Raw genomic sequence first — 230,686 nt, 5'->3', positions numbered from 1 at the left:
CGGGAAGGGTCAGCCGGCCGCCACGCTCCCGGCAGGCGGGGTCGCCGCCTGCCCGTCCTCGGTGCTCGCGCCCTCGTGGGCCGCGAGACGCTCTGCCCGCACGACCTCGCGGCTGCTGCCGCGGTAGGCCGCGACGAGGATGTCGCGCATGTCCTCCAGGACCGGCATCCGCGGGTTCGCCGGGGCGCACTGGTCCTCGAACGACCGGAGCGCGAGGTCGTCCAGGCGGCTCATGAACGCCCGCTCGTCGACGCCCTGCGCGGCGAACGTCGCCTCGATGCCCACCTTGGCGCGCAGCTCCTCGACCGCCCTCGCGTACGACTCGACGCCCTCCTCCGGGGTGGAGGCCGGCAGCCCGAGGTGCTTCGCGATCTCCTGGAACCGCTCCGGGGCCACGTAGCGCTCGTACTTGGGCCAGCTCGTGAGCTTCGTGGGCACCTGGCCGTTGTAGCGGATCACGTGCGGCAGGAGCACCGCGTTGGTGCGCCCGTGCACGAGGTGGAAGGTCGAGCCCACGGTGTGCGCCATGGCGTGCACGATGCCGAGCATCGCCGAGCCGAACGCCATGCCCGCGATGGTCGCCGCGTTGTGCATCTTCTCGCGGGCCTTCGGGGCCGCCGCGCCCTGCGTGACCGAGTCCTCGATGTGCTCGAAGACCATCTTGATCGCCTGCAGGCACAACCCGTCGGTGAAGTCGTTCGCGTAGACGGAGACGAACGCCTCGGTCGCGTGCGTGAGGGCGTCGAAGCCCGAGTCGGCCGCGAGCTTCGCCGGCATGGTGTCCGTGAGCACGGGGTCGACGATGGCGACGGTCGGGGTGAGCGCGTAGTCGGCGAGCGGGTACTTGAAGCCCGTCTCCGGGTCGGTGATGACCGCGAACGGCGTCACCTCCGCGCCGGTGCCCGACGACGTCGGGATGCACACGAGCTTCGCCCTGCCCCCGAGCTCGGGGAACTTGTACGCGCGCTTGCGCACGTCGAAGAACTTCTCGCGCATGTCGGAGAACTCGATCTCCGGGTGCTCGTAGCGCAGCCACATGACCTTGGCAGCGTCCATCGGCGACCCGCCGCCGATCGCGATGATCGTGTCGGGCTCGAAGTCGCGCATCGACTCCGCGCCGCGGTTCACCGTGCCGACGCTCGGCTCCGGCTCGACCGCGTCGATGATCTGGATCGCGACCTTCTCCTCGCGGCGGGCGAGGACGTCGAGCACGCGGTCGACGACGCCGATGCGGCTCATGACCTTGTCGGTGACGATCGTGACGCGGTGCACGTCGCGCATCTGCGCGAGGTACTGGATCGAGTTCGGCTCGAAGTACGTCTTGGCGGGCACCTTGAACCACTGCATGTTGTTGTTGCGCCGCCCGATCCGCTTGACGTTGATGAGGTTGACCGCCGACACGTTGTTCGACACCGAGTTCGCGCCGTAGCTGCCGCAGCCGAGCGTGAGCGACGGGAGCAGCGCGTTGTAGATGTCGCCGATGCCGCCGAGCGACGTCGGGCTGTTCCACAGCACGCGCACGGCCTTCACGCGCGACCCGTAACGCTCGACGAGCGCCTCGTCGGACGTGTGGATGGCGGCCGAGTGGCCCAGGCCGTCGAGCTCGACCATGCGCTCGGCCATGCGGACGCCGTGCTCGGTGTCACGCGCGCGCAGCACGGCGAGGACGGGCGTGAGCTTCTCGCGGCTCAGCGGCTCGTCGGGGCCGACGTCGTCGATCTCGGCAAGGATGATCGACGTGTCGTCGGGGACCTCGAACCCCGCCTCGCGCGCGATCCACACGGGCGACTTGCCCACGACCTTCGGGTTGAGCTTCGCCCCGGCGCAGTTCGTGCCGTTCGCCTCGACCCCGAAGATGAGGCGCTCGAGCATCGCCTTCTCGGCGGGCGTCACCCGGTAGGCGTGCAGGCGGGCGAGCTCGCGCATCGCGTCGTCGTAGATCACGTCGTCGAGGATCAGCGCCTGCTCCGAGGCGCACACCATGCCGTTGTCGAACGCCTTCGACATGACGACGTCGTTGATCGCGCGGCCGAGGTCGGCGCTCTTCTCGACGTAGGCGGGGACGTTGCCGGCCCCGACGCCGAGCGCCGGCTTGCCGGCCGAGTAGGCCGCGCGGACCATGCCGTTGCCGCCCGTGGCGAGGATGAGCGCGACGCCGGGGTGGTGCATGAGCGTGCTGGTCGCCTCGATCGACGGGTGCTCGACCCACTGGATGCAGTCGTCGGGCGCGCCGGCCGCGACCGCGGCGTCGCGCACGATGCGGGCCGCCTCGACCGACGAGCGCTGCGCGCTCGGGTGGAACGCGAACACCACGGGGTTGCGCGTCTTGAGCGCGATGAGCGACTTGAAGATCGTGGTCGACGTCGGGTTCGTCACCGGCGTCACGGCGCACACGACGCCGACGGGCTCGGCGATCTCGACGACGCCCGTGAGCTCGTCGCGCCCGATGATGCCGACCGTCTTCAGGTTCGCCATCGAGTTGGGCACGTGCTCGCACGCGAAGATGTTCTTGGTCGCCTTGTCCTCGAAGACGCCGCGCCCGGTCTCGGCGACGGCCATCTGCGCGAGGTGGCCGTGCTGGTGCAGGCCGGCGACGGACGCCTTGAGGACGATCCGGTCGACGTCCTCCTGCGTGAGGCTCATGTACTGGTCGAGCGCCTTGCGGGCCCGCTCGACGAGGACGTCGATCTCGTGCGTCGTGCGGGTGTCCTCGGTGCGGTTCTCGACCTTCGTGCTGGCGCTCTTCGCGCTCATGCGTCCCCTCCGGTGCCCGACCTCGCCGGGCGTCGGCCGCGGGTGTGCCGGGGCCGGGATGCCCCGGCTCCTTCGGCGGTCTCTCTACTTGTGAAGGTTTTCACAAGGCGCTCGTGCCCACAAGGGTCGAGCCCCGATGCGGGCCGAAGGTCCCCGCCTCCTCGTGACCTCCGCACCACGGGCCGCGCGCCGTAGGGTGGGTGACCATGACCGCCGAGCAGACGACGAGCCCCTCGCCCGCGACCGAGAGCCGCGCCGCGACCGACCGACCCGACGGCACCCCCCACGACCCGTACCTCTGGCTCGAGGAGGTCGAGGGCGACGAGGCGCTGGCCTGGGTCCGCGCCCGCAACGCCGAGGTCGCCGACACGCTCGAGACCGCCGACGAGTTCGCCGCGACCGAGCGCGCGATCCGCGAGGTGCTCGACTCCGACGCGAAGATCCCCGAGGTCTCGAAGATCGGCGACCGGTACTACAACTTCTGGCGCGACGCGCAGCACGAGCGCGGCGTCTGGCGGCGCACGACGCTCGAGTCCTACCGCACCGACGACCCGGAGTGGGAGACCGTCCTCGACCTCGACGCGCTCGCCGCGGCCGAGGGCGAGTCGTGGGTCTGGCACGGCGCGAGCGTCCTGCGCCCGACGCCGGAGCAGCTCGCCGCGGGCGAGCCGTGGCGGCACGCGCTCGTCGAGCTCTCCCCCGGCGGCTCCGACGCCGACGTCACGCGCGAGTTCGACCTCGTGGAGAAGCGGTTCGTCGCGCCGGAGGACGGCGGCTTCCACCGCGCCGAGGCCAAGGGCTCGCTCGGCTGGATCGACGCCGACACCGTCTACGTCTTCACCGACTTCGGCCAGGGCACGCTCACGCCGTCCGGGTACCCGCGCGTGGTCAAGCGCTGGACGCGCGGCACCCCGCTCGACGCCGCGGTGACCGTCTACGAGGGCACCGACGACGACATGTACATCTCGGCCTGGCGCTCGCACGCGCCCGGGTTCGAGCGCGACTTCGTGCACCGCTCCAAGGCGTTCTACTCCGACGAGCTCTACCTCGCCGAGCGCACCGGCACGCCCGAGCAGCGCCTGACGAAGATCGACGTCCCCGACTCCGCCGAGGTCGGCGTGCGGCGCGAGTGGCTGCTCGTCGAGCTGCGCGACGACTGGACCGTCGGCGGCGCGACGTACCGCGCCGGGTCGCTCCTCGCGGCCCGGTTCGACGACTTCCTCGCGGGCGACCGCGGCTTCACCGTGCTCTTCGAGCCGACGGCGACGACCTCCCTCGCCGGCGCCACGTGGACGCGCCACCACCTCGTCGTCAACGTGCTCGACGACGTGAAGAACCGGCTGCACGTGCTGACGCCGCCGGACGCCGGTGGCGCCGTCGGGCAGGAGGCCGCGGACGCGCCGTGGGTGCGCTCGGAGATCCCGGGCCTGCCCGCGCTGGGCACGGTCGCCGTCGGGGCCGTCGACCCCGTCGACACCGACGACCTCTGGCTCGTCACGACCGACTACCTCACGCCGACGACCCTCTCGCTGCTGTCGCTCGGCGAGCACCCGGGCGACGCGGGCGCGCCCGAGGTCGTCAAGTCCAACCCCGCCTTCTTCGACGCCGACGGCATGACGGTCGCGCAGCACTTCGCCACGTCCGACGACGGCACGCGCGTGCCGTACTTCGTCGTGGGCCGCGCGGACCTCGTCGCGGGGGCGGGCGACGGCGGTACCGGAACCGGCATCGGCACCGGCACCGCGCCCACGCTCCTGTACGGGTACGGCGGCTTCGAGATCTCGCTCACGCCCGCGTACTCCGGCGCGCTCGGCCGCGCGTGGCTGTCGCAGGGCGGCGTCTACGTCGTCGCGAACATCCGTGGCGGCGGCGAGTACGGGCCCGCCTGGCACCAGGCCGCGCTCAAGGCGAACCGGCACCGCGCCTACGAGGACTTCGCCGCCGTCGCGCGCGACCTCGTGGTCCGCGGGATCACCACGCCCGAGCACCTCGGGATGGAGGGCCGCTCCAACGGCGGCCTGCTCGCCGGCAACATGCTCACGCAGTACCCCGAGCTGTTCGGCGCCGTCATCGTCGGCGTGCCGCTGCTCGACATGCGCCGCTACACGAAGCTGCTCGCCGGGGCGTCGTGGGCCGCGGAGTACGGCGACCCGGACGACCCCGAGCAGTGGGAGTTCATCCGCACGTTCTCGCCGTACCACCTGTTCGACGCCGAGCGCGAGTACCCGCCCGTGCTGTTCACGACGTCGACGAAGGACGACCGCGTCCACCCGGGCCACGCGCGCAAGCTCGCCGCGAAGATGCTCGGCGAGGGCAAGGACGTCACGTACTACGAGAACATCGAGGGCGGCCACGGCGGCGCCGCGAACAACGCCCAGGCCGCGCACATGGCCGCGGTGCACTACCGCTTCCTCGCCGAGCGCCTCGGCTGACCGGGCGCTCCCGCCGGGCCGAGCAGGCGGTCCTGGCGCGTCCGCGAGACCGGACGCGCCAGGACCACCTGGTCGGCGAGGTGCGGGCCGGCCTCAGGAGTGCGGCACCGTCGCGGTGATGAGGGTGCCGTCCTCGCGGCGGTTGCCGGAGAGGGCGCGCAGGCTCGGGCGGCCCGGCCTGACCGGGCCCTGGCCGTCGAGCGCGACGCGCGCGACCTCGCCCGGGACGACCTTCACCTGCTCGCCCCGCACGACGACCTGCGCGCCGTCGCCGGTCTCGGCGTCGAGCTCGATCGCGTCGGGCAGCACGGTGACGCGCAGCCGCGAGCCGCGCCACTGCACGCGGAACGTGAGCGACTCCCACTCCTGGGGCAGGCGCGGGTCGAACGTGAGGTCGCCCTCCGAGTCGCGCATGCCGCCGAACCCGTACGCGAGCGCGGACCACGTGCCGCCCGCGGACGCGACGTGCACGCCGTCGGACGCGTTGGCGTGCAGGTTCGCGAGGTCGACGAAGATCGACGACACGAAGTACTCGAGCGCGAGCTCGTGGTACCCCACCTCGGCCGCGACGATGGACTGCACGACGCCCGAGAGCGTCGAGTCGCCCGTCGTCAACGGGTCGTAGTACTCGAAGTCGGCGAGCTTCTCCTCGGCGCTGAAGTGCTGCCCCTGGAGGAACAGCGCGAGCACGACGTCGGCCTGCTTGAGCACCTGGTAGCGGTAGATGACGAGCGGGTGGTAGTGCAGCAGGAGGGGCCGCTTGTCCTCGGGCGTGTGCGCGAGGTCCCAGATCTCGCGCTCGAGGAAGTGCGAGTCCTGCGGGTGGATGCCGATGCTCTCGGCGTACGGGATCGACATGTGGTCGGCCGCGCGGACCCACTCCGCGGCCTCGTACGCGCCGAGCGAGAGCCGGTCCACGAGACGCGCGTAGTCCTCGGGGTGGTCGGCCTTCATGCGCTCGACGACGTACGCCGCGGCGCGCAGGTTGAAGCGCGCCATGACGTTCGTGAAGAGGTTGTCGTTGACGACGGTCGTGTACTCGTCCGGCCCGGTGACGCCGTGGATGTGGAAGTTGTCGTCGCCGTTGGCGCGCCAGAAGCCGAGGTCCTCCCACATGCGCGCCGTCTCGACGAGGATGTCCGCGGCCTCGCGGCGCAGGAAGTCCTCGTCGCCCGTCGCACGCACGTACTGCACGAGCGCGTAGCTCACGTCGGCGTCGATGTGGTACTGCGCCGTCCCGGCCGCGTAGTAGGCGGACGCCTCCTCGCCGTTGATCGTGCGCCAGGGGAAGAGCGCGCCCTTCTGCGACAGCTCCGCGGCGCGGCGCCGGGCGGCGTCGAGCATCTGGTAGCGGAAGCGCAGCGCGTTGCGCGCGTACCGCGGGCTCGTGTACGTGAGGAACGGCAGGACGTAGATCTCGGTGTCCCAGAAGTAGTGCCCGCTGTACCCGGAGCCGGTGAGGCCCTTCGCGGGGACGCCGTTGCCCTCGGCGCGCGCCGTGGCCTGCGCGAGCTGGAACAGGTTCCAGCGCACGGCCTGCTGGACGCCCGGCTGGCCGGGGATCTCGACGTCGGAGCGGGCCCAGAAGTCGTCGAGCCACTCGCGCTGGAGCGCGAGCTGGGCCTCGACGCCGGTCTCGCGCGCCCGGTCGAGCGTGCGCCGGCAGCGGTCGACGAGCTCGCGCGACGGCACGCCGCGCGACGTGTGGTACGCGACGAGCTTGGTGAGCCGGATCGGCCGCCCGGGCTCGGCGTGCACGCGGAACACGTGCTTCGCGAGGTCGTCCTCGGCGAGCGTGCGCACGTCCCACTCGTTCTCGGTCTCGAGCAGGTCGTCGGCCGCGACGGCGAGCGTCATGCCGGAGTTGGTGCAGCGGTAGGACAGCACGAGGCGCTCGTCGTCGCCGAACTGCGTCTGCGGCTGCAGCACCCGGCCGGTGAACTGGTTCGTCTTGCGCGGGTCGAAGCCCTCCCCCAGCGACGCGGACCGCACGTGGTACTCGTCCTGGCCGTCCTGGCGGTTGAGGATCTGGGACGAGATCGCGACGGGCGCGGCCGCGTCGAGGAGCGTGACCTCGAACGTCATGACGGCGAGGTGGCGCTCGACGAACGACACCATGCGCTGCGAGCGGATCTGCACGCGCTTGCCCGACGGCGTGCGCCACAGCAGCTCGCGCCGCAGGACGCCGTCCTGGAGGTCGAGCGAGCGCTCGTAGTCGATGAGGTCCGCGACGGGCAGCAGGAGGGGCTCGTCGTCCACGTAGAGGCGGATGACCTTGGCGTCCGGCACGTTGACGATCGTCTGCCCGACGCGCGCGAAGCCGTACGCCTCCTCCGCGTGCCGGATGGGCCACGTCTCGTGGAAGCCGTTGACGAACGTGCCGTGCGAGTGGGACTCGCGGCCCTCCTCGACGTTGCCGCGCATGCCGAGGTAGCCGTTCGCGACGGCGAACAGCGTCTCGGTGACGCCGAGGTCCTCCGCGGAGAACTGCGACTCGACGAGCCGCCACGGGTCGGCCGGGAAGCGCAGGCGGTCCACGGTGCCGCGCTCGTCGGCGGTCCGGCGGATCACGCGCCCGCCTCCTCGTCGGCGGGGGCGGTCACGGCGGGACGGACGGCGTCGGCGGTCGCCGCGCGAGGACGGTCGAGGACCGTCGCGTCGAGCTCGCCGAGGTCGGCCACGACGACGTCGGCCCCGTGCGCGAGCAGCGCGTCCGCGCCCACCCCGCGGTCGACGCCGAGCACGAGCCCGAACCCACCGGCCGCGCCGGCCTGCACGCCCGACAGCGCGTCCTCCACGACGACGGCCTCCGCGGCGGGGACGTCGAGGAGCTGGGCCGCGTACAGGTACGTGTCCGGTGCGGGCTTGCCGGCGACGTGCTCGCGCGCCGCGACGTTCCCGTCCACGACGACCGCGAACCGGTGCGTGAGCCCGGCCGCCGCGAGGACGGCGGGCGTGTTGCGCGACGACGACACGACGGCGACCGACGCGCCCGCCGCGGTCACGGCGTCGAGGAACCGGACCGAGCCCGGGTACGGCGCGATGCCCTCCTCGGCGAACATGCGGTTGACGATCTCGTCCTTGCGGTTGCCGAGCGCGCACACGGTGGACTCCCCCGGCGCGTCCGTGACCTCGCCGCGCGGCAGCGAGACGCCCCGCGACGCGAGGAACGTCGCGACGCCGTCGTACCGGGGCTTCCCGTCGATCGACGCGAAGTAGTCCGCGGCGGTGTACGGGGCGAGGCCGTGCGCGGCGCAGTAGGGCGCGAACAGCCGTTCCCAGGCGCGCATGTGGAGCTCGGCGGTCGGCGTGAGGACGCCGTCGAGGTCGAACAGCACGGCTCGCAGGACGGGCATGGAGATCCTTCGCGGTGGGGGACGAGGGTCTGCGCCCGGCCGTTCCCGCGCCGTCCGGAGGCCGCGGGACGGCCGTCCGCACGTCGCCGTCGTGACCGTCGCGCGAGGTCAAGCGTACGCACCCGGAGCCGTGCGCGGAAAGCGCTCAGGGCGTGTCCGGGCGACGCTCAGGCGTGCGCGCGCTCGGCCAGGACGTCGGCGACGCGGCCGAGGTTCGCGAGCAGCGCACGGTGCTCGTCGGGCGTGCCGGCGACCCCGCCACCGAGGTCACCCCCGACGCCGGACCGCGGCGCGCCGAGGAGCGTCACGTCGTCGAGCGCGGGCAGCCCGAGCCCGATGCGGCGCCACGGCACGCTGACGAGGTCGGCGAGCTCGCCCAGCGCCGGCCCCGCGCACTGCGAGACCTTCGCGGGCGGCAGCGCGGCCCAGAGGCGCACGCCGCGCTCGACCGCGCGCGCGACCGTCTCCCAGGACCGCTCGTCCCACGCGCCGAGCGTCAGACCGACCGCGTCGGCGCCCGCGAGGACGACCGGCGCGACGCCCACCCAGGCGGGGCCGACGTGGACGACCGTCGACGCGGACGCGGCGCGCGCGGCGTCGAGCACCGGGCGCAGCCCGTCCACGAGGTCCGGGCCGGGGACGGCGCGCAGGCGCGAGTAGCCCGAGAACGTGGGCAGCACGCCCGCGCCCACCTGCGCGAGCAGCGGCTCGTCCACCTGCACGACGACGTCCGCCCCCGGGACCTGACGGCGCACCTGCGCGACGTGCTCGGCCACGCCCGCGGCGAGCGCCTCGACGACCTCGCGCACCGCGCCGCGGTCGGACAGCACGCGGTCGCCGCGCGCGAGGTACACCTCGGCGGCGAGCGTCCACGGCCCGGTGACCGTCACGGCGAGCGGCCCCGCGTACCCGGCGCCCGCGATGGTGAGCGCCTCCACGTCCTCGCGCAGGTACGCCTCCGCGCGGCGCAGGTCCGCGCCGCCGTGGTCCGCGAGCTTCCAGCCGTGGGGGCCGAGCTCGACGGGCAGCCCGGGCAGCAGCGCCGCCGTCCGCCCCGTCGCGTCGGCGCCGGGCCCGCGGCCCGGGAGCTGGAGGAGGAACGGCACCCCCCGCACGCCCGACGGCACGGCGGCGAGGTCGCCGAGCACCGTGAGCTGTGCTTCCAGGACGTCCGCGCCCTCGCCCCCGGGCCACGGCCCGAGGCCGCTCACCGCCGTCACGCCGCGCCCTCGCGTGCACACGTGCCACGCACCTCGTCACGAACCACGAGCCGTCCACCTCTCTCCAGGAGCACACCGGAACACCGAGCCGTGCCGTGACCCCGCCGGGGTCCGGGGGCCGCACGGCCGTCCCGCGGAAGGACCCCGCCATGGGCACGCACGAGAACAAGGCCGCCGCCGTCGCCGTGCACACGCACGCGATCCCGGGCAACCACGCCGACGCCGTCGCGGCGCTGCTCGCGCCGGGCTTCCGCAACCACGACGCGGCACCGGGCGGCGACGGGGGCGACGAGGGCCTCGTCGCGACCATGCACTGGTACGCGGACGCGTTCGAGGACCAGCGCGTCGAGGTGCTGCACGCGGTCGCGGAGGGCGACCTCGTGGCGCTGCACGTCGAGCTCAGCGCGCGGCACACCGGCTACTTCCGCGGCGTCGCGCCGACGGGCCGCCGGTTCCGCGTCCGCGAGATGCACGTGCTCCGCTTCACCGAGGGACGCGCGGCCGAGCACTGGTGCGTGCGCGACGAGTCGGCGCTCGTGCGGGCGCTCGCTCACCCGGCGGCCGTCGGCGTCGGCTGAGCCTCCGGCTCGCGCGGGGCGCCGGAGCCTCGGCCGGCCCGGTACGCCCGGTCGACCGTGCCCTGCCCGAGCACGCGCGTGCCGGCGTAGACGACGAGCGACTGACCGGCCGCGACACCCCGGAGCGGCGTGCCCGCGAGCTCGACCTCGATCGACCCGCCGGGGACGGCGCGCACGCGCGCGGGGACGGGCGCGCCGTGCGCGCGCACCTGCACCTCGACGTCGGCCGCCTCGCCCGCGGGCGGGCGCGCGTCGTCGAACCAGACGGCGGACCCCGCCTCGATCCGGTCGACGCTCAGCAGCTCGGCCGGGCCGACGACCACCCGGTTGCTCGCGGGCTGGACGTCGAGCACGTAGCGCGGGCGGCCGTCGGGCGCGGGCCGGTCGATCCCGAGCCCCTTGCGCTGCCCGACCGTGTACGCGTAGGCGCCGTCGTGCTCGCCGAGCACCGTGCCCTCCGCGTCGACGATCTCGCCCGGCCGCGCGCCGAGGCGCGCGCGCAGGAAGCCCTGGGTGTCGCCGTCGGCGACGAAGCAGATGTCGTAGGAGTCGGGCTTCGCGGAGACCGACAGGCCGCGCCGCGCCGCCTCGGCGCGGACCTCGTCCTTGGACGCGAAGCCGCCGAGCGGGAAGACCGCCCGCGCGAGCCGCTCGGGACCCATGACCGCGAGGACGTAGGACTGGTCCTTCGCCGTGTTCGGGGAGCGGTGCAGCTCGCGCACCGTGCGCACCCCGTCCGGCGCGGACGCGTCGGGGACCTCGCGCGTCTCGACGCGCGCGTAGTGGCCCGTCGCGACGGCGTCGAACCCGAGCGCGGTCGCCTTGTCGAGCAGCGCCTCGAACTTGATGTGCTCGTTGCAGCGCACGCACGGGTTGGGCGTGCGCCCGGCCTCGTACTCGGCGAGGAAGTCGGCGACCACCGTGTCCTCGAACCGCTCGGAGAGGTCCCACACGTAGTACGGGATGCCGAGCACGTCGGCCGCGCGGCGCGCGTCCCCCGCGTCCTCGATCGAGCAGCACCCGCGCGAGCCGGTGCGGAACTGGTCCCGGTCGCGCGAGAGCGCCATGTGCACGCCGACCACCTCGTGCCCGGCCTCGACCGCGAGCGCCGCGGCGACGGCCGAGTCGACGCCGCCCGACATGGCGGCCAGGACCCTCACGCGGCGCCTCCCGGGCGGCTCGTGACGCGCGTGCGCGCCGGGCTCGACGCGAGGCCCGCGGCGCGGGCGCGCTCGACGGCTCGGGGCAGGGCGTCGAGGAGGCGCGCGACGTCGTCGCGCGTCGACGTCACGCCGAGCGAGAAGCGGAGCGCACCCCGCGCGTCCGCCTCGGGGACGCCCATGGCGAGCAGGACGTGCGACGGCTGCGGCACGCCGGCCTGGCACGCCGAGCCGGTCGAGGCCTGCACGCCCGCGGAGTCGAGCAGGTAGAGCAGGGAGTCGCCCTCGGCCCCGGGGAAGGTGAAGTGCGCGTTGCCGGGAAGGCGGTCGACGTCGTCGTGCGCGCCGGGCTCGGGTCCGCTGAGCACGGCGTCCGGGACGCGCTCGCGCACGCCCGCGACGAGCTCGTCGCGCAGCGCGGCGAGGTGCGCGGCCCGCTCGGCCCGGTGCGCGACCGCCTCGGTGACCGCGACGCCGAACGCGCGGATCGCGGGGGCGTCGAGCGTCCCCGAGCGCACGCCGCGCTCCTGGCCGCCGCCGTGCAGCACGGGCGTGAGCGGGGCGTCGCGCCGGGCGACGAGCGCGCCGACGCCGACCGGGCCGCCGAGCTTGTGCCCGGAGACGGTCATCGCGTCGAGACCGATCGCGGCGAAGTCGACCGGCACCTGCCCGACGGCCTGCACGGCGTCGGAGTGCACCGGGATGCCGTGCGGGCGCGCGAGCTGCACGACCTCCGGCACGGGCTGCAACGTCCCCACCTCGTTGTTGGCCCACATGACGGAGATCAGGGCGATCTCGTCCGCGCGCTCCGCGATCTCGGCGCGCAGGGCGGCGAGGTCCACGCGCCCCTCGGCGTCCACGGGCAGCAGGACGATCTCGGCGCCCGCGTGCTCCGCCATCCAGAACGCGGGGTCGAGCACCGCGTGGTGCTCGACGGCGGACACGACGATGCGCCGCCGGCGCGGGTCGGTCGTGCGGCGGCCCCAGAACAGGCCCTTGACCGCGAGGTTGTCGGCCTCCGTGCCTCCCGCCGTGAAGACGACCTCGCTCGGTCGCGCGCCGAGCGCGGCGGCGACCGACTCGCGCGCCTCCTCGACCGTGCGCCGCGCGGCGCGCCCCGCGGCGTGCAGCGACGACGGGTTGCCCGTGCGGGTCAGCTCGTCGACGAACGCGTCGCGCGCCGCCGGGGACAGCGGCGTCGTGGCGGCGTGGTCGAGGTACGCCGTCACGGGGACGGGGGTCGGCCCGCCGTGCGCGCCGGGGCAGGCGCCGGTCACGGGGCCGGGAGCAGGGGTCACGGTCACCCAGTCTACGAACCGCGGGGCGACACTCGCGGTCCGAGGGGTGGGCGGCGCTGGACATCCCGGCGGAAACCGCTAGGTTGTGGGCATCTACGCCCGGCCGTCGCCGGGTGCTCGCCCTGGTCGCAGGACCGCCGTCGCGCGCCACACGTCGCCGCGGGACGGGAACGTGCCGCGGGCGGGACCGTCCAGCCACCGACAGGGGAAGTGGCCTCTCGATGCCCGACGACGTCGCGCCGCCCGCCGTCGAGGCCGCCGGGGACGTCCCGGTCGCCTCGGGCGGCCGACGCCTGCGCTGGGCCGACCTGCCGCTCGCGCTGCGCGACGAGCTGGAGGCGGTCGCCGGGGGCAGGGTCGTGCACGAGCGGTCGGTCCCGGCGGGGTTCAGCCCGGGGCTCGCGTCCGTCCTCACGCTCGACGACGGCAGCCGCCTCTTCGTCAAGGCCGCTCGGACCGCCGACGAGCCCGTGGCCGCCGACCTGCACCGCGCCGAGGCGAAGGTCGCGACGCGGCTGCCCCGCGCGGTCCCGGCGCCGCGCTTCGCGTGGGGCCACGGCGACGGCGACTGGGTCGCGCTCGCGTACGAGGCGGTCGACGGGCGCTCGCCCGGCACGCCGTGGGACCCGCACGAGCTCGACCGCGTGCTCGCGGCGCTCGTCCGCGTCGCGTCCGTGCCCGGCGCCCGGGCGATGCGCCTGCCGCCGACCGGCCCCGACTTCGCCGACATGGCGACCGGCTGGCGGGCTCTGCGCGCGCACCCCGACGCCGGACTCGCCACGCTCGTGCCCTGGGCCGCGGAGCACCTCGACGCGCTCGCCGAGGCTGAGCGCGGGGCGCTCGTCGCGTGCGAGGGCGAGTCGTTCGTGCACGGCGACCTGCGCGCCGACAACGTGCTGCTGACCCCGGAGAAGGTGTACCTCGTGGACTGGCCGTACGCGTCGCGCGGCGCCGCGTGGCTCGACCTCGCGATGCTCCTGCCGAGCGTCGTCATGCAGGGCGTCCGGGACGTGTGCGAGCCCGTCACGGTGAGCGCCGACCCGGCGCGACGCGCGCGCGGGGGCGCCTGGGCGGCTGCGACGTTCGCCGCGCACCCGCTCGGCCAGGACGTGCACCCCACGGACCTGCGCGCCGTCGTCGCCGGGATCGCCGGGTACTTCCTGCACTCCGCGCGGCAGCCCGCGATCCCGACCATCCCCCGCCTGCGACCGTTCCAGCGCGCCCAGGGCGTCGCGGCCGTCGCGTGGCTGGAGCAGCTCGGGCTCTGAGCGCGGGCGGGCCCCGGCGCCGTCGTGGCGCCGGGGCCGTCGTGGCGTCAGGGCCCGGGCGTCAGTCCTGCCAGACCTGCACGACCGCGGGCCGCGGCCCGGCGAAGGCTCCCGGCGGCACCGGGGCGCCCGGCGTGAGGTAGTCCGGGAAGTGCGACACCTGCGCGTCGAACGTCCCGTCCTCGCCGGGGTGCTGCACCGCGACGTAGACCATGCGGTCCGCCGAGTCCACGACGGGCCCGCACGTCTCGGCGCCGCGCGGCACCGAGAGGAACTGCTCGACCCGCCCGCGCTCGCGGCCGTCGAGCGTGACCTTGAACAGGCCGTCGCACTTCTGGATCGTGCTCGGCTGGCCGTCGGTCGAGATCCACAGGTCGCCCTCGGCGTCGAACGCGAGGTTGTCCGGGCACGAGATCGGGGAGACCTTGTCCTTCGGGTAGCCCGAGAAGTAGGTGGAGGTGTTCGTCGCGGGGTCGCCCGCGACGAGCAGCAGGTTCCAGCGGAAGGTCAGCGACGCGGCGTCGTCGCGGTCCTCGACGATCTCCACGACGTGCCCGTCACGGTTCGTGTTGCGCGGGTTCGGCTCGGTCGCGGCCTCGGCCGCCGCCGGCCCGCGCGCGGTGTTGTTGGTGCACGCGACGTAGACGCGACCCGTGACCGGGTTGGGCTCGACGTCCTCGGGGCGGTCCATCTTCGTCGCCCCGACCTTGTCGGCCGCGACGCGCGTGTAGACGAGCACCTCCTCGAGGCTCATGCCCTCGACCTCGCTGCGCCCGTCGACGACGAGCGGGACCCACTCGCCCCAGCCGTCGAACGCGCCGTCGGACGGCACCGCGCCCGACCCGTCGATCTCGGACGCCGGCGAGTCGCCGCGGAACCGCGCGACGTACAGCGAGCCCTCGGTGAGCAGAGTCTTGTTGTGGCGGCGCGCGCCCTCGCTGTTCCCCGGACGCATCGTGCGCGACGAGACGAACTTGTACACGTAGTCGAAGCGCTCGTCGTCGCCCATGTACGCGACCGCGTTCCCCCGGCGCGAGAGGATCACGTTGGCGCCCTCGTGCTTGAACCGGCCGAGCGCGGTGTGCTTCACCGGCGGCTCGTCGGGCGCGTACGGGTCGATCTCGACGATCCAGCCGAACCGGTTCGGCTCGTTCTCGTACCCGGGGTTGCGGGCGTCGAACCGCGGGTCGTCGAGCTCCCACCCGTACCCGGTCGCGGCGTCGCGCAGGCCGTAGCGCGCGTCGTGGCCCGTGCCCGACGTGCGGAAGTAGCCGTTGTAGTTTTCCTCGCCCGAGAGCACGGTGCCCCACGGGGTCGTGCCGCCCGCGCAGTTGTTGAGCGTGCCCAGCACGCGCGTCCCCGACGGGTCGGCGACCGTCTTGACGAGGTCCGACCCCGCGACGGGCCCGGTGAGGCGGAACTCGGTCGTCAGGTGCACGCGGCGGTTGTACCGGCTGTCGGCCACGTAGTCCCACGGCGTCCCGGTCCGACGACGACGCACCTCGACGACGGACATGCCGTGCGCCGCGCGCTCGATCGCCCGGCGCGTCGGGGCGTCGTACGAGGCGTCGAACATGATGGCGGGGTTCGTGTACTCGTGGTTCGCGACGAGCAGCCCGCGCGTCCCCCGGCCCGGCCCCTTGCCCGCGCCACGGCCGCCGGCGAGGGCGTGCTGGCGCTCGAACGGCAGGATGTCGAGGTAGTCGTTGTTGTAGCCGAACTGCCGCGCCTGCTGCTCCGGGGTCTGGCGCGAGACGTCGAACGGCGCCCCGCCGCGCAGGATCGGGTCGCCCCAGCGGATCACCGGGCGCCACCGGTAGCCCTCGGGGACGACGAGCGCGTCGCGCGTCGCGGGCTGGGGCGAGATCGCGCCGAACGCGAGGCCCTTCTGCGGGCGGCCACCGCCGTGGCCGCCGTGCGCCACGACGCCCTGGGCGGCGGCGGACGGCGCGGCGACGGTCTGGGCGCCGAGCACGACGGCCGCGGCTCCCACCGCGAGCCCGCCGAGCAGCGCGCGGCGCGACAGCGCGCCCGCGACCACGTCGCGGAACGTCTCGTTCGCGCTCTCGTTGGGGACCGGGTGCGAGCACGCGTCCGCGCACTTCAGCCGGCAGGTGACGGGGCTGCGCTTGCCGCGCGCGTGCGGCGCGACGGAGAGCAGGGGGCGATGCTCAGGGGCAGGCGTGATCGTCATCGGTCGTCTCCACGGGTCGGGGGGCCTCCCCGTCACCGGGGAGTCGGCCCGACGCTAGGAACGATCGATGACCGGCCGGCCACCGCCCGGAGGACACCGGGTGAACTCTCGGCGCCGGCCGGGTGCTCAGCCCTTCGACGCCCGGTGCTCGCGCAGCACCTCGGCCGCCTGCGGCAGCACGTCCGCGAGGTCGCCGACGACCGCGAAGTCCGAGATCTCGAACAGCGGGCACTCCGGGTCGTTGTTCACCGCGACGATCACCTGCGAGGCCTGCATGCCGCCGCGGTGGTGCGGAGCGCCCGAGATGCCCGCGCCGATGTACAGGCGCGGCGCCACGGTGACGCCCGTCTGCCCGACGAACTGGTCGTGCCAGCCCTCGTAGACGGCGTCGCGCGTCGCGCCCACGGCGGCGCCGAGCGCGTCGGCGAGCTCGACCACGGGGCCGAAGTCGCCGTTCGTGCCGCGGCCCCCGGCCACGACGATCGCGGCCTCCCCGAGCGCGGGGCGCCCCGCGCCCGCGGACGCGTCGACCGTGCGGGACACGACGCGCGCCGCGGTCGCCGCCGGGGTCAGCTCGACGCGCAGCGCCTCGACCTCGGTCGCGACGGCGGCGTCCGCCGGCTGCGGCACGACCGAGTTCGCGCGGAGCGTCAGCACCGCCGGGTCGGTGAGGATCTCGCTGCGCACGTCCCACGAGCCCGCGAAGACGCGCTTGTCCGCCACGAGGTGGGTGCCGTCGTCGTGCAGCGCGGAGGCGTCGACGACGAGGCCGGCGCCCGTGAGGAACGCGAGGCGCGCCGCGGCCTCCTTGTTCGGGAACGACGACGTCAGCAGGACGGCGTCGGCGTGCGACGCGCGCGCGGCGGCGGCGAGGACCTCGGCGACGACGGGCGTCAGGTGCAGCGCGTCGCCGGTGACGACCTCCCCGCCCGACGACGGCTCGGCCTGGCGCACGAGCGCGACGCCGTGCGCGCCGAGCTGGGCGAGGACGCCGACGCTCGGCGCCTCGAGCGCGACGGCCTCCACGCGACCCAGCGCGCGGCCGAGGGTGATCAGCTCCAGCACGGGCGTCCGCAGCTCGGTGGCCGCGGAGTCGAGGAGGACGAGGACGGTACGGGCCCCGGGGGTGCTCATGTGCGGACGCCTCTCAGACCAGGTCGTTGCGGATGAGGAACTCGGCGAGGGCGCGGCCGCCCTCGCCCTTGTCGACGACGATCTCGGCGTCGGGGCGCGGCGGCCGCGGCGACGCGTCGAGCACGCGCGTGCGGGCTCCGGCGTCGCCGACGAGCGCCGCGTCGACGCCGAGGTCGGCGAGGCTCCACGCCTCCACGGGGCGCGTGCGCGCCGCCATGATGAGCTTGAAGTTGGGCATGCGCGGGTCGTTCGCGTGGTCGGTGACCGACACGACGGCGGGCAGCGGCGCCTCGAGGACCTCCTCGACGCCGCCGAGCTCGCGCGTGACGCGCGCGGTGCGCGCGCCCGGCTCGCCCTCGACCTCGAGCTTCCCGGCCAGCGTGAGCTGCGGCAGGCCGAGCTCGGCCGACAGGAGCGTCGGGACGACGGAGCCCAGGCCGTCGAGCGCGGCCATGCCCGTCACGACGACGTCCACCGGGGCCTCGTCCGCGAGCCGGCGCACCGCGGCGGCGAGCACGCGCGCGGTGCCGAAGTAGTCGGAGCCCGCGATCGCGTCGTCGCTCACGCGCACGCCGCGGTCCGCGCCGAGCTGGAAGGAGCGGCGCACGGCGCCGTCGGCGTCCGGCCCCGCGACGGTGAGCACGACCACCTCGCTGGTCTGGCGCTCCGCCTCCGGCAGCGCCTCCTTGAGGCGCAGCGCGGCCTCGACCGCGTTCTCGTCGAGCTCGTTGAGCGTGCCCTCGTCGGCCCGGCGCACCACGCGGCCGTCCTCGAAGCCCCGGTCGGCGTGGATGTCCGGGACGTACTTCACGGCGACGACGATCCGCATCGGCTGCTCTCCCTGTGCGCTGGGCGGTCGGCCGGAGAGGTACCCGGCCCGCTCCGCCGAAGCCTACCGGCGGGCGACCGGAGGAGCCGGTGACACCCGCCACAATGGACGGGTGCACGAGCCGTCGCCCGACCCGAGACCCGCCCCGCCGACCACGCTTGGGAGCGTCGACCGGCACGCCCTCGTCCCGCCCCTCGGGGTTCGCCCCGCCGGGGACGGCGTCGACGTCGCCGTGCTCGCGTCGCACGCGACCGCCGTCGAGCTGTGCCTCGTGGACGTCGTCGACCCGGCGCTGCCCGCGCACGACCCGGCGCGCTACCGCGAGCGCCGGGTCCCGCTCGCCGGGCCGGCCTACGGCGTCTGGCACACGCACGTCCCGGGCGTCGGCCCCGGCCAGCGCTACGGCTTCCGCGTCCACGGCCCGTGGGAGCCCGCAGCCGGGCTGCGCCACAACCCCGCGAAGCTGCTCGTCGACCCGTACGCGCGGGGCCTCGTGGGCGAGCTCGTCGACGACCCGGCGATCCGCGGCCAGGTCGGCGACGACCCGTACGGCCCGCCCGACCCGCGCGACTCGCTGCCGTTCGTCCCGCACTCGGTCGTGGTCGCCGAGCCGACCGGGACGCTCGCTGCCCGCCCCCGCGTCCCGTGGCGCGACACGGTGGTCTACGAGGCGCACGTGCGCGGCCTCACGCAGCGCCTGGAGGCGCTGCCCGAGCACCTGCGCGGCACGTACGCGGGCGTCGCGCACCCGGTGACGATCGAGCACCTGCGGAGCCTCGGCGTGACCACCGTCGAGCTGCTCCCCGTGCACGCGAACGTGCCGGAGCCGCACCTGCTCGCGAGCGGCCGCACGAACTACTGGGGCTACTCGACGCTCGGGTTCTTCGCGCCCCACGCCGGGTACGCGACACGCGCCGCGCAGGACGCCGGGCCGGCCGCCGTCCTCGACGAGGTGCGCGGCATGGTGCACCTGCTGCACGAGGCGGGGATCGAGGTCCTGCTCGACGTCGTGCACAACCACACGTGCGAGGGCGGCGCCGACGGGTACCACCTGTCGTGGCGCGGCCTCGACAACGCCGGGTACTACCTGCACGACGGCGGCACGCCCGCGCGCCTCGCGGACGTCACCGGGACGGGCAACTCGCTCGACTACCGGCGCCCCGCGGTCGTGCGGGCCGCGCTCGACTCGCTGCGGTACTGGGCCGAGGTCGTCGGGGTCGACGGCTTCCGGTTCGACCTCGCGGTGACGCTGGGCCGCGGCGCGACCGGGTTCGACCCGGACCACCCGTTCCTCGTCGCGCTCCAGACCGACCCGGTGCTGTGCGGGCTCAAGCTCGTCGCCGAGCCGTGGGACGTGGGCCCCGGTGGCTGGCGCACCGGCCAGTTCCCGCCGCCGCTCGCCGAGTGGAACGACCGGTTCCGCGACGCGGCCCGCCAGTTCTGGCTCGCGGACGCGCGCGAGGCGTCGCACGGGCGCCCGGGGCACGGCGTGCGCGACCTCGCGACGCGGCTCGCGGGGTCGGCCGACCTGTTCGGCCACTCGGACCCGCCGCTCGTGCGCGGGCCGGTCGCGTCGGTGAGCTACGTGACCGCGCACGACGGCTTCACGCTCGCCGACCTGGTCGCCTACGACCACAAGCACAACCTCGCGAACGGCGAGAACAACCGCGACGGCACGGACGACAACCGGTCCTGGAACCACGGGCTCGAGGGCCCCGTCACCCCGGACGCCACCGCGGGCGGCGTGCTCGACGGGCTCGGCGTCGAGATCGCCCCGCTGCGGCGCCGCTCGATCCGCAACCTCCTCGCGACGCTCGTGCTCGCCGCGGGCACCCCGATGATCACCGCGGGCGACGAGATGGGCCGCACCCAGCGCGGCAACAACAACGCCTACGTGCAGGACGACGAGACGTCGTGGGTGTCGTGGGACCTGTCCCCGTGGCGCAAGGACCTGCTCGCCACCGCGCGCCACCTCCTCGCGCTGCGGCGCGAGCACCCCGCGCTGCGCCCCGACGCGTTCTTCACCGGCCGCCCGCGCCCGGCGGCGCCGGACGGCCTTACCGGCGCCGTGTCCGGTGCGAGGGCCGGCGCGGCAGCCGGCACGGGGGCCGGTGGGGACAGCGGCACGGGGGCCGACAGCGGCCAAAGCCCCCGCCCGACGACGGTGCCCGACCTGGCGTGGTTCGACGCCGACGGCGAACCGCTCGACCACGGGGCGTGGCACGACCCGGGCGTCCGGACGCTCCAGATGCTGCGCACCGCCCCGGAACCGGGCGACGCCGACGTGCTCGTCGTGCTCACCGGGGCGCTCGACCCGGTCGACGTGACCCTCCCCGGGCTGCGGGCCGCCGCAGGCGGCGAGCCCGAGCGCTGGGAGCTCGTGTGGGACTCCGACTGGGAGCACCCGGACGACCCGGACCGCGTCCCGGGCGAGAGCGCCGCCCGCCCGGGCGACGTCGTCGGGCTCGAGGCGCTGAGCCTGCGCGTGTACGTCTCCCACACCCCGCAGAGGTAGAGCCGAGGTCTCGCGAGGTAGAGCCGAGGTCGCCGAGGTAGAGCCGTGGTCGCCCCTGCCCGCCGAGGTCTGGACACGTGCTCTACTCTTCCCGCATGAGTGACAGCGCGGTCGACTCCTCCCCCACCCCGCCCACGATCGAGGACCCCGAGGTCGTCGTCGTGGGGGCCGGGCTCTCCGGTCTCGTCGCGGCGACCGAGCTCACGGCCGCGGGTCGCCGGGTCGTCCTGCTCGACCAGGAGCCGGCGGCGAGCCTGGGCGGCCAGGCGTGGTGGTCGTTCGGCGGTCTCTTCCTCGTCGGCTCGCCCGAGCAGCGGCGCATGGGCGTCACGGACTCCGCCGAGCTCGCGTTCGACGACTGGCTCGGGTCCGCGCAGTTCGCGCCCGGCGCGGACCGCGGCGAGGGACCCGACCGCCACGGCTACGCGTGGGCGCAGGGCTTCGTCGACTTCGCCGCCGGGGAGATGCGCGGCTGGCTGCACGACAAGGGCGTGCGGTGGTTCCCGCTCGTGCAGTGGGCGGAGCGCGGCGGGTACCCGGTGCGATCGGGCGCCGACGGGTACGCCGCCGGCGCGCACGGCAACTCCGTGCCCCGCTTCCACGTCACGTGGGGCACCGGCCCGGGCATCCTCGAGCCGTTCGTCCGCGCCGCCCTGGACGCGCGCGCCGCGGGCCTGCTCGACGTCCGGTTCCGGCACCGGGTCACGTCGCTCGTCGTGACCGACGGCGCGGTGACGGGCGTGCGTGCGGAGGTGCTCGCGCCGTCGGACGCCGGGCGCGGGGTGCCGTCGTCGCGCGACGTCGTCGGGGAGGTCGAGATCGCGGCGAGCGCCGTCGTCGTGACCTCGGGAGGCATCGGCGCGAACCACGAGCTCGTGCGCTCCCGCTGGCCGCAGACGGCGGGCCGGCTCCCCGCCCGCATGCTGTCCGGCGTCCCCGACTCGACCGACGGGCTCATGATCGGCGTCGCCGCCGACGCGGGCGCGGCCCTCGTGCACGAGGACCGCATGTGGCACTACCCGGAGGGGATCGCGAACCACTCGCCCGTGTGGACGGACCACGGGATCCGCATCCTCCCCGGGCCGAGCTCGCTGTGGCTCGACGCCGACGGCAACCGGCTGCCCGCCCCGCTGTTCCCCGGCTTCGACGCCCTCGGCGCGCTCCAGCACGTCACCGAGCGCGGCGACGACCACTCCTGGTTCGTGCTCAACAAGGCGATCATGGAGTCGGAGTTCGCGCTGTCCGGATCGGAGCAGAACCCCGACCTCACGGGCAAGGACGTGCGGCTCCTCGCCCAGCGGGTGCTGCCCGGCGCCGTCGGGCCGGTCGCACGGTTCGCCGAGCAGTCGCCGGAGTTCGTGTGGGCGGACACCCCCGAGGAGCTCGCCGCCCGGATGAACGCGCTCGTCGAGGCGACGCCGGGCTCGCGCGGGCACGTCGACCCGGCGGCCCTGGCGCGCGTCGTCCGCCTGCGCGACGAGCAGGTCCGCACGGGGCTGGGCAAGGACCCGCAGGTCGTCGCGACGGCGATGGCGCGCCGCTACCGCGTCGACCGGCTCATCCGCGTGTCGCCGCCACGACCCCTGACGACGCCGAAGGACGGGCCGCTGCTCGCCGTCCGCCTCTCCGTGCTGACGCGCAAGACGCTCGGCGGCCTGTGGACGGACACCTCCGCGCGGGTCCTGCGCGCGGACGGGTCCGTGCTGCCCGGGCTCTGGGCCGCGGGCGAGGCGGCCGGGTTCGGCGGGGGCGGCGTGCACGGCCACCGCGCGCTCGAGGGGACGTTCCTCGGCGGGTGCCTCTACTCCGGCCGTGTCGCGGGCCGCGCGGTCGCCGCCGACCTGGGCTGACCCAGGTAGGGTCGGCGACCATGACCGTGCCCGACGACGCGTCCCCGGCCCCCGCGCCCGGCGCCCCCGCGGCGGTCGACCACCTCGACGTCCCCGCGTGCGAGCGCCTGTTCCGCCGCAACGGTCTCCCGCTGCTCGTCGAGGGGCACTCGCTCGACCGCGACGTGTTCGGGCGGTCGGCGCCGTTCCTGCTCGTCGTGCTGCTCGCCGAGCTCTCCGGCGCGGTGCGCTCGGGCTGGCCCGCGTGGGCGAACGCGCTCGCGCTCCTCGGCGCAGCGGCCCTCGTCGCGGCCGCGTACGCGGGGCTCAACGTGGTGCGCGGTCGGCCGTGGTCCACGCTCCCCCAGTCCGTCGGCGTCCCTGAGCTCGCGTTCTTCGTGCTCGTGCCCGCCCTCCTGCCGGTCGTGTTCGGCGGGCAGTGGGGCGACGCCCTGCTCACCGTCGTCGGCAACCTCGTGCTGCTCGGGGTCGTGCGGGTCGTCGTCGGGTACGGCGTGCTGTCGTCGCTGTGGTGGGGGCTCGCGCGCGTCACCGACGAGCTCGGCGCCGCCCTGCTGCGGCTCGTGCGCCTGCTGCCGCTGCTGCTCGTGTTCTCCCTCGTGCTCTTCTACAACGCCGAGGTGTGGCAGGTGTTCGACCGCACGCACGGCGTCGCCGACCTCGTGCTCGGCGCGTTCTTCGCGCTGCTCGTCGTGCTGTTCGTCGGGCTGCGCTCGCCCGCGGAGGCGCGCGAGGCGCTCGCGGAGACCGCCGCCCGCCACCCCGGGCACGAGCGCGCGGCGCGCTTCAGCCGCGGCCAGACGGCGAACCTCGCGACGATGATCGCGACGAGCCAGCTCCTCCAGGTCCTCGTCGTGAGCCTCGGCATGGGCGTGTTCTTCATGGCGCTCGGCACGCTCACGGTGACCCCCGAGGTCATGGCGCTGTGGGACGTCGACGGCGGCACCTGGCAGCGCACGCTCTCGCTCGTCGGCGGGGGTGGCGTCGGCGGCGCGGACCTCGTCGTGACGCAGACCCTGCTGCGCGTCTCCGTCGCGATCGCGACCTTCACCGGCCTCTACTACGCGATCTCCGTGCAGGTCGACGCCGTGTACCGGGAGGAGTTCGTGGACGGCATCGAGACCCAGCTCGCCGACGTGCTGCGCGCGCGCTCGCGCTACCTCGACCTCCTCGCCCCACCCCCGCCCGCGAGATAGAGGCCAGGTAGTCCGAGATAGAGGCCAGGTACGCCGGAGTAGAGGCCAGGTTCACGACCACTCCTCTCCCACGACGGACCAGGGCTCTACCTCGGCGAGGAAGGTCGCGAGCTGTCTGCGCGGCGTCGGAGCGCGAGGCGACGCGACTCCGCGAGACGACAGCCGACCGCCACCGGGTCGCCCAGGTCCTCCCAGGTGAAGCGCACGACCGTCCAGCCCGCTGCCACGAGCGCCGCCTCGCGGACGTCCTGTGCGCGCCGGACCTCTGCCGGGTCCCCGTACTCCCCGCCGGAGTACTTCACCGCCCCGTCGAACTCGATCACCAGCCGGGCGTCGAGCCAGGCCAGGTCGACGACGTACGTCCCGCGCGACGTCAGGACCGGTACCTGCGGGCGAGGCGCGGGCAGACCGCCGAGCACGGCCGCGAGCCGCACGAGCGTCTCGCCCGGGGACTCCGACCTCGAGTCCGCGAGCTCGAGAGCGCGCCGCGCCCGTACGACGCCGCGCTTGCCGCGCGACTCCTCGACGATCGAGTCGACCACGTCCCGGTCCGCACCCAGGCGCAACGCGGAGTCCACCACGACGAGGCTGCGCTCGAGCGGCAGCGACCGCGCACAGTCGACCAAGGTGCGCTCGAGGCTGGTGACAGGGACGCCGTCGAGGACCGCGCGGTCACGGACCGGTAGATCGGTCCAGTGCCGACGCACGGCTGCGTCCCGTTCCCTCGTCACGTTCGGGTGGCCGAGCTGGGTCAGGTGCGCGAACGGCGGGAGCCGCCAGGTCCAGCAGCCCCAGAGCAGAGCCGCGGTGTCGTGGCTCACCCAGAACGGCGTCACGAGCCGGTCGACCAGTCCGCGCACCTCGCCGAGCAGCCACTCCTCGCGCTCCGACGGCGCGGAGTGCGCCGAGGGGAGGTAGACGCCGCGCCGTACCCGCACGAGCTCACCGGCGCGTGCTCGCGCTGCCAGCTCCGCGCGGCGTCGACGGACGTAGGGCACAGCAGGCGGAACCCTCCGAGGCCCGTTGCTGTCCGCGGTGTAGCGACCGGAGGGGCGGGTCGGGACCAGACCGGCCCCGAGCCTGCGCCGTGCTGCTGGGTCGTGGCTGGTCGGGAAGCTGCCCGTCGTCTCGTCCATCGGCCCAGCGTGCCGGTCGTCACCCCGTCGCGGGGCGAGTACGGCAGATCTGTGGATGACGAAGGCGCCGCCCCTGCACGACGGTCCGCCGCCGTCGACCTCCGTCCATGGACGGGCGAGCCGAGAGGGCCTGGCCGACGACGGCCAGGCCCTCTCGCCATCGCATGACGCAGCCGCCTCACGCGACCGCACCTCTACCTCGCGCGACCAGGGCGCTACCTCGGCGCAACCTCACGCGACCATGCCTCTACTTCGCGTGACCTCGGCTCTACCTCGCGCGACCAGGGCTCTACCTCGCGAGCGGAGGCTCTACCTCGGCGGAGGGCGTCAGGCGTTGGTGACGAGGCCCAGCTCGGCGACGCTCGGGAGGCCGTCGTGGGTCGGGACGACGCGGACGGTGTAGCCGAACGGTCCGGACGCGTCGAGCACGACCTCGCCCGCGAACGCGTAGCGGCCGGCCTCGTACGTCTCGGCCAGCGCGAGCGGCTCGGCCGTGAACTCCTCGATGACGTCGGCCTCGCTGACGCGCCCGTGCACGACCTGCACCTGGACGTCCTCGGGGCGCAGGTCGCCGAGCGACACGTACGCGCGGACCGTGAGGCGGTCGCCGACCTGCGGCACCTCGCCGATGCCGGCCGAGTCGACGTGGTCGACGCGCACGCGCGACCAGCCGTCGCGCACGGCGTGCTTCCATTGCGCGAGCTCTCGGGCGGGTGCGAGCCCGTCGGCGGCCAGCGCGCGCCCGGCCGCGGCGGCCGGGGCGTACAGGCGCGTGACGTACTCGCCGACCATGCGCGTCGCCTGGACCTTGGGGCCGAGCGTCGCGAGCGTGTGCCGCACCATCTCGAGCCACCGGCCGGGCACGCCGTCGGCGTCGCGGTCGTAGAAGCGGGGCGCGACCTGCTGCTCGACGAGGTCGTAGAGCGCGGCGGCCTCGAGGTCGTCGCGACGGTCCGCGTCCTCGACGCCGTCGGCGGTCGGGATGGCCCAGCCGTTCTCGCCGTCGTACCACTCGTCCCACCACCCGTCGAGGATCGACAGGTTGAGGCCGCCGTTGAGCGCCGACTTCATGCCCGACGTCCCGGACGCCTCGAGCGGGCGCAGCGGGTTGTTGAGCCAGACGTCGCAGCCCGGGTAGAGCGACTGCGCCATGGCGATGTCGTAGTTCGGCAGGAAGACGATGCGGTGCCGCACCTCGGGGTCGTCCGTGAAGCGCACGAGCTGCTGGATGAGCCGCTTGCCCTGGTCGTCGGCGGGGTGCGACTTGCCCGCCACGACGAGCTGGACCGGTCGCTCGGGGTGCAGCAGCAGCGCCTTGAGCCGCTCCGGGTCGCGGAGCATGAGCGTGAGCCGCTTGTACGTGGGGACGCGGCGCGCGAACCCGATGGTGAGGACGTCGGGCGAGAGGACGTCGTCGACCCAGCCGAGCTCCGCCGGGGTCGCGCCGCGCTCGCGCCAGGACTTGCGCACGCGGCGGCGCGCCTCGTCGACGAGCCGGCCGCGCATCTCGCGGCGGATCGCCCAGAGCTCGCCGTCGCCGACGGCGCCCTCCCCGTCGCCGCGCAGCCAGCGCGACGACGCGTGCTCGGCCGTGAGCTCGTCGAGCCCGAGCCGCTCGGCCTCGAGGGCCGCGAGCGCCGGGTCGACCCACGTGGGCGAGTGGACACCGTTCGTCACCGAGGTGATCGGGACCTCGCGGGCGTCGAAGCCCGGCCACAGGCCCTCGAACATCCCGCGCGACACCTCGCCGTGCAGGAGGGAGACGCCGTTCGCCCGCCCGCCGAGGCGCAGGCCCATGACGGCCATGTTGAACACGGTCGGGTCGCCGCCGTCGTAGTCCTCGGCCCCGAGGGCGAGGACGCGCTCGACGGGCAGGCCGTCGACCGCCATGTCGCCGCCGAAGTACTGGGTGACGAGGTCGCGGCCGAACCGGTCGATGCCGGCGGGCACGGGCGTGTGCGTCGTGAAGACGGTCGCGGCGCGGACGGCCTCGAGCGCCGCGTCGAACGTGAGGCCCTGCTCGACGAGCTCGCGGATGCGCTCGACGCCGAGGAACCCCGCGTGGCCCTCGTTGGTGTGGTAGACCTCCGGCTCGGGCGCGCCGGTGAGGCGCGACCACAGGCGCAGCGCGCGCACGCCGCCCACGCCGAGCAGCAGCTCCTGCTGGAGGCGGTGCTCGCCGCCGCCGCCGTAGAGGCGGTCGGTCACCTTGCGCGCGGCCTCGTCGTTGCCGGGCACGTTCGAGTCGAGCAGGAGCAGCGGCACGCGGCCGACGGCCGCGACCCACACGTGCGCGTGGAGTGTGCGGCCCCCGGGCAGGGCGAGCGAGACGCGCGCGGGCGTGCCGTCGTCGTCGCGCAGGAGGGTGAGCGGCAGGCCGTCCGGGTCGAGGAGCGGGTACGTCTCGACCTGCCAGCCGTCGCGCGTGAGCGACTGCTTGAAGTATCCGGCGCCGTAGAGGAGCCCGACGCCGACGATCGGCACGCCGAGGTCGCTCGCGCTCTTGAGGTGGTCGCCGGCGAGGATGCCGAGGCCGCCGGAGTACTGGGGCAGCACGGACGTGATGCCGAACTCGGGCGAGAAGTACGCGATCGCGGCCGGGAGGGAGCCGCCACCCTCCGACGCCTCCGACGCCTCCGCGGCACGCTGCTGGTACCACAGCGCGTCGTCGAGGTAGTGGCGCAGGTCGGCCGCCGCGGCCCGCACGCGCTCGACGAACGCGCCGTCGGCGGCGAGCTCCGCGAGACGCTCGGGACCGAGCGCACCGAGCAGCGCGACGGGGTCGCCGTGGACCGCCGCCCACGTCTCGGGGTCGATACCGGCGAACAGGTCGCGCGTGGGCGCGTGCCAGGACCAGCGCAGGTTGTGCGCGAGCTCGTCCAGGTCGCGCAGCTCGGCGGGCAGCAGGGTGCGGACGGTGAACCGTCGGATGGCTCTCACGGGGACGAGACTACGCAGCCTGGCGCCGGTGCACACCCCCGCGCCGCAACCTGTGTGTAACGCTTGCATGAAATTTCACCCGGCTATCGTGCGCGACCCGTGCGCGACGCGCCGACCCCTCCCCCAGGTGCCTGGCCCCGTGCCCCTCGATACGTTGTGCGTGTGACGTCGACCCCTCCGGCCCTCGCGCCGCGCCGCCCCCGCGCCACCGGTGCCCCTCGCCCCCGAGGCGGCGCCCCCGCCCCCGCCCCCGCCGCACCCGTCGGACGCATCCCCGTGCTCGAGGTGTCGCCCGTCGTCGAGGGCGGCCGGTGGCCCGCCAAGGCCGTCGTCGGCGAGATGGTGCCGATCGAGGCGACCGTCTTCCGGGAAGGCCACGACGCCGTCGCCGCGACCGCCGTCCTCGTCGCGCCCGACGGCTCCGAGCGCACGGCGCCCATGGTCGACGTCGCCCCCGGGCTGGACCGGTTCCGCGCCACGCTCCACCCGGACGCGGTCGGCGACTGGTCCCTGCGCGTCGAGGCGTGGAGCGACCCGTACGGCACGTGGGCGCACGACGCGACGGTCAAGGTCGCGGCGGGCGTCGACGTCGAGCTCATGCTCGCCGAGGGCGTGCGGCTCTTCGAGCGCGTCCTCGCCGACGCCGTCCCCCTCCCCGCGCGCGACGGCACGCCAGGCCGCCGGACCCCCGCGGACGAGCGCACGCTCGCCGACGCGCTCGCCGCGCTCGCCGACGCGACCCGCCCCGCCGAGGCCCGGCTCGTCGCCGCGACGTCGCCCGAGGTGCGCGACGTCCTGGAGCGCGCCCCCCTGCGCGACCACGTCACGGCGTCGGCCACGTACCCGCTGCGCGTCGAGCGCCCGCTCGCGCTCGCGGGCGCGTGGTACGAGATGTTCCCGCGCTCCGAGGGCGCCCGGCGGCTCAAGGACGGGCGCTGGCGCTCGGGCACGTTCACCGCGGCCGCGCGCCGTCTGCCCGCGATCGCGGAGATGGGCTTCGACGTCGTCTACTTGACCCCCGTCCACCCCATCGGCACGACGCACCGCAAGGGCCGCAACAACTCCCTCACCGCGCTCCCCGGCGACCCGGGCAGCCCGTACGCCATCGGCTCGAAGGACGGCGGCCACGACGCGATCCACCCCGAGCTCGGCAGCGAGCGCACGTTCCGCGCGTTCGTCAAGGAGGCCCGGCGGCACGGGCTGGAGGTCGCGATCGACCTCGCGCTGCAGTGCTCGCCCGACCACCCGTGGGTCGCCGAGCACCCCGAGTGGTTCACGACGCGCGCCGACGGCTCCATCGCCTACGCCGAGAACCCGCCGAAGAAGTACCAGGACATCTACCCGCTCAACTTCGACAACGACCCCGAGGGCATCTACGCCGAGGTGCTGCGCGTCGTGCGCGTGTGGATCGACCGCGGCGTCACCGCGTTCCGCGTCGACAACCCGCACACCAAGCCGCTCGACTTCTGGGAGTGGCTGCTCGCCGAGGTCCGCGCGACGAACCCCGAGGTCGTGTTCCTCTCCGAGGCGTTCACGAAGCCCGCGATGATGCACACCCTCGCGCGCATCGGGTTCCACCAGTCGTACACCTACTTCACGTGGCGCAACACGCGCGACGAGCTCGCGGAGTACCTCACCGAGGTCTCGGGCGAGGCCGGCGCGTACATGCGCCCGAGCTTCTGGCCCACGACCCACGACATCCTCCCGCCGTACCTGCAGCACGGCGGCGTGGCGGGCTTCGCCGTGCGCGCGGTGCTCGCCGCCCTCGGCGCCCCCACCTGGGGGATCTACTCCGGGTACGAGCTCGTCGAGAACGTGCCGCGCCCGGGCGTCGAGGAGCAGATCGACAACGAGAAGTACGAGTACAAGCCGCGCGACTGGGCGCTCGCCGACGAGATCGGGATCTCGACGCTGCTCGCGCGGCTCAACGAGATCCGTCGCGACCACCCCGCGCTGCGCCAGCTCCGCAACCTCACGGTGCACCCGACGACGAACGACCAGGTGCTCGCGTTCTCGCGCCACCTGCCGGCCGAGCACTCGCCGACCGGCGAGGCGGACACGGTCGTCGTCGTGGTGAACCTCGACCCCCACTCCCCGCAGGAGTCGAACGTGCACCTGGACCTCGCGGCCCTCGGCCTCCCCCCGCTCGCGGACGGCCAGGACCCCTGGGCGCCGTCGTTCGTCGCGCACGACGAGCTGACCGGCGAGAGCTACGGCTGGGGGCAGGACGTGTACGTGCGGCTCGAGCCGCTGCGCCAGGTCGCGCACGTCATCCACGTGAGGGCCTCGTGACGCTCCCCCGGGACGCGGCCCCGGTCCCCGTGCGCGGACCCGCCGCCGGTCCCGCTCCCGTGCCCCCGCTCACCGCGCCCGTCCCCGTCGCGGCCCTCCCGCCGCGCCGCCAGCCGGCGCCGCCCGTCGAGACGCGCCCGGGGCTGTCCGACGACCCGGACTGGTACCGCACGGCGGTGTTCTACGAGGTGATCGTCCGCGCGTTCTCCGACTCCGACGGCAGCGGGACGGGCGACCTGCGCGGGCTCATCGACCGCCTCGACTACCTCCAGTGGCTCGGCATCGACGCGCTGTGGCTGCCGCCGTTCTACCCGTCGCCCCTGCGCGACGGCGGCTACGACGTGTCCGACTACACCGCGATCGCGCCGCAGTACGGCTCGACGTCGGACTTCGCCGAGCTCGTGAGCGAGGCGCACGCGCGCGGGATGCGTGTCGTCATCGACCTCGTCATGAACCACACGAGCGACCAGCACCCGTGGTTCCAGGCGTCGCGCGCCGACCCGGAGGGCCCGTACGGCGACTTCTACGTGTGGAGCGACGACGACACGCGCTACCAGGACGCGCGCATCATCTTCGTCGACACGGAGACGTCCAACTGGACGTTCGACCCGGTGCGGCGCCAGTTCTTCTGGCACCGCTTCTTCTCCCACCAGCCCGACCTCAACTTCGAGAACCCGCGCGTCGCCGACGCGATGCTCGACGTCGCGCGGTTCTGGCTGCAGATGGGGGTCGACGGGTTCCGTCTCGACGCGGTGCCGTACCTCTACGAGGCCGAGGGCACCAACTGCGAGAACCTCCCGCAGACGCACGAGTTCCTGCGCCGCGTGCGGCGCATGGTGGACACCGAGTTCCCGGGTCGCATCCTCCTCGCCGAGGCGAACCAGTGGCCGCGCGACGTCGTGGACTACTTCGGCACCGAGGAGGAGCCGGAGTGCCACATGTGCTTCCACTTCCCCGTCATGCCGCGCATCTTCTACGCGATCCGCGACCAGCGCGCGAACCAGGTCCTGGAGATCCTCGCCGACACGCCCGACATCCCCGCGGGCGCGCAGTGGAGCACGTTCCTGCGCAACCACGACGAGCTCACGCTCGAGATGGTCTCGACGGAGGAGCGCGCGTCGATGTACGGGTGGTACGCGCCCGACCCGCGCATGCGCGCCAACGTCGGGATCCGCCGTCGGCTGGCTCCCCTGCTCGACAACTCGCGCAAGGAGGTCGAGCTCGCGCACGCCCTCCTGCTCTCGCTCCCGGGCAGCCCGTGCCTGTACTACGGCGACGAGATCGGCATGGGCGACAACATCTGGCTGCCCGACCGCGACGCCGTGCGCACCCCCATGCAGTGGACGCCCGACCGCAACGCCGGGTTCTCCACCGCGGACCCGGGCAAGGTGTACCTGCCGCTCGTGCAGTCGCTCGTGCACCACTACGGCTACGTCAACGTCGAGGCGCAGCTCGAGCAGTCGACGTCGCTGCTGCACTGGGTGCACGGCATGCTCAAGGTCCGGCGCCGCCACAAGGCGTTCGGCACGGGCGACTTCGTGGCGCTCGAGTGCGACAACGAGTCGATCCTCGCGTTCCTGCGGCGCACGCCCACGGAGACGATCCTGTGCGTGGCGAACCTCTCCGCGACCGCCCGGTCCGCGGCGGTGCACCTGCCGGGGCACGCGGGCGCGACGCTCACCGACGTGTTCGGCGGCGCGCACTTCCCGGCGGTCGGGGACGACGGGCGCGTCGTCATGACGTGGGGCTCGCGCGACTTCTACTGGCTCGTCGTCGGGGGCCCCGAGGGCACGACCCCCTGACGCCCGGCGAGATCGGGCGCGTCGTGGTCGGATGGAGCCTGCCGCCGTCGTGACCCGACGGCGGGGCCCCGGGCACCCCGGGGCACGACCTGCCGACGACCCGACGACCCAGCCACAGGGAGGCGCGCATGACGCTCCGACGGACGGACCTTCCCTCCTCGGAGCTCATGACGCTCCTCGACGCGTGGCTGCCGGAGCGCCGGTGGTACCCCGTCAAGGGCGTCGCGGTGCGGCACGTGCCGTGGCTGTCGTTCGCGCTCGACGTCCCGGCGACGGCCGGGCAGGACCCGGCGCGGGCCCCGCGCGTCGTCCTCCACCTGCTGCGGCTGCTCGGGGACGGCGTCGACCTCGTCGTCCAGGTGCCGCTCGTCCTCGAGCCGGTCGACGCGACGCCCGCGGCCCCGGGCGACGTGCGCACCCCGGGCGGCACGGCCCCGTCCACCGGTCCGGGGCGCGCGCCCGCCGCGCCGCTCGGGACGGTGCACGACGCCGGGGGCGGCGTGACCGCCGGGACGGCCTGGCTCGTGCACGACGGCGCCGCGCACCCCGCGTGCTGGGCGGCGCTCCTGGCCGTCGCCGACTGGGAGACGTCCCCCGCGGCCGGGACTGCGGACGCCGCCCCGCTCGACCTCGCGGGCGGGCGGGCGCTGAGCGTCGAGCAGTCGAACAGCTCGGTGCTGCTGCCCGGCGTCGCCGGCGGCACGATGCTCAAGGTCCTGCGGGCCATCGCGATCGGCCCCAACCCGGACGTGACGATCCCGCGCGCGCTCGCCGCCCAGGGGTGGGCGGGTGTCCCGCGACCGCTCGCGTGGCTCGAGGTGGGCTGGGACGCGACCGACGACCCCGCCGGTCCCGGGCACGCGCCCGACCCGGCGTCCCCCCGGTCGGCGCACCTCGCCATCCTCAGCGAGTTCGTCGACGGCGCGCGCGACGGCTTCGACCTGGCGTGCGCCTACGCCGGGCAGGGGTCGTCGTTCGCCGACCTCGCCGCAGACCTCGGCCGGGTCCTCGCCGACCTGCACGCCGCGCTCCGGCGCGCGTTCGACGTGGGCTCACCCGTCGACGCGCGCTGGCTCGTCGCCGACCTGCGGCGCCGCTCGGACGAGGCCGTCGCGTCGTCGAGCGCGCTCGGCCGGCGCGCGACCGAGATCGCCACGTTCTGGGACCGCACGGCCGTGCGGCTCGCGTCCGTCACGCGCGTCCCCGACGCCCTCCCACGGCTCCAGACCGTCCACGGCGACCTGCACCTCGGGCAGGTGCTGCACGCCCGCCGGTTCGGCTGGAAGGTGCTCGACTTCGAGGGCGAGCCGCTGCGGCCGGTCGCGGAGCGCACCCGCCCCGACCTCGCCCTGCGCGACGTCGCCGGGATCGTGCGCTCGTTCGACTACGCGGCCGCCGTCGGGCGCGCTCCCGACGCCGCGTGGGCCGTCCAGGCGCGCGCCGCGTTCCTCGACGCGTACGAGCGCGCGGACACCGCGGGCGTCGACCACGCGACCTCGGAGGCGCTCGTCCGCGCGCTCACGCTCGACAAGGCGCTCTACGAGGTCGTCTACGAGTCGCGCAACCGTCCCGACTGGGAGCCCATCCCCCTCGCCGCCGTGGACCGCCTCCTCGCGGGCAACGCCTGACGTGCGCGGTCGCCCGGCCGCGCGCACCGGACCGTCCGGCGAGCCCGTCCTGTGAGGGTGCGCGGGACGTGGAAAGGTTGCCCCATGACCGGGCCCGCCGCTTCCGCCACCCCGCCCCCCGTCGTCGTGCCGCAGGACGCGCTCGCCGCGGCCGCGGGCGGGCGCACGTTCGACCCGCACGCCGTGCTCGGCCCGCACCTCGCGGACGACGCCGCGGACGCGCGGGCCGTCGTCCGCGTCCTGCGCCCGCTCGCGGACGAGGTCGTCGTCGTCACCGCCGACGGCGAGCACCCGGCGGTGCACGAGCAGGACGGGGTGTGGGCCGCCGTCGTGCCGGTGCACCAGGACGCCGACGGCACCCGGCACGCCCCCGACTACCGCGTCCGTGCCCGCTACGGGCACGAGTCCACGACCGTGGACGACCCCTACCGGTTCCTGCCCACGCTCGGCGACGTCGACCTGCACCTGATCCGCGAGGGCCGGCACGAGGAGCTGTGGCGCGTGCTCGGCGCGAACGTGCGCACGTACCCGAGCGCGCTCGGCGACACGACCGGCACGGCGTTCGCCGTCTGGGCGCCCAACGCGCGCGCGGTCCGCGTCATCGGCGACTTCAACGGCTGGGGACCCACGCACCCGATGCGCTCGCTCGGGTCCACCGGGGTGTGGGAGCTCTTCGTCCCCGGCGTCGTCGCGGGCGCGCGCTACAAGTACGAGATCCTCGGGCCCGACGGCTCGTGGCGCCAGAAGGCCGACCCGCTCGCCAAGGCGGCCGAGGTGCCCCCGGCGACGGCGAGCGTCGTCGTCGAGTCCCGGTACGAGTGGTCCGACGACGCGTGGCTCGCCGAGCGCGCGGCGCACGACCCGCACACGCAGCCGCTCAGCATCTACGAGGTGCACCTCGGCTCGTGGCGCCAGGGCCTGTCCTACCGCGACCTCGCGGAGCAGCTCACGGCGTACGTCGTCGAGCAGGGGTTCACGCACGTCGAGCTCCTGCCCGTCGCCGAGCACCCGTTCGGCGGGTCGTGGGGCTACCAGGTCACGGGCTACTACGCCCCGACGTCCCGGTTCGGCCACCCCGACGACTTCCGCTACCTCGTCGACCGCCTGCACGCCGCAGGGATCGGCGTGGTCGTCGACTGGGTCCCCGCGCACTTCCCGCGCGACGAGTGGGCCCTCGCCCGCTTCGACGGCACGCCCTGCTACGAGCACGCCGACCCGCTGCGCGGCGAGCAGCCCGACTGGGGCACGTACGTCTTCGACTTCGGCCGCAACGAGGTCCGCAACTTCCTCGTCGCCAACGCCACCTACTGGCTCGAGGAGTTCCACGTCGACGCGCTGCGCGTCGACGCCGTCGCGTCCATGCTCTACCTCGACTACTCGCGCGGCCCCGGCCAGTGGCACCCCAACGTGCACGGGGGCCGCGAGAACCTCGAGGCCATCGCGTTCCTCCAGGAGGCCAACGCCACCGCGTACCGGCGCACGCCCGGCGTCATGATGATCGCCGAGGAGTCGACGGCGTGGCCGGGCGTCACCCGGCCCACCTCCGCGGGGGGCCTCGGGTTCGGCCTCAAGTGGAACATGGGCTGGATGAACGACTCCCTGCGCTACGTCGCCGAGGAGCCGATCAACCGCCGGTACCACCACCACGAGATCACGTTCTCCATGGTCTACGCGTACTCCGAGCAGTTCGTGCTCCCCATCAGCCACGACGAGGTCGTGCACGGCAAGGGCTCGCTCTACGGGAAGATGCCCGGCGACGACTGGCAGAAGCGCGCCGGCGTGCGCGCGTTCCTCGCCTACCAGTGGTCGCACCCCGGCAAGCAGCTCCTCTTCATGGGCAGCGAGATCGGCCAGCACTCCGAGTGGAACGAGGGCCGGTCGCTCGACTGGGACGGCCTCGCCGCCGACCCGGGCCGGCAGGGCGTGCAGCGCGCCGTGCGCGACCTCAACGCGCTGTACCGCGCGACCCCGGCCCTGTGGGAGCTCGACCACGACCCCGCGGGGTTCGAGTGGCTCGACGCCGACGACGCCGACCACAACGTCCTCGCCTACGTGCGCCGCGGGCGCGACGGCAGCGAGGTCGCCGTCGTCGTGAACTTCGCCGGGACGCCGCACGAGGGCTACCGCGTCGCGCTGCCGTCGGGCGGCGCGTGGCGCGAGGTCCTCAACACCGACGCGGAGGTCTACGGCGGCTCCGGTGTCGGCAACCTCGGCGAGGTCGAGGCGGAGCCCGTCCCGTGGAAGGGGCGCGCGTACTCCGCGGCCCTGCGCGTCCCGCCGCTCGGCGCGCTGTACCTCGTCCCGTCGCCGAGGTAGAGGCCCGGTCCGCCGAGATAGTGGCCTGGTCCGCCGAGGTAGAGGCCTGGTTTCGCCGAGGTCGTGGTCTGGTCGCCCTGGGTGGTGGGTGGGGCGGTGGCGCCGGGTCTACCATCCGCCGCTCGTTCCTCGCGGCTCCCGCCAGGCCCGCCACGACCCGGCGCCACCGCCCCACCCACCCGGCTTCGTCCCGCCTCATGCGGGGGTCATGAACGACGGCGGCCGGTCACCTCACGGTGACCGGCCGCCGTCGTTCGTGGCGCGGGTGCGTCGCTAGAGCGCGGGTGCGTCAGTACAGGCTGATCGCGAGGCGCTGGCGGGCCTTGCCGACGCGGGGGTCGGTGGGGCCCACGACCTCGAAGTAGTCGAGGAGACGCACGCGGAGCTTCTCCTTGCCGTCCGCGTCGGCGCCGGGCAGCAGGTCGAGGAGCCGGTCGAGGGCGTCGTCCACGTGCCCGCCGAGCAGGTCGAGGTCGGCGATGGCGAGCTGGGCGTCGACGTCCTGCGGTGCGGCGGCCGCCGCGGCGCGGACCGTCGCGAGGTCGGCGTCGCGGGTGCGCTGGAGGAGGCGGACCTGCGCGAGCCCCGCGACGGCGAGCGCGTCGCGCGGATCCTGCTTGATCGCCTTCTCGTAGGCCGCGACCGCGGCGTCGAGGTCGTCGCGCTCGATCGCGTCGTACGCCTCCTGGTGCAGCGGCGGGAGCTCCGGCTCCGGCTCCGCGGCGGGCTCCGCGGGGCGCTCGGGCTCGCCGTCGGCGCCCTGCGCGGGCGCACGACCGGTCACGCCGTTCGCCTCGGCCGCCTGGAGCACCTGGTCGAGCACGGCGCGCACCTGCTCGACGGGCGCGGCACCCTGGAACAGCGGCACGGGCTGACCCTGCAGGATCGCGACGACGGTCGGCACGCCCTGGACCTGGAACGCGGCCGTGATCTGCGGGTACGCCTGGGCGTCGACGCGGGCCAGGAGGAAGCGGCCGGCGTACTCGTCGGCCAGCGCGCCGAGGTCGGTGCCGAGCTGCGCGTTCGCCTGGTCCGTCGGGATCCACAGGAGCACGACGACGGGGTACTGCGCCGAGTCCTGGACGAGCTGGCCGAACGTCTCGTCCGTGACGTCGACGACGTACCCGCCCGCGGCGGGCGCGCCGCCCTCCTCGCCGGGCGGGGGTGACTGCGGCCTGGTCAGCGCGGACAGGTCGACCGCGCCGCGCACGTCGAACGTGGGCTGGGTGGGTTCGCTCATGGTCGCAATCCTACGGAGCGTCAGGAGTTCGCGACCGACGTCGCGACGTGCTCGTTGCCCACCACGCGGATCTTCTCCTCCGAGCCCGCGGGCGGCACGTAGAGCGCGACGACGTCGACGTAGCCGACCTTGAGCACGTTCGTCGGGGCCGCGCCCCCGTACAGCGCCTTGATCGACTCCGTGTCCGGCGGCACCTGCGCGCCCTCCTCGGCCGTCATCGACTCCTGCGAGGTCATCGCACCGACCACGAGCGCGCCGCCGTCCGCGGTGCGGACCGCGCGCACGGGCTCGTCCGGGTTGGGCGTGAAGGTCAGCGAGTAGGCGCCCGCGGCAGGCTGGAGCGCCGTCGTCCAGTCCTGCGCGCGCTTCGCGAGCAGGGTGCGGAACGAGTCCTCCTCGAAGGACCCCGCGAACCCGGAGCCCGTGCCGAGGTTGAGCACGTCGGCGTACTGCGCGACGGCGTCCGTCGGCGTGACGAGCAGGCTCGAGTCGTCGGGCGCGACGTCCTCGCTGCCGATGCTCGGGTCCGCGAAGCTCGGCATGGTGACGCCCGGGAGGAGGCGGACCCAGGCCCAGAGCTGGTAGTCGCCGCGCGCGGTGTCCTGCTCCAGCACGGAGAGGCGCGGCGTCTGCAGGTTCTCGGGCTGCACGCTCACGGCGAACGACGTGCGCGGCCAGGTCTGCGTCGTCGGGATGACGACCTGCTGCGCCTCCGTCGGGAGCTCGGTCACGAGGTCGGCGTTGCCGCGCGCGGCGGCGACGGCGAGCTGGCTCGTGCGGATCGCGAGCGCCGGGCCCGTGACACGGCCCTCGAGCTGGGCCGCGTCGTTGGTCTCGCTCGCCGCCGCGAGCGCGGCGGCGACCGCGTCGAGCACGGCGGTCTCCTGCGCCTCGGTGAGGACGGGCGCGGGCGGGTCCTGCGTGGGGTCGGGCTCGGGCGTCGGGAGGGGTGCGGAGCAGGCGGCGAGCAGGAGCGCGCCGACCAGTCCCCCGGCCACCCCGCCGAGGTGACGACGGGCGCGGCGGGCGCGGGCCGTGTCGCGGGCGGTGCTGGTCATCGGGTGCTGTCCTTCGTCTCGTCCGGGTCGCTCTCGGGTGCGGGCGCCGGGGCGCTCTCGTCGCTGCCGGGCGTGAAGCCCCACGCCCGGCGCCAGGCGTCGGCGCGCGTGCTCGCGCTGTCCTCCGTGGTCGGGTGCGCGCTCGCGTCGACGGTCGGCTGGGCTGCGGTCCGCGGGCGGCGCTCGCCGCGCGCGACGATCGGGATCTGGCCGGTGAGCCACGCGCGGCGCGGCTTCTGGGCGCGAGCCTGCTGCTGCGCGAGGCGGTCGGCCTCCTCGCGCTCGCGCAGCTCACGTCGCGTGAGCATGCGCACCTGGGCCGTGTCGGTCGGCACCTCGCCGTCGCGCGCGTCGCCGTCGTCGTCCGACGACGTGCCGGCCGGCGCGACCGCCGGGGTCGCGGAGGTCGCGGTGCCGCCCGAGGGCCCGCGGCGGCGCGGGCGCAGGCTCGCCGCCCCGATGCCGAGACCGAGGAGGATGAGCACGGCACCGCCGATGACGCCGGGCCACAGGAACGGCGTCTCGACCTGGCGCGGCCACGAGAGCTCGACGGTCGGGGCGACGGCGTCCTCGCCCACGCCGGCGGCGAGGAGCTGCCAGCGGCCGGGCTGGTCGGACCAGCGCAGGCTCGCCGAGCCGGCGCCCGTCGCCTCCTCCAGCCACATGTCGGAGCCCGCGGGGTCGACGCCGGCCACGGGCGTCTCCGCGGTCGCGTCGTCCTCGGCGGGCGTCTCTCCCTCGGCCGGGCTCTCGCCGTCGGCGGGCGCGTCGCCCTCCGCGGGCTCGTCCTCCGCGGCCGGCGCGTCGACGGCGCGCGTCGCGAGCGCGTCCCAGTCGGACAGGCCGGTGACCACGCCGTGCGGGTCCTCGCCGACCCACCCGGTCACGTCGGCCTCGCGGCCGATCGCGAGGGTGACCTGCTGCTCACCGGGTGCTGTCGCGCGGATCGTCACGTCCTCGGCGACGAGGTCGAGGACCCCGGGCGCGGTGACGAGCACCGTGCCGTCGCCGGTGTACGCCGTGGTCGCCACGACCGTGTCGCTGTCCCGCCAGACCGTGGCGGTCGCGACACCGAGGCCGGCGGCGACCAGCCCTCCCACGAGCAGGAGGGCGGCGATGATTCGTTGCAGCACCGAGGTTCCCTTCGTCGATCGACGTTCAAGGATAGGTGCGAAACCCCTCGTGGATCGACCGAGACGCCTCGCCTGTGGATCCTCACGAACCGTTCACGTGCCCCTCCCGGGACGGTCTCACCGCTCCCAGGGAACGTCGTGCCCGGCGGCCGAGAGGGCCGCCGTTCCCACGAGGGACGACCGCGCGCGCAGCACTGCGACCATCGTCTCACCCCCACCAATCCGGGTATTCAGGACAGCGTGATCCCCGTATCCTGGTCGGAGCACGGCGGGGCCGTGGCACGACCGCCGCGCCCTCCCTCCCCGGGAGGGGACGCCGACCGGCGGCGGAAGCCGCGACGACTCAGCACCGGAGGTCATCGACGTGTCCGACGAGCGCACGCTCTTCCCCATCACGATGCGCGGGTACGACCGCGTCCAGGTCGAGGCCCAGCTCGCGAGGCTGGAGAAGGCCGTGGAGGACGCGCGGGCGCGCGTCGAGGCGGCGGACGCCCGCGCCATGCAGCTCACGAGCGAGCTCAACGACGCGCAGCGCCAGCTCCGCGAGGCGGACCGGCCGTCGTACGCGGGGCTCGGGTCCCGCATCGAGCAGCTCCTGCGCTCGGCGGAGGAGCAGTCGGCGGACATCCTGTCGCAGGCCAACGCCCAGGCGGCCGACATCATGGCCCGCGCGAAGCTCTCGGCGGGCCAGGTCCGGTCCCGCGCCGAGAACGAGGTCGCCGAGCTGCTCAACAGCGCACGCCTGGAGTCGGAGGAGATCCGCTCCACGAGCGCGTCCGAGGCCGAGGGCACGCTGCTCAGCGCCCAGCGCCGCGCGGAGGAGCTCGTGGGCTCCGCAGAGCGCGAGGCCGCGCGCATCCACAGCGCGCTCGCCACGGAGGAGAGCGAGCGCCGCGCGTCGCTCGAGCGCGAGCTCGGCACGCTGCGCGCGACGGCGGAGCGTGAGACCACGGAGCTGCGCGTCACGACCGAGCGCGAGGCCGCGGAGCTCCGCGCGCGCGTCGCGGCGGAGACGGCGGCGCAGCGCGAGGCCGCCGAGCGCGAGTCGGCCGAGCTGCTGGAGAACGCCCGTCGCGAGGCGCAGCGCCAGGTGGACGAGGCGCAGCGCAAGGCGACCGAGGCGGCGAACGCCGTCACGTCCGAGATGGAGACGCTGCGCGACCAGGCCCGCACCGCCCTCGCGGACGCCGAGCTCGAGGTCGTGCGTCGCCGCGAGGAGGCGGAGCGCGAGAACGCCGAGCGTCACGCCGCCGCCAAGGCGGAGACGGAGAAGCTCGTCGCGACGGCCGAGGAGCACGCCGCGGAGGCGGAGAAGCGTGTCGCCCACGCGCTCCAGCAGGCGGAGAAGGTCCGCAGCGAGTCCGACGCGTACGTGAAGGACCTCCTGTCGACGGCGCGCCGGAACGCCGACCAGGTCGTCGCCGAGGCCCGGGCGTTCGCCGACCAGACGGTGAGCGACGCGAAGGCCGAGGCCGAGCAGCAGCGCAACGTCGCCCAGCGCCAGCTCGAGGACCTCACGCGTCAGCACGACTCGATCAACACCTACCTCGACGAGCTGCGCGGGCTGCTCGGCAGCGAGAACGAGGCCGCGAAGGCTCCCGCGAAGAAGGCCGTGCCCTCCGGGACCCCCGCCCAGCAGGCGCGCGCCGCGACGCTCATGACGGCCGAGTTCCCGGTCGTCCCGGACGAGTCCGGACAGCGGGTCGGGACGGTCGAGGCGCCGGCGAAGGGTGGCTCCGCGGCGTCCGCCGACGCGCGGCCGAGCGACACGAAGACGGCCGACACCAAGCAGGCCGGCCCGAAGTCGAGCGGCACGAAGACGGCCGACGCGAAGCCCGACGCCCCCGCCTCGGCCTGACGCCGTGCCGGCCACCGCGGGCCCGTCGGGTCCCTCGGGGTCCGCTGCCGACGACTGGCGTCGGCAGCGGACCGAGGCCGCCGCGCACCAGCAGCGCGAGCTCGACCGGCAGCGCGCCCGTGAGAGCGACGCGGCCCGGGTCCTGCTCGCCGACTTCGTCGCGCGGGCACGCGACCGGGGCCTCGCTCCCGAGCCGCTCCGCGCCCGCGCGTTCGACGGCACCGCGACGTTCCGCACCCCGCTCCGCGGGTGGTACCTGCGCCGCAACCACAGCGTCGCCGTCGGCGAGGACGGCGAGTTCTACGTGCTCTCGGTGCCCGGCGGCGTGCGCGCGCGCCTGCGGGGCGTCGCGGTCGAACCGTCCGACCCGCCGCTCGTGCTGGGCAAGGGCGGCCGGGACGGCGAGTCCATCGACCTCGCCGACGCGCTCGCGCTCGTGCTCGACGGGCGCTGACCCGCGGTCAGCGGTTCAGACGGTCGCCCGCGCCAGGAGGTCCGCGAGCGCGTCGGCCACCGCGGCGGGGTCCTCGACCGCGCTCATGTGGCCCGCGCCCGTCACCTGCACGAGCTGCGCGGTCGGCGCCGCGGCGACCATGTGCTCCGCCTCCGCCACCGGCGTGACCTGGTCCTCCTCGCCCACGACCACCGCGACCGGCCCCGCGAAGCCCGCGAGGACGGACGTGCGGTCGGGGCGGGCCGCCATCGCCCGCTGCGACCACGCGACGCCGTCGGGCCGCTGCGCGCGGATCCACTCCTCGAGCCGCGCGGTCAGGTGCGGGCGCGCGGCCTTGCTCGTCTCGCCGAGGAGCACCCCCGGCATGCCGAGGACCGGCTCGACGGTCTGCGTGCTCGCCGCCTCGTCGGCGATGCGCAGGCGGTTCGCGCGCGCGTCGTCGGAGTCCGCGGTGGACTTGGTGTCCACCAGCCCGAGCCCCGCGACCAGCTCCGGCCGGCGCTCCGCGAGCGCGAGGGCCACGTAGCCGCCCATCGACAGGCCCGCGACGACCGCGCGCGTGATCCCCGCCGCGGCGAGCGCGTCCGCGGTCGCGTCGGCCGCCGCCTCGATCGACGGCGGCTCGCCCCCCAGCGGGCTCGCGCCCAGGCCGGGGAGGTCGACCGCGACGACGGTGGGCTCGCCCGGCAGGGCTTCCGCGACGTCCACCCACATCCGGTGGTCGAGCGGGAAGCCGTGCAGCAGCACGAGCGGTGTCCCGTACCCCTCGCGCAGCGTGAAGGTCTCGAGCGGTGCCGTCGTCACGTGGTCCTCCTGGGGTCGGTCGGGTGCATGGGCGCCTCGCGCCGCAACGGGGTCAGTCGACGACGCCGTCGGACCGGCTCGCGTCGTAGCTCGCCTGGTCCGAGTCGGCCGTGTCGCGGTCGGCCGTGCCGCTCGCGTCGCCGTCCCACGTGGTCGGCAGCGGGAGCGGGAAGCCGGGACGCACGTGCCCCACGATCTCGTCGAGCACGCGCCGCACGGACGACTCCCCCACCCACAGGTGCTTGGCGCCCTCGACGCCGATCACCTCGGCGTTCCGCACGCGCGCGAAGCGTCGTCGCGCCTCGTCGGGGCGCAGGTAGTCGTCGAGCTCGGGCACGAGGACCACGAGCGGCTTGCCGAACGCGTCCCAGCGGTCGAGGTCGGCGTCCGTCGCGCGGTGCAGCGGGGGCGAGAGGAGGATCGCGCCCTCCACCGCCGGGTCCGTGCCGTGCTTGAGCGCGAGCTCCGTGCCGAACGACCACCCCACGAGCCACCGGTTCGGCAGGTCGTGGAACTCGGCGAACTCGATCGCCGCCGCGACGTCGAAGCGCTCGGCCTCGCCGCCGTCGAACGCGCCCTCGCTCGTCCCGCGCGGGGACGACGTGCCGCGCGTGTTGAACCGCAGCACGGCGAGGTCCGCGAGCGCCGGCAGACGCCACGCCGCCTTCCGGTAGACGTGCGAGTCCATGTACCCGCCGTGCGTCGGCAGCGGGTGCAGCGTGACGAGGGTCGCGACCGGGTCGCGGTCCGCGGGGAGCGCCAGCTCGCCGACGAGCGTGAGGCCGTCCGCGGTGTGCAGCTCGACGTCCTCGCGCCGCGCGGGCAGGACGCTGAGCGACCGGATGGGGGTCGGCTCCGTCGAGGCTCGGGCGGGATCGGGCGCGGTCTCGGGTGCGGTGCTCATCGTCCCGAGCCTAGTGCGTCTACCGCGGCCGACGGCGGTCGCGCGCCTCCCAGCACGACCTGTGCCAGTGGCGACGGTGGTCGAGCGCCGTCTCGGCCCCGAAGAAGGAGTCCTCCTGCCACGCCACGACGTGCCCGGTGCCGGGCGGAATCTCCTGCTGGCAGCCCGGGCAGAGGTAGGTCTTCGCGCCGCCGCGCACCGTGCGGACCTGCCACTCGCCGTCGGCTCCCGACTCCCGGCGCGCACCGCCGAGGGCGCGCTCCAGGTCGAGGGGCGCGGGCTCCGCGCCCCAGGGTCGCTTGCGGGACGGTCGACGGGACGGCATGGGCCCATTCTCCCCCGCGGCCCGCCGGGGACCTCCCAGCGGGCGTCCAGTCTCGACCGCTAGAGTGTCCGCGCCGGTGCTGCACCCGGCGTCCGACCGCGAGGTGACCCGACCCCGGGCGCCGACGACCGCCGTCGTGCGGGTGCGGCCCAGACCCGACGGCCCCGCCGTCCCCCCGACCGAAGGACCCTCCTCGTGAAGCACCGCACCCTGCGCGGCGTCGCCGCGCTCACCCTGGGCGCCGCCCTCGTCCTCTCCGGCTGCTCGTCGGAGGGCGGCGGTTCCGACGACGAGACGTCGGCGAGCCCGTCCGCCTCCGACGGCGCGACGTCGTCGCCCGAGGACGTCGCGGCGCTCGAGGCCGTGACGGTCACGGGCGACCCCGGCAGCGAGCCGACCGTCGAGTTCGAGGCCCCGCTCGAGGTCTCGGGCCCGGTCGCGCTCTCGCTCGGGGACGGCGACGGCGACGAGATCGCGAAGGGCCAGGAGGTGACGCTGCACCAGGCCGCGTACTCCGGCACGGACGCGTCCAAGCTCGGCTCCACGTGGGAGGACGACTCGGCGCAGCAGATCGTCCTCGACGACCAGGTGTACCCCCAGCTGCTCGAGGCGCTGGTCGGCAAGAAGGTCGGCACACGCTTCCTGTTCGCCGCCCCGGGGCAGGACGGCAGCGCCGTCCTCACCGTCGCGGAGGTCACCGAGGTCCGGGACGCCCCCGTCGCGCCCGACCCCGCCGACGTGCCGGACCGCGCGGAGGGCGAGGCCGTGACCCCGGCCGAGGGGCTGCCCGTCGTCACGCTCGACGACACGGGCAAGCCGTCGGTCGAGATCCCCGCGGGCTACACCGCACCGACCGAGCTCGTCGTGCAGCCGCTCATCAAGGGCAGCGGCCCCGAGGTCACCGAGGACCAGACGGTCATCGCGCACTACACGGGCTGGAAGCTCGACGGCGAGCAGTTCGACTCGTCGTGGGACCGTGGTGAGCCCTCCACCTTCCCGCTGAGCGGCGTCGTCGCCGGCTGGACCCAGGGCCTCTCCGGCCAGACCGTCGGGAGCCAGGTGCTCCTCGTCATCCCGCCGTCGCTCGGCTACGGCGAGAAGAGCGACACGAACACGCACGAGCTCGCGGGCGAGACGCTCGTCTTCGTCGTGGACATCCTCGCGGCCTACTGACCTGCCGCCGCATCACGGAGGGCCGCACCCCGCTCGGGGTGCGGCCCTCCGTGCGTCCGGGGCGTGTCGAGCGGGGCGTGGGCGGGTCGTAGGCTCGACGCATGACGGACGCCTCCACGACCTCGGTCCCACCCGTGCCCGACGACGCCCCCACGCCCCCCGCGGCCGCCCCGCCCGAGCGCGAGGTCCTCACGTGGGAGACCTTCGGCGTCGCCGCGCGCGAGCTCGCCGAGCAGGTCGTCGCGAGCGGATTCCGCCCGGAGGTCGTCGTCGCGGTCGCCCGCGGGGGACTCCTGCCCGGCGGCGCGGTCGCGTACGCGCTCGGGACCAAGGGCGTGGGCACGCTCAACGTGGAGTTCTACACCGACATCGGCCAGACCCTCACCGACCCGCGGGTGCTGCCGCCCCTCATGGACACGTCCGACCTGCCGGGCGCGCACGTGCTCGTGGTCGACGACGTCGCCGACTCCGGCCGGACGCTCGCCCTGGTCATGGACATGCTCAGCACCCACGGGGCCGAGGCCCGCTCCGCGGTGCTCTACACGAAGCCGCGCACGATCATCCAGCCGGACTACTCGTGGAAGGACACCGACCTCTGGATCACGTTCCCGTGGTCGGCCGACCCGCCCGTCGAGGGAGCGCAGTCCCGGCCGAACGACTGAGCGGGAGGCCGTCGTCGGTCAGCGGGTCCGGAAGGGCGCGAGCGTCGCGCGGACGGCGTCCGCCGCCCCCCAGTCGGGGTCGAACTGCGCGACGACGGCCAGGTGCTGCCGGAGCTGGACGACGGGCAGGCGCTCCCGCCAGTCGTCGTCGAGGCCGGTGAGCTCCGCGTAGAGCCCGAAGAAGGCACCGGCCTCGGGTGGCGGCGCGGTCGTCCACACGTGGGCCAGGTCGACCTCCGGCCACGTGTAGGAGACGGCCGGGTCGATCAAGGCCGGGCGTCCGTCGGCGGTCGCCATGACGTTCGACGCCCACAGGTCGCCGTGCGTCAGGCAGGCCGGACCTCCCGGCAGCACCTCCGGGAGCCGCGCGCACAGACGCTCGAGCGCGGCGCGGTCCGCGGCGTCGAGCGCGGCGTGGACCCGGGGTTCGTCGAGCCAGCGCAGCAGGCGGTGCTGCGCGAAGAAGTCGAAGCCGTCCTCCGTCCAGGTGTTCACCTGCCGACGGCGGCCGAGCCAGCCGTCCCGGTGCCAGCCGAAGCGCTCGCTGCGGGTCGTGGTGTGCACGTGCGCCAGCGAACGCGCGAGGTCTTCCCAGAAGGCCGACGTCGAGGGCCGCGGGGCGAGCGCGGACAGCACGAGCAGGTCCGGGCCTGCGTGGACGACGTCCGGGGTCTCCAGCCCGGCGGCGCGGAGCGCAGCCAGACCCTCGGCCTCGACCGTGAAGACGTCGTCGCCCGGTGCGTCCGTGTCGAACGCCTTGACGAACAGCGGCACGCCGTCGACGCGCCGGGCCAGCCCGGCCGTCGCGGCGAGCCCGCCGCTCACCGGCTCGACCGAGGTCACGTCGTCGAGCCCTGCGGCGCGCAGCCGCTCCCTGAGCATGCCCATGGCGGGACTATGCCAGACGCCGAGGGCCCGGACCCGCGGCTCTGCGCGGACCCGGGCCCTCGGCGCGAAGGCGGACGAGGGTCAGAAGTCCCAGTCGTCGTCTTCGGTGTTCACGGCCTTGCCGATGACGTACGACGAGCCGGACCCGGAGAAGAAGTCGTGGTTCTCGTCGGCGTTCGGCGAGAGCGCCGAGAGGATCGCCGGGTTGACGTCGGTCTCGTCCTTGGGGAAGAGCGCCTCGTAGCCGAGGTTCATGAGCGCCTTGTTGGCGTTGTACCGCAGGAACTTCTTGACGTCCTCGGTCAGCCCGACGCCGTCGTAGAGGTCCTCCGTGTACTGCACCTCGTTCTCGTACAGCTCGAAGAGCAGCTCGAACGTGTACGCCTTGAGCTCGTCGCGCTCCTCCGGGGAGAGCTTCTCGAGACCCTTCTGGAACTTGTAGCCGATGTAGTACCCGTGCACGGCCTCGTCGCGGATGATGAGGCGGATGAGGTCGGCCGTGTTCGTCAGCTTGGCGCGCGACGACCAGTACATCGGCAGGTAGAAGCCGGAGTAGAAGAGGAACGACTCGAGCAGCGTGCTCGCGACCTTGCGCTTGAGCGGCGAGTCGCCCTTGTAGTACTCCATGACGATCTCGGCCTTGCGCTGGAGGTTCGGGTTCTCCTCCGACCAGCGGAACGCGTCGTCGATCTCGCGCGTGGAGCACAGCGTCGAGAAGATCGACGAGTAGCTCTTGGCGTGCACCGACTCCATGAACGCGATGTTGGTGTACACCGCCTCCTCGTGCGGCGTGATCGCGTCGGGGATGAGCGAGACCGCGCCGACCGTGCCCTGGATCGTGTCCAGCAGCGTCAGGCCGGTGAACACGCGCATCGTGAGCTCCTGCTCCTGCGCGGTGAGCGTGTTCCACGACTGGATGTCGTTCGACACCGGCACCTTCTCGGGCAGCCAGAAGTTCCCGACGAGGCGGTCCCACACCTCGAGGTCCTTCTCGTCCTCGAGACGGTTCCAGTTGATCGCGCTCACGCGATCGATGAGCTTGAGCTTCCCCGTGGGCGACATCTGCCTTCTTCTCTCCTGCTGACCCCGGACCGACCGGGACGACTTCGTGGGACCGGACCCCGCGCCGTCGGCCACGCCTCTCCGGGAGGGTGGCCGACGGCACCGGGCATCGAGGCAACCGGTGGCTGCCTCAGGCGACTACAGCATGCAGCTGACGCAACCCTCGACCTCCGTGCCCTCCAAGGCCATCTGACGGAGGCGGATGTAGTAGAGCGTCTTGATGCCCTTGCGCCACGCGTAGATCTGCGCGCGGTTGACGTCGCGCGTCGTGACCGTGTCCTTGAAGAACAGCGTGAGGCTCAGACCCTGGTCGACGTGCTGCGTCGCGGCGGCGTACGTGTCGATGATCTTCTCGTAGCCGATCTCGTACGCGTCCTCGTAGTACTCGAGGTTGTCGTTCGTCAGGTAGGGCGCCGGGTAGTAGACGCGCCCGATCTTGCCCTCCTTGCGGATCTCGATCTTCGACGGCACCGGGTGGATCGAGGACGTCGAGTTGTTGATGTAGGAGATCGAGCCCGTCGGCGGGACGGCCTGGAGGTTCTGGTTGTAGATCCCGTGCTCCATGACCGAGGCCTTGAGGGCCGCCCAGTCGTCCTGGGTCGGGATGTGCACGCCGGCGTCGGCGAAGAGCCGGCGCACGCGCTCGGTCGCGGGCTCCCACACGCGGTCGGTGTACTTGTCGAAGTACTCCCCCGTCGCGTACTTCGAGTCCTCGAAGCCGCCGAACGCACGCCCGCGCTCGATCGCGAGGCGGTTCGACGCCGCGATCGCGTGGTAGGCGACCGTGTAGAAGTAGATGTTCGTGAAGTCGATGCCCTCCTCGGACCCGTAGTGGATCCGCTCGCGCGCGAGGTAGCCGTGGAGGTTCATCTGGCCGAGACCGATCGCGTGGCCGGACTCGTTGGCCCGCTTGACCGAGGGCACCGACTCGATGCTCGTCTGGTCGGAGACCGCGGTGAGCGCGCGGATCGCGGTGTCGATCGTCTTCGCGAAGTCGGGCGAGTCCATCGTCTTGGCGATGTTCAGCGAGCCGAGGTTGCAGGAGATGTCGCGGCCGACGTGGTCGTACGAGAGGTCCTCGTTGAACGTCGACGGCGTCGAGACCTGGAGGATCTCCGAGCACAGGTTCGAGTGGGTGATGCGGCCCTTGATCGGGTTCGCCTTGTTCACCGTGTCCTCGAACATGATGTACGGGTAGCCGGACTCGAACTGGAGCTCGGCGATCGTCTGGAAGAAGTCGCGCGCCTTGATCTTCGTCTTGCGGATGCGCGAGTCGTCGACCATCTCGTCGTACTTCTCGGTGATCGAGATGTCGGCGAACGGCTTGCCGTAGACGCGCTCGACGTCGTACGGCGAGAAGAGGTACATGTCCTCGTTCTTCTTCGCGAGCTCGAACGTGATGTCCGGGATCACGACGCCGAGCGACAGCGTCTTGATGCGGATCTTCTCGTCCGCGTTCTCACGCTTGGTGTCGAGGAACCGCATGATGTCGGGGTGGTGCGCGTGCAGGTACACGGCACCGGCGCCCTGGCGCGCGCCGAGCTGGTTCGCGTAGGAGAACGAGTCCTCGAGCAGCTTCATCACGGGGATGACGCCGGACGACTGGTTCTCGATGTGCTTGATGGGCGCGCCGTGCTCGCGGATGTTCGACAGGAGCAGGGCGACGCCGCCGCCGCGCTTGGAGAGCTGCAGCGCGGAGTTGATGCCGCGCGCGATGGACTCCATGTTGTCCTCGATGCGCAGCAGGAAGCAGGACACGGGCTCGCCGCGCTGCGCCTTGCCGACGTTGAGGAACGTGGGGGTCGCGGGCTGGAAGCGGCCCGAGATGACCTCTTCGACGATGTCCAGCGCGGCCTGCTCGTTGCCGTCGGCGAGGCCGAGCGCGACCATGCAGACGCGGTCCTCGAAGCGCTCGAGGTAGCGCTTCCCGTCGAACGTCTTGAGCGTGTACGACGTGTAGTACTTGAAGGCGCCGAGGAACGTCTCGAAGCGGAACTTCTTCGCGTAGGCGAACTCGAACAGCGACTTCACGAACTCGCGGTCGTACTTCGCGAGGACGGCCGGGTCGTAGTACTTGTTCTCGACGAGGTAGTCCAGCTTCTCCGCGAGGTCGTGGAAGAAGACGGTGTTCTGGTTGACGTGCTGCAGGAAGTACTGCCGCGCGGCCTCACGGTCCTTGTCGAACTGGATCTCGCCGTTCGGGCCGTAGAGGTTGAGCATCGCGTTGAGCGCGTGGAAGTCGAGCTGGGTGCTCGCGAGCGGCACCTCGGTGACCGTGCCACCACCTGCCACGCTCACGCCGGAATCCGTGACTGTCGTTGCCAAAATCGTCCCAATCCGTCGCGGACGCGCGCGGCGTCCTCGGCTGTTCCCAGGAGTTCGAAGGCGTACAGGTAGGGCACCTGGCACTTCGCGGAGATGATGTCGCCGGCGATGCAGTACGCCTCGCCGAAGTTGGTGTTGCCGGCGGCGATGACGCCGCGGATCAACGACCGGTTGTGCACGTCGTTGAGGAACTTCACGACCTGGCGCGGGACGGCACCGCCCTCGTTGCCGCCCCCGTAGGTCGGGACCATGAGCACGTACGGTTCCTCGACGCGCAGGAAGCCCTCGGTCGGACGCAGCGGGATGCGCTGGACGTCCATGCCGAGGGCCGGCAGGTCGAGCCGCTGGACGAACCGGTGCGTGTTCTCGCTGACGCTGGAGAAGTACACGAGCGACCCCACGGGGACGCACCTCCGTCCTGCCCTGCTCCGCCTGCTTCCGTACGGGTTTCCGGGCGCCTCGCGACGCTCCGGGGAGGCCGGTCAGGCGACGACCGGCGAGACCTTCTGCGCGAGGGCGGTGATCTGGTCGGGGCGGAACCCGGACCAGTGCTCGTCCCCCGCGACGACCACGGGAGCCTGCAGGTAGCCGAGCCCGCGCACGAGCTCGAGCGCCTCGGCGTCCTGGGTGATGTCCACGACGGAGTACTCGATGCCCTTCTTGTCGAGAGCGCGGTACGTCGCGTCGCACTGGACGCAGGCCGGCTTGCTGTAGACCGTGACGCTCATGGGGGTGGCTCCTCGTCTCGCGCTCTCGTCCGGGACGGTCCTCGGGGAGGGAGAAACATCTCTGACCTCGAAGGACACCGGTGGAACTACGTCTGTGTGATTCGCCAGGAGGCCTCCGGCCCCCTGGGTGTGCAACCACTATACCTAGTGGTCGAGACCGTGCCACTGCACTAGATGTCGTGGTGGAACTTCACCCTGGCGGGTGTGCTAGGCGCCATGGATCCATGGTCCCAGCCCCCTCTGACACTCCCCCGGAGCGCTCGTCCACAGCCCGTCGTCCACCGATCCGACCGGCCCGGAACGGCGTCTTCCCGCGGACGGCGAGACGCCGTCCACAGGGTGGGGACGACGTCGGTCCACACCCTGTGCGGAGCCGTCGAGGCCCTTCCCGCGGCCTGCACCCACCCTCCTGAGGACGCGCCACGACCCGCGCGAATCAGCCCACTCCGGACAAGACGGTCGGTGAACTCGTCGGCGTGTCGTGCTTCTTCGGCGTGTCGCACCGCGCGCCGCGCCCGTGCGACAAAGGTCACCCCTCGGTGACGGCCCCCCGACGACCGCGCTCGACCGGAGCCGTGGTCGCGGACGAGCGCACGAAGGCCCGCCCGGCGGACCGGGCGGGCCTGTGAGGGGCGAGACGGCTCAGGCGGTCTCGTCGACCGTGGGGAGCGCGTTCGACGTCGCGAGCCGGCGGTACCAGTGCGCGGAGTCCTTCCACGTGCGCTCGAGAGTGTCGTAGTCGACGCGGATGATCCCGAAGCGGCGCTCGTACCCGTAGCCCCACTCGAAGTTGTCGAGCAGGGACCACGCGAAGTACCCGCGCACGTCGGCGCCCGCGTCGATCGCGGCACCCACGGCGTCGACGTGGTCGTGCAGGTAGGCGACGCGGCGGTCGTCGTGCACGCGGGGGGTCCCGTCGGCGTCGACCGTGACCTCGTCGGCGAACGCGGCGCCGTTCTCGGTGACCATCATCGGCTGGTGCGGGTACGTCGTCGCCACGGACACGAGCAGCTCGGTCATGCCGGCAGGTTCGATGTTCCAGCCCATCGCGGTGTACGGGCCGGGCTGCTGGACGAACTCCACGTCGTCGACGCCGATCCACGGGCTGTGGCTCGACGCGCCGTGGCCGTCGTTCTCGGACCGCTCGCCCTCGCCGGAGAAGTGGCGCACGCGCACGGTCGAGTAGTAGTTGACGCCGAGGATCGACAGCGGCTGGCGCACCGTCTCGAGGTCGCCCTCCCGCACGAACGACCAGTCGCTCACGTGCGCGGTGTCGGCGAGCAGGTCGGCGGGGTACTCGCCGTCGAGCATGGGCGCGAGGAACGCGCGGTTGGCGAGCGCGTCGATCTTGCGCACCGCGTCGAGGTCCGCGGCCGACGACGGGTCGTCGGGCCGGATGACGTGCAGGTTGAGCGTGACGGACGTCTTCGCGTCCTCGCCGAGCTCGTCGCGGATCGCCTGGACGGCGAGGCCGTGCGCGAGGTTGAGGTGGTGCACGGCCGCGAGCGCCGCGGCGGGCTCGGTGCGGCCGGGCGCGTGCACGCCGGAGCCGTAGCCGAGGTAGGCGGAGCACCACGGCTCGTTGAGGGTCGTCCAGGTGTCGATCCGGTCCCCGAGCTCGCGCGCCATGTGGCGGGCGTACTCGGCGAACGCGTACGCGGTGTCGCGGTTCGCCCAGCCCCCGGCGTCCTCCAGCTCCTGCGGGAGGTCCCAGTGGTAGAGCGTGACGACGGGCTTGACGCCCTTCTCGAGCAGCGCGTCGACGAGGCGCGAGTAGAACGCGACGCCCTCGGGGTTGAGCGGGCCGGTGCCGCCCGGCTGCACACGCGACCACGAGATGGAGAACCGGTACGCGCCGAGGCCGAGGTCGGCGATGTGCTGCACGTCCTCCTGCCACCGGTGGTAGTGGTCGTCCGCGACGTCGCCCGTGTCGCCGTTGAGCGTGCGGCCCGGGGTGTGGGAGTACGTGTCCCAGATGGACGGCGTGCGGCCGCCCTCGGCGGCGGCGCCCTCGATCTGGTAGGCGGCGGTCGCGGAGCCCCAGAGGAAGTCGGTCGGGAACGTGCGGCGGCCCGACGACGCGGGCGCGGCCTGCGCGTCGACGGCGACGGGGGCGGTGGTGTCGGTGGTCACGAGGGTCCTCGCTGGTCGGTCGTCGGACGACGTGGTCCGCGACGGTGGTCGGGTCGGTGGCCGGCGCGACGACGCCGGGCGGACGCGCCATGGGAGCGCTTCCATGGTGCGTCCGCCCAGGATACGTCCTCAGCCGAGGTCGAGAGTCACGCTCGTCGCGCCGTGCGCCTCGGCCGTCGCCGCACCGGCCCGCACGGACCAGGCTGCGGGGGCGTCGTCGGACGAGACGGTGAGGGTCGCGCCCGACCGGCGCACGCGGAACGTGGCCCGGTCCGCGCCGTCCGACGGCGGGACGACCACGAGCTCGTCGTACCCGTCGGGCAGCTCGAACGCGTGCAGCGTGACGCCGTCGGCCCAGGCGTAGTCCGGCCGGTCGGTGCGGGCGCCGACCGGCAGGACGGTGCCCGGGCGCACGAGCACCGGGAGCGAGTCGAACCCGTGGGTCTCGGTGACCCAGCGCGGGCCGGTCACGGTCTCGCTCAGGGCAGGGCCGTCGTCGGGCTGGACGAGACGCGTCCACGTGCCCTCCGGCACGTAGTACTCCACGCGGCCGTCCGCGCGGAACACCGGCGCGACGAGGAGCGCGTCGCCCAGCAGGTACTGCGTGTCCGCGGTGTACCCGGCGCGGTCGTGCGGGAGCTCGAGCACGAGCGGCCGCATCATCGGCACGCCGTCGGTGTGCGCCTCCTCGGCCACCCGCCCGAGGTACGGCATGAGCGAGAGCTTGAGGTGCGTGAACTTGCGCGTCACGTCGACGGCCTCGTCGTCGAACGCCCACGGGACCCGGACCGAGCCCGAGCCGTGCAGGCGCGAGTGCGACGACAGCAGGCCGAACGCCGTCCAGCGCTTGAACACGCCCGGGTCCGGCGTGCCCTCGAAGCCGCCCATGTCGTGGCTCCAGTAGCCGAAGCCCGACATCGACATCGACAGGCCGCCGCGCAGCGACTCGGCCATCGACGCGTACGTCGAGTCGCAGTCGCCGCCCCAGTGCACGGGGAACTGCTGGCCGCCCGCCGTCGCGGACCGCGCGAACAGCACCGCCTCGCCCGCGCCGCGCTTGCGCTCGAGCAGCCGGAAGACCGCCTCGTTGTAGAGCTGGGCGTAGTAGTTGTGCATCTTGCGCGGGTCGGAGCCGTCGTGCCACGCGATGCCGTCGACGGGGATCCGCTCGCCGAAGTCGGTCTTGAAGCAGTCGACGCCCTGGTCGAGCAGGCCCTCGAGCTTGCCGACGTACCACGCGGTCGCGTCGGGGTTGGTGAAGTCCACCAGCCCCATGCCCGCCTGCCACAGGTCCCACTGCCACACGGACCCGTCCTCGCGCTGCACGAGGAAGCCCTGCTCCGCGGCCTCCGCGAAGAGGGGCGAGCGCTGCGCGACGTACGGGTTGATCCACACGCACACCTTGAGCCCGCGGTCGTGCAGACGCCGGAGCATGCCCTCGGGGTCGGGGAACGTGCGCGGGTCCCACTCGAAGTCGACCCACTGGTACTCGCGCATCCAGAAGCAGTCGAAGTGGAACACCGACAGCGGCAGGTCGCGCGCGGCCATGCCGTCGATGAAGCCGTTCACGGTCTGCTCGTCGTAGCTCGTCGTGAACGACGTCGTGAGCCACAGGCCGAACGACCACGCCGGCACGCGCGCGGGGCGGCCCGTCAGCGCCGTGTACCGGCGCAGCACGTCCTTGGGCGTCGGGCCCTGGATGACCAGGTACTCCAGCGACTGCCCCTCGACGGAGAACTGGACGCGCGTGTTCACCTCGGAGGCGACCTCGAACGAGACCTTCTCCGGGTGCTCGACGAACACCCCGTAGCCCTTGGTCGTGAGGTAGAGCGGCACGGACTTGTACGCCTGCTCGCTCGACGTCCCGCCGTCCTCGTTCCAGATGTCCACGACCTGGCCGTTCTTGACGAACGGGCCGAACCGCTCCCCCAGGCCGTAGACGAGCTCGCCCGGCTCGAGCGCGAGCTGCTCGTGCGTCCACGTGCCGCCGTCGTCCGACGTGACGTGCCCGACCGACTTCGGCAGCGAGGAGGTCAGCACCTCGCCGTCCGCCTCGAAGTCCACGCGCCAGCGGTCGCCCCGGTGCACGCGCACGGCGAGGTCCTTCGACCGCAGGACGGCGACGTCGTCGTGCACCTCGACCTCGGGCCGGAACCCCGGCTCGCCGGTCACCTGGAACGCCGGGCCCCGGCGCACCGCGCCCTGGTGGTGCTCGACGCGCACGCGGATCACGCCGGGTGCGGGCGAGGAGTACGTCGTCGTGAGCATCGGGCGGTTGAGCGTGTCGCCCCGGCCGCGGATCTTCGCCGTCGGCGCGTACACGGTGAGCGTGCCGGCCGCCTCGTCCGCGCGGACGTCGTCGACCTCGACCGCGTAGAGCGGGTGCATGCCCGGTCGGACCTGCCAGTACCCGTCGGTGAACTTCATGGGTGGTGCTTCCTTCGTCGGTGCGTATCGGTGTCTCGGGGCGTCAGGCCGGAGGCCTCACTTGACGGCGCCGGCCGTCACGCCGCGGGTGAGGGTGCGCTGGAAGATGAGGAAGAAGATCAGCGCGGGGATCAGCGAGACGAGCGCGCCCGCGTTGGTCGTCGGGGCGTCCATCATCCGGTCGCCCTGGAGCGACGCGAGCGCGATGGGGATCGTCTGGGTGTCGTTGGTCGTCAGCATGACCAGCGGGATGAAGAACTCGTTCCACGTCCAGATGAAGAAGAAGATCATGAGGACGCCGAGCGTCGGCCGGACGATCGGGTACACGACCTGCCACAGGATGCGCCAGCGGCCGGCGCCGTCGAGCTGCGCCGCCTCGAGGAGCGCGGGCGGGAACGTCCCGAGCACGGACGAGAGCAGGTAGGTGCCGAACGCCGCCTGGATGACCGTGAAGATGATGATGATCGACCACTGCGAGTTCGACAGGCCGACCTTCTGCGCCATGTCGAACAGCGGGTAGATGAGCGCCTCCTGCGGCAGCATGTTCGCCACGAGGAACAGCGTGACGATCCACAGCCGGCCCTTGATGCGGCCGACGCCGATCGCGTACGCGCTGAGGAGCGACAGGAGCGTGCCGAACACGGCGACGAGCGCCGAGATGAAGACGGAGTTCCAGAGCTTCTGCGGGAAGTTCGTGCGCGTCCAGAAGTTCTGCACGCCGTCGAGGTAGAGCTCGCTCGGGAGGCTCAGCGGCCCGTCCTGGGAGTACTCGGCCGGGGACTTGAACGCGTTGAGCACCATGATGACGAACGGCGACAGCATGAGGAGCGCGACGAGCACCGCCGCGGCGAGCACGAACCAGCGGCCGATCCCGCGGCGGTAGCGCTCGTCCTGCCGCGTGGCGCGCAGGGCGCGGCGGGGGCGGGACGCGCCGGCGCCCGGCGCCACGGCGTCCGCGGGGGTGGTGGTGACGGTGGACATCAGCGGCCCTCCTGCTCACGACGCTCGGCGCGGCTCTGCAGCGCGAGGATCACGACGGCGACGACGATGATGACGAGGGTGAGCACGGTCGCCACCGCGGCGCCGTAGCCGACCTTCGACTTGTCGAAGAAGTTCAGGTACGAGTAGTAGCTCGGGACGAGCGTGGAGCTCTCGGGACCGCCGCGCGTGAGCACGTAGATGGGCCCGAAGACCTTGAGCGCCGCGACGGTGCAGGTGAGCGTGACGACGAACGTCTCGGGACGGATCTGCGGGATCGTGATGGCCCCGAAGCGCCGCCACCAGCCGGCGCCGTCGAGCTCGGCGGCCTCGTAGAGCTCGGGGTCCACGCGCTGGAGCGCGGACATGAAGATGACCACGGGGTAGCCGATCTGCACCCAGATGAGCACGAGCATGACGCTCGGCAGCGCGGTCGAGGTGTCGCCCAGCCAGTTCGGCGGGTTCTCGACCCCGATCCCGCGCAGCATGACGTTGAGCGCGCCGGTCTGGGCGTTGAGGATCCAGTTCCACAGCACGCCGGCCACGGCGACGGGGAGGATCTGCGGCAGGTAGTACGTCGCGCGCAGGAACGCCGCGACGCGAGGCCCGAACCGGCGGCCGAGGTAGTCGAACAGCACGGCGGCGAGCACGAGTCCGACGAGGGTCGGCACGACGACCATCGCGAGGATCATCGCGATGGAGTTCTGGAACGAGGTCCAGAACGCCGAGTCGTGCATCAGGTCGGCGTAGTTCCCCAGCCCGTACCAGCGCATCGGCGCCATGCCGCCGCGCCACTTGAACAGGCTGTAGTAGACGTTCATCGCGAACGGGTAGCCGATCACGACGACGAACGCCACCGCGCCGGGCAGGAGGTAGGGCAGGTACGGGAGCCAGGCGGGCCGGCGACGGCGGCGGCGTGCCGCGGTCGCGCGCGACGCCTCGCGCGCGGGTCCGGGCCCGGCCTCGGGCACGGTGTCGGTGCGGGTGGTCATGACGGTCTCTTTCGCGGGAGGTCCTCGGGCGGTGCTCGGGTGGTGCCCGGGCGGCCGGCCGACGCAGGTGCCGGCCGGCCGCCCGGGACGGGCGGTTCCGCTCAGCTGTCGAGCAGGTCCGCCTTGCCGTCCACGTAGGCGGACTCGAGGCCGTCGAGCACCTCGGTCGGCGACTTCGACTGGTTGATGAGGGACTGGAGCTCGCTGACGATCACGTCGTAGTAGCCGGGCACGGGCCAGTCGGGGTAGAACGCGAGGCCGTCGTCGTCGAGGATCGCCTGGAAGTTCTCGGTGAGCTGCTGCGTGCGCTCGTCCGTGATGACGGACGCGTCACCGGCGACGGGCAGGCCGCCCTTCTCCGCGAGGATGTCCTGCACCTCGGGGCGCAGCGTGACGTCGATGAACTCCTCGGCGAGGTCGGGCGAGTCCGCGTTCGCGGGGACGACCCACAGGTTGCCGGACGAGCCGACCTGGAGCGTGTTGCCGGGGAAGTTGAACTGGCCCCAGTCGGCGTCCATCTCCTCGACGATGCGGCCGAACCACCACGAGCCGGAGACCATCATCGGGTAGGTGCCGTTGATGAACGAGACGCCCATGTCCTCGGCGGTGAGCGCCGCGGAGTCGGACGCGACGTAGCCGTCCTTGATCCAGGAGTCGAGCTTCTCGGTCGCCTGCGTCATCTCGGGACCGTGGAAGTCGGGGTCGCCGTCGAAGAGCTGGTACTGGTCGATGAAGTCGCGATCGGAGTTCGCGAGCACGAGCTCGTACCAGAGCTGGCCCATCGGGTACTCGGCGCCGGCCTCGGCGAGCGGCGTGACGCCCTGGGCCTTGAACGCCTGCATGACGGTCTCGAGCTCCTCGAGCGTCGTCGGCACCTCGAGCCCGTACTGGGCGAACATGTCCTTGTTGTAGTAGACCTGCACGAACTCGCCGTAGTTCGGGACGCCGTACCACTCGCCCGAGCCCATGAGGCCCTGGTCGTCGTAGGTCGCGGTCGTCTGGAGCGAGCCGCTGAGCTTCTCGTCCCAGCCGCGCTCGGTCGCCGCGTCGGTGAGCGGGGTCAGCAGACCCTGCGCGGCGAGCTGGCCGGCGGTCGCGTTGCCCTTGTTGTACTCCATGACGTCCGGCACGTCGTCGCCGGTGAGGACGATCTTGGCGTTCTTCTGGATCTGCTCGAACGTCTGCTTCTCGACGACGACGTCGACGTCCGGGTTCTCCTCCTCGAAGATCTCGATCGCCTTGGCCCAGGCCTGGCCCATGGCCGAGTCCTCGTTCTCGTAGTGCCAGATCGTCAGGGTCTGGTCGTCGGACCCGCCGCTGCCGCCGGAGCTCCCGCACGCCCCGAGGGCGAGTGGGAGCGCTGCCACGGCAGCGACGAGCGAGATCTTCCGGGATCGCAGCATGTGCGTGTCCTCCTCATCGAGTTCCGGCGAGGGCCGGAGGGCGGCCGGGCGTCGCCCGGCCGGTCGGTGTTTCAGCGAGCCGCGGGCTCGGGGTCGTCGTCCGGTGCCCGGCCGGCCGCGGGGGCGACGCTGCTGCCGGGCTCGAGGACGCACGGGATGAGCACGTTCGGTGTGCTCGGACGGGAGCCGTCCACGAGGGACAGCAGCTTCTGCACGCCCAGGCGGCCGAGCTCGGCCCCGGGGGCGTGCATGGTGGTGAGCGGCGGGTTGCTCATCTCCCCGACGCCGGGCGACGTGACGATCGACAGGATCGACATGTCGCCGGGGATCGCGACGCCGCGCTGCTGGAGCTCGGCCACGACGCCGAACGTCGCGATCTCGTTCATGGTCACGAACGCCGTGAGGCGGGGCTCGCGCGCGAGCAGCGTCGCGACGGCGTCGCGGCCGGCGCTCGGCGACTCGTCGACGCGCAGCGCGACCGGCTCGAGCCCGCGACGGCGCATCGCCGCCTCGAAGCCCTCCTCGGCACGGAACGTCGGCGCGTAGCCGTCGTCCGCCGTCGCCTGCGAGTGGTTGACGAGCGCCACGTGCCGGTGCCCGAGGTCGACGAGGTGCTGGACCGCGTCGTCCGTCGTGCGCTCGAAGTCGATGTCGACCGACGGCCGGTCGGTCACGTCGCGCGTCCGGCCGATCATCGTGTACGGGACCCCGGCCTCGTGCAGCACGTCGACCCGCGCGTCGTCGAGCGCGACCTCCATGAGCAGGACGCCGTCCGCCATCCCCTGGCGCACGAGGTCGCGGACCTCGGGCGCCTGGGTCGTGCGGAAGGGCCACAGGACCAGGTGGTAACCGTTCTCGCGCGCGGTCTCCGCCGCCGACGAGACGAACTCCGCGACCGTGCCGCCGAGACCCTTCTCCATCGCGGGGTAGATGAGGGCCAGCACGTGGCTGCGGCGGGACGCGAGGCCGCGGGCCATCGCGTTGGGCTGGTAGCCGAGCTCGGCCATGGCGTCCTCGATGCGCCGGCGCGTGGCGTCGGAGACCGGGCGCGTGCCGGACAGCGCGTACGAGACCGTGCTCAGCGAGACCTGCGCGCGTCGCGCCACGTCCTGCATCGTCGCCATCCTCACCACTCCCCTGTGGTCCGGTCCCGCACCTCGGCCGTCGAAGCGCTTCGTCGAAACGCGTCGTCGAAGCGCTTCGATGTTACGAGTATTGGTTGAACAAATGGGTGGAGTCAAGTCCGTCGTGCGAGAGCACGCTCTCTCGTTTCCGCGGGCGCCCCGACCTGCGAGGACGTCCGGACGCGATCGAGCCGCCGGGCGGCAGCACCGCCCGGCGGCTCGACCGGTCCCCGGCGGGCCCGAGGTCAGGCGGAGAGGTCGACGCTCTCCCCGCCGCGCAGCACCTCGCGCACGCGCAGGTCGCCGTCCGTCACGACGACGTCGGCACGCAGCCCCGCGACCAGCCCGCCGCGGTCGTCGAGGCCGAGCACCCCGGCCGGCGTCCACGACGCCGCGCGGACCGCGTCGACGAGCGGCACGCCCGCCTCGACCGTCTCGCGCACGACGTCGAGCAGGTGGTACGTGCCGCCGGCGATGGAGCCGCCCTCGGTGAGTCGCGCGACGCCGTCCGCGACGGTGACGCGCATCGGGCCGAGCTCGTACGCGCCGTCGGCCATGCCCGCCGCGGCCATCGCGTCCGTGACGAGCGCGACGGCGTCGGGCCCGGCGACCGCGCCGTCCGCCCCCACGTGCGGGCCGACGAGCTCGACGACGCTGCGGATGGTGCCGTGCGCGAGGTGGGTGCCGTCGGCGACGAGCTCGACGACCATCTCGCCGCGCGCGGCCGCCGCGAGGCACGCGGCCACGGGCCCCGGCTCGCGGTGGTGCAGCGGGCGCATCCCGTTGAACAGGTGCGTCGCGGTCAGCCGCGCGCCCGGCCGTCCCGCCGCGGCGAAGGCCGCGACGCCCGCGGCGATCGCCGCCTCGGTCTGCTCGGTGGTCGCGTCCGTGTGCCCGATCGACGGCACGGCGCCGACCTCGACGAGCGTCTCGATCACTCCAGCGGGCCCGACGACGCCCGGCACCTCGGGCGCGACCGTCATGGTGCGCAGGTGCCCGCGCGCCGCGGCGGCGATCTCCCGGACGAGCCCCGGGTCGCCGTCGAGCATGTCGTGCGGGTTCTGGGCGCCGCACCGCACCTCCGAGAGGAACGGGCCCTCGAGGTGGATGCCGACGATCTCGCCCGCCTCCGCGAGGTCGGCGAGCGTCGCCGCGCGGGCGAGCAGGACGTCACGCGGCGCGGTCACGAGCGACGCGACGAGGCTCGTGGTGCCGTGCCGCAGGTGCTCGCGCGCCCCGCCGAGCGCCTCGGCCGCGCTCGTCGCGTCGGGGAAGCTCGACCCGCCGCCGCCGTGGTCGTGCACGTCCACCAGGCCCGGGAGCAGGGTCGCCCCGTCCCCGGCGGGCACGTCGGGGAACCCGGCCGCCGCCGCCTCCGCGCGCGGGCCGACCCACGCGACCCGTCCGTCGCGGACGGCCACGACGCCGTCGTCGAGCACCCCGTCCGGGGTGACGACGCGGCCCGCGAGGACGCGCGTGGTGCCAGGCTGCTGGTCGGGACGGGGGCTGCGGACGGCGTCGGTCATGGGGCCATTCTGGCGCACTTCGTACACCCGGCGTGCAAACCTCTCGGGTCAGCCGTCGGACGCCTCGAGGAGCCGTCGCGCGCCCCGTCCGAGGTGCAGCGCGAACAGCCGCTGGAACGTCGGCACGGCGAACGAGAACGGCCGCACCCACCACAGCACGGGGCGGCTGAAGACGTCGATGCGCCACCACAGGTCCCCGGCGTCGTCGCGCTCGAGGGCGAACCGCTCCTCCCCCACGAAAGCGTGGCCCGGGAGCGTCCCGTAGGCGAAGCCCACGCGTCGCTCGGTGCGCTCGACCCACACGACCTCGCACGGCTCGTGCAGCCGCAGGCGCCCGACGCCCAGCAGGGTCGTGACCCGCACGCCCGGGGCGGCGACCGGGGCGTCCGTCTCGAGCCGCACGCGCGCCGCGGCGTGCACCTGCCACCGGAGGAGCTGCTCGCCCAGCCGGGCGAGGTCCTCGGGCGGCCGGGCGCGGTCGGTGAGGCGGCGCCGCACGTGCAGGTGCCGGTACCCGCTGGGCCAGCGGTCCGTGCGCGTCGCCCCGACCTCGGGGTAGGTGAACGTCATGCCGTGCTCCTCTCGGCCCCCGGGCGGGGGCTCGTCGGGTCCGGGTCCCCTGCCGGGGACGGGGTCGTGCCGTCGCGCGCGAGCAGCCGGACGCCGAGCAGCGCGCACAGCACGAAGCCGAGCGCGTTCCCGACCCCGTGCGTCGCGGCCATGACGTCGAGGCTCGGGTGGGCGAACCCGAAGGCCTCGCCCCCCGCCCACCACAGCGCGAGCACCATCGACGCGCTCACGACGACGGCCGCCGTGCCGAGCAGCGCCCGGGCCGCGGCCGGCCGTCCGCCGGGGCGCGCGAGCGACCGCACGACGGCGGCCGCCGTCGCCCACAGCGCGAGCGTCAGGACGACCGCCCCGACGAGCTCGGCGACGTCGCCCACGAAGTACCCGACGACGACGAGCGCCGTCCCGGCCGGGACGCCCCACGCGCCCGCCGTCGCGAGCCGGTCGCCCGGGGCGAGCCGCGCGACCGCGCCGGCGACGAGCGCCGCTCCGAAGCCCGCGTAGAGCATGTGCGGCACCGTGAGGGCGAGGTACGTGCCCGAGAACCCGAGCAGACCCCACCCCGCGCGCTCGGCGACGAGCGCGCTCGCCCCGACCGCAGGCAGCACGAGGGCGGTCACGGTCGCGAGCCGGCTCGCGAGGTCGACGCGCGGCGCCACGTCGCCCAGGTCGGCACCGGGCCCGACGGCGTGCGCGCGCCCCGGGCGGGCGGGAATCGTGACGTCGCGCAGCGTGCGCACGGCGAGGCGGACGCCCGCCCCGAGCAGGACGGCGGACGCGAGGACGAAGGGCAGCGTCAGCACGACGGCCAGCCGGCTGTGCGGCAGCAGGAGGCTCACGACGGCGGCGGCGCCGGCGAGCGGCCACGCGGCGCTGCGCGGCGCCGGGACGATCTGCGGCCCGAGGAGCCGGAGGCCGATCGGGAGCACGACCACCGCGCCGAGCGCCACGAGCAGCTCGACGACCACCTCCCCCGCCGGGCTCACGACGACGCCTCGCGGCTCGGGGCCGGCGCCGAGACGTCCTGGACGAGGCGCAGGGCGTCGTCGACCACGCCGCGGGCGACCGGGAGGCGTGCCAGCCGGACGAGGTTGCCGACGAGCGCCGCACCGCCGTCGACGAGGCGGCGCGTGCGCGCGAACCCCGGCGAGGAGTCGTAGACCCAGAAGAGCGTGATGCCGAGCTGTGCCAGCCAGAGCAGCTCCGGCAGGCGCGCCCGGAGGTGCGCCGGGACGCGCGACGACGTCCCCGCCACGACCTCCTCGAAGAGACCGCGCGAGAGGTCGCGCGCGTCGGTCGACGCGGCCGAGAACGGGCTCGCGTCGGAGCCCGGACGGATCGCGACCGAGACGAACTCCGCGCCGAACGCGTGGAAGGGGGCGAACGCGTCGATCGCCGCGCCCCACACGCCGCGCAGCCGGTCGGCGAGCGACCCGCCCGCCGCGAGGACCGGGGCGGCGAGCGCGGCGTGCTCGCGCTGCACGTCGAGGTAGAGCTCCTGGACGAGCGCGTCCTTGGACGGGAAGTGGTAGTACGCGTTCCCCGTGCTCACGCCCGCCTCCGCCGCGACGGCGCGCATCGTCGTGCGCTCGTAGCCGACGTCGCGCAGCATCCGGATCGCGACCTCGCGCAGGTGCGCGCGGGTCCGCTCGGACTTCGGCGTCGCGGTCATGCGCCCAGGCCTTTTTTGAACATGTTCAAAAACTACCACGGCACGATCCCGTCCTGTGCGGTGCAGGACCGGCGCGCGGTGCGCTGACGGCGCGCTCCGAGAGGCCAGCTGCTGCTGTCAGCCGCCGAGCAGGCCGTCCTGGCGGGACGAACAGGCGGTGGTGGCTCGTCCGGGGGTCGGGACGGACCACGACCGCCTGCTCGGCGGTGGGACGGGCGTCAGAAGAGACGCGAGTCGACGTCGTCGACGCCGCGCATCGCGTCGTAGTCGAGCACGAGGCAGCCGATGCCGCGGTCCGTCGCGAGCACGCGCGCCTGCGGCTTGATCTCCTGCGCGGCGAACACGCCGCGCACGGGCGCGAGCAACGGGTCGCGGTTGAGCAGCTCGAGGTAGCGCGTGAGCTGCTCGACGCCGTCGATGTCGCCCCGGCGCTTGATCTCGACCGCGACCGTCGCGCCGAGCGGGTCCTTGGCGAGGATGTCGACGGGACCGATCGCCGTCGGGTACTCGCGGCGCACGAGGGTGTGGCCCGAGCCGAGCAGCTCGATCTGCGCGGCCAGCATCTCCTGGAGGTGCGCCTCGACGCCGTCCTTGACGAGCCCCGGGTCGACGCCGAGCTCGTGCGAGCTGTCGTGCTGCACCTCGTGCAGCTCGATCTCCAGCCGGTCGTCGCTCTTCGCGTGCTGGACGGCCCAGACCTCCGTGACGCCGCGCTCGCGCGCCTCGTCGGAGGGCGCGCGCACCGCGAGCGAGCACGGCGGGCTCATCCAGTTCAGCGGCTTGTAAGAGCCGCCGTCCGAGTGCAGCAGCACGCTCCCGTCGGCCTTGACGATGAGCACGCGCGTCGCGAGCGGCAGGTGGGCGGACAGGCGGCCCGTGTAGCGGGCGGAGCAGCGGGCGACGACGAGGCGCATGAGGCGGGTCCTCCGGGTCGGTGGTGGGCGGTCCGGTCACGGCGTCTGCCCCCGGGCGACGCCTCAGACGACGACGTCGCGCCGCCCCGGAGGCGCGGCCTCCAGCCAGGAGGCGAGGCCCTCGTAGGCGGCCCGCGACATCGTGAGCTCGAAGTCCTGGCCGCGGTAGCGGCAGCGGACGAGGTAGGTGTCGGACGCCTCGCCGGCGAGCGGCTCACGGCCCGCGATGACGAGGTCGTAGCGGGACCAGGTACGGGCGGGCCGCAGCGACACGGACCACAGCCGCCACCAGTCGATGCGGCCGACGCCGTAGTGCGCGATGCCCGCGACCCAGGGGGCCCCGGGGGCGCCCGCGCGCCGCGCGCCGCACTCGAACGAGCCGACGCGGTGCGACAGGGCGCGCAGACGCCACACCCCCAGCCCGATCGCGACAAGGACGAGGACGAGCAGTCCGAGCGCGATCCAGGCCAGGGGCGTCATGGTCGGGCGGAGGTCAGCGGGCCGGTACGGACTCGACGGAGTCCGCCACGATCGTGACCTGGTTCGAGTCGACGGAGAGGAACCCGCCGGAGACGCGGACCTCGAGGGACTCCCCCTCGCCCGCGATGCGTACCGAGCCCTCCTGCAGCACGGAGAGCAGCGGCGAGTGGTCCGCGAGGATGCCGATCTCGCCGTCCGCCGCGGGGGCCGTGACCCGCTGCGCGCGGCCCGACCAGATCTTGCGGTCCGCCGCCACGAGGTCGACGTTCAGCTGTGCCACGGGAACTCCTTCATGGGCGGTTCATGCCCGGTGTGCTGTCCGGGACGACGCCCGGTCCGCGTACGGCGGACCGGGTCGGGAGCGACGCCCACGGGGCCGGACCGTACGGCCCGGCCCCGTGCGAGCGTCGGGTCAGGCGCCGTACTCCTTCTGGATGCGGGCCCAGTTGCGCTCGAGGTCCTCGAGGCCACCGATGTTGTAGAAGGCCTGCTCGGAGATGTGGTCGAACTCGCCGTCGGCGATCTTCTTGAACGCCTCGATGGTCTCGCTCAGCGGGACCGTCGAGCCCACGACGCCGGTGAACTTCTCGGCCATGTAGGTGTTCTGGGAGAGGAACTGCTGGATGCGGCGCGCACGCGCGACGACCGTCTTGTCCTCCTCCGAGAGCTCGTCCACACCGAGGATCGCGATGATGTCCTGGAGCTCCTTGTTGCGCTGCAGGATCGACTTCACGCGCGTCGCGACGTCGTAGTGCTCCTGGCCCACGTAGCGCGGGTCGAGGATGCGGCTCGTCGAGGCGAGCGGGTCCACCGCGGGGTACAGACCGCGCGAGGCGATCTCGCGGGAGAGCTCGGTCGTCGCGTCGAGGTGCGCGAACGTCGTCGCCGGCGCCGGGTCGGTGTAGTCGTCCGCCGGGACGTAGATCGCCTGGAGCGACGTGATCGAGTGACCACGCGTCGAGGTGATGCGCTCCTGGAGCAGACCCATCTCGTCGGCGAGGTTCGGCTGGTAGCCGACCGCGGACGGCATGCGCCCGAGCAGCGTCGACACCTCGGAACCCGCCTGCGTGAAGCGGAAGATGTTGTCGATGAACAGGAGGACGTCCTGCTTCTTCACGTCGCGGAAGTACTCCGCCATGGTCAGCGCGGAGAGCGCGACGCGAAGACGCGTGCCCGGGGGCTCGTCCATCTGGCCGAAGACGAGGGCGGTCTTGTCGAAGACGCCCGCGTCCTCCATCTCGTGGATGAGGTCGTTGCCCTCACGCGTGCGCTCACCGACGCCGGCGAACACCGAGACACCGCCGTGGTCCTGCGCGACGCGCTGGATCATCTCCTGGATGAGGACCGTCTTGCCGACGCCCGCACCACCGAAGAGGCCGATCTTGCCACCCTGCACGTACGGGGTGAGGAGGTCGATGACCTTGATGCCCGTCTCGAACATCGTGGTCTTCGACTCGAGCTGGTCGAACGCCGGGGGCTTGCGGTGGATCGGCCAGCGCTCGGTGATCTCGATCGTCTCGCCGGGCTCGGCGTTGAGGACGTCGCCCGTGACGTTGAAGACCTTGCCCTTGGTGACGTCGCCGACGGGGACGCTGATCGGGGCGCCCGTGTCGGTGACCTGCGCGCCGCGGACGAGGCCGTCCGTCGGCTTGAGGGCGATCGCACGGATGAGCGAGTCGCCCAGGTGCTGGGCGACCTCGAGCGTGAGCGTGAACGACTTCTCGCCCTCGCCCTGCGACGACAGGTCGATGTCGACGGTCAGCGCGTTGTAGATGTCGGGGATGGCGTCCGCCGGGAACTCGATGTCCACGACGGGGCCGATCACACGAGCGACTCGGCCCACGCCGGGACCGCTGGAGTGCTCGACCTGTGCTTCCACGGTGGTGGCGGTCATTGCTGGCCTCGCTTCGCAGTGCCGGAGTGGTCCCCGGCGGGTTCGGTCAGGATGTCGGTGATGGTGCTGGCCGCGCGGGCCTCGCGGCCCGTCATGACGCCGCCAGGGCGTCGGCACCCGAGACGATCTCGCTGATCTCCTGGGTGATGTCCGCCTGGCGCGCCTGGTTCGCGAGCCGCGTGTAGTTGCGGATGAGGTCCTCCGCGTTGTCCGTCGCGGTGTGCATCGCCCGCTGCCGCGCCGCGAGCTCGGACGCCGCCGCCTCGAGGAGGCAGCTGAAGATCCGGCTGCGGACGTAGCGCGGGAGCAGCGCGTCGAGCACCGCCTCCGGCGAGGGCTCGAAGTCGTACAGCGGGAGCACGTCGTGCTTGCCGGCGGGGGCGACGCCCTCGACGACCTCGAGCGGGAGCATCCGCACGACGCGGGGGCGCTGCGTGACCATGTTGACGAACTGCGTGTAGACGATGTGCAGCTCGCTCACGCCGCCCTCGGCGGCCGGCGCGAGGAACGCACCGAGCAGGGTCTCGGCGATCTCGCCCGCGACCTCCGCGTTCGGGGCGTCCGACCCGTACGACCACGTGCCCGCGAGCTCGCGCCCGCGGAACGTGTAGTACTGGATCGCCCGACGGCCGGCCGCGTAGAGCGCGACCTCCTTGCCCTCGGCGGCGAGCCGCTCCACGAGGCGCTCCGTCTCGCGGATGATCGACGCCGAGTAGGCGCCGGCCATGCCGCGGTCGGACGCGACGACGAGCACCGCGACACGGTTGGTGTCCGTGCGCTCGCTCGTCAGCGGGTGCTGCGTCGTCGTGTGCGTCGCGACGGCCGACACCGCCCGGGTGATCGCCCGGGCGTACGGCGCCGCGGCCGCGGTGCGGTCGCGGGCCTTGCCGATGCGCGACGCGGCGATGAGCTCCTGCGCGCGGAACATCTTCTTGAGCGACTGCGTCGACTTGATCCGCTGCTTGTAGACGCGCTGGGATCCGGCCATGCTCAGGCCCTCTTCTGCCGGACGATCTGCTCCTGCTCGATCTCCGTCTCGGTCTCGTCCTCGGTGTCGCCGCCGACGAGCGGCGTGCCGTCACCCTTGAGGAAGCCGGCACGGAAGGCGTCGACCGCCTCCGAGAGCTGCGCCTCGGTCGCGTCCTCGAGCTTGCCCGTCTCGACGATCGTCGAGAAGACGTCCGTGTTGCGGCGCAGGTGGTCGAGCATCTCGGACTCGAAGCGGCGCACGTCCTCGACGGGGACGTCGTCGAGCTTGCCCTTGGTGCCGGCCCAGATCGACGCGACCTGCTCCTCGACCGGGAACGGCGAGTACTGGCCCTGCTTGAGCAGCTCCATGAGGACCGCACCCCGCTGGAGCTGGCCGCGCGACGCCGCGTCGAGGTCGGACGCGAACATCGCGAACGCCTCGAGCGAGCGGTACTGCGCGAGCTCGAGCTTCAGCGTGCCCGAGACCTTCTTCATCGCCTTGACCTGGGCGTCACCACCGACGCGGGACACCGAGATGCCGACGTCGACGGCCGGACGCTGGTCCGCGTTGAAGAGGTCGGACTGGAGGAAGATCTGCCCGTCCGTGATGGAGATGACGTTCGTCGGGATGTACGCCGAGACGTCGTTCGCCTTCGTCTCGATGACCGGCAGACCCGTCATCGAGCCCGCGCCCAGCTCGTCCGAGAGCTTCGCGCAACGCTCGAGGAGGCGGGAGTGCAGGTAGAAGACGTCACCGGGGTACGCCTCGCGGCCCGGCGGGCGGCGCAGCAGCAGCGACACGGCGCGGTACGCCTCGGCCTGCTTCGACAGGTCGTCGAACACGATGAGGACGTGCTTGCCGCCGTACATCCAGTGCTGGCCGATGGCCGAGCCGGTGTAGGGGGCGAGGTACTTGAAGCCAGCCGGGTCGGACGCCGGGGCCGCGACGATCGTCGTGTACTCGAGCGCGCCGGCCTCCTCGAGGGCGCCGCGGACCGACGCGATCGTCGAGCCCTTCTGGCCGATGGCGACGTAGATGCAGCGGACCTGCTTGGTCGGGTCGCCCGACTCCCAGTTCGCCTTCTGGTTGATGATCGTGTCGATCGCGATCGCCGTCTTGCCCGTCTGGCGGTCACCGATGATCAGCTGACGCTGACCGCGGCCGATCGGGATCATCGAGTCGATCGCCTTGAGGCCCGTCTGGAGGGGCTCGTGGACCGACTTGCGCGCCATGACGCCGGGCGCCTGGAGCTCGAGGGCGCGGCGGCCCTCCGTCGCGACCTCGCCGAGGCCGTCGATCGGGTTGCCCAGCGGGTCGACGACGCGACCGAGGTAGCCGTCACCGACCGGGACGGAGAGGACCTCGCCCGTGCGACGGACCTCCTGCCCCTCCTCGATGCCGGTGAACTCGCCGAGCACGACGACACCGATCTCGCGGACGTCGAGGTTGAGGGCGAGACCGAGGGTCCCGTCCTCGAAGCGCAGCAGCTCGTTGGCCATCGCGCCCGGGAGACCCTCGACCTGGGCGATGCCGTCGGCGGCCAGGGTGACCCGGCCCACCTCCTCGGACACGGCGCCCTCGGGCTCGTAGGACTTCACGAAGCTGTCCAGAGCGGCCCGGATCTCCTCCGGCCGGATCGTCAGCTCAGCCATTGCTCTTCTCCTGTCGTGGCCGCACCTCGTGGTTCGGGTGCGGTCGAACGTTTGTCGGTTGTGCGGCCGGTGGCCGGCAGGACGGTCGTCGGTCGGAAGGGTGGGCCGGTCAGCTCACGAGACGTCGGCGCGCGTCGGCCAGCCGGGCCAGCACCGTGGAGTCCACGACGTCGGCACCGACCTGGACGCGCATCCCGCCGAGGACGGCGGGGTCGACCGTGACGTTGAGCTGCACGGCGCGCCCGTAGGCCCGCTCGAGCAGCGCCGAGAGGCGGTCGAGCTGTGCCTGCGTGAGCACCGTCGCCGACGTCACGGAGGCGACGAGCCGCTGCCGACGCTCGGCCGCGACCTCACCGATCCAGCCCAGCGTCGGGACGAACCGGCGCCCGCGCAGCGCGCGCGTCGCGTGGACCGCGAGCACCTCGGTCGCACGGTCGGCCTTCCCGCCCAGCAGCGCGTGCACGAAGGCGGCGCGACGCTCGGGGTCGATCGTGTCGTCGGAGAGGATCTGCCGTGCCTCGCGCTGCCCGACGAGCGCGCGCGACGTCCGGAAGAGCTCGTCCTCGACCTGCTCGAGCGCACCACGGGACTGGGCGGACGCGAGGACCGCCTCCAGGCCGAGGCGCTCGGTCGCGTCCGCGAGGTCGCTCTCGCGCGACCACCGCGACCGGACGAGGCCGGCCATGAGGTCGACGACGCGCTCGTCGAAGCCCGACGCGAGGACGGCCGTGATCAGCGCCGCCTTGTCCGCACCGGAGCGGGACGGGTCCGCGAGCGAGCGCCGCAGCGGCGCCGACTCGTCGAGCGCCGCCGTGACCGCGAAGAGCTGCTCGCCGAGCGCGAGCGCGCTCTCGCCCGCCGAGCGCAGGACCGGCTCGAACCGGTCCCGCGCCTGCGTCAGGGACTCGCCGCTCGTTCCGCGCATCAGCGCTCCTCGGTGCCGGGACCGGTGCCCGCCGCGCTCGCCGCCGCGGGACCCGCGGCCTCGAGCTCGTCGAGGAAGCGGTCGACGACACGGCTCTGGCGTGCCGAGTCGGCGAGCGACTCGCCCACGATCTTGGAGGCGAGCTCCGTCGCGAGCAGACCGACGTCGTTGCGCAGCGAGACCGCGGCCTGCTGGCGCTCGGCCTCGATCTGGCGGTGCGCCGTCTCGACGATGCGCGCGGCGTCGTCGGACGCCTTGGCCCGCAGGTCGGAGACGATCGCCGAGCCCTCGGCGCGCGCCTCCTCACGGATCTTCGCCGCCTCGGTGCGTGCCTCCTGGAGCTGCTGGTGGTACTCCGCCAGCGCCGCCGCGGCCTCGGCCTGGGCGGACTCCGCCTTGGCCAGACCGCCCTCGATCTTCGCGGTGCGCTCGTCCAGTACCGCCTGGAACTTCGGCAGGACCGCCTTGTAGAAGACGACCGCGATGATGACGAGGACGACGGCCGACCACAGGATGTCGTAGCCGGCGGGGAGGAACAGGTCGATGCCTGCCGGCTCCTCGCCGGACTCCGCCGCGAGGGTCAGCGCGGCGTCAGCCAGCGCCGTCATCACTGGAAGAGGAAGCCGGCGACGAGCCCGAGCAGCGCGAGCAGCTCGACGAACGCGACACCGAGGAACATGGTGGCGCGGAGCTGGCCGGCGACCTCAGGCTGGCGGGCCATGCCCTCGACGGTCTTGCCGATGAGGATGCCGAGGCCGATGCCCGGGCCGATCGCGGCGATGCCGTAACCGATCGTGTTGATGCTGCCGGAGACCTCGGCGAGGGTGGTGACGTCCACGTGTGCTCGTTCCTTCCGTTGGGCGCCCGACCGGTCGGCCGGGCGTCACATTGAGTGGTGCGTGGTGGGAGAGGGTCGGTCGGGGCGCGCGGTGCGGCCTCGGGTCAGTGCTCCTCTTCGAGCGCGATGTTCAGGTACACCGACGCGAGGAGCGCGAAGATGTAGGCCTGCAGGGCCGCGACGAGGAGCTCGAAGAGCGTGAAGATCAGCCCGCCGGCGAGCGTCAGGACGCCGAAGGCCTTCATCGCGGGGACCGCCTCGAAGACGAAGTACTGCGTCGCGGCGAAGCACAGGACCAGCATGATGTGGCCCGCGACCATGTTCGCGACGAGACGGATCGCGAGCGAGGCCGGCCGGATGATGAGGATCTGGAGCAGCTCGATCGGGGTGACGATCAGGTAGATCGGCGCCGGGATCCCCGGGGGGAAGAGGCTGTTCTTGAGGTAGCCGCCGAGGCCGTGCGCCTTGATGCCCACGGCCCAGTAGGTGACGAGCACCCACAGCGCGAGCAGGAAGGGCAGGCCCATGCGGGCGGTACCGGCCATGTTGAGGCCGGGGATGATGCCCGTGAGGTTGAAGGCGAGGACCGCGAAGAAGATCGTCGTGATCATCGGCACGAAGCGCTTGGCGTGCTCCTTGCCCATGATCTCCTCGACGATCTGGACCCGGACGAAGTCCAGCATCATCTCGATCGCGTTCTGGAAGCGCCCGGGGACCAGGCGCGCCCGACGCGCGGCGACGACGAAGATCGCGAGAAGGACGATCGTGGCCACGATCCGGACGATCCAGATCCGGTCGATCTGGAAGATGGTGCCCTCGAAGAGGATCGCCGGCGGGAAGAAGTCGGCGATGGACGGCGCGTGGAAGCCACCTTCGCTCTCGGATGCAGCGAGGAGCACGGGGGTCGCAAGCGTGGACAGGGTGGACTCCCAATGGTCGTGTGGTCCGGGCAGCCGTCACCCGTGGGTGGGCACGCCGTCGGACCTGGCCGTCATGGATTCGCCAGTAGCCTAACGTATGGATCCGCGTGCTCTCGCCGTTCCCGGCCGCTTGTGACATTTTGCTCATGCTGCGGGACGAGGGTCCCTCCCCCCGCGCGGCGGCCCCGTGGTACGTCGGCGGCGCGCCGGTGGTACGTCAGCGCGCCGCGGGGTCGACGTACGGGATCCGTCCCCTGCTCACGGCCCGGTAGTCGAGCGCGGCGGAGCCGACCACGCCGACGAGCAGCACCCCGGCGAACACCCACCGGTCGTAGAAGTCCATGCCACGCAGCACGACGAGGACGGCGATGAGCACCACCATCTTGCCGAGCCAGCTCGCCATGACGACCGCGGCCGTGGTCGTCGGGCTGGAGTCGACGGTGCGCAGCATCGTCCAGACCGTGGTCGCGGAGAAGATCAGGGCGACGCCCACGCCCAGGAGCGCGCCCCAGACGCCCGGCAGCCCCGCGACGAGCGCACCGACGGCGACGCCGAGCACGGTCAGCGCGCCGAGCAGCACCAGCACGTCGCGCAGGGCGGTGCGGAACACCGCACGCACGGCGCGGCCGTGCGCGCCGATCGTCTGCTCGACGGCGCCCTCGGTCGCCGCGCTGCCCGACCTGTCTTCCGTCGCGCCCTCCGGCCTGGCGTCCGGTCCGTGGTCCGGGCGGGCGGGCTCGGGCTGGCTCGTCGTCATCTCAGGGCTTCCTTCGGCGGGGTGGGGACGGCGGACGACGCGGCCGGGTCGCTGGACCCGGGCGCGGAGGAGGTGGGGGGCGCGAGCACCGGCGGGACGTCGACCGCCGCGGCGGCGTCGTCGTCGAGGAAGCGCCCGCGCGTGCGCAGCGGTCCGAGCGTGAGGAGCGCCGCGGCGACGACGGCCGCCGTGAGCCCTGCGGCGACGCCGTGCCAGTGCCACTGGACCAGCGCGACGGCGGCGAACGCGAACACGGCCGTCCACACGTAGAGGATGAGCACGGCGCGCCGGTGCGAGTGCCCGATCGCGAGCATCCGGTGGTGCAGGTGCATGCGGTCCGGGTGGAACGGGGACTTGCCGCGCGCGACGCGGCGCACGACCGCCATGGCCATGTCGAGCAGCGGCAGGAGGATCACCGCGAGCGGCAGGAGGAGCGGGATGAACGCCGGGATCTGCTGCGCCCCGGAGAGGGTGGTCGTGTCGACCCGGCCCGTCACGACGATGGCCGCGGCGGAGAACACGAGGCCGAGGACCATCGAGCCCGAGTCCCCCATGAAGATCCTGGCTGGATGGAAGTTGTGCGGCAGGAACCCGACGCAGATGCCGACGAGGGCGGCGATGACGAGGGTCGCGAGGCTCGAGTAGTCGTCGGCGCTCGCCTTCTGGGTGAGCACGTACGAGTACAGGAAGAACGCGGCGCCGCCGATCGCGACGAGGCCGGCCGCGAGGCCGTCGAGGCCGTCCACGAAGTTCACGGCGTTCATGGCCACCACGACCACGAGGATCGTGGCGACGAGCTGGAGGCGCGAGGACCAGATGAGCTGCTGCTCCCCGATGGGGATGGGCAGCGTGAACAGCACGACGCCCTGGCTCGCCATGAGGCCCGCCGCGAGCACCTGGCCCGCGAGCTTGGTCATCCAGTCGAGGTCCCAGATGTCGTCGGCGATGCCGAGCAGGCAGACGATCGCCGCGGCGCCGACGATCCCCCAGATCCGGGCGTCGGCGACCATCCGTCCCGCGACCTCGCCGACGAACACGCTCTCGAGGAAGGGCATCTGCGACGCGAAGACGACCGCCACGACCAGCCCGAGCAGCATCGCGAGACCGCCGAGCCGGGGGGTGGGGATGGTGTGGACGTCGCGGTCGCGCACCGCCGTGATGGCGCCCGTGCGCAGCGCGACCCAGCGCGCGAAGGGTGTCGCGAGGAACGTCACCGCGGCGGCGACGAGCATCACGAGCAGGTAGACCCTCACCCGCCGTTCGCCTCCGGCTCCCCGGCGTCGCCGGAGCCTCGGGTCGCGGCGGGCGCTGTGGAGCTCGCCGCCTCGGCGGGCGCCGTCTCCGGCGCCTCCGGGGCGGCTTCCGGCGCGGGCTCGTCGTCGGGGCCGAGGACGGGCGCGACCTCGCGCAGCTGCTCGAGCGTCACGGCCCCCTGCCGCACGACGCGCAGCGCGCCGGACGTCGCGTCGACGATCGTGGACGCCACTCCCCCGGGCGCCGTCCCGCCGTCGAGGTAGACGCCGACGGCGCTGCCGAGCTGCTCGCGCGCGTCGTCGACGTGCAGCGCCGCGGGGCGGCCCGTCGCGTTCGCGGACGACACGGCGAGGGGCCCGGTGCGGCGCAGGAGCGCGAGCGCGGCCGGGTGGTCGGGCATGCGCAGCGCGACCGTGCCGTGCGTCTCGCCGAGGTCCCACGCGAGCGACGGCTGGGCCTGCAGGATGATCGTGAACCCGCCGGGCCAGAACGCCTCGACGAGACGGCGGGCGTCGTCGGGCACGTCGGTGGCGAGGCCGTCGAGCGTGCGCGCGTCGGGGACGAGGACCGGGGGCGGCATGTGCCGGCCGCGGCCCTTCGCGGCGAGCAGCGCGGACACCGCCTCGGCGTCGAACGCGTCGGCGCCGATGCCGTAGACGGTGTCGGTGGGCAGCACGACGAGGCCACCGCGAGCGATCGCGTTGACCGCCTCGTCGATGCCGGCGCCCCAGGTGTTCGGGTCGGTCACGGGGTGGACGGAGCTCACGGGTCCATCCTTCCACGCCCGTGCGGCGACCCCGGGTCACCGGCCGCACCGGCTCGTCGTGCCACGACCATGCGGTCGCGGCCCGTGAGGTCCGTCAGGGTGCGCACCTCGACGAACGCGTCCGCGGCGCGGGCGGCCGCGCGCACGTCGGCGGCCTGCACCTCCGCGTGCTCCATGACGAACAGGCCGCCGGGCCGCAGCAGGCGCACGGCGGCGCGCACGACGGCGCGCGGCACCTCCAGCCCGTCGGCGCCGCGCCCGTAGAGCGCGAGGTCGGGGTCGTGGTCGCGGACCTCGGGGTCGACCGGCACCGCGTCCGGCGGGATGTACGGCGGGTTCGACACGACGACGTCGACCGTCCCGTCGAGCTCGGCGAGCAGGGCCGGGTCGCCCACGTCGCCGACGAGCGTGCGCTGGGTGCCCGACCCCACGCGCGCGGCGTTCGCCGTCGTCGCGCGGACGGCGTCGGGCGAGAGGTCGACCGCGACGACGCGCGAGCCCGGGACCTCGACGTCGACGCTGATCCCGATGACGCCCGACCCGCAGCACAGGTCCACGACGAGCGGCGGCCGGTCCGCGCGCGCCGGGTCCCCGAGGAGCCGTGCCGCCTCGTCGACCGCGACCTGCGCGACCGTCTCCGTCTCCGGGCGGGGTACGAAGACGTCGTCGAGCACCTCGACCGTGACGTGGCGGAACACCGTGTGCCCGACGATGCGCTGGAGCGGCTCGCGGCCCCGTCGGCGCTCCACCGCGCCCGCGTAGTCGGCGAGGAAGCGGTCGGTCGCGCCCGCCGGGAGCGCGGGGGCGAGCGGGGCGTCGCCCGCGGGGAGCCGGTACCACTCGAGGCGCGGCAGGCCGAGGCTCCAGGCCGCGAGGGCCTCCGCGTCGTGGCGCGCGGACGGGACGCCGGCCTCCACGAGGATCCCCTCGGCGGCCCGCACCGCGCGCCGCAGGTCGTCCGCGGTGAGCGCGGCGGGGCCGGCGGGCACGGAGCGCTCGGTGCGCGCGTCGCCCATCTCAGGCCTCGCCCGCGGCGGCGAGCCGGGCCGCCTCGTCCGCCTCCACCGCCGAGCGCACGACGGGGTCGAGGTCGCCGTCGAGCACCTGGTCGAGGTTGTACGCCTTGTACCCGGTGCGGTGGTCCGCGATGCGGTTCTCCGGGAAGTTGTACGTGCGGATGCGCTCGGAGCGGTCGACCGTCCGCACCTGGGAGCGGCGCAGGTCCGCCGCCTCCGCGGCGGCCGCCTCCTGCTGCGCGGCGAGCAGGCGCGCGCGCAGCACGCGCATCGCCTGCTCCCGGTTCTGGAGCTGCGACTTCTCGTTCTGCATCGACACGACGATCCCCGTCGGCAGGTGCGTGATCCGCACCGCCGAGTCGGTAGTGTTGACCGACTGCCCGCCCGGGCCCGACGAGCGGTAGACGTCGATCCGCAGGTCGTTCGGGTCGATCTCGACCTCGCCCGCGTCCTCGACCTCGGGGAACACGAGCACCCCGGCGGCCGACGTGTGGATGCGGCCCTGCGACTCCGTCACGGGCACGCGCTGGACGCGGTGCACGCCGCCCTCGTACTTGAGGTTGGCCCAGACGCCCTCGGCCGGGTCGGACGGCGTGCTGCGCGCCTTCACCGCGACCTGGACGTCCTTGTAGCCGCCGAGGTCGGAGTCGGTCGACTCGAGGACCTCCGTCTTCCAGCCGCGGCGCTCGGCGTACCGCAGGTACATGCGCAGCAGGTCGCCGGCGAACAGGGCCGACTCCTCGCCGCCCTCGCCCGCCTTGATCTCGAGGATGACGTCGCGGCCGTCGTCGGGGTCGCGCGGGACGAGCACGCGGCGCAGGCGCTCGCGCGCCTCCTCCTCGGTGGCGCGCAGGCCCGGGAGCTCGGCGGCGAACGCGTCGCCGTCGTCGCCGCCCAGCGCGGCGAGCTCGGCCGCGGCCTCGGCGTCGTCGCTCGCCTCGCGCCACGCCCGGTACGCGCCCACGACCTGGTTCAGCTCGGCGTAGCGCCGCCCGAGCGTGCGGGCGCGGCCCGCGTCGGCGTGGACGGCCGGGTCGGCGAGCTGCGCCTCGATCTCGGCGTGCTCGGCCAGCAACGGCACGACGGCGGCGAACGACTCGGTCACGGACGGCTCCTCGGGCGGTACGGCGGTGCGGGACGGCGGTCGCGGCGCGGCGCGCGGGCGCCGGGCGTGCGGTCGCACGCGGGCGCGTCACCGGGTCCGGCGCTCCGGCCGACCCCCGACAACGCGACAGCGCCGGTGGTCCGAGCGCACCGACTGCCCCTGGAGAGGTTGTCGGGCTCGGACCACCGGCGCTGCGGTGCTGCTACTTGTCGGCGTCCTTCTTGCCGTAGCGCGCCTGGAAGCGGGCCACGCGGCCACCGGTGTCGAGGATCTTCTGCTTGCCCGTGTAGAACGGGTGGCAGGCGCTGCAGACGTCGGAGCTGATCTTGCCCGACGCCTCGGTGCTGCGCGTCACGAACGTGTTCCCGCAGGTGCACGTCACCTCGGTGACGACGTACTCGGGGTGGATACCAGACTTCACGGTTTTCTCCTTGGGGTGACGTCTCCGGGTCAGGTGCGGCTACCGCACCTGTGAACCGGCGACAGGCGGCCTGACGAGCGCAGGCCGACGAACCATTGTGCCAGAACGCGCGGGGGCCCCGAGAACTTCCCGGGGCCACCCGCCGTCGGCGACCGGGCGACGCGTCAGATCGTGCGGCCGACGTTGTCGTCGTCGGCCAGCCCGCCGGGCGTCGTCTTCTGGACGTGCAGCAGGAACTCGACGTTCGTCTGCGTCTTCTTGAGCTGGCCGAGCAGCAGCTCGATCGCCTGCTGCTGGTCGAGGGCGCCCATGACGCGGCGGAGCTTGTAGATGATCTTCAGCTCGTCCTGCGACATGAGGATCTCCTCGCGGCGCGTGCCGGACGCGTTGACGTCCACGGCCGGGAAGATGCGCTTGTCCGCGAGGTTGCGGGACAGGCGGAGCTCCATGTTCCCCGTGCCCTTGAACTCCTCGAAGATGACCTCGTCCATCTTCGAGCCCGTCTCAACGAGCGCCGAGGCGAGGATCGTCAGGGAGCCGCCGTTCTCGATGTTGCGCGCCGCGCCGAAGAACCGCTTCGGCGGGTAGAGCGCGGACGCGTCCACACCACCGGACAGGATGCGGCCCGAGGCCGGTGCCGCGAGGTTGTACGCGCGCGACAGGCGGGTGAGCGAGTCGAGGAGCACCACGACGTCCTGACCGAGCTCGACCAGGCGCTTCGCGCGCTCGATCGCGAGCTCGGCGACGATCGTGTGGTCCGACGCGGGGCGGTCGAACGTCGAGGCGATGACCTCGCCGCGGACCGTCCGCTCCATGTCGGTCACCTCTTCGGGCCGCTCGTCCACGAGCACCACCATGAGGTGGACCTCGGGGTTGTTCGCGGCGATCGCGTTGGCGATCTGCTGCATGATGATCGTCTTGCCGGCCTTGGGCGGCGCGACGATGAGACCGCGCTGGCCCTTGCCGATCGGCGCGACGATGTCGATGACGCGCGGCGTGAGACGCGTGGCCTCGGAGTTCTCGAGGCGCAGACGCTCCTGCGGGTACAGCGGCGTGAGCCGGTTGAACTCCGGACGCTCGCGCGCCTCCTCGGGCGACATGCCGTTGACCGTGTCCAGGCGGACGAGCGCGTTGAACTTCTGGCGCGCGGTGTTGCCCTGGTTCTCGCCCTCGCGCGGCTGGCGCACGGCGCCCGTCACGGCGTCGCCGCGGCGCAGCCCGGCCTTCTTCACCTGGCCGAGCGACACGTAGACGTCGTTGTTGCCCGGCAGGTAGCCGCTGGTGCGGACGAACGCGTAGTTGTCGAGGATGTCGAGGATGCCCGCGACGGGGAGCAGGACGTCGTCCTCGTTGACCTCGATGTCGTCGAGGCCCGAGAGGTCCGGTCCCTGGCGGTTGCGGCCACGCTTGCGGTCGCGGTCGCGACCACGGTCGCGGCCCCGACGGCGGCGCCCGCCGCGCTCGTCGTCCAGGAGCTGGCGGTCGTCACGGCGGTCGCCCTGACGCTCGCCCCGGCCCTGCTGGCCGGACTGCTTCTCCGGCTGCTGCTCGCGCTGGCGCTCGCCGCCCTGCCCGTCGCGCTGGCGGTCGGCGCGCGGCGCGTCGCCGTCGCCCTCGCCCGTGCGCGGGGCACCGGCACCGCGGCCCGCACGACGCGAGCCGCGCTCGCCCGTGACCAGGCCGACGGCGGCCGCGGCGCGCGCAGCACGCTCGTCGGGCGACTCGTTCGCGATGTCGCGCGTGCGCACGCCCTCGCCGAGGGCCTCGGCGACCGCGGCCGCGGCCTCCGAGCGCGCGTCGCGGCGGCCGTCGCGGCGCTCGCCGCGCTGCTCCGTGCGCTGCTCGTCGGCGCGCACCGGGAGGTCGAGCACGGGAGCGGCGGTGCGCTCCTCGCGGCTCGCGGCCGACGGCGCGTCCTGACGCGTCGCCGGGGAGTCGGTGCCGGCCGCGGGGCTCGCCGCGGGCCGCTCGGCGCGACGGCTGCGGCCGCGCCCCGAGGCGACGGGCGCCTCGGTCGTCTCACGCGACGCGGCGGGCGCCGCGTCCGTGTCGCGCCGCGACGCGGCGGGGCGCTCGGAGGCGCCCTGCTCGCCCGTGCGGGCGCGGATGACGTCCACGAGATCGCCCTTGCGCATCTTGGACGTGCCCTTGACCCCGAGCTGCGAGGCGAGCGCCTGCAGCTCCGGGAGGCGCAGGGTGGAGAGCGCGCCGTTCCGGGCGGTACCGCCGGCAGCGGTCGCGCTGCTCGTGGCGGTGTCGATGGTGTCTGTCACGAAGGACCCTTCCCCCTCGTTTGCGTCCGTCTCTCAGAGGGCGGACCGCGGGTGGTCGACGCCCGGCCGTGACGGCCGGCGCGCAGGTGTCACCACGCGTCAGTGGTACGACGACGTCATCTGACGCGGGCTGGATTGCCTTCTCTCGGACGGGCTCTGTCGCGGCACTTCCGCGCTGGAGAACGCTCGACTGCTGATGCGAGAGGGTGACCGAAGGCTGAGGCCATCCTAGCACCGGCAGGACAGCGGTCAGAGCCGTTCGGCGACGACCCCGCGCGTGTCGACGTCGAGGCGGCGTACCGACCAGTCCGCGCTCCCCCCGACGAGCTCGTCCGCGACGCCCGCGACCTCGTCGAGGCGCTCCGCCGCAGCCAGGACGAGGACCGTGGGGCCGGCACCCGACACCGTCGCCGCGAGCCCCCGTGCCCGCAGCGCGCGGACGAGCTCGGACGTCGTCGGCATGACGCCGGCACGGTACCCCTGGTGGAGCCGGTCGTCGGTCGCGTCGAGGAGCAGGTCGGGGCGTCGCGTGAGCGCCTCGACCAGCAGGGCGGACCGACCCACGTTGAACGCCGCGTCGGCGTGCGGCACGTGCGCCGGGAGCACCCCGCGCGCGCGGCTCGTCGCGAGCCGCGCCGAGGGGACCAGCACCGTCGCCCGCAGGTCGGGGTGCACGTCGAGCCGGACGGCACGCGCCCCGGCCCCGGGCGTCCCGCTCTCCCACGCGACGGTCGCGCCGCCGAGCAGCGCGGGCGCCGCGTTGTCCGGGTGGCCCTCGATCGCGGTCGCGAGGCCGAGCGCGACGTCGTCGTCGAGGACCGACGGGTCGGCGACGAGCGCGCGCGCCGCCACGATGCCCGCGACGACGGCCGCGGCGGACGAGCCGAGGCCCCGCCCGTGCGGGACGCGGTTGACGCACGTCAGGTGCAGGCCCGTCTGCGGCGCACCCGCCACGTCGAGCGCGGCCCGCAGGGCCCGCACCACCAGGTGGGACTCGTCGCCGGGCACCTCTCCGGCGCCCTCGCCCTCGACGTCGACCACGACGTCGTCGCTCGCGAGCGCGCGCACCTCGAGCACGTCGTGCAGCGCGAGCGCGAGGCCCAGCGCGTCGAAGCCGGGGCCGAGGTTCGCGCTCGTCGCGGGGACGCGCACCCGTACGTGGTCCGCGCCGAGCTGCATCAGTCGAGCCCGAGGGCGTCGGCGATGGACACGACGTCGGCGGTCACGCGCGTCGGCTCGACCTCGGTGCCGTCGAGCGTGCGCAGAGCCCACTGCGGGTCCTTGAGCCCGTGACCGGTGACCGTGACGACGATCCGCGCGCCCGCGGGCACGAGCCCGCGCTCGGCGCGCGCGAGGATCCCGGCGACGCCGGCGGCCGACGCGGGCTCGACGAACACGCCGACCTCGCTCGACAGGACGCGGTGCGCCGCGAGGATCTGCTCGTCGGAGACGGCCTCGATGACGCCGCCCGACTCGTCGCGCGCGGCCTCGGCGAGCTCCCACGACGCGGGGTTGCCGATGCGGATGGCGGTCGCGACGGTCTCGGGCTCCGTGATCGGGTGGCCCGCGACGATCGGCGCGGCGCCCGCCGCCTGGAAGCCCCACATCTGCGGCGTGCGCGTCGCGACGGCCGGCAGGCCCTCCCCCGCGTGCCCGGCGGCGCCCTGGCCCGCGTACTCGCGGAAGCCCTTCCAGTACGCGGTGATGTTCCCCGCGTTGCCGACGGGCAGCGCGTGGATGTCCGGGGCGTCGCCGAGCGCGTCGACGATCTCGAACGCGCCCGTCTTCTGGCCCTCGATGCGGTCGGGGTTGACCGAGTTCACGAGCTCGACCGGGTACGCCTCGGCGAGCTTGCGCGCCGCGACGAGGCAGTCGTCGAAGTTGCCGTCGACCTGGAGCAGCCGCGCGCCGTGCGCGATCGCCTGGCTCAGCTTGCCCATCGCGATCTTGCCGTCCGGGACGAGCACCGCGCACGTCATCCCCGCGCGCACCGCGTAGGCGGCCGCCGACGCCGACGTGTTGCCCGTGGACGCGCACACGACCGCCTGCGCGCCGCGCCCCGCGGCCGCCGAGATCGCCGTCGTCATGCCGCGGTCCTTGAACGACCCCGTGGGGTTCATGCCCTCGACCTTGACGAACACCTGCGCGCCCGTGCGCGCGGAGAGCGCCGGTGCCTCGACGAGCGGCGTGCCGCCCTCGCCGAGCGTGACGATCCGCTCGGCGACGTGCGCCGGCAGCCGGTCGCGGTACTCGGAGATGATGCCTCTCCACTGGTGGGCCATCAGGCTCCCTCGACTCTCAGGACGGACGTGATCGTGCGGACGGGCTCGAGCTCGGCGACCGCCGCGACGGTGGCCGACAGCGCCGACTCGGGCGCCGCGTGCGTGGTGATGAGGAGCTCCGCGACGCCGGGCTCGGCGACGTCGGCAGCGCCGCGCGCCGTCGGCTGGCGGACCGCCTCGATGGACACGCCGTGCTCGGCGAGCGCGTGCGCGACCTGCGCGAGCACGCCGGGGCGGTCCTCGACGTCGAGCCGCACCTGGTAGCGCGTGACCGCGGCGCTCGCCGGGAGGATCGGGAGCTCGGCGTACGTGGACTCCTGCGGCCCCTTGCCCCCCAGCACGCGGTGGCGGGCGGCGGAGACGACGTCGCCCAGGACGGCGGACGCCGTCGGGGCGCCGCCCGCGCCGCGCCCGTAGAACATGAGCTCGCCCGCGGACTCGGCCTCGACGAACACGGCGTTGAACGAGCCGCGCACGTTCGCGAGCGGGTGCGAGGTCGGCACGAGCGCCGGGTGCACGCGCACGGACACGCCCGCCTCCCCGGTCGCGCCGCCGTCGCGCCGCTCGGCGATGGCGAGCAGCTTGATGACGTGGCCCGTCTGCGCGGCCCACGCGACGTCGTCTGCCGTGACGGCGAGGATGCCCTCGCGCGCGACGTCGTCGAGCGACACGCGCGTGTGGAACGCGAGGCTCGCGAGGATCGCCGCCTTCGCCGCGGCGTCGTACCCCTCGACGTCGGCCGTCGGGTCGGCCTCCGCGTAGCCGAGGACCTGGGCCTCCCGGACGGCCTCGTCGAGGCCCCGGCCCGTCGTGGCCATCTGGTCGAGCACGTAGTTGGTCGTCCCGTTGACGATGCCGAGCACGCGGCGCACGCGGTCGCCCGCGAGCGACTCGCGCACCGGGCGCACGATCGGGATGGCGCCCGCGACGGCGGCCTCGAAGTAGATGTCCACGCCGGCGGCGTCGGCCGCCTTGTAGAGCGTGGGGCCGTCCTCGGCGAGGAGGGCCTTGTTCGCAGTCACGACGGCGGCGCCCGCCTCGATCGCGCGCAGCAGCAACGACCTCGCGGGCTCGGTGCCGCCCATCACCTCGACGACGATGTCCGCGCGCTCGACGAGGCTCGCCGCGTCCTCCGTGAGCAGCGACCGGTCCACCGCGGCGTCGCGCGGGGCGGACGCGTCGCGAACCGCGATCCCGACGAGCTCCAGGGGCGCACCGACCCGGGACGCGAGGTCGTCGGCCTGCTCCGTGAGCAGCCGCGCGACCTGGGTGCCGACGACGCCGCACCCCAGCAGGGCGACGCGCAGGGGCGGGTGGGACTCGGCGGCAGACGGCACGACGGACCTTCCTCGGGTGGTCAGGACGGGTGCGGCGCCGGGCGCGGCCCGGGTCGTGCCCGGGTGGCTCGGGAGCCGCAGGCACAGGATACGGCGACGCGCGCGCCCGCCCCGGGCGTGCCCACAGGTCGGATGCCGACCTGTGGACGCGCCGTCGGGTCAGCCCTCGTCGAGCGCCAGCAGGTCCTCGACGGTCTCGCGCCGCACGAGCACGCGGCTCGCGCCGTCGTGCACGGCGACCACGGGAGGACGCGTCAGCAGGTTGTAGTTCGACGCCATCGAGCGGCCGTAGGCCCCCGTGGCGGGCACCGCGAGCAGGTCGCCCGCGCGCACGTCCCCGGGGAGCTGCACCTCGTGGACGACGATGTCGCCGCTCTCGCAGTGCTTGCCCACGACGCGCGCGAGCACGGGCCCGGCCTCGGACGCCCGGCCGACGACCTCGGCGTGGTACTGCGCCGCGTAGAGCGCGGGACGGATGTTGTCGCTCATGCCGCCGTCCACCGACACGTACGTGCGCACGCGCCCGTCGTCGAGGGCCACGGGCTTCACCGTGCCGACCGTGTAGAGCGTGAGGCCGGCCGGCCCGACGATCGCGCGCCCCGGCTCGATCGAGAACCGCGGCAGCGGCGTGCCGAGCTCCGCGGCCACCGCCTCGACCGCGCGCGCGACGTCCTTCGCGACGCGCTCCGGGTCGAGCGCGACGTCGCCCGGGAGGTACGCGATGCCGTAGCCACCGCCGATGTCGACCTCGTCGACGAGGACGCCGGAGCGGGCCGCGAGCCGCGCCCGCAGCTCCAGCACGGCGCGCGCCGCGACCTCGAAACCCGAGGGGTCGAGGATCTGGGACCCGATGTGCGAGTGGATCCCGAGCAGGTGCAGCTCGGGGCGGGCGACGACGTCGAGCAGCGCCGTCATCGCCGGGGAGTCGCCGGCCGCGCCGCCGTCCGTGGGCCGCGGCGCCGCGATCGACAGCCCGAACTTCTGGTCCTCGTGCGCGGTCGAGATGTACTCGTGCCCGCCCGCGTGGACGCCCGTCGTCACGCGGACCATGACGGGCGCGACCACGCCGCGCTCGCTCGCGAGCCGCGCGACGCGCTCGACCTCGACGAGCGAGTCGACGATGATCCGGCCCACGCCCTCGTCGAGCGCCCGGCCGATCTCGGCGTCGGACTTGTTGTTGCCGTGCAGGCCGATCTCCGGGCCGGGGACGCCCGCGCGCAGCGCGACGGCGAGCTCTCCCCCGCTCGCGGTGTCGACGCGCAGGCCCTCCTCGCGCGCCCAGCGCGCGACGGCCACGGTGAGCAGCGCCTTGCCCGCGTAGTACACGTCGACGTCCGAGCCGACGGCGCGGAACGCCGTCTCGAACGCCGTCCGGTACGCGCGCGCCCGGGCGCGGAAGTCCGCCTCGTCGAGCACGTACGCGGGCGTCCCGTGCTCCGCCACGAGGTCGTGGACGTCGACGCCCGCGACCTCGACCACGCCGTCGTCCCGGCGCCGCACGCCGCGCGACCACGGCTCGCCGGGGTGTCCCGGCAGGCCCGTGCTCACATGCGCTCCGGCGCGCTCACGCCGAGCAGCCCCAGGCCGTTGGCGAGGACCTGGCGCACCGCGTCGTTGAGCCACAGGCGCGTGCGGTGCGTGTCCGTGACCTCCTCGTCCGGGTACGGCAGCACGCGCTGCGACTTCTGCTGGTACCACGTGTGGTAGTCGCCGGCCAGGGCCTCGAGGTAGCGCGCGACGCGGTGCGGCTCGCGCAGCTCGGCCGCCTGGGCGACGATGCGCGGGAACTCGGTGAGACGCCCGACGAGCGCCGCCTCGCTCGGGTGGTCGAGCAGCGCGGGCTCGAACCCGTCGGCCCGCGCGACGCCGCGGTCGGCCGCGTTGCGGTCCACCGCCGCGGTGCGCGAGTGCGCGTACTGCACGTAGTAGACGGGGTTCTCGTTCGTCGCCCGCGCGAGCAGGTCGAGGTCGAGGTCGATGTTCTGGTCCGCGGACGAGCGCGCGAGCGAGTAGCGCGCGGCGTCGACCCCGACGGCGTCCACCAGGTCCTCCAGCGTCACGACCGTCCCGGCGCGCTTCGACATGCGCACGGGCTGGCCGTCCTTGACGAGGTTGACCATCTGCCCGATGAGGAGCTGCAGGTTCTTCCCCGGGGTGTCGCCGAAGGCCGCGCAGACCGCCATCATGCGGCCGACGTACCCGTGGTGGTCGGCGCCGAGCATGATGATGACCTCGTCGAAGCCGCGCTCGCGCTTGTCGAGGTAGTAGGCGATGTCGCCCGCGATGTAGGCCGCCTCGCCGTCGGACTTGATGACGACGCGGTCCTTGTCGTCGCCGAAGTCGGTCGTGCGCAGCCAGGTCGCGCCGTCCTTCTCGAACATGTGACCGGACGCGCGCAGGCGCTCGACGGCGCGCTCGACGGCGCCCGACTCGTGCAGCGAGTCCTCGTGGAAGTAGACGTCGAAGTCGACGCCGAAGTCGTGCAGCGACGCCTTGATCTCGCCGAACATGCGCTCGACGCCGCGCGCGCGGAAGACCTCCTGCGCCTCGGCGTCCGGGAGCGTGCGCGGGTCGGGGTCGCCCGCGGCGACGGCGTCGGCGACGACCGCGTCGGCGATCTCGGTGACGTACTCGCCGCCGTACCCGTCCTCCGGCGCCTCCAGGCCGCGCGAGCGCGCGAGCAGCGAGCGCGCGAAGCGGTCGATCTGGGCCCCGTGGTCGTTGAAGTAGTACTCCCGCGTCACGTCCGCGCCGCTCGCCTCGAGCACGCGCGCGAGCGAGTCGCCGACGGCGGCCCAGCGGACGCCGCCGATGTGGATGGGCCCGGTCGGGTTCGCGGAGACGAACTCGAGGTTGACCTTCTTGCCCGCCTCGGAGTCGCCGCGCCCGTACGCCGGGCCGGCCTCGACGATCGTGCGCGCGAGCTCGCCCGCGGCGGCCGCGTCGAGCGAGATGTTGAGGAAGCCGGGGCCGGCGACGTCCACGGCCCGGATGCCCGGGTGCGCGGCGAGGCGGCGCGCGAGGTCCTCGGCGAGCGCGCGCGGCGTCGTGCCCGCCTTCTTCGCGAGCTGCAGCGCGACGTTCGTGGCCCAGTCGCCGTGCTCGCGCTGGCGGGGTCGCTCCACGTGGACGCGCTCGGGGACCGCGGTCGGGTCCAGGGCGAGGGTGCCGTCGGCGACGGCGGCGGCCAGGGCAGCGCTCAGCGCTTCGGAGAGCTCGTCGGGGGTCACCGGGCGATTCTACCGAGGCGCGGGGGTCGTCCGTCGCGCCATTTCGCCGCCGCCCGTCCCGCCGCGCCGACGGCCGGGTCCGCTCCCCCGCGTCTCCGCGCCAAGCCGGAACGCCGGGGAAGTGCACCCGGTCGGCGCACCCGGTCGGCAGCCGGCCGCGCCGGGTCCGCGCACCCCCTGCGGGCTGGTAGTCTCGTGCATCGCGTCGGCGGTCACCGTCGGCGCTCGCCCTCGTAGCTCAGTGGATAGAGCGTCTGCCTCCGGAGCAGAAGGTCGTAGGTTCGAATCCTATCGAGGGCACCCGATCCGCTCCGACGAGCCCGGCCCGCCTCGCGCGGCCGGGCTCGCACCGTCTCCGGGCCCGCTGCGCGAGGTCCGCCACGACCCGCGCGCTCCCGCTACGGTGGGGCCATGACCGACGGCGGCTACGGGGACTTCGAGTTCGAGCGCCGGTTCCTCGTGCGCGAGCTGCCCGAGGACCTGCGCGACGCGCCCGCGCTCATCGTGCAGAGCTACTACCTGGCCGACGAGGGCTACGCGCTGCGGCTGCGCGCCAAGGTGCCCACGGTCGACGCGACGATGGACGCCACGACCGACCCGGTCCGGCTCCTCGACCGCTACGCCCCCGCCGTCGACCTGTGCACGCTCACCGTCAAGGGTCCGATGGCCGGCGGCACGCGCTACGAGGCGGAGCGCGAGGTCGACGTGGCGGTGGGCGTCCAGATGATCCGCCGCGGCGGTGCGCGCGTCGTCAAGACCCGCTACTCCGTGTGGGTCGGGGCCGACGGCTGGGTCGTCGACGTGTTCGGCGGGGCGAACCACCCCCTCGTCGTCGCGGAGTGCGAGCGGACCGGTCCCGTCACGGACCTGCAGATCCCCGCGTTCTGCGTCACCGAGCTCACGGACGACCCCCGGTTCTCCAACGACGCGCTCGCGGGCCGCCCCTACGGCGCGTGGCGCGAGGAGTTCGAGGCCGAGCTCGCCGCGTCCGGCCCGCGGTTCCTCCAGGACTTCGGCCGCAACGAGCGGCTCTCCGGCCCGTAGGCACCGCGCGGGCACGCGCCCGGACGCGGGCCCTCGGGTCAGCGCAGCGCGTCCGCCGCGGCGCACACCGCGGCGACGTCGAACCGGACCGTGCGCCCGTCGACCGGCACCCACCCGGGCTCGTGCCCGAACAGGACCGCCCACGGCAGCGCGCCGGGCGACACGTGCTCGCGCGCCCGGTCGTGCGCGCGCGCCTCCGCGACCTCGCGCTCGACGGCGTCCTCCAGCGCGACGAGGTCGGCCCGCACCGCGTCGCCCTTCTCCGTGAGCCGGCGCGACCGCCCCGCCTCCAGGTAGCCGTCATGGCGGGCGCTGCGCACGACCTGGCGCGCGGCGTCGTGCACCCGGTGGCGCAGGGCGTCGTCGGCCGGGTCGAGCGCGACGCGCGCGCCCTCGCCCGCCGTCCCGCCGAAGAGGGTCGACAGCGCGAGGTGCTCGCGCTCGGAGGCACGCGACGCGTCGAGGAGGACGAGGACGGGAGGCTCGCCGGGCGCCGTCGGCTCCACGCGGACGAGGCCGCCCACGGCGAGGCTCAGCACCTGCGCGGCGAGCGCGTGCTCGGGACGGCGCAGGACGACCGCGGCGAGGAGCAGGTCGGCCACGGTCCGACGATACGGCGCGGGGCGGCCGCGCGCGGGGCGACCGGCCGGGGGCGCGTCAGGAGTTCTGGATCTCCTCGACGCCCTGGACGAACTCGAAGTGCCAGGGCTCGTAGGCGCCGCTGCCGCCGCGCTTGGCCCACGCCGGGTTCGCCCAGCCGTACGTGGCGCCGTTCTGGTTGATCCACGCGTAGACCTCACGCGAGCCGGTCTCCACGGAGCAGAGGTCGATCGCGAGCCCCCACCCGTGCATGGACCAGCCGGGGGGCGCCGCGAAGGCGCCGCGGGAGGACTTGAGCGAGACCTGCGTCGAGAGCGTGCGGTACGACGACACGAGGCAGAGGTCCCGGCCGAAGGTGGCCCGGAAGGCCTCGTTCATCGCGGAGAGCGCGACGGCCGCGTCGGGTCGCAGGTGCTCGTCCGCCTGCCACAGCTCGCACAGGGCGTGCTCGTCGAGGTTGCCGTTCGTGCCCTCGGGCCGGACGGTCGGGTCGCAGCCCGGCAGCGGGTCGCGGGCGGCGGAGCGGGAGGCCGCCTCGCGGCGCACCTCGACGCGGGGCGCGGCGGCGACGCTCGGGGAGACGGCGGGTGCGGTCGCGGCGGCGGTCGCGAGGTCGAGCGCGCTCGGGCCGACGGGGCGGGTCTCCGGCTCGAAGGGCGACCCGCTGCCGAGCGCGTCGTCGGCGCCCGCGGAGAGCGGCATCGCGATGGTCGCGGCGGCGAGCGTCCCGAGGACGGCGACGCGCGGCACCCAGCGGTGCTGGCTGGAGACCTGTGCCTGGGGGCGGCGACGCCGGGAGCCCTGCTCCGCCTCGCGCCGGGCCCGTCGTGAGTCGAGGGCGGGTGCGCCGTGCTGCGACTCCACCCGCCACCTGCCTCTCACGTCGTCGGGGTGGCTCCGAGCCACCGATGACCGATCAATCACGGAACAGTAACGAAGGGCTCCGGCGATGCCAAGTCCCCTGCTCAGAGCCTCGGCGGAGCACCTTCGGGGACCTCGCGCCGACCGGGCCGCCGGCCTACGGCCGACGCTGCATCGCGTCGCGCACCTCGCCGACGAGCTCCTCGAGGATGTCCTCGAGGAAGACCACCCCGAGCGCGCCCCCGCCCTCGGGACCGTCGACGCGCGCCAGGTGCGCCCCCGAGCGCTGCATGGCGCGCAGCGCGTCCTCCACCTCGTCGTCGGGCGCGGCGGCCGCGAGCGCCCGAACGCGCCACGACGGGACCGGGGCCTCGCGCGTCGTCTCGTCCGCGTAGAGCACGTCCTTGACGTGCAGGTAGCCCACGAGGTCGCCCGTGACGTCCGCGACGGCGAACCGCGAGAAGCCGGTCTTGGCGACCAGGCGCTCGACCTCGTCGGGCGTGCACCCTTCGGTGACGGTGACGAGGTCCGCGACGGGGACCATGACGTCCTGCGCGGTGCGCTCGGAGAACTCGATGGCTCCCGAGAGCAGCCCCTGCTCGTCGCGCAGCACCCCCTCGGCCTGGGAGTGCTCGACGATGGACTGCACCTCCTCGGCGGTGAACGCCGACGCCACCTCGTCCTTCGGCTCGACGCCCGTGGCGCGCACCGCGTGGTTCGCGAGCCAGTTGAGCGCGACGATGACGGGGCGCAGCACGCGCCCGATCCACACGAGCGGCGGACCGAACCACATGACGGCCGTCTCCGGCCCGGAGACCGCGAGGTTCTTCGGGACCATCTCGCCCAGCACCACGTGCAGGTAGACGACGATCGCGAGCGCCACGACGAACGCGATCGGGTGCGCGAGCGCGGTGCTCACGCCGAGCGCGTGCAGCGGGTCCTCGATGAGGTGCGCGATGGCCGGCTCCGCGACGACGCCGAGACCCGTGGAGCAGACGGTCACGCCGAGCTGGGCGCACGCGAGCATGAGCGACACGTGCTCCATCGCCCACAGGACCGTCTGGGCGCGGCGGTTGCCCTGCGCGGCGAGCGGCTCGATCGCCGAGCGGCGCGCGGAGATCACCGCGAACTCGGCGCCGACGAAGAACGCGTTGCCGGCGAGCAGGAGGAGCGCGACGAGGAGCGCGGTGGTCGAGCTCATGCGTCCCCCTCCGTCGGTGTCGCGCGGACCGAGAGCCGCTCGACGCGCCGCCCCTCCATCGCCTCCACGCGCAGCACCACGCGGTACCGTCCCTCGCCCGCGGCGATCTCGTCGCCGGGCTCGGGGACGCGGCCGAGGCGGGCCATGACGAGGCCGCCGAGCGTCTCGTAGGCGCCGTCCTCGGGGACGCGCAGCCCGGTGACCTCCGTGAGCTCGTCGGGCCGCATGACGCCGGGCACGAGCCAGGAGCCGTCCGCGCGGCGGGCCGCGCCGGAGCGCCGGGGGTCGTGCTCGTCCGCGACGTCGCCCACGAGCTCCTCGACGACGTCCTCGAGCGTGACGACGCCCGAGGTGCCGCCGTACTCGTCGACCACGACCGCCATCTGGAGGCCGAAGCCGCGGAGCTCGACGAGGAGCGGGCCGAGCCGCACCGTCTCGGGCACGCGCGGGGCGTCGGCCATGAGGGCCGCCGCCGGCACCTCGTGGCGCCGCTCGTAGGGGACGGCGACGGCGCGGCGCAGGTGGACGAGGCCGACGACGTCGTCGCGGTCCTCGCCGATGACGGGGAACCGCGAGTGCCCCGTGCGCCGGGCGGCGTCGACGACGTCCGCGGCGGTCGCGTCCCGGTCCACGACGACCATGCGCATGCGGTCGGTCATGACGTCGACGGCGCTCAGCTCGTCGAGCTCGATCGAGTTGGTGAGGAGGGTCGCGACGGAGACGTCGAGCGTGCCCTCCTGCGCGGAGCGGCGCACGAGGGCGGCGAGCTCGGACGCCGATCGGGCGCCCGACAGCTCCTCGCGCGGCTCGACGCCGACGCGGCGCAGGATCGCGTTCGCCGAGCCGTTGAGCACGGCGATGACCGGCCGGAACAGCTTGGTGAACTGCCGCTGCACGGGCACGACCTGCCGCGCGGTCGCGTAGGGCGCGCTGAGCGCGAAGTTCTTGGGGATGAGCTCGCCGAAGAGCATCGAGACGAAGTTCACGACGAGCAGCGCGAGCACGCCCGCGAGGACCGCGGAGGCCGCGTGGCCGAGCGGCGTCGAGCTCAGGGCGTCCCCGAAGAGCGCGAGGAGCGCGGGCTGCGCGGTGTACCCGAGGAGGATGGTCGTGAGGGTGATGCCGACCTGCGCCGAGGAGAGCTCGGTCGACAGGTGCTTGAGCCCGGCCCGGACGCTGCGGTCGCGGCGGTCGGGGCCGCCCGTCCCGCCCGACGGCGGGGAGCCGCGTCTGTCGCCCTCCTGGTCGGCGTCGTCCCCGGCGGGGAGGACGGCGGGGTCGAGGGTGACCAGGGAGAACTCGCTGGCCACGAAGACGGCGGTACCTGCGGTGAGGAGCACCCCGAGCGCGACCATGACCCAGTCGCCTACCACGGAGTGCTCCACCGATATCGGGAGGTGCTCTTCATCGTGCCGACGATGTTAGCGCTCGCCCCTCGCCCGGCGCCCGGGAGGGACGGCTCGGCGGCGCCCAGGAGGGGCCGCCCCGCCGTGCGACCTGGTGGCCGGACGGCGACGAAATCCGGCCGACCTGGGCCGACGTGTGCCACGCTGTATCCCATGGCAGATCCGAGGGCAGCGAGCGCAGCACCGACCGGCGCGGGGGCCGGTCCCGTCCCCGGCCGCGGGCCCGTGCCCACGACCGCCCCGGTGGCCGGCGGCGGCACCCCGCAGCAGGCGGCCACGGTCCTCGTCGTCGAGGACGAGCCCGCGATCGCGACCGCCATCGCGCAGCGGCTGAGCGCGGAGGGCTGGCGCGTCGAGGTCGCGCGCGACGGCCTGTCCGCCGTCGACGCCGCGGCGCGCCTGCGCCCGGACGCGATCGTCCTCGACGTCATGCTCCCCGGCATCGACGGTCTCGAGGTCACGCGCCGCATCCAGGCGGAGCAGCCCGTCCCGATCCTCATGCTCACCGCGCGCGACGACGAGACCGACATGCTCATCGGGCTCGGCGTCGGCGCGGACGACTACATGACCAAGCCGTTCTCCATGCGCGAGCTCGTCGCGCGCATCAAGGCGCTGCTGCGGCGCGTCGACCGCGCCACGCAGGCCGCGAGCTCCGCCCCGAGCGACCCGCCCATGACGGTGGGCGACGTGACGATCGACAAGGCCCAGCGCCGCGTCTACCGCGCGGGCGAGGAGGTCCACCTCACGCCCACCGAGTTCGAGCTGCTCGTCATGCTCGCGAGCTCGCCGAAGACGGTCCTCACGCGCGAGCGCCTGCTCGCCGAGGTGTGGGACTGGGCCGACGCCAGCGGGACGCGCACCGTCGACTCCCACATCAAGGCGCTGCGCCGCAAGCTCGGTGCGGACCTCATCCGCACGGTCCACGGCGTCGGCTACGCGTTCGAGCCGCCCGCCGGATGACCTCCTCCCCCGCCGACCCCGCCGGCGGCACGGACCCGGGGCAGGCGCAGGCTCCCGGCCCGGCGCGGCCGGGACCGCACCGGGCCCACACGATCCGCCCGCACCTCCCGGACGTCCGGCCGCTCGACTCGTTCCGCTCGCTGAAGATCAAGCTCGGCGTGCTGGTCGCCGCGACGGTGACGCTCGCCGTCCTCATCACGTGGATCGGGCTGCAGAACCAGCTCGGGCCGTCGCGCACGTTCCCGCTCGCGATCGTGCTGTCGCTGCTGCTCACGCAGCTCCTCGCGCGCGGCATGACGTCGCCCCTGCGGGAGATGACCGCCGCCGCCCGGGCGATGGCCGACGGCGACTACACGCGGCGCGTGCGCGCCACGAGCCGCGACGAGGTGGGCCAGCTCGCGGTGGCGTTCAACGTCATGGCGGAGGACCTCGCGACGAGCGACCAGGTGCGCCGGGAGCTCATCGCGAACGTCTCGCACGAGCTGCGCACGCCGATCGCGGCGCTCCAGGCCCAGCTCGAGAACGTCGTGGACGGGGTGACGCCCCCGACGCCCGCGACGATGGAGATGTCGCTCGCGCAGACCGAGCGCCTCACGCGGCTCGTCGCGTACCTCCTGGACCTGTCGCGCATCGAGGCGGGCGCGGCGGCGCTCAACATCACCCAGATCGACGTCGGCGACTTCCTCGAGGAGAACGCCGAGGCCGTGTCGATGGTCGAGGCGGGCAAGCAGCTGCGCTACGTCGTGGACGTCACGCCCCCGGACCTCGTGCTCGAGGCGGACCGCGAGCGGCTGCACCAGGTCGTGACCAACCTCCTGCAGAACGCGATCCGGCACTCGCCGCAGGGCGGGGAGATCCGGCTCGAGGCGTACCCGGTGGACGAGGACGTCGTGCTGGAGGTCGTCGACGAGGGCCCCGGGATCGCCAAGGAGGACCGCGAGCGGATCTTCGAGCGCTTCGCCCGGGCCAGCGCGACGGGCGCGCACACGACGACGGGCGGGTCGACGGGCGGCACGGGGATCGGGCTCGCGATCGTGCGCTGGGCGGTGGACCTGCACGGCGGCCGGATCGAGGTCGCGGACTCGCGCCGGGGGGCGACGATGCGCGTCACGCTGCCCGCGCACGCGGGCTCCGCGCCGCTCCCGCCCGAGGACGGCGACGCGTCGTACCCGGCGCACCCCGACGTGCGGTGACTCCGTCCTGACAGCGCGCGCACCCGCCCGCGCTCGGACGTGAGATGCGTCACACCGCCGCGCGGAGATACCTCGGGATGGCGTGGAATTCCGCGATCTTGCCCTCCGACGAGGTGCGCGTGGGGTCATGTTTGCCTGGCCCAGACACGGCGTGAAGAACCCGCGAACAGGCCGCGCCGGAACGCTCGGCCCGACGCCCGAGGCCGACGACGAGGGCCTAGGCTGGAGTGGTCCGGAACCCGGACGAGCCCGTGCCGACGTCGGGGGCGCCGCAGCAGCGGTGCGCCGTCGTACCACGGTCGCGGGCTGTGACCGACAGCGACCTGTGTGTGAAAGTGGGCGATCCTCGCGTGTCCCCGAAGGCTGAGTCAGAGGCGATCAGCGACGCAAGCTCCGTGTTCGGAGCGAACGAGTGGCTCGTCGACGAGCTGTACGAGCAGTACCTCCAGGACAAGAACGCGGTAGACCCCGCGTGGTGGGACTTCTTCGAGGACTACCGCCCTGCGGAGCGCTCGGACGCCGACACCACGAGCGACGCCCCGGCGGCGCCCGCGAACGGGTCCGTCCCGGCCGCGGCACCCGCGAACGGGTCCCGCCCGGCCGCGGCGCCGGTGAACGGCTCGCCCGCTCCGGCGGCACCCGCCGCGCCGGCACCTGCAGCGCCGACCGCCGTGACGGACGGCTCGGCCGCCGCCGAGGCCGCGCAGCGCGTCAAGCCGCCGAAGCTCCCGGCCGACCCGGCGGTCAACGCCGCGGTCGAGGCCGTGCACGCGTCGCGCCCCGTCGCGACCGCCCAGCCCGCGACGGCGCCGTACGCCCAGGTGCCCGCGCGCAAGGTCGCCGGCGCCCCCGCGCCCGAGGACCAGGCCACGGACGACGTGCAGAAGCTCCGCGGCCCGGCCGCGCGCGTCGTGACGAACATGGAGGCCAGCATCCAGGTGCCGACGGCGACGTCGGTGCGCGCGGTGCCGGCCAAGCTCATGGTCGACAACCGCATCGTCATCAACAACCACCTCGCGCGCGGTCGCGGCGGCAAGATCTCGTTCACGCACCTCATCGGGTTCGCGCTCGTCGAGGCGCTGGCCGACATGCCGGTGATGAACGCGAGCTACACGCAGATCGAGGGCAAGCCCGCGGTCAACCAGCCCGCGCACGTGAACTTCGGGCTCGCGATCGACCTGGCGAAGCCGGACGGCTCGCGCCAGCTCCTCGTGCCGAGCATCAAGAAGGCCGAGACGATGGACTTCGCCCAGTTCTGGGCAGCCTACGAGGACCTCGTGCGCCGTGCGCGCGGCGGCAAGCTCGGCGTCGACGACTTCGCGGGCACCACGATCTCGCTCACCAACCCGGGCGGCATCGGCACCGTGCACTCGGTGCCCCGCCTCATGCAGGGCCAGGGCACGATCATCGGCGTCGGCGCGATGGACTACCCCGCGGAGTTCGCGGGCGCCTCGACCGAGCGGCTCGCCCGCCTGGGCATCTCGAAGGTCCTGACGATCACGTCGACCTACGACCACCGCATCATCCAGGGGGCGCAGTCGGGCGAGTTCCTGCGCATCCTGTCGCAGAAGCTCCTCGGCGAGGACGGCTTCTACGACCGCGTCTTCGCCGCGCTGCGCATCCCCTACGAGCCGGTGCGCTGGGTCCGCGACAACACGACGGACGCCGAGATCGAGGCGGCCAAGCCCGCCAAGATCGCCGAGCTGGTGCACTCCTACCGCTCGCGCGGCCACCTCATGGCCGACACCGACCCGCTCGCGTACCGCCAGCGCAAGCACGGCGACCTCGACATCCAGAACCACGGCATGACGCTGTGGGACCTCGACCGCACGTTCCCCACGGGCGGGTTCGGCGGCCGCACCAAGTCGACGCTGCGCGACATCCTCGGCCTGCTGCGCGACTCCTACTGCCGCACCGTCGGTGTGGAGTACATGCACCTCGCCGACCGCACGCAGCGCAAGTGGCTCCAGGAGCGCCTCGAGTCCGGGTACGCGCGCACGCCGCGCGAGGACCAGCTCCGCATCCTGCGCCGCCTCAACTCCGCCGAGGCGTTCGAGACGTTCCTGCAGACGAAGTTCGTCGGGCAGAAGCGCTTCTCGCTCGAGGGCGGCGAGGCGCTCATCCCGCTGCTCGACGCGATCCTGTCGAAGGCCGCGGAGAACGGCCTCGACGAGGTCGGCATCGGCATGGCGCACCGCGGGCGGCTCAACGTCCTCGCCAACATCGCGGGCAAGAGCTACGCGCAGATCTTCGCGGAGTTCGAGGGCAACCTCGACCCGAAGAGCGTCCAGGGCTCGGGCGACGTGAAGTATCACCTCGGCACCGAGGGCGTCTTCACCGCCGAGACCGGCGCGACGACGAAGGTCTACCTCGCGGCGAACCCCTCGCACCTCGAGGCGGTCGACCCGGTCCTCGAGGGCATCGTGCGCGCCAAGCAGGACCGCATCGACCTGGGCGGCGACGGCTTCTCCGTGCTGCCGATCCTCATCCACGGCGACGCGGCCTTCGCGGGCCAGGGCGTCGTGCCCGAGGTGCTCAACCTCGCCCAGCTGCGCGGGTACCGCACCGGCGGCACCGTGCACGTCATCATCAACAACCAGGTCGGCTTCACCACGGGCCCGTCGTCGTCGCGCTCGACGACGTACGCGACCGACGTCGCCAAGGGCTACCAGGTCCCGATCTTCCACGTGAACGGCGACGACCCCGAGGCGTGCGTGCGCGTCGCCGAGCTCGCCTTCGCGTTCCGCGAGCAGTTCGACCGCGACGTGATCATCGACATGATCTGCTACCGCCGCCGCGGTCACAACGAGGGCGACGACCCCTCGATGACGCAGCCGCTCATGTACAACCTCATCGAGGCGAAGCGCTCGGTGCGCAAGCTGTACACCGAGAACCTCGTCGCGCGCGGGGACATCACGCTCGAGGAGGCCGAGCACGTCCTCCAGGACTACCAGGCCCAGCTCGAGCGCGTCTTCACCGAGACCAAGGAGGGCGGCTTCACGCCCGCCGCGGACCGCGAGCCGGTCGCCGGTCTCGAGCGCCCGGAGTCCCAGCTCGAGGACGCCGGCACGATGGTCGGCTGGAAGACGGCGATCGACCGCTCGGTCCTCGAGCGCGTCGGCCAGGTGCACGTCGCGCCGCCGGAGGGCTTCACCGTCCACCCGAAGCTCGCGCAGCTCCTCGAGAAGCGCCGGCAGATGTCCGTCGAGGGCAACATCGACTGGGGCTTCGGCGAGCTCGCCGCGTTCGGCTCGCTCCTCGTCGAGGGAACCCCGGTGCGCCTCGCCGGCCAGGACTCGCGCCGCGGCACGTTCGTGCAGCGTCACGCCGTCCTGCACGACCGCGAGACGGGCGCCGAGTGGACGCCGCTGCTGTACCTGTCGGCGGACCAGGCGAAGTTCTGGGTCTACGACTCGTCGCTCTCGGAGTACGCCGCGCTCGGGTTCGAGTACGGCTACTCGGTCGAGCGCCCCGACGCGCTCGTGCTGTGGGAGGCGCAGTTCGGCGACTTCGTCAACGGCGCCCAGACGGTGATCGACGAGTTCATCTCGTCCGCCGAGCAGAAGTGGGGCCAGTACTCCTCGGTCGTCATGCTCCTCCCCCACGGCTACGAGGGCCAGGGGCCGGACCACTCGTCCGCGCGCATCGAGCGCTTCCTCCAGCTCGCCGCCGAGGACAACATGACGATCGCGCAGCCGTCGACGCCCGCGTCGTACTTCCACCTGCTGCGCCGGCAGGCGTACGCCCGCCCGCGTCGTCCGCTCATCGTGTTCACGCCGAAGCAGCTCCTGCGCCTCAAGGCCGCCGCGTCGAGCGTCGAGGACTTCACGACCGGTACGTTCCAGCCCGTCATCGCGGACGCGACGGCCGACCCGGCGAAGGTCGACCGCGTGCTCCTCTGCACGGGCCGCGTGTACTACGACCTCCTCGCCGAGCGCACCAAGCGCGGCGACGAGGGCGTGGCGCTCGTCCGCCTCGAGCAGCTCTACCCGCTCGACGTCGACGGCATCCGGGCCGAGCTCGCCAAGTACCCGGGCGCCGAGGTCGTGTGGGTCCAGGACGAGCCCGAGAACCAGGGTGCCTGGTCGTTCGTGCACATCAACCTGCCCGAGGACCTGCCGCGCGTGAGCGTCGTCTCCCGACCGGCGTCGGCCTCCACGGCCGCCGGCACGGCGAAGAAGCACCAGGCGCAGCAGGCCGTGCTGCTGGAGCAGGCGTTCGCCCGCTGACCGGCCCGCACGACCCGCGCACGACGAAGGCCCCCTCCGCGCGGAGGGGGCCTTCGTCGTCGGTGCGCCGTCGCCGCCGCACCGGGGGGTCGGTCGTGCCGACCTACCAGCGGTCGTGGATCTTCTCGCGCAGGTAGCGGTCGTAGATCTCGCGCACGCCCGAGGTGAAGAGCGGGCCGAGGACGTCCGCGTCGCCCGCGGCGGCGTTCGACCGCGCCTGCTCGACGTTGCGCGCGCCGGGGATGACGGTCGACACGCCCGGCTGCTGCCAGACCCACGCGATGGCCACCTGGGCCGGGGTGAGGTCCTGCCCGACGACGTCGTGCACGAGCGTGGTGAACTCGGCCGCCGCCTGCACGCCGGTCTCGAAGTCGACGCCGGAGAACGTCTCGCCGACGTCGAACGCGCTGCCGTCGCGGTTGTACGTGCGGTGGTCGTCCGCGGCGAACGTCGTGTCCTTCGTGTACTTCCCGGACAGCAGCCCGGACGCGAGCGGGACGCGAGCGATGACGCCGACGCCGGCGTCGGACGCCGCGGGCAGCACCGCGTCGAGCGGCTTGAGCCGGAACGCGTTGAGAATGATCTGCACCGTGGCGACGTGGGGGCGCGCGATGGCCGTGAGGGCCTCGTCCACCGTCTCGACGCTCACGCCGTAGCTCGCGATCGCGCCCTCGGCGACGAGCGTGTCGAGACCGTCGTAGACCTCGTCGCGCGAGTAGACGGCGGTCGGCGGGCAGTGGAGCTGCACGAGGTCGAGCCGGTCGGTCCGCAGGTTGCGGCGCGAGCGGTCGACCCACTCGCGGAACTTCGCGAGCGTGTAGTTGTCGGCGTCCTGCGGCTCCCGGCGGCCCATCTTCGTGGCGACCGTGATCCCGTGGCCGGGGTTGTCGGCGAGGTAGGAGCCGATGATCTGCTCGCTGCGCCCGTCGCCGTAGACGTCCGCGGTGTCGAAGAACGTCACGCCGGCCTGCGCGGAGGCGTCGAGGACGGCGCGCGCGTCGTCCTCGCTCACGTCGCCCCAGTCGGCGCCGAGCTGCCAGGTTCCCAGTCCGACGACCGAGACGAGCCGTCCCGTCCGCCCGAGCACCTGTCGTTCCATCGTTCCTCCTCGTGCTGCGTCGGGTGCGCCGGAAGACACACCCGGGCACCGAGTCTGACGGGCGTGGGCGCATCGCGCACCCGCGCACGCCGAGTACCGTATGTGAGCGTGAACACCCATGCCCCCTCAGGAGCCCAGGTCCGCATCGCCCACGGCGACCACGCAGCGACGATCACCGAGGTCGGAGCGGCCGTCCGCGAGTACGCGGTGGGGGGCCGGCCGGTCTTCACGCCCTTCGGCGAGGACGAGGTGTCGCCCGCGTTCAACGGCGCCGTCCTGCTCCCCTGGCCCAACCGGCTGCGCGACGGGCAGTACACGGTCGACGGCACGACGTACCAGGTCCCGATCTCGGAGCCGGACCGCGGGACCGCGCTGCACGGCCTCGCGTGCTGGCAGCGCTGGACGGTCGTCGAGCACGTGGCCGCGCGCGCGACGCTCGAGCTGCACCTGCCGCCGTCGCCGGGCTACCCGTTCGACCTCGTCGCGCGCGTGACGTACTCGCTCGACGACGCGGGGCTGCGCGTCCACGTCCGCACGACGAACGTCGGCGCGGCGACCGCCCCGTACGGCGTCGGCTTCCACCCGTGGCTCTCGGCGGACGGCGCGGACCTCGACGCGTGCACGCTGCGCCTGGACGCGGCGAGCCGCGTCACGACCGACGAGCGGCTCCTGCCGACCGGCACCGAGCCCGTCACCGGCACCTTCGACCTGCGCGAGCCGCGCCTGCTCGCGGGCGTCGACCTCGACGACGCGTACGTGGACGTGCTGCGCGACGAGGACGGGCTGTCCTGGATCCGCCTCACCGCGCCCGACGGCCGCACGGCCGCCGTGTGGATGGACGGCTCGATGGACACGTGGCAGGTCTGTACGGGCGACCACGTCGGCGACGTCGCCTTCCGCCGCACCGGCGTCGCCGCCGAGCCGATGAGCTGCGTCGCGGACGCGTTCCGCACGGGCGAGCGCCTCGTCCGGCTCGAGCCCGGCGCGTCCCACGAGGTGACCTGGGGAGCGACGCTGGCCTGAGGCGTCCGGCCGCCGCGGCGGCCCCCCGCGCGGGTCGACACGCCGTCCGCACCGGCTCGGATCGACCCGCGCGGCCCGCGTCGGGGAGAATGGCGCTCGTGGAAGACGCGGTGAGTCGTGAGGTACGGATCTGCGTCGTCGGCGACGAGCTGAGCGCCGGCGTCGGCGACGCGAAGGCCCTGGGGTGGGCGGGGCGCGTCGTCGCGCGCACGCGCTTCCCCCAGCCGGCGTACGTGTTCCCGCTCGCCATCCCCGGCGAGACGACGACGGCGCTCAGCCAGCGCTGGGAGGCGGAGACCGCGCGCCGGTTCTCCCCCGAGCCGGACGTCGACAACCGCCTCGTCATCGGCCTCGGCCGCCACGACCTCGACGCGGGGCTGTCGGTCGCGCGCTCGCGCCTCAACCTCGCGAACGTGCTCGACGTCGCGGAGTCCCACCGCCTGCCCACGTTTGTCGTCGGGCCGCCGCCGGGCCACGCGCAGGACGCGGAGCGCCTCGCGGAGCTGTCCCACGCGTTCTCGGACGTCGCGAACCGGCGCCGCGTCCCCTACGTCGACACGTTCAGCCCGCTCGTCACGCACGAGCAGTGGCTCGCCGACCTCGCGCAGAGCGGCAACGGCTTCCCCGGCCAGGCGGGCTACGGGCTCATGGCGTGGCTCGTGCTGCACACCGGCTGGCACGCGTGGCTCGGCCTGCCCGACGACACCGTCTGAGCCCGCGGGGATGCACGAGGGGGAGGCGTGGTCGCGGACCACGCCTCCCCCTCGGCGTCGGGGCGGTACCGCTCAGCCGCGCGAGACCGTGAGGTCGCCCGAGACGGTGCTCGCCGACACGTAGGCGCCGCCCGCGCCGTGCTGGTCGACGTGGTCGACGGACGTGGTGCGCTGCGCGCTGGAGTCGAGCCGCACGCCGTCGAGCACGGCCTTGCCGGTGACGCTGCGGGCCTTGAGGTTCACGGCCGAGCCGGCGCCGAGGCGCACGGCCACGTCGCCCGAGACCGTGCGCGCGTCGACGAGCGGGGTGCTCTCGCGCGCGACGACCTCGACGCCGCTCGTGACGGTGCTGACCGACACGCGCCCGAGCGTGCCGCCGAGCGTGACGGTGCCGGACGCGGTGGTCACGTGGACGTCGCCGACGTGCTCGCCGACGTCGACGGAGCCGGTGGCCGTGCGGACCGACGCCGTGCCCGAGACGCCCTGGACGCGGACGGCGCCGGTCCCGGTCGTGACGGACACGTCCGCCCGCGTCCCGACGACGGTCGCCGCGGCGCGCGCGGTCGTCACCTTGAGCGGGACGCTCGCGGGCACGGTGACCCGCACGACGGCGCGGTCCTTGTCGCGCAGGCCCTTCGCGCGGTCGACGAGGCCCTCGATGCCGGCGAAGTCGTACCCGACGCGCAGCTCGCCGTCGTGCACGCTCACCTGCAGCGGGCGCTCGGACACCTCGCTCACGTCGAGGTGCGCCCCGCTCTCGCGGCCGGGGTCGGCGACGACGTCGACCGACCCGTCCGTGAGCTGGACGACGACGCGCCGGACGTCCGCGACGTCGACGCTCCGGGGGGCGTTGATGACCCAGGACTCGGTGCTCATGCGCTTCTCCTCGTTCGGTTCTCTGGTGCGTGGTCGGTGGTCTCGGGACGTCAGGGCAGGGTGGACCGCACGGCCCGGCGCGCGCTGTCGAGCACGGTGCGCAGCGTGTCGACCGTCAGCTCGGGCACGCCGCCGGTCGCGTCCGCCCGGCGCAGGTCCGCGCGGAGCTCGTCGCGGAAGCGCTGGAGCACGGCCTCCGCCTCGGCACGGCGCGCGGTCGACTCGCGACGCCGGGTGTCGTGCTCGCCGTCGCGCGGGCGGGCGCGCGCCGTCTGGGCGGCGGCGGCGAGCTCGGCGCGCAGGCCCCGCAGCGAGCCCTGCACGTCGGCGCGCAGCGCCTCGGCGCGCTGGCGCACCGTCTCGGCGATGCCGTGCTCGAGCGCCGCGACGTCCGCGCGCCGCGCCTCGATCTCGGCGCGCCCCGCGGGGGTCAGCTCGTACGTCGTCTTGCGCCCGTCGGCGCTGCGGTGGACCAGGCCCTCGTCCTCGAGCCGCGCGAGGCGCGGGTAGATCGTCCCGGCGCTCGGGCGGTAGGTGCCCCCGAACCGCTCGGAGAGCTCGGTGATGAGCTCGTACCCGTGCTTGGGCCCGGACGCGAGGAGCGCGAGCAGGTAGAGCCGGAGCTGGCCGTGGGCGAAGACGGTGGCCATCAGCGGTCCACCGGGCCGCTCGCGGGGGCCGGTCGCCCGGCGGGAGCACCGGGGCTGCCCCACGCCGGGGCGTCCGGGGCCGCGTCCTGCACCGGGGGCGCGTCGGCCGGGGCGGACGACGTCCCGGCCGTCCCCCGCAGCACGGTGACGTCGCCCGAGACGGCCGAGACGCGGACGGGCGCGCCCGCGCCGAGCCGCGCCGCGCGGTGGAAGGAGCGCGCGGACCCGCGCTGCTCCTCCCCGTCGACGACGAGCCGGCCGCTGAGGCAGCGCACGGCGTAGTCCATCGCGTCCGGGTCGGGCAGGCGCACGAGCACGTCGGCGGAGACGGCGCTCACCGTGATCTCGTCCGGCGTCGTGCGCGTGTCCACGGTCACGGAGCCGGAGACCGAGTCGAGCCGCAGCGAGCGCAGGGCACCCGTCGCGGTGAGGCCGCCGGAGACGGACTCCATCCGGACCGGGCCGTCGTGCTCGCTCGCGGCGACCTCGCCGGAGACGGTGTCGACGCGCAGCGGGCCGCGCGTCCGGCTCGTCATGACGGCGCCGGACACGGTCGCGAGCCGCACGCCCTCGCGGGCGCCCGCGATGAGCGCCTCGCCCTGCACGGTCGCGACCTCGACCTGCGCGCCCGCCGGGACGGCGACGTGGACCTCCGCGGCGTCCTTGCCGGTGTACGTGCGGAAGCGCTCGAGGAAGCCCTTCCAGCCCGCCTCGAACGGGCCGTAGCCCACCCGGAGCGTCGTCCCGTCGAGCCGCACCTCGAGCGCGCGCCCGCTCACCGAGTGCACCTCGACGCGCGCGTCGGTCCGTGCCGGGTCCTCGTGCGCGACGACGTCGATGCGCCCGCCGATCATCGTCGCGTCGAGCCGGCGCACGAGCGCGAGGTCGATGGCCTGCGGACCGGTGAGGGTCCAGAGCTCCTGCGTCATCCCGCGCTCCGTCCTGGTCGCCGCGCGCGCCGGGTCGACCAGGACGGCCGGGCAGGCACTCGCGATATATCTCGTTCCGCCAGACACGATATATCGCGTGCTCGACCGTGACAAGGGGTCGCGTGTGGGACCATGGGAGACGGACTGGACACGCCGAGACCGGTCGTTCCACGTCGACACCCGTCGAGAACCGCCGAGACCGGCAGCACTCCCCGACCGTCAGGAGAACACCATGAGCAAGCGCGGACGCAAGCGTCGCAGCCGCAAGGGCAACGCCGCGAACCACGGCAAGCGCCCCAACGCCTGAGACGGCGCAGCCCCCGCGAGCGGGAGCACGGAAGAGGGCCCGGACCGACGTCGTCGGTCCGGGCCCTCTCTCGTGCGCGCGGGCCCTCGGGCTGGCCCCGGGGCCCGGGTCAGCGGGTCTCGACGACCGTCGTCGTCGAGACCATCACGGTGAGCTGCGTGTGGATGCGCTCCCGCAGCCCCGCCGGCGCCTTCTCGTGGCACGAGCGGCGCACGAGCTGCTTGACGAGCTCCTCGACGCTCAGCTCGGCCAGGCACGGCGAGCAGTGCGCGACGTGCTGGCGCATGCGCAGCTCGTCGTCGGGCGTCATCTCGGAGTCCAGGTACTCGTACAGGTGCGTGAGCGCGTGCTCGCACTCGGACTCGCCCGCGGTCGAGTGCGGGATCGGGGTCACCGGCTCCTCGACCGAACCCCGTCCGGGCTCACGGGTCTCTGACGTGCTCACGACTCACCTCCGGGGCTCTTCGCGCCCACCAGTCCTCGCCTCGCGGCGTAGTCGGCCAGCAGCTCGCGCAGCTGGCGCCTGCCTCGGTGCAGGCGGGACATGACCGTGCCGATCGGTGTCCCCATGATCTCCGCGATCTCCTTGTACGGGAAGCCCTCGACGTCGGCGTAGTACACGACCATGCGCCGGTCCTCGGGGAGCTCCTGGAGCGCGCGCTTGACGTCCGAGTCCGGCAGGCGGTCGAGCGCCTCCGCCTCGGCCGAGCGCAGGCCCTGCGACGTGTGCGACGCCGCGCGCGCGATCTGCCAGTCCTCGACGTCGTCCGTCTGCGCCTGCTGCGGCTCGCGCTGCTTCTTGCGGTACGTGTTGATGAACGTGTTCGTGAGGATCCGGTACAGCCACGCCTTGAGGTTCGTGCCCGGGCGGTACTGGTGGAACGCCGCGAACGCCTTCGCGAACGTCTCCTGCACCAGGTCCTCGGCGTCCGAGGGGTTGCGCGTCATCCGCAGCGCGGCGGAGTACAGCTGGTCGAGGTACTGCAGGGCGTCCCGCTCGAACCGGGCGGCGCGCGCGGCGTCGCTCTCGGCCTCCGGGGCGCGGTTCGTGTCCTCGGCGTCCGTCGCGTCGGCGGGCGGCGTCGTACCGGCGGGCGCACCGTCGTCCGGCGTCGTTCCCGACGTCGTCGCAGGGCTGCCGGAGACGTCGCTGCCGGAGATTCGCTCTGTCATCAACAACGAGCCTAGTCCCCCGTTCGTCTGGGTGTTCGATGAGGCGTCCCGCGCACGGCTCGGCACCGACCACGCGGCGGCGAACGCGGCGTCCGGCGCCGGGGTCGTCGACGCGACCCGGGCGGCGGGTGCGGGAGTCTGGAGCAGGGCGGTCACGAGGGGTGCAACCCGCGAGCGCCCCCAGGCATTCCCGGCCCGGGCACCGCCGCGGGTGGCGCCGTCCCGGGGGGCGCGGCAGGCTGGGACCCACCGGAGGACGCCCGCCCAGGGCACCGGCGAGTCACCAGCGATGAGGAGAGAACCGATGCTGCTGCGTCACCTCGCGAGGCCCATGCTGGCCTCGTGGTTCGTCTACGACGGGGTCCAGGCCGCGCTCAAGCCGGCGGAGCACGTGCGGGCCGCGCGCGCGGGCGTCGAGCTCGTCGAGAAGCGCGTCGGCATCGAGGCCCCGCTCAGCGAGCGGCAGGTGACGACGCTCGTCCGCGCCCACGGCGCGGCGACGGCGGTCGCTGGCCTGTGCCTCGCCGTCGGCAAGGCGCCCCGGACCGCCGCGCTCGCGCTCGCCGCGCTCACGGTCCCGCTCGCCGTCGTCAACCAGCCGTTCACGGGCGGCGAGGCCACGCGCACCGAGCGGACGCGGAAGTTCGTCGCGAACGTCGGGGCGATCGGGGCCGCGCTCATCGCGGGCGCCGACTACGAGGGCCGCCCGGGCGTCCAGTGGCGTCTCGAGCGGGCGCGGCACGACCTCGCGCTCGCCAAGCAGGCGAAGCAGGAGGCCGTCGTCGCGGGGGCGAAGAGCACCGCGAAGGACGTGTCACGCTCGGCTCGCCGCGCCGCGAAGGCCGCCCAGGACGCCGCGCAGCACGCCGCGAGCAGCACCGCGGGCGCCGTGCACGACGCCGGGGCCGCCGTCCGCGCCAAGGTCGCCTGACGCGTCGCACCGCGCGGCCGCGCCCGTCCGCGGGGCGGGACCGGCCGCCGTCGGGCGGCGACGCTCCACTAGCCTGGACGCCATGACGACGCAGCCCCCCGCGCCCACCGACGCACCGTCCCCCGCCCCGGCCGACGCCTGGGTCGCGCCCACGGCGGGCGGGCCGCTCGACGCGACGGTCGAGGTCCCGGGGTCGAAGTCGCTGACGAACCGGCTGCTCGTGCTCGCGGCGCTCGCCGACGGCCCCGGGACGCTGCGCGGCGCGCTGCGCAGCCGCGACGCCGACCTCATGATCGCGGCGCTGCGCGCGCTGGGCGTGGGGATCGAGGAGGGCGCGTCGCCGACCGAGCTGCACGTGACACCCGGCACCCTGCGCGGACCGGTCGACGTCGACTGCGGGCTCGCCGGGACGGTCATGCGCTTCCTCCCGCCGGTCGCGGCGCTGGCGGACGACGCGGTGCGGTTCGACGGCGACGAGGGTGCGCGGGTGCGGCCCATGGGCCCGGTGGTGGCGGCGCTCAGCGCGCTGGACGTCCCGGTCGCGGGCGACGACGGCGGCAGCCTGCCCACGACGCTCCCGTTCACCGTGGGCGGGCGCGGCCGGGTCCGCGGCGGGTCCGTCGACATCGACGCGTCGGCGTCGAGCCAGTTCGTCTCCGGGCTGCTCCTCGCGGCGGCGCGCTACGACCAGGGCCTCACGGTCCGGCACGTCGGGCACACGCTGCCGAGCATGCCCCACATCGAGATGACGGTGGAGGTCCTGCGGGAGGTCGGGGTCGTCGTCGACGACTCGCGCCCGGCGATCTGGCGCGTCGAGCCGGGGGCGATCGCGGCGCGTGACGTGCAGGTCGAGCCCGACCTGTCGAACGCCGCGCCGTTCCTCGCGGCCGCGCTCGTCGCCGGGGGCACCGTGCGCGTCACGGGCTGGCCGACGGCGACCACGCAGCCCGGCGCGATGGTCCCCGAGCTGCTCGAGGCCATGGGCGCCACGTCGTCCCTGGACGGCGACGTGCTCACCGTGACGGGCACGGGCGAGGTGCGCGGCGTCGACGTGGACCTCCACGCCGCCGGCGAGCTCGCCCCCACGATCGCCGCGCTCGCGGCCCTCGCCGACGGGCCCAGCCGCCTGCGCGGCATCGCGCACCTGCGCGGGCACGAGACCGACCGCCTGGCCGCGCTCGCGGCCGAGATCACGCGCCTCGGCGGGCAGGCCGAGGAGACGCGCGACGGGCTCGTCATCACGCCGCGCCCCCTGCACGGCGCCGTCTTCCGCACCTACCACGACCACCGCATGGCGACCTCGGCCGCCGTGATCGGGCTGCGCGTGCCGGGCGTCGGCGTCGAGAACGTCGCGACGACGGCCAAGACGCTCCCCGGCTTCGCGGGCATGTGGGAGCGGATGCTCGGCGGCTCGGGGGCGGCGGCCCGCTGATGGCCCGCGTCCCGGACGAGTCCGACTTCCGCTCGCGCCCCGGCAAGCGCGGCAGCCGCCCGCGCACCAAGCAGCGCCCCGAGCACGCGGACGCGGTGACCGGGTTCGTCACGGGCGTGGACCGGGGCCGGTACACGCTGCTCGTGGGCGGGACCGACGACGGGACGGTCGTCGGCGCCGAGGACGAGCGCACCGTCCTCGCCATGAAGGCGCGCGAGCTCGGGCGCACGCGGATCGTGTGCGGGGACCGCGTCGACCTCGTCGGCGACGTCACCGGGGACGACGGCTCGCTCGCGCGCATCGTCCGCATCCAGGAGCGGTCGTCGGTGCTGCGCCGCACCGCCGACGACACCGACCCGTACGAGCGCGTCATCGTCGCGAACGCGGACCAGCTCGTCGTCGTCACCGCCCTCGCCGAGCCCGAGCCGCGCACGCGCATGATCGACCGGTGCGTCGTCGCCGCGTACGACGCCGGCATGGACGTCCTGCTGTGCCTCACCAAGGCGGACCTCGCCGACCCGGCGCCGCTGCGCGCGCTGTACGAGCCGCTCGGCGTCTCCGTCGTCGTCACGCGGCGCGCGCCCGACGGCCTCGCGCCGGACGGCTGGGCCATCGAGCCGCTCGACGCGGTCCGCGAGGCGCTGGCCGGGCGCACGTCGGTGTTCGTCGGGCACTCGGGTGTGGGGAAGTCGACGCTCGTCAACGCGCTCGTGCCCGACGCCCGGCGCGCGACGGGGCACGTCAACGACGTCACGGGGCGCGGCCGGCACACGTCGACGTCGGCGGTCGCGCTGCGCCTGCCGGGCGGCGGGTGGGTCATCGACACCCCGGGCGTGCGGTCGTTCGGGCTCGCGCACGTGCAGGTTGACCACCTGCTGCGCGCGTTCGAGGACCTCGACGCCGTCGCCGCCGCGTGCCCGCGCGGGTGCACCCACCTCGACGACGCCCCGGACTGCGCGCTCGACGACTGGGTGGCGGACTCCCCCGACGACGCCACCCGCGACGCCCGCGCGGCGCGGCTCGAGTCGTTCCGGCGCGTGCTCGCCTCGCGCACCGGCGCCGCCTGAGCCCGCACCCCGCGCGGCGCCTCCCCCGGCCCGTGCGCGCACCGCTACGGTGTGAGCCATGACGCCCCCCTCGACGCGCGGCTACGACGACGACCTGCGCCTCGCCCACGTGATCGCCGACCAGGTCGACGCCCACACCCTGTCGCGCTTCAAGGCGCTCGACCTGCACGTCGAGTCCAAGCCCGACTCGACGCCCGTGAGCGACGCCGACCGGACCGCCGAGGAGATCATCCGCGGCCAGCTCGGCCGGGCCCGCGGCCGCGACGCGATCGTGGGCGAGGAGTACGGCGAGACGGGCCACGGCGCCCGCCGCTGGATCGTCGACCCGATCGACGGGACGAAGAACTTCGTGCGCGGCGTCCCCGTGTGGGCCACGCTCATCGCGCTCGCCGACGGCGACGAGGTCGTCGTCGGGCTGGTGTCCGCGCCCGCGCTCGGCCGGCGCTGGTGGGCCTCGAAGGGCACCGGCGCGTGGACGGGCAAGTCGCTCGCCGCCGCGTCGCGCCTGCGCGTCTCGGGCGTCTCGTCGTGGTCCGACGCGTCGCTCGCCTACGCGTCGCTCGACGGCTGGGAGGAGCGCGGGAAGCTCGAGCCGTTCCTCGACCTCATGCGCGGCGCGTGGCGCACGCGCGGCTACGGCGACTTCTGGTCGTACATGCTCGTCGCCGAGGGCGCGGTCGACGCGGCCGCGGAGCCCGAGCTCGAGCTCTACGACATGGCCGCGCTCGTGCCGATCGTCACCGAGGCGGGCGGGCGGTTCACGTCGCTCGACGGCGCCGACGGCCCGTGGGGCGGCAACGCCGTCGCGACGAACGGCCTGCTGCACGACGAGGTGCTGGGCCGCCTAGCCTGACGGGGCTCGTCACCCCGGCGGCCTCCCAGATTCGGTCCGCCCCGGGTTCGCCCCGGCCTCAGCCGCGCGGCACGTCCTTGAGCTCGGACCAGTCGTACCAGAGCAGGTCGCGCTCGCCCACGCGCTCGATGGCCGCGTCGAGCGCCGCGTCCGCGTCGGGACCGTCGTCGTCCGCCGCGGCGAGCACGGCCTCGACGTCCGCGACCGCCTCCGGCTCGTCGACGTGCACGCACACGATCGCGACGTCGGGCACCGTGCGCAGCACCTCGACGGCGCTCGGGGCGGGCGCGTCCTCGTCGTCGGAGTCCTCGGCCCCCACGACCTGGACCGCGCCGTCGGGCACCTCGAGCGTGACGACGAGCCGCTGCCGCGGCGCGTCCGGGCGCGACGCGACGAGCGCGAGCGAGTCGTCCGCCGCCTCGAGCGCGGCCGCGTACTCGAGGCCCTCCTCGTCCTCGTCGGGCAGCGCACGCGTCAGCGCGGCGGTCACGGCGTGGGCGCCGCGCGGGGCGACGGTCCACCGGGCGGCGTCGGCGGTCACGGTGACGGCGTCGAGCTCGTCGAGCGTCGCGGGGAGATAGATGCGCATGGGTTCAGTGTGCCGCCTCGAGCACCGGACCGGGCGCCGCACCACGCCCGGACGGGGCGGCCTCCCGCACTGCCTCCGCGAGCCGGGCCAGCGCGCGCCGGGCAGGGCTCGCCGGGGCGGTCTCGCCGAGCGTCCTTCCCTCCCGGAGGGCCACGTCGACGGCGGTGTCCTCCGGCACGACGTGCAGGTCCTCGACGCCGGCGTACCGCGCCATCGCGTCGCGCACCGCGCGCTCGGGCCGTGGCCCGACGACGCTCGCCCGCACCCGGTTCGCGACGACGACCCGGACCGCGGCGACCGCCGCCCCGGAGTCTCGCAGCTCGTCGAGCGCGCGGACGAGGCGCTGCAGCCCGACCGGGTCTCCGCCGCCCACGACCACGACGACGTCCGCGGCGCCCAGCGCGCTGAGCGTCGCGTCGTGGCGCTGCGGGGCGCGGGTGTCGTAGCTGAGCAGCTCGTCCTGCTCGATGCCGAAGCCGCAGTCGACGACGGTCCAGTCCGCGACCGACCGCGCCACCTGCCACACCGCGTCGAGCGACGGGCCCGGCAGCTCGGGCCAGCGCGCCGCGCGGGCGAGGCCCGTGAGGACGCGGACACGGGGCACGAGCACCGGGGCCAGCGCGCGGAGGCCCGCGGCGTCGAGCACGCCCTGACCGGCGCTGCGGGCCGCGGCGGCGAGCCCCGGGGACTCGTCGAGCAGCCCGAGGCGCTGCGCGACCGTCCCGCCGTACGTGTCCGCGTCGACGAGCAGCACCTCGGCCGGAGGCCCGACGGTGGCCGTGGCAGCCGCGTCGACCTCTTGCGCCCGGCGTGCGGCGCGGCGCCGCCGCGGCCGTCCCGCGGGTGCCGGGCCCGCGAGCTCGGCCGCGAGGTTCGTCGCGACGGTCGTGCGGCCCGGCGCCCCGGTCGGGCCCCAGACGGCGACGGTCCGGCCGTCGCGCCGGTCGCCCTCGTCGTCGGCCGGCACGGGCGCCGGGACGCGGGCGGGCGCTCCGGGCGGGCCCGCGTGCGCGGTGCGCGCCGGCACGACCGCCCGGACGGCGTCGCACAGGGTGCCCGGCGACCGGTCCACGTCCACCACGGTGTCCACCCCGTGGGCCCGCAGCCGGTCCTCCTCCCACGTGCCCCCGGGGGCGAGCGCGACGACCCGGACGTCGTGCGCGTGCAGGTCGGCCACGGCCTGCCGGTCCAGCGCCGGGAGGTCGTGCGAGACGACGGCGACCCGCCCGGCCCCCGCGGCCGCCGCGGCGAGCAGCTCGACGACGTCCGCGCAGCGCCGCGTCACCCGCAGCCCCGACGCGTCGAGCGTCGTGACGACCTCCGCCTCGCGCGCCCCGCGGACCGCGCACAGGACCGTCGTGACCGTGGTCGCGCCGCTCACCCCGCACCGCCGACCGGGACCAGCGCGAGGGTCCCCTCCCCCGCGACGGCGGCGAGCACGGCGGGGAGGTCGTCGACCTCGACGAGCAGGTGCACCGTCGTCGGCCCGCCGACCACGAGCGTGCCCTCGCCCTCGTCGACCTGGGCGACCGTGACGCCGCCGACGAGCATCTCCGGCACGGCACCCGGCCCGTCCGGGACGTCCTGCGCGACGTCCGGGGACGGTGCGGCGGCGGCCTCCGGGACGTGCCAGAGGTCGACGTCGGCGCCGGCCACGATCCGCTCCGAGAGGCCCGACGTCACGGGCACCGCGACCGCCCGCACCGCGAGGTCGGTGGCGGCACCGAGCGCCGTCGCCGGGACGAGCTCGCCCGCGGCCACCGTCCGCAGGACGACCGCCTCGTCCGGGAGCCCGTCCTCGACGAGCAGGTAGCGGTCGGTCTGCGCGCCGAGCCGCACCTCGACCGTACGCAGCTCGGCCGCACCGACGGTGGTGCCGGGCGTCAGCGGCGTCCCGGCCGCGTACACCGCGACGGTCCGGCTCGCGCTGCTCACGGCCCAGGACCCCAGCGCGACGGACAGCGCCACCACGACGACCCCCACGAGCAGCCGCGGGTCCTTCCAGCCCGGCCGCCGCAGCCGCGCGGCGGGCGGGGGCGTCGCGGCCCCCGGGACGGGTCGTTCCACGGTCGTCGTCATCCATCTCCCCCTCGGTGGTCGGCACGTCGCCCGTGCCGCGGCTTCATGATCCCCGGTCGGCGGGGCGCGTGGCAGGGCCTGTGGACGAGCACCGCGGTGGGGTGTGGGCGTGCCAGACTGACGCCATGCCCCAGCGGTTCCTCACCCTCGCCGACGTCACGGACGAGCTCAACATCTCGGCGGCCCAGGCGTACGCGCTCGTCCGGTCGGGAGAGCTGCCCGCGATCCAGGTGGGCGGTCGCGGCCAGTGGCGGGTCGAGGTGAGCGAGCTCGAGGCGTACATCCAGCGCATGTACGCGCAGACGCGCCAGCGCATCGAGGCGGGCGACTTCGACGGCTGACGGCACGCCGTCGCACCTCCGCGGTCCTGTACCGCGTCCCCACGCCGTAGCACGACGACGTCTCCGCTCCCTCGGCTCCCCCTGCCGCGCGCTCACCTCGGTACGTACCCCGTCTCCGCCTCGCTGACGCACACGAGGGCCGACCAGGGGACCACCCGCGCGCCGTGTGCGCTGCCGGGCGACGGCTCGAGGTCGAGATGGTCCTTCCCCACCCGGGCGACCCACCCGGACCAGGACCCGGCGGTCGTCCGCACCTGGACCGGTCTCCGGTCCCGCTGGAGCGCCCGCAGCACGTGCCCGAGGCCGAGCGTCGCCGACCGGGACGAGCGCGGCGGGTCGGCGTGCCGCCCGAGACCTCGCACCGCGACCACGGCGTCCAGCGGGACGAGGTGCTGCCGGCGGCCGTCGACGACCAGCGCCCACTCCTGCGCGACCTCCCGCACCTCGCCGGTCACCGCCGACGCGTCGCGGAGCTCGAGCGTCACGGGCCCCGGCGCGGCGCGCAGCCGCTCGGTGAGGAGCACCGTCGCGTGCTCCGCCCGGGTCAGGTCGGCGACCGCGGCGACGCGGTCCTGCGACTCCGCCGCGGCGAGCTGCGCCGCGAGGTCGTCGAACAGGGCGTCCCATCGCATCGGCACACCGTAGCGGGGTACCACCGCACCCGACCCTCCGTCGTCCACATCACGGGACGGGCCTGGACAGGCGTCGATCCTGCGCGCTTAGATCGATGTGTCGTCATCAAACGACACCAAACGACATCAAAAGCCGTCGAGTGCGCGACGGCAGGCAGGGGGCAACGATGGACCGGGGTACTGCTGCATCCCGACGAGCCGGGGGTCTGCTCGCCCTCCTTGCGCTCGTCCTCGCCCTGGGCGGCGCGACGACCGTCCTGTCGCTCCGGGCGCTGCACCTCGTCGCCGCGCTCCCGACGCACCGCGTCGAGCCCTGGGTGGAGCTCGCCGCGGTGTCGGTGGGCGCGCTGGCCGCCCTCTGGGTCGCGCTCAGCGCGCTCGTCGCGCTGGCCTGCGTGGCTGCCGGTGCCGCCGGGCGGTCCTGGACGACGGGAGAACGACTCCTGCGCCGTGCGGCGCCGGCCGTCGTCCGGCACGCGGCGCGCGCCGCCGTCGGCGCCACCGTCGGCGCGGGTCTGCTCGTCGCCGGCGGGGCGGCGCACGCGGCCGCCCCGGCGGACGACCCGGGCGTCGTCGCCGTCGATCTCGGGTGGCGACCCAGCGGTGCCGTCGCAGCGGACGAGGGCACGGTGTCGGGGAACGGCGCACCGGAGAGCGCCGCTTCGACGTCCCGGACGACCCCCGGCGCCTCGTCCGCCACGGCGGACGGCTCCATGGCGGGTTCCGACGGTCCGTCGAGCATCCGGGCGGACGCCGCGCCGGGCCAACCCGCGCCGGTCACCTCGGTGCCGCCGTCTTCGGTGCCGACATCGTCCGTGCCGGCGCCTTCGGTGCCGCCCTCCGGGGTGCCGGGGGACGCCGGCACGTCGCAGGACCCCCACCGCTCGCACGGTGCCACCTCCGCAGCGACCGACGCGCCGCCGTCGACCAGCACCGAGAGTGCTGGTGCGGGAGACGCCGCGGGCTCTGGAGGGAAGCACGCCGCCGGGGCGGGCGTCGTCGGCCAGGGGGCAGAGGCCTCCGGCGCCGCGGGACCGACGGTCGCCGCGGAGGGGACCTCGTCGGACGCCGCCCGCCAGCGCGACGCGGCGCTGGCCGTGACGCGCGATGTGCCCGGCCCGGAGACCGCGCCGGAGGTGGTCGTCGTGCGCGGCGACTCGCTGTGGTCGATCGCCGCCCGGCACCTGCCCGCAGGGTCCACCGACGCGCAGGTCGCGGAGGCGGTGGAGCGCTGGCACGCGGCGAACGCCCACGTCGTGGGCGCGGACCCCGACCTCGTCCGGCCGGGCCAGGTCCTCGTCGCACCGTCCGCCTGACCACCGCCGACCTCGAAGGAGCCCCACCATGACCGCTCCCCTGCTGGCCGGCGCGCACGCCCCGGTCACCACCGTGACACCTGCGGCCGCACCGACGGCCCCTCCCACGAGCGGGGCCACGGTCCGCCCGCTCCGCTCGACGAGCGTCCCGTCCGCCCCGCCGGCGCGGCTGCTCCGCTGCCTCGGCGACCCGACCGTCGCCACGGTCGACGTGACCGACCCGACGGCGGCCCGCGTGCCGCAGCACGTCGTCCGGGGTCGTCCCCTCGGGCGCCCGACGACGCCTGTGCCCCCGCCGGACCCGACCGCGCTGTGCTGCGCCGTGGTCCGGGCTGCGGTCGAGGTCGTGCGGGGCGAGCGCACGGTGGGACAGCTCGCGCGGTGGGTGTCGCCGGAGATCTACGAGGCGCTCGCCCGGCGCGCTCGGCTCGTGGCCGACGGGCCGGGCGAGACCCCGGCCCGCCCGGTCGCCGTCCGCCGCGCGCGCGTCCTGCGCATCGGCGACGGCGTCGCCGAGGGGACGGTCGTCGTCCAGGACGGGGACCGGGTCCGCGCCGCCGCGGCGCGGCTGGAGGCGCGCCGCGGAGCCTGGCGCGTGGTCGCGCTCGAGATCGGCTGAGCCCTTCCCGGACCGGGCACGACGACGCCCTTCCTGGTCCGGGCACGACGACGCCCTTCCCGGACCCGACATCCCCGGCGGCCTTCCTGGCTGGGCACCACGACGGCGAGGCGCCCACCCGCAGGTGGACGCCTCGCCGTCGTCGTCAGGGTGCCCGGCGGACGGGCACCCGGTCAGGCCTCGTTCTGGCCGTGGCAGACCTTGTACTTCTTGCCGGAGCCGCACGGGCACTGCGCGTTGCGGGGCGTGCCCGGGAAGGTCCGGCCGTCGCTCTCGACCGCCGTCGCCTCGCCGTGCAGCGCGCGGCGCGAGCGTCGGCCCGCGTCGCCCGACACCACGGCCTGGCCCGTGCCGTCCTCGCTCGGGGCGGTGTACGACAGCGGGACCTGGCGGTCGGGGCCGTCGAGGCCCTTCGCGATGAGCGTGCCGGGGCGGTCGCCGCCCGGGCCCTCGGCCGCGGCACGTGCCGCCACCGGCTCCGGCGCGACCGGCGCGTCCTCGACGGGCGCGTCCTCCACGGAGGCGTCCTCGACCGGCTCGTCCGCGACGGGCGAGTCCTGCGTCGGCGCCGCGTCGCGCTGCGCCGCCGCCGCGAGACCGGCCGCCGCACCGGCCGACGCGGCACCCGCCGCGCCGCCGAGCGCCTGGCCCGCGGCCGACTGCGCGGCCTGCGCCGCACCCGCGACGGAGATCGCCGGCGCCTGGCCCGTGGCCGCGCCCGGCTCCGCGACCTTGACTTCGAGGTTGAAGAGGTACCCGACCGTCTCCTCCTTGATGGCCTCGGTCATCGCCTGGAAGAGCTGGAAGCCCTCGCGCTGGTACTCGACCAGCGGGTCGCGCTGCGCCATCGCGCGCAGCCCGATGCCCTCCTTGAGGTAGTCCATCTCGTAGAGGTGCTCGCGCCACTTGCGGTCGAGGACCGAGAGCGTCACGCGACGCTCGAGCTGGCGCATGTTCGCCGCGCCGAGCTGCTCCTCGCGGTTCTGGTAGGCGATGCGGGCGTCCGAGAGGATCTCCTCGAGCAGCATCTCGCTCGTGAGTCGCGTCTCGCCGCCGGCCTGCTCCACGACCTCGTCCACCGTGATGGAGATGGGGAACACCGCCTTGAGCGCGGTCCACAGCCCCTCGAGGTCCCAGCTCTCCGGGTTGCCCTCGGCCGTGGCGCCCTCGACGTACGCGGTGACCACGTCGGTGAGGAAGTGCTGCACCTGCTCCTGCAGGTCCTCGCCCTCGAGCACGCGGCGGCGCTCGTCGTAGATGACGGTGCGCTGGCGCGACAGGACGTCGTCGTACTTGAGGACGTTCTTGCGGATCTCGAAGTTGCGCGACTCGACCTGGCCCTGCGCGCTCGCGATGCCGCGCGTCACCATCTTCGACTCGAGCGGCACGTCGTCGGGGAACCCGGCGCGGTTCATCATCGACTCGGCGAGCGTCGAGTTGAACAGGCGCATGAGGTCGTCCTGCATGGACAGGTAGAACCGGGACTCGCCCGGGTCGCCCTGACGGCCGGAACGACCACGGAGCTGGTTGTCGATGCGGCGCGACTCGTGCCGCTCCGTGCCGAGGACGTAGAGACCGCCGAGCTCGCGGACCTCGTCGTGCTCCGCGGCGACCGCGGCCTTCGCCTTCTCCAGCGCGTCGGGCCAGGCGGCCTCGTACTCCTCCGGGTTCTCCGCCGCGTCCAGGCCGCGCGCCGCGAGGTCCGCGACCGCCATGAACTCCGCGTTGCCGCCGAGCATGATGTCCGTACCGCGGCCGGCCATGTTCGTCGCGACCGTCACGGCACCCTTGCGGCCCGCGAGCGCGACGATCGCCGCCTCGCGCTCGTGCTGCTTCGCGTTGAGGACCTCGTGCGGGACGCCCTGCTTCTTCAGCTTGGACGACAGGAGCTCCGACTTCTCGACGCTCGTCGTGCCGACGAGCACCGGCTGGCCCTGCGCGTGGCGCTCGACGATGTCCGCGACGACGGCGTCGAACTTGCCCTCCTCGTTCTTGTAGACGAGGTCGGGCTGGTCGACGCGCTGCATCGGGCGGTTCGTCGGGATCGGCACGACGCCGAGCTTGTAGGTGCCCTGGAACTCGGCCGCCTCGGTGTCGGCGGTACCGGTCATGCCCGCGAGCTTGGAGTACAGGCGGAAGTAGTTCTGGAGCGTGATCGTGGCGAGCGTCTGGTTCTCCGCCTTGATCTGCACGCCCTCCTTGGCCTCGATGGCCTGGTGCATGCCCTCGTTGTACCGGCGGCCGGGCAGGATGCGGCCCGTGTGCTCGTCGACGATCATGACCTCGCCGTTGAGCACGACGTAGTCCTTGTCGCGCTTGAAGAGCTCCTTCGCCTTGATGGCGTTGTTGAGGAACCCGATGAGCGGCGTGTTGAGCGACTCGTACAGGTTGTCGATGCCGAGGTAGTCCTCGACCTTCTCGATGCCGGGCTCGAGCACGCCGACCGTGCGCTTCTTCTCGTCGACCTCGTAGTCCGTCCCGGGGTTCAGACGGCGCACGACCTTGGCGAACTCACCGAACCAGCGGTTCGTGTCGCCCGAGGCCGGGCCCGAGATGATGAGCGGCGTGCGCGCCTCGTCGATGAGGATCGAGTCGACCTCGTCGACGATCGCGAAGTTGTGGCCGCGCTGCACGAGGTCGTCCGTGGACCACGCCATGTTGTCGCGCAGGTAGTCGAAGCCGAACTCGTTGTTCGTCCCGTACGTGATGTCGGCGGCGTACTGCTCGCGCCGCTGCGCCGGCGTCTGGCCGGACAGGATGACGCCGGTCGACAGGCCCAGGAAGCGGTACACGCGGCCCATGAGCTCGGACTGGTACTTCGCCAGGTAGTCGTTCACCGTGACGACGTGGACGCCCTTGCCCTCGAGCGCGTTGAGGTACGCGGCCGTCGTCGCGACGAGGGTCTTGCCCTCACCGGTCTTCATCTCGGCGATGTTGCCGAGGTGCAGCGCCGCGCCGCCCATGAGCTGGACGTCGAAGTGCCGCTGGCCGAGCGTGCGCCGCGACGCCTCGCGCACCGCGGCGAACGCCTCGGGGAGCAGGTCGTCGAGGGTCTCGCCCGCCTCGAGGCGCGCCTTGAAGCGGTCGGTCTCCTCCCGCAGCTCCTCGTCGGTGAGATCCTCGAAGCCGGGCTCGAGCTTGTTCACCTGGTCGGCGATGCCGGACAGCTTCTTGAGGATCCGGCCCTCGCCGATGCGAAGGACCTTGTCGAGGATCGAAGGCACGCAGGACTCCCGTATCGATCGGTGCCCGGGCCGGGTGGTCCGGGAGCAGAGCCGACGCTCTGCCGCGCGGGCGCGCACGGCAGCGGACGTCGGCAACGTCACACAACATCGTAGGGGAGTCGGGGCCGCGCCGGTCCCGTCCGGGTTTCGCCGACGACGAACCTCTCCACCGCGACGTCGTCCGCCAGCCTACGGCGAGGGCCACCCGGGCCGGGCGCCTCGTCCACCGCCGACGCGGCCGTCGGGACGATCGCGGCGGCGGCGCCGCCAGCGACGACGGCAGCGACGACGTCAGTGCGCCGCGACCTCGGCGGCGAGCGCGGGCGCCAGGTCCCCCACCGGGGCGACGTCGACCTCCGGCACCCCCAGCCACCGGCCCAGCACGTGCAGCTCGGCGGCGAGGCGCGCCGCCGTCTGCGGCCCGGCCGCCTGCTCGCGGTGCGCCGACTGCACGCGCAGCACCCCGGCCCGACGGTCGGCCTTGAGGTCGACGCGCGCGGTGAGCGCCTCGCCCTCGAGGAAGGGCAGGACGTAGTAGCCGTGCACCCGCTTCGCCGCGGGCACGTAGATCTCGATCCGGTAGTGCACGTCGAACAGCCGCTCGAGGCGCGTCCGCTCGAACACGAGCGGGTCGAACGGGTTGAGCAGCGTCGTCCCCGTCGCGCGCCGCGGGAGTGCCGCGTCCGCGTGCAGGTAGGTCGGCTCGTCCCATCCCCGCACGGTCACCGGGCGCAGGGTGCCCGCCTCGACGAGCTCGTCGAGCGCCGTCCGCACCGCGGGCCCCTTGAGCCGGAAGTAGTCGCGGAAGCAGCGCAGCGTCCCGACGCCGTGCGCGCGGGCGCCGATCTCGAGCAGCGCCCGGAGGGCGTCGGCGTCCGCGACCGGCGGCGCCGCCACGACCTCCGGCGGGAGCACGCGCTCCGTGAGGTCGTAGCAGCGCTCGAACGCGCCGTTGCGCCGCGCGGACGTGATCTCGCCCGTGAAGAAGAGGAACTCGAGCGCGCGCTTCGCGACCGTCCAGTTCCAGCCCCACTGCGAGCGGTCGCGCGGGTGCGCGCGCCCCTCGGCCTCGAGGATCTCGTGCACCTCGCTCGCGGTGATCGGGCCGCGCTCCGTGACGAGCCGCCGCACGTCCTGGACCGCCTCGGAGTGGCTCATCTCGACCGCGCTGATCGTGCCCCACGCCTCCGTGCGGTACCGGCGGCGGCGCCACTCGAGCAGCGGCCACGTGCTGGGCGGCACGTAGGACGCGACGTGCGCCCACGTCTCCACGAGCCGACGCGGCGCACGGCCCGCCGCGCGGTCGAGCAGCGCCGTGTCGTACGGGCCGAGCCGCGCGTACAGCGGCATGAGGTGCGCCCGCGCGAGCACGTTGACCGAGTCGATCTGGAGGAGCCCCAGGCGGTCGATGACCCCCTGGACCTGCCGCATCGTCGGGGCGCGGCCGCCGGACCCGGCACGCGCGGCGACGTCCGGGCGCTCCCGGTGCAGCCCTTGCGCGGCGAGCGCGACACGGCGCGCCTGGGACAGGGACATCGACTCGGACCTCGACGGCGTGGCGACCACCCTCCGATCCTGCCCGCCCCCACCCACACGCCGACCCGTCGCCCGCCCACCCACCCGCCCCCGCCGAGCAGGCGGTCCTGGCGCGTCCCGGCCGCCGGACCCACCACGACCACCTGCTCGGCCGACCGGGATCGCCTGGTCGGCGGCGGACGGCGGACGGCGGACGGCGGGCGGCGGGGTCGGTCAGCGGGCGACGGGTCCGGACAGCACGACGCGCCCGGACCCTCGAGGGTCCGGGCGCGTCGGGTGCGGTCAGGCGCTCTTCTCGACCGTGGCGTCGGCGCAGTCGCAGGACGTGTCGAGCGCGACGACGCCGTACGTCCAGCCGCGGCGGCGGTAGGCGACGGACGGGCGCGACGTCTCGATGTCGACGAAGAGGAAGAAGTCGTGGCCGACCATCTCCATCTCGTACAGCGCGTCGTCCACCGTCATGGGCTCCGCCGTGTGCAGCTTCTGCCGGATGACGACGGGCGAGTCGCCGAGCGTCGTCTCGACGGCCTCCCCGGGCGTGGTCGGCGCGGTCGGCGCCGGCGGCGGGGGTGCCTCGTGCGTGGCCGGGTCGTAGGGACGCACGTCGACGGGCGGCACGACGGTGTGGTTGCGGTGGTCCTTGCGACGGTCGCGGGCGCGGCGCAGCCGTTCCGCGAGCTTGTCCATCGCGAGGTCGAGGGCGCCGAACCGGTCGTCGGCCGCGGCCTCGGCGCGGACGACGGGTCCCTTGGCCCGCACGGTGAGCTCGACGCGTTCGCGGACCCCCGAGAGCCTCGGGTTGTTCTCGTGGGTGACCTCGACGTCCACGCGCTGCGCCGTGGGCGCGAGCTGCTGGACCTTGGCGAGCTTGTCCTCCACGTGCCGGCGGAAGCGGTCTGCCACTTCCGTGTGCCTGCCGACGACGACGATCTCCATGTGAGCCTCCGCGAGGATCTAGTGCGACGCCCGGCCCGGTGCGTCCGGGCGCCTCGTTCGGATTCGGTAGGAGCACCCGCTGCCGGGTGCGGTGGGCTACCACCTCCTTGCGGCGCAGGGCCGCGCGCTCGGTACGCTCGCGCGGCGGCGCACGTGTCCTGCACGTCCGTCGTCCGCGGCGACTGGCCCTCAGCCTAACCCCCGGTCCGGGGTGTCGGCAGCACCAACGGGAGGTGAACGAGGGGACCTTCGGCCCCCGCGGCGCGCACCTCACGGAGGCTGCCCGGCGGACCGCCGTCGTTCGCCCGGCGACGGGGTCGCGGCGAGCGCGACGGCGCCCAGCACGAGAGCGCCGGCGCTGGTCAGCGCCCTCTCGCACGCGGCGAGGGTCGCTCCCGTGGTGACGACGTCGTCGACGAGGAGGCACGCCACGACCGGTGCCGGCGCGCCGGTCGACGGGCGCCGCCCGGGCGGTCCTCGACGCGCTCCGGCGGACGGTCCGACGAGCCTTCCGGCACCGGCCCCGAGAAGTTTCCCGGGGGCGACGGCGACCGTGCCGAGACGGGCCCCGCGCGCCCGCGAGCCGAGCCCGACCTGGTCCCGGGCGCGCCCGCGGTGCACGAGGAGCGCGGCGCTCCGGGCGGGGGTCCCCGAGGTGTCGAGGCCGGCGGCGACCGCACGCGCGAGCAGAGCGACGGGGTCGCGCCCGCGGGCGCGACGCGCGGCCCGCGTCGTCGGTGCCGGGACGACGAGCACCGGGCCACCCCGGGACCCCTCCCCCCGCACCGCCCCGAACCCGGACCCGAGCGCGGGACCGAGCGCGGGGCCGCGCCCCGGCCCGAGCACGGCTCCGAGCACCGGCCCCAGCGCGGTGCCCGCGCGCCACGCGGCGTCCGCGAGCGGCCGGTCGAGGTCCGCCCGGCCGCGGTCCTTCCAGGCGACGACGACGCCGCGCACGGGCCCCTTGTACGCCGCCGGCGCCCACACCGGCAGGGGCGCGACGCCGTCGAGCCGGTCGAGGCGGGGCGCCCCACGTTCGCGCCGCCGGAGCGGGGCGCGCAGCGGCGCGAGGCAGGGTTCGCACCACCGGACGTCGGACGCGTCGCAGCCGGGGCACGCGACGGGCAGGACAAGGCGGGCGACGTCGTCGAGGGCGGCGAGGAGCACCGGGCCAGCGTGCCCGGTGGCGCGGGCGTCCGGCACCGGCGAACCGGCCACCTGTGGACGACGCACGCGCCGCTGGCTCCCGACCCGCGCCGTCCGGGGGCCTGTGGTCGCCCGGCGCGCCGCGCGCCGCCGGGCGCGCGGCGCCTCAGCCGGGATACGTGGGCAGCCGGACCTCGGTGGCGATCTTGGTCCAGAGGCTCGACGTGCCCGCGGCGTACAGGCTGCTGTCGCTCGTCCCGACGAGCGTGGTGCCGACGCCCGTGGCCGACGCGAGCGAGACGGCGCCCTCGACGGGCGAGGCGGCGACCGTCGGTCCCCCGACGGGCACCCGCTGGACGACGACCTCGGACTCCCCGGACGCCCGGCCGAGGACCCCGAGAAGCGTGCGGTCGGCCCACGTCACCTGCGTCGCGGCGGCGATCGGCTGCCCGACCCGGACCGGTGCGGAGAGCTGGGTCGGCCGGCCGGCCTCGTCACGGACGATGCCCGCGACGTGGACCTGCGCCCCGGAGCCCGAGTCGCTGACGACGGCCACCCGGGCGCCGTCGGGCGCGACCCGCAGCGACATCACGGTGCGCCCGTCGAGCCACGGCGCGGCCACCTCGGAGACCGCGGCGTCGCTGCCGGCCTCCCGCAGGTCCACGACCTGCAACGACCCTGCCTGCACCTGCGGGCCGCTCCACACGTACTGGAACCGGTCGATCGACGGCGCGACGAGGCTCGTCCCGGTGAGGAGCGTGACGGGCCCGGCCTCGGCCGTCGGCGCCGTGACGAGCCGCCCGGCACCGTCCCGCACGACGTACGTGGCGTCGTCGGCCCGGCCGCGGAACGCGAGCGCGGTGGGCTGGAGCCCGGCGAGCGGGGCGGCCGACGTCACCGCGCGCGTCGTGCGCCCCTCCAGGCTCATGATCTGGTCTCCCGAGAGCACGACCGGCTCGTCGGGCGTGGTGGCGACGCCGATGGTCGGGACGTCGTCGGCCGAGAGCTCCGAGCCGCCGACGCCCACCGTGATGTCGACGGGCACGCCGAGCGAGGCCTGGAGCTGCGCGATGAGCATCGCGCGGTCGGCCGGCGACGCCGCGGTCACCGGGTCGGTGAGGGGCACCGCGACCCTGCCCTCCACCGGCGGCACGGAGTCGATGCTCAGCGAGGTGCCCTCGGGCGCGACCGTCGCGACGGACCCTGCGAGCCAGTCCGCCGGTCCGCGCAGCGTCTCGCGGACCGCGAGCGCCTGCCAGTTCCGGCTCGGGAACCAGCGGGCGTCGGGCACGAGGTAGGCCCGGTCGAGGGTCGGGAAGTAGAGGTTGGCCTGCTTGAAGGTGCGCGCGAAGTTGGTGGCCGTGATCGTCAGCCCGTCGTCGACCACGTCGATGCGCCACTGGTCGTCGGCGTCGCGGACGAGGCCGTAGGAGACCTCGGTGGTGCGGCCGGGCGCCTGCTCCGTGTAGACGCCGCGCTCGTCGACGGTGCCCACGACGTCGGCGGTGGCGCGGACCGTCGTCGTGCCGCCCTCGATCGCGGCCTCGTCGACCTCGAGCTGCGGCACGTCCTCGAGGATCGCGACCTGGGAGACGGGCGACCAGTCGTCCTGCGCGTCGCGCGTGAGGAACTCGGACGCGACGTCGAACGAGCCGCGCGCGCCCTGGGCCTGGGCGGCCAGGAAGCCGCGGACGATCTGGTCCGGCGAGGCGTCGCGGCGGGGCGAGGCGGCGCTGACGAACGGCTGGCCCGGGTCCTCCGGCGTCGCCTCGCCCTCGACGACGGGCCCGGACGTGGGGATCGAGGCGCACGCGGCGAGGGCGGCGACCCCCACGGCCGCGAGCCCAGCGGCGAGCGCGCGCCCGACCCGGCGCCGCAGGTCCGCCTGCCCCGCGGTCGGACGCCGTACGGTCCCCGTCGTGGTCATCGCCCCTCCTGGACGTCGTCGGGGCCGGCGGTCGGACCGCCGCCGGAGCCGGGCACCGTCGCCCGGCCGGGCTGGGGCGCGTGGTCGCGCGGGATGACGACGGGGATGCCGCCCGTGACGGACGGCAGGTCGGCGGGGCCCGCCGTGCCCTCGACGTCCTCGACGACCGGCGTCCGCACGCTCCACTCGGCGGGCAGCCCGCGGCCGGTGGCCGCCTCGGAGACGAGCGGCAGGGGGGACGACTGGAGCCGGATCCCGGCGCGCCGCGGGAGCGTGAGCCGGAAGCTCGCGCCCCGGCCGGGGCGGCCCCACGCCTCGAGCCACCCGCCGTGCAGGTGCGCGTCCTCCAGGGAGATCGCGAGCCCGAGGCCCGTGCCGCCGGTCGTGCGGGCGCGTGCCGGGTCCGCACGCCAGAAGCGGTCGAACACGTGCTGGACCTCGTCGGTCGTCATCCCGACCCCGTGGTCGCGGACCGTCACCGCGACGGCGTGCCCGTCGCCGTCGACCGTGATCTCGACCGGCCGCTCCTCGGCGTGCTCGATCGCGTTGACGACGAGGTTGCGCACGATGCGCTCGACGCGCCGCGGGTCGATGTCGGCCGTGACGGGCTCGTCGCCGAGGTGGACCGACAGCCACACGCCCTTGCGCTCGGCGAGCGGGGCGGCGTGGTCGACGGCGGCGTTCACCACGTCGCGCAGGTCGCGCCGCTCGGCGTCGAGGACCGCGGCGCCGGCGTCGAACCGGCTGATCTCGAGCAGGTCGGCGAGCAGGTCCTCGAACCGGTCGAGCTGGGCCTGCAGGAGCTCGGTCGAGCGCCGCGAGACCGGGTCGAAGTCCTCGCGCGACGCGTGCAGCACCTCGGAGGCCATGCGGATCGTGGTGAGCGGCGTGCGCAGCTCGTGGGACACGTCCGAGACGAACCGGCGCTGGAGCATCGACAGCTCCTCCATGCGCCCGATCTGCTCCTGGAGGCTCTGCGCCATCTCGTTGAACGAGTGCGCGAGGGACGCCATCTCGTCGTGCCCCTTGACCGGGAGCCGCTCGTCGAGCCGGCCGTCCGCGAGCCGTTCCGCGACGCTCGCGGCCTGACGCACCGGGAGCACCGCCTGGCGCGTGACGAGCGCCGTGATCCCGACGAGCAGGGCGAGCAGCACGAGCGCCCCGACGAGCAGGACCGACTGGAGGAAGCGCAGCGTCTCCTGGTCCGCCTCGAGGTCGTAGAGGTAGTAGAGCTCGTACGTGCCCGCGACCGGCACCTCGACGGTCGAGCCCACGACGATGCCGGGCACCGCCCCCGACGACTCCGGGTGCGCCGGGTCGACCGGGATCGCCACCGACTGGAGGTACTGCTCGCCGTCCGCCGCGACGGTCGCCGCGCGCATCTCGGGCGACACGAGGCCGTCGAGCTGCTGGTCGGTCGACTGGTCGAGGAAGCCGACCGTGCCCGACCCGCCGGACTGCCAGAGGAAGACGTCGCGCGACGACCCGGTGGTCTGGAGCATGGAGAAGAGGTCGAAGAGGAGCGACTGGGCCTCGGTCGGCGTCGACGCGGGCGACGCGTCGAGCGTGCGGCGCGCCTGCTGCGTGGACTGGGCGCTCTCCTGGTCGAGCTCGGCGGCACGCCGCTCGTAGAGGCCGTCGCGCATGGCGTCGGTGAGGTAGGCGCCGAGCGCCCCGACGGTCAGCACGCCGACGACGAGCGCCGACGTGACGACGCGCAGCTGCATCGACGAGCGCCAGCGCCACACCACCCGGCGGACGGTCGCGCGCGCCCGGCGCCGGACGCGGCGCCAGAGCCCTCGCCCACGCCCGTCGGCGGAGCCGGCCGTCGTGCTCACGTGCGGGTCGCGCCCGCCTTGTAGCCGACGCCGCGCACCGTGAGGACGATCTCCGGGTTCTCCGGGTCGTGCTCGATCTTCGAGCGCAGGCGCTGCACGTGGACGTTGACGAGCCGCGTGTCCGCCGCGTGCCGGTAGCCCCAGACCTTCTCGAGGAGCACCTCGCGCGTGAAGACCTGCCACGGCTTGCGCGCGAGCGCGACGAGGAGGTCGAACTCGAGCGGGGTCAGGGACACCTGCTCGCCGCCGCGCGACACGCGGTGCCCCGTGACGTCGATCTCGACGTCGCCGATGGACAGGTGCTCGGGTGCGGGCTCCTCGGTGCGGCGCAGGCGCGCCCGGATGCGGGCGACGAGCTCCTTGGGCTTGAACGGCTTGGAGATGTAGTCGTCGGCACCCGACTCGAGGCCGAGCACGACGTCGACCGTGTCGCTCTTCGCGGTGAGCATGATGATCGGGACGCCCGACTCCGCCCGGATGAGGCGGCACACCTCCGTGCCGTCCTTGCCCGGGAGCATGAGGTCGAGCAGGACCAGGTCCGGCTGCGTGGTGCGGAACGTCTCGAGCGCGAGGTCGCCGTCCGCGCAGAACACCGGTTCGAAGCCCTCGGAGCGCAGGACGATGCCGATCATCTCGGCCAGGGCGGTGTCGTCGTCCACCACGAGCACACGAACCTTCATGCGGACATCTTGCCATCGACGGGCCCGACGTCGGGGCGGCCGGGCCCCGCGGCGAGGGTGAACCCGCGGACGGGCGCACCCGGCGGCGCGAGCCCGGTCGGCCGCCGCGCAGGGCCGCGTACTAGGGTGGCCTCGCCGCCGTTGCCGATCCTCGCCCGGCGGCCTGGACCGACGCCCGAGCCGACCGCGGGGGACCACGAGCACATGAGCACACCCGACACCTCCGGCACGCCGGACGGTGCCACGCCCGACCCGACGGCGACCACCGGCCCTACGCCGCCCGCCGCGCCCGGTCCGGGCGGCGACGCGAGCGGCTGGGGCGCGCCCTCGTACGGCGCCCCCGGCTACGGTGCGCCCGGCTCGTCGGCGCCCCAGCCGCGGTACGGCCAGTACGCGCCCGGCCAGGAGCCCGGTCAGCACCCGCCGACGGACCAGCCGCCCGCACCCGGCGCGTGGGGTACGCCCGGCGCCGCACCGGGACAGCCGGGGTACGGCCAGCCGGGCTACGGCCAGCAGCCCGGCTACGGCCAGCAGCAGCCGGGGTACGGCCAGCCCGGCTACGGTCAGCAGCCCGGCTACGGCCAGCAGCAGCCGGGTTACGGCCAGCAGCCCGGTTACGGCCAGCAGCAGTTCGGGCAGGGCCAGTACGGGCAGCAGCAGTACGGCGCGCCGGGCTACGGCCCGCCGCCCGGCCTCGTGGGCGCGCCCTACGCGCCGGCCGCGGCGAAGCCCGGCATCATCCCGCTGCGCCCGCTGTCGCTCGGCGAGATCTTCGACGGCGCGTTCGGCGCGATCCGCCACAACCCCCGGGTCGTGCTCGGCATGAGCGCGCTCGTCGTCGTGGTGGCGACGCTGCTCGGCACCTTTCTCGGCTGGGCGTTCTCCGGCTACGTCGCCCAGTACTTCGACGTCGTGCTGGACGAGGCCACCTTCCCCGGCTTCGACGAGAGCTTCGCCACGACGCTCGCGAGCTCCCTCGGCATCCAGGTGACCACGTTCTTCGCCGCGCCGATCATCGCGGGTCTCCTCACGGTCTCCGTCGGCCAGTCCGCGATCGGGCGCAAGGCCGGCGTCGGCGAGGTCTGGTCGCAGGTCGGACGGCGCACGTGGTTCCTCATCGCGTTCCCCCTGCTGACCGGCCTGGCCGCGTCCGTGGCGCTCGGCCTGGCCACGCTCCTCGTCGTCGCGGGCTTCGCGGTCTCCGAGGGGCTCGGCGCGTTCCTCATCGTCGTCGCCCTGCTCGCCTGGCCCGTGCTCCTCGTCTGGGTCGGGACGCGGACCGGCCTCGTGCCTCCCGCCCTGGCGCTGGAGGGGCAGCCGTTCTGGCAGACCGTCAAGCGGGCGTGGCTGCTCACCCGCGGCAGCTTCTGGCGGCTGTTCGGCATCTACCTGCTCGCCCTCGTGGCGATGAGCTTCGTCTCCGGCATCGTCGCGTACCCCGCGAGCCTCGCCGCGTCGTTCCTGCTCATGGCGGGCCAGACCTTCCTGTACCACCTCGTGCAGGCGATCGGCGTCGCGCTCTCGATGATCCTCACCTCGGTCTTCCTGGGCTGCATCGTCGCCCTGCTCTACATCGACGTGCGCATGCGCCGCGAGGGCCTGGACGTCGAGCTCGCCGCGGCGGCGAGCGAGCAGCCGCCCGCATGACCGTGCGGTCGCTCGCGGCCGACGTGCCCGTGCAGCCCGGCGCCGACGAGGCCCGGCGGTGGCTCGTCGGCGAGCTCGCCGGGCCGGAGTACCGCACGGACCCGTCGCTCCTGCAGCGGTTCCTCGAGTGGCTCCAGGGACTGTTCGACGGCGCGCCCACGCTCGACCTCGGCGGCCCGCTGACGGCGGTGGTCGTCGTCGTGGCGGTCGCCGTGGTCGCGGCGGTGGCCTACTGGGTCGCCGGTCCGGTGCGCCTGTCGCGCCGGGCGAAGGCCTCGGTGGTCGTGCTCGACGACGACGCGCGCACCGCGGCCGAGATGCGGGCCGCGGCCGACGCCGCCGCGGCGCGCGCCGACTGGGCGACCGCCGCGCTCGAACGCTTCCGCGGCGTCGTGCGCTCGCTGGAGGAGCGCGCGGTCCTCGACCCGCGTCCCGGACGGACCGCGTGGGAGGCCGCACGGACGGCGGGCGAGCGCCTGCCCGACGTCGCGGACGGGCTCGAGCGCGGCGCGCACCTGTTCGACGACGTCGCGTACGGCGCCGTGACCGTCGGCCCGGAGGCGGACGCCTTCCTGCGCGCGCTCGACGAGCGGACGCTCGCGACGCGCCCCGCGCTCCGTGCGGAGCTCGCCGCCTCCGCGCCCGGTGACGGCGCATGAGCGCCCCGACGACGTCCTCCGCACCGCCCTCCGCGGGCGCGTCGGGCGACCCGCGAGCCGTGACGACCGCCTACGTGCCCGTCGTCGGCGACGGCACGACCGCCCGCTCGCGGGCCCGCAGCCGCTGGCGCCGGGCGCGCTGGCCCGTCGCCGTCGTCGGCGCGCTGCTGCTGCTCGCCGGGCTGACGGCGCTCGCGCGGCCCGCGACGTCGGCCACGCCGCTCGCACCCGACAACCCGGGCCCCGCCGGGGCGCGCGCGGTCGCGCAGGTGCTGGGCGACCAGGGCGTGCAGGTCACCTACGTGCGCACGGTCGCCGACGCGGTGCGCGCCGCCGAGGAGGGCGGCACGCTCCTCGTCGCGCAGGGCGACTACCTGCTCGACGAGCAGGTGGAAGCGCTCGTCGGGACCCCCGCGGACCTCGTGCTCGTCGCGCCGCCCGACCACCTGCTCGCCGCCGCGACCGACGGCGGCACGGAGCTCGCGTACGACTGGGGCTCCGGCGGATCGGCACGACCGGCGCGCTGCGCGGACCCGGCCGCGCAGGCCGCGGGCTCGATCCGCTCCGACGGCGTCGGCTTCGTCGCGCTCGACGACGCGACCGTCCTCTGCTTCCCCTCCCCCGACGACCCGTCCCTGGGCGCCTACCTCGTGCACGAGGCCGACGGGCGCACGGTGCGCGCGGTGGACACGCCCGCAGTCCTGCGCAACGACTCGGTCACCGAGGACGGCAACGCCGCGCTCGCGCTCTGGACGCTCGGCGCGCACGACCGTCTCGTGTGGCTCGTGCCCGACCCGTTCGACACGTCGCTCGCCGACGACGGGAGCACGACCCCCGGGCTGTCCCTGCCGCCGTGGTTCGGCGTCGTCGCCCTGCAGGCGCTCGTCGTGCTGCTCGTGGTCGTGCTGTGGCGCGGCCGCCGGCTGGGCCCCCTCGTCACGGAGGACCTGCCGGTGATCGTGCGCGCCGCCGAGACGACGCGCGGCCGCGGCCGCCTCTACCGACGCGCCGGGGCGCGCGGCCACGCCGCCGCAGGGCTGCGCGCGAGCGCCGCCGACCGTCTCGCGCACCGCCTCGGCCTGCCCCGCTCGGCCGACGCCCCCACCGTCGTCGACGCCGTCGCCCGCGCGACGGGTCGGCCGGGCGACCAGGTCGCCCAGCTCCTGTACGGACCACCACCCGCCGACGACGCGGCGCTGCTCGAGCTCGCGCGTCACCTTGACCGGATCGAGAGCGAGGTCTACCACTCGTGACGCACCACCCCGACGGCTCCGTGCCGCAGCCCGACCGCTACGCGCCGCCCGCCCAGGACCCGGGCGTCGCCGACCGCGTGAGCGCGGCCGCCGGCCAGCCCGCGCACCGGCCCGGACCGCAGGCACCCGCCCCGCAGACGCCGTACGGCCAGGGCCACGCGCCCGCCGCGCCGACCCCGACCGCGACCCCCGCACCGGTGCACGACGCCCCGCCCGCGCCGTCGCCCGAGCTGCGGCAGGCGCTCGCCGCCGTCCGCAGCGAGGTCGGCAAGGCCGTCGTCGGGCAGGACGGCGCCGTGACGAGCCTGCTCATCGCGCTGCTCTGCAAGGGCCACGTGCTGCTCGAGGGCGTGCCCGGCGTCGCCAAGACGCTGCTCGTGCGCACGCTCGCCGCGTCGCTCGACCTCGGCACGAAGCGCGTGCAGTTCACGCCCGACCTCATGCCCGGCGACGTCACGGGCTCGCTCGTGTACGACGCGCGGACCGCCGAGTTCTCGTTCCGCGAGGGGCCGGTCTTCACGAACCTGCTGCTCGCCGACGAGATCAACCGCACACCCCCCAAGACCCAGGCGTCGCTCCTGGAGGCCATGGAGGAGCGGCAGGTCTCGGTCGACGGGACGCCGCGCCCGCTGCCCGACCCCTTCCTCGTCATCGCGACGCAGAACCCCGTCGAGTACGAGGGCACGTACCCGCTGCCCGAGGCGCAGCTCGACCGCTTCCTGCTCAAGGTCGTACTGCCGCTGCCGGAGCGCGAGCAGGAGGTCGAGGTGCTCGCACGGCACGCCGCCGGCTTCAACCCGCGCGACCTCGCGGGCGCCGGGGTGCGCGCCGTCGCCGGGCGCGACGTGCTCGACCGCGCCCGCGCGGAGGTCGCGCGCGTCCAGGTCGCGCGCGAGGTGCTCGGCTACGCCGTCGACGTGTGCCGCGCGACGCGCCACTCCCCCTCGCTGTCCCTCGGCGTGTCCCCGCGCGGTGCGACGGCGCTGCTCGCCACGTCGCGCGCGTGGGCGTGGCTCTCGGGCCGCTCCTACGTGACGCCGGACGACGTCAAGGCGCTCGCGCACCCCACGCTGCGCCACCGCGTGCAGCTGCGGCCCGAGGCCGAGCTGGAGGGCGTGACGGCCGAGAGCGTGCTGGACACCGTGCTCGCGTCCGTCCCCGTCCCCCGCTGAGGCGTCGCTCGTGGCCCTGACGTGGCGCGCCGTCGTGCTGGCGGCGCTCGGGATCGTCCCCGTGCTGCTCGTCCCCGTGCCGGGGACGGTGCTCGTGTGGACGCTGCTCGTCGTCGCGCTGTGCGCGCTCGACGCGGCCCTCGCGGCGTCCCCGCGGCGCGTCGCGATCGAGCGGCGCGTCGCGGGCTCCGTGCGGCTCACCGACGCGACGGCGTCCCGGCTCACGCTGACGAACCTCGCCCCGCGGCGGTTGCGCGCGCTCGTGCGCGACGCGTGGCCGCCGTCCGCGGGGACGCAGGTCAACCGGCACGCCGTCGACCTGCCGCCCGGCGAGGCGACGCGCGTGACGACCGTGCTCGTCCCGACGCGCCGCGGCGAGCGCATCGCGGACCGCGTGACGATCCGCTCGTTCGGCCCGCTGCGGCTCGCCGCGCGCCAGGCGTCGATCCCCGTGCCCGGGCGGCTGCGCGTGCTCCCCGAGTTCGCGTCGCGACGCCACCTCCCGAGCCGCCTCGCGCGCCTGCGCGAGATGGACGGGCGCGCCGCGGTGCAGGTGCGCGGCGAGGGCACCGAGTTCGACTCGCTGCGCGAGTACGTGCTCGGCGACGACGTCCGCTCCATCGACTGGCGCGCGTCGGCGCGCGGCCGGGACATGGTCGTGCGCACGTGGCGGCCCGAGCGCGACCGCCGCGTGCTCATCGTCGTCGACACGTCCCGCACGTCCGCGGCGCGCGTCGGGGACGCGCCGCGCCTCGACGCGAGCATCGAGGCGGCGCTGCTGCTCGCCGCTCTTGCGGGGCGCGCCGGGGACCGCGTCGAGCTCGTCGCGTACGACCGCACCGTGCGCTCGCGCGTCGCAGGGGCCGCCGGGCCGCGCCTCATGCCCGCCATGGCGGACGCCCTCGCGCCGCTCGAGCCCGCGCTCCTCGAGACCGACTGGCCCGGCCTCGTCGGCACCGTCCACGAGCGCCTGTCGCAGCGCGCGCTCGTCGTGCTCCTGTCGACGCTCGACGCCGCCGCCGTCGAGTCCGGGCTGCTGCCCGTCGTCGGGCAGCTCACGGCCAAGCACCAGGTCGTGCTCGCCGCGGCGGGCGATCCGGAGGTCGCCGCCCTGCGCGGCGACCGCACAGGGACCGCCGAGGTGTACGACGCCGCGGCCGCCGCGCGCGGCGAGATCGAGCGCGCCGCCGTGACGACGGTCCTGCGCCAGCGCGGCGTCGAGGTCGTCGACGCCCTCCCCGACGACCTCGCCCCCCGGCTCGCCGACACCTATCTCGCGCTCAAGGCGGCCGGCCGCCTCTGAGCCCCCGCCGGGGGCCACCGAGCCGGAGCCGGTGGTCGCGCGAGGTAGAGCCGCGGTCGCACGAGGTAGAGGCCCGGTCCCACGAGGTAGAGCCGAGGCCGCGCGAGGTAGAGGCCTGGTCTCACGAGTTGAGGTTCCCCGGGTTCGCCGAGCAGGGATCCCGGCTCCGTCTGCGGCGCCGGGCCACCTGAAGCGCCCGGTCGGGCGCCACGACCATCCGGTCGGCGCGCAACCCGTCCGGGGTGGGCCGACGTCGTCGTCCCCTCGAGCGTGGGCAGGCCCACCCCGGGCGACCACGGCTCTACCTGGCGGAACCACCGCTCTACCTCGCGCAAACCACCGCTCTACCTCACGCAACCACGCCTCTACGTCGCGGAACTACGGCTCTACCTCGGGAGACCAGGCCTCTACCTTGCGGGAGGTGGTTCCGGGGCCCTCTCCCCCGGCCGTCAGGGGCGGGAGGTAGGGTCGTCCAGCACGTCCATCCCGACCTCAGGAGACTCCCGTGGCCTGGCAGCCGACCGACCCCCGGCAGCGCGTCCGGCGCAACCGTCGCGTCGCGATCATCGTCGTGGTGGCGCTGCTCGCGACGTTCCTCGTCCCGGCGCTCGCGATCGTCCTGTCCTGACGGGCCGATGGCCGACGAGCGGTTCGGGCCGCGGCTGAGCCACGACGACCTCAATCGGGCGCTGCTCGCGCGCCAGCACCTCGCGGCCCCGCGCGACGCGACCGTGCTGGACGAGGTGCGCCACCTCGTCGGCCTGCAGTCGCAGGTCCCGTCGTCGCCGTACCCGGCGCTCTGGTCGCGCCTGGTGGGCTTCGCGCCGGACGACCTGGGCGACCGCCTGCTCGACCGCCAGGTGGTGCGCGTCGCGACGCTGCGCGGCACGGTGCACCTCGTCGCGGCCGACGACGCGCTCGAGCTGACGGCACTCGCCCGCCCCGGTCTGGCGACCTACCTGCGGTCGCGGAACCAGCACGGGACGGCGCTCGCCCATGTCGACCTCGACGACCTCGAGCGCGCGGCGCGCGACCTGCTCGCGGACCCGCTGACGTCGGTCGAGCTGGGGCGGCGCCTCGCGGAGCGCTGGCCCGACGTCGACCCGAAGCACCTCGCGTACGCGGCGCGCTGCCTGCTCCCGCTCGTGCAGGTCCCGCCCCGCGGCCTGTGGGGCGCGAGCGGCACGGGCACGACGACCACCTGGACGACGGCGCAGGCCTGGCTCGGGCGGTCCAACGACGCCCTCGACGCCGTCGCGCACGGCACGGACCCGGACGCGACGCTCGCGGCGCGCGTCCGGCTCGTGCGCCGGTACCTCGCGGCGTTCGGCCCGGCGTCGGTGGCCGACGCGCAGCGCTGGGCGGGCCTGACCCGGCTGCGCGCCGCGGTCGACGTGCTGCGACCGGAGCTCGTGACGTTCACCGGCCCGGCCGGCACCGAGCTTCTCGACCTGCCCGACGCGCCGCGCCCGCCGGGCGACGAGCCCGTGCCCGTGGTTCTCGCGGGTGACTTCGACAACCTGCTCCTGTCCCACGACGACCGCACGCGCGTCCTCGGGGACCTGCCGGTCACGAGCGTCGTGAGCGTCAACGGTCAGGTCGCGGCGGCGGTCCTCGTCGACGGCCGCGTCGCGGGCGCCTGGACGGCCCGCCCGGCGGCACCGGCGGCGCGCAGCGCCCGAGCAGCGACCGCGAACACCCCTAGCGCCCGAGCAGCGGCCCCGGCCGACGGGACGCGCCCGGTCGACGGGACGGACGTCGTCGTGCACGTCGAGGTGCGACCCCTGCGCGCACGGAGCGGCCCCGGCGCGTCCGGCGGCGAGGCACCGAGCCTCGCCGACCGACTGCGCGACCCCGCGGTGCGCGACGAGGTCGTCGCGCGCGCCGAGGACTGGGTGCGGTGCGGGTGGCCGGACGCGCGGGCGCGCGTCGTCGTCGACGGCTGAGGCGTCGGGGGTCAGGCCGCGACGGGCGCGGTGTCGCCCGCGTGGTCGGCCGTGAGGTCGCCCGTCTCCCCGGCCCGGACCGCGCGGCGACCGAGCACGATCGTGTAGACCCAGAACGCCGCGAGCGCGACCGCCCCGATCACGATCTTGAGCCACCACGGCAGCTCCGACCCGGTGACGAACCCCTCGATGACGCCGGAGACCGCGAGCGCGATCGCGAGGCCGATCGCGACGGTGACGAGCGCCCGGCCCTCCTGCGCGAGGGCGCGCGAGCGCGGCAGGGGCCCGGGGTCGATCCACGCCCAGAAGATCCGCAGCCCGGCGGCGCCGGCGACGAAGATCGACGTGAGCTCGAGCAGCCCGTGCGGCGCGATGAGCTGGAGGAAGAGCGCGAGCTCGCCGTGCGCGGCCATCATGCCGCCGATCGAGCCGATGCCGACCGCGTTCTGGAACAGGACCCACACGGGGAACACCCCCGTGATCCCGAGGCCCACGCAGAAGGCCGCGATCCGCGCGTTGTTCGTCCACACGACGGCGGCGAAGTCGACGCCCGGGTCGTAGTAGGACGCGAACGCGCCGTTCACGTACTCCTCCTGGACGCTGGGCGGGCCCATGGAGGCGAGGCCCTCGGGCGTGGTCGCGACCCAGACGCCCGCGACGAGCGCGACGAGGAGGCACGCGGCGGTCACGCCGACCGACCACCACCGGATCCGGTAGAGCGCGGCCGGGAGGGACACCGTGAGGAACCGCACGACGTCGCGCCACGCGGGTTCGTGCGCCCCCGCGATGCGCGTGCGGGCGCGCCCGAGGAGCACGGACAGGCGCGAGATGAGCACCGGGTCCGGCGCGACGGAGCGCACGGTCGACAGGTGCGTCGCGACGGACTGGTAGAGCCGGACGAGCTCGTCGGCCTCCGCGCCGTCGAGCGTGCGGCGGCGGACGAGCGCGTCGAGGCGGTCCCACTCCGCGCCGTGCACGTCGGTGAAGGCGTCGAGGTCCACGACCGATACCCTGCCACACGGGGCGTGCCGCCGGTGCGCCGACCGACCGGCGGGCAGGACCCGCGACGGCGAGGACGGGAGCGGGCGTGCGCGAGGGCATCGTGATCGGCGAGGGCGTGGTCCTGGACGCGCGACCGGCGTCGTTCGTGACGCGCGGGCTGGCGCTCGCGCTCGACCTGCTCGTCGTGCTCGTGTTCTTCGTCGCGACGCTCTTCGTGCTCGGCGCCTCGCTGGGCTCGCTCGAGCTCGACCTGGTCACCGCGATCCTCATCGCGTTCTCGGTCCTCGTCATGGTCGTCATCCCGACGACGGTCGAGACGCTCTCGCGCGGCCGCTCGCTCGGCAAGCTCGCGCTCGGCATCCGGGTCGTGCGCGACGACGGCGGCCCGGTCCGGTTCCGGCACGCGTTCCTGCGGGCGCTCGTCGGGGTCGGCGAGATCTGGCTGACGTTCGGCTCGGTCGCGCTCGTCGCGTCGCTGACGAACGACAAGGGCAAGCGGCTCGGCGACATGGCGGCGGGCACGTACGCGATCCGGGTACGGGGCGGACGACCGACGCTCGCCCCGCTCGCGATGCCGCCCTACCTCGCCGCGTGGGCCGCGCACGCCGACATGCGGCGGCTGCCGGACGGCCTCGCGCTGGCCGCCCGGCAGTTCCTCGGGCGCGCCGACCGCCTGCACCCGGCGTCGCGCGCGCGGCTGGGCCAGGAGCTCGCGGGGCAGGTCGAGCGGTACGTCGCTCCGGGCCCGCCGCCCGGCACCCACCCCGAGACGTTCCTGCTCGCCGTGCTCACCGAGCGCCGCGACCGGGACCGCGCGACGGCCCACCGCGCGCAGGCCGCCGCGCGCGAGCAGGCCGAGCTGCTCCACCGGCTCCCCTACTCGGTGCCCGACCCGACGCGCTGACGCGCGCGGCGCCCCGTCGGGGCGTCCTCGAACCGCCCGACGGCGCGCGCGATCCCGACGAGCACGAGGGCGAACGCGCCGAACCACACGGGCCGGCTCGCCCACCAGTCGGCGCCGCCCACGGCCGGGAGCTCCTGCCCGAGCACCACGAGGACGACCCCGACCACGACCACCATCGCGGTGAGGTGCCACAGGTACACGGTCATCGAGCGTCGCGCGAGACCGCGGACGACGGACCGCCCCCGGCCGTCGGCCCAGCGCACGAGCGGTCCCCGTGCGGCGAGCGCGAGCGCGACGAGCGCGACGGCGTGCAGCACGACGGGCGCGGTCGGCGGCCCGAGGTTGGAGATGGCGTCGCCCGGCATGCCGATGAGCGAGACCGGGTAGGGCCCGACGGCGACGAACAGGGCGGCGAGGGCCGCCGCGGCGAGGCCGACGGCCACGAGCACGCGGGGCCGCGGCACGACGGCGACGGGGACGATGCGGCCCCGGCGCACGACCCGCAGGCCCGAGCGGGCGTCGGCATAGAGGAGCCCGACCGCGTAGGGCACGGCCCACACGAGCACCACGTTGACGAGCGCGAGCCGCTCGAGCCCGGCGCCGAACCGCAGGGCCTCGACCGCGAGCGGGGCCGCGGCGAGCCCGGCGACGGCCCACGTTCCGGCGGCGTGCAGCGCGCGACGCAGGAGCGGCGTGAGCACGACGAGACCGAGGTAGACCGCGAGGAACCACAGGAGCTGCGGCGCGAGCGTCGCGAGCGAGCGGACGGCGTCGGCCGGGAGCCCGACGGCCAGCAGGACGCCGACGGCGACCACCCACGCCCCGACGAAGACGGCCACCGGCCGCAGCAGGCGCGGCAGCCGGGCGCCCGCGAGGCGGACGCCGTCGGCCAGGTCGGCGGCGACGCTCGGGCGGGTCGCGACCCGGCCCCGGGCGGCGGTCCCGCCGGTGCTGCCGGCACGCCGCAGCCCGTACGCCGCCGAGGCGCCCGCCGCGAAGAACAGCAGGGCGAGCACCTGGAGCACCCACGTCACGGCCCACCCGGCGCCGTGCGCGAGGGCGTTCCCGATCCGGAGCTGCTCGCCGTCCCACGTCGCGTCCGCCATGAGCCAGTGCACCGTGAGGACGCTCAGGGTCGCGACGGCGCGCACGGCGTCGACGAACACGTCGCGCGACGGGCGACGCGGTCCCTCGCCCGCCGCGGCCGCCGCGCCGGGCCGGTCCGGGCGCGGGGCCGGCGGGCCGCCGTCCCGGGTCCGGCGCGAGGCCGGGAGGACGTGCGACGACGCGCGGGGTCGGGCGGGGGGTGGCGACAGGACGGCCACGGGATGCTCCTCGGTCGGCGGGCCCGGGAGGTCTCCCGGTGCTCACCAGTCTCGAAACATCCCGTTCGTCCCGGTACGGGACGGTCCCCCGACCGCGTCGCGGTCGTCCACCCAGGTTCCGGGGGTTGTCCCCCGCCGCTCGGACCTGCAGCCGCTGAGACCTGGAGGCGCTGAGAGCCGCTCAGACCTTGAGGTAGCGCAGCACCGCGAGGACGCGGCGGTGGTCGCCGGCGTCCTGCGGCAGCCCGAGCTTGCCGAAGATCGAGGTGACGTTCTTCTCGACCGCGCCGTAGGAGAGGAACAGGGCCTCCGCGATGGCGGAGTTCGACCGGCCCTGCGCCATGAGCTCGAGCACCTCGGTCTCGCGCGGCGTGAGGCGCGCGAGACCGTCGTCGGACCGCGATGCGCCCATGAGCTGGCTCACGACCTCCGGGTCGAGGACGGTCTGGCCCGCGGCGATGCGCGTGAGCGCGTCGACGAACTCGCCGACGTCCGCGACCCGGTCCTTGAGGAGGTAGCCGACGCCGCGCGCCCCGCCCGTGAGCAGCTCGCTCGCGAACCGCGTCTCGACGTACTGGGAGAAGAGCAGCACCCCGAGGTCGGGGTGCGCCGCGCGCAGCGCGAGGGCGGCGCGCAGCCCCTCGTCCGTGAACGTCGGGGGCATCCGGATGTCGACGACGGCGACGTCCGGCAGCGCGTCCTGCGCCGCGAGCCGCGCGACCTGCGCGACGAGCTCGTCGCCGTCCGCGACCGCCGCCGCGACCTCGTGGCCGCGGCGGGTGACGAGCGCGACGAGACCGTCGCGCAGGATGGCGGAGTCCTCGGCGATGACGAGCCGCATGGTGTCCTTCCGGTCGGGCGGGCCGGGCGGCCCGGGCGGGCGCGGTGCCCCGGGGACATCCTGCCCGACGCCGTCCCGCCACCCGGGCAGGACCGTCCCGTCCGTGCGCAGCACGTCAGACCCGGACGGGCAGGAGGACCGTGACCACCGTGGGCCCGCCGACGGGGCTCGTGAGCTCGAGCGAGCCGTCCACGGAGCGCACGCGCTCCGCGAGGCCCGCGAGCCCCGAGCGGTGACCGTCGGAGCCCGGCTGCACGACGCGCGCGCCGCCCTGGCCGTCGTCGCGCACCCGCAGGCGCAGGCGCGCCCCGCGCCCGCTGCCCTGGCGCTCCACGAGCACGTACACGCCCGACGCGCGCGCGTGCTTGACCGCGTTCGTCACGAGCTCCGCGACGCAGAAGTAGGCGATCGACTCGACCGCCGGGGCGAGCCGGCCGGACGCCTCGACGGCCGGGTCGACGTCGACCGTCACCGGCAGCGGCGAGCGCGCCGCGAGGGTCTCGAGCGCGACCGCGAGACCGTTGTCGAGCGCCGGCGGGTGGATGCCGCGCGCGAGCTCGCGCAGCTCGACCAGCGCCTCCTTGGTCGACGAGTGCGCGAGGTCGACGAGCTCGAGCGCGTCGCCCGCGTCACCGCCCGCCGCGAGCTGCTCCTTGGCCTCGCCGAGCTGCATCGCGACGGCGACGAGGCGCGCCTGGGTGCCGTCGTGCAGGTCGCGCTCGATGCGGCGCAGCTTCGCGTCGGCGTCCTCGACCGTGCGGCCGCGCGACTCCTCGAGGTCGGCGACGCGCAGGCTGGACAGCGTGGGGCCGAGCAGCGCGACGGTGAGCACGCGGAAGAGGTGGGCGAACGCGCGCGTGACGTGGGGCCAGACCCAGAGGAAGAGCGCCCCGACGAGCACGAGGCCGAGCTGGCGCGCCGGGGTGTCGACGTACCAGTCGACGCCGATCTGCGCCCCGCGGTGCCACGTCCCGTCGGCGGCCTGCTGCAGCGGGAGCCAGCGCGACCAGATCCAGTGCGTCGTGCCGCCCAGCCCGACGGCGAGGAAGACCGTGCTCACGACGAAGGACAGGATGGCGAGCGGGAACGTCACGAGGAGGAAGAGCACGGCCCGCCACCCCGTGCCGTCACCGATCCCGCTCCACAGCGTGCTCCAGAAGCCGCGGCGGCGCGTGTACGGGGCGGGGGCGGCGACGTCGACCCCGAGCAGGGACCGCGCGAGCGACCGGTACATCGAGCCCCAGCCGCGCCCGCCGACCACGACCCACCCCGCGACGACGAGGCCCAGGACGGGCACGATCATCGCGACGAGGAAGACCACGGAGAACAGCCCGTAGGAGAACGCGAAGGGCGCCAGCAGGAGCGCGAGCGAGAGGTACCCGTACTCGCGCCACGTGCGCCCCGCGAACGGCGCGCGCGCGAAACCGACCCGCTCGCGGTGGTCCACGTACCGCGGGTCGGGCTGCGAGCCCGCGAACGCGCCCGGGACCCCGGGCGCGGCGGCCACGGCGGACGCCGAGGGGTCCGACGGCGTGGCGGGCGTCGACGGCACCGCGGAGGGGTGCGGCGTCGGCACGACCGCGTCGGGCGCGCCCGGCGAGGGCTCGCCCGCGGGCACGACGCTCGGCTGGTCAGGGGTCACGGCAGTCATGGTGCCAGTCTGGGCGCGCGCGTGCGGCGACGACAGGGTGGCGTCCGCCGCACCCGGGTGGGGACAACCCCCGTGCCTGCCGTCAGTGCAGCAGGTACTTGACCGCGATGACCACGCCGCCGAACGCCGCGGCGAGCAGCGTCTCTCCCACCAGCAGGCCTCCGCGCGCCCCCGCGCGGTACGCGGCGAGGAACCCCACCACACCGAGCAGGACGACGGTGAACCACACCGCGACGAGGGCGGCGCCCTCGGCGTCGAGCCCGGCCGCGAGCGCCACGAGGTACACGACGATCCCGGGGAGCGCGCCGAGGAGCACCCCGACGTTGGACCGCAGCGCGACGACCGTGCGGCCCCACAGCGAGTGCCCCGTGTCGTGGAAGCGTCCGCTCACCGCGTCCACGTAGCAGTGCGCGAGCCAGTAGCCCACCGCCACGAGGGTCGTCGCGAGCACGACGCGGTCGCCCGTCGGCGCGTGCACGCTGGAGACCGCCATGACGAACCCCGCGACGATCGCGCCGTACAGGAGGTCGTGCGGGGGCTCGCGCTCCCAGCGGTCGCCCACGCGGTGCCACAGCGGCCGCACCCGGCCGGGCGGCGGCTCGTCGCGCACCTCGTCGGCCGGCCCCGACGTGCCCTCGCCCGCGGGGGGCGAGGGCACGACCGGCGTGCGCTCGTCGGACGACGGGTCCATACGACCTCCTCGGCGCGTGCCGGACGACTCGGGTCGGTGCTCAGTAGCGGTAGTGCTCCGGCTTGTACGGCCCCTCGACGGGGACGCCCAGGTAGTCCGCCTGAGACGGCGAGAGCTCGGTGAGCCGGACGCCGAGCGCGTCGAGGTGCAGGCGCGCGACCTTCTCGTCGAGCACCTTGGGCAGCCGGTAGACCTGGCGCGCGTAGGCGCGCTCGCGCCCCTCGCGCGCGGCGGCCGTCGCGTCCTGGTAGAGCTCGATCTGGCCGATCACCTGGTTCGAGAACGAGTTGCTCATGACGAACGACGGGTGGCCCGTCGCGTTCCCCAGGTTGAGCAGGCGGCCCTCGGACAGCACGACGACCGAGCGGCCCGCGGGCTGGCCGTCGGGGCCCGGCTCCGCGAACGTCCACTCGTGGACCTGGGGCTTGATCTCGGTGCGCGACACCCCGGGCACCTCGGCGAGGCCGGCCATGTCGATCTCGTTGTCGAAGTGGCCGATGTTGCCGACGACGGCCTTGTCCTTCATCGCGACGAGGTGCTCGGCGCGGATGACGTCCTTGTTGCCCGTGGTCGTGATGAAGAAGTCGGCCTCGCCGAGCACGTCCTCGATCCGGGCGACCTGGTAGCCGTCCATCGCGGCCTGGAGCGCGCAGATCGGGTCGACCTCGGACACGATGACGCGCGCGCCCTGGCCGCGGAACGCCTCGGCCGCGCCCTTGCCGACGTCGCCGTAGCCCGCGACGAACGCGACCTTGCCGCCCATGAGGACGTCGGTCGCGCGGTTGATGCCGTCGGGCAGCGAGTGGCGGATGCCGTACTTGTTGTCGAACTTCGACTTGGTGACCGAGTCGTTGACGTTGATCGCCGGGAAGAGCAGCTCGCCCGACTCGGCGAGCTGGTAGAGGCGGTGCACGCCCGTCGTCGTCTCCTCGGTGACGCCCTGGATCTCCTGCGCGATCGTCGTCCAGCGCAGCGGGTCGGCCTCGAGCGCGCGGCGCAGCACCCCGCGCACGACGTTCATCTCGTGGGTGTGGTCGGGCTCGCCCGGGAGCGTGTCCGGCGGGACGACGCCCGCGCGCTCGTACTGCAGGCCCAGGTGGACGAGCATCGTGGCGTCGCCGCCGTCGTCGAGGATGAGGTTGGGCGACTCGTCCCCCGGCCACACGAGGATCTGCTCGGTGCAGTCCCAGTACTCCTCGAGGCTCTCGCCCTTCCACGCGAACACCGGGACGCCCTGCGGGTCCTCGGGCGTCCCGTGCGGCCCGACGACGACGGCGGCCGCCGCCTCGTCCTGCGTCGAGAAGATGTTGCAGCTCGCCCAGCGCACCTGCGCGCCGAGCGCGACGAGCGTCTCGATGAGGACGGCCGTCTGCACGGTCATGTGCAGGGAGCCGGCGATGCGGGCGCCCGCGAGCGGCTGCGAGTCCCCGTACTCGGCGCGCAGCGCCATGAGGCCGGGCATCTCGTGCTCGGCGAGGCGGAGCTGGTGGCGGCCCGCCTCGGCCAGGGACAGGTCGCGGACCTTGTACCGGCCGGGGATCTCGTCGAAGCCGGGGGTGGCGCCGGAGGTCGGGGCCTGCGCTGTGGTGGACATGGTTCTCCTGTGCGTTCTCGGTGCCGGCGGAGCCGGTGGTACCGGCTCCGCGGTGGCTCCCGATGACTGGTCGGTTGCTGCGCTGGGGGCTCCCGTCCGCGCGGGACGGGACCGCGGCCCGCCCGGCACCAGCCTACCGAGGACGACGCCGTCCGGCCGGGGCGCGGACCACCCGCGCCCGCAGCACCACCGTTCGTCCGGCGCGCGCGCCCGGGCGCGCGCGTAACACGAACGCTTGACCATCTCAAGATCACGAAGGGATAACGATCCCGGTTCCACCGTCATCCGCGCCATTCCAACGATGCTCGGTCAAGAATCGTCCTGGAATCGCCCCTGGTGCGGGGGTCCTGGGTAGAAGTTGAACCTCGAATCAGGCAGGGTGGGCGCGAACCGATTGACATCGGATCAGCGTGAGGCCCTGTGTGCGCCGGCCCTGCGGGGGCAACCGGCCGGACGCGCCACCCCAGGGAGGACGTCCTCGCACCCGGGGCCTCCTGCCGTGCCCTCTCGTCGAGCGCCCGCACCCGGGTGCTCCGGAGGGGCGTGACGCTGGTCCACGACCGGAAGGTGGCGACACCCACCGCATGACAGCTCTCAGCACACCCGTGCCGACCGAGCCGGCCGCGCACGCCGGCGCCGCGACCGTCGGCACCGACGAGCGCGCGACCGCGCTCTCGGTCCGCGACGTCTACAAGGTCTTCGGGCGCCGCCCCGTCGAGGCGATCCGCCGCCTCGAGCAGGGCGCGAGCCGCGACGACGTCAAGCCGCTCGGCACCGCCGCGGTCATCGACGCGTCGTTCGACGTGAAGCAGGGCGAGATCTTCGTCGTCATGGGCCTCTCGGGCTCCGGCAAGTCGACGCTCATCCGCATGCTCAACGGGCTGTGGAAGCCGACGTCCGGGCACGTGCTGCTCGGCGGCACCGACCTCGCCCAGGCCGACGCCAAGCAGATGCGCGCGCTGCGCCGCAAGCACGTGTCGATGGTCTTCCAGCACTTCGCGCTCCTGCCCCACCGCACCGTGCTCGACAACGCCGCCTACCCCCTGGAGATCCAGGGCGTCGGCAAGGCAGAGCGCCGCGAGAAGGCCCGCACCGCGCTCGGCCTCGTCGGGCTCGGCGGCTGGGAGGACTCCCTGCCCTCGCAGCTCTCCGGCGGCATGCGCCAGCGCGTCGGGCTCGCCCGCGCGCTCGCCGCCGACACCGACGTCCTGCTCATGGACGAGGCGTTCTCCGCGCTCGACCCGCTCATCCGGCGCGAGATGCAGGAGCAGCTCCTCGAGCTCCAGCAGACGCTCGGCAAGACGATCGTCTTCATCACGCACGACCTCAACGAGGCGATGCACCTCGGGGACCGGATCGCCGTCATGCGCGACGGCCGGATCGTGCAGATCGGCACCGCCGAGCAGATCCTGTCCGACCCCGCGAACGACTACGTCGCCCAGTTCGTCGCCGACGTGGACCGCACGCGCGTCCTCACGGCCTCGTCCGTCATGGTGCGCCCCGCCGTCGTCGTCCCGCTCTCCGGCGGTCCCCGCCAGGCGAGCCGCACGATGCGCGAGGCGCAGGTCTCGGCCGCGTACGTCGTCGACCGCCAGCGCCGCCTCCAGGGCGTCGTGCGCGACGAGGACGCGGTCGCCGCACTGAAGAAGGGCCAGGACAGCCTCGACGGGCTCGTGCGCCAGGGCGTCGCGCCCGTCTCCCCCGACACCCCGCTCGCGGAGGTCTTCGCCCCCGCCGCGGAGTCGCCGCTGCCCGTCGCGGTCACGGACGAGCAGGGCCGCCTCGTCGGCGTCGTCCCCCGCGTCACGCTCCTCGAGGCCATGGTCCCCGGCGACCAGCCGAAGACCGGCGAGATCGACCTCGGGCAGACGCCCGTCGTCCAGGACGCGGCGGCGGAGGGCTCCGCCCCGCTCGCGGCCGCCCCGACGGAAGGCGGTGCCGCGTGAACGACACCCTCGTCCCCCGCATCCCGCTCGGCGAGTGGGTCGACGCCTTCGTCGGCTGGGTCACCACCACGTTCCGCCCGCTCTTCCGGTTCATCAAGGACGTCCTCGTGGGCGTCTACGACGGGCTCGACGCCGTGCTGTCCGGCCCGCCGTTCTGGGTCGTCGCGATCGCCCTCGCCGCGCTGGCGTTCTTCGTCAAGGGCTGGCGGCTCGCGGTCGGCACGCTCGTCGGCTTCGTCCTCATCGCGGGCGTGAACCAGTGGGACAACGCGATGGACACCCTCGCGCTCGTCCTGCTGTCCGCCGTCCTCGCGATCGCGATCGCGATCCCGCTCGGCATCTGGGCCGCGCGCAACGACCGCGTCTCCGCCGTCGTGCGGCCCGTGCTCGACTTCATGCAGACCATGCCGGCGTTCGTCTACCTCATCCCGACCGTCGTCATCTTCCTCACCGGGCCCGTGCCCGGGATCATCGCGACGATCGTCTTCGCCATGGCGCCCGGCGTCCGGTTCACCGAGCTGGGCATCCGGCAGGTCGACAAGGAGGTGGTCGAGGCCGGCCAGGCGTTCGGCTCGACCCCCGGCCGCATCCTGCGCCAGATCCAGCTCCCGCTCGCCCTGCCCACGATCATGGCGGGCGTCAACCAGGTCATCATGCTCTCGCTCTCCATGGTCGTCATCGCCGGCATGGTCGGCGCCGGCGGCCTGGGCGAGGACGTCGTCGCCGCGCTCCAGCGCGTCGACGTGGCGCTCGGGTTCGAGGCAGGCCTCGCCGTCGTCATCCTCGCGATGTTCCTCGACCGCGTGACCTCCGCGCTCGGCGACCGCGCCCCCGTGGCGCGCGCCCTCGCCGCGGCGCGCGTCTGACCGCGCCACCCACCGTCCCCGGCCGCATGCCGGGACCCCCTCCCACGCACCGTCGTGGGGCACCCCGACCGGGCCTCACGGCCCACGGAAGGAACGCATGACCCCCGCACGCAAGCGCACCACCCGCACCGCCGCCGTCGCCGCGACCGCCGTCCTCGGCCTCGCGCTCACCGGCTGCGCGTCCGACTCCGGCTCGGGCGGCTCCGGCGACGGCGCCTCCTCCACCGGCGAGGACGAGACGTCGGTCTCCATCGGCATCCCGTCCGGCTGGGACGAGGGCATCGCCGTCTCCCACCTGTGGACCACCATCCTCGAGGACGAGGGCTACGACGTGTCGACGCAGACCGCCGACGTCGGCGTCGTGTACACCGGCCTCGTCGGCGGGGACTTCGACCTCACGCTCGACGTCTGGCTGCCCTACACGCACGCGTCGTACGAGAAGAAGTACGGCGGCGAGATCACCGACCTCGGCTACTGGTACGACGACGCCAAGCTCACCATCGCGGTGAACGAGGACTCGCCCGCGCAGTCCCTCGAGGACCTCGCGGCCATGTCCGACGAGTACGGCAACAAGCTCGTCGGCATCGAGGCGGGCGCCGGCCTGACCGAGATCACCCAGGACCAGGTCGTCCCCACCTACGGCCTCGAGGACATGGACTACTCCATCTCCTCCACCCCCGCGATGCTCGCCGAGCTCAAGGGCGCGACCGACGCCGGCGAGAACATCGCGGTCACGCTGTGGCGCCCGCACTGGGCCTACGACGAGTTCCCCGTCCGCGACCTCGAGGACCCCGAGGGCGCTCTCGGCGAGGCGGAGAAGATCCACATGTGGGGCTCGGCCGACTTCGAGGAGCGCTACCCGACGCTGACGAAGCTGCTCGGCGCGTTCTCCCTCGACGACGAGCAGCTGTTCTCGCTCGAGAACATGATGTTCAACTCCGACGAGTACGCCGACGAGCAGGCCGCCGTCGAGGCGTGGCTCGAGGAGAACCCGACGTTCGTCGACGACCTCAAGGAGGCCGCGGGCGTCTGACGCCTCGACCACCCGCGCTCCGACGGGCCCTGCCGACGGGATCTGCAGGGCCCGTCCCGGACGGGCTGCGGTCCCGGTTCGCCGCAGCCGTGCGGGCACCCTCGGTGCCCGACGCCGAAGGCCGGCTCCCTCGCGGGGGCCGGCCTTCGGTCGTGCAGCGGGACGCGGCGCCCTCAGAGCTCGCGCGCGTCGTCCTCCAGCAGCACCGGGATGCCGTCGCGCACGGGGTACGCGAGCGGACGCGCCGGGTCGGTCGAGTGCAGCTCCGGCTCGCCGGAGGGGCTCGTCCCGTCCACGAGGCGGGCGCCCGTCACCGGGCACCGCAGCGCCTCGCGCACCCAGGGGTCGATCTGCAGGCTCATGCTCGCTCCTCGTCGTCGTCCGTGCGCACGAGCGACAGGACGTCGTCGCGCACCTTCTCCATGATGTCCTCGTCAGCGGCCTCGACGTTGAGCCGCAGGAGCGGCTCCGTGTTGGACGCCCGCAGGTTGAACCACCACTGCGGGTGGGAGCCCCAGTGCGAGACCGTCAGGCCGTCGAGCTCGTCGACCTCGACGGGGCCGGCCCCCTGCTGCGTCACGTACGCCTCGACGACGCGCGCACGCGCCGCCGGGACGTCGGCCACGGTCGAGTTGATCTCCCCCGAGGCGACGTAGGGCTCGTACATCTCCGCGAGGTCGGACAGCGCGTGCGGCTGCGACCCGAGGGCGGCCAGGACGTGCATCGCCGCCAGCATCCCGGTGTCCGCGAAGAAGAAGTCGCGGAAGTAGTAGTGGGCGCTGTGCTCGCCCCCGAACACGGCGTCGTGCTCCGCCATCTGCGCCTTGATGAACGAGTGGCCCACGCGCGTGCGGACCGTGCGCGCGCCGGCCGCCCCGAGGAAGTCGGGGACGGCGCGCGAGGTGATGAGGTTGTGGATCACGGTGGGGGTGCGCCCGGCCTCGAGCTCCTTCGCGACCTCCCGCAGGCCGACCAGCGCCGTGACGGCGGACGGGGAGACCGGCTCGCCGCGCTCGTCCACGACGAAGCAGCGGTCGGCGTCGCCGTCGAACGCGAGCCCGAGGTCGGCCCCGTGCTCGACCACGGCCGCCTGCAGGTCCACGAGGTTCTTCGGGTCCAGCGGGTTCGCCTCGTGGTTCGGGAACGTGCCGTCGAGCTCGAAGTAGAGCGGGACGACGTCGAGCGGCAGGGCGGGCAGTCCCGCCCCCGTGCCCAGCACGGCCGGCACGGTGTGCCCGCCCATCCCGTTGCCGGCGTCGACGACGACCTTGAGCGGCCGGATCCCCGACAGGTCGACGAGACCGCGCAGGAACGCCGCGTACTCCGCGAGCATGTCGCGGTCCGTGACGGTGCCGGGCTCCTCGGCGGCGGGCGGGAGGCCGTCGTCCAGGTACCCCTCCGCGAGGGTCCGTACGTCGATCAGGCCCGAGTCCTGGCCGACCGGGCGCGCGCCCGCGCGGCACAGCTTGATGCCGTTGTAGACGGCGGGGTTGTGGCTCGCGGTGAACATGGCCCCGGGGACGCCCAGCACCCCGGACGCGTGGTAGAGACCGTCCGTCGAGCACAGCCCGATGCGCGTCGCGTCGACCCCCGCGGCCGTGAGCCCCGCGGCGAACGCGTCGACGAGCTCCGGGCCCGAGTCGCGCATGTCGTGCCCCAGCACGGCGCTGGCCCGCGTGCCCGCCGGGGCCTCCGGCAGCACCACGGCCCGCGCGAACGCCGCGCCGACGGCCCGGGCCACCTCCGGGTTCAGCTGGTCCGGGACGGTACCGCGGACGTCGTACGCCTTGATGAGGTGGGAGAGGTCGGTGCTCACGCGACCCACCCTATCCGCGGGTGCACCGCGTGCGACGGCGACGGCTGCTGCGCGGGCTACTGCCCGGCCGCCGCGTACCGCTCCTCGGTCCGCGCCTTCGCCGGGCGCCACCACTCCTCGTGCTCGCGGTACCAGTCCACCGTCCGGGAGAGACCGTCGCCGAACGAGGTGAAGGCGGGCTCCCACCCCAGCTCGGTCCGCAGTCGCGTGGCGTCGATCGCGTAGCGCAGGTCGTGCCCCGCACGGTCGGCGACGAGCTCGTAGTCGTCGCGGTCGCGGCCGAAGATCTCGAGCAGGTCCTGGACGACCTGCAGGTTGGACCGCTCGCCGTCCGCCCCGACGAGGTAGGTCTCGCCCACGGCACCCCGCTCGACGATCGCCCACACCGCGTCGTTGTGGTCGTCGACGTGGATCCAGTCCCGCACGTTCGCACCCGCCCCGTAGACCTTGGGACGCCCACCGTCGAGCAGGTTGGTGATCTGCCGCGGGATGAACTTCTCGACGTGCTGGTACGGCCCGTAGTTGTTCGAGCAGTTCGAGATCGTCGCGCGCACGCCGAACGAGCGCACCCACGCCCGCACCAGCAGGTCGCTCGACGCCTTCGTCGAGGAGTAGGGCGACGACGGGTTGTACGGGGTCGTCTCCGTGAAGCGCGCGACGTCGTCGAGCTCGAGGTCGCCGTACACCTCGTCCGTCGAGACGTGGTGCAGCCGCACGTCGTGGCGGCGCACCGCCTCGAGCAGGGTGAACGTGCCGAGCACGTTGGTCCGGACGAACGGGGACGGGTCCCGCAGGGAGTTGTCGTTGTGCGACTCCGCGGCGAAGTGGACCACGAGGTCGGCCTCGCCCACGAGCCGGTCCACCAGGTCGGCGTCCGCGACGTCGCCCTCGACGAGCTCGACGCGGTCGCGCACCGGGTCGAGGGACCGCGCGTCCCCCGCGTACGTCAGGGCGTCGAGCACGACCACCGCGGCGTCGGGCCGCGTCTCGACCGTGCGATGCACGAAGTTCGCCCCGATGAAGCCGGCGCCGCCGGTCACGAGCACCCGCACAGCCGACCTCCTCGATCCGTCCTCCTGGCGCGGCGAGTCTATCGACGGCGGGCCCCGGCCCCGGGGTCCGCGGCGGCATTTCACCCGCCGCGGCACGGGGCTGTCGTGAGAGCCTGCCGGGATGAAGGGGATCGTCCTGGCAGGAGGAGCGGGCACGCGCCTGCACCCGATCACGCTCGGGGTGAGCAAGCAGCTCCTGCCCGTCTACGACAAGCCGATGGTGTACTACCCGCTCTCCACGCTGCTGCTGGCCGGGGTGCGGGACGTGCTCGTCATCACGACGCCGCACGACGCCGCCGCGTTCACGCGCCTGCTCGGCGACGGCTCGCAGTTCGGCATCTCCATCTCCTACGCGGTGCAGGCGGAGCCGAACGGGCTCGCCCAGGCGTTCGTGCTCGGCGCGGACTTCCTCGACGGGGACTCCGCCGCGCTCGTCCTCGGCGACAACATCTTCTACGGGCCCGGCCTCGGCGACCGGCTCCAGCGGTTCGCCGCGATCGACGGCGGCGCCGTCTTCGCCTACCGCGTCTCGGACCCGACGGCGTACGGCGTGGTCGAGTTCGACGGGTCGGGACGCGCCCTGAGCATCGAGGAGAAGCCCGCGCACCCGCGGAGCAGCTACGCGGTGCCGGGCCTGTACTTCTACTCGGCGGACGTCGTCGACGTCGCCCGCTCGCTGCGGCCCTCGGCGCGTGGCGAGTACGAGATCACGGACGTGAACCTGCACTACCTGCGCGAGGGCCGGCTCCAGGTCGAGGTCCTGCCGCGCGGGACCGCCTGGCTCGACACCGGGACGGTCGACTCGCTCCTCGACGCGAGCGACTTCGTCCGCACGATCGAGAACCGGCAGGGCCTGAAGATCGGGGCCCCCGAGGAGGTCGCGTGGCGCCGCGGGTTCCTCGACGACGACGGCCTGCGCGAGCGTGCGGCCGCGCTGGGCCGGTCGCGCTACGGCACCTACCTGCTGTCGCTGCTCGACGCGTGAGCGCCCGGGGACGAGGCTCCGGCGAGCACGCCGGCCGCTGCGACGACCCAGCGCTCGCGCCAGTCGCCGACGGGCTCGACGCCGGCCCGGCGCAGCGCCTCGTGACCGAGCACGGACCACGCCGGCCGCGGCGCGGGGCGCGCGGACGCGGCGCTGGGGACGGGGCGGACGATCGCCGGGTCGAGCCCGGCCGCGGCGACGACCTCGCGGGCGAGGTCCCACCAGGACGCCCGGCCCTGCGCCGTGCCGTGGTAGACGCCGCCCGGGGCGGAGGACCGCACGAGCCGCACGACGAGGTCGGCGAGGTCGCGGGCCCACGTCGGCTGCCCCACCTGGTCGTCGACGACCTCGAGCGCTCCGCGCTCGCGCGCCACCCGGGCGATCGTCCGCGGGAAGCACGCGCCGTGCGCGCCATAGAGCCACGCCGTGCGGACCACGAGGGCGTCCGGGTGCTCGGTCCGCACGGCCCACTCCCCGGCGGCCTTCGTCCGGCCGTAGGCGGACCGGGGCGCCAGCGGCGCGTCCTCGGCGTACGGGACCCCGACGGCGGCGGGCCCGCCGTCGAAGACGTAGTCCGTCGACACGTGCACGAGCCGGGCCCCGTGGCGAGCCGCCGCGCGGGCGACGTGCTGGGCCCCGACGGCGTTGACGGCGAAGGCCGTCGCCTCGTCCGCCTCGGCGGCGTCGACGGCCGTGTACGCCGCGCAGCTCACCACGACGTCCGCGCCGGCGAGCGCGCGCGTGACGGCGTCCCCGTCCGTGACGTCGAGCGCCGCGCGGTCGAGCGCGCGCACGGGCTCCCCGCCGGCGCGCAGCAGCGCCACCACCTCGGTCCCGAGCATCCCGCCGGCCCCTGTCACCGCCCACCGCACCACGACCACCTCCGCACGGCACCCTACCGAGGAGCACCATGAACGTCCGTGAGCTCACCGTCCCCGGCGCGTGGGAGCTGCTGCCGCGTCAGCACGCCGACGACCGAGGGGTCTTCCTCGAGTGGTTCACGGCCGCAGCCCTGCGCGAGGCGACAGGGCGCGACCTCGACCTCGCCCAGGCGAACGCCTCGGTCTCGAGGGCGGGCGTCGTGCGCGGGATCCACTACGCCGACGTCCCGCCCGGGCAGGCGAAGTACGTGACGTGCGTCGCGGGGTCCGTCCTCGACGTCGTGGTCGACCTCCGCGTCGGGTCGCCCGCCTTCGGGCGCTGGGACGCGGTCCTGCTGGACGCCCACGAGCGCCGCGCCGTGTTCCTCCCCGAGGGCGTCGGGCACGCGTTCATGGCGCTCGAGGACGGTGCGACCGTCGTCTACCTGTGCTCGAGCGGGTACGCCCCCGAGCGGGAGCACGGCGTCGACCCGACCGACCCCGAGCTTGCCATCGAGTGGCCGGCCACCGGCCCGGACGGGCGCGCCCTCGTGCCGTCGTTCTCCGCCAAGGACGCGGCGGCGCCGTCCCTACGGGAGGCGCTCGCGGCGGGAGCCCTCCCCCGTGCGGACGAGGTCGACGCGTTCGTCCGGACGCTGCAGGCGTAGGTCAGTCGGCCTCGGCGCGCAGGACCCGCAGGTGCCCGCGGCGCCCGACCTCGGTGACGTCCGGCGGCTCCGGCTCGGTGCGGACCTTGCCCGCCTCCCGGACGGCGTCGGCGAGCGCCGAGAGGTCGTCGTCGCTGGGACCGGTCTCGACGAACTGCGGCGACAGGCGCACGACCTCCCAGCCGCGCGGGGCGGTGAGCCGCTCCGCGTGCTCGGCGCACAGGTCGTAGCTGTGCGGCTCGGCGAGGTGCGCGAGCGGGCCCAGGACCGCCGTGGAGTCGGCGTAGACGTAGGTGAGGGTCGCGACGGCGGCACGGACGCACGCCGTGCGCGAGCACTGCCTGACGGATCTCACGGCCTGACCTTACGCCTTCCGGAGGGGTCCTGGGGACGGCACACGCCGCCCGCCTCCGGCGGAGGCCGACTAGAGTCGGGGTGTGCGTGGCAACTCTTCGTCCCCCGGCTCGCGCCCCGACCCGGCCGGCGCCGGGCGCCGGGCCCGCGACCGCTGGTCGCGTCGCAGCGCCGTCACCCCTCCCCCGGTCTCGTTCGACGAGCTCCTCATCCCGCCGCGCGCCCCCGGGCCGGGCGGCCACGGACCGGTGCCACGACGGCGCGACCGCCGGGGACGCGGCATCCGAGGTCCTCTCCTCCCGCCGACCGCGCCCGCGAGCCGCACCCGCGCGGAGAAGTTCGACGACGTCGTGCTCGACGTCGTGGAGCGCGTGCAGCGCTCGTGGGCGAAGCAGCTGCGCGGGACGGAGTTCGCGGTGGAGGACGTCCCGCCGTCGGACCCGGCGCCCTGGGAGGACGGCGGCGTGCCGCTCGGCCGGTGCTTCCCGGCCGAGTCGGGCCAGCCCGCCCGCATCGTGGTCTACCGGCGGCCCGTCGAGGCGCGCGCGTTCGACGCCGAGGACCTCGAGGACCTCGTCCGCGACGTGCTCGTCGAGCAGGTCGCGCACCTGCTGGCCCGCACCCCCGAGGAGATCGACCCGCGCTACACGGGCGACCGCTGACCGTCGCCTAGCGTCCCAGCCCGGCCGTGTCCGACGCGCGGACCGCGACCTCGTGCGCGGCGGGCGCGTCCGTGACCGGCAGGAGCACCGACACGAGGCTCGGCAGGCCGTCGCCCTCGTCGCCGCTCGTCGGGCCGGCGCTCGCCGTGAGCGACCAGACGGGGAGCAGGCCGTCGTCCTCCCCGACGACGTCGACCGTCACCGCCGCGGGGACGGCCTCGGACCCCTCCGCCCGCACCGTCGCCGGGTCGAGCGTCTGCGTCGTGCCCGCGCGGAGGGTCAGGGTCGTCGTGCCCGCCTCCGCGCCGCTCTCGTCGTAGACGCGCACGAGGAGCTCGAGCGAGCCCGTCGGCTCGTCCTCGTCGGCACGCGCCGCAGGGACGGCGGCGAGCGTGAGCGCGGAGGACGTGCCCGGGACGAGCGCCACCTGACCGGCGGGAGACGTGTCGTCGGTGGACCCGGCGCTCTCGTCGGCGCCCTCCGCGTCCGTCAGGGACGGCAGCGGTCGCGCCGCGACCCAGGCGCGGTCGTACTGCCGCTCCTCGTGGAGCAGGTCGGGATCCGGCTCACCGCGGCGGTCGACGGACGCACCGCCGACGACGGGGACGTCGGCGTGCACGGAGACGGCGTACGCGCCCGCGGGCAGGCCGCCGAGCGACACGTCCGTGACGACGCCGGGCGCGAGCGCGACCTCCTCGGCCCCGCGCAGGGGCACGGCGCCGTCCTCCCCGTACACCGTGACGCGCGCGGTCCCGGCCTGCTCGCCGGGGGCGAGCAGGCGCAGCTGCGGCGCGTGCGGGTCGTCGACCGCCTCCCCGACGCTCGTGACGCCGGCCAGCGCGAGGTCCGTCGTCGGCTCCCCGCCCGGGACGACGTGGTCGACGCCGAGCGGCACCAGGCCGTCGAGCGTCGAGTGCTGCAGGTACGCCGACACGAGTCCGCCCGACGCGGCCACGTGGACGACGAGGCGGCGCTGCTCGGGAGCCGCTGCCTCGACCAGGGTCACGACCTCCTGCCCCGGACCGACCAGCTGCTGCCCGCCCCCGGAGAGCGCGACCTCGCCCCCCTGCCCCCAGACCTGCACCTGGACGACCGCGGGCGTGAGGCCGGGGTTCTGGAGCACGAGCTGGGAGCTGCTGCCGATCTGGGTGCTCCCGCCGACGAGCCACTGGCTGATGCCCGGCCGCGTGCAGCTCGCCGCGGCGAGCCCGCGCAGGTCGCCGTCGGTCGTCACGGAGCCGACGGACGCGGCCACGCGCGGCGACGAGTCCTGGGCGGGGCGCACGGTCAGGACGGTGCCGTGCGCGGGGTCCTGGACATCGCCCACGGTGACGTCGGCGCCCGACCCGGGCGCGAGCTCCTGCTCCTCGAGGTCGCCGCCGTCGAGAACGCCGAGCCCGGCGGCCCCCTCGCCCTCGACCACCGCGCGCAGCCGGCTGGACGTGCCGACCGGGGCGGGACCGAACTGCGCGTCACCCACCGTCTCCGGGTCGGTGAGCCGCGCCGGTCCCGGGCAGACCGAGACCTCTCGGGCGGGCTCGACCGTGACCTCCTCGACCGCGTCCGCCGGGGCCGGGGCCGCGGGCAGGAGCGCCGCGCCCGTGCCCCCGAGCACGACGACCGCACCCACCGCCAGGATGCCGACCAGCCCGGCGCCCGTCGTCGTGACGCGGCGCACCACCGCCCGGGCGCGCCCGGGGCGCGCGTCCGTCTCCGGAGCCTCGTCGGGGCTCGTCCCGTTCGTCGTCGTCACCGTTCCTACCTCGTTCCCGCGCGACGGCGCCGGACCGGCACCGCGAGCAGCACGTACACGACCAGGGTCACGCCCGCCGCCGCCATCCAGCCCGACCGGTGGTCCGCGGCGTGGTACACCTCGAGCCGCCCGGCGTCGGCCCCGAGGGCGAAAGCCTGCAGCCCGCCGGTCGTCGCCGGGTCGACCGCCTCCAGCGGGCGGCCGTCGAGCGTGGCGCGCCACCCGGACGACGCGTCCTCCGCGAGCACGACCTGCCGGTCCTCGGCCCCCTCCGGCACGGTCGCGACGACCGGGCGCAGCGCCTCGCGGTCCGCGGCCAGCGGCTCGACCCCCGCAGCGGACTCGACGCGCGCCCACGACGGCTCGCCGCCCTCGGGCACGACGCGCCAGAGCAGCGCTGCCCGGCCCTCCGTCATGCGCTCGAGCCCGGGCACCATGTCGAGCCGGGCGACGAGCTCGGCCCGCGCCTGGTCCTCCGGCGCGGACGCCGGCAGGAGCACCGCCCCGACGCCCAGACGGCCCAGGCCGCCGGCGACGTCCGCCGAGGTCCCGGAGACGAGCTCCGCGACGAGCCGGGGCAGCTCTCCCTCGGTCACCGCGGGGTCGGCCGCCTGCCACGCGTGCACGACGGCCGACGAGTCGACCGCCTGCGGACCGTCCGAGCGCAGCGCCGCGTACTCGACGACGCCACCCGGCCCGTGCTCCAGGGTGAGCACGCGCGCCTGGCGCGGCGAGGACTGCATCTGGCGGCCGACCGGCGGCACGACCGGCTCGGTCGTGGCCACGACCGAGCCGACCCGGGCGTCGTCCCGGTCGAGCACGCCCACGGTCCACGACGCGGCGGCCCCCAGGGGCAGCAGGGTGACGACCAGGGCGAGCGCGACGACGGCGCCCGAGCGCCAGGCCGGGGCGCCGGCACCGGGCCATCGCGGGACGCCGACGAGGGCGGCGCCAAGCAGGGCGAGCAGCGCGAGCGACAGCCCGGCGCCGGGCCACCCCGTGACCGGGGCGTCGGGCGACACCCCGGCGGCCACGACGGTCGACCCGGCGAGGACGGCGGCGGCCAGCCCGAGCGCCGCCACGAACCACGCCCCCACGGCCAGACGCCGGCCGCGCAGCACGGCGAGCACGGCGAGCACCACGACGACCGCGCCGGCGGCGAACGGAGCCCAGCGCGCGAGGAGCTCGCCCGCGCCGCTCCCGTCGAGCCCGAACCACGCCTCGGGCGCGGTCGGCAGCCCCAGGAGCTGCTGCCACGGCGCGGCGGGCGTGGCCGCGACCGGCGCGCCCGGGTCGGCGAGCAGCAGCCGCCACCCGCCGTCGCCCGCGGTGCGGGCCACGTGCACGAGGAACGGGGCGAAGAGCACGAGGGCCGGCACGGGGACGAGGGCGAGGTAGCGGCGGTGCGCCCGGACCCCGAGCGCCACGACGACGAGCACGACCACGCCGACGGGCAGGAGCACGGGCGCCCCGGCGACGGCGACCGCGAACAGCAGGCCCGCGGTGGCGGCGGCCGCGAGCGACCCCGGCTCGCGGCGCGCAGCCCGACGGACGACGTCCTTCGTCGGGGGCGCGACGACGTCGAGCCGCTGGAGACCGAGCGCGCGGACGACCGCGAGCGCGAGCCACGGGAGCGTCGCGTGCACGAGGACGGCGCCGACCCGGCCGGCACCCACGGCGGTGAGGAGCGCGGGAGCGGCGACCCAGACGAGCGTCGCCCAGGCGCGGAGCGGCACGGAGCGCGTGACCGCGCCCGCGGCGAACCACGCGCCCAGGCCGGCCGCGAGGAAGCACGCGGGGACGAGCAGGTTCACGGCGGTCTGCGTGGCGCCGCCGGCGAGCAGGGACGCCGGGACCAGCGCGGACACGAACGGGTCCGCCGGCGCGGGTGCGCCGAGCCCCGTGGTGACCCAGCCGGTCGTCGCCGCGCGCCACACGTCCCCGAGCGTCCCGGTGGCCGGGAGCAGCGAGCCCCCCACGAGCCGACCGCCCGCGAGGAGAGCCCCTGCCAGCGGCCCGAACACGACGGCGGTGAACCCCGCCAGCCCCACGGCGGCTCCGGCGAGCCCGGCCCGACGCCGCACCGCGAGGGCGCGCAGCTCGCGCCGCTCGATGTCGGTCGGCGCCCACGCGGTGCGCCGCTGCTCGGCACGCGCGAGGCGGCGGTCGCGCCGCTCGACGAGCACCTCGCGCCACGTGCCGCGCAGCGGGCGCAGCGCCCGGCGCGGGAGCGTCCGGGTCCGGCGCGCCACGCGGCGCGCCCGCACGACGGGCCCGACCCGCACGAGTGCCCACAGCGGCGCGAGCAGCTCGTCCCGGGCCTGCCCCGGCTGCTTGACGAGCAGCCGGAACGCGGCGTGGAAGGGTGCGCCGACGACCATCGCGAGCGCGACGAACGGGAGCCACGGCGCCGCGACGCCGACGAGCCGCGCGTGGAGCTGGGAGTGACGGCGGGCCGCCGAGGACGCGTCGGGGTCCGGGGCGGGGAGCGCCGTCGTCCCGCGCCGACGCTCGCGCAGGCCGAGCAGGGACGCCTGCGCGTGCCGCACCACGGCCGACGGGACGACGACGACCCGGTGCCCCGCGAGGCGCGCCCGCCGGCACAGGTCCAGGCCGTCGCCGAACGGGCCGAGCTCGGGGTCCGTGCCGCCGAGCTCCTGCCACACGGCCCGCCGCACGAGCGCCCCGGCGAGCCCGACGGCGAGCACGTCCTCGCGCACGTCGTGCTGCCCCTGGTCGACCTCGTCCTCGTCGATGCCGGTCAGGCGGCGCCCGAGCGGCGTCGTGGTCACGCCCACCTCGACGAGGCGGCTGACCGTACCCGGCTCGAACGGCGCCGCCACCTGCGCGTCGGTGCCGGGCACCCAGCGCTCCTGCTTGGGGCCGGCCACCGCGACAGCGCTCGAGTGCTCGACGGCCCGCAGCAGCTCGGCGAGCGCGTCGGGCGCGGGCGCGGAGTCGTCGTGCAGGAGCCAGAGCCACGTGCCCGGCTCGACGTTCGCGAGCGCCGCGTCGACCGCGTCGCCGAACGAGCGGGCGCGCGGGGCCGCGACGAAGCGTGCGTCCCCGAGCTGCAGGCCCTGGTGCTCGCTGCTGGCGTCGCCGATCGCGGCGTCGACGACGACGACCTCGTGCGGGCTCGTCGTCTGGGCGCGCAGCGCCTCCAGCGTGTGGGCGAGGAACGGGGTGCGGCCGCGCGTCACGACGACCGCCGTGACCGTGGTCACGACGGGGAGCGCGCCGGTCACGGCGGCGACGATCCCGGGTGCCGCGACGACGCCCGGCACGGCGGCGGCGCGCGCGGCGGCCCCCGGCGTGACGTCGCCGGGACGGGCGCTGCGCGCGGACGTGGTGAGGTCGGAGGAAGTCATGTCCCGTCGATCATGCGACGGACACGGCTCCAGGCGCGGCATTTGCGCGCCCCGGTGTGGCGGGTGTCGGCCACCCGTCACGACGCTGCTCGTCGGCGACGCCGACGAACCCTCCGGGCCGGGGCCCGGTCGTCAGACGACGCGGCGCTTGAGCTTGCGGCGCTCCCGCTCGGAGAGCCCGCCCCAGATGCCGAAGCGCTCGTCGTGCTCGAGCGCGTACTCCAGGCACTCGGCCCGGACCTCGCAGCCCGTGCAGACCTTCTTCGCCTCGCGCGTGGACCCGCCCTTCTCCGGGAAGAAGGCCTCCGGGTCCGTCTGGGCGCACAGCGCGCGCTCCTGCCACCCCATGAGCGAGTCGTCGACCGGCTCACCGAAGAGCGGCAGCACCGGTGCCACGCGCTCCACCTCTCGCTCAGCGTCGGAGGGGAAGACCCCGCCCGTCCCGTCCAGCATGTTCCACATTGCTCGCCCCTTCATGCCGTTCGCCGGGCCTCGAGCGAGAACCAGGCAGGAAACTGCATTGAAGAAATTACACGCGTGTCATCCGCGGGCGTCAAGCCGAAATGTGATAGCCCCGCGGAGGCGGCGGGTGAAACCATCACATCTCGGGTGTCGATATCGGCACCCTAGGGTGGTGTCCATGGTGTCCGCTCCCCACGCCCCCGCCCCTCGCGGCGACCGCCCCACCCACGTCGCTGACCTGCTCCGACTCGTCACGCGCGACCCCGGTCGGCCCCGGCTCACGTGGTACGGGGACGACGGCGAGCGCGTCGAGCTCTCCGGCGCGGTGCTCGAGAACTGGGTGAACAAGACGACGAACCTGCTCGTCGAGGAATTCGACGCCGGTCCTCGAACGCAGGTCGTTCTCGATCTTCCCGTGCATTGGCGGACCGTCGTCTGGGCGTTCGCTGCATGGCGCGTGGGAGCGACCGTGGTCCTGACGGACGAGAATGCCACCGGTGCGAGCACCCCGCACGCCGACGTGGTCGTCACCGACCGCCCGGACCGGTGGACGGCGTCCGGCGCGGAGCTCGTCGCCGTCGCGCTTCCTGCCCTCGCCCGTGCGTTCGACGGCGCGCTCCCGGCCGGTGCGATCGACGCTGCGTCGGCGGTGATGACGTACGGCGACCAGGTCGGGTGGGTCCCGCAGGTCGAGCCCGCAGCACCGGCGTGGGTCTCCGGCGCCGGCAGCGCGGCGCACGAGGAGCTCGTGCCGCGCACCGGGACCGCGCCCGGGGCGCGGACGCTGGTCACTCCGGGCGCGGGCTCCGCTACCCTGGGGGCGTGCCTCGCGGTCCTGGCCGACGACGGGTCGGTCGTCCTGGTCTCCCCGAGGTACGCGCGACGGCTCCGCACGGACGAGGACGCGGCGCGGCGCCTCGCCACGGGCGAACGGATCGACGCCGAAGCGCACGTCGACAGGGACGCCCCCCAGCCGGACCGACCCCGGTCCCCGACGACCTCGACCTGAAGCAGGGGAGCATCATGCCCGTCCGTCGGATCGGCCCTCGGGCTGCCGAACTCCTCACCAGTCTCGGTGTCGCCGTCGGCGTCGTCGTCGCCGCCGTCCTCGTCAAGGCGTTCGACCGGATGTTCGGGTTCTGGGGGGACAACGCAGAGTCGTTCGCCCCCCTGTGGCACCACCTCGGGACGGAGCTCCGCGCCGGCCGCTGGCTGCCGATGGACCCCGCCGGCTGGGCCGGGGGCAACTACGTCGCCGAGGCGGCCTACGGCGTGCTCAACCCCGTGAGCCTCGCCAACTTCGTCCTGCTGTCCGGCTTCGACGACCTCGCTCGAGGGATCTTCGTCGTCATGACGGAGTTCCTCGCGCTCCTGGGCGTCGCCACCTACCTGCTCGCACGGTCCTACGGTGCGGCGCGGGGCCCGGCGGTGAGCGTCGGTCTGGCCATGCCGCTCGCCGGCTTCACGCTGTTCTACGGTGCCGGCAACTGGGCGTCCGGCCTCATGGCCACGACCTGGGTGGTGTGGTTCTGGTGGGCCGCGCACCGGTACTCCCGCGGCACCCTGAACCCGCTCGTCGCGTTCGCGTTCGGCGGGCTGGCCGTGACGGTCGGCAACCCCTACGCGATCCTCGGCATCCTCGTGGTCCTGGCGGCCCTGGCGGCGGACCTCGTCGTGCGGCGGCGGTGGTCGACGCTCGGGCGTCTGGTGGTCCTCGGAGCGAGCGTCGGGGCGCTTGCCGCCGTCGTGTACCTGCCCCTGGTGGGGACGCTCGGGGTGACCGTGCGTCAGGCTCCCGAGGCCGTCTCCAACGACGGGTACATGGTCCCCGACCTCCAGGACCTCGCGGGCATGAGCAGCCCCTCCTACCTGCCGTCCATGCTGGCGTGGTACTCCCGCTCGGACTACGTGCCCTCGACGTACCTCGCGTGGTTCGTCCTCCCGCTCCTCCCCTGGCTCCGCTGGGGAGCGGCGCGAGCACTCGGCAAGCGTCTCGTAGGACCGCTCGTCTTCACCTCGCTCATGCTCCTCCTCACCGTCGGACCCGCCCAGATCTGGCTCTTCCGGTGGCCCATCCGGTTGGTCGAGTACACGTACGTCGGGGTCTGCGTGCTCTTCGCAGCGCTGCTCTCCCTCGGTCTCGCGCGCTCCCACCGGGGTCTCCGCGCCGCGCTCAGCGCGACCGTGGTCGCCTTCGGGTTCTTCAACGCCTGGGCCGTCACGCCGCAGGACTGGACCGTGCACCTCGCGTTCGCCGGCACGGTGCTCGCGCTCGTCGCGGCCGCCGTGCTGGTCGCACGCCGCTTCGGGGCGCGCTGGGTCGTGGTGCCCCTCGTCGCAGGGTGCCTCGTCGTGGCGCCGGCGCAGGCGTCGCTGTTCGGGTGGAGCCACCAGCAGCTCGGCGTCGCCGCCGACCGCGGGGCGGCGCACGACCTCACCGAGCTGCGCGCCGCGACCGCGCCCTACCGAGGAGCGGTGCTGCAGCTCGGCTCGATCGAGGCGCTGGAGCCCGGTTCCAGCGCCGTGCGGGAGGGCCACCTCGTGTTCGGTCATCAGGGCGCGGCGGCGGGACTGGAGACGCTCGGCCGCTACACCGGCATCGACTTCCCGTCCTTCACGTCGCCGCTGTGCATGGACTACCGCGGCGGCACGGGCTGCGCGAGCCTCGCGGAGCGCCTGCAGGACCCGGTCGAGGGCGGCTACGACGCCACGCTGCTCGATGCGCTCGGCGTGGACACGCTCGTCTACAGCAAGGCCTCGTTCGAGCCGGAGGAGATCGTGCGGCCCAGCGGCTGGCGCGAGGTCGTGGACGACGCCGACCGTGTCGCCTTCGTCCGTCCCACGCCCGCACCCGACGTCACGGCCAGCCCGTCGGAGGAAGTCGTCTCGGCCGAGGCGACGACGGCCGAGGACGGCTCCGTGCACGTGCGCGTCGTCGCCGACAGAGACGGGACGGTGCTCCTCGACCGGCTCGCGTGGCCGGGGTACGGCGCTCAGGACGGCGAGGGTCGTGCGCTCGCCGTCCGCGAGGGGCCGTACGGACTCCTCGAGGTGAGCGTCCCCGCCGGGACCACGGACGTCACCCTGTCGTTCCGCAGTCCCGGGCTGACGACCGGAGCGGCGATCGCCGCCGGCGGGCTCCTGGCGGCTCTCGTGCTGGCCGTCGTCCACGTGCTGGGCGGCCGACGCCGGGCCCGCCCCTTCCCGCCCGAGGACGACCGGGTCGTGCCCCCTCAGGCGGTGACCGAGTCCAGCTCGTCGACGATGTGACCGGCGATCTCGAGGGCGCACGTCGCGGCGGGTGACGGGGCGTTCAGCACGTGCACCTGGCGCGACGTGCCCTGGACGAGGAAGTCGTCGACCATCGTGCCGTCCCGGCGCAGCGCCTGCGCGCGGACCCCGGCCTCCGCCGGGCTCAGGTCGTCGACACCGATGCCAGGGACGAGCTCGGAGAGGCTGCGCGCGAAGGCGCGCCCCGAGACGGACCGCAGACCCTCCTTCACGCCGGCGGCGACGTTGCGCGCCGCGAGCCTCCACAGTCCCGGCCACGCGAGGGACCCGGCAAGCTCCTTGACGTCCACGTCACGCCAGCGGTATCCCTCGCGCGCGAGCGCGAAGACCGCGTTCGGGCCCGCGTGCACGGACCCGTCGACCATCTTCGTCAGGTGCACGCCGAGGAACGGGAACGCCGGGTCGGGCACCGGGTAGATGAGTCCGTTGACGAGGTAGCGACGCTCGGGGACGAGCTCGAAGTACTCGCCTCGGAACGGGACGATGCGCGCCTCGGGCTCGAGCCCGGAGGCCGCCGCGACACGGTCGCTGTAGAGGCCCGCGCACGCGACGAGCGAGTCTGCGCGGACGTCGCCCCGGGTCGTCTCGACCACGACGCCGTTCGGCTCCGTCCGCGCGGAGACGAACTCCGCGCCGTAGCGGATCTCGCCGCCCCGCTCGAGGACGAGGTCGAGCATCGCCCGGCACACGCCGACGTAGTCCACGATCCCGGTGCTCTCGACCCGGAGGGCGCGCACCGCGCGGACGTACGGCTCGTACTCGCGTGCCTCCTCGGCCGAGACCACGCGAGCGGGGACGCCGTTCTCCACCGCCCGCGCGGCCAGACGATCGAGCTGGGCGACCTGGTCGTCCGAGGTCGCGACGACGAGCTTGCCGCAGATGTCGACCGTCACCCCGTGCTCGCGCGCGAAGGCCGTCATGGACTTCGCGCCCGCCACCGACATCCGCGCCTTGTGCGAGCCCGGCGTGTAGTAGAGACCGGAGTGGATCACGCCGGAGTTGCGCCCGGTCTGGTGCGCCGCGGGCCGCTCCTCCTTCTCGAGGACGACGACCTCGTCCCCACGCCGCGAGAGCCTCTCGGCGACGGCAAGACCGACGATTCCCGCACCTACCACTACGACTCGCGACATGACGACCCTTCACCGACGTGACTGACGCGGCGACGGGGGCGGGACGGAGTTCCGTCAGCCCGTGACAACTCCGTCGCGCACGGTCAGGGTACCCCCTTCGAACCGCTGGGTCGTCGTCCCTCCGGTCGTCACGGCCTCGGCGACCGGAACTCCGAGACGACCCGCGTAGCCTCCCCGGTCCGACCAGCCGCGAGCGACCGCCGCCGGCACGAGGAGAGCGCCCGTCGTCGGCGTCCACGCGACCTGCGCACCTGACGAGAACGAGCTGTACCCACCGGCGCGCCCGGCGTAGTTGACCGGCTCGGAGACCGGGTAGCCCGGCCCGCGGGTCCCTCCGGCAGCACGCCACCGGTCACGGATCGCCCCCCACACGGTGTAGGTCGCGCCCGACGGGGCGGAGACCGTCGTCACGCCGGCGGCCAGGTCGATCTCCCACCCGCTGCCGTCCGCGGTCCGCTTCTGGTCCGTGGTGGGGTAGCCGAGGCCGTTCACGCCGCCGCGCCCGTACCAGTAGTGCCGTACCGGGCCGTGGATTACGTGCGCACCGGTCGACGCCGTGGCGAGGATGGTGCCGCCGCCCTCGAACTCGGCGAACGTCCCGACGCCGTCCCCCACCGGTCCCTCGGACCGCGTGGGGTAGCCGAGGAGACCCGTGGCTCCCCCGCTGCGCCACCACGCGGCGCGGACACCGCCGGTCAGCGTCCTGGCCCCGGTGGTCGGGGTCCACAGGACGGAGCCCCCCTTCTCGAACTCCACGAAGAGACCTCTGCCGTCCCCGACCGGGGACTGCGTCCGGTTCGGGTACCCGAGGGTTCCCGTCGCGCCGCCCGTCCGCCACCACTCCGAGCGGAGCGCCCCCGAGATCGCGGCGGTGCCCGTGGTCGGCGTCGACAGGAGCGAGCCGGTGCTCTCGAACTCGATGAAGACTCCGCGGCCGTCCCCGACGAACCGCTGGGAGGTCGTGGGGTAGCCGAGCCAGCCCGTCGCGCCGCCCTCGCGCCACCAGCCCCGGCGGAGGTCACCGCCGATGGCCTGGCTCCCGGTCTGCGGGCTCCAGACGACGCTCGCGTCGGCGCTGAACTCCTGCGCGCGCCCGCGCCGGTCGCCGACGTCGAACTCGAAGCTCCGCGGGAACCCCATGCCGGTGAACCCCGACCCGGCGAGCCAGCCCGGTCGGATGCGCGGCGAGATCGAGTGCACCCCCACGCCGGGCTCGTACGTCGCGCTGAACCCGTTCGTGAAGTACGCGGCCGACCCCGTACCGACGTCGGACTCGAGCTGGCCCACGTCGCCCCACGTGCGGCCGAGCGCCTGCCAGTTGCTCCAGATCTGCGTCTTGGCCGCGCCGGTCAGCTCGCCGACCCGATTCCGGAGCCACGGGAGGATCGAGTACCCGGCGTTGCCCGGGCAGGACGTGTACGCGACGTCCCGGTGCGCCAGGATCCGGTAGATCCGCACCCCCGTACCCGGTGAGAAGCGGGAGGTGGAGTGCCCCGGGGTCACGTAGGTCGAGACCTCCCACGGGTCGAACAGGTAGGACCCGCCCAGCCGCCACGCGATGATCCGGGCGACCGACTCGCGCAGCGCAGCCGACGGCGCGACGGAGGAGTAGTCGCCCATCATCGAGACGCCGAACGTGCCGGAGTTGAACCCGCCCGCGTGCGCGGCGACCGTCGCCATCGTCAGTCCGCCGAAGCGGCCCTCGAAGATCTGCCCGTACTGGTCGACGAGCACGTTGTAGCCGATGTCGCCCCAGCCTCGCGACTGGGCGTGGTAGGCGTAGATCCCGCGGACGATCCCCGGCGACTGGGCAGGGGTGTAGCTGTTGGACCCGGCGGTGTGGTGCAGGACGGCGGCCACCGTCGTCTGCGCGTACTGGGGGGTCCACGTCATGAGTGCCGGGTCGGCGCCCCACTGGGCCCGCGAGATCACGGTCGGGGGCGCAGGCGCGGTCCCCGTCCGCAGCGGGCCTGCCAGGGCGGCCGACCGGCCTGCGCTGCTCCCCCGGGACCCGACCAGCTGCACGCCGGGAGCCTGGGCACCGAGCTGCTCGTCGACCTCGGTGACGTCGGTCGAGATCGCCGCGACGTCGAGGCCTTCCGCCATCGGGCCGTCAGGCCCCCACGCGCGCACCTCGACGCGAGCGGCCCCGCCGGTGAACCACGGGTCGGTGCCGCCGCCGTCGCCGTCGGGGTCCTGCTCCGGCTCCAGCGCCGTCCACTCCGACCACTCGTCGTCCGCACCCTGGGCCCGGACCTCGACCCGGTCCGGCGACACGGTGCCCTTCCACGTCACCCCGACGATGGTCGCGCCGTCGACGTCGACCGCCCGTGCGGGGACCGCTCCGAGCACCGGTGCGTCCTGTGCCGCGGCCACCTCGGCCGAGACCTGCGCGTCCGGTGCGGCAGGCTCGTCGGCCGGCACGACCGGCGCGTCGCCGAGGTCGAACGCCGCGACGTCGGTGCTCGCGTCCTGCTGCGCGTCGACCGCGGGGTGCGTCACGTCACCCGGGACGGCCACGGTGACGTTCGGTGCCGGGCCCTGCGCCGTCGGCGCCGCCGACGCGGCGCCAGCCGTCGTGGGTACGCACAACGCGGCGCACAGCACCGCCCCTGCCGTCCTTGCTGCCAGCATTCCGTTACCTGCCCCTTCGGCGGACGCCGTGTCCTGCCCCTCGGCAGTCTAGGCAGCGCCCCGCGTCTCCGCAGGTCGGGAGCGGTGCCGGTCAGTCGATGCCCGGATCCCCGTGGTAGTGGCCGAGACGACGCTTGGCGACGACCGCGAGGCCGGCCGCACCCCCGGCGGTCATCAGGTCGGCCACGGTGAAGAGCAGCCGGGAGACCGTCGCGTAGGCCACCGCGGCGGGCGTCCCGACGAGGGGTGCCAGCGCGGCCACGATGACCAGCTCCCTGACGCCGGCACCGGAGGGCAGGATGAACGCGAACAGGCCGGCGAGCATCGCGAGCGCCATCACGCCGGCGCACAGCAACCACACCGACGGACCCACCTCGGCGCTCGAGCGCGCCAGGAGCCAGAGGTGGGCACCGCTGCACAGGTACGAGCCGAGAGCCCAGGCCAGGGAGGCCAGCACGGTGCGGTAGGAGACCGGGTGGTCGGGGCGCGGGCGGCGCAGGATCTTGAACCCGAAGCGCGCGGCGGCCGTGAGGATGCGCGGGTGCAGGCAGATCAGCGCGACCGGCAGCATGAGGTACAGCCAGTAGAGCCAGGAGAGGTCGCCGTTCTCGCGCACGATCTCCGGGACGGCGAGGGCTCCCGCGAGCAGGGCCGCCACGATCGTCACGGCGATCGAGAAGAGCGTCCCCGCGAAGACGCGCGCCCGCGCCAGCCCGGCCTTGCGGCCCAGCTCGAGCTGGAGCACGTAGGCCCAGACGGATCCCGGCAGGTACTTGCCGAGCTGCCCCACGAGGAAGACCTGAGCGCCGCGCCCGGGTCCGATCGGCTTGCCCAGGTCGTCGACGAGGACCTGCCAGCTCATCGTCGCGCACCCGATCGACGCGACGACAGCGACCAGCGAGAGGACGATGGACCAGGGAGAGATATCGCGCAGGTACGGCAGCACCTCGTCCCAGTTGGTCCACAGGTAGAAGACGGCCGCCCCGACCACCGTCGCCAGGAGCACGTACCGCGCGACGTTGAGGATCTTGTCGCGCGCCCGCGGCTCGGCGGCGGGCGCGCCGTCCTGCGCGGGTGCGGCCGGCGGGGCCGGCTCCGTCGACGGGTTCTCCGGCGCGAGCTCGGACACGTGCTCGCGGTCCAGGGCGTCCTCCATCAGACCGCCTCCCGAATCTCGCGGGCCGCCCGCTCGAGCGACGACCGCACCGGTCGGGTCGGCGCCGCCGCACGCCATGCCGCGCGGTCCGCGGCGATCGCGTCGAGGCCTGCCGCGTCGTCCAGCAGGAGGTCGCCGTCCGCGTAGCGCGACGCGAGGAGGTCCGCCACCTCGGGCGCGGCTCCAGCCCTGCTCAGGCCGACGGCGTTCACCCCGTGCAGGCGCGGCGGCACGCCGAACACCTTCGTCCACGGGGGGACGTCCCCCGTCAGCGCCGTGCCCATGCCGACCATCGCACCGGGGCCGATCACGCGGCGCTGGTGCACGACCGCGTTCATCCCCAGGGTCGCGCGGGACCCGATCGTGCAGTGACCACCCACGCTCACGCCCGCGGAGACGGTCACGTCGTCGCCGAGCTGGACGTCGTGGGCGAGGTACGCGCCGTTGAGGAGCCAGCACCGGGCGCCGACGACAGTGCGCCGCGCGCTGCCCTGGTGGATCACGACGCGCTCGCGCAGGACCGAGTCCGCACCGATCTCGACACCCTGGTGCTCGAGGTCGCCCGTCCAGGCGGTGTTCTGTCGCAGGGACGCGATCTCCGGCGGCGCACCCACGCTCGCCCCCGCCCCGATCCACACCCTGTCGCCCACGCGCAGCGGGCCGAACAGGGTGACGTACGGGCCGAGCGCCACGTCGGCGCCGAGCTCCACGCCTGGTCCGACGTACGCCGTCGGATGGATGCGGGGATGTCCCTGGTGGGTGGTCACGGTACTCCTTCAGAACGAGGTCGCCGACGAGAATCCCCCTGGCGCCTCAGGACTCGTGCACTGCGTCGAGGGGCCGTTGGTCCGTCCCCAGCAGCGTCGTACGGGTGACTAGGATGGGGCGGACGGCAACTGACCCGGGTGATTCTACCCAGGAGCCGGGGGGCACCGACGTAGGCGCCTCACGCATCGCGCACCCGGTGACGTCTGAGCGTCGACGCCCGTAGAGGACCGTGGAAAGTAGGCATGATCGATGATTCCGATTTCCGTCGTGCGGCTCAGCCCCCAGGCAGAGGAGCTCGCCGTCGACGTCATCCGCTCGGGCACGATCGCCCAGGGCCCCAAGGTCGCCGAGTTCGAGCGGCGCTTCGCCGAGCTCGTCGGGGCTGAGCACGCCGTCGCCGTGAACAACGGGACGACCTCGCTCGTGGCCTCGCTGCAGGTCCTCGACCTGCAGCCGGGGGACGAGGTCGTCACGAGCCCGTTCACCTTCGTCGCGACGCTCAACGCGATCCTCGAGGCCGGGGCGACGGCGCGGTTCGGCGACATCTCCACGGACGACTTCAACCTGACCCCCGAGTCGGCGCGCGCCGCGGTGACGGACCGCACCAAGGTCCTCATGCCGGTGCACCTGTACGGCCAGACGGCGGACATGACCGGTCTGGGCGCGCTCGCCGAGGAGCGCGGGCTGCGCATCGTGGAGGACGCGGCGCAGGCGCACGGCGCGACGTTCGAGGGCCGCGGGGCCGGGACGTTCGGCCTGGGCAGCTTCTCGTTCTACGCCACCAAGAACCTCACCACCGGTGAGGGCGGGATGATCACGACGAACGACGCGGACCTCGCCGACCGGCTGCGGGTCCTGCGCAACCAGGGGATGCGCCAGCGCTACCAGTACGAGGTCGCCGGCCACAACTACCGCATGACCGACCTGCAGGCGGCGCTCGTCCTGCCGCAGCTCGACTCCTACGGCGACAACCTCACCAAGCGGCGGGCGAACGCGGCACGGCTCACCGAGCTGCTCGGCGACGTCGACGGGCTCGTCCTGCCCCAGCAGCTCCCGGGGCGCGAGCACGTGTGGCACCAGTACACCGTCCTGCTCCCCGAGGAGCGCGCGGAGCACCGCGAGAGCATCATCGAGCGCCTGCGCGACGAGCACGGCGTGGGCAGCGGCGTGTACTACCCGAAGACGGTCTACGACTACGACTGCTACCGCGACCGCGAGGACGTCGTCATCGGTGACGCCCCCGTGGCGGACGCCGTCGTCCGTCGTTGTCTCTCGATCCCGGTGCACGCGTACCTCTCCTCGGAGGACGTCGAGACGATCGCCGACTCGCTCCGGAAGGTCCTCGCCTGATGGCGGCGCCGAAGCTCGCCCTCGTGGGCGCGGGCTCGATGGGGCAGAACCACGCCCGCGTGATCGCCGCCTCTCCGCGTGCCGAGCTCGCGCTGGTGGTCGACCCGCACGAGCAGACGGGCCGCGCCGTCGCGGAGCGCTTCGGGGCCCGCTGGGCGCCGGACACCGACGGCCTCGCCGGCGTGGACGCGGTGGTGGTCGCCGCCTCGACGGAGTACCACTACGACATCGCCAAGAACGTCATCGAGGCGGGCCGTCCGCTCCTCGTGGAGAAGCCCGTCTGCCCCTCGCTGGAGCAGACCGAGGAGATCCTCGCGGCCTCCCTCGCGGCCGACGTCCCCCTGATGTGCGGCCTCCTCGAGCGGTACAACGCCGCCGTGATGGTCGCGCTGTCGATGGTCGAGCAGCCGCACCTGATCCGCGCCGAGCGGCACTCGCCGTACGCGCCCCGGATCAAGACCGGTGTGGCGTGGGACCTCCTCGTGCACGACGTCGACCTGGTGTCGCGGTTCTTCGGGAACGCCGATCCTCGGTCCCTCTCGGTCGAGGTGGGCCACTTCAGCCCGCAGTCGGCGCCGGGTGCGGAGGACGTGATCGAGACGTCCATGCGGTTCGACGGCGGCGGGATCGCGACGGTCTCCGCGAGCCGGATCGGCCAGCGCAAGGTCCGGACGCTCGTCATCCAGGAGCTCGACCGCATGATCGAGGTCGACCTGCTGCGGCGCGGAGTCACCGCGTACCGTCACACCACGATCGAGGAGGCGCGGGACGGCGGCCCCGGGTTCCGTCAGGCGACGGAGATGGAGGTGCCGGAGATCGTCGGTGCCGAGCCCCTGGTCACCCAGCTCAACCGTTTCCTCGACCTCGTCGAGGGCACGGCCGACGCCGAGGAGGAGCGCCGCTCGATCCTGCCCTCGCACCGGATCGTCTCCCGGGCGCTGCAGGCGAAGGCGGACGCCGCCACCGAGGCGGCACTTCAGGCCTGACCGGTCTCCTGACGCGCGAGAGGGGCGCACTCACACGCGGTGTGAGTGCGCCCCTCTCGTGTACGCAGGCCCGTGTCGCGTCAGCCCTGCGTGAACTCCGGGACGCCGTCAGGGCCGAACGCGACCGAGGCGACGCGACGCGCCGGGACGCCCGCGACCACGGTCCGGGCAGGGACGTCCTTGGTGACCACCGCTCCCGCGCCGATCACCGCCTCGTCCCCGATCGTGACTCCCATGTTGATGACCGCCCCCGCGCCGACGAAGACGCGGTCCCCGATCGTCACGGGCGCCCGGTCCACGGTCGGGTGGCGACGTCCGCTGACGCAGCGCCGTGCCGACGAGTGGGTGTAGATCTGGACGCCCGACGAGATGTCGCAGCCCTCCCCGATGGTGAGCCCACCGGAGCCGTCGATCACCGTGAACGCGCCGATCCACGTGCCCTGGCCGATGGTCGGCTCCCCAACGATCCACGCGAGCGGGTTGTACGGGTTGGCGGGCAGGCCGGCCCGGTCCTCGGCCAAGGTCAGCCCCCGATGCGGATGAGCTCGGTCATGCCGTCCTTGACGTTGATGGTCGGCTCGAAGCCGAGCACGTCCTTCGCGCGCGTGGTGTCTGCGGCACGGCGGCTCACGAGGACGTCGCGCGGGTTGAAGATCGGCTCCACGTCGGCGCCGACAGCGTCGATCAGGATGCGGGCGAGGTCCGCGATGGACGTGTCGATGCCCGTCCCGACGTTCACCGGCACGTTGTCCTTCTCCGCCTCCATGGCGAGCACCACGGACCGCGCGATGTCGTGGACGTGGATGAAGTCCATCGACTGCTCGCCCTTGCCGTCGATGACGGGCGGCTCGCCGTTGCGGATGCGGTTCACGAAGTGGTTGATCACCGACGTGTAGTAGGCGGTGGTCTTCTGGCCCGGTCCGTAGACGTTGAAGAACCGGAGCGCGATCCACGACAGCCCCGCGCGGCGCTGGTAGTACCCGAGCAGGTCCTCACCGGTGCGCTTCGAGATGCAGTAGGGCGTGAGCGGCGAGAGCGTGTCGTCCTCGTGCATGGGGAGCTTCTCGGGGTCGCCGTAGACCGACGCGCTCGACGCGAAGACGAGCCGCTTCACGCCGTGGTCGGCCGCCGCGGCGAAGACGTTGTGCTCGCCGATGGTGTTGATCTCCATCGACTCGTACGGGTCGGCCTGGCTCTTGTTGATCGAGACGGCGGCGAGGTGCACCACGTGGCTCGCACCCTTCATCGCCGCGTGGACCGCCCCGCCGTAGCGGATGTCCTGGTCGATGAGCTCGACGTTGCCCCGCTCGGCGAGACGCGCGACCGCGTCGCGGTCGCCGCGGAACATGTTGTCGAAGATGCGCACGTCGTAGCCCTTGTCGAGAAGCTGCGAGACGACGTGCAGGCCGATGAACCCGGCACCGCCGGTGACGAAGGCCGTGCGGTTTTCAGACATGGATGAAGAGCTCCCTCAGTGGCGGTGGTTCGGTGGGCTTCTGGTCAGCGACGAGTCGTCGCGGCCGTCGAGACGACCTCGCGGACGACCTGCGCGACGTACTCGACGTCGTCGTCCGTGAGGTTGGCGTGCATCGGGATGGCGATGTGCCGGGCGAACAGGTCGGCCGACACAGGGCACGCCTTCGTGGCGCCGTAGAGCGGCTGGACGTGGCTCGCATAGGTGCCGAAGTTGCAGCCCACACCACGCGAGCGCAGCGCGAGCGCGACGGCACCCCGGTCCAGCCCCGGGTCGAGCGTGAGCACGTACGACTGCCACGGGTGGGTCCGGTCCTCGAGCTCCACCGGCAGGGTCACCTGCTCCAGGTCACCGAGCAGCGTGGCGTAGCCCGCGGCCGCCTTCGTCCGGTTCTCGAGCAGCTGGGGCAGGCGTCGGACCTGCACGCGCATGATGGCCGCGCTGATGTCGGACAGGCGGTAGTTGTAGCCGAGCTCGTCGAAGGACGGCACCGGGAGCTCGGTCGAGGCGTCGCGCACGATCGCCGGCGCGATCCCGTAGGTGTGGAGCTTGCGCGCGTGGTCGACGAGGTCGGCGCGGGCGCTCACGAGCGCGCCGCCCTCCCCCGCCGTGATGCCCTTGCGGCCGTGGAAGCTGAAGGCGGCGACGTCGGCGAGGCTCCCGGCCGGGCGGCCCTTGTACGTCGCGCCCGCGGCGCACGCCGCGTCCTCGACGAGCCACAGGCCGTGCTTGTCGGCGATCGCACGGAGCTCGTCGTAGTCGGCCGGCTGCCCGAAGACGTCGACCGCGACGATCCCGACCGTGCGCGGCGTGATCGCCGCCTCGACGGCTGCGGGGTCCATCGACCAGATGTCCGGACGAACGTCCGCGAAGACCGGCTTGGCGCCGGTCCACATGACCGAGTGCCCGGTCGCGGGGAAGGTGTAGTCGCCGACGATGACCTCGTCACCCGGCCCGGCCCCGAGGGCGAGGAGCGCGAGGTGGAGGGCCGACCCGCAGTTCGACGTCGCGAGGACGTGGGGCACCCCGGCGACCTGGGCGAAGTCCGCCTCGAGCCCGAGGCAGGCGGGCCCGGCTCCTGAGAGCCATCCGGACTCGAAGACGCCTGCGACCGCGGCAAGCTCCTCCTCTCCGACGGTGGGCTGGCCGAGTGCGACGTTCCGTGTCATGTTCCTCCTAGGTCCGTCGAAGTCTACCAACGCCCACGCCGCGCAGCGGCCCGCGACGGCGCCAGGGCGTGTCAAGGAAGGTTGCTCATGGTCGTGGGTCGTCTGACGAGGGCGCTCGTCGTGCTCGTCGCCAGCATCGCGTTGCTCCTCCCCCTCTCCGGACCGGCCGCGGCGGACGAGACCGCGGTGCCCGACGCCGGTGGGAACTTCGAGCTGTGGGGGCACGGTTACGGCCACGGTCGAGGGCTGTCCCAGTGGGGCGCGCGCGGCGCCGCCTCGCTCGGGCAGTCGTCGGCGCAGATCCTCGGGTTCTACTACCCGGGGACGATTCTCACGGGGCAGCCGGACGAGCCGATCGTGGTCCGGCTGTCGACCGGCAGGTCCGGGGAGGTCGTCGTCGACGGCGAACCAGGGCTGGTGCTGCGCTGGGGCGGAGGCGACCTCCCGCTCCCGACGGTGTCTCCCCGGGGCAGCGCCGTGCTCAGCTGGCGCCTGGTCCGCCAGGGCTCCTCGGACCTCGTGCTCGACTACGTCGACGCATCCCGCGCGACGTGGGAGCGGTACAGCCTGGTCCCGGGCGTTTGGGGCACCTTCTACGCGGCGGACGGCGCCGTGCGGCTCGTCCGGCCGTCGTACGACCGGCGCGAGTACCGCGGCGGGGTCGGTGCCACCGTCGACAAGGGGGCGCTCGTCACCGTCAACATCGTCCCCCTGGAGAGCTACCTCCTGTCGGTCGTCCCTGCCGAGATGCCGTCGAGCTGGCCGGCCGCGGCGCTCGGGGCGCAGGCGGTGGCCGCCAGGACCTACGCGAGCCACCAGCGTCAGAACGCCGGGGGCCAGATCGACACGTGCGACACCACGGCGTGCCAGGTCTACTCCGGCAGGGCGTCGTACACGATGAACGGCACCTTGACGACGACGCACGAGGCCGCCGCGACGACCGCCGCCATCGCGGCGACGTCGGGCAACGTGCTCATCACCGGGGGTCCTCGCAGCTACGCCTTCACGCAGTTCTCGGCGGCGAACGGAGGGTGGACGGCCGCGGGCTCGTTCCCGTACCTCTCCGCCCGCCCCGACCCGTACGACGGCGTCGTGCCGAGCACCGCGAACGCGTGGACGGCCGTCGTCTCCTCTGCATCGGTCCGGTCGGCCTACCCGACCGTCGGCACTCCCACGCGCCTGACCGTGCTCGGGCGGTCGGGCAACGGCCGCTGGGGCGGTCGCGTCACGCAGGTGCGCGTCGAGGGGACGGCCGGGTCGGTCACCGTCACCGGTGACGCGTTCCGGTCGGCGTTCGGGCTGCGCTCCACGTGGTGGGCGGTGGCGGGCGGCACGCAGGGCAGCGGCGGGGTCGTCGCCGACGTCACCGGCGACGGCGTCCCCGACGCCTACGGCCGCGACGCCACGTCGGGCACGCTGTCGTTCTACCCCGGCCGCGCCGACGGGACGTTCTCGCCGCCGCGGGTGGTCGGCTCCGGATGGGGGATGCACGACTGGATCGGCTCGCCCGGCGACGTCGACAAGGACGGTGTGCCCGACCTGTACGCGCGGGAGCGCAGCACCGGCACGCTCTGGCTCTACGGACAGGCCCGCGACGGCCGGTCCACGTCCCGGCGTGCTGTCGGCACGGGCTGGCACACGGTCGACATGATCGTCGCCGCGGGCGACGTCACCGGCGACGGACGGCCCGACCTGTACGCGCGGACCACCATGCTCGGTGACCTGCTGCTGTACGCGGGCCGCGCCGACGGGACGTTCGACCCTCCGCGGACCGTCAACTCCGGGTGGCACGCGCTGGACGCCGTCGTCTCCGTGGGCGACGTGACGGGCGACGGACGACCGGACCTCCTGGGGCGGCTGCGCTCGAACGGGTCGCTCGTGCTCTACCGCACCGGGCCCGGCGGGACGATCCTCGACGCGAAGGTCGTCAACTCCGGCTGGGGAGGGTTCGACCTGCTCGCGGGGTCGGCCGGCTCGGGCGGCTCCGCGCTCCTCGCTCGGGAGCCTGGGACCTCAGGCGGCCTGCTGCGCCGCTACCCGGTCGGTCCGGGCGGGACGATCCTCCCCGCCGGGCTCGTGGGCAGCGGGTGGGACCTGCACTCCGCGATCTCCTGATCAGGCCTGCGGGGCGCCGTCGCGGACGGCTGCGGCGCGCCCCGCACGCACGACGTCGCGCACGACGAAGACCGGACGCCGACGCGCGTCGTCGCCCGCGCGCCAGACGTACTCCCCCACCACACCCAGGGCGACCATGTTCGCGCCGCCCACGGCGAGGACCAGACCCGCCACGAGGGCGATCCCGGCGGGCGCCCCCGGGAAGAAGGCCAGCACGAGGGACGTGAGGAGCGTCAGCGCCCCCAGGGCGCCGAGCGCCAGCCCCGCCGTGGTGAGCCAGCGGACGGGCGCGAAGGAGAACTCGACGAACGAGTCGACGACCAGCTTCACCTTCTTGGACGAGGTCCACTTGCTCACGCCGTGGGGGCGCGGGAGCTGCTCGAAGAACACGCGGCGCTGCTCGAAGCCGGACCAGGCGATCATCGCGAGGACGTTGCGGTTGTTCTCCGGCATGCGGGTGATGACGTCGATCACGCGACGCGTGACGAGGATCTGGGACGGGCCCTCGGCCGGGTAGGTCGGGACCGTCGACGAGCGGTTGAAGACCTTGGAGAAGGTCTGCGCGAACGTCTCGGACGGGCCGCGACGCGTCGCGCGGACCGAGCGCAGCCCCCACACGACGTCGGCACCCGACCGCCACTCCTCCACGAAGCTCGCCACCGCCGAGAGCGGCTCCTGCCGGTCGGCGCTGAGCGTCAGCGCCGCGTCGCCCGTGCAGTGCGTGAGGCCCGCCGTGATCGCGGCGTGCGAGCCGAAGTTCCGGGAGAGCGACACCACGAGCGCCAGGTCGTCGTCGCGCAGGTGTGCGCGCACGGCGTCCGCGGTGCCGTCGGTCGACCCGTCGTCGACGAGCACGAGCTCGATCTCCAGGTCGTCGTGCGCAGCAACGATGTCTCGGTAGAAGTCGACGATCTCGCCCGCGCTCTCGTACTCGTTGAGCGCGGGGATGATCAGGCTCAGTCGGCCTGCCGTCGGGTTCATGGTTCTCCGTCCTCGTGTCACGCTCCGCCTCGGGCGCCGTGCCATGGTAGCGATCGTCGCCGGTGCTCGACGACGGCCCGACGGGCCGGGACGCCCTCGCCCGGAGGCTAGACTGTCCGACCGAGCCCGTGCCAGACCGCCCCCGGCGGTGGAACCGCTTCCTGGAGGATGTGCTGGAATGAGCGTCGTCGCGCGCCCTGGACGACTTCGACAGTCCCTGCCGGCGGTGCTGACGCCGCTCGTCACCGTTCTGCTCGGGGTGGTGGCCGCGTGGCGGGGCAACGACTTCTTCTACGACGGCGACGCGCCGGAGTCGTTCGTCCCGCTCTGGCACCACTTCGGCGAGCAGCTGCGTGCCGGTGTCTGGCCGCAGATGGACCCGGCCGGGTGGATGGGCGGGAACTACGCCGCCGAGGCCGCCTACAGCCAGTGGAACCCGGTGATCCTGGGGAACTACGTCCTCACGTCGTTCTTCGACGACCTCGCGCTCGCCGGCGCGGTCGTCGCCATCGAGATGCTCGTGCTGCTCGCGGTGTGCACCTATCTGCTCGCCCGGTCCTACGGGGCCGGGTCATGGCCGGCCTTCGCCGTCGCGACCGCCCTCCCGGTGTCCGGGTTCACCCTCTTCTACGAGGCGGCGGGGTGGCCGGCGGGCCTGGCCGCGTTCGTGGGCGTCACCGCCTTCTGGTGGGTCGCCCACCGACAGGTCACCCGCGGCGGCTCGCCGCTCTTCACGTTCGTCGTCGGCTTCCTCGCGATGACCACGGGCAACCCCTACGCAGCCCTCGGGCTGGTCGTCGTGCTGGCTGCTCTCGGCGTGGAGCTCCTGATCGCGCGCCGCTGGCAGGGGCTGGTCTCGCTGGTCGTCACCGGCGCGCTCGTGGGCATGACCGCGTGGCTCGTCTTCGGTCCCCTGCTCGGCACGCAGGACGTGACGTCGCGACAGGAGCTGGCACGGATCGCCAACGACACCTTCATGGTCCCGGACCTGGGTGACATCGCCGGGTCGAGCACCGCCTCCTACCTGCCGTCCATCACGAACTGGGGCGGCGCCCTCGTGGAGCAGCTGCCCTCCGTGTACCTGGCATGGTTCGTCCTGCCGCTCCTCCCGTGGCTGCGCTGGGGGGCGCTCGGAGCGCGCCTGCGCACCGCGCCGAGCCTGGCCGTGTTCGGCCTCGTCTTCGCGGTCATGGCGCTCGGGCCCTCGAACTTCTGGCTCTTCCGCTGGCCGCTGCGCGTCATCGAGTACCTGTACCTCGGTGTCCTCGTGGGCCTCGCCGTGGCGCTCACCGCGGGGCTGGCGACGTCGCACGCCCGCGCCCGTGCGCTGGGCAGCCTCTCCCTGGTGCTCCTGGGCGCCTACCTCGCCTTCGCGGTCCGGCCCGAGGACCAGCTGCGCCACGTCGCGGTCCTGGTCGTCACGCTCGGCCTGGTCGCCCTCGCCCTCCGTGTCGGCCGCCGCTCGACCGAGCAGCTCGCCGGTGTCCTGGCCGCGGGCACGCTCGTCTTCACCTTCTTCCAGACGTCGGTGTTCCCCAGCGACGGGAACCTCGGCACCTATCCCCCGTCGTCCGTGAGCGCGATCCGTGCGCAGGCGGACGGGTTCCGGGGCACGGTGCTCCAGCTGGCGAACCAGGGGCAGGCGACGTCCGAGTCGATCGAGTCGGCCCAGGTGCTGTTCGGCAACCTGCCCGTGGTCTCCGGCCACGAGTCCGTCAACCGCTACACGGGCATCGGCTACCGCGACTTCGCGAACGCGCTGTGCATCGACTACAAGGGCTCCGTCTGCCCCGAGGCGCTCGAGAAGGCTCTGCGCCCGGTCCGCGGCACGGAGGGGAACCTCCTCGACGCCCTGCGGGTCGAGACCCTCGTCCTCCAGCAGACGCAGTTCGAGGAGCAGATCGCGGACGGTCCGCCGGACGGCTGGCGCGTCGTGGAGGAGGACGACGAGCGTGCCGTGTTGGAGCGGATCGACCCCCTGACCCTCCCCGGGCGCGTCTCGGGCACGACGGGCGACCTCGAGGTCACCTCCTCGGACTCCTCGTTCGCCACCGAGACGGTCTCCGTCAGCGGCTCCGGGACGCTGACCTTCGCCCGCCTGGCCTGGCCCGGCTACACCGCCACCGCGGACGGCGACGAGATCCCGATGAAGGTGAGCCCGGAAGGGCTGCTGCAGGTCGACGTCCCCGACGGCGCCGACCAGGTGACGGTCCAGTACACGACGCCTGCGGTGCGTTCGGGCGCGATCCTGGCAGGGCTCGCTCTCGTGCTCGCACTGGGTCAGTCGGTGGCCCTGGGCATGGTCCGGCGCCGCCGCCGCGTCGCGCCGTCCTCGGTCCCCTCCTGAGTCGTCCTGAGTCGTCCTGAGTCCTCCCGCGTCGGCCCGCGTCGACCCCTGAGCGGGGGGGCGTGGACGACGGGCGCTCCTCGGTCCGCGCCACCCGCCGCGCCGAGGGGGCTTCCCGGAGCGGACCGTCGCGTCCTGTCGCCAGCGTCCGGCTGCGCCCGAGGCGGGTGGTCGAGGGCGGCCCGGGGCCTCAGCCCGTCGCACGGGGAAGCCAGGTCCCCGAGCCCAGGCGCCGCGAAGGGGCGCAGCTCGTCGTCCACGCGCCGACGGGAGCGCACGGCTCGACGCGTGTCGGGGATCGCACGGCGACGAGCGACGGGGCCCCGCGCGTGGCGGGTGTCGACCCGGCGGCGCGCAGCACGACGACGCCGAGCGGCCCACCCGTAGGCGGACCGCTCGGCGTCCTCTGCCGGCGTCATCCCCGGCGTCACTCCGTCAGTGCGACGACCTCATGCGCTCGACGATCTCCACCGTCGGCCCGTCCCCGGTCAGCACCCCGCCCTCGAGGAGGACGCCCCGGTCGCACAGCTTGGCGACCATGTCGAGGTCGTGGCTGACGATCACCAGCGTGCGCCCCTCGTCGCGCAGCGAACGCACGCGGTCGAGGCACTTGCGCTGGAACGGCTCGTCGCCCACCGCGAGGATCTCGTCGATGAGGAACACCTCGGGATCGCTGTGCACCGCCACCGCGAAGGCGAGCCGGAGGAACATGCCCGAGGAGTAGAACTTCACCTCGGTGTCGATGAACCGCTCGATCTCGCTGAACGCGACGATGTCGTCGAACCGTCGGGTGATGTCCTCCTCGGACATGCCGAGGATCGCACCGTTCAGGTAGACGTTCTCCCGCCCGCTGAGGTCCGGGTGGAAGCCCGCACCGACCTCGATGAGCCCGGCGACCCGGCCGCGGGTCCGCACGGTGCCCCGGTCGGGCTTCAGCACACCGGAGATGAGCTTGAGCAGCGTCGACTTGCCGGACCCGTTGAAGCCCAGGAGCGCGACCGTCTCGCCCTCGTCGATGGTCAGGTCCAGCGTGCTGAGCGCGACGAACTCGTCCGCCAGACGCTGGCGCCGGATCGACGACATCGCGAGCTCCTTGAGGGAGCGGTTGTGCCGGAGCGTGAACGTCTTCTCGACGCCTCGCACCTCGATGCTTGACACCATGTCCTACAGCTCCTGTGCGAAGCGCCCCTCGAGACGCTTGAAGACGGACTGCCCGGCGAACAGCACCAGGAGCGAGATGACGAGCCCTGCGACCGCGAACAGCCACAGGTGCGGCGGCATCTCGACCGTGCCGCTCGTGGTCCCCGGGTACCAGAACGCGTAGTGGAACAGCTCGACCGCCGCGGTGAGAGGGTTGAGCTGGTAGACGACGAACAACCACTCGGGCACGACGTCGCGCACCGCCTGCCACGGGTACAGCACCGGGCTGAGCCAGGTCGCGACCATGACGATGAGGTCGACGAAGTTCTCGGCGTCGCGGTAGAACACGTTGACCGCGCCGAACAGCAGGCCGAGACCCAGGGCGAGCACCGCGACGATGCAGAAGCCCAGCAGCCCCGCGCCCAGCTCGGCGGCGTTGGGACGCCAGCCGAACAAGATCGCCCCGACGAGGAGCACGAGCAGCTGCGGGAAGAAGTGCACCGCCGAGACCCACAGCGACGAGACCGGGAACAGCTCGCGCGGGAGATAGATCTTCCGCACGAGCGCGGCGTTGCCGACGACCGAGCGCGTGGCGTTCGAGAATCCCTCGCCGAAGAAGTTGACGACGACGATCCCCGAGAAGAGGTAGACGGCGTAGTCCTCGACGCCCTTGCTCAGGCCGAGGAACAGCCCGAGCGCGAGGTAGAAGACGATGAACTGGACCGCCGGCTTGACGTAGGACCAGAGCATCCCGAGGACCGAGCCCCGGTAGCGGACACGCAGCTCCTTCTTGACGACGAGACGCAGGAGGAACCTGTGCCTGACGACGTCGAGGAGCCCGTGCCCGCGACCGGGCTCGACCAGAGGGCGCTCTTCTGCGGCGGCCGTGCTCACCGCTGTGCAGGGGGGTTGGCCGCGAACGTGCGCTCCCACTCCTCCACCGAGGTGATCACGGGAAGCGCGTCACGGTAGGCGCTGCGGAGCTCGGCCCATCGTGCGAAGAGCTGCGCGTGCAGCTTCAGACCCTCCGTGAGCATCTCGCGGACGACCCGGGGGTCCCGGCGGTGCCAGGACGCACCCGTGCCCTCGGCGTTGGACACGATGGCGCTGTCGTACTGCGACAGCCGCCACCAGCGCGCGTCCTGGTGGGACACGAGGGTCTGCGGGCGGTCGGCCCGCTCGTCGTCGACGGGCACGACGATCTGGCGCACCATCGTCTTGGCCGCCCACGGCACGAGCGCCACCCGGCTCGGCATCTGGACCCCACGGCCCTTGTTGCGCGGCTTGCTCGGCGCCGGCGCCGGGAAGGCGTCCGCGTCGGGCGCGTACCGCGCGTCGCTGAAGTCCTGCACCATGCCACGGATCTCGGGCAGCTTGGAGCCGATGATCCCGTGCAGCTGCTCCGGCCCGGCGAGCACGTCGCGCATCGCCATGAGTCGTCCGCGCTCGGAGAAGTACTGCATGGAGATGAGGTGCTTGACGTCCATGTACGTCGACTCGCGGAGGACGCGCCCACCGCGCTCGTACAGGGAGTACAGGAGGGTCGTGATGAGGCGGTTGCGCTCGTGGAAGTACGCCTGCCACCCGACGAGGTCGTCCTTGTCCGCCCACGAGACGTGCCAGACGGCCGCACCCGGCAGAGAGACGGTCGGGTAGCCGTGCGCACGAGCGCGCAGACCATACTCCGCGTCGTCCCACTTGATGAAGACCGGCAGCGAGAGCCCGATCTCGCGGATCACCTCGACCGGGATCAGGCACATCCACCAGCCGTTGTAGTCCACGTCGACACGGCGGTGGAGCCATGGCGTCGCACGCAGGCCCGAGGATCCGAAGTCGTGGCCGTTCTCCATGTCCGCGTGCGGGAGCCCCGGCTGGATGCGCCACGGCTCGACGACCTCGCCGAAGGTGTGCAGCACCGACCGGTTGTACATGTCGAACATGTGCCCGCCGACGATGGTCGGCTTGCGCGTGAAGTCCGCGAAGCTCACCAGCCGAAGGATGCTCTCGGGCTCGAGCACGATGTCGTCGTCGAGCAGGATGACGTAGTCGCTCTTCCCCGACTGCAGCGTCTCGTACATGCCGCGGGAGAAGCCGCCCGAGCCGCCGATGTTGCCCTGCTCGACGAGCTTGAGCTGCGGACCCATCTCGGCCTCGAGCTCCGGGAAGCCGTCCTGGTCGCGCACGCGCTGGGTGCCCTGGTCGACGACGATCAGCTCGTCGAGGATCTCGCGCACCTCGGGGCTCTCCGCCACCGTCCGGATGGTCTCGAGGCAGTAGTCCGCGCGGTTGAACGTGGTGATGCCGACGCTCGTCGTGCCCTCGCGGCGGGCGGCCGCGTCCACGGACCACTCGGCGTGGGAGAGGAGCAACGGCTCCGCCCCCCCGATCAGGTCGAACCAGTACCAGCCGCCGTCGCCGAACTGGGCGAGCGAGAGGTCGAGGTCCGTCGTCGTGTCGCCGGACACCTGGACCGACGTGACGCGCTGCTGGACCCCGCGGGCGTTCGAGCGGTACACCGTCACGGAGCCGGGACCCGAGGTGGCCACGGTGAGGCGGACGGACTCCACGACGGTCCAGCGGCGCCAGTAGCTGGCCGGGAAGGCGTTGAAGTAGGTCGCGAAGGAGATGCGGCGGCCGGGGCGGACGAGCATGGAGAAACGCCCGTTGATGTCCTGCGACCGGACCTGCTCGCTCGAGCGGGAGAACGAGTCGCTCTGCTGCGACCGGCTCCACAGGGACTCGAGGTCGGTCTGGATCTGCCGAGCCCGCATCTCGCCCGCCTCGACGTACAGCGGGAGGCTGTCGGAGTCGGCCTCGATCGGGAGGATCACGCGCTGGACGATCCGGTGCTCGACGCTCTCGGCCGCTTCGTCCGTCGCGGTCTGCTGGGTCTGGGTGCTCATGCGTCAACGCCCCCGCTCTCGATGCTCGTCCCGCGGGCGAAGTGCGGAGCGAGCTTGTTGTCGACCATCGACAGTGCCGAACCGATGGCCATGTGCATGTCCAGGTACTTGTACGTGCCGAGCCGGCCGCCGAAGAGGACGTCCTTCTCACCGGCCGCGAGGTCGCGGTACGCGAGCAGGCGCGCACGGTCCGCCGCCGTGTTCACGGGGTAGTACGGCTCGTCCGCCTTCTCCGCGAAGCGTGAGAACTCCCGCATGATCACGGTCTTGTCCGTGGGGTAGTCCCGCTCGGGGTGGAAGTGCCGGAACTCGTGGATGCGGGTGTACGGCACGTCGGCGTCGGCGTAGTTCATCACCGGGGTGCCCTGGAAGTCGCCGACGGGGAGCACCTCTTCCTCGAAGTCGAGCGTGCGCCACGAGAGGTCGCCCTCGGCGTAGTCGAAGTAGCGGTCGACCGGACCCGTGTAGACGACCGGCACGTTGCCGACGACGTTGCCCTTGCTCACCGGCTGGGACTCGTCGAAGAAGTCCACGCCGAGCCGGACCTCGATGTTCTTGTGGTCCGCCATGCGCTCGATCCACGCCGTGTAGCCGTCGACGGGCAGACCCTCGTGCGTGTCGTTGAAGTAGCGGTTGTCGTACGTGTAACGCACGGGCAGCCGGGAGATGATCGACGCCGGGAGGTCGCGGGGGTCGGTCTGCCACTGCTTGGCGGTGTACTCCCGGATGAACGCCTCGTACAGCGGTCGGCCGATGAGGGACACGCCCTGCTCGTCGAGGTTCTCCGGCTTCTTGTCCCCCAGCTCCGCCGAGAGCTCCTTGACCAGCGCCCGCGCGGCGTCCGGTCCGTGCGCCGACCGGAAGAACTGGTTGATCGTGCCGAGGTTGATCGGCATCGGGAAGACCTCGCCCCGGTGCGTGGTGTACACGCGGTGGACGTAGCTCGTGAACGCCGTGAAGCGGTTCACGTACTCCCACACCCGCTCGTTGGAGGTGTGGAAGAGGTGGGCGCCGTACCGGTGGACCTCGATCCCCGTCGACTGCTCCGGCTCGCTGTAGGCGTTGCCGCCGATGTGGCTCCGCCGATCGATGACCAGGACCTTCCGGCCGTGCTCCTCGGCGATCCGCTCAGCGACGGTCAAGCCGAAGAAGCCTGAACCCACGACGACAAGATCCGCGTCCACACACACTCCTCAGTTGGTTTTGCAGCCACCAAAGCCTAGCGTGCAGGCGGCGCGCGCTCGGACGCCGGGGTCGGGGGCCGGCTTCCCTCACCGAACCTTCACCTCGGGCGCCCGCTCGGGCGGTGCACCGGGCCCGCAGGTGCCGTCGCGCCGGTGGCCGGGGCGTCGGTCCTCGGACGACGCCCCTGCCCGCTCTCATCCCCCGCCGTGCTTGCGGTGGGTGTAGGCCCCGTAGGCACGACGACGCACGGCCTCCGGCACGAGCCGGTAGCCCCCGCGGACGACCGAGTTCCGCAGCTCCTGGGCCGGGGTCGTGATCCCGATGCTCCGCAGCCGACGCTGGAGCTCGAGCTCCGAGCGCAGCAGCCGTGTCCCCCCGCGGCGGGAGTACGACCCGGCACCCACCCGGTAGAGGACGAGCGGCTCCGGGACGTTGGCCGTGGCAGCACCGCCCGCGATCATGCGGGCGAAAAGCCAGTAGTCCTCCATGAGCGGGAGGTCCTCGTAGCCTCCGGCCGCGGCGACGGCCGACCGGCGGTAGACGACCGACGGGTGGTTGAACGGCGAGCGGAAGCGGACGGCGCGCTCGATCTCCGCACCGGTGAGCGGCGGGACCCGCACCAGGTGGCCCTCGGCGACGCCCTCGTCCTCCGACTCGTCCTCGAACTCCTCGATCGCCGATCCGACGATGTCCAGCCCCGACTCGACGAGGGGAATCTGCCGCTCGAACCGGGCCGGACGGCTGATGTCGTCGGCGTCCTGCCGGGCGACGATCTCGTGCGCGCAGCGCTCGAGGCCCGCCTCGAGCGCGAGCGCGAGCCCGACGTTCCGCTCGAGCTCGACCAGCTCCACCGGGACCGGCGACCGGGCGGGCAGGGCCGCGAGGAGTGCGCGGAGCTCGGGGCCGACGGGACCGTCACGCACGATGACCACCTGCGCCGGCTGCCGGGTCTGCTCCGCGGTGACCGACTCGAAGGAGCGGCGGAGCTGCGCGACGACGTCCCCGCGGTAGACCGGGAGCAGCACCGAGAACGGGGCGCTCACCGTCCCCCCGTCCGCACGCCGTCCTCAATCGCGACGACCTCGTCTCCCCACGGCGTCGCGCCCGACAGCACCTGCGACGTCGGACGCGGGCCGCGCACGAGGCCGTCCCGGAGGCCGCGCGCGGCCGAGCGCACCAGGACCGAGCGCCGCGACGACCGGGCGAAGGTACGAGCCCACCGCCGCGCGGACGACCCCGCGTACAGCACGCGCTCCTCGGGTGCGAGAGCGGGCGAGCGAAGCAGCATCCAGAGCTTGTTGCGCACCTCGTAGTAGAAGCGCTCGCCCGGGTCGACGTCGGTCGCACCGAAGGTCCGTGTCCGGTGCTCCACGACGGAGCCGGGGACGTACAGGCCGGTCCCGTGCCGCAGGAGGCGGCACGAGAACTCGAAGTCGTCGTTCCAGATGAAGTAGTCGGCGACGGGCAGCCCGTGGTGCCGGACGGCCCGGGCGTCGACCAGCATCGAGACGAAGGACGACGACCGCACCGGGAGCGAGCCGGCCTCCGCCGCGCGCGACAGGGCGCGGGGCGAGGCTCCGGGCCTCGTGCGGGGAGTGTTCATCGGGTGCTCGCGGCCGTCGTGCCAGACGACGCGGCTGCCCAGGAGCGCGACGGGCCCCGGGTAGGCAGCCCTCGCCTCGAGGAGCGCCTCGAGCGCACCGGGCAAGGGGATCGTGTCGTCGTCCATGAGCCAGACCAGGTCCGCGTCCATCGACGCGACGGCGTGCGCTATCCCGGCCGCGAAGCCGCCCGCGCCGCCCGTGTTGCGCGACATCTCGAGGACGGTCGCGCCGACGGGGTGCTCGCCGGCGACGACGGCGGAGTCGTCGTCCGAGCGGTTGTCCACCACGAGCACCGCGTCGACGGCGCGCGTCTGCCCCGCGAGGGCGTCGAGCGACTCGACGAGCAGGTCGCGCCGGTTGTACGCCACGACCACCGCGACCACCCGGGGCTCGGCGGACACCCCACCCGTTCTCGACACGACGAGCAGGCTACCGGACCGCGACCGGGCTCCCGCGCCGCCGCGGGGCGCCGGGCCGTCCGCCTGCACAAGTCCTCCACCACCCGCGCTCCGCGCAGGCGCCGCGCCGTTGCAGGGGCGGCCTATGCTCGACTCCCGTGACATCCCGCACCCGAGCCCAGGACCGCGCCGCGGCAGCCTCCGCGCCGCCGCGCGGGCCCGCGCACGCGCGGACGCTGCGCACCCACCGGGTGGCACGCACCGTCGGCATGGTGGCGACGGCGGTGCTCGCGTTCGGGGCCGTCGGAGGGGCGACGGCGCTGACGAGCATCCAGGGCAACATCACGTCGTCGAACGCGCTGGAGCTGGTGGAGGACCGGCCGGAGCAGACCGTCCCCGACCCCAGCGACCCCAACGCCGGCAAGCCGCTGAACGTCCTGGTCATGGGTTCCGACGCACGCGGAGGGGAGAACGGCCACGAGGTCGAGGGCGTCGAGGGCATGCGCTCGGACACCACGATCCTCGTGCACGTCTCTGCCGACCGCTCGCGCGTGGAGATGATCTCGATCCCGCGCGACTCGCGCGTCGACGTGCCGGCGTGCACCACGACGAACGGGAAGAAGACCGCGCCGGCGAACACGCGCTTCAACGCCGCGTTCGCCGACGGGGCGACGGTCGGCGGGGACGTCGACTCCGCCGCGGCGTGCACGGTGCAGACCGTCGAGAGCCTCACCGACGTGTACGTCGACGGCTTCGTCGTCGTGGACTTCGCGGGCTTCCAGAACATGGTGACCGCGATCGGCGGCGTTCCCATCTGCATCCCCGAGGCGATCGACTCCCCCAAGGCCGACCTGCAGCTCGCCGCCGGGTGGCAGACGCTCGACGGCGCCCAGGCGCTCGGGTTCGCCCGGGCACGCTACGGGGTCGGAGACGGGTCGGACCTCAGCCGCATCGGCCGCCAGCAGCAGCTCCTCGCCGCGACGGTCAACCAGGTGCTGTCGAAGAACCTGCTCTCGGACCTCGGGCAGATCTACGGGTTCGTGGACGCGGGCACCAAGTCGCTGACGATGAGCGACAACCTCTCGTCGATCCCGAGCCTCGCCGGGCTCGCCTTCAGCCTCCAGGGCGCGACCAGTGGCAACATCACCTTCATGACCGTTCCGAACGCGCCGGACCCGCGGGACCCCGACGCGAAGGTCGTCTGGACCTCGGAGGCCGACGAGCTGTGGGCGAAGGTGCGCGCCGACGAGCCGATCGTCGCGCCCGCTGCCCCGGCCTCCCCGCCGGCGGACGACAGCGTGACCGACGCCCCGCCGGTCACGGAGGGAGACGACGCCCCCGCGCCGGACCCGGCCGCCACCGACCCGGCGCCGGTGCAGTCGAAGGAAGCCGGCAAGGAAGCGTTCTCCGCCGCCGACCAGACCTCGCAGTGCGGGTGACCCCATGACCGACCCACGCGACCCCCGGTCCTTGCCGCCGAGCTTCACGCCCCAGGGCGGTCGCTCGCCCCGGCCCTCGTCGGCCGACGACGCGATCGCCGTCGGGAACAGCGGTCGCCCCCGGCCGCCGGCGCGGTCGGTTCCCGACGACGCCGTCCGGGCCGAGCCGCGCATCCGACGTCAGTCGTCGCGAGAGATCCCGGTGACCCCGGCTCGCAAGGGGACGCCGCCGCCTGCGCCGCCCGCCGGACGCACGCGCTCCCGGGGCGAGCCCGCCGCGACGGCGCTGCCTCCGTCCGTCGCACCGGCGCGCTCTGCCGAGCGCTCGGCACCCGCTCGCGTCTCGTCGTCCCCGCACGCGAGCGCACGCGCCGCGACCGCGAGCCCGGGCCGTTCCACGGCGGCCTCTCGTCCGCGCCCGGCCGGGCCCGGCGGTCCGGGCGGCGGGCGGCCCCCGTCGGCCCCCGGGCCCTCTCGTCGCGGCGGCTTCCGCGTCCGCAAGGGCCGCGTCGTCGGCCTCGTCGCCGGCGTCGTCATCGTCGCGATCCTCGCGTGGCCCGTCGGCCTGCTCATCTGGGCCAACGGCAAGATCCAGCACGTGGAGGCGCTCTCCGGCGCTCCCGGCACCGCCGGCAACACCTACCTGCTCGCCGGGTCGGACGCGCGGGGCGACGGCATCAGCGAGGACGGCACCGAGGGCGCGCGCACCGACACGATCATGGTCCTCCACGCACCCCCGAGCGGCCCGGTCGCGCTCATCAGCCTGCCGCGCGACACGTACGCGGAGATCCCGGGGAACGGGTCGAGCAAGCTCAACTCGGCGTACTCCTGGGGCGGCCCGGCGCTGCTGGTGCAGACCGTCGAGCAGCTCACCGGTCTCACGGTGGACCACTACGTCGAGGTGGGGTTCGGCGGTGTCGAGGGGATCGTGGACGCCGTCGGCGGGGTCGAGCTGTGCCTCGACTACGACGTGGACGACCCGAAGAGCGAGCTCGTCTGGACGGCGGGCTGCCACGTCGCCGACGGGCACACGGCGCTCGCGTTCTCGCGGATGCGGTACTCCGACCCGAAGGGCGACATCGGACGGGCCGAGCGCCAGCGCCAGGTCATCGGCGCGATCAGCTCGCAGGCCGCGAACCCCAGCATCCTCTTCCGCCCGGGCGACCAGGTCTCGCTCCTCGACTCCGGGCTGGGGGCGCTCACCGTCGACGAGAAGACCGGCGTCGTGGACCTGGGCAAGCTCGCGCTCGCGTTCCGCAAGGCCAACGGGCCCGACGGCATCACCGGCACCCCACCGATCTCGAACCCCGACTTCCGCCCCGGCGGCAACCTGGGGGCGACCGTGCAGCTCGACCCCGAGACGGTCGGCCAGTTCTGGGTCGACATCCGCGACGGCAACCTCGCACCCGGCCAGGTGGGCGGGCTGCCGCAGTAGCGGACCGCGGACGGGGTCAGAAGACCGGCAGCACGTCCCGCACGCGTTCCTCGAGCACCGGGGCGATGGAGCGGACGTACGCCTGCGTCAGGTGGTTGTTGTCCCGATAGACCATACGATTGCCCTGCACGTAGGGACACACCCCGTCGAAGCACACGATGTCGTTGAGATCGACGAGCGCGACGTTGGCGGGCAGCTCCATGTCGTCGGCCGGGCTCCGCACGTCGAGCACGCTGGTCGCCTCGACGGCGCAGACCGTCGGGTCGTTGCTGACGGCGACGCAGTCCGGAGCCGACTCCAGCAGCCACGGCGTGTCGCGGAGGGCGACCACCTGGACGCCCACGGCGTCGAGGGCCTCCCAGGCCCGCACGTACCCCGGCGGCACGAACTCGTTGCCCGGGATGCTGTCGTCGTTCCACGAGTACCGCGTCCCGATGGTGAAGACCGCGTCGGGCGGCGACTCGACGAGCTCCTCGACCACCTCGGTGTTCCAGTCCCGGCAGGACTGCCACGGGTTCTCCTCCGGGGTGTCCAGCGAGAACGGGCACCCGCCCTTGAGGTAGGTCACGACCCGGAACCCCGACACGGAGCCGATCCCGGACAGGGCGTCGACCCACTGCTCCGCGTGGGAGTTGCCGACGACCGCGACGACCGTCCGCGCCGTCTCGTCGCCGTAGGTGCACCGCACCACGGTCGTGTCCTCGTTGTAGGTGACGCACTCGTCCCGCGTCGGCAGCGCCACGTCGAACGGTGCGGTCACGGGGTCAGGGACCGGCGTGGCGTCCTTCTCGACGGAGAAGACCCCTGGTGCGGCCACCTCCATCGCCCCCGGGAACCCCTCGAAGCTCGCGGTGTCCACGGTGCTGAACGACCGCCGTTGGATCTCGAGCTGGCCGAACCACCCCAGCGGCAGCGCGACGGCGAGCGCGGCCGCGACCGCGACCGCGACTCGCAGGCCGCGCAGCCCGTCGGTCCGGGGACGTGGCGTGGCCGAACGGAGCGGGACCTCGACCCAGCGCCGGGTCGCGTAGGCGAGCGCCCCGGCGACGAGCAGCACCGCGGTGCCCGCGAGCCACCCCACGGGCCGGTCGCGCACGACGATCGCGAACACGAGCACCGGCCAGTGCCACAGGTAGAAGGTGTAGGCGTAGCCGCCCGCCCGCGCGACGGGCGTCGACGCGAGGAGGCGGGAGACGGAGCCCCGCGGGAGCCGTCCGTCGGACGTCGCACCGGCGAGCACGACGAGCGCGGCACCGGCGACGGGCACGAGCGCCGCGGGGCCGGGGAAGGACGAGCCGCCGTCCACGACGAGACCGGCGGCGAGCAGGACCGCGACGCCGACCCACCCGCCGACGACGCTCCACCCGCGCGAGACCCGCGCGCGCACGACCGCGAGCGCGAGCAGCGTCCCCGTGAGGTACTCCCACAACCGGGCGAAGGTGTCGTAGTACGCGAACGACTGGTCGAGACGCACGGAGACGAGGGCGTAGAAGAACGACGCGACGGCGAGGACGACCACCGTCGCGTGCACCGCCGAGAGCCGAGCGGGCGACGCCCACCGACGGGTGCACCACCAGACCGCGAGCAGCAGGAGCGGGACCCCGACGAAGACCTGGCCCTGGACCGACAGCGACCACACGTGCTGGAGCGGGCTCTGCATCGCGTCCGCGGCACCGTAGGTGTGCTCGCCGACGGCCAGCCGCCAGTTCTCCACGTAGAGGAGCGAGGCGAGGGTCTCTCCCGAGACGTCGCCCCACCGGGTACGCGGCAGCCACACCATGCTGGCGACGAGCACCGCCGCGAGCACGACGACGAGAGCCGGCAGCAGGCGCCGGGCAAGCCGGGGTAGATAGTCGCGCAGGCGGACGGGCGCCCCCCGGGCGAAGCTCCGGAGCAGTCCCCCGCCGACGAAGAACCCCGAGAGCATGAGGAAGACGTCCACGCCGCCGGAGACGCGGTGCACCCACACGTGGTAGACGGCGACCAGCAGCACGGCCACGGCGCGCAGGCCGTCCAGGTCGTGCCGGTACCCGGCCGTCGCGGGCGCACCGGCCCCGCGAGGCCGCGCGTGCCGGCGCACCGGCGCGACCGCACCGCTGGCGCGGGCCTCCGAGAGGCCGGCGGCCCAGGGGGGTGGGGTCATGCTGGTCATCCTTGTCGAAGGGGCGGCGGCCTCGCCGACGCGTTCCCCCGGCGGGCGCACCGCACCCGCTCCTCGCGTCGCCGAGGATCCGTTCGAGGCTACCCGGTCGGCGCGCGTACCCCGAAACGGACCACGCCGGTGGCGCCCGAGGCTTCAGAGGCCGGAGCGCGCCGCCCGCAGTCGCGCACCCTTGGCACGAGCCTGCTCCCCCAGGTCTGCCTGGAAGGCCACCATGCGCTCGCGCAGCCGCGCGGCGTCGTCGTCGGTGCCCGCGGCGAGGATGCGCGTGGCGAGCAGGCCCGCGTTGCGCGCGCCGCCGACGGACACCGTCGCGACGGGGACGCCCGCGGGCATCTGGACGATCGACAGCAGCGAGTCCATGCCGTCGAGGTGGCGCAGCGGCACCGGGACGCCGATGACGGGCAGGGGCGTGACGGCGGCGAGCATGCCCGGCAGGTGGGCCGCTCCCCCGGCGCCCGCGACGATCACGCGCAGGCCGCGCTCCGCGGCGGTGCGGCCGTAGTCGATCATCTCGACGGGCATCCGGTGGGCGGAGACGACGTCGACCTCGACGGGCACGTCGAACTCGGCCAGCGCGTCGGCGGCGGCCTCCATGACGGGCCAGTCGGAGTCCGACCCCATGACGATGCCGACGACAGGGTTCTGGCTCATGCGCGCTCCTCGTTCGGGTCGGTCGCGGGGCGCTCGCCCCGCAGGGTCGCGGCGGCGGCCAGGGCCCGACGGCGGACCTCGTCCAGGTCGTCGCCGCTCACGTTGACGTGGCCGAGCTTGCGCCCGGGGCGCACGCCCTTGCCGTAGAGGTTGACCCGGGCGTCGGGGAACGCGGCGAGGACGTCGGGCAGCGCTTCGGTGAGCTCGTCGAGGGTCGAGCCGAGGACGTTCGCCATCACGGTCCAGCGCGCGGTCGCCGCGGTGTCGCCGAGCGGAAGGTCGAGCACGGCGCGCAGGTGCTGCTCGAACTGGCTCGTCACCGCGCCGTCGATCGTCCAGTGGCCGGAGTTGTGGGGGCGCATCGCGAGCTCGTTGACCAGCACGCGCGGGCCCTCCTCCCCCGGGACCTCGAACATCTCGACCGCGAGCACCCCCGTGACGCCGAGCCCCTCGGCGATCCGCACGGCGGCGTCGCGTGCGCGCTCCGCCTCGGCGTCGGTGAGGCCGGGCGCGGGCGCGATCACCTCGGCGCACACGCCGTCGCGCTGGATCGACTCCACGACGGGCCAGGTACGCACCTCGCCCCGCCCGTCCGCGCCGCCGCTCGGGCGCCGGGCGACGAGCACGGCGAGCTCGCGCGCGAACGGGACCTTCTCCTCGACGAGGAGCTCGGGGCCGTCCGTCGCGGCCGACTCGATCCACTCCGCCACCTGCTCGGGGCCGCCCTCCGCGGCCGAGACCACGCGGACGCCCTTGCCGTCGTACCCGCCGCGCGCCGTCTTCACCACGGCCTCGCCCCCGACCTCGGCGAGGAAGCCGGTGAGCGCTGCCCGCGCCGCCGTCGGGTCCGTGGGGAGCGCGGCCCAGCGCGGGCACGGCACGCCGAGCTCGGTGAGCCGGCGCCGCATGACGATCTTGTCCTGGGCGTGGACGAGCGCGTCCGGGCCCGGGCGCACGGGCGTGCCGTGCTCGAGGAGGTCGGTGAGCAGCGCGTTCGGGACGTGCTCGTGCTCGAACGTCAGGACGTCCGCCGGGGCGGCGCCCGCGGGGGCGATGAGGGAGCGGACCGCGGCCTCGTCGGACGCGACGCCGACGGGCGCGTCCACGACGACCTGGGCCGCGGACGAGTCCGCGGCCTCCACGAGCACGCGAAGGTGCACGCCGAGCTCTCCGGCCGCGGGGGCCATCATGCGTGCGAGCTGTCCTCCGCCGACCACGGCGATCACTGGGGCTGCCACGTGCACCCACCCTAGTGCCTGGCCGCGGGGCGGCCCTCCCCCGACCGCCCGTCGGACGGACGGCGGACGGCACCCGGGCGGGGGCCAGGACCGGCCGGTAGCCTCGAGGGGTGGTGAACGACCTGGACCGACGAGCGGAGACGTCCGCGACGTCCGGGTCGCGCCGCGAGCGGGTGCTGGCGCGGGTCCGCGAGCTCGCGAAGTTCGGGTCGGTCGGCGCGCTCGCGTACGTCGTCGACCTGGGCCTGTTCAACCTGCTGAGCTTCGGCCCGGGCGAGCTCCTCGGGCACAAGCCGCTCACCGCGAAGATCGTCTCCGTCGCCGTCGCGACGCTCGTGGCGTGGGTCGGCAACCGGTACTGGACGTTCTCGGACCGGCGCACGCAGTCGCGCGGGCGCGAGCTCGCGGCGTTCGTCGTCGTCAACGTGGGCGGGATGCTCATCGCCGTGGGGTGCCTCGCGATCTCGACGTACGCGCTCGGGCTGACGTCGCCGCTCGCCAAGAACGTCTCGGCGAACGTCGTGGGGCTCGCCCTGGGCACGGCGTTCCGCTACGTGGCGTACCGCCACCTCGTCTTCACGGGAGACCGCCCCGACGCCGCGACCCCGGCGAAGACCGCCGACGACGCGGCCCGCCCACCAGCGGACGTGCGGGCCGACTGAGCCGCGCACGTCCCGGACGAGTCAGCCGCGTCGACGCCGACGCCGACCGCCGGCCGCGACCACCGTCCCCGTCGGCAGCACGACGCGCGGGTCGAGGCGCCGCGGCACCCCCGCGAGGAAGAGCGCGAAGACCGCGGGCCGACGCTGCGCGAGCTCCAGGCGGCCGCCGTCGGACGCGGCGAGGTCCCGGGCGAGCGCGAGGCCGAGGCCGGTCCCCGCGCCCGAGGTGACCTCGCGCTCGAAGATGCGCGGCGCGAGGTCGTCGGGGACGCCCGCGCCCTCGTCGGACACCTCGGTGACGATGGCGCCGCTCGTGCCGGACGGGCGCGCGCGGACGGTCGTCGTGCCGCCGCCGTGCTTGAGGGAGTTCTCGATGAGCGTGGCCAGCACCTGCGCGAGCGCGCCGGGCGTCGCGAGCACCTGGTACTCGGGCGGCACGTCGACGACGAGCCGGCGCCCCGCCTTCGCGAACGTCGGCACCCACTCCTCCTCCTGCTGGTGCACGACGTCGAGCAGGCTCACCGCCTCCGTCGTCCCGCCCTGCGCGCGCCGCGACGACGCGAGGAGGTCGTCGACGACGCCGACGAGGCGCTCGACCTGCTCGAGAGAGATCCGCGCCTCCTCCTGGACGGCCGGGTCGTCGGACGCGAGGGAGATCTCCTCGAGCCGCATGCTCAGGGCCGTGAGGGGCGTGCGGAGCTGGTGCGACGCGTCCGCCGCGAACTGGCGCTCCGCGGCGAGCCGGCCCGCGAGCCGGTCGGAGCTGCGCGCGAGCTCGGCGGCGACGAGGTCGATCTCCTCGACGCCCGAGGGTTCGAGCCGTGGGCGCACCTGCCCCGAGCCGAGCTGCTCCGCCGACGCCGCGAGATACACGAGCGGCGCGGCGATGCGGTTCGCCTGCCACACGGCCATCCCGATGCCCGCCGCGAACGCGACGATCGCCGCAGCCACGACGAGCAGCACGACCTGCGCGGCCCGGAGGTAGGCGTCCCAGTAGGAGACGGTGAGGGTCACGAGCGCGCCGGAGTCGGAGTGCAGGGGCTGCTCGATCTCGCGGCCCGTGACCTCGTCGCCCGCCGTGAGCACCGTGCCGTCGGGCAGCGCGACGTAGACGTGCGCCGGGGGGTCGCTCGCGCGGGGCTGGACCGCGTCCTCGATGACGTGGTCCGGGATCTCGTCACCCGTCGCGAGGCGCGCGTCGATGGACCGGGAGAGGCGCTCGACGCGCGAGGAGAGGTCGTCGACCTCGCCCTGGAGCACGAACCGGGCGCCGTAGAAGGCGAGGGGGAACCCGAGGAGGATCACGGCGACGGCCACGGCCGCCACCGTCGCCTGCAGCATCCGACGCCGCACGCTGCTCCTCGCTCCCCGTGTCCCTCGTCCCGTCAGGGGACGGTCAGCTCTCGCCGGTCTCGAAGCGGAAGCCGAGGCCCCGGACGGTCGAGATGTAGCGCGGCGCGTTGGCGTCGTCGCCGAGCTTGCGGCGCAGCCACGACACGTGCATGTCGAGCGTCTTCGTCGAGCCGACGGGCTCCGAGCCCCACACGTCGCGCATCAGGGCGTCGCGGACGACGACCGAGCCCGCGCTCGCGACGAGCACGCGCAGCAGCTCGAACTCCTTGGTGGTCAGGTGGAGCTCCCGCTCGCCCTGGAACGCCCGGTGCGCGGAGACGTCGATGCGGACGTCCTGCGCCGCGAGCTCCTCCTCGTCGACCTGCTCGCCGTGCGAGCGGCGCAGGAGCGCCCGGACCCGGGCGAGGAGCTCCGCGAGGCGGAACGGCTTGGTGACGTAGTCGTCGGCGCCCGCGTCGAGCCCCACGACGAGGTCGACCTCGTCGGCGCGCGCGGTGAGCACGAGCACGGGCGTGGTCAGGCCCTTGTGACGGATCTCGCGTGCGACGTCGAGGCCGTCCATGTCCGGAAGGCCCAGATCGAGCACCACGATGTCCGCACCGCTGGCCGAGTCGATCGCCCCTTGACCAGTTCCTTGGACGACGACGTTGTAACCCTCACGTGTCAGTGCGCGCGCCAAAGGTTCGGCAATCGCCGGGTCGTCCTCCGCTAGCAGTACGTGGGTCATTCGCTCATGCTAGGGCATCAGTACGACTTCGGTCCCATCGTGCCCGGTGAACTCTGCGACCCTGGTCGGACGTCGCGCGACCGCCCGCTGCCTAGGCTGGACGCATGGGTTGGTACGAGCGCCTCGGGCAGTGGTCCGACGAGCACCGCTTCGGTGTGGACCTCACCGTCACGCTCGTCCTCGCGGTGGTGTTCGTGCCCGCGTCGGCGGCGTTCTCCGCGTCGGGCGCGAGCGGCGTCGGCACGAGCGGCGGCTGGGCCGCGTTCTGGGCCGTGCTGCTCCTCGCGCCGCTCCCCTGGCGACGCTCGCACCCGCTCGCGTCGGCGGTCACGGTGTACTCGGTCGCGCTCGTGCACCTGCTCGCGGGCTACCTCCTCATCTTCCCCGCCGACTTCGCCGTCCTCGTCGCGCTCTACTCGGTCACGGTCTACGGGCCGCGCTGGGCCCACCGCACCGCGATCGTCGCCTCGCTCGTCGGCGCGGTGGTCCTGGGCGTCGCGCTCGGGCTGCTCTCGGGCCGGCTCCAGGACCTCGCGCTCATGGTGTTCCTCACGTCCGCGTTCGGCGGCATGACGTTCCTCGCCGTCTGGGCGTTCGGCCTCGTGCGGCGGTCCCGGCGCGAGACGATCGCCGCGCTCGTCGACCGCGCCGAGCGCCTCGAGGTCGAGCGCGACCAGCAGGCCCAGATCGCGACCGCCGCCGAGCGGGCGCGCATCGCCCGCGAGATGCACGACATCGTGGCCCACTCGCTGTCCGTCATCATCGCCCAGGCCGACGGCGGCCGGTACGCCGCCGCCAACGACCCCGACGCCGCGGCCCGCGCGCTCGCGACCGTCTCGGAGACGGGACGCACCGCCCTGGCCGACATGCGTCGTCTGCTCGGCGTGCTGCGGTCCGAGCCGCCGCGCCCGCCCGCGCCGGGGGCCGCCGTCGGGCCCGCGGGCACCTTGGCGCTGCCCGCGGGGCGCGGCGGTGCCCCCGGCCCGGGCTCGCCGTCCGGACCCGGTGCGGCCACGCAGCAGCTCCCGGGGAACCCGCCGCCGGCCGCGCTCGAGCGTGCGCCGCAGCCCGACGCCGCCGACCTCGAGAGCCTCGTGGCCCAGGTGCGCGACAGCGGGATGCGCGTGTCGTTCGTGCGCGTGGGCGAGGCGCGCACCCTGCCGCCCGGGGCCGGGCTCACGGTCTACCGCGTCTGCCAGGAGGCGCTCACCAACGTCCTCAAGCACGCGGGGCCGGACCCGGAGGTCACGGTCGTCGTGCGCTGGGGCGCCACGACCCTCGACCTCGAGGTCGAGGACGACGGCCGGGGCGCCTCCAGCGGGGCGGAGGCCCGGCAGGACGCCCGCTCCGGCGGCTACGGGGTGCTCGGCATGCGTGAGCGGGCCGCGCTCTTCGGCGGGTCCGTCCAGGTGGGGCCGCGCGCGGGCGGCGGCTTCCGCGTGCACCTGCGCCTGCCCGTGCCGCCGGTCCCCGGTCGCGCGCCCGCGCCGCCCGGCTCCGCGCCGTCGGGACCCGCGCCGTCGGGCCCCGCGCCGTCGGGCCCCGTGCCGCCGGGGACCGTGCCGTCGGGGCCCGCGCTGCCGGGCAGGTCGGGACCGTCGGGCAGGATGGGACCGGGCAGGACGGCCGCGGGACCGGCTCCGGGCCTGTTCGCCCCGCCCCCGCCGCCCCCCTGACCCGCGCGCGAGCCCTCCGACCGGACCGACCGACAGGACACCATGACCGACGCCCTCCCCGTGCCCGGCGACGCGTACGCCACCGAGCCGCACGCTCCCGTGCGCATCGCGCTCGTCGACGACCAGCAGCTCGTGCGCGCGGGATTCCGCATGGTGATCGACTCCCAGCCCGACCTCACGGTCGCCGTCGAGGCGGGCGACGGGCTCCAGGCGCTGCGCCTGCTCGCGGACCACCCGGTCGACGTCGTGCTCATGGACGTGCGCATGCCGCACCTCGACGGGCTCCAGACGACGGCCCGCCTCACCGCGGCGGCGGCCGACGGCGCGCACGCCCCGAAGGTCATCGTCCTCACGACGTTCGACCTCGACGAGTACGTGCTCGAGGCCATCCGCTCGGGCGCGAGCGGCTTCCTGCTCAAGGACGCACCGCCGGAGGAGATGCTGGCCGCGATCCGGACGGTGCACCGCGGCGACGCGGTCATCGCGCCGTCGTCCACGCGGCGCCTGCTCGAGCACCTCGTGACGGCGCTGCCCGCCGAGCAGGTCCAGGACTCGCCCGCGCACGCGGCCGTCGAGGGCCTCACCGAGCGCGAGCGCGAGGTGCTCGTGCTCATGGCGCGCGGCCGCTCCAACACCGAGATCGCGAGCGACCTGTTCGTCGCCGAGGCGACGGTCAAGACCCACGTCGGGCGCATCCTCGCCAAGCTCGGCGCGCGCGACCGCGTGCAGGCCGTCGTGACGGCCTACGAGACGGGGCTCGTGCGCCCCGGCGCCTGACCCGCTCCGCCCGCGCCCCACCGGTCGCCGACCGGTGGGGCGCCGTCGTGTCCACCCTGGGCGGGGGACGTCTACGACCAGAGGATGACCCCGCCCGCGGCCATGACCCGACCATCGCCGGACGCGGTGGGCCGGGCCCCCTCCGTAGCGTCGTCCACGATCCCGACGCACGCCCGTGACCACCGGTCCGCGTGCGGCACGACGAACCAGGAGACGACGTGGACACGACCGTGTACCGACCCACCGACCCGGCCCCCGCCGGCCCGCCCGCGGTGCGGGCCCGCACGCTGCGCAAGACCTACGGCACGGGCGAGGCGGCGGTGCACGCGCTCGACGGCGTCGACGTGGACTTCGAGCGCGGGCACTTCACGGCCATCATGGGGCCGTCGGGCTCGGGCAAGTCGACGCTCATGCACCTGCTCGCGGGCCTCGACACCGCGACGAGCGGGCACGCCTTCATCGGGGACACCGAAGTCACGGGGCTCAACGACAACGCGCTCACGCAGCTGCGCCGCGACCGCGTGGGCTTCGTGTTCCAGTCGTTCAACCTCCTGCCGATGTTCACGGCGGAGCAGAACATCACGCTCCCCGTCGAGCTCGCGGGCGGCAAGGTCGACCGTGCGTGGTTCGAGACGCTCGTGCGCACGCTCGGCCTCGAGGCGCGCCTGAGCCACCGCCCGAGCGAGCTGTCCGGCGGGCAGCAGCAGCGCGTCGCCATCGCGCGCGCCCTCATCGCCGGCCCGGAGGTCGTGTTCGCCGACGAGCCGACGGGCAACCTCGACTCGCGCTCGGGCGCGGAGGTGCTGAGCTTCCTGCGCCGCTCGGTGCGCGAGCTCGGCCGCACCATCATCATGGTCACGCACGACCCGACGGCCGCGGCGTACGCGGACCGCGTCGTGCTCATCGCCGACGGGCGCATCGCGGGCGACATCACCGACCCGACGCCCGAGTCGGTGCTCGCGGGGCTCGACGCGCTCCGCACGCTCGACGCCGGCACCGACGGTCCCGCCCCGACGGCGTCGCAGGCGGTGCGCGCCTGATGTTCCGGCTCACCCTGGCGCAGATGCGCCGCAGCATCGGCCGCCTCGTCGCGGCCGGCGTCGCGATCGTCATCGGGACGGCCTTCGTCACGGCGACGCTCATCGCGGGCAACGTCATCACCCAGACCACGAACGACTCGATCGCCGCACAGTACGCGGACGCCGACCTCGTCGTGTCCGCCCCGGACGACCTCACGGCGCCCGACGTCGAGGCCCTGCGCTCCGTGCCCGGCGTCGAGGCCGTCGACGCCACGTCGTTCACCTACCTCGACCTCTCGCACGGCGCGAAGCGCGTGTTCCAGCTCGGCGTCCCGGCGCCGTCCGACCCGCGCTTCGAGGCGCTCGAGGTCGTCGAGGGCTCGATGCCCACCGCGTCTGGCCAGGTCTCGCTGCCCACCGCCGTGGCCGAGCGCCTCGGCGTCGGGATCGGCGACACCGTCACGAGCTCGCGCAACGTGTGGGACGACACCGCGCCCGACGGCGGCGACTACACGGAGGTTCGCGACGAGCTGACCGTCGTCGGGACGACCGACGACCCGTACGGCGCGTACGCCCAGATGGGCGGCGCCGTGGTCGTCCCGGCCGTGGACGTCGCCGCCTGGGAGGCCGCGCAGGCCACGCCCGACGACCCGGCCCGCACCTACTCGTCGGCGATGGTGGCCCTCGCGCCCGGCACGGACCTCGAGACCGCGCGCGCCGAGCTCGTCGCCGCCTCTCCGGACGGGGCGAAGGCCGTCACGCCGGACGAGCACGCGCAGGAGCAGGCGCGGAAGATGACCGGCGACCAGGACGTCTTCACGTACGTCATCCTCTCGTTCGCCGCCGTCGCGCTGCTCGTCGCCGCGCTCGTCATCGCGAACACGTTCCAGGTCCTCGTCGCGCAGCGCACGCGCACCCTCGCGCTCCTGCGGGCGGTCGGCGCGAACAAGGCGCAGCTCGCCCGGTCCGTGCTCACCGAGGCGACGATCCTCGGCATCGTGTCGTCGCTCGCCGGCATCGTCCTGGGCGGCCTGCTCACGCAGATCGCGCTCCTCGTCGCGCGCGGCGCCGACCTGGGCGTCCCGGTCCCCGCGACCATCACCGTCACGCCCGTGGTGGTGCTCGTGCCGCTCGTGGTCGGCACGCTCGTGACGGTCGTCGCGTCGCTCGCCCCCGCCCGCGCCGCGACCCGCGTCGCCCCGCTCGAGGCGCTGCGCCCGGCCGACGCGCCGAACATCCTGCGCGGGGGCGGCCGCGCGCGGCTCGTCGTCGCGTCCCTGCTCACGCTGGGCGGCGTCGCCGTCCTCGCGGGCGGGATCTGGCTCGGGCTCACCGACAAGCCCGAGATCGGGCTCCTCGCCGGGGTCGTCGGCGGCGCGCTGTCGTTCGTGGGCGTCCTCGTCGGAGCGGTCTACTGGCTGCCCGCCGTCGTGTCGTTCGTCGGTCGCCTGCTCGCGGGCACCGGGTCGACGGCGCGCCTCGCCACCGCGAACACGCTGCGCAACCCGCGCCGCACCACCGCGACGAGCACCGCGCTGCTCATCGGCGTCACGCTCGTCACGATGATGTCGACCGGCGCCGCGAGCGCCCGCACCTCGCTCGACGCGGCGCTCGACGACCAGTACCCCGTCGACGTCATGGTCGCGACGGACGCGTACGGGTCGACCGGTGAGCCCGTGCCGTCCGACGTCGTGCGCGCCGTGTCCGGCACCGAGGGCGTGTCCCGCGTCGTCGAGCTGTACGCCGCGACAGTGACCATGCCGGACGGCACCGAGACGTCGTTCCACGGGGCCGACCCCGACGCCGCGCGCTCCGTGGTGCGGACGCCGGACGACCTCGCGGCCTTCGGTCCCGGGACGCTCCTCCTCTCGGAGGGCGAGGCGGAGAACTACGGCCTCGCGGACGGCGAGACCGCCGAGCTCACGGGCCCGACGGGCGAGACGCTCGACGTGACGGTCCGCACCGGGGGGATCGGCTCCGGCGGGCTGCTCACCGTCGACGACGCGCGTGCCGTCGACCCGACGAGCCTCATGTCCCGGCTGTGGGTCGGCCTCGACGACACCGGCGCCGCCGCGCAGGTGGTCCCTGCGATCCAGGACGCCGTCGTGGAGTCGGACACGCCCGTGGAGGTCGCCGGGATCGCCGTCGAGCGCGCGGCGATGCAGAGCGTCATCGACACGATCCTCGGGGTCATCATCGGGCTGCTCGCGGTCGCGGTCGTCATCGCGCTCATCGGCGTGGCGAACACGCTCTCGCTCTCGGTCATCGAGCGGCGACGCGAGTCCGCGACGCTCCGGGCGATCGGCCTGAGCCGCTCCCAGCTGCGCTGGATGCTCGCGATCGAGGGCATGCTCATCGCGGGCGTCGGGGCGGTCCTCGGGATCGTGCTGGGCGTCCTCTACGGGTGGGCCGGCGCGGCCACGGCGCTGAGCGTCATGGGCGACGTGTCGCTCGCCGTGCCGTGGCGCGACATCGCGCTCGTGCTCGTGGTCGCGCTCGTCGCGGGGCTCGTCGCCTCCGTCGTCCCCGGCCGCACCGCGGCCCGGACGTCGCCCGTCGCGGCGCTCGCCGTGGACTGAGCGACACGCCCCACCGGCCGTCGGCCGACGCGCGCCCCTGTGGACGGACTCCCGTCCACAGGGGCGCGGTCGTGCCCGGCCTGCGCGGACCGCCGTCGGGCACGATCGCCGGGTGCTCTCCCCCGCCCCGCCCCTCGCTCCCGGTGCACCGCCGGGCGGCACGCCCGCGCCCGGGACCGACGGCGGGGCGTGGGTGCGCGTGACGGTCCACCCGGGCACGGACGTCCTGCTCGCCGCGGGCACGCGCCTCGGCGACGCGCGACCCGCACTCGCCGACCTCGGGTGCCGTCCCGAGCTGCGCACGGCGCCGCTGGCCGTGGACGGCGTCCCCGTCGATGACGACCAGCGCTGCGGCACGCGCCCGCTGCTCCCCGGGGCGACGGTCACGGTCGTGCGGGCGGGGTCGGACCCGCGCAGTCGCGACGACGGGCCGGTGCCCGAGGACGTGCTCGCGGCGCCCCGGCACGTCGCGGTCCTGGGCGGCCCGGACGCCGGGCGGCTCGTCGCCGTCGGGCACGGCGACCGGGGACGCACCCGCGTCGACCGGCTCGACGTCCGCTGGCGCACCACGCGGCGCGGGCCCCGGGTGCGGGTCCGCGTTCCGCGCGGCACGCGCCGGGTGCCCGACGACGCTGCCCTCCTCCGTGCGCGCCCGGCCCGGGCCGGTCGGCGGGTGGGCTCGTGGCGCGCGGTGCGCTGGCGCGTCAACCGCGCCCTGGTGACGCCCGACGGCGCGTACGCCCTGCGCGCGCGGCCCGCGCTCGTGCACGGTCCACGGTCGGGACCGACCGTGGGTCCGGACCGTCCCGCCGAGGCCGGCCGCCTCGGGACGGCGCAGCTCGCGACCGCGCTCGTGCCGGCCGTCGCGTCGGTCGGGCTCGCGGTGGCGCTGCGCCAGCCGCTCCTCGCCCTGCTGGCGCTCGTGGGGCCGCTCGCGGTCCTCGGTCCCGCGCTCGTCGAGGCGCGCCGCCGCCGCGCCGTGCAGCGCGTCGCGCCGCCCGAGGCCCCGCCGGACGTCGGGGCCACCCCCGGCACCGTGCCGGTGGACCCGCTGCACCCCCGGCCCGCCGACGTCCTGCTCTGGGCGACGATCGCCCGGCTCGCCCCGGGCGCCGACCTGGCGGGAGCGGGGGCGGCGGGCGCTCTCTCGGCGCACGCCGGGTCGTCAGGGGCGGCGCCGGGAACGACCGTCGGCACGACGTCCGGCGGGTCCGTGGGCGCGACCGGTGGCGGGGCGCCGCTCGCGGCGTCGGGTGGGACGAGCCCGTCGCGGGTCCGGCTGCCGGACGGGTGCGTGGCCGTCGTCGGGCCCCGGGACGTCGCGCTCGCCGCGGCCCGGGCCCTGCTCGTGGAGGTACTCGCCTCGGGGGCGCCACTGACGGTGCGGCCCGCGGCGCAGGACGCGCCCGCGTGGTCGTGGTGCCGCTGGCTGCCGCACGCCCGCGCCGTCCGGACGCTCGACGCCGTGGCCGCCGCCGACCCGCCCGGCCTCGTCGTCGTCGACGGCCCGGTGCCTGCGGGCGAGCTCGCCCGGGCGTGGGAGCGGTGCGCACCCGCGGGCACGGACGTGCTGCTGGTGCTCGGGGACCGGGCGCAGGTCCCGGCGTGGTGCCGGACGCTCGTCGACGTCTCGGGAGCCGTCGCCGTCGTCACGGGTCCCGACGGCGCCCGGACGCCGCGCGAGCACGTCGGCGTGAGCGCCGGGTGGGCGCTCGGCCTCGCGCGGCGGCTCGCCGCGGCCGAGCACCTCGGCCGGCTGGGCACCGGGGACGGGGACCGTGCGGGTGAGCCCGACCCGGGCGACCCCACGGCGCGGTCGCTGCCGTCGGCGGTCGCGCTCGGTCCCCTGCTGGGCGCACCGCGAGCGCCGGACCGGCTCGCGACGTGGGTCGCCGAGCGCTGGCAGGACGCGGCCCGCCGGGACGGGCACGGCCTGCGGACCGTGCTCGGCGTCGGGCCCGGGGGCGCGCCCGTCGCCGTCGACCTCGTCCGCGAGGGGCCGCACGCGCTCGTCGCCGGCACGACGGGCGCCGGGAAGTCCGAGCTCCTGCAGTCCCTGGTCGCCGGGCTCGCGCTCGGACGCTCGCCCGACGAGCTGTCGTTCGCGCTCGTCGACTTCAAGGGTGGCGCGAGCTTCGGGGCGTGCGGCCGGCTGCCGCACGTCGTGGGCCAGGTGACCGACCTCGACCCGGGGCTCGCGGGACGGGCGCTGGCCGGGCTCCGGGCCGAGCTGCACCGGCGCGAGCGGATCCTCGCCGCGGCGGAGGTCGCGAGCATCGACGCCCTCCCCCGGGGACGGCTCGCGCGGCTCGTGGTCGTGGTGGACGAGTTCCGCGCGCTCGCCGACGACCTGCCCGACCTCGTGCCCGGGCTGCTGCGTGTTGCCGCGCAGGGCCGGTCGCTCGGCGTGCACCTGGTCCTCGCGACGCAGCGGCCCGCAGGCGCCGTCAGCGCCGACGTGCGGGCGAACGTTACGCTGCGGATCGCGCTCCGGGTCGTGGACGTCGCCGACTCGCGCGACGTCGTCGACTCGCCGCACGCGGCCCGCGTCCCCGCGGCGACGCCCGGGCGCCTGGTCCTGCGCCGTGGTGCCGAGCCACCGGTGGCCGTGCAGTGCGCACGAGCCGGCGGGCCGCTCGCCCTGCCGGAGACGCGCGTGCGGCTCGCGGACCCGTGGGGCGCTGGACGCGGCCCGGGCGGGCCTGCGCCGGGCTCCTCGGACGACCACCTGCCGCTCCTCGTCGCGGCGGCGCACGAGGTCGCGGCGCGCTCGGGACTGCGCCCCCACCCCGCGCCGTGGCTCCCCGCCCTGCCGGTCTGCGTCGGACCCGACGACCTCGCCGGAGTCGAGGGGGTGGGCGAGGGAGGCGGCGGAGGGGCAGACGAGCGCGTGGCGGACGGCCGGGAGATGAGCGAAGACATCGCAGGCACGACGGCGGCCGGCGAGCAGGTGGCGGGCTCCGCGACGGCCGCAGGGACCGAAGGCGCGGAGATGTGCCCCGACGACCGCGCGCTGCCCATCGCGCTGGGCGACCTGCCGGCCCTACAGCGCCGCACGGTGGTCCGCTGGGACCCGCGCGACGGTCATCTCGCGGTCCAGGGCCGGCCCCGGTCGGGCCGCACCACGGCCCTGCGCACCGTCGGGCTGGCTGCGCTCGACCGCGGCTGGGCGGTCCACGCGATCGGGTCGGGGCTCGCGGACCTCGCGGCGCACCCCGGCACCGGCACGGTCGTGGACCGGAGCGACCCGCGCCGTGTCGTCCGCCTTCTCCGGCTCCTGGCCGGTCACGACGACGGTCAGTCCCGACCCGCGGGGCTCGACCGCACGACAGGGCGCACCCTCCTCCTCGTGGACGACGTCGAGGCCGTGCGCGGCGTGCTCGCCGGCGTCGCGGGCGGGGCCGGCGCCGACGCCCTCGCGGACGTGCTCGCCGACTCCCCCACGGCGGTCGCCGTGAGCGTGAGCGGGCCGACGGTCGGCGGCCTGGCGTCGCTCGTCGGCGTCAGAGCGGTGCTGGCCTCGCGCGACCGCCACGACGACGTGTCGCTGGGCGTGCCAGCAGCGCTCGCCGGGCAGGGCGGACCGCCCGGCCGGGCGGTGTGGCTCGGGCCGGGCGACCCGCTCGTGTGCCAGGTCGCGCTGCCACCGACCGTCGCGCGAGGACGAGCACGGCGCCCGGCACCACCCCGCCGGGGCGCGTTCCGGCTGCACCCGCTGCCCGACGACGTCGACTCCGTCGATCTCGACGTAGCCGGGCACGCGCCGGGCGGGGGCGACCCGAGCTCCGCCGCCGTCGTGGCGGAGCCGGACAGCCGAGCCGTCGCAGAGGTCGCGGTCGGCCGGGGCGGCGACGACGGGCGGACGCTGTGGATGGACGTCGGGCGCGGCGCGCTCGTCGTCGGGCCGCCCGGGAGCGGCCGCACGAGCACGCTCGCGCTGCTCGCCCGGCACGCGGCCGCCACCGGCCGGCTCCGCGCGGTCGTGACCCGCGACGACGCGCTGGCGGGCGCCGTGATGGCCGCCCACGGACGCACGACGCGCACCACCAACCGGACCAGGAGCTCGAGCAGGACGGCCGTCGGGAGAGCGAGCGGCAAGAGCCACAGCAACGGCAACGAGAACGGGAACGGGGCGATCGTCGTGCGGCGGTACACGCCGGCAGACGTCGCGCGCCTCCTCGACACGCTGGAAGCAGGTCAGGGCGCTGCGACGTTCCCGAGCAGGGCGACGGCGCCGCGGGTCGTGGTGGTCGACGACCTGGACGTGCTGACCCAGCTCTGCGTGCTGGAGGCCGACCGGCTCGCGGCGCTGTGCCGTGACGGGCTCGTGCTGCTCGCGTCGGCGACCACGGGTGCCGCGGCCTCAGCCTTGCGCGGTCCGCTCGCGGACCTGCGCGGGGCGCGCAGCGGGATCGTCCTCGCGCCGCGCGAACGCGGGAGCGCCGAGGTGTTCGGGCACGGGCTGGAGTGGCTCGCCGAACCCGGCCGGCCCCGACCGGGTCGCGGGGTGCTGGTCCAGGGCGCGCGGCTGGCGCCGCTCCAGGTCGCCCGACCGTGACGGCCGAGTCAGGACCCGGGAGTCAGGCGGCCGGGCGGACGTCGCGCGTGGTCGCCTCGACGACGGGACGCAGCATGAGGAGGACGAGCACCACGACGGCGAGCACAAGCGCCACGACGACCCACGGGGTCACGCCCACCTGGAGCGAGCTGACCGCGACGACCCCCTGGAGGATCTGCCAGGTCGCGACGGGCGACCGCGCCCAGCGCTGCCCGCGCAGCAGCCCGCGCACGCTCGCGGCGAGCACGGCCCCCACGCCCAGGGCGAAGACGACGAGGAAGACGCTCACCCCGAACGACTGCGAACCACCGCGGAGGAGCTCGACGAGGATCAGCACGGCGCCCACCGCGAGCGCGGCGATCTCGATGCCGACCCCGGCGACGAGCGCCGTCAGCGCGGGCGGCCGCGACCCCCCGTCGGACGACGGTCCCGGGGGCGTCGGGCGGGGCTCGGGCGGGGTTCCGGAGGGCTCGCGGGAGGGCACGATCACCCAGCGTACGCGCCGACCTGCGGCTTCACACCCGTGTGACGAAGGCCTCACGATTCATGCGACGGAAACTTTCTCGTAACCCCTTGTGCTGTGCTTCACGAGGTGTGAACCTGGTTCAAGCATCAATCACCCCCCCGCCTCGAGCCCTTGGCCCGGGCAGCCCCCTGCCGGGTCGCCCAGCGACGAGTCATCACCTCGCGACCAGGCTCCCCTCTGCCCGAAGGAGACGACGAACATGGACTGGCGCCACCGCGCAGCCTGCCTCGACGAAGACCCCGAGCTGTTCTTCCCCATCGGGAACACCGGCCCTGCTCTCCTCCAGATCGAGGAGGCGAAGGCCGTCTGCCGCCGCTGCGACGTCGTCGACACGTGCCTCAAGTGGGCCATCGAGTCCGGCCAGGACGCCGGCGTCTGGGGCGGTCTCTCCGAGGACGAGCGCCGCGCCCTCAAGCGCCGCACCGCGCGCGCACGCCGCGCCGGCTGACACGCCGCTCCGCCTCCGGGCGTCGAGCAGCACGACGGGCCGTCACCCTCCGGGGTGGCGGCCCGTCGTCGTGCGGTGCCTCCGCTCCACGACCCGTGCCGTGCGCGCCTCCGCGCGGCGGCCGCCGCCGTGCCGGCCGGTCAGCCCTGGCGGTTGCCGTCGCGCAGCACGAGCGCGAGCACGACCTGGGTGCCCCCGCCGGGCCGCGGCGACCACTCGATGGTGCCGCCGAGCTCGTTCGTCACGAGGGTCTGCACGATCTGCGAGCCCAGGCCGCTCTTGGCGGCCTTGCCTGCCCGGGCGACGTCGCCGTCGGGCATGCCGACCCCGTCGTCCGCCACGACGATCCGCAGGGCCGAGCCCTCGCGCTCGACCGCGACCTCGACCGTGCCGGTCTCCTGCTTCGCGAGGCCGTGCTCGACGGCGTTCGTGACGAGCTCGGTGAGGATGAGCGCGAGGGGGGTCGCGTCCTCCGCGGGCACGAGCCCGAAGCTCCCCGTGCGGACGGTGCGCACGCTCGTGTCGGCGGAGGCGACGTCGGCCGCGAGGCGCAGCGCGCGACCGACCATGTCGTCGAACTCCACCTCCTCGTCGAGCGTCTGCGACAGGCTCTCGTGCACGAGCGCGATCGTCGCGACGCGGCGCATGGCCTCCTCCAGCGCGGCGCGCGCCTCGGGGACGTCCATGCGCCGGGCCTGGAGCCGCAGGAGCGCCGCGACGGTCTGGAGGTTGTTCTTCACGCGGTGGTGGATCTCGCGGATCGTCGCGTCCTTGGTGATGAGCTCGCGCTCCCGGCGGCGCAGCTCCGACACGTCGCGGCACAGCAGGACGGCGCCGATGCGCTGGCCGGACTCGGTGAGCGGGAGCGCGCGGAGCGACAGCGCGACGCGCTGCGCCTCGATCTCGGTGCGCCAGGGCGCGCGGCCCATGACGACGAGCGGGAGCGACTCGTCCACGGGAGTCTGGTGCTCGATGAGGTCGGCCGTCACCTCGGCGAGCGACCGCCCGACGAGCGGCCCGATGACCCCCAGGCGGTGGAAGCAGCTCAGCGCGTTGGGGCTCGCGTAGAGGACCTCGCCCTCGGAGTTCAGCCGGATGAGGCCGTCGCCGACGCGCGGCGCGCCGCGACGCGGACCGGTCGCGGCGTTCGGGAAGGGGAACTCCCCGCGCGAGATCATCGCGATGAGGTCGTCCGCGGCCTCGACGTAGTTGAGCTCGAGGCGGCTGGGCGTGCGCCCGCTCCCGAGGTTGGTCTGCCGCGCGACGACGGCGATCGCCTTCCCGGAGTGCAGCACCGGGATCGCCTCCTCGCGCACGGCGTACGCGCCGAACCAGCGCGGCTCGCGCGAGCGCTGCGACCGCACCTCGGTGAGCGCGCGCTCGAGCTGCGGGCGCTGACCCTCGGGGGCGAACGACCCGACGATGTCGTCGTAGTGGACGGTCGCGCCCGTCGACGGCCGGCACTGGGAGACGGCGACGAAGTTGCCGTCGCTCGTGGGCAGCCACAGCACGAGGTCGGCGAACGCGAGGTCGGAGATCACCTGCCAGTCGCCCACGAGCAGGTGCAACCACTCGTTGTCCGCCGGGCTGAGGTCGGCGTGGCGGGAGATGAGGTCACTCATGGCAGACACGGACCCCAGCGTAGAGGGGCGCGACCGGTAGAGTCCCCTCAGCGCCCGCGTGCGCGGTCGCCCGAACCGTCAGCCGTCCCGTCGGCCGGCCCGTCACGGGCCGGCGCAGGGCCCGAGGAGGTCCCGTGCACCTGAGCGTCGAGCTCCGCTACCCCGCCCCCGTCCACGCCGTCGGGGCGATGCTCGCGGACGAGGAGTTCGTCCGCTGGCGCGCCGCCCGCTCGGGCGGCGAGGGCGCCCACGTCGAGCAGGTGGACGTCACCGGCGGGCCGGACGAGGGGTTCACCGTCACGGTGCGGCGGACGCTGCCCACGGACCAGATCCCGGCGCACGTCCGCTCGTTCGTCGGGGGTCGTCTCGAGATCCGGCAGGCGGAGGCCTGGGAGCCGGAGCGCGACGGCGAGCGGTCGGGCACGGTGTCGCTCGAGATCACGGGCGCGCCGGTGCGGCTCACGGGCACCGTGACGCTCTCCCCGGAGGGGGACGGCACGGTCGAGCGCTACGACGGCGAGGTCAAGGCCAACGTGCCGCTCTTCGGCGGGGCGATCGAGCAGGCCGCGGCCGAGGCCGTGCGGACGGCGCTCGCCGCCGAGGAGTCCGCCGGTCTCGCGTGGCTGTCGCGCTGACCACCGACCGAGCGGCGCCCGGCCGGACCTGATCGGCGACCCGGCGACGCCGGCCCGGCGACCGGTCTCGAACCGGTAACGATTTCCACGGAACCCGACCAACTGGTCGGTCGTCGTAACGCCCTGACCTGCGGCGATACCCCGGTGGGAGCGCGACCACATCCGTGCGGACCCGGCCCAGGCTTGACACGGGTTCGGGCGGGAACGCACGATCAGGCCGTTGTGTGGAAGCGCTACCACATTGGTGGTGGGAGCGCTGCCACGACCCCGCCCCACCGACAAGGGAGTCACCGTGCTGAGCAGCACCCGTACGACCCGCCGGCCCCGCAAGGCGATCACCGCCGTCGCAGGCCTCGCGGCCATCACCCTCACCCTGACCGCGTGCTCGAGCGGCTCCGGCTCGGACGACGACGCGACGGGCTCCGGCGACGGAGACAAGATCACGCTCACCGTCGCGACGTTCAACGACTTCGGCTACACGGACGAGCTCCTCGCCGCGTACACCGCGGAGCACCCGAACGTCACCGTCAAGCAGACGAAGGCCGCCAAGTCCGAGGACGCGCGGACCAACCTCACCACGAAGCTCGCCGCCGGCGGCGAGGGTCTCGCGGACATCGAGGCCATCGAGGTCGACTGGCTCCCGGAGCTCATGCAGTACCCCGACCTCTTCACCGACCTCACCGACTCGTCGCTCGACGGCCGCTGGGTGGACTGGAAGGTCCAGCAGGCGACGACGACCGACGGCAAGCTCATCGGCTACGGCACCGACATCGGCCCGAGCGCGATCTGCTACCGCCAGGACCTCTTCGAGGCCGCGGGCCTCCCGAGCGACCCGGCCGGCGTGGCGGAGCTCCTCGGTGGCGAGGACGCCACGTGGGACGACTACTTCGCCGCGGGCAAGACCTTCGTCGCCGCGAGCGACGCGGCCTGGTACGACTCCGCGATGTCCATCTCGCAGGCGATGGTCAACCAGATCGACAACGCCTACGAGGAGTCCGACGGCACGCCCAAGGACCTCGCGTCCAACCAGCCGATCATCGACATCTACGACACGGTGCTCGAGCAGTCGACGACGAACGAGCTCTCCGCCGGCCTCGAGCAGTGGTCGGGCGACTGGGACGCCGCGTTCCAGAACGACGGCTTCGCGACGATGATCTGCCCCGCGTGGATGACCGGCCCGGTCGAGGAGCGCTCGGGTGGCGTCACCGGCTGGAACGTCGCGGACGTCTTCCCCGGCGGCGGCCTCAACTGGGGCGGCTCGTTCCTCACGGTGCCGGCCTCCGGCCCGAACGCCGAGGCGGCCAAGGAGCTCGCCGCGTGGCTGACCGACCCGGCGCAGCAGACGACGGCCTTCGAGAACGCGGGCACGTTCCCGTCGCAGCTCGAGGCGCAGGAGTCCGACGCCGTGCAGTCCTTCACGAACGACTTCTTCAACGACGCCCCGGTCGGCACGATCTTCGTCAACCGTGCGCTCGCGATCGACAGCGCGCCGTTCAAGGGCGCGAACTACTTCTCGATCCACACGACCGTCCAGGACGGCATCAAGCGCGTGGACGTCGAGAAGACGGACGACGCCGCCTCCTCGTGGCAGAAGACGCTCCAGTCCTTCCAGGACCTGGGCCTGTGACCTGACGGGGCCGGGGGCGGCACGACCTGCCGCCCCCGGCCCCGCGCGCGTCCGCCCGCGGACGACGCCCCGCACCCGCAGCCACCCAGCGCCACCGAGCAGCCCAGGAATCCCACATGGCCGTCCTCACGCCCACCCAGCCCTCGCCGGGGCTCAGCGGGCCGCCGCCGCGCACGCCGCGCCGCGTCGGCTTCTCCCAGCGCCTCAGCCGCTGGGACGTCAAGGTCTCGCCCTACCTCTACATCTCGCCCTTCTTCATCCTGTTCGCGATCACGGGGCTCTTCCCGCTCGTGTACACCGCCGTGGTGTCCGTCTACGACTGGAACCTGCTCGGCGGCCAGGGCGACTTCGTCGGTCTCCAGAACTACACGGACGTCCTCGCGCAGCCGACGTTCTGGAAGTCCCTGCGCAACACCGTCTCGATCTTCGTGCTCTCGTCCGTGCCGCAGGTCGTCGCCGCGATCGCGATCGCGGCCCTGCTCGACCAGAACCTGCGCGCCGCGACGTTCTGGCGCATGGGCGTCCTGCTGCCGTACGTCGTCGCGCCCGTCGCGGTCTCGATGATCTTCGGTCGCCTGTTCGCCGACCAGTACGGGCTCATCAACGAGCTGCTCGGCCTCGTCGGCGTCGACCCGATCCGCTGGCACGCCGACGCCCTCGCGAGCCACGTCGCCATCGCGTCGATGGTGAACTTCCGCTGGACCGGCTACAACGCGCTGATCTTCCTCGCCGCGATGCAGGCCGTGCCGCGCGAGCTCTACGAGGCCGCGATCATCGACGGCGCCGGGCGCGTGCGCCAGTTCTTCTCCGTGACCGTCCCCCAGATCCGCGCCACGATCATCTTCGTCGTCATCACGTCGACGATCGGCGGCCTGCAGATCTTCGACGAGCCGCGCATGTTCGACGCGCAGGGTCTCGGCGGCGCCGACCGGCAGTGGATGACGACCGTGCTCTACCTCTACGACGTCGCGTGGGGCAACCAGAAGAACTTCGGCCGAGCGGCCGCCGTCGCGTGGCTGCTGTTCCTGCTCATCATCCTCGTGGGCATCGTCAACTTCCTCGTCACCCGGCGGATCGCCACGTCGAACGCGCAGCCGCGCCCGCCACGCTGGGTGCGTCGCCGCCAGGAGGCGCGCAAGCGCCTGCGCGCCGAGGACGCCATGTCCGCGCAGCGTTCCGCCGCGGGGACCGAGGCGTCCGTCCCGACCGCCGCCAGCCCGACCGACCGGAGGAAGCGATGAGCTCCGTCCCCGTCATCGCCCAGACCGCCGGCCCGGGCGCGGCCCGCGCCGCGTCCCGCCGCCGGAGCGCCGGGAAGAACGTGGGCGGCACGCAGCGCCGCCCGCGCTGGGTCACGTACACCATCCTCGGGATCGTCCTGCTGATCTCGGTGTTCCCGCTGTACTTCACGCTGATCCTCGGCTCCTCGACGCCCGAGGAGATCTCGCGCAGCGCGCTGCCCCAGCTCCTGCCCGACGCGAGCCTGTTCGACCGGTTCGCCGACGTCATGAGCTCGGACGCGATCAACTTCTGGAAGGCCGCCTGGAACTCGGTGGTCGTCGCTGTCCTCACGTCCCTCTCGGTCGTGCTGTTCTCGACGCTCGCCGGCTTCTCGTTCTCGAAGCTCCGGTTCCGCGGCCGCGGCCCGCTGCTCGTGTTCGTCATCGCGACGATGGCGGTGCCCACGCAGCTCGGCGTCATCCCGATGTACATCCTCATGTCGGACCTCGGGTGGATCGGCAAGCTCCAGGCCGTCATCGTGCCCGCGCTCGTCACGGCGTTCGGCGTCTTCTGGATGACGCAGTACCTCGGCGAGGCGCTCCCGTACGAGCTCATCGAGGCGGCCCGGGTCGACGGCGCGTCCATGATCCGCACGTTCTGGTCCATCGCGCTGCCGGCGGCCCGCCCGGCCGCCGCGATGCTGGGCCTGTTCACGTTCGTGCAGCAGTGGACGAACTTCTTCTGGCCGTCCATCGTGCTCAACCAGAACAACCCGACGCTGCCGCTCGTGGTGCGGTCCCTGCAGTCGAACTTCTTCGTCGACTACTCGCTCGTCATGGCCGGGATCTTCCTCGTCACGCTGCCGCTCATCGTCATCTTCATCTTCACCGGCCGCCAGCTCGTGGCGGGCATCATGCAGGGCGCCGTCAAGGGCTGACGCCCGACGCCCCGCGCCGCACGACCCGCCCACCGCCCGGTGGGCGCGGTCCGTGCTGCGCGCCGACCGTCGCGCGGGCGGGCCCGACCGGCCCGCCCGCGTGCCATCCCGCGACTTCTCGAAGGACAATCGACCATGACCAGCTTCGTCCCGTCCGCGCCCCTCCCCCCGAACCCGGCGACCGCGACCGGACGCGTCGAGATGCCCCCGGGCTTCCTCTGGGGCGCCGCGACGGCCGCGTTCCAGATCGAGGGCGCGGGGCACACCGACGGACGCACGGACTCCGTGTGGGACGCGTTCGCCCGCGTGCCGGGCGCCGTCGTGAACGGTGACGACGGCATGGTCGCGTGCGACCACTACCACCGGTACCGCGAGGACGTCGCGCTCCTGCGCGACCTCAACCTGGGGACGTACCGGTTCTCGACGTCGTGGGCCCGCGTGCGCCCCGACGGCGGCGCGGTCAACCCCGCCGGGCTCGCGTTCTACGACCGCCTCGTCGACGAGCTGCTCGCCGCGGACGTCCTGCCGTGGCTCACGCTGTACCACTGGGACCTCCCGCAGGCGCTCGAGGACAAGGGCGGCTGGACGTCGCGCGACACGGCGTACCTCTTCGCCGAGTACGCGGTGACGATGCACGAGGCGCTGGGCGACCGCGTCGGCGTGTGGACGACGCTCAACGAGCCGTGGTGCTCCGCGTTCCTCGGCTACACCGCGGGCGTGCACGCGCCCGGCCGGCAGTCGCGCGAGGACGGCCTCGCGGCCGCGCACCACCTGCTGCTCGGGCACGGCCTCGCGGTCCGGGCGCTGCGCGAGCGCGCGCCGGAGGCGAACCTCGGGCTCACGCTGAACTTCACGGTGTCCGACCCGGTCGACCCCCAGGACCCGGCCGACGTCGACGCCGCGCGCCGGATCGACGGCCAGTTCAACCGGATCTTCCTCGACCCCGTCTTCCACGGCGAGTACCCGGCCGACGTCCTCGAGGACGTCGCGCCCTACGGCCTGCTCGACCACGTCAAGGACGGGGACCTCGAGATCATCTCCACCCCGATCGACACGCTCGGGGTCAACTACTACAACGGCGGGGCGGTCTCGGCCCGCCCGCAGACGACGGCGCCCGGCACCGGGAGCGACGGCGGCGGGGGCACGCGCCCCGAGGGCGTCCGCGACGAGGAGGCCGACGCCGCGCCGGTGCGCCCGACGTCGTCCCCCTACCCCGCCGCGGACGGCGTGCACGCCCACTCGCGCGGCCTGCCGCGCACGGACATGGGCTGGGAGGTCCAGCCCGAGGGGCTGACGCGCCTCCTCACGCGCCTGCAGCGCGACTTCACCGGCCCGCGCGGCGTCGCGATGTACATCACCGAGAACGGCGCCGCCTACCCGGACCAGGTGGGCCCGGACGGCTCGGTCGACGACCAGGACCGGCTCGAGTTCCTCGACGCGCACCTGCGCGCGACGCGCGACGCGATCGACGCGGGGGCGGACGTGCGCGGCTACTTCGCGTGGTCCCTCATGGACAACTTCGAGTGGGCGCTCGGCTACACGAAGCGCTTCGGCATCGTCCGCGTCGACTACGAGACGCAGGAGCGCACCGTCAAGGCGAGCGGCGCCTGGTACGCCCAGGTCGCACGCGACAACGCGATCCCGGCGCGCGAGACGCCGGCCGCGGACGCCGCCCCGGCCGAGTGAGGACGACGGTGAGGACACGGTGAGCGGGGCGGTGCGGACCGGGGAGCGCGCGCGCCATACTGTCCCGATGAACAGCCTGCGCTCCGCGCCGACCCTGGACGAGGTGGCCCAGACGGCGGGTGTCTCGCGCTCGACGGCGTCGCGCGCCATCAACGGCGGCCTGCGGGTGTCGCCCGAGGCGCAGGCGGCGGTCGACGCCGCCGTCGCGCAGCTCGGCTACACGCCCAACCGCGCCGCCCGCTCGCTCGTGACGCGCCGCACGGACTCGATCGCCCTCGTGGTCCCCGAGCCCGACGAACGCATCCTCACCGACCCGTTCCTCGCGGGCACGATGCGCGGCGTGAGCGCCGCGCTCGGCGGCACGGACCTGCAGCTCGTGCTGCTGTTCGCGCGTCCCGACGAGCAGCCGGGCCGCATCGTGCGGTACCTCAGCAGCGGCCACGTCGACGGCGCGATCGTCGCGTCCCACCACCGCGACGACGACCTCGAGGAGGCGCTCCTCGCGGCGCGCCTGCCCGCCGTGTTCGTGGGGCGGCCGTTCCACCCGACGCCGGACCTCCTGTACGTCGACGTGGACAACGTCGAGGGCGGCCGCCTCGCGGCGCGGCGTCTCGTCGAGGCGGGCCGGCGCCGTATCGCGACGATCGCCGGCCCGCAGGACATGACGGCGGGCGTGGACCGGCTCACGGGGTTCCGCGAGGTGCTGCGCGACGCCGGCCTGCCGGACGACGCGGTCGAGATCGGCGACTTCGCCGTCGCGGGCGGCGCGGCGGCCATGGAACGCCTCCTCGCCGCGCACCCCGACCTCGACGGCCTCTTCGTCGCGTCCGACCTCATGGCCGAGGGCGCGCTGCGCGTGCTCGCGGCCCACGGCCGCGACGTGCCGCGCGACGTGTCCGTCGTCGGCTTCGACAACCTCGCCACCGCCGCCACGACGTCGCCCCCGCTCACCACGGTCCAGAACCCCATGGTCGAGATGGTGCGCGGCGCGACCGACCTCCTGCTCGACCTCGTGGGCGGCCGCGGCGACGAGATCGCGTCGCAGGTCCTCGCGCCGGAGCTCGTCGAGCGCGACTCCGTCTGACCCCCGCGGCGCCGCGCGGCACCCGAGGCGTGGGGGGCCGAGACGCTGTGGGTGGTCGCTCGTAGCCTGGCGTCGTGCACCCGTCCACGGAACCGGTGGTGGCCACGCTCTCGCGGGCCGACGTCCTCGCCGCACGCTGGCACGCCCACGAGCTCGACCGGGCGCCGGGCGCGGCCGCCGCGGTGACGGACGTCGCCGTCCTCGACCTGGGCGTCCAGGACACGGGGTCCGACGGCGCCGCGTGGGCGCTCGCCGTCCGGGGCGCCCCGCCCGTCGCGCCCAGCACCCTGCCGCCCGACCTCGTGCTCGCGTGGACGCTGCGCGGCGCCCCGCACGTCTACCGCCGCGCGGACCTCGCCGACGTCGCGACCGCGACGGCGCCGTTCTCCGAGGCCGACGCCGCCAAGCGGGTCTACGACGCGAGCCGACCGCTCCGCGCGGCGGGTGTCGCCGTGCTCGACGCCCTGCGTACCGAGGCGCGGCTCGAGCGCGAGCTCGTCGAGACCCCGACCGTCAAGGGCGACCTCTCGACGCGGCTCACCGCGCGGCTCCCGGAGCCGCACCTGCGCTGGTGCGGGCCGTGCGGCGCCACCCACAGCTACGAGCAGACGTTCCGCCTCGCGGCCCTGCAGGCCGGGCTCGAGCTCGAACCGGGCTCGTCCCCGCCCGTGCTGCGGCGCGTCCCCGGCCTCGAGCCGCCGCTCTACGGGCGCCTCGGCGGCGACGCCCTGCCGCGCCTGGACGTCGTCCGCGGCTACCTGCGCTTCTTCCCCGCCGCCAGCGTCCAGGACGTCGCCGCATTCCTCGACGCCCCGGTCAAGGACGTCCGGGACCGGTGGCCCGACGACGCGGTCCGCGTCGAGGTCGCCGACGTCGAGCCCGGCCCGCGGCCGACCGAGCGCTGGGTGCTCGCCGAGGACCTCGGTCGCGTCACGGGCGCCGCCGCGCGCGAGCGCGACGCGCGACCCGCGCCCGGCGCCCCGGTCGTGCGCCTCGTGGGCCCCTACGACCTGTTCCTGCAGCTGCGCGACCGCGCGACGCTCGTCCCGGACGTGGCGCGTGCCAAGGACCTGTGGCGGGTCCTCGGCCGGCCCGGGGCCGTGCTCGCGGGCGGCGAGGTCGTGGGCACGTGGCGGCCCCGCGCGTCGGGCCGGCGCCTCACGGTCCTCACCGACCCCTGGGTCCCGTGGGACGCCGGGCTCGCCGACGCCGTCGCCGAGCAGGCGGAGCGCCTGCGCACGTCCCGCGACGCGGCGTCCGTGACCGTCTCGCCGGTGCCGGACGCGCGGTAGCGACCGGGGTGCCGCGCGGTCGTCGCGGGAGGGACCCGGCGGTGGCCGAGCCCCTCCCGCGCGCCGGGAGCGGTCAGCGCTTCACGTGGCCGTACCGGTGCGTCGTGCGGCTGACGGCCTGCTCGTGGAGCACGGTGAGCAGCTCGCGGCGCCCGCTCGCGACGACGGGGTGGTCGAGCACCGTGACCTCGCCGACGCGCTCGGCCGCGGCCTCGTGCAGCCCCGGCGCGGAGCCGACGACGCGGACCCGGCCCCGGACGGCACCCGACGCGACGCGGCGCGCGAAGTCCTCGTCGCTCACCGCGGCGTCGCCCGTGCTCGGCACCACGACGGCCGGCACGCCCGCGGTACGCGCGGCGTGCAGGACGCGCTCGACCTCGACGGGGAGCGCGTCCGCGCCGACGCGCACGGTGAGCACGTCGACCGGGCGGTAGCGGAAGACGTTCGCCTCGACGTGCAGGCCCGAGGGGTCGTGGCCCACGGAGAACTCCCGCTCCCACCAGCGCACGTCGTCGGCCTTCGCCCACGCGAGCCACGCCTCGGGCGCGGTCTCGCGCGCGGGCGGCACCGCGTCGTGCGTGCCGTCGGTGCCCGACGCCGACGCGCTCGTCGAGGTGTCGGGCGCGTCGCTCCAGCGCCCGAGCTGCGCGACGTAGTTCGGCCCGCCCGCCTTGGCGCCCGGCCCGACGGCCGACTGCTTCCAGCCGCCGAACGACTGCCGCTGCACGATCGCGCCGGTGATGTGCCGGTTGACGTAGGCGTTGCCCACCTGGACGGCGTCGAGCCAGCGTTCGACCTCGGCGTCGTCCAGGCTGTGGATGCCGCCGGTGAGACCGAACGGGACCGCGTTCTGCAGCGCGATCGCCTCGTCGAGGGTCGCGGCCGTCATGATCCCGAGGACCGGCCCGAAGTACTCGGTGAGGTGGAACGGCGACCCGGGCGCGACGCCCTCCTTGAGACCCGGCGTCCAGAGGCGGCCCTCCAGCTCGGGCCCGCCGTCCAGCAGCCGCGGTCGCACGAGCCAGGACTCCCCCGGCTCGAGCGTCGTCAGGGCGTGCAGCAGCTTGCCCGACGCGGGCTCGGTGAGCGGGCCCATGGTCGTCGCGACGTCCGTCGCCGGACCGACGGCGAGCGAGCGCACCGCGTCCACGAGCTGGCGCCGCACCCGGCGGCCCGTCTCCGTCCGCGGGTCGCCCGCCGAGCCGACGAGGATCGCGAGCGACGCGGCCGAGCACTTCTGCCCCGCGTGCCCGAACGCCGACCGCACGAGGTCCGCGACCGCGAGGTCGAGGTCCGCCGACGGCGTGACGACGAGCGCGTTCTTGCCCGACGTCTCGGCGAGCACCGGCCGCGACGGCTTCCACCGCGCGAAGAGCTGCGCGGTCTCGATCGAGCCCGTGAGCACGACGCGCGCGACGTCGTCGTGCGTGACGAGGCGGGTGCCGAGCTCGTCGTCGGGCACGCGGACGTACTGCACGACCTCGGTCACCGAGCCCGCGTCCAGCCCCGCGAAGTCACCGGGCGCCGCGGCCACCGCGTCGCGCAGGCCCGCGTGGACCGCCTCGACGGCGACCTCGAGGCAGCGCGGCGTCGGCGGCGCGGGCTTGGCGAGCACGGCCGACCCGGCCGCGAGCGCCGCGAGGACCCCGCCCACGGGGATCGCGACGGGGAAGTTCCACGGCGGCGTGACGAGCGTGACGCCGTCGGGCGCGAACCGAGCCCCGGGCACGTGGTCCAGCTCCTCGGCGGAGCGCGCGTAGTAGCGCGCGAAGTCGACGGCCTCGCTCACCTCGGGGTCGGCCTCGGCGACGGTCTTGCCGGGCTCGTGCACCATCGCGGCGACGAGGTCGGTGCGCGCCTCCTCCAGGCGCCGGGCGACGGCGCGCAGCGCGGCGGCGCGGGCCGCCGGGGCGACCTGCGACCACGCGGCGGTCGCGCGCACGGCGGTCGCGACGGCGTCGTCCACCTGGGCGGTCGTCGTGAGCTCGGGCGTGCGGACGGGGACGTACCCGGAGCCGGCCCCGGTGACGTGGCGGGCCCAGTCGCGCGAGGCGGCGACGGCGGGGTCGGTGTCGGGGGCGTTCGCGAACCCGGCGCCGGTCCCGCTGCCGACGGCGGGCCGGGGCGTGCGGCGCGGCGCGACGTCGGTCTCGGCGTAGTGCACGCCGTGGCGCACGGACGCGCGGAACGCGGCCTCCTGGCGCTCCATGGGGCTGCCCGCGGGCGACCCGTCGGGCGCGAACATGGCGTGCAGGAAGTTCTGCTCGGCGGCGTTCTCCTCGAGACGGCGCACGAGGTAGGAGATCGCGACGTCGAAGTCCTCGTCGCGCACGACGGGCGTGTACAGCACGACGCGGCCGCCGCGCCCGGCGTGCGGGCCGCTGTCGACGCGGTCGGCCGCGACCTCGTCGCGCACGGCGCGCGCCTCGCCGGGGGCCATGCCCTGGAGCATCTCGACGTCGAGCGCGTGGCTCACGCCGCGGGCCCGGCCGAGGAGCACGGCGAGCGCGACGTGGAAGAGGTTGTGGCTCGCGACGCCGATGCGGACGGCGTCGGTCCGCGGCGCGCGCAGGGCGTGGTCGAGGAGGCGGACGTAGTTGGCGTCGACGTCGGGCTTCGTGGGGTAGGGCGCCTGCGGCCAGCCGTGCAGCTCGGCCTCGACGGCCTCCATCGCGAGGTTCGCGCCCTTGACGAGGCGCACCTTGATCGGCGCTCCCCCGGCGGCGACGCGCTCGGTCGCGAAGCGGGTGAGCCCGTCGAGCGCGCCGAGCGCGTCGGGCAGGTACGCCTGGAGCACGATCCCGGCCTCGAGGTCGTGCAGGTCGTCGTGCGCGAGGATCTCGCGGAAGACCGCGGTCGTGAGCGCGAGGTCCTTGTACTCCTCCATGTCGAGGTTGAGGAAGACGCCGTGGTCGCGCGCCGCCCGGTACAGCGGCAGCAGCCGCTCGACGACGCGCGCGCACGACCCGTCGAGGTCCCACGTGACGAGCTGCGACGCGACGGACGACACCTTGACCGACACGTAGTCGACGTCGGGCCGCCGCACGAGCGCGAGCGTGCGCTCGAGGCGCGCGTCCGCCTCGGCCTCGCCGAGCACGGCCTCGCCGAGGAGGTTGACGTTGAGCGCGTAGCCCTCCGCGCGGGTCCGGGCGAGGTGCGGGCCGAGGCCGCGGCCGGCGTCGGCCACGAGGTGGCCCACGAGCTGGCGCAGGCGCACGCGCGCGGCCGGCACGACGACGCGCGGCAGCACCGGCGCGACGCCCGCCCCGACGCGCAGGAGGGACCGGTCGACCGGCCCGAGGAACGACCCCGCGCTGCCCGCGAGCTCGCCGAGGCGGCCGAGCGCCCGTGCGGCGACGTGCACGTCCTGGGGGCGCGCGACGTCGTCGACGAACCGGACCGCGAGCTCGAGGCCCGCGGGGTCGGAGACGAGCGCGCCGAGCCGCTCGGCGGTCCTGCGGGCGCGCGCGTCGCCCGCCCCCTCGCTCGCGGCGAGCCAGCGGCGGGCCAGCGTGACGGCCTCCTCGACGAGGTCGTCCGGGGAGGTGAGGCTCGTGTCGCCGACGGCTCCGGGGGTGGGGAGCGGCCGGGCGGGCGCGTCGTTGCTCATCCCTCCAGGGTGCCTCGGGTCGCGGTGGCTCGTCTTGTACGATCCGGGGCGACATGGCACCCGTCCGCGACAACCTGTGGCCCGAGGGCATGGCGCTCCTCGCCGCCCTCAGCCCCGCCATGGTCGCGCTCATGGACGAGCTGCCGGACACGATGTTCTGCGCGAAGGACGTCACGGGCCGGTACGTCGCGGTCAACCCGGTGTTCGTCGCGCGCACGAACGAGCGCTCGCGCCGCGCGGTGCTGGGCCGACGCGCGCGCGACCTGTTCGTCGCGCAGCTCGCCGAGCGCTACGAGCAGCAGGACGCCGAGGTGCTGCGCGGGCGCGCGCTGCGCGGCGAGCTCGAGCGCATCCGGCGGCTCGGCGGCACGTCGGGCTGGTTCCTCACGTCCAAGCTCCCCGTGCACGACGACGCCGGTCACCTCGTGGGGATCGTCTCGGTCTCGCACGACCTGCGCGCGGGCGCGGCGGACGACGCGACGATGGACTCCCTCGCCGCTCTCGTCGCCGCGGTCGAGGCGGACCTCGGGGCGCGCTGGACGACCGCGCGGCTCGCCGAGGCGGCCGGGTGCACGCCCGCGGTGCTCGACCGGCGCGTGCGGCGCGTGTACGGCGTGACGCCGCGCCAGCTCGTGCTGCGCACCCGGGTCGACCACGCGACACGCCTGCTCGCGGGGAGCGCCGTGTCGATCGGCGACGTCGCGGCGGCGAGCGGGTTCTACGACCAGCCGTCGTTCACGCGCACGTTCGCGCGCCTCGCGGGCGAGACCCCGGCCCAGTACCGGCGCCGCACCCGCCGCTGACCTCCGCCCGCTCGACGGCGAGGGCGCCCGCGGTGGCGAGGGACGGCGTCGGGCACGGAGACTGACGGCATGACCTCCGCAGACCTTGCCCCCGTCCCCGCGGTCGAGCTGCCCGGCGGCACGATGCCCCTGCTCGGCCTCGGCACCTGGCAGTCCGAGGGCGACGACGCCTACCGCGCCGTGCGCCACGCGCTCGACGTGGGCTACCGGCACGTCGACACCGCGACGGGCTACGGCAACGAGGCGCAGGTGGGGCGCGCGCTCGCCGACTCGTCCGTCGACCGCGCCGACGTGTTCGTCACGACCAAGCTCCCGCCGGACGCCGCGGGCCGCGAGCGCGAGACGCTCGAGGCGTCGCTGCGCGACCTCGGCACGGACCACGTCGACCTGTGGCTCATCCACTGGCCGCCGGCGGGCGAGGCGTCGCCGTGGGTGTGGGAGCGGTTCGTCGAGCTGCGCGACGAGGGCAAGGTGCGTTCGATCGGGGTGAGCAACTACTCCGTCGAGCAGGTCGACGTGCTGTCCGAGCAGGTCGGCGAGACGCCCGCCGTCGACCAGATCCCGTGGAGCCCGGCCGACTACGACCACCGGGTCGTGCACGAGCTCGCGCAGCGCGGCGTCGTGCTCGAGGGGTACAGCCCGTTCAAGCGCACCGACCTCGACGCGCCGGTCCTGGCGGAGGTCGCGGCGGCGCACGGCGTCACCCCCGCGCAGGTCGTGCTGCGCTGGCACCTCGACCACGGGTTCGTGGTCATCCCGAAGTCCGTGACGCCGGAGCGGATCGAGGCGAACTTCCGGGTGACCGGGTTCTCCCTCACCGCCGACGAGCTCGCGGCGGTCGACGCCCTCGGGCACCGCCGGGGCGCGTGAGGGGCGAGCGACCGCGCCGGGGGTAGCGTGACCCTCGGTGCCGCACACCCCCGCGGCACCGAGGAGAACCTCGAACCGGAGGAACCGTGACGACGACGTCCGTGCCGCCCGCCACCACGAGCGACGGCCCCACCCCGACCGACAGCACCGATCTCCCCCGCGGCACACGCCGCTCCCCCGACGCCGGAACCCCGGCGTCCGCGCTCGACACCGCGCACGCGCAGCTCGCCGGCGCGGTCCGCTTCCTCGGCTATGACGACGGCCTGCACGAGATGCTCGCGACCCCGCGCCGCGAGGTGAACGTGGCCGTGCCGCTGCGGCGCGACGACGGCCGCACCGTCCTGTTCCACGGCTACCGCGTGCAGCACAACGTCTCGCGTGGTCCGGGCAAGGGCGGCCTGCGGTACGCGCCGAGCGTCGACATCGACGAGGTCCGCGCGCTCGCCATGTGGATGACGTGGAAGTGCGCCCTCGTGGACCTGCCGTACGGCGGCGCGAAGGGCGGCGTCGCGATCGACCCGCGCTCCTACTCCGACGCGGAGCTCGAGCGCGTCACGCGCCGCTACACGTCGGAGATCATGCCGGTCATCGGGCCCGAGCGGGACATCATGGCGCCCGACATGGGCACGAGCGAGCGGACCATGGCCTGGGTCATGGACACCTACTCCGTCAACCAGGGCTACACGATCCCGGCGGTCGTGACGGGCAAGCCCATCACCGTGGGCGGGTCGCTCGGTCGCACGACGGCGACGAGCGCCGGGGTCGTGCACGTCACCGCCGCGGCGCTCGAGGAGGCGGGCGTGCCGCTGTCCGACGTGCGCGTCGCCGTCCAGGGCTTCGGCAAGGTCGGGTCGCACGCGGCCGCGATCTTCGCCGCCCGCGGCGCGCGCGTCGTGGCGGTCTCCGACCAGTACGGCGGGGTGCACGCCCCGGACGGGCTCGACGTGCGGGCGCTGGTCGAGCACGTCGCCGCGACGGGGAGCGTCGTGGGCTTCGACCGGGCCGACCCGCTGGACAACGACGCGCTGCTCGCGCTCGACGTCGACGTGCTCGTCCCGGCCGCGGTCGAGGGCGTGCTCGACGGCGACACCGCCCGCTCCGTGCGCGCGCGCTGGGTCGTCGAGGGCGCCAACGGCCCGACGACCGCCGAGGGCGACCGCGTGCTCGCGAAGAACGGCGTGACCGTGGTGCCGGACGTGCTCGCGAACGCGGGCGGCGTCGTCGTCTCCTACTTCGAGTGGGTCCAGGCGAACCAGGCGTACTGGTGGACCGCGGACGAGATCGGCGACAAGCTCGAGCACCGCATGCTCCACGCCTACGAGGAGGTCGCGGGTCTCGCGCGCCGCGAGGACCTCAGCCTGCGCGACGCGGCGCTCGTCATCGGCGTCCAGCGCGTAGCAGAGGCCCACCAGATCCGAGGCCTCTACCCCTGAGGCACCAGACTCGGCCCCGCCGAGCACGGGGTCCGCGACCGTCCTGGGCTCGATCCGGTCGCGGAGCCCGTGCTCGGCGGGTGATCAGGGGCGTGGCCGGCGGGTTGTCGCCAGGAGCGCCGACAGGAGGGCGATCGCGGATGCTGCGACGGCGGCCCAGGCGACGGTGTGGTTGACCAGCTCGCCCTGGAACCGGCCGACGGCGATCCACGCGAGGCCCCACGACATCGCGAGGCCGATGCCGAGCACGACCGCGCGACGCCCGGCGGCGAACACGGCCCACGCGACCGAGAGGGCGGCGGCCGCCGCGACGAGCACGACCGACCAGCCCGTCGCGCCGAGGCCGAGCTCGCCGACGCCCGCGTCGGTGAGGGCCGCGGCGACGTTCGCGAGCGTCGCGACGCTCACCCAGCCGGTGTACAGGCCCATCGTCCCGTCGAGCACGACGGCCTGCGCCGTCGACTCGGGCCGACGGCGCACGAGCCGCACGACGACCACCGCGTTGACGGCGAGCAGCGCCGCGATGACGACGACGCTCAGCGGCACCCACCCGGCCTGCACGACACCGATCCACGCGGCGTTGAGGACCATGGACACCAGGACCCACCACGCGGTCGCGCGCAGGCGCGGGCTCGTCGCGTGCCGCGGCAGCACCTGGTAGACGGCGAACGCAAAGAGGCCGAGGTAGATCACCGACCAGATGCGGAACGCCGGGTTGTCGGGCGCGACGGGCGTCGCGGTCGAGGACAGCGCTCCCCCGGCGGTTTGCTCGACGGACGTGCCGCCGAAGGCGCCCGCGCCGTACGCGGCGGCCCCGGCCGCGACGAGCGACCCGACGAGGACGACGACCTGGCGGACCCGGTCGGAGGGAGCGGGGGCGCGGACGCTTCCCGCGGGGACGGCGGCTGCGGTGGTCATACGTCCAGCCTGACATCACTCAGCATGCTGAGCATCCCGGGAGCACCGCCGCTCCCCGCCGAGAACGACGCTGCTCGCCGCCGAGCACGACCCTGCTCCCCGCCGAGAGCGACTCTGGTGTCGGTATCGCGGGGATACCGACACCAGAGTCGTTCTCGGCCGCAGACCCGGGCTTGCCGGGCGGGCGGGAGCGAGGGTGGGGGGTCAGGCCAGGGGCTGGCGGTCCGCCCAGTCGGCGAGGGTGGTGCGCGGGCCCGTGAAGAACGGGACCTCCTCGCGCACGTGGCGGCGCGCCTCGGTCGCGCGCAGCTCGCGCATGAGGTCGACGATGCGGTGCAGCTCGTCGGCCTCGAACGCGAGGATCCACTCGTAGTCGCCGAGCGCGAACGACGCGACCGTGTTGGCCCGCACGTCCGGGTAGTCCTTCGCCGCGAGGCCGTGGTCGCGCAGCATGGTGCGGCGCTCGGCGTCGGGCAGGAGGTACCAGTCGTACGAGCGCACGAACGGGTAGACCGACAGGTAGTCGCGCGGCTCCTCGCCCGCGAGGAACGCGGGCACGTGCCCCCGGTTGAACTCCGCCGGGCGGTGCAGCGCCACGTTCGACCACACGGGCTCCAGGTGCGCGCCCAGACCGCTCGCGCGCAGGTGCTGGTAGGCGCGCTGCACCGACTCGACCGTCGGGCCGTGCCACCACACCATGAGGTCGGCGTCCGAGCGCAGGCCCGCGACGTCGTACCAACCGCGCACGACGAGGTCGCCGTCCGTCGCCGACGGGTCGTCACCGCCGCCGACGGCGGCCAGCGCGTCGGCCACGAGGCCCGCGCGCTCGTCGGCGTCGGCGGGCAGGGGCGCCGCCGTCGCGAAGACGGACCACATCGCGTAGCGGATGGTGGTGTTGATCTGCTCGTGGTCCGCGGGTACGCGCGCGGCGTCGTTCATCGGGGTTCCTCTCGGGTCCGTGCGGGGGTGTCCGCCGGGGTTCAGCTGTGGATGTCCGGGCTGCACAGCGCCGGGACGCCGCTCGGCTCGCCGTCGCGGCGCAGGCAGCAGCCCGGCGCGCACACCGAGCGGAACGCGGGCAGCGCGCCGACCGTGGCCTGCTCGACGTCCTCGCCGCGCGCGAGCGCCGCGCGCTCGACGAGCAGGTCGACGAGACCGCGCACGAACGGCTCGCGCGTGCTCACGGTGCCCGCGCGGACCGCGGTCATCCCGAGCTCCGTCGCCGTCTCCATCGCCTCGGTGTCGAGGTCGTACGCGACCTCCATGTGGTCGGAGACGAAGCCGATCGGCGACAGCACGACGTCGCGGACGCCGTCCTGCGCGAGGGCCTCCAGGTGGTCGTTCACGTCGGGCTCGAGCCACGGCTGGCTCGGCGGGCCGGACCGCGAGCAGTACGCGAGGTCCCACGCGACGTCGTGGCCCAGGCGCGCCGAGACCTCCGCGGCGATGACGCGCGCGAGGTCGAGGTGCTGCTCGGAGTACGTCGCGAACGAGATGCGCGACGCCGCCTCCATCGTGTCCGGGATGGAGTGCGTGACGAACACGAGCCGCGCGGCAGCGCCGTCGCCGCCCTTGTCCGCGAGCGCCGCGTAGCCGTCGAGCACCGCGTCGACGTTCGCCTGCGCGAAGCCCGGGTGGTTGAAGTACGAGCGCACCTTGTCGAACTGCACGCCCGTCGAGCCGTCGGGACCGAGCTGGCCGCGCCCGTCGAGGACGACCGCGAGGTCCTCGCGGTACTGGCGGCAGCCCGAGTACGACGAGTACGCGGACGTCACGAGCGCGACGGCGTTCTTCGCGCCCAGCGCCTCGAGCTCGTCGATCGCGTCGGTCGTGTACGGCTCCCAGTTGCGGTTGCCCCACACGACCGGCAGCTCGACGCCGCGCCGCGCGAGCTCGGCCTCGATCGCCGCCTTGAGCGCGAGGTTCTGCTCGTTGATGGGGCTCTTGCCGCCGAAGCCGTAGTAGTGCTCGCCGACCTCCTCGAGGCGCGAGTCCGGGATGCCCTTGCCCGCGGTGACGTTGCGCAGGAACGGCACGACGTCCTCGGGCTTGTTGGGCCCGCCGAACGAGTACAGCAGCAGCGCGTCGTACGGGCGCAGGTCGGGCGCAGGGCCGGGGTCGACGGCGCTCGCGGGGTTGGCGGCGGGCTCGGCGGCCCGGCCCGTGTCGGCAGTGACGTCCTGGGGGGAGAACGGGGGCATGCTCCCGATCATGGCACCCGCTCCTGAGCCCGCTCGTCCGGAAGCGGGCACCTCGGACGTGACATTGACGGGACAGAGTGTCACCTCGTCCCTCCCGACGACGGTCGCGCCCTAGACTCGGGCCGCTCGTCCCTCGGGCCGCGCCGCGGGCACCGACGCCCGCGCACGAGCCGCCCGAGCCGACCACGTGGAGGTGGAGCCGTGCTGCTCCCGGAGATCACCGAGCGCGTGCCGCTCACGCGCCCCGACGGCCGCCTCGACCGCCGGGCCGTCGGCTGGGCCCGCCGGCCCCTCGTCGGCACCGACGCGATCGGGCGGCGCGGCGCGGGCGGCCCGCGCCGGTTCGGCCGGAACAAGCGCTGGGAGTACTGGGGCGTCACCACCCCGACGCACGTCCTCGCCCTCACCGTCTCCTCGATCGACTACGCCGCGGTGCACGAGGTCTGGGTCCTGGACCGGGAGTCGGGCCGGACGTGGGGTGCCGGCGCGACCGTGGTGCCGGCGCGCGGCGTCGAGCTCCCCGGCACGCTGGGCGACGGCCCGGCGCGCGCCCGGGCGAGGAACCTCGCGATCGACCTCGACGAGGTCGACGGCGGCACGCGCCTGCGGGCGCGCACGCGCGACGTCTCGTTCGACGTCGTCGCCACGCTGCCGCCGGGTCACGAGCGGCTCGCGGTGGTGGTCCCGTGGAGCGACACGCGGTTCCAGTACACGGTCAAGGACGTGGCCCGCCCGGCGCACGGGACGCTGTGGGTCGACGGCCGGACGGTCGACGTGCCGGCCGGGTCGTCGTGGGCCGTGCTCGACCACGGGCGCGGCCGCTGGCCGTACGACGTCCGGTGGAACTGGGGCGCGGGCTCGGGCGAGAGCCACGGCCGGGTCGTCGGGATCCAGGTGGGCGGCCGCTGGACGGTCGGCACGGGCTCGACCGAGAACGCGGTCCTCGTCGACGGGCGCCTCCACCACCTCCCCGACGAGCTCGTGTGGGACTACGACCTCGCCGACCCGGACCGGCCGTGGCGCGTCAGCGGCGGCGGCCTCGACGCGACGTTCGTGCCCTTCCACACGAAGGTCACGCGCACGCACCTCGGGGTCGTCTCGTCGTCGACCGACCAGTGCTTCGGGCACTGGTCGGGCACGTTCACGCCGCCGGCCGCGCCGGGTGCGGGCGGCACCCCGCCCGCGCCGGTGCGGTTCGACGGGCTCGTCGGCTGGGCCGAGGAGGTCCACAACCGCTGGTGACCGCCCCGCACCCCGGCCCGGCTTGCCAGTCCCCCGCCCCTGCCTAGCGTGGGGAGCGTCCCGACGGCACCGACGCCGTCGGGCGTGCCCCGCGACGACGGCGACCCCGTCCGCGGCGGCCGTGCCGGCACCGCAGCCGGCGCCGGTGGGAAAGGGGAGTCTCATGCAGGCACGACGAGGACGGTTCAGCGCGGGGACGACGGGGGTCGCGGCCGCCGCGGCGCTCGTGATGCTCCTGCCGCTCGGCGGCGGAGGCGAGCGCGGCGACGACCGGGGCGGCGACCGCGGCGGCGGCCAGGGCCACGGGAACGACCGCGCCCGCAACGTCATTTTCATCCAGGGCGACGGGCTCGGGCTCTCGCACCGCGAGCTCATCCGGCTCGCGACGGTCGGCAAGGACGGGCAGCTCGCGATGGACTCGCTCGAGCACGCCGGGTGGACCACGACGGACTCTGCCGACCCCGAGGAGGCCGTCACGGACTCCGCGGCGGGCGCCACGGCGTTCGCGTCCGGGGTCCGGACGTACAACGGGGCGGTGGGCGTCGACGTCGACGGCAACCCGGTCCCGACGCTCCTCGAGGCGGCCCGGGACGCGGGCAAGGCCACCGGGCTCGTCACGACGGCGCAGGTCACCGACGCGACGCCCGCGGCGTTCGGCGCGCACGTGCCTGACCGCGGCGACCAGAGCGAGATCGCGCGCCAGCTCCTGGAGGGCTCGCGGCCCGACGTCGTCCTCGGCGGCGGCGAGGACTGGTGGTACCCGGCGGGCGACCCCGGCGCGTGGGAGGACAACCCCGCCAAGGACCCGACCGAGCAGAGCAAGGGCACGAAGGGGAACCTGGTCGAGCGCGCGCAGGGCCTCGGCTACACGTACGTGAGCGACGCCGAGGGCCTCGCGGACGCGCGCGGGCGCAAGCTGCTCGGCCTGTTCGCGAACGAGGAGATGTTCGAGCAGCGCAACGAGGGCGAGGGCGACCTGTACGAGCCGGAGGTGCCGCTCGTCGACATGACGGCCAAGGCGCTCGACGTGCTGTCGCGCGACCGCGACGGGTTCTTCCTGCTCGTCGAGGAGGAGGGCGTGGACGAGTTCGCGCACCGCTCCAACGCGACGCGCACGATCCAGGCCGGGCAGGCGCTCGACGAGACCGTCGCGCTGGCGCTCGACTTCCAGGAGCGGAACCGGGACACGCTCGTGCTCGTCGTGGGCGACCACGCGACGGGCGGGCTCGCCATCGAGAACGTCGACCCCGAGGACGAGGGCGGCGAGGGCGCGACGGCCGAGGACGGCCCGTTCGACCTCGCGGGCTCCGACCTGCAGCTCACGGTCGACTGGACGACGGGCGGCCACACGGGCGAGGCGACGCCCATCACCGCACAGGGCCCGGGCGCCGCACGCCTCGCGGGCGCGCAGCGCAACACCGACGTCCACGACGCCGTCCTGCGCGCGATGCAGCCCCGCGGTCGCGGCTGAGCCCCGGGGAGCCGCCCGGCCCCGCGCCGCCGACCACGGGCCTGGCGCCGCCGACCACGGCCCTGGCGCCGCCGAGCACGGGGTCGGCGACCGGATCGAGACGATTCCGGTCGCCGACCCCGTGTTCGACGGAGAGGTTGGGCGGAGAAGGGGGGTGCGGAGAGGGGGTGGGGGGCCGAGCGCTGGGGTCAGCCCTTGACCGCTCCTCCGAGGCCGGCGCCCTGGAGGAACATGCGCTGGAAGGCGAGGAACAGGCCGACGGGGATGAGGGTCGAGATCGCGAGCGCGGCGAGGAAGACGCCGAGGTCGGTCGACGCCTCGATGGACGGCAGGCGCACGGACAGCGGCTGGATCGCCGGGTCCTTGAGCACGAGCAGCGGCCAGAGGAAGTCCTTCCAGGCCGCGATGACCGCGAACACCGAGACGACGCCGACGATCGGGCGCGACATCGGCAGCACGACCGACCAGAACAGCCGGTACGGCCCGGCGCCGTCCATGCGCGCGGCCTCGAACACCTCGCGAGGGAGGCTGTCGAAGAACCGCTGGACGAGCAGCACGTTGAACGCGCTCGCGCCTGCGGGCAGCCACACGGCCCAGAAGCTGTTGATGAGCGAGCGCCCCAGCAGCGGCGGGTCGAGGATCGTCAGGTACAGCGGGACGAGCAGGACGATCGCGGGCACGAACATCGTCGACAGCACGAGCGCCTGCACGACCTTCCCGTACCGCGGGCGCAGCACGGACAGCGCGTAGCCGCCCGTCGTCGCGACGAGGATCTGCGACGCCCACGACCCGACCGCGAGCCAGATCGTGTTGAGGAAGTACCGGCTGACCTGGACGTCGTTCCACGCCTTGTCGAGGTTGTCCCACGCGATGCCGTTCGGGAAGACGGCCATCGGCGTGCGGAGGATGTCCTGCGTCGGGGTGACGGCGTACTTCGCGAGCAGCAGCATCGGGCCGAGGCCCGCGACGACGAGGACCACGAGCAGCAAGACGTGGGTCGTGCCCATCCCCCACCGCACGGACGGGCGGCGCCAGTCCGCCTCGGAGAGCGCGCCGCGGTCCTCGACGCCGTCGAGCGCCTTGCGGCGGCGCGCGCGCAGCCGTCGGCGGTCCGCCTCACGACGGGTGCGGCTCGCCTCCGCGGCGCGGCGAGCGGTGCCCGCCGGGTCGTCGGCGGCGTCCGTCGCCGCTGCGGAGTCCTGCGAGACGACGCCGATCTCGCTCGGGTTGTCGGTGGGCGAGAGGGTCATGACGTGCTCCAGGACCGGGTGAGCCGGAAGTAGAGGACCGAGAAGACGGCGAGGACGGCGGCGAGCATGATCGACAGCGCGGTCGCGGCCCCGTAGTCGCCGCCCAGGCTGTTCTGGAAGGCGTAGCGGTAGATGAGCAGCAGGATCGTCAGGGTCGCGTTGTTCGGCCCGCCGCCGGTGAAGAGGTAGGGCTCGAGGAAGACCTGCGCCGTGCCGATCACCTGGAGGATCAGGGTGATGAACAGGACGCCGCGCAGCGCGGGCAGCGTGACGTGCCAGATCTTGCGCCACAGCCCGGCGCCGTCGACCTCGGACGCGTCGTAGAGCTCGGGCGGCACGCTCGTGAGCGCCGCGAGGTAGATGATGATCGTCCCGCCCGCGCCGGCCCACGTGGCCGCGAGCACGAGCGAGGGCATCGCGGTCGAGGCGTCCTGAAGCCACGGGTACGGGCCGAGCCCGACCCAGCCGAGGATCGTGTTGAACACGCCCGTCGGGCTGCCGTTGTAGAAGAACTTCCAGAGCAGCACCGCGACGACCGGCGGCACGACGACCGGCAGGTACGCGAGCGCGGAGTACAGCCCGCGCGCGCGGCGGACCTCGCGCATGAGCACCGCGGCGACGAGCGGGATCGGGTAGCCGAACAGCAGCGCGAGGAACGCGAAGTAGAGCGTGTTCTTCACGGCCTTGCCCAGGAGCGGGTCGCTGAGCACCTGGCGGAAGTTGTCGAGCCCGACGAACGTCGGGTCGCTCACGAGGTTCGTCTCCTGGAAGCTCATGATCACCGCGCGCACGATCGGGAACCACGAGAAGACGCCGAAGACGAGGATCAGCGGGAGCAGGAACACGAGGTTGCTCAGGCCGCCGCCGCGGAACCACGTCACGGGGCTGCGGCGTCGGCCGCCGCGGTCGGCCCGCGCGTGCGAGGCGGGTCCCCGTCGCGGCGGGGCGGTGGTGGCGGTCACGGGCGGACGTCCTTCGGTGCGGTGGGAGGTGCCCGACGACGCGAGGTGCGTCGCGCCGTCGGGCACCGGCGGGGTACGGGTCGGCCGGCAGGGGGCGCCGCCGGCCGACCCGGGTCTGCGGGCCGGGACGCGCGGACGGTGCCCGCGCGCCCCGACGGGCGTCAGCCCTGGTCGAGCAGGGCCTGCGCCTCGGTGTTCGCCTGCTCCAGCAGCGCGTCCACGTCGGCGTTCTCGTCGGTGAGGACGGCCTGGACGACGGGGTCGAGCAGGGCGTAGATCTCCTGCGTCTTCTGCGACGGCTCACCCACGAGCGGCAGGTCGAACATCGTGTCCGTGTAGCTCGTC

Annotated in this window: 186 protein-coding genes and 1 tRNA gene (1 of these 187 only partly in view); 70 read left to right on the top strand and 117 right to left on the bottom strand. The window is 74.4% G+C overall.

Going from position 1 to position 230,686, the window contains the following annotated elements; all coding sequences use genetic code 11:
• Window positions 1-9: 9 nt before the first annotated feature.
• Window positions 10-2,754 carry a bifunctional acetaldehyde-CoA/alcohol dehydrogenase gene (adhE, locus tag BXA05_RS16070; RefSeq protein WP_076406044.1) on the bottom strand — a complete coding sequence of 915 codons (2,745 nt, stop codon included), beginning with the start codon at window positions 2,752-2,754 and terminating at the stop codon, window positions 10-12.
• Window positions 2,755-2,960: 206 nt separating this feature from the next.
• Here adhE and BXA05_RS16065 point away from each other — a divergent pair, with 206 nt between their 5' ends.
• Window positions 2,961-5,186: a prolyl oligopeptidase family serine peptidase gene (locus tag BXA05_RS16065; protein ID WP_076406042.1), complete on the top strand. Its 2,226-nt coding sequence runs from the start codon at window positions 2,961-2,963 to the stop codon at window positions 5,184-5,186.
• 93 nt (window positions 5,187-5,279) lie between these two features.
• Here BXA05_RS16065 and BXA05_RS16060 read toward each other — a convergent pair whose 3' ends face one another.
• The 3 genes from BXA05_RS16060 to BXA05_RS16050 all read right to left on the bottom strand — a co-directional run bounded on the left by BXA05_RS16060 (window position 5,280) and on the right by BXA05_RS16050 (window position 9,762).
• Window positions 5,280-7,757 (bottom strand): glycoside hydrolase family 65 protein, encoded by a 2,478-nt coding sequence (locus tag BXA05_RS16060; RefSeq protein WP_043656207.1) that lies wholly within the window; start codon window positions 7,755-7,757, stop codon window positions 5,280-5,282.
• Complete coding sequence (locus BXA05_RS16055; protein WP_076406040.1) at window positions 7,754-8,542, bottom strand: HAD family hydrolase; 789 nt, start codon at window positions 8,540-8,542, stop codon at window positions 7,754-7,756. Before BXA05_RS16055 ends, BXA05_RS16060 begins: the two co-directional genes overlap by 4 nt.
• Before the next feature lie 167 nt (window positions 8,543-8,709).
• Window positions 8,710-9,762, bottom strand: coding sequence for a uroporphyrinogen decarboxylase/cobalamine-independent methonine synthase family protein (locus BXA05_RS16050; RefSeq protein ID WP_076406038.1), 1,053 nt, complete (start codon window positions 9,760-9,762; stop codon window positions 8,710-8,712).
• A 149-nt stretch (window positions 9,763-9,911) separates the two neighbouring features.
• Here BXA05_RS16050 and BXA05_RS16045 point away from each other — a divergent pair, with 149 nt between their 5' ends.
• Window positions 9,912-10,340 (top strand): ester cyclase, encoded by a 429-nt coding sequence (locus tag BXA05_RS16045; RefSeq protein ID WP_076406036.1) that lies wholly within the window; start codon window positions 9,912-9,914, stop codon window positions 10,338-10,340.
• Here BXA05_RS16045 and mnmA read toward each other — a convergent pair.
• Both mnmA and BXA05_RS16035 read right to left on the bottom strand, forming a co-directional pair.
• Window positions 10,313-11,500 carry a tRNA 2-thiouridine(34) synthase MnmA gene (mnmA, locus tag BXA05_RS16040; RefSeq protein ID WP_076406034.1) on the bottom strand — a complete coding sequence of 396 codons (1,188 nt, stop codon included), beginning with the start codon at window positions 11,498-11,500 and terminating at the stop codon, window positions 10,313-10,315. The two genes, BXA05_RS16045 and mnmA, sit on opposite strands and share 28 nt — an antisense overlap.
• Window positions 11,497-12,729, bottom strand: a complete 1,233-nt coding sequence (locus tag BXA05_RS16035; protein WP_076406123.1) for a cysteine desulfurase family protein — start codon at window positions 12,727-12,729, stop codon at window positions 11,497-11,499. Before BXA05_RS16035 ends, mnmA begins: the two co-directional genes overlap by 4 nt.
• Window positions 12,730-13,019: 290 nt before the next feature.
• On the opposite strand from BXA05_RS16035, the gene BXA05_RS16030 reads away from it, so the two are divergent.
• Entirely contained in the window at window positions 13,020-14,066 is a 1,047-nt protein-coding gene (locus BXA05_RS16030; RefSeq protein WP_061268716.1) for an aminoglycoside phosphotransferase family protein, read from the top strand.
• A gap of 61 nt (window positions 14,067-14,127) precedes the next feature.
• Here the strand turns inward: BXA05_RS16030 and BXA05_RS16025 are convergent, their stop codons facing one another.
• The 3 genes from BXA05_RS16025 to BXA05_RS16015 all read right to left on the bottom strand — a co-directional run bounded on the left by BXA05_RS16025 (window position 14,128) and on the right by BXA05_RS16015 (window position 18,223).
• Window positions 14,128-16,260 carry a PhoX family protein gene (locus BXA05_RS16025; RefSeq protein ID WP_076406032.1) on the bottom strand — a complete coding sequence of 711 codons (2,133 nt, stop codon included), beginning with the start codon at window positions 16,258-16,260 and terminating at the stop codon, window positions 14,128-14,130.
• Window positions 16,261-16,386: 126 nt separating this feature from the next.
• Window positions 16,387-17,394: an electron transfer flavoprotein subunit alpha/FixB family protein gene (locus tag BXA05_RS16020; RefSeq protein ID WP_076406030.1), complete on the bottom strand. Its 1,008-nt coding sequence runs from the start codon at window positions 17,392-17,394 to the stop codon at window positions 16,387-16,389.
• A 13-nt stretch (window positions 17,395-17,407) separates the two neighbouring features.
• Complete coding sequence (locus BXA05_RS16015; RefSeq protein WP_076406028.1) at window positions 17,408-18,223, bottom strand: electron transfer flavoprotein subunit beta/FixA family protein; 816 nt, start codon at window positions 18,221-18,223, stop codon at window positions 17,408-17,410.
• A 112-nt stretch (window positions 18,224-18,335) separates the two neighbouring features.
• Between BXA05_RS16015 and glgX the strand changes: the two genes are divergently transcribed.
• The 3 genes from glgX to BXA05_RS16000 all read left to right on the top strand — a co-directional run bounded on the left by glgX (window position 18,336) and on the right by BXA05_RS16000 (window position 23,784).
• Window positions 18,336-20,738, top strand: a complete 2,403-nt coding sequence (gene glgX, locus BXA05_RS16010) for a glycogen debranching protein GlgX (RefSeq protein WP_280174312.1) — start codon at window positions 18,336-18,338, stop codon at window positions 20,736-20,738.
• Between the two features lie 95 nt (window positions 20,739-20,833).
• Window positions 20,834-22,588: an FAD-binding dehydrogenase gene (locus BXA05_RS16005; RefSeq protein ID WP_076406026.1), complete on the top strand. Its 1,755-nt coding sequence runs from the start codon at window positions 20,834-20,836 to the stop codon at window positions 22,586-22,588.
• A gap of 20 nt (window positions 22,589-22,608) precedes the next feature.
• A complete protein-coding gene (locus tag BXA05_RS16000; RefSeq protein WP_061269337.1) occupies window positions 22,609-23,784 on the top strand; it encodes a hypothetical protein in 1,176 nt (391 codons plus the stop codon).
• 86 nt (window positions 23,785-23,870) lie between these two features.
• On the opposite strand, the gene BXA05_RS15995 is transcribed toward BXA05_RS16000, so the two are convergent.
• Window positions 23,871-24,782, bottom strand: coding sequence for a type IV toxin-antitoxin system AbiEi family antitoxin (locus BXA05_RS15995; RefSeq protein ID WP_076406024.1), 912 nt, complete (start codon window positions 24,780-24,782; stop codon window positions 23,871-23,873).
• Window positions 24,783-25,247: 465 nt separating this feature from the next.
• Window positions 25,248-27,860 (bottom strand): alpha-glucan family phosphorylase, encoded by a 2,613-nt coding sequence (glgP, locus tag BXA05_RS15990; protein ID WP_076406022.1) that lies wholly within the window; start codon window positions 27,858-27,860, stop codon window positions 25,248-25,250.
• 162 nt (window positions 27,861-28,022) lie between these two features.
• On the opposite strand from glgP, the gene BXA05_RS15985 reads away from it, so the two are divergent.
• From BXA05_RS15985 to glgB, 4 genes are all read left to right on the top strand, one after another.
• Window positions 28,023-30,152, top strand: coding sequence for an alpha-1,4-glucan--maltose-1-phosphate maltosyltransferase (locus BXA05_RS15985; RefSeq protein ID WP_170963187.1), 2,130 nt, complete (start codon window positions 28,023-28,025; stop codon window positions 30,150-30,152).
• 59 nt (window positions 30,153-30,211) lie between these two features.
• On the top strand, window positions 30,212-31,954 hold the full coding sequence (gene treS, locus BXA05_RS15980) for a maltose alpha-D-glucosyltransferase (RefSeq protein WP_372490696.1): 1,743 nt from the start codon (window positions 30,212-30,214) through the stop codon (window positions 31,952-31,954).
• A 128-nt stretch (window positions 31,955-32,082) separates the two neighbouring features.
• Window positions 32,083-33,582 (top strand): hypothetical protein, encoded by a 1,500-nt coding sequence (locus tag BXA05_RS15975; RefSeq protein WP_076406019.1) that lies wholly within the window; start codon window positions 32,083-32,085, stop codon window positions 33,580-33,582.
• 84 nt (window positions 33,583-33,666) lie between these two features.
• Window positions 33,667-35,898, top strand: a complete 2,232-nt coding sequence (glgB, locus tag BXA05_RS15970) for a 1,4-alpha-glucan branching protein GlgB (RefSeq protein ID WP_076406017.1) — start codon at window positions 33,667-33,669, stop codon at window positions 35,896-35,898.
• 289 nt (window positions 35,899-36,187) lie between these two features.
• Here the strand turns inward: glgB and BXA05_RS15965 are convergent, their stop codons facing one another.
• From BXA05_RS15965 to BXA05_RS15955, 3 genes are read right to left on the bottom strand one after another with little or no spacing between them, the layout of a single operon-like run.
• Complete coding sequence (locus BXA05_RS15965) at window positions 36,188-37,138, bottom strand: tetratricopeptide repeat protein (RefSeq protein ID WP_034653561.1); 951 nt, start codon at window positions 37,136-37,138, stop codon at window positions 36,188-36,190.
• A gap of 20 nt (window positions 37,139-37,158) precedes the next feature.
• Entirely contained in the window at window positions 37,159-38,196 is a 1,038-nt protein-coding gene (locus tag BXA05_RS15960; protein WP_076406016.1) for a DUF8094 domain-containing protein, read from the bottom strand.
• A complete protein-coding gene (locus BXA05_RS15955) occupies window positions 38,193-39,329 on the bottom strand; it encodes a hypothetical protein (RefSeq protein ID WP_076406014.1) in 1,137 nt (378 codons plus the stop codon). The genes BXA05_RS15960 and BXA05_RS15955 overlap by 4 nt, the downstream gene beginning before the upstream one ends.
• A gap of 364 nt (window positions 39,330-39,693) precedes the next feature.
• On the opposite strand from BXA05_RS15955, the gene BXA05_RS15950 reads away from it, so the two are divergent.
• Both BXA05_RS15950 and BXA05_RS15945 read left to right on the top strand, forming a co-directional pair.
• Window positions 39,694-41,187 (top strand): coiled-coil domain-containing protein, encoded by a 1,494-nt coding sequence (locus BXA05_RS15950; protein ID WP_244550490.1) that lies wholly within the window; start codon window positions 39,694-39,696, stop codon window positions 41,185-41,187.
• A gap of 4 nt (window positions 41,188-41,191) precedes the next feature.
• On the top strand, window positions 41,192-41,641 hold the full coding sequence (locus BXA05_RS15945; RefSeq protein WP_061268789.1) for a hypothetical protein: 450 nt from the start codon (window positions 41,192-41,194) through the stop codon (window positions 41,639-41,641).
• 15 nt (window positions 41,642-41,656) lie between these two features.
• Here the strand turns inward: BXA05_RS15945 and BXA05_RS15940 are convergent, their stop codons facing one another.
• The 3 genes from BXA05_RS15940 to BXA05_RS15930 are packed head-to-tail and all read right to left on the bottom strand — an operon-like array spanning window position 41,657 to window position 43,674.
• Window positions 41,657-42,445 (bottom strand): alpha/beta fold hydrolase, encoded by a 789-nt coding sequence (locus tag BXA05_RS15940; RefSeq protein WP_083711946.1) that lies wholly within the window; start codon window positions 42,443-42,445, stop codon window positions 41,657-41,659.
• Window positions 42,446-42,497: 52 nt separating this feature from the next.
• A complete protein-coding gene (locus BXA05_RS15935) occupies window positions 42,498-43,349 on the bottom strand; it encodes an alpha/beta hydrolase (protein ID WP_061268787.1) in 852 nt (283 codons plus the stop codon).
• Window positions 43,350-43,368: 19 nt separating this feature from the next.
• Window positions 43,369-43,674, bottom strand: a complete 306-nt coding sequence (locus BXA05_RS15930) for an Rv1322 family protein (RefSeq protein WP_076406012.1) — start codon at window positions 43,672-43,674, stop codon at window positions 43,369-43,371.
• A gap of 195 nt (window positions 43,675-43,869) precedes the next feature.
• Between BXA05_RS15930 and BXA05_RS15925 the strand changes: the two genes are divergently transcribed.
• Together BXA05_RS15925 and BXA05_RS15920 are read left to right on the top strand one after the other, a co-directional pair.
• Window positions 43,870-44,847: an FKBP-type peptidyl-prolyl cis-trans isomerase gene (locus tag BXA05_RS15925; protein ID WP_061268785.1), complete on the top strand. Its 978-nt coding sequence runs from the start codon at window positions 43,870-43,872 to the stop codon at window positions 44,845-44,847.
• 101 nt (window positions 44,848-44,948) lie between these two features.
• The gene (locus tag BXA05_RS15920; RefSeq protein ID WP_082774712.1) at window positions 44,949-45,509 is read left to right on the top strand and encodes a phosphoribosyltransferase; all 561 of its coding nucleotides are present in this window, start codon (window positions 44,949-44,951) and stop codon (window positions 45,507-45,509) included.
• 18 nt (window positions 45,510-45,527) lie between these two features.
• Here the strand turns inward: BXA05_RS15920 and BXA05_RS15915 are convergent, their stop codons facing one another.
• The 37 genes from BXA05_RS15915 to argS form a co-directional block, all read right to left on the bottom strand.
• Window positions 45,528-46,397 carry a fructosamine kinase family protein gene (locus BXA05_RS15915; protein ID WP_076406011.1) on the bottom strand — a complete coding sequence of 290 codons (870 nt, stop codon included), beginning with the start codon at window positions 46,395-46,397 and terminating at the stop codon, window positions 45,528-45,530.
• Between the two features lie 81 nt (window positions 46,398-46,478).
• Window positions 46,479-47,459 (bottom strand): class 1b ribonucleoside-diphosphate reductase subunit beta, encoded by a 981-nt coding sequence (gene nrdF / locus BXA05_RS15910; protein WP_021480852.1) that lies wholly within the window; start codon window positions 47,457-47,459, stop codon window positions 46,479-46,481.
• A 138-nt stretch (window positions 47,460-47,597) separates the two neighbouring features.
• Window positions 47,598-49,757 (bottom strand): class 1b ribonucleoside-diphosphate reductase subunit alpha, encoded by a 2,160-nt coding sequence (nrdE, locus tag BXA05_RS15905; protein WP_081599876.1) that lies wholly within the window; start codon window positions 49,755-49,757, stop codon window positions 47,598-47,600.
• On the bottom strand, window positions 49,754-50,185 hold the full coding sequence (gene nrdI / locus BXA05_RS15900) for a class Ib ribonucleoside-diphosphate reductase assembly flavoprotein NrdI (RefSeq protein ID WP_021480850.1): 432 nt from the start codon (window positions 50,183-50,185) through the stop codon (window positions 49,754-49,756). The genes nrdE and nrdI overlap by 4 nt, the downstream gene beginning before the upstream one ends.
• An 81-nt stretch (window positions 50,186-50,266) precedes the next feature.
• Complete coding sequence (nrdH, locus tag BXA05_RS15895) at window positions 50,267-50,512, bottom strand: glutaredoxin-like protein NrdH (protein ID WP_021480849.1); 246 nt, start codon at window positions 50,510-50,512, stop codon at window positions 50,267-50,269.
• Between the two features lie 642 nt (window positions 50,513-51,154).
• A complete protein-coding gene (locus tag BXA05_RS15890) occupies window positions 51,155-52,645 on the bottom strand; it encodes a GH1 family beta-glucosidase (protein WP_076406007.1) in 1,491 nt (496 codons plus the stop codon).
• 129 nt (window positions 52,646-52,774) lie between these two features.
• The gene (gene yicI / locus BXA05_RS15885) at window positions 52,775-55,072 is read right to left on the bottom strand and encodes an alpha-xylosidase (protein ID WP_076406005.1); all 2,298 of its coding nucleotides are present in this window, start codon (window positions 55,070-55,072) and stop codon (window positions 52,775-52,777) included.
• 57 nt (window positions 55,073-55,129) lie between these two features.
• Complete coding sequence (locus tag BXA05_RS15880; protein WP_083711944.1) at window positions 55,130-56,053, bottom strand: carbohydrate ABC transporter permease; 924 nt, start codon at window positions 56,051-56,053, stop codon at window positions 55,130-55,132.
• Window positions 56,053-57,042 (bottom strand): carbohydrate ABC transporter permease, encoded by a 990-nt coding sequence (locus BXA05_RS15875; RefSeq protein ID WP_081599874.1) that lies wholly within the window; start codon window positions 57,040-57,042, stop codon window positions 56,053-56,055. The genes BXA05_RS15880 and BXA05_RS15875 overlap by 1 nt, the downstream gene beginning before the upstream one ends.
• 101 nt (window positions 57,043-57,143) lie before the next feature.
• A complete protein-coding gene (locus BXA05_RS15870; protein ID WP_076406003.1) occupies window positions 57,144-58,445 on the bottom strand; it encodes an ABC transporter substrate-binding protein in 1,302 nt (433 codons plus the stop codon).
• 71 nt (window positions 58,446-58,516) lie between these two features.
• Window positions 58,517-59,560, bottom strand: a complete 1,044-nt coding sequence (locus BXA05_RS15865) for a LacI family DNA-binding transcriptional regulator (protein ID WP_076406112.1) — start codon at window positions 59,558-59,560, stop codon at window positions 58,517-58,519.
• Window positions 59,561-59,814: 254 nt separating this feature from the next.
• Window positions 59,815-61,095, bottom strand: a complete 1,281-nt coding sequence (locus BXA05_RS15860) for an N-acetylglucosamine-6-phosphate deacetylase (protein ID WP_076406001.1) — start codon at window positions 61,093-61,095, stop codon at window positions 59,815-59,817.
• A 48-nt stretch (window positions 61,096-61,143) separates the two neighbouring features.
• Window positions 61,144-61,665 (bottom strand): DUF1990 domain-containing protein, encoded by a 522-nt coding sequence (locus BXA05_RS15855; protein ID WP_076405999.1) that lies wholly within the window; start codon window positions 61,663-61,665, stop codon window positions 61,144-61,146.
• Window positions 61,662-62,648 (bottom strand): YndJ family transporter, encoded by a 987-nt coding sequence (locus BXA05_RS15850; protein WP_076405998.1) that lies wholly within the window; start codon window positions 62,646-62,648, stop codon window positions 61,662-61,664. The genes BXA05_RS15855 and BXA05_RS15850 overlap by 4 nt, the downstream gene beginning before the upstream one ends.
• Window positions 62,645-63,334 (bottom strand): TetR/AcrR family transcriptional regulator, encoded by a 690-nt coding sequence (locus tag BXA05_RS15845; protein ID WP_076405996.1) that lies wholly within the window; start codon window positions 63,332-63,334, stop codon window positions 62,645-62,647. The genes BXA05_RS15850 and BXA05_RS15845 overlap by 4 nt, the downstream gene beginning before the upstream one ends.
• A 218-nt stretch (window positions 63,335-63,552) precedes the next feature.
• A complete protein-coding gene (nucS, locus tag BXA05_RS15840; protein ID WP_021480889.1) occupies window positions 63,553-64,248 on the bottom strand; it encodes an endonuclease NucS in 696 nt (231 codons plus the stop codon).
• Window positions 64,249-64,311: 63 nt separating this feature from the next.
• Window positions 64,312-64,728, bottom strand: coding sequence for a DUF2550 domain-containing protein (locus BXA05_RS15835; RefSeq protein ID WP_034653511.1), 417 nt, complete (start codon window positions 64,726-64,728; stop codon window positions 64,312-64,314).
• 13 nt (window positions 64,729-64,741) lie between these two features.
• Window positions 64,742-65,008: a F0F1 ATP synthase subunit epsilon gene (locus BXA05_RS15830; RefSeq protein WP_021480887.1), complete on the bottom strand. Its 267-nt coding sequence runs from the start codon at window positions 65,006-65,008 to the stop codon at window positions 64,742-64,744.
• 132 nt (window positions 65,009-65,140) lie between these two features.
• Window positions 65,141-66,622 (bottom strand): F0F1 ATP synthase subunit beta, encoded by a 1,482-nt coding sequence (gene atpD, locus BXA05_RS15825; RefSeq protein WP_021480886.1) that lies wholly within the window; start codon window positions 66,620-66,622, stop codon window positions 65,141-65,143.
• 91 nt (window positions 66,623-66,713) lie between these two features.
• Complete coding sequence (locus BXA05_RS15820) at window positions 66,714-67,610, bottom strand: F0F1 ATP synthase subunit gamma (protein ID WP_021480884.1); 897 nt, start codon at window positions 67,608-67,610, stop codon at window positions 66,714-66,716.
• Between the two features lie 2 nt (window positions 67,611-67,612).
• The gene (atpA, locus tag BXA05_RS15815) at window positions 67,613-69,244 is read right to left on the bottom strand and encodes a F0F1 ATP synthase subunit alpha (protein WP_034653508.1); all 1,632 of its coding nucleotides are present in this window, start codon (window positions 69,242-69,244) and stop codon (window positions 67,613-67,615) included.
• 109 nt (window positions 69,245-69,353) lie between these two features.
• Window positions 69,354-70,169 carry a F0F1 ATP synthase subunit delta gene (locus BXA05_RS15810; RefSeq protein WP_076405994.1) on the bottom strand — a complete coding sequence of 272 codons (816 nt, stop codon included), beginning with the start codon at window positions 70,167-70,169 and terminating at the stop codon, window positions 69,354-69,356.
• The gene (locus BXA05_RS15805; RefSeq protein WP_061268775.1) at window positions 70,169-70,777 is read right to left on the bottom strand and encodes a F0F1 ATP synthase subunit B; all 609 of its coding nucleotides are present in this window, start codon (window positions 70,775-70,777) and stop codon (window positions 70,169-70,171) included. The genes BXA05_RS15810 and BXA05_RS15805 overlap by 1 nt, the downstream gene beginning before the upstream one ends.
• Complete coding sequence (locus tag BXA05_RS15800; protein ID WP_021482769.1) at window positions 70,777-71,007, bottom strand: ATP synthase F0 subunit C; 231 nt, start codon at window positions 71,005-71,007, stop codon at window positions 70,777-70,779. Before BXA05_RS15800 ends, BXA05_RS15805 begins: the two co-directional genes overlap by 1 nt.
• Window positions 71,008-71,111: 104 nt before the next feature.
• Complete coding sequence (gene atpB, locus BXA05_RS15795) at window positions 71,112-71,906, bottom strand: F0F1 ATP synthase subunit A (protein ID WP_021482770.1); 795 nt, start codon at window positions 71,904-71,906, stop codon at window positions 71,112-71,114.
• 238 nt (window positions 71,907-72,144) lie between these two features.
• Window positions 72,145-72,684 (bottom strand): Cg1360 family ATP-synthase-associated protein, encoded by a 540-nt coding sequence (locus BXA05_RS15790; RefSeq protein ID WP_240949296.1) that lies wholly within the window; start codon window positions 72,682-72,684, stop codon window positions 72,145-72,147.
• Entirely contained in the window at window positions 72,681-73,937 is a 1,257-nt protein-coding gene (locus tag BXA05_RS15785) for a glycosyltransferase family 4 protein (protein WP_082774708.1), read from the bottom strand. The genes BXA05_RS15790 and BXA05_RS15785 overlap by 4 nt, the downstream gene beginning before the upstream one ends.
• Entirely contained in the window at window positions 73,934-74,704 is a 771-nt protein-coding gene (locus BXA05_RS15780) for an L-threonylcarbamoyladenylate synthase (protein ID WP_076405991.1), read from the bottom strand. The genes BXA05_RS15785 and BXA05_RS15780 overlap by 4 nt, the downstream gene beginning before the upstream one ends.
• A complete protein-coding gene (gene prmC, locus BXA05_RS15775; protein WP_083711942.1) occupies window positions 74,701-75,720 on the bottom strand; it encodes a peptide chain release factor N(5)-glutamine methyltransferase in 1,020 nt (339 codons plus the stop codon). The genes BXA05_RS15780 and prmC overlap by 4 nt, the downstream gene beginning before the upstream one ends.
• Window position 75,721: 1 nt before the next feature.
• A complete protein-coding gene (gene prfA, locus BXA05_RS15770; RefSeq protein WP_076405989.1) occupies window positions 75,722-76,825 on the bottom strand; it encodes a peptide chain release factor 1 in 1,104 nt (367 codons plus the stop codon).
• A gap of 202 nt (window positions 76,826-77,027) precedes the next feature.
• Window positions 77,028-77,246 (bottom strand): 50S ribosomal protein L31, encoded by a 219-nt coding sequence (rpmE, locus tag BXA05_RS15765; RefSeq protein ID WP_021483241.1) that lies wholly within the window; start codon window positions 77,244-77,246, stop codon window positions 77,028-77,030.
• A gap of 164 nt (window positions 77,247-77,410) precedes the next feature.
• Complete coding sequence (gene rho / locus BXA05_RS15760) at window positions 77,411-79,519, bottom strand: transcription termination factor Rho (RefSeq protein ID WP_076405987.1); 2,109 nt, start codon at window positions 79,517-79,519, stop codon at window positions 77,411-77,413.
• Window positions 79,520-79,768: 249 nt separating this feature from the next.
• Window positions 79,769-80,698 (bottom strand): homoserine kinase, encoded by a 930-nt coding sequence (thrB, locus tag BXA05_RS15755; RefSeq protein ID WP_076405986.1) that lies wholly within the window; start codon window positions 80,696-80,698, stop codon window positions 79,769-79,771.
• The gene (gene thrC / locus BXA05_RS15750) at window positions 80,698-81,801 is read right to left on the bottom strand and encodes a threonine synthase (RefSeq protein ID WP_076405984.1); all 1,104 of its coding nucleotides are present in this window, start codon (window positions 81,799-81,801) and stop codon (window positions 80,698-80,700) included. The genes thrB and thrC overlap by 1 nt, the downstream gene beginning before the upstream one ends.
• Window positions 81,801-83,138: a homoserine dehydrogenase gene (locus BXA05_RS15745; protein WP_076405982.1), complete on the bottom strand. Its 1,338-nt coding sequence runs from the start codon at window positions 83,136-83,138 to the stop codon at window positions 81,801-81,803. The genes thrC and BXA05_RS15745 overlap by 1 nt, the downstream gene beginning before the upstream one ends.
• Before the next feature lie 159 nt (window positions 83,139-83,297).
• Window positions 83,298-84,686 carry a diaminopimelate decarboxylase gene (gene lysA, locus BXA05_RS15740; RefSeq protein ID WP_076405980.1) on the bottom strand — a complete coding sequence of 463 codons (1,389 nt, stop codon included), beginning with the start codon at window positions 84,684-84,686 and terminating at the stop codon, window positions 83,298-83,300.
• A complete protein-coding gene (argS, locus tag BXA05_RS15735; protein ID WP_076405978.1) occupies window positions 84,683-86,368 on the bottom strand; it encodes an arginine--tRNA ligase in 1,686 nt (561 codons plus the stop codon). Before argS ends, lysA begins: the two co-directional genes overlap by 4 nt.
• Before the next feature lie 227 nt (window positions 86,369-86,595).
• On the opposite strand from argS, the gene BXA05_RS15730 reads away from it, so the two are divergent.
• Both BXA05_RS15730 and BXA05_RS15725 read left to right on the top strand, forming a co-directional pair.
• A tRNA-Arg gene (locus BXA05_RS15730) sits at window positions 86,596-86,668 on the top strand.
• A 111-nt stretch (window positions 86,669-86,779) separates the two neighbouring features.
• The gene (locus tag BXA05_RS15725; RefSeq protein WP_034655122.1) at window positions 86,780-87,412 is read left to right on the top strand and encodes a CYTH domain-containing protein; all 633 of its coding nucleotides are present in this window, start codon (window positions 86,780-86,782) and stop codon (window positions 87,410-87,412) included.
• Between the two features lie 38 nt (window positions 87,413-87,450).
• On the opposite strand, the gene BXA05_RS15720 is transcribed toward BXA05_RS15725, so the two are convergent.
• The 4 genes from BXA05_RS15720 to BXA05_RS15705 all read right to left on the bottom strand — a co-directional run bounded on the left by BXA05_RS15720 (window position 87,451) and on the right by BXA05_RS15705 (window position 91,447).
• Window positions 87,451-88,014 (bottom strand): hypothetical protein, encoded by a 564-nt coding sequence (locus BXA05_RS15720; protein ID WP_076405976.1) that lies wholly within the window; start codon window positions 88,012-88,014, stop codon window positions 87,451-87,453.
• A gap of 55 nt (window positions 88,015-88,069) precedes the next feature.
• Entirely contained in the window at window positions 88,070-88,876 is an 807-nt protein-coding gene (locus BXA05_RS15715; RefSeq protein ID WP_034655110.1) for a M15 family metallopeptidase, read from the bottom strand.
• A gap of 154 nt (window positions 88,877-89,030) precedes the next feature.
• Window positions 89,031-90,074, bottom strand: coding sequence for a hemolysin family protein (locus BXA05_RS15710; RefSeq protein ID WP_034655108.1), 1,044 nt, complete (start codon window positions 90,072-90,074; stop codon window positions 89,031-89,033).
• Entirely contained in the window at window positions 90,071-91,447 is a 1,377-nt protein-coding gene (locus BXA05_RS15705) for a hemolysin family protein (RefSeq protein ID WP_076406106.1), read from the bottom strand. Before BXA05_RS15705 ends, BXA05_RS15710 begins: the two co-directional genes overlap by 4 nt.
• A 186-nt stretch (window positions 91,448-91,633) precedes the next feature.
• Between BXA05_RS15705 and BXA05_RS15700 the strand changes: the two genes are divergently transcribed.
• The 3 genes from BXA05_RS15700 to BXA05_RS15690 all read left to right on the top strand — a co-directional run bounded on the left by BXA05_RS15700 (window position 91,634) and on the right by BXA05_RS15690 (window position 97,862).
• On the top strand, window positions 91,634-92,440 hold the full coding sequence (locus BXA05_RS15700) for a response regulator transcription factor (RefSeq protein ID WP_228075110.1): 807 nt from the start codon (window positions 91,634-91,636) through the stop codon (window positions 92,438-92,440).
• Window positions 92,437-93,633 carry a sensor histidine kinase gene (locus BXA05_RS15695; protein ID WP_083711940.1) on the top strand — a complete coding sequence of 399 codons (1,197 nt, stop codon included), beginning with the start codon at window positions 92,437-92,439 and terminating at the stop codon, window positions 93,631-93,633. The genes BXA05_RS15700 and BXA05_RS15695 overlap by 4 nt, the downstream gene beginning before the upstream one ends.
• Before the next feature lie 395 nt (window positions 93,634-94,028).
• Window positions 94,029-97,862 (top strand): multifunctional oxoglutarate decarboxylase/oxoglutarate dehydrogenase thiamine pyrophosphate-binding subunit/dihydrolipoyllysine-residue succinyltransferase subunit, encoded by a 3,834-nt coding sequence (locus BXA05_RS15690; RefSeq protein WP_240696692.1) that lies wholly within the window; start codon window positions 94,029-94,031, stop codon window positions 97,860-97,862.
• Window positions 97,863-97,965: 103 nt separating this feature from the next.
• Here the strand turns inward: BXA05_RS15690 and BXA05_RS15685 are convergent, their stop codons facing one another.
• Window positions 97,966-98,961 carry an aldo/keto reductase gene (locus BXA05_RS15685; RefSeq protein ID WP_043655897.1) on the bottom strand — a complete coding sequence of 332 codons (996 nt, stop codon included), beginning with the start codon at window positions 98,959-98,961 and terminating at the stop codon, window positions 97,966-97,968.
• Window positions 98,962-99,069: 108 nt separating this feature from the next.
• Between BXA05_RS15685 and BXA05_RS15680 the strand changes: the two genes are divergently transcribed.
• Both BXA05_RS15680 and BXA05_RS15675 read left to right on the top strand, forming a co-directional pair.
• Complete coding sequence (locus BXA05_RS15680) at window positions 99,070-99,984, top strand: aldose 1-epimerase family protein (protein WP_076406102.1); 915 nt, start codon at window positions 99,070-99,072, stop codon at window positions 99,982-99,984.
• A gap of 89 nt (window positions 99,985-100,073) precedes the next feature.
• Window positions 100,074-100,697, top strand: coding sequence for a GDSL-type esterase/lipase family protein (locus BXA05_RS15675; RefSeq protein ID WP_031316757.1), 624 nt, complete (start codon window positions 100,074-100,076; stop codon window positions 100,695-100,697).
• Window positions 100,698-100,769: 72 nt separating this feature from the next.
• Here BXA05_RS15675 and BXA05_RS15670 read toward each other — a convergent pair whose 3' ends face one another.
• Genes BXA05_RS15670 through BXA05_RS15660 form a run of 3 tightly spaced genes read right to left on the bottom strand, consistent with a single transcriptional unit; the run spans window position 100,770 to window position 103,152 of the window.
• Window positions 100,770-101,573, bottom strand: a complete 804-nt coding sequence (locus tag BXA05_RS15670; RefSeq protein WP_061269170.1) for a DUF4097 family beta strand repeat-containing protein — start codon at window positions 101,571-101,573, stop codon at window positions 100,770-100,772.
• A 50-nt stretch (window positions 101,574-101,623) separates the two neighbouring features.
• A complete protein-coding gene (locus BXA05_RS15665) occupies window positions 101,624-102,223 on the bottom strand; it encodes a PadR family transcriptional regulator (protein WP_076405974.1) in 600 nt (199 codons plus the stop codon).
• The gene (locus tag BXA05_RS15660) at window positions 102,223-103,152 is read right to left on the bottom strand and encodes a DUF4097 family beta strand repeat-containing protein (protein WP_076405972.1); all 930 of its coding nucleotides are present in this window, start codon (window positions 103,150-103,152) and stop codon (window positions 102,223-102,225) included. The genes BXA05_RS15665 and BXA05_RS15660 overlap by 1 nt, the downstream gene beginning before the upstream one ends.
• Before the next feature lie 232 nt (window positions 103,153-103,384).
• Here BXA05_RS15660 and BXA05_RS20795 point away from each other — a divergent pair, with 232 nt between their 5' ends.
• The gene (locus BXA05_RS20795) at window positions 103,385-103,459 is read left to right on the top strand and encodes a 50S ribosomal protein bL37 (RefSeq protein WP_099052597.1); all 75 of its coding nucleotides are present in this window, start codon (window positions 103,385-103,387) and stop codon (window positions 103,457-103,459) included.
• 109 nt (window positions 103,460-103,568) lie between these two features.
• On the opposite strand, the gene rsrA is transcribed toward BXA05_RS20795, so the two are convergent.
• Both rsrA and BXA05_RS15645 read right to left on the bottom strand, forming a co-directional pair.
• On the bottom strand, window positions 103,569-103,904 hold the full coding sequence (gene rsrA / locus BXA05_RS15650) for a mycothiol system anti-sigma-R factor (RefSeq protein WP_244550489.1): 336 nt from the start codon (window positions 103,902-103,904) through the stop codon (window positions 103,569-103,571).
• Window positions 103,901-104,632: a sigma-70 family RNA polymerase sigma factor gene (locus BXA05_RS15645; RefSeq protein WP_076405969.1), complete on the bottom strand. Its 732-nt coding sequence runs from the start codon at window positions 104,630-104,632 to the stop codon at window positions 103,901-103,903. The genes rsrA and BXA05_RS15645 overlap by 4 nt, the downstream gene beginning before the upstream one ends.
• Before the next feature lie 304 nt (window positions 104,633-104,936).
• On the opposite strand from BXA05_RS15645, the gene BXA05_RS15640 reads away from it, so the two are divergent.
• The 4 genes from BXA05_RS15640 (at window position 104,937) to hisN (ending at window position 108,915) form a co-directional block, all read left to right on the top strand.
• The gene (locus BXA05_RS15640) at window positions 104,937-105,563 is read left to right on the top strand and encodes a DoxX family membrane protein (protein ID WP_009862310.1); all 627 of its coding nucleotides are present in this window, start codon (window positions 104,937-104,939) and stop codon (window positions 105,561-105,563) included.
• Between the two features lie 82 nt (window positions 105,564-105,645).
• Complete coding sequence (aroA, locus tag BXA05_RS15635) at window positions 105,646-106,995, top strand: 3-phosphoshikimate 1-carboxyvinyltransferase (protein WP_076405967.1); 1,350 nt, start codon at window positions 105,646-105,648, stop codon at window positions 106,993-106,995.
• On the top strand, window positions 106,995-108,062 hold the full coding sequence (gene rsgA / locus BXA05_RS15630) for a ribosome small subunit-dependent GTPase A (protein WP_034655119.1): 1,068 nt from the start codon (window positions 106,995-106,997) through the stop codon (window positions 108,060-108,062). The genes aroA and rsgA overlap by 1 nt, the downstream gene beginning before the upstream one ends.
• Before the next feature lie 58 nt (window positions 108,063-108,120).
• Window positions 108,121-108,915, top strand: a complete 795-nt coding sequence (gene hisN / locus BXA05_RS15625) for a histidinol-phosphatase (RefSeq protein WP_076405965.1) — start codon at window positions 108,121-108,123, stop codon at window positions 108,913-108,915.
• 58 nt (window positions 108,916-108,973) lie between these two features.
• On the opposite strand, the gene BXA05_RS15620 is transcribed toward hisN, so the two are convergent.
• The 3 genes from BXA05_RS15620 to BXA05_RS15610 are packed head-to-tail and all read right to left on the bottom strand — an operon-like array spanning window position 108,974 to window position 111,583.
• Window positions 108,974-109,504: a DUF6912 family protein gene (locus tag BXA05_RS15620; protein ID WP_043655874.1), complete on the bottom strand. Its 531-nt coding sequence runs from the start codon at window positions 109,502-109,504 to the stop codon at window positions 108,974-108,976.
• Between the two features lie 4 nt (window positions 109,505-109,508).
• A complete protein-coding gene (locus tag BXA05_RS15615) occupies window positions 109,509-110,885 on the bottom strand; it encodes a CpaE/TadZ family protein (RefSeq protein WP_076405963.1) in 1,377 nt (458 codons plus the stop codon).
• On the bottom strand, window positions 110,882-111,583 hold the full coding sequence (locus tag BXA05_RS15610) for a CpaB family protein (protein WP_076405962.1): 702 nt from the start codon (window positions 111,581-111,583) through the stop codon (window positions 110,882-110,884). The genes BXA05_RS15615 and BXA05_RS15610 overlap by 4 nt, the downstream gene beginning before the upstream one ends.
• Window positions 111,584-111,708: 125 nt before the next feature.
• Here BXA05_RS15610 and BXA05_RS15605 point away from each other — a divergent pair, with 125 nt between their 5' ends.
• Window positions 111,709-111,924, top strand: coding sequence for a helix-turn-helix domain-containing protein (locus BXA05_RS15605; RefSeq protein ID WP_061269161.1), 216 nt, complete (start codon window positions 111,709-111,711; stop codon window positions 111,922-111,924).
• A 92-nt stretch (window positions 111,925-112,016) separates the two neighbouring features.
• On the opposite strand, the gene BXA05_RS15600 is transcribed toward BXA05_RS15605, so the two are convergent.
• Complete coding sequence (locus BXA05_RS15600; protein WP_043659709.1) at window positions 112,017-112,556, bottom strand: hypothetical protein; 540 nt, start codon at window positions 112,554-112,556, stop codon at window positions 112,017-112,019.
• A 167-nt stretch (window positions 112,557-112,723) separates the two neighbouring features.
• On the opposite strand from BXA05_RS15600, the gene BXA05_RS15595 reads away from it, so the two are divergent.
• Window positions 112,724-113,872, top strand: a complete 1,149-nt coding sequence (locus BXA05_RS15595) for a LysM peptidoglycan-binding domain-containing protein (protein WP_076405960.1) — start codon at window positions 112,724-112,726, stop codon at window positions 113,870-113,872.
• 28 nt (window positions 113,873-113,900) lie between these two features.
• On the top strand, window positions 113,901-114,491 hold the full coding sequence (locus BXA05_RS15590; protein ID WP_076405958.1) for an Rv3235 family protein: 591 nt from the start codon (window positions 113,901-113,903) through the stop codon (window positions 114,489-114,491).
• Between the two features lie 173 nt (window positions 114,492-114,664).
• Here BXA05_RS15590 and secA read toward each other — a convergent pair whose 3' ends face one another.
• The 7 genes from secA to mtrA all read right to left on the bottom strand — a co-directional run bounded on the left by secA (window position 114,665) and on the right by mtrA (window position 125,778).
• On the bottom strand, window positions 114,665-117,715 hold the full coding sequence (gene secA, locus BXA05_RS15585; RefSeq protein ID WP_076405957.1) for a preprotein translocase subunit SecA: 3,051 nt from the start codon (window positions 117,713-117,715) through the stop codon (window positions 114,665-114,667).
• Between the two features lie 291 nt (window positions 117,716-118,006).
• Window positions 118,007-119,251, bottom strand: a complete 1,245-nt coding sequence (locus BXA05_RS15580; RefSeq protein ID WP_076406100.1) for a winged helix-turn-helix domain-containing protein — start codon at window positions 119,249-119,251, stop codon at window positions 118,007-118,009.
• Window positions 119,252-119,533: 282 nt separating this feature from the next.
• The gene (gene hpf, locus BXA05_RS15575; RefSeq protein ID WP_076405955.1) at window positions 119,534-120,187 is read right to left on the bottom strand and encodes a ribosome hibernation-promoting factor, HPF/YfiA family; all 654 of its coding nucleotides are present in this window, start codon (window positions 120,185-120,187) and stop codon (window positions 119,534-119,536) included.
• A gap of 270 nt (window positions 120,188-120,457) precedes the next feature.
• Entirely contained in the window at window positions 120,458-121,354 is an 897-nt protein-coding gene (locus BXA05_RS15570; RefSeq protein ID WP_076406098.1) for a ComF family protein, read from the bottom strand.
• 145 nt (window positions 121,355-121,499) lie between these two features.
• Window positions 121,500-123,260: an LpqB family beta-propeller domain-containing protein gene (locus BXA05_RS15565; RefSeq protein ID WP_076405953.1), complete on the bottom strand. Its 1,761-nt coding sequence runs from the start codon at window positions 123,258-123,260 to the stop codon at window positions 121,500-121,502.
• Window positions 123,257-125,098 carry an MtrAB system histidine kinase MtrB gene (mtrB, locus tag BXA05_RS15560; protein WP_076405952.1) on the bottom strand — a complete coding sequence of 614 codons (1,842 nt, stop codon included), beginning with the start codon at window positions 125,096-125,098 and terminating at the stop codon, window positions 123,257-123,259. Before mtrB ends, BXA05_RS15565 begins: the two co-directional genes overlap by 4 nt.
• Window positions 125,095-125,778 carry an MtrAB system response regulator MtrA gene (mtrA, locus tag BXA05_RS15555; protein WP_034655451.1) on the bottom strand — a complete coding sequence of 228 codons (684 nt, stop codon included), beginning with the start codon at window positions 125,776-125,778 and terminating at the stop codon, window positions 125,095-125,097. Before mtrA ends, mtrB begins: the two co-directional genes overlap by 4 nt.
• A 204-nt stretch (window positions 125,779-125,982) precedes the next feature.
• Between mtrA and BXA05_RS20315 the strand changes: the two genes are divergently transcribed.
• From BXA05_RS20315 to BXA05_RS15525, 7 genes are all read left to right on the top strand, one after another.
• Window positions 125,983-127,425, top strand: a complete 1,443-nt coding sequence (locus tag BXA05_RS20315) for a DUF7847 domain-containing protein (protein ID WP_076405950.1) — start codon at window positions 125,983-125,985, stop codon at window positions 127,423-127,425.
• A complete protein-coding gene (locus BXA05_RS15545; RefSeq protein WP_061267514.1) occupies window positions 127,422-128,084 on the top strand; it encodes a DUF4129 domain-containing protein in 663 nt (220 codons plus the stop codon). Before BXA05_RS20315 ends, BXA05_RS15545 begins: the two co-directional genes overlap by 4 nt.
• Window positions 128,081-129,337 carry a DUF4350 domain-containing protein gene (locus BXA05_RS15540; RefSeq protein ID WP_244550488.1) on the top strand — a complete coding sequence of 419 codons (1,257 nt, stop codon included), beginning with the start codon at window positions 128,081-128,083 and terminating at the stop codon, window positions 129,335-129,337. Before BXA05_RS15545 ends, BXA05_RS15540 begins: the two co-directional genes overlap by 4 nt.
• Window positions 129,334-130,509 (top strand): AAA family ATPase, encoded by a 1,176-nt coding sequence (locus tag BXA05_RS15535; protein WP_425291927.1) that lies wholly within the window; start codon window positions 129,334-129,336, stop codon window positions 130,507-130,509. The genes BXA05_RS15540 and BXA05_RS15535 overlap by 4 nt, the downstream gene beginning before the upstream one ends.
• Window positions 130,510-130,519: 10 nt before the next feature.
• Window positions 130,520-131,812 (top strand): DUF58 domain-containing protein, encoded by a 1,293-nt coding sequence (locus BXA05_RS15530; protein ID WP_076405948.1) that lies wholly within the window; start codon window positions 130,520-130,522, stop codon window positions 131,810-131,812.
• A gap of 505 nt (window positions 131,813-132,317) precedes the next feature.
• Entirely contained in the window at window positions 132,318-132,440 is a 123-nt protein-coding gene (locus BXA05_RS20725) for a hypothetical protein (protein ID WP_255179365.1), read from the top strand.
• Between the two features lie 7 nt (window positions 132,441-132,447).
• Complete coding sequence (locus BXA05_RS15525; protein WP_076405946.1) at window positions 132,448-133,758, top strand: winged helix DNA-binding domain-containing protein; 1,311 nt, start codon at window positions 132,448-132,450, stop codon at window positions 133,756-133,758.
• 11 nt (window positions 133,759-133,769) lie between these two features.
• On the opposite strand, the gene BXA05_RS15520 is transcribed toward BXA05_RS15525, so the two are convergent.
• Complete coding sequence (locus BXA05_RS15520; RefSeq protein ID WP_076405944.1) at window positions 133,770-134,759, bottom strand: stage II sporulation protein M; 990 nt, start codon at window positions 134,757-134,759, stop codon at window positions 133,770-133,772.
• 86 nt (window positions 134,760-134,845) lie between these two features.
• Here BXA05_RS15520 and BXA05_RS15515 point away from each other — a divergent pair, with 86 nt between their 5' ends.
• Window positions 134,846-135,664 carry an RDD family protein gene (locus BXA05_RS15515; protein WP_034654446.1) on the top strand — a complete coding sequence of 273 codons (819 nt, stop codon included), beginning with the start codon at window positions 134,846-134,848 and terminating at the stop codon, window positions 135,662-135,664.
• On the opposite strand, the gene BXA05_RS15510 is transcribed toward BXA05_RS15515, so the two are convergent.
• From BXA05_RS15510 to ahcY, 5 genes are all read right to left on the bottom strand, one after another.
• Window positions 135,637-136,989: an acyltransferase family protein gene (locus BXA05_RS15510; protein WP_076405942.1), complete on the bottom strand. Its 1,353-nt coding sequence runs from the start codon at window positions 136,987-136,989 to the stop codon at window positions 135,637-135,639. The two genes, BXA05_RS15515 and BXA05_RS15510, sit on opposite strands and share 28 nt — an antisense overlap.
• Window positions 136,990-137,170: 181 nt before the next feature.
• Window positions 137,171-137,830 carry a response regulator transcription factor gene (locus tag BXA05_RS15505; RefSeq protein ID WP_034651737.1) on the bottom strand — a complete coding sequence of 220 codons (660 nt, stop codon included), beginning with the start codon at window positions 137,828-137,830 and terminating at the stop codon, window positions 137,171-137,173.
• A gap of 115 nt (window positions 137,831-137,945) precedes the next feature.
• Window positions 137,946-139,481 carry a sensor histidine kinase gene (locus tag BXA05_RS15500; RefSeq protein ID WP_083711939.1) on the bottom strand — a complete coding sequence of 512 codons (1,536 nt, stop codon included), beginning with the start codon at window positions 139,479-139,481 and terminating at the stop codon, window positions 137,946-137,948.
• An 82-nt stretch (window positions 139,482-139,563) separates the two neighbouring features.
• Window positions 139,564-140,172, bottom strand: a complete 609-nt coding sequence (locus tag BXA05_RS15495; protein WP_061267509.1) for a hypothetical protein — start codon at window positions 140,170-140,172, stop codon at window positions 139,564-139,566.
• A gap of 40 nt (window positions 140,173-140,212) precedes the next feature.
• Window positions 140,213-141,766 (bottom strand): adenosylhomocysteinase, encoded by a 1,554-nt coding sequence (ahcY, locus tag BXA05_RS15490; protein WP_083711938.1) that lies wholly within the window; start codon window positions 141,764-141,766, stop codon window positions 140,213-140,215.
• Between the two features lie 584 nt (window positions 141,767-142,350).
• On the opposite strand from ahcY, the gene BXA05_RS15485 reads away from it, so the two are divergent.
• The 3 genes from BXA05_RS15485 (at window position 142,351) to BXA05_RS15475 (ending at window position 145,611) form a co-directional block, all read left to right on the top strand.
• Window positions 142,351-143,712: a quaternary amine ABC transporter ATP-binding protein gene (locus BXA05_RS15485; RefSeq protein ID WP_083711937.1), complete on the top strand. Its 1,362-nt coding sequence runs from the start codon at window positions 142,351-142,353 to the stop codon at window positions 143,710-143,712.
• On the top strand, window positions 143,709-144,578 hold the full coding sequence (locus tag BXA05_RS15480; protein WP_061267508.1) for an ABC transporter permease: 870 nt from the start codon (window positions 143,709-143,711) through the stop codon (window positions 144,576-144,578). Before BXA05_RS15485 ends, BXA05_RS15480 begins: the two co-directional genes overlap by 4 nt.
• 97 nt (window positions 144,579-144,675) lie before the next feature.
• Window positions 144,676-145,611, top strand: a complete 936-nt coding sequence (locus BXA05_RS15475; protein ID WP_076405940.1) for a glycine betaine ABC transporter substrate-binding protein — start codon at window positions 144,676-144,678, stop codon at window positions 145,609-145,611.
• A gap of 173 nt (window positions 145,612-145,784) precedes the next feature.
• On the opposite strand, the gene BXA05_RS15470 is transcribed toward BXA05_RS15475, so the two are convergent.
• The 3 genes from BXA05_RS15470 to rfbB are packed head-to-tail and all read right to left on the bottom strand — an operon-like array spanning window position 145,785 to window position 148,479.
• Window positions 145,785-145,973 (bottom strand): Trm112 family protein, encoded by a 189-nt coding sequence (locus BXA05_RS15470; RefSeq protein WP_061267506.1) that lies wholly within the window; start codon window positions 145,971-145,973, stop codon window positions 145,785-145,787.
• The gene (locus BXA05_RS15465) at window positions 145,970-147,427 is read right to left on the bottom strand and encodes a phosphomannomutase/phosphoglucomutase (RefSeq protein WP_076405939.1); all 1,458 of its coding nucleotides are present in this window, start codon (window positions 147,425-147,427) and stop codon (window positions 145,970-145,972) included. The genes BXA05_RS15470 and BXA05_RS15465 overlap by 4 nt, the downstream gene beginning before the upstream one ends.
• A 56-nt stretch (window positions 147,428-147,483) precedes the next feature.
• Complete coding sequence (gene rfbB / locus BXA05_RS15460; protein WP_076405937.1) at window positions 147,484-148,479, bottom strand: dTDP-glucose 4,6-dehydratase; 996 nt, start codon at window positions 148,477-148,479, stop codon at window positions 147,484-147,486.
• 121 nt (window positions 148,480-148,600) lie between these two features.
• Here rfbB and rfbA point away from each other — a divergent pair, with 121 nt between their 5' ends.
• Window positions 148,601-149,464, top strand: coding sequence for a glucose-1-phosphate thymidylyltransferase RfbA (gene rfbA, locus BXA05_RS15455; RefSeq protein WP_061267504.1), 864 nt, complete (start codon window positions 148,601-148,603; stop codon window positions 149,462-149,464).
• Here the strand turns inward: rfbA and rfbD are convergent.
• Window positions 149,437-150,336 (bottom strand): dTDP-4-dehydrorhamnose reductase, encoded by a 900-nt coding sequence (gene rfbD, locus BXA05_RS15450; protein WP_076406090.1) that lies wholly within the window; start codon window positions 150,334-150,336, stop codon window positions 149,437-149,439. The genes rfbA and rfbD overlap by 28 nt on opposite strands.
• Window positions 150,337-150,374: 38 nt before the next feature.
• On the opposite strand from rfbD, the gene BXA05_RS15445 reads away from it, so the two are divergent.
• A complete protein-coding gene (locus BXA05_RS15445; protein WP_076405935.1) occupies window positions 150,375-150,992 on the top strand; it encodes a dTDP-4-dehydrorhamnose 3,5-epimerase family protein in 618 nt (205 codons plus the stop codon).
• Window position 150,993: 1 nt separating this feature from the next.
• Here BXA05_RS15445 and BXA05_RS15440 read toward each other — a convergent pair whose 3' ends face one another.
• Window positions 150,994-151,347, bottom strand: a complete 354-nt coding sequence (locus tag BXA05_RS15440) for a DUF3499 domain-containing protein (protein ID WP_009863301.1) — start codon at window positions 151,345-151,347, stop codon at window positions 150,994-150,996.
• An 82-nt stretch (window positions 151,348-151,429) separates the two neighbouring features.
• Between BXA05_RS15440 and BXA05_RS15435 the strand changes: the two genes are divergently transcribed.
• Complete coding sequence (locus BXA05_RS15435; protein ID WP_083711936.1) at window positions 151,430-152,008, top strand: metallopeptidase family protein; 579 nt, start codon at window positions 151,430-151,432, stop codon at window positions 152,006-152,008.
• A gap of 7 nt (window positions 152,009-152,015) precedes the next feature.
• Here BXA05_RS15435 and BXA05_RS15430 read toward each other — a convergent pair whose 3' ends face one another.
• From BXA05_RS15430 to BXA05_RS15420, 3 genes are all read right to left on the bottom strand, one after another.
• Entirely contained in the window at window positions 152,016-153,761 is a 1,746-nt protein-coding gene (locus BXA05_RS15430; protein WP_076405933.1) for a DUF5719 family protein, read from the bottom strand.
• A 5-nt stretch (window positions 153,762-153,766) separates the two neighbouring features.
• The gene (locus tag BXA05_RS15425; protein WP_083711935.1) at window positions 153,767-157,132 is read right to left on the bottom strand and encodes a glycosyltransferase; all 3,366 of its coding nucleotides are present in this window, start codon (window positions 157,130-157,132) and stop codon (window positions 153,767-153,769) included.
• A gap of 132 nt (window positions 157,133-157,264) precedes the next feature.
• Window positions 157,265-157,594, bottom strand: coding sequence for a WhiB family transcriptional regulator (locus tag BXA05_RS15420; protein WP_021482334.1), 330 nt, complete (start codon window positions 157,592-157,594; stop codon window positions 157,265-157,267).
• A 178-nt stretch (window positions 157,595-157,772) separates the two neighbouring features.
• Here BXA05_RS15420 and BXA05_RS15415 point away from each other — a divergent pair, with 178 nt between their 5' ends.
• Window positions 157,773-158,603 carry a TIGR03089 family protein gene (locus tag BXA05_RS15415; protein WP_076405931.1) on the top strand — a complete coding sequence of 277 codons (831 nt, stop codon included), beginning with the start codon at window positions 157,773-157,775 and terminating at the stop codon, window positions 158,601-158,603.
• Between the two features lie 14 nt (window positions 158,604-158,617).
• Complete coding sequence (locus BXA05_RS15410) at window positions 158,618-160,864, top strand: glycosyltransferase family protein (protein WP_076405929.1); 2,247 nt, start codon at window positions 158,618-158,620, stop codon at window positions 160,862-160,864.
• Here BXA05_RS15410 and lhgO read toward each other — a convergent pair.
• The 4 genes from lhgO to BXA05_RS15390 form a co-directional block, all read right to left on the bottom strand.
• Entirely contained in the window at window positions 160,828-162,015 is a 1,188-nt protein-coding gene (gene lhgO, locus BXA05_RS15405) for an L-2-hydroxyglutarate dehydrogenase (RefSeq protein WP_076405928.1), read from the bottom strand. The genes BXA05_RS15410 and lhgO overlap by 37 nt on opposite strands.
• Before the next feature lie 54 nt (window positions 162,016-162,069).
• Window positions 162,070-164,649 (bottom strand): N-acetylmuramoyl-L-alanine amidase, encoded by a 2,580-nt coding sequence (locus BXA05_RS15400; RefSeq protein ID WP_143311174.1) that lies wholly within the window; start codon window positions 164,647-164,649, stop codon window positions 162,070-162,072.
• A gap of 91 nt (window positions 164,650-164,740) precedes the next feature.
• Complete coding sequence (locus tag BXA05_RS15395; RefSeq protein WP_082774385.1) at window positions 164,741-165,805, bottom strand: lysylphosphatidylglycerol synthase transmembrane domain-containing protein; 1,065 nt, start codon at window positions 165,803-165,805, stop codon at window positions 164,741-164,743.
• On the bottom strand, window positions 165,805-166,572 hold the full coding sequence (locus tag BXA05_RS15390) for a DapH/DapD/GlmU-related protein (RefSeq protein WP_061267497.1): 768 nt from the start codon (window positions 166,570-166,572) through the stop codon (window positions 165,805-165,807). The genes BXA05_RS15395 and BXA05_RS15390 overlap by 1 nt, the downstream gene beginning before the upstream one ends.
• A gap of 250 nt (window positions 166,573-166,822) precedes the next feature.
• Here BXA05_RS15390 and BXA05_RS15385 point away from each other — a divergent pair, with 250 nt between their 5' ends.
• Window positions 166,823-167,923: a DegT/DnrJ/EryC1/StrS family aminotransferase gene (locus BXA05_RS15385; protein WP_061267496.1), complete on the top strand. Its 1,101-nt coding sequence runs from the start codon at window positions 166,823-166,825 to the stop codon at window positions 167,921-167,923.
• Window positions 167,923-168,909 (top strand): Gfo/Idh/MocA family protein, encoded by a 987-nt coding sequence (locus BXA05_RS15380; RefSeq protein ID WP_061267495.1) that lies wholly within the window; start codon window positions 167,923-167,925, stop codon window positions 168,907-168,909. The genes BXA05_RS15385 and BXA05_RS15380 overlap by 1 nt, the downstream gene beginning before the upstream one ends.
• Before the next feature lie 80 nt (window positions 168,910-168,989).
• On the opposite strand, the gene BXA05_RS15375 is transcribed toward BXA05_RS15380, so the two are convergent.
• Genes BXA05_RS15375 through BXA05_RS15365 form a run of 3 tightly spaced genes read right to left on the bottom strand, consistent with a single transcriptional unit; the run spans window position 168,990 to window position 171,552 of the window.
• A complete protein-coding gene (locus BXA05_RS15375; protein ID WP_061267494.1) occupies window positions 168,990-169,430 on the bottom strand; it encodes an acyltransferase in 441 nt (146 codons plus the stop codon).
• A gap of 2 nt (window positions 169,431-169,432) precedes the next feature.
• Complete coding sequence (locus tag BXA05_RS15370) at window positions 169,433-170,365, bottom strand: NAD-dependent epimerase/dehydratase family protein (protein WP_061267493.1); 933 nt, start codon at window positions 170,363-170,365, stop codon at window positions 169,433-169,435.
• A 44-nt stretch (window positions 170,366-170,409) separates the two neighbouring features.
• Window positions 170,410-171,552 (bottom strand): DegT/DnrJ/EryC1/StrS family aminotransferase, encoded by a 1,143-nt coding sequence (locus BXA05_RS15365; protein WP_076405924.1) that lies wholly within the window; start codon window positions 171,550-171,552, stop codon window positions 170,410-170,412.
• Between the two features lie 87 nt (window positions 171,553-171,639).
• Here BXA05_RS15365 and BXA05_RS15360 point away from each other — a divergent pair, with 87 nt between their 5' ends.
• Window positions 171,640-173,667, top strand: coding sequence for a SpoIID/LytB domain-containing protein (locus BXA05_RS15360; RefSeq protein WP_076405922.1), 2,028 nt, complete (start codon window positions 171,640-171,642; stop codon window positions 173,665-173,667).
• Here the strand turns inward: BXA05_RS15360 and BXA05_RS15355 are convergent, their stop codons facing one another.
• The gene (locus BXA05_RS15355; protein WP_061267490.1) at window positions 173,668-174,648 is read right to left on the bottom strand and encodes a glycosyltransferase family 2 protein; all 981 of its coding nucleotides are present in this window, start codon (window positions 174,646-174,648) and stop codon (window positions 173,668-173,670) included.
• Between the two features lie 178 nt (window positions 174,649-174,826).
• Between BXA05_RS15355 and BXA05_RS15350 the strand changes: the two genes are divergently transcribed.
• A complete protein-coding gene (locus BXA05_RS15350; protein ID WP_143311173.1) occupies window positions 174,827-176,995 on the top strand; it encodes a phosphatidylglycerol lysyltransferase domain-containing protein in 2,169 nt (722 codons plus the stop codon).
• Window positions 176,996-177,430: 435 nt separating this feature from the next.
• Here the strand turns inward: BXA05_RS15350 and BXA05_RS15345 are convergent, their stop codons facing one another.
• From BXA05_RS15345 to BXA05_RS15320, 6 genes are all read right to left on the bottom strand, one after another.
• The gene (locus tag BXA05_RS15345; protein ID WP_061267488.1) at window positions 177,431-178,156 is read right to left on the bottom strand and encodes an ABC transporter ATP-binding protein; all 726 of its coding nucleotides are present in this window, start codon (window positions 178,154-178,156) and stop codon (window positions 177,431-177,433) included.
• A 3-nt stretch (window positions 178,157-178,159) separates the two neighbouring features.
• Entirely contained in the window at window positions 178,160-179,029 is an 870-nt protein-coding gene (locus BXA05_RS15340; protein WP_061267487.1) for an ABC transporter permease, read from the bottom strand.
• Complete coding sequence (locus BXA05_RS15335) at window positions 179,026-181,038, bottom strand: glycosyltransferase (protein WP_061267486.1); 2,013 nt, start codon at window positions 181,036-181,038, stop codon at window positions 179,026-179,028. The genes BXA05_RS15340 and BXA05_RS15335 overlap by 4 nt, the downstream gene beginning before the upstream one ends.
• Window positions 181,035-182,222 carry a UDP-galactopyranose mutase gene (gene glf / locus BXA05_RS15330; protein WP_061267485.1) on the bottom strand — a complete coding sequence of 396 codons (1,188 nt, stop codon included), beginning with the start codon at window positions 182,220-182,222 and terminating at the stop codon, window positions 181,035-181,037. Before glf ends, BXA05_RS15335 begins: the two co-directional genes overlap by 4 nt.
• A 195-nt stretch (window positions 182,223-182,417) precedes the next feature.
• On the bottom strand, window positions 182,418-183,266 hold the full coding sequence (locus BXA05_RS15325) for a glycosyltransferase (RefSeq protein ID WP_061267484.1): 849 nt from the start codon (window positions 183,264-183,266) through the stop codon (window positions 182,418-182,420).
• Window positions 183,263-184,228: a glycosyltransferase gene (locus BXA05_RS15320; RefSeq protein WP_241005835.1), complete on the bottom strand. Its 966-nt coding sequence runs from the start codon at window positions 184,226-184,228 to the stop codon at window positions 183,263-183,265. Before BXA05_RS15320 ends, BXA05_RS15325 begins: the two co-directional genes overlap by 4 nt.
• Before the next feature lie 155 nt (window positions 184,229-184,383).
• Between BXA05_RS15320 and BXA05_RS15315 the strand changes: the two genes are divergently transcribed.
• Window positions 184,384-185,664 carry an LCP family protein gene (locus BXA05_RS15315; protein ID WP_240696696.1) on the top strand — a complete coding sequence of 427 codons (1,281 nt, stop codon included), beginning with the start codon at window positions 184,384-184,386 and terminating at the stop codon, window positions 185,662-185,664.
• Between the two features lie 4 nt (window positions 185,665-185,668).
• On the top strand, window positions 185,669-187,099 hold the full coding sequence (locus BXA05_RS19390) for an LCP family protein (RefSeq protein ID WP_083711933.1): 1,431 nt from the start codon (window positions 185,669-185,671) through the stop codon (window positions 187,097-187,099).
• A gap of 16 nt (window positions 187,100-187,115) precedes the next feature.
• Here the strand turns inward: BXA05_RS19390 and BXA05_RS15305 are convergent, their stop codons facing one another.
• The 3 genes from BXA05_RS15305 to BXA05_RS15295 form a co-directional block, all read right to left on the bottom strand.
• The gene (locus BXA05_RS15305; protein WP_061267483.1) at window positions 187,116-189,242 is read right to left on the bottom strand and encodes an acyltransferase family protein; all 2,127 of its coding nucleotides are present in this window, start codon (window positions 189,240-189,242) and stop codon (window positions 187,116-187,118) included.
• A gap of 153 nt (window positions 189,243-189,395) precedes the next feature.
• The gene (gene purE, locus BXA05_RS15300) at window positions 189,396-189,914 is read right to left on the bottom strand and encodes a 5-(carboxyamino)imidazole ribonucleotide mutase (RefSeq protein WP_076405918.1); all 519 of its coding nucleotides are present in this window, start codon (window positions 189,912-189,914) and stop codon (window positions 189,396-189,398) included.
• Window positions 189,911-191,152, bottom strand: a complete 1,242-nt coding sequence (locus tag BXA05_RS15295; RefSeq protein ID WP_076405916.1) for a 5-(carboxyamino)imidazole ribonucleotide synthase — start codon at window positions 191,150-191,152, stop codon at window positions 189,911-189,913. The genes purE and BXA05_RS15295 overlap by 4 nt, the downstream gene beginning before the upstream one ends.
• A 110-nt stretch (window positions 191,153-191,262) precedes the next feature.
• On the opposite strand from BXA05_RS15295, the gene BXA05_RS15290 reads away from it, so the two are divergent.
• Entirely contained in the window at window positions 191,263-191,814 is a 552-nt protein-coding gene (locus BXA05_RS15290) for a GtrA family protein (RefSeq protein WP_083711932.1), read from the top strand.
• Between the two features lie 21 nt (window positions 191,815-191,835).
• On the opposite strand, the gene BXA05_RS15285 is transcribed toward BXA05_RS15290, so the two are convergent.
• Window positions 191,836-193,167: a sensor histidine kinase gene (locus BXA05_RS15285; RefSeq protein ID WP_061267480.1), complete on the bottom strand. Its 1,332-nt coding sequence runs from the start codon at window positions 193,165-193,167 to the stop codon at window positions 191,836-191,838.
• A gap of 43 nt (window positions 193,168-193,210) precedes the next feature.
• Window positions 193,211-193,894, bottom strand: coding sequence for a response regulator transcription factor (locus BXA05_RS15280; protein ID WP_031316534.1), 684 nt, complete (start codon window positions 193,892-193,894; stop codon window positions 193,211-193,213).
• 104 nt (window positions 193,895-193,998) lie between these two features.
• On the opposite strand from BXA05_RS15280, the gene BXA05_RS15275 reads away from it, so the two are divergent.
• The 5 genes from BXA05_RS15275 to BXA05_RS15255 all read left to right on the top strand — a co-directional run bounded on the left by BXA05_RS15275 (window position 193,999) and on the right by BXA05_RS15255 (window position 204,503).
• Window positions 193,999-195,570, top strand: coding sequence for a sensor histidine kinase (locus BXA05_RS15275; RefSeq protein WP_076405914.1), 1,572 nt, complete (start codon window positions 193,999-194,001; stop codon window positions 195,568-195,570).
• A gap of 42 nt (window positions 195,571-195,612) precedes the next feature.
• Window positions 195,613-196,347 carry a response regulator gene (locus BXA05_RS15270; protein ID WP_051876517.1) on the top strand — a complete coding sequence of 245 codons (735 nt, stop codon included), beginning with the start codon at window positions 195,613-195,615 and terminating at the stop codon, window positions 196,345-196,347.
• Between the two features lie 218 nt (window positions 196,348-196,565).
• On the top strand, window positions 196,566-197,387 hold the full coding sequence (locus tag BXA05_RS15265) for an ABC transporter ATP-binding protein (protein WP_021482458.1): 822 nt from the start codon (window positions 196,566-196,568) through the stop codon (window positions 197,385-197,387).
• A gap of 23 nt (window positions 197,388-197,410) precedes the next feature.
• Window positions 197,411-199,945, top strand: coding sequence for an ABC transporter permease (locus BXA05_RS15260; protein ID WP_244550486.1), 2,535 nt, complete (start codon window positions 197,411-197,413; stop codon window positions 199,943-199,945).
• Window positions 199,946-200,057: 112 nt separating this feature from the next.
• Entirely contained in the window at window positions 200,058-204,503 is a 4,446-nt protein-coding gene (locus tag BXA05_RS15255) for an FtsK/SpoIIIE domain-containing protein (protein ID WP_076405910.1), read from the top strand.
• A gap of 22 nt (window positions 204,504-204,525) precedes the next feature.
• On the opposite strand, the gene BXA05_RS15250 is transcribed toward BXA05_RS15255, so the two are convergent.
• Window positions 204,526-204,987 (bottom strand): hypothetical protein, encoded by a 462-nt coding sequence (locus tag BXA05_RS15250; RefSeq protein WP_228485038.1) that lies wholly within the window; start codon window positions 204,985-204,987, stop codon window positions 204,526-204,528.
• 241 nt (window positions 204,988-205,228) lie between these two features.
• Here BXA05_RS15250 and BXA05_RS15245 point away from each other — a divergent pair, with 241 nt between their 5' ends.
• Entirely contained in the window at window positions 205,229-205,477 is a 249-nt protein-coding gene (locus BXA05_RS15245; protein WP_021481972.1) for a WhiB family transcriptional regulator, read from the top strand.
• Window positions 205,478-205,617: 140 nt separating this feature from the next.
• Here BXA05_RS15245 and BXA05_RS15240 read toward each other — a convergent pair whose 3' ends face one another.
• Entirely contained in the window at window positions 205,618-207,099 is a 1,482-nt protein-coding gene (locus BXA05_RS15240) for a sensor histidine kinase (RefSeq protein ID WP_043653374.1), read from the bottom strand.
• 134 nt (window positions 207,100-207,233) lie between these two features.
• On the opposite strand from BXA05_RS15240, the gene BXA05_RS15235 reads away from it, so the two are divergent.
• From BXA05_RS15235 to BXA05_RS15205, 7 genes are all read left to right on the top strand, one after another.
• Window positions 207,234-207,734, top strand: coding sequence for a DUF2505 domain-containing protein (locus BXA05_RS15235; protein WP_021481970.1), 501 nt, complete (start codon window positions 207,234-207,236; stop codon window positions 207,732-207,734).
• Between the two features lie 292 nt (window positions 207,735-208,026).
• Window positions 208,027-209,361, top strand: a complete 1,335-nt coding sequence (locus BXA05_RS15230) for an ABC transporter substrate-binding protein (protein WP_043653372.1) — start codon at window positions 208,027-208,029, stop codon at window positions 209,359-209,361.
• A gap of 116 nt (window positions 209,362-209,477) precedes the next feature.
• Window positions 209,478-210,602, top strand: coding sequence for a carbohydrate ABC transporter permease (locus BXA05_RS15225; protein ID WP_061267476.1), 1,125 nt, complete (start codon window positions 209,478-209,480; stop codon window positions 210,600-210,602).
• Window positions 210,599-211,519 (top strand): carbohydrate ABC transporter permease, encoded by a 921-nt coding sequence (locus BXA05_RS15220; RefSeq protein ID WP_061267475.1) that lies wholly within the window; start codon window positions 210,599-210,601, stop codon window positions 211,517-211,519. The genes BXA05_RS15225 and BXA05_RS15220 overlap by 4 nt, the downstream gene beginning before the upstream one ends.
• 135 nt (window positions 211,520-211,654) lie before the next feature.
• A complete protein-coding gene (locus BXA05_RS15215) occupies window positions 211,655-213,205 on the top strand; it encodes a glycoside hydrolase family 1 protein (RefSeq protein ID WP_076405908.1) in 1,551 nt (516 codons plus the stop codon).
• A 67-nt stretch (window positions 213,206-213,272) separates the two neighbouring features.
• Complete coding sequence (locus BXA05_RS15210) at window positions 213,273-214,289, top strand: LacI family DNA-binding transcriptional regulator (protein ID WP_061267473.1); 1,017 nt, start codon at window positions 213,273-213,275, stop codon at window positions 214,287-214,289.
• A 74-nt stretch (window positions 214,290-214,363) separates the two neighbouring features.
• Entirely contained in the window at window positions 214,364-215,581 is a 1,218-nt protein-coding gene (locus BXA05_RS15205; protein ID WP_211435871.1) for a DNA glycosylase AlkZ-like family protein, read from the top strand.
• Between the two features lie 73 nt (window positions 215,582-215,654).
• On the opposite strand, the gene BXA05_RS15200 is transcribed toward BXA05_RS15205, so the two are convergent.
• Window positions 215,655-219,191, bottom strand: coding sequence for a bifunctional proline dehydrogenase/L-glutamate gamma-semialdehyde dehydrogenase (locus BXA05_RS15200; RefSeq protein WP_076405904.1), 3,537 nt, complete (start codon window positions 219,189-219,191; stop codon window positions 215,655-215,657).
• 53 nt (window positions 219,192-219,244) lie between these two features.
• On the opposite strand from BXA05_RS15200, the gene BXA05_RS15195 reads away from it, so the two are divergent.
• The 3 genes from BXA05_RS15195 (at window position 219,245) to BXA05_RS15185 (ending at window position 222,297) form a co-directional block, all read left to right on the top strand.
• Entirely contained in the window at window positions 219,245-219,994 is a 750-nt protein-coding gene (locus BXA05_RS15195) for a helix-turn-helix transcriptional regulator (protein ID WP_076405902.1), read from the top strand.
• A 69-nt stretch (window positions 219,995-220,063) separates the two neighbouring features.
• Complete coding sequence (locus tag BXA05_RS15190) at window positions 220,064-220,864, top strand: aldo/keto reductase (RefSeq protein WP_076405900.1); 801 nt, start codon at window positions 220,064-220,066, stop codon at window positions 220,862-220,864.
• Between the two features lie 86 nt (window positions 220,865-220,950).
• Window positions 220,951-222,297 (top strand): Glu/Leu/Phe/Val family dehydrogenase, encoded by a 1,347-nt coding sequence (locus BXA05_RS15185; protein WP_244550485.1) that lies wholly within the window; start codon window positions 220,951-220,953, stop codon window positions 222,295-222,297.
• A gap of 84 nt (window positions 222,298-222,381) precedes the next feature.
• On the opposite strand, the gene BXA05_RS15180 is transcribed toward BXA05_RS15185, so the two are convergent.
• The 3 genes from BXA05_RS15180 to BXA05_RS15170 all read right to left on the bottom strand — a co-directional run bounded on the left by BXA05_RS15180 (window position 222,382) and on the right by BXA05_RS15170 (window position 225,416).
• Complete coding sequence (locus BXA05_RS15180) at window positions 222,382-223,215, bottom strand: TspO-related membrane protein (RefSeq protein ID WP_076405898.1); 834 nt, start codon at window positions 223,213-223,215, stop codon at window positions 222,382-222,384.
• Between the two features lie 204 nt (window positions 223,216-223,419).
• Window positions 223,420-224,154, bottom strand: coding sequence for a hydrogen peroxide-dependent heme synthase (gene hemQ, locus BXA05_RS15175; RefSeq protein ID WP_061267467.1), 735 nt, complete (start codon window positions 224,152-224,154; stop codon window positions 223,420-223,422).
• Between the two features lie 41 nt (window positions 224,155-224,195).
• Window positions 224,196-225,416 carry a ferrochelatase gene (locus BXA05_RS15170; protein WP_083711960.1) on the bottom strand — a complete coding sequence of 407 codons (1,221 nt, stop codon included), beginning with the start codon at window positions 225,414-225,416 and terminating at the stop codon, window positions 224,196-224,198.
• A 201-nt stretch (window positions 225,417-225,617) separates the two neighbouring features.
• On the opposite strand from BXA05_RS15170, the gene BXA05_RS15165 reads away from it, so the two are divergent.
• A complete protein-coding gene (locus BXA05_RS15165; RefSeq protein ID WP_076405896.1) occupies window positions 225,618-226,658 on the top strand; it encodes a DUF2804 domain-containing protein in 1,041 nt (346 codons plus the stop codon).
• A 163-nt stretch (window positions 226,659-226,821) separates the two neighbouring features.
• Window positions 226,822-228,129 (top strand): alkaline phosphatase, encoded by a 1,308-nt coding sequence (locus BXA05_RS15160; RefSeq protein WP_083711931.1) that lies wholly within the window; start codon window positions 226,822-226,824, stop codon window positions 228,127-228,129.
• Window positions 228,130-228,317: 188 nt separating this feature from the next.
• Here the strand turns inward: BXA05_RS15160 and BXA05_RS15155 are convergent, their stop codons facing one another.
• The 3 genes from BXA05_RS15155 to BXA05_RS15145 all read right to left on the bottom strand — a co-directional run.
• Window positions 228,318-229,379, bottom strand: coding sequence for a carbohydrate ABC transporter permease (locus BXA05_RS15155; RefSeq protein WP_083711930.1), 1,062 nt, complete (start codon window positions 229,377-229,379; stop codon window positions 228,318-228,320).
• The gene (locus tag BXA05_RS15150) at window positions 229,376-230,341 is read right to left on the bottom strand and encodes a carbohydrate ABC transporter permease (RefSeq protein WP_083711959.1); all 966 of its coding nucleotides are present in this window, start codon (window positions 230,339-230,341) and stop codon (window positions 229,376-229,378) included. Before BXA05_RS15150 ends, BXA05_RS15155 begins: the two co-directional genes overlap by 4 nt.
• 161 nt (window positions 230,342-230,502) lie before the next feature.
• Window positions 230,503-230,686: the end of an ABC transporter substrate-binding protein gene (locus BXA05_RS15145; protein WP_021483402.1), read on the bottom strand. It continues 1,217 nt past the right edge of the window; only the last 184 of its 1,401 coding nucleotides appear in the window; its start codon lies beyond the right edge, outside the window; its stop codon occupies window positions 230,503-230,505.

Source organism: Cellulosimicrobium funkei (assembly GCF_900155925.1).
GTDB lineage: Bacteria > Actinomycetota > Actinomycetes > Actinomycetales > Cellulomonadaceae > Cellulosimicrobium > Cellulosimicrobium funkei.
Note: the sequence above shows the minus strand (reverse complement) of the source record. Positions and strands in the feature narration are given on the sequence as shown.

Bases quoted from the DNA above. Each gene is read 5' to 3' on its own strand.
- atpD (WP_021480886.1), bottom strand. From the start codon at position 66,622: ATGACCGCCACCACCGTGGAAGCACAGGTCGAGCACTCCAGCGGTCCC.
- hisN (WP_076405965.1), top strand. From the start codon at position 108,121: ATGACGCCCCCCTCGACGCGCGGCTACGACGACGACCTGCGCCTCGCC.
- BXA05_RS15445 (WP_076405935.1), top strand. From the start codon at position 150,375: ATGAACGTCCGTGAGCTCACCGTCCCCGGCGCGTGGGAGCTGCTGCCG.
- BXA05_RS15845 (WP_076405996.1), bottom strand. From the start codon at position 63,334: ATGACCGCGACGCCGAAGTCCGAGCGGACCCGCGCGCACCTGCGCGAG.
- BXA05_RS16055 (WP_076406040.1), bottom strand. From the start codon at position 8,542: ATGCCCGTCCTGCGAGCCGTGCTGTTCGACCTCGACGGCGTCCTCACG.
- BXA05_RS15210 (WP_061267473.1), top strand. From the start codon at position 213,273: ATGAACAGCCTGCGCTCCGCGCCGACCCTGGACGAGGTGGCCCAGACG.
- BXA05_RS16045 (WP_076406036.1), top strand. From the start codon at position 9,912: ATGGGCACGCACGAGAACAAGGCCGCCGCCGTCGCCGTGCACACGCAC.
- BXA05_RS15660 (WP_076405972.1), bottom strand. From the start codon at position 103,152: ATGACGCAGGAGCTCTGGACCCTCACCGGTCCGCAGGCCATCGACCTC.
- BXA05_RS15525 (WP_076405946.1), top strand. From the start codon at position 132,448: ATGGCCGACGAGCGGTTCGGGCCGCGGCTGAGCCACGACGACCTCAAT.
- BXA05_RS15595 (WP_076405960.1), top strand. From the start codon at position 112,724: ATGGACCGGGGTACTGCTGCATCCCGACGAGCCGGGGGTCTGCTCGCC.
- BXA05_RS15215 (WP_076405908.1), top strand. From the start codon at position 211,655: ATGACCAGCTTCGTCCCGTCCGCGCCCCTCCCCCCGAACCCGGCGACC.
- BXA05_RS15245 (WP_021481972.1), top strand. From the start codon at position 205,229: ATGGACTGGCGCCACCGCGCAGCCTGCCTCGACGAAGACCCCGAGCTG.
- BXA05_RS15545 (WP_061267514.1), top strand. From the start codon at position 127,422: ATGACCGTGCGGTCGCTCGCGGCCGACGTGCCCGTGCAGCCCGGCGCC.
- purE (WP_076405918.1), bottom strand. From the start codon at position 189,914: ATGAGCCAGAACCCTGTCGTCGGCATCGTCATGGGGTCGGACTCCGAC.
- BXA05_RS15420 (WP_021482334.1), bottom strand. From the start codon at position 157,594: ATGTGGAACATGCTGGACGGGACGGGCGGGGTCTTCCCCTCCGACGCT.
- BXA05_RS15960 (WP_076406016.1), bottom strand. From the start codon at position 38,196: ATGACCAGCACCGCCCGCGACACGGCCCGCGCCCGCCGCGCCCGTCGT.
- BXA05_RS15880 (WP_083711944.1), bottom strand. From the start codon at position 56,053: ATGTCCACCGTCACCACCACCCCCGCGGACGCCGTGGCGCCGGGCGCC.
- BXA05_RS15835 (WP_034653511.1), bottom strand. From the start codon at position 64,728: ATGACGCCCCTGGCCTGGATCGCGCTCGGACTGCTCGTCCTCGTCCTT.
- BXA05_RS15935 (WP_061268787.1), bottom strand. From the start codon at position 43,349: ATGAGCACCGCACCCGAGACCGCGCCCGATCCCGCCCGAGCCTCGACG.
- BXA05_RS15700 (WP_228075110.1), top strand. From the start codon at position 91,634: ATGGCAGATCCGAGGGCAGCGAGCGCAGCACCGACCGGCGCGGGGGCC.
- BXA05_RS15160 (WP_083711931.1), top strand. From the start codon at position 226,822: ATGCAGGCACGACGAGGACGGTTCAGCGCGGGGACGACGGGGGTCGCG.
- BXA05_RS15410 (WP_076405929.1), top strand. From the start codon at position 158,618: ATGCCCGTCCGTCGGATCGGCCCTCGGGCTGCCGAACTCCTCACCAGT.
- BXA05_RS15540 (WP_244550488.1), top strand. From the start codon at position 128,081: ATGAGCGCCCCGACGACGTCCTCCGCACCGCCCTCCGCGGGCGCGTCG.
- BXA05_RS15920 (WP_082774712.1), top strand. From the start codon at position 44,949: ATGACGGACGCCTCCACGACCTCGGTCCCACCCGTGCCCGACGACGCC.
- BXA05_RS15495 (WP_061267509.1), bottom strand. From the start codon at position 140,172: ATGGACCCGTCGTCCGACGAGCGCACGCCGGTCGTGCCCTCGCCCCCC.
- BXA05_RS15360 (WP_076405922.1), top strand. From the start codon at position 171,640: ATGGTCGTGGGTCGTCTGACGAGGGCGCTCGTCGTGCTCGTCGCCAGC.
- BXA05_RS15280 (WP_031316534.1), bottom strand. From the start codon at position 193,894: ATGACCCACGTACTGCTAGCGGAGGACGACCCGGCGATTGCCGAACCT.
- atpA (WP_034653508.1), bottom strand. From the start codon at position 69,244: ATGGCTGAGCTGACGATCCGGCCGGAGGAGATCCGGGCCGCTCTGGAC.
- BXA05_RS16020 (WP_076406030.1), bottom strand. From the start codon at position 17,394: ATGAGCACCCCCGGGGCCCGTACCGTCCTCGTCCTCCTCGACTCCGCG.
- BXA05_RS15170 (WP_083711960.1), bottom strand. From the start codon at position 225,416: ATGCCCCCGTTCTCCCCCCAGGACGTCACTGCCGACACGGGCCGGGCC.
- BXA05_RS15670 (WP_061269170.1), bottom strand. From the start codon at position 101,573: ATGAGCACCGAGTCCTGGGTCATCAACGCCCCCCGGAGCGTCGACGTC.
- BXA05_RS15395 (WP_082774385.1), bottom strand. From the start codon at position 165,805: ATGGAGGACGCCCTGGACCGCGAGCACGTGTCCGAGCTCGCGCCGGAG.
- BXA05_RS15805 (WP_061268775.1), bottom strand. From the start codon at position 70,777: ATGACGGCGCTGGCTGACGCCGCGCTGACCCTCGCGGCGGAGTCCGGC.
- BXA05_RS15335 (WP_061267486.1), bottom strand. From the start codon at position 181,038: ATGAGCACCCAGACCCAGCAGACCGCGACGGACGAAGCGGCCGAGAGC.
- BXA05_RS15180 (WP_076405898.1), bottom strand. From the start codon at position 223,215: ATGACCACCGCAGCCGCCGTCCCCGCGGGAAGCGTCCGCGCCCCCGCT.
- BXA05_RS15275 (WP_076405914.1), top strand. From the start codon at position 193,999: ATGGGTTGGTACGAGCGCCTCGGGCAGTGGTCCGACGAGCACCGCTTC.
- thrB (WP_076405986.1), bottom strand. From the start codon at position 80,698: ATGCAGCTCGGCGCGGACCACGTACGGGTGCGCGTCCCCGCGACGAGC.
- BXA05_RS15695 (WP_083711940.1), top strand. From the start codon at position 92,437: ATGACCTCCTCCCCCGCCGACCCCGCCGGCGGCACGGACCCGGGGCAG.
- BXA05_RS15915 (WP_076406011.1), bottom strand. From the start codon at position 46,397: ATGGGCATGCTCAGGGAGCGGCTGCGCGCCGCAGGGCTCGACGACGTG.
- BXA05_RS15610 (WP_076405962.1), bottom strand. From the start codon at position 111,583: ATGACGACGACCGTGGAACGACCCGTCCCGGGGGCCGCGACGCCCCCG.
- BXA05_RS16000 (WP_061269337.1), top strand. From the start codon at position 22,609: ATGACCGTGCCCGACGACGCGTCCCCGGCCCCCGCGCCCGGCGCCCCC.
- BXA05_RS15855 (WP_076405999.1), bottom strand. From the start codon at position 61,665: ATGACGTTCACCTACCCCGAGGTCGGGGCGACGCGCACGGACCGCTGG.
- BXA05_RS15370 (WP_061267493.1), bottom strand. From the start codon at position 170,365: ATGTCTGAAAACCGCACGGCCTTCGTCACCGGCGGTGCCGGGTTCATC.
- BXA05_RS15640 (WP_009862310.1), top strand. From the start codon at position 104,937: ATGCTGCTGCGTCACCTCGCGAGGCCCATGCTGGCCTCGTGGTTCGTC.
- BXA05_RS15590 (WP_076405958.1), top strand. From the start codon at position 113,901: ATGACCGCTCCCCTGCTGGCCGGCGCGCACGCCCCGGTCACCACCGTG.
- BXA05_RS15870 (WP_076406003.1), bottom strand. From the start codon at position 58,445: ATGCTGCGATCCCGGAAGATCTCGCTCGTCGCTGCCGTGGCAGCGCTC.
- BXA05_RS16005 (WP_076406026.1), top strand. From the start codon at position 20,834: ATGAGTGACAGCGCGGTCGACTCCTCCCCCACCCCGCCCACGATCGAG.
- ahcY (WP_083711938.1), bottom strand. From the start codon at position 141,766: ATGTCCACCACAGCGCAGGCCCCGACCTCCGGCGCCACCCCCGGCTTC.
- BXA05_RS16030 (WP_061268716.1), top strand. From the start codon at position 13,020: ATGCCCGACGACGTCGCGCCGCCCGCCGTCGAGGCCGCCGGGGACGTC.
- BXA05_RS15820 (WP_021480884.1), bottom strand. From the start codon at position 67,610: ATGGCCGGATCCCAGCGCGTCTACAAGCAGCGGATCAAGTCGACGCAG.
- BXA05_RS15875 (WP_081599874.1), bottom strand. From the start codon at position 57,042: ATGACCACCCGCACCGACACCGTGCCCGAGGCCGGGCCCGGACCCGCG.
- BXA05_RS15865 (WP_076406112.1), bottom strand. From the start codon at position 59,560: ATGCAGGACGTGGCGCGACGCGCGCAGGTCTCGCTGAGCACGGTCTCG.
- BXA05_RS15975 (WP_076406019.1), top strand. From the start codon at position 32,083: ATGACGCTCCGACGGACGGACCTTCCCTCCTCGGAGCTCATGACGCTC.
- BXA05_RS15580 (WP_076406100.1), bottom strand. From the start codon at position 119,251: ATGTCCCTGTCCCAGGCGCGCCGTGTCGCGCTCGCCGCGCAAGGGCTG.
- BXA05_RS15475 (WP_076405940.1), top strand. From the start codon at position 144,676: ATGACCCCCGCACGCAAGCGCACCACCCGCACCGCCGCCGTCGCCGCG.
- BXA05_RS15195 (WP_076405902.1), top strand. From the start codon at position 219,245: ATGGCACCCGTCCGCGACAACCTGTGGCCCGAGGGCATGGCGCTCCTC.
- yicI (WP_076406005.1), bottom strand. From the start codon at position 55,072: ATGAAGTTCACCGACGGGTACTGGCAGGTCCGACCGGGCATGCACCCG.
- BXA05_RS15710 (WP_034655108.1), bottom strand. From the start codon at position 90,074: ATGAGCTCGACCACCGCGCTCCTCGTCGCGCTCCTCCTGCTCGCCGGC.
- BXA05_RS15200 (WP_076405904.1), bottom strand. From the start codon at position 219,191: ATGAGCAACGACGCGCCCGCCCGGCCGCTCCCCACCCCCGGAGCCGTC.
- BXA05_RS15155 (WP_083711930.1), bottom strand. From the start codon at position 229,379: ATGACCCTCTCGCCCACCGACAACCCGAGCGAGATCGGCGTCGTCTCG.
- BXA05_RS15400 (WP_143311174.1), bottom strand. From the start codon at position 164,649: ATGCTGGCAGCAAGGACGGCAGGGGCGGTGCTGTGCGCCGCGTTGTGC.
- BXA05_RS15365 (WP_076405924.1), bottom strand. From the start codon at position 171,552: ATGACACGGAACGTCGCACTCGGCCAGCCCACCGTCGGAGAGGAGGAG.
- BXA05_RS15620 (WP_043655874.1), bottom strand. From the start codon at position 109,504: ATGCGCATCTATCTCCCCGCGACGCTCGACGAGCTCGACGCCGTCACC.
- prmC (WP_083711942.1), bottom strand. From the start codon at position 75,720: ATGGGCGACGCGCGCACCGAGCGCTCCGTGCCCGCCGGCCCCGCCGCG.
- BXA05_RS15685 (WP_043655897.1), bottom strand. From the start codon at position 98,961: ATGGAACGACAGGTGCTCGGGCGGACGGGACGGCTCGTCTCGGTCGTC.
- BXA05_RS15605 (WP_061269161.1), top strand. From the start codon at position 111,709: ATGCCCCAGCGGTTCCTCACCCTCGCCGACGTCACGGACGAGCTCAAC.
- BXA05_RS20315 (WP_076405950.1), top strand. From the start codon at position 125,983: ATGAGCACACCCGACACCTCCGGCACGCCGGACGGTGCCACGCCCGAC.
- BXA05_RS15725 (WP_034655122.1), top strand. From the start codon at position 86,780: ATGACCGACGGCGGCTACGGGGACTTCGAGTTCGAGCGCCGGTTCCTC.
- BXA05_RS15415 (WP_076405931.1), top strand. From the start codon at position 157,773: ATGGTGTCCGCTCCCCACGCCCCCGCCCCTCGCGGCGACCGCCCCACC.
- BXA05_RS15355 (WP_061267490.1), bottom strand. From the start codon at position 174,648: ATGAACCCGACGGCAGGCCGACTGAGCCTGATCATCCCCGCGCTCAAC.
- BXA05_RS15930 (WP_076406012.1), bottom strand. From the start codon at position 43,674: ATGCCGTCCCGTCGACCGTCCCGCAAGCGACCCTGGGGCGCGGAGCCC.
- BXA05_RS15645 (WP_076405969.1), bottom strand. From the start codon at position 104,632: ATGACAGAGCGAATCTCCGGCAGCGACGTCTCCGGCAGCCCTGCGACG.
- hpf (WP_076405955.1), bottom strand. From the start codon at position 120,187: ATGGAGATCGTCGTCGTCGGCAGGCACACGGAAGTGGCAGACCGCTTC.
- BXA05_RS15675 (WP_031316757.1), top strand. From the start codon at position 100,074: ATGGCGCTCGTGGAAGACGCGGTGAGTCGTGAGGTACGGATCTGCGTC.
- BXA05_RS15190 (WP_076405900.1), top strand. From the start codon at position 220,064: ATGACCTCCGCAGACCTTGCCCCCGTCCCCGCGGTCGAGCTGCCCGGC.
- thrC (WP_076405984.1), bottom strand. From the start codon at position 81,801: ATGGCCCACCAGTGGAGAGGCATCATCTCCGAGTACCGCGACCGGCTG.
- BXA05_RS16065 (WP_076406042.1), top strand. From the start codon at position 2,961: ATGACCGCCGAGCAGACGACGAGCCCCTCGCCCGCGACCGAGAGCCGC.
- BXA05_RS15505 (WP_034651737.1), bottom strand. From the start codon at position 137,830: ATGCGGCTCGTCATCGCCGAGGACTCCGCCATCCTGCGCGACGGTCTC.
- BXA05_RS15565 (WP_076405953.1), bottom strand. From the start codon at position 123,260: ATGACCACGACGGGGACCGTACGGCGTCCGACCGCGGGGCAGGCGGAC.
- adhE (WP_076406044.1), bottom strand. From the start codon at position 2,754: ATGAGCGCGAAGAGCGCCAGCACGAAGGTCGAGAACCGCACCGAGGAC.
- BXA05_RS16015 (WP_076406028.1), bottom strand. From the start codon at position 18,223: ATGCGGATCGTCGTCGCCGTGAAGTACGTCCCGGACATCCACGCCGAC.
- BXA05_RS15810 (WP_076405994.1), bottom strand. From the start codon at position 70,169: ATGCGCGGAACGAGCGGCGAGTCCCTGACGCAGGCGCGGGACCGGTTC.
- BXA05_RS15260 (WP_244550486.1), top strand. From the start codon at position 197,411: ATGCGCCGCAGCATCGGCCGCCTCGTCGCGGCCGGCGTCGCGATCGTC.
- BXA05_RS15345 (WP_061267488.1), bottom strand. From the start codon at position 178,156: ATGGTGTCAAGCATCGAGGTGCGAGGCGTCGAGAAGACGTTCACGCTC.
- nucS (WP_021480889.1), bottom strand. From the start codon at position 64,248: ATGCGCCTCGTCGTCGCCCGCTGCTCCGCCCGCTACACGGGCCGCCTG.
- hemQ (WP_061267467.1), bottom strand. From the start codon at position 224,154: ATGAACGACGCCGCGCGCGTACCCGCGGACCACGAGCAGATCAACACC.
- BXA05_RS15470 (WP_061267506.1), bottom strand. From the start codon at position 145,973: ATGAGCCTGCAGATCGACCCCTGGGTGCGCGAGGCGCTGCGGTGCCCG.
- BXA05_RS15380 (WP_061267495.1), top strand. From the start codon at position 167,923: ATGGCGGCGCCGAAGCTCGCCCTCGTGGGCGCGGGCTCGATGGGGCAG.
- BXA05_RS15425 (WP_083711935.1), bottom strand. From the start codon at position 157,132: ATGACTTCCTCCGACCTCACCACGTCCGCGCGCAGCGCCCGTCCCGGC.
- BXA05_RS15225 (WP_061267476.1), top strand. From the start codon at position 209,478: ATGGCCGTCCTCACGCCCACCCAGCCCTCGCCGGGGCTCAGCGGGCCG.
- mtrA (WP_034655451.1), bottom strand. From the start codon at position 125,778: ATGAAGGTTCGTGTGCTCGTGGTGGACGACGACACCGCCCTGGCCGAG.
- BXA05_RS15600 (WP_043659709.1), bottom strand. From the start codon at position 112,556: ATGCGATGGGACGCCCTGTTCGACGACCTCGCGGCGCAGCTCGCCGCG.
- rfbA (WP_061267504.1), top strand. From the start codon at position 148,601: ATGAAGGGGATCGTCCTGGCAGGAGGAGCGGGCACGCGCCTGCACCCG.
- BXA05_RS15665 (WP_076405974.1), bottom strand. From the start codon at position 102,223: ATGGCCACCGTCTTCGCCCACGGCCAGCTCCGGCTCTACCTGCTCGCG.
- BXA05_RS19390 (WP_083711933.1), top strand. From the start codon at position 185,669: ATGACCGACCCACGCGACCCCCGGTCCTTGCCGCCGAGCTTCACGCCC.
- glgB (WP_076406017.1), top strand. From the start codon at position 33,667: ATGACCGGGCCCGCCGCTTCCGCCACCCCGCCCCCCGTCGTCGTGCCG.
- BXA05_RS15790 (WP_240949296.1), bottom strand. From the start codon at position 72,684: ATGACGACGAGCCAGCCCGAGCCCGCCCGCCCGGACCACGGACCGGAC.
- nrdH (WP_021480849.1), bottom strand. From the start codon at position 50,512: ATGAGCGTCACGGTCTACAGCAAGCCGGCCTGCGTCCAGTGCGACGCG.
- lhgO (WP_076405928.1), bottom strand. From the start codon at position 162,015: ATGTCGCGAGTCGTAGTGGTAGGTGCGGGAATCGTCGGTCTTGCCGTC.
- BXA05_RS15860 (WP_076406001.1), bottom strand. From the start codon at position 61,095: ATGACCGACGCCGTCCGCAGCCCCCGTCCCGACCAGCAGCCTGGCACC.
- BXA05_RS15305 (WP_061267483.1), bottom strand. From the start codon at position 189,242: ATGACCCCACCCCCCTGGGCCGCCGGCCTCTCGGAGGCCCGCGCCAGC.
- aroA (WP_076405967.1), top strand. From the start codon at position 105,646: ATGACGACGCAGCCCCCCGCGCCCACCGACGCACCGTCCCCCGCCCCG.
- BXA05_RS15220 (WP_061267475.1), top strand. From the start codon at position 210,599: ATGAGCTCCGTCCCCGTCATCGCCCAGACCGCCGGCCCGGGCGCGGCC.
- BXA05_RS15965 (WP_034653561.1), bottom strand. From the start codon at position 37,138: ATGAGCGAACCCACCCAGCCCACGTTCGACGTGCGCGGCGCGGTCGAC.
- BXA05_RS15485 (WP_083711937.1), top strand. From the start codon at position 142,351: ATGACAGCTCTCAGCACACCCGTGCCGACCGAGCCGGCCGCGCACGCC.
- rsgA (WP_034655119.1), top strand. From the start codon at position 106,995: ATGGCCCGCGTCCCGGACGAGTCCGACTTCCGCTCGCGCCCCGGCAAG.
- BXA05_RS15240 (WP_043653374.1), bottom strand. From the start codon at position 207,099: ATGAGTGACCTCATCTCCCGCCACGCCGACCTCAGCCCGGCGGACAAC.
- BXA05_RS15270 (WP_051876517.1), top strand. From the start codon at position 195,613: ATGACCGACGCCCTCCCCGTGCCCGGCGACGCGTACGCCACCGAGCCG.
- BXA05_RS15385 (WP_061267496.1), top strand. From the start codon at position 166,823: ATGATTCCGATTTCCGTCGTGCGGCTCAGCCCCCAGGCAGAGGAGCTC.
- nrdF (WP_021480852.1), bottom strand. From the start codon at position 47,459: ATGTCGCCCACGGGGAAGCTCAAGCTCATCGATCGCGTGAGCGCGATC.
- BXA05_RS15500 (WP_083711939.1), bottom strand. From the start codon at position 139,481: ATGACTGCCGTGACCCCTGACCAGCCGAGCGTCGTGCCCGCGGGCGAG.
- BXA05_RS16025 (WP_076406032.1), bottom strand. From the start codon at position 16,260: ATGACGATCACGCCTGCCCCTGAGCATCGCCCCCTGCTCTCCGTCGCG.
- BXA05_RS15350 (WP_143311173.1), top strand. From the start codon at position 174,827: ATGAGCGTCGTCGCGCGCCCTGGACGACTTCGACAGTCCCTGCCGGCG.